This window comes from Serratia sp. CoH_134_PS_4 (assembly GCF_058190535.1).
The window spans coordinates 115,343-293,954 of sequence record NZ_JBXWKI010000005.1 but is presented as its reverse complement, the minus strand read 5'-3'; the positions used below and the strand labels follow the sequence as shown (position 1 = coordinate 293,954).

The 178,612-nt window shown below is 54.5% G+C and carries 172 protein-coding genes, 1 tRNA gene, 1 other RNA gene and 1 riboswitch (1 of these 175 only partly in view); of the genes, 93 read left to right on the top strand and 81 right to left on the bottom strand.

The annotated features are described in order from the left end of the window. Both AC2FCQ_RS11145 and alr read left to right on the top strand, forming a co-directional pair. A partial coding sequence (locus AC2FCQ_RS11145) for a hypothetical protein (protein WP_313083907.1) occupies positions 1–83 on the top strand: 83 nt, incomplete at its 5' end. A 17-nt stretch (positions 84–100) separates the two neighbouring features. Then, the gene (gene alr / locus AC2FCQ_RS11140; protein WP_209637021.1) at positions 101–1,180 is read left to right on the top strand and encodes an alanine racemase; all 1,080 of its coding nucleotides are present in this window, start codon (positions 101–103) and stop codon (positions 1,178–1,180) included. A 48-nt stretch (positions 1,181–1,228) separates the two neighbouring features. Here the strand turns inward: alr and AC2FCQ_RS11135 are convergent, their stop codons facing one another. After that, entirely contained in the window at positions 1,229–1,996 is a 768-nt protein-coding gene (locus AC2FCQ_RS11135; protein WP_209637023.1) for a transporter substrate-binding domain-containing protein, read from the bottom strand. Between the two features lie 214 nt (positions 1,997–2,210). Between AC2FCQ_RS11135 and AC2FCQ_RS11130 the strand changes: the two genes are divergently transcribed. From AC2FCQ_RS11130 to maa, 5 genes are all read left to right on the top strand, one after another. Beyond that, positions 2,211–2,678: an Lrp/AsnC family transcriptional regulator gene (locus AC2FCQ_RS11130; protein WP_209637025.1), complete on the top strand. Its 468-nt coding sequence runs from the start codon at positions 2,211–2,213 to the stop codon at positions 2,676–2,678. A gap of 83 nt (positions 2,679–2,761) precedes the next feature. Then, on the top strand, positions 2,762–3,955 hold the full coding sequence (locus AC2FCQ_RS11125) for an amino acid aminotransferase (protein WP_490307825.1): 1,194 nt from the start codon (positions 2,762–2,764) through the stop codon (positions 3,953–3,955). A 136-nt stretch (positions 3,956–4,091) separates the two neighbouring features. Continuing rightward, positions 4,092–4,508, top strand: a complete 417-nt coding sequence (locus tag AC2FCQ_RS11120) for a secondary thiamine-phosphate synthase enzyme YjbQ (RefSeq protein WP_017894193.1) — start codon at positions 4,092–4,094, stop codon at positions 4,506–4,508. Positions 4,509–4,512: 4 nt separating this feature from the next. Beyond that, a complete protein-coding gene (locus AC2FCQ_RS11115) occupies positions 4,513–4,866 on the top strand; it encodes an MmcQ/YjbR family DNA-binding protein (RefSeq protein ID WP_209637029.1) in 354 nt (117 codons plus the stop codon). Between the two features lie 169 nt (positions 4,867–5,035). After that, complete coding sequence (gene maa / locus AC2FCQ_RS11110) at positions 5,036–5,593, top strand: maltose O-acetyltransferase (RefSeq protein ID WP_322740295.1); 558 nt, start codon at positions 5,036–5,038, stop codon at positions 5,591–5,593. A 35-nt stretch (positions 5,594–5,628) separates the two neighbouring features. Here maa and AC2FCQ_RS11105 read toward each other — a convergent pair whose 3' ends face one another. Next, entirely contained in the window at positions 5,629–6,681 is a 1,053-nt protein-coding gene (locus AC2FCQ_RS11105) for an NAD(P)-dependent alcohol dehydrogenase (RefSeq protein WP_209637031.1), read from the bottom strand. A gap of 221 nt (positions 6,682–6,902) precedes the next feature. Next, a complete protein-coding gene (gene uvrA, locus AC2FCQ_RS11100; protein ID WP_209637033.1) occupies positions 6,903–9,734 on the bottom strand; it encodes an excinuclease ABC subunit UvrA in 2,832 nt (943 codons plus the stop codon). Between the two features lie 277 nt (positions 9,735–10,011). Here uvrA and ssb1 point away from each other — a divergent pair, with 277 nt between their 5' ends. Then, positions 10,012–10,548, top strand: coding sequence for a single-stranded DNA-binding protein SSB1 (gene ssb1 / locus AC2FCQ_RS11095; RefSeq protein WP_020837150.1), 537 nt, complete (start codon positions 10,012–10,014; stop codon positions 10,546–10,548). A gap of 62 nt (positions 10,549–10,610) precedes the next feature. Here ssb1 and AC2FCQ_RS11090 read toward each other — a convergent pair whose 3' ends face one another. Then, positions 10,611–11,360: a 3-oxoacyl-ACP reductase family protein gene (locus AC2FCQ_RS11090; protein ID WP_490307828.1), complete on the bottom strand. Its 750-nt coding sequence runs from the start codon at positions 11,358–11,360 to the stop codon at positions 10,611–10,613. Between the two features lie 129 nt (positions 11,361–11,489). On the opposite strand from AC2FCQ_RS11090, the gene AC2FCQ_RS11085 reads away from it, so the two are divergent. Beyond that, entirely contained in the window at positions 11,490–12,407 is a 918-nt protein-coding gene (locus AC2FCQ_RS11085) for a LysR family transcriptional regulator (RefSeq protein WP_490307829.1), read from the top strand. A 56-nt stretch (positions 12,408–12,463) separates the two neighbouring features. On the opposite strand, the gene bhsA is transcribed toward AC2FCQ_RS11085, so the two are convergent. Further along, the gene (gene bhsA, locus AC2FCQ_RS11080; protein WP_209637039.1) at positions 12,464–12,724 is read right to left on the bottom strand and encodes a multiple stress resistance protein BhsA; all 261 of its coding nucleotides are present in this window, start codon (positions 12,722–12,724) and stop codon (positions 12,464–12,466) included. A 211-nt stretch (positions 12,725–12,935) separates the two neighbouring features. On the opposite strand from bhsA, the gene AC2FCQ_RS11075 reads away from it, so the two are divergent. From AC2FCQ_RS11075 to AC2FCQ_RS11055, 5 genes are all read left to right on the top strand, one after another. Next, positions 12,936–13,379 carry a lipocalin-like domain-containing protein gene (locus AC2FCQ_RS11075; RefSeq protein ID WP_209637041.1) on the top strand — a complete coding sequence of 148 codons (444 nt, stop codon included), beginning with the start codon at positions 12,936–12,938 and terminating at the stop codon, positions 13,377–13,379. Beyond that, a complete protein-coding gene (locus tag AC2FCQ_RS11070) occupies positions 13,376–14,044 on the top strand; it encodes a glutathione S-transferase family protein (RefSeq protein ID WP_265556950.1) in 669 nt (222 codons plus the stop codon). Before AC2FCQ_RS11075 ends, AC2FCQ_RS11070 begins: the two co-directional genes overlap by 4 nt. A gap of 47 nt (positions 14,045–14,091) precedes the next feature. Continuing rightward, a complete protein-coding gene (locus tag AC2FCQ_RS11065; protein WP_209637045.1) occupies positions 14,092–14,499 on the top strand; it encodes a VOC family protein in 408 nt (135 codons plus the stop codon). A 349-nt stretch (positions 14,500–14,848) separates the two neighbouring features. Then, the gene (locus AC2FCQ_RS11060; protein WP_209637047.1) at positions 14,849–16,210 is read left to right on the top strand and encodes an NCS2 family permease; all 1,362 of its coding nucleotides are present in this window, start codon (positions 14,849–14,851) and stop codon (positions 16,208–16,210) included. Positions 16,211–16,390: 180 nt separating this feature from the next. Further along, positions 16,391–18,040 (top strand): Na+/H+ antiporter, encoded by a 1,650-nt coding sequence (locus tag AC2FCQ_RS11055; RefSeq protein ID WP_209637049.1) that lies wholly within the window; start codon positions 16,391–16,393, stop codon positions 18,038–18,040. A gap of 29 nt (positions 18,041–18,069) precedes the next feature. On the opposite strand, the gene AC2FCQ_RS11050 is transcribed toward AC2FCQ_RS11055, so the two are convergent. Then, positions 18,070–18,957, bottom strand: coding sequence for a LysR family transcriptional regulator (locus AC2FCQ_RS11050; RefSeq protein WP_265556951.1), 888 nt, complete (start codon positions 18,955–18,957; stop codon positions 18,070–18,072). 138 nt (positions 18,958–19,095) lie between these two features. Here AC2FCQ_RS11050 and AC2FCQ_RS11045 point away from each other — a divergent pair, with 138 nt between their 5' ends. Both AC2FCQ_RS11045 and AC2FCQ_RS11040 read left to right on the top strand, forming a co-directional pair. Beyond that, positions 19,096–19,518: a CidA/LrgA family protein gene (locus tag AC2FCQ_RS11045; RefSeq protein ID WP_209637053.1), complete on the top strand. Its 423-nt coding sequence runs from the start codon at positions 19,096–19,098 to the stop codon at positions 19,516–19,518. Beyond that, the gene (locus AC2FCQ_RS11040) at positions 19,511–20,200 is read left to right on the top strand and encodes an LrgB family protein (protein ID WP_490307830.1); all 690 of its coding nucleotides are present in this window, start codon (positions 19,511–19,513) and stop codon (positions 20,198–20,200) included. The genes AC2FCQ_RS11045 and AC2FCQ_RS11040 overlap by 8 nt, the downstream gene beginning before the upstream one ends. A gap of 38 nt (positions 20,201–20,238) precedes the next feature. Here AC2FCQ_RS11040 and AC2FCQ_RS11035 read toward each other — a convergent pair whose 3' ends face one another. The 14 genes from AC2FCQ_RS11035 to acuI form a co-directional block, all read right to left on the bottom strand. After that, the gene (locus tag AC2FCQ_RS11035; protein ID WP_490307832.1) at positions 20,239–24,183 is read right to left on the bottom strand and encodes a non-ribosomal peptide synthetase; all 3,945 of its coding nucleotides are present in this window, start codon (positions 24,181–24,183) and stop codon (positions 20,239–20,241) included. Positions 24,184–24,888: 705 nt separating this feature from the next. Beyond that, positions 24,889–25,587, bottom strand: a complete 699-nt coding sequence (locus AC2FCQ_RS11030; RefSeq protein ID WP_490307833.1) for a CTP synthase C-terminal region-related (seleno)protein — start codon at positions 25,585–25,587, stop codon at positions 24,889–24,891. A gap of 122 nt (positions 25,588–25,709) precedes the next feature. Beyond that, positions 25,710–26,630, bottom strand: coding sequence for a kdo(2)-lipid IV(A) palmitoleoyltransferase (gene lpxP, locus AC2FCQ_RS11025; RefSeq protein ID WP_209637060.1), 921 nt, complete (start codon positions 26,628–26,630; stop codon positions 25,710–25,712). 355 nt (positions 26,631–26,985) lie between these two features. Further along, positions 26,986–27,282: a DNA-binding transcriptional regulator Fis gene (gene fis / locus AC2FCQ_RS11020; protein ID WP_000462905.1), complete on the bottom strand. Its 297-nt coding sequence runs from the start codon at positions 27,280–27,282 to the stop codon at positions 26,986–26,988. A 21-nt stretch (positions 27,283–27,303) separates the two neighbouring features. Then, positions 27,304–28,269 carry a tRNA dihydrouridine synthase DusB gene (dusB, locus tag AC2FCQ_RS11015; RefSeq protein ID WP_037416196.1) on the bottom strand — a complete coding sequence of 322 codons (966 nt, stop codon included), beginning with the start codon at positions 28,267–28,269 and terminating at the stop codon, positions 27,304–27,306. A 467-nt stretch (positions 28,270–28,736) separates the two neighbouring features. Continuing rightward, the gene (gene prmA / locus AC2FCQ_RS11010) at positions 28,737–29,618 is read right to left on the bottom strand and encodes a 50S ribosomal protein L11 methyltransferase (protein WP_490307862.1); all 882 of its coding nucleotides are present in this window, start codon (positions 29,616–29,618) and stop codon (positions 28,737–28,739) included. A gap of 11 nt (positions 29,619–29,629) precedes the next feature. Further along, entirely contained in the window at positions 29,630–31,075 is a 1,446-nt protein-coding gene (panF, locus tag AC2FCQ_RS11005; protein ID WP_490307864.1) for a sodium/pantothenate symporter, read from the bottom strand. Beyond that, positions 31,065–31,307: a YhdT family protein gene (locus AC2FCQ_RS11000; RefSeq protein ID WP_209637623.1), complete on the bottom strand. Its 243-nt coding sequence runs from the start codon at positions 31,305–31,307 to the stop codon at positions 31,065–31,067. The genes panF and AC2FCQ_RS11000 overlap by 11 nt, the downstream gene beginning before the upstream one ends. A 154-nt stretch (positions 31,308–31,461) precedes the next feature. After that, positions 31,462–32,811, bottom strand: coding sequence for an acetyl-CoA carboxylase biotin carboxylase subunit (gene accC, locus AC2FCQ_RS10995; RefSeq protein ID WP_037416206.1), 1,350 nt, complete (start codon positions 32,809–32,811; stop codon positions 31,462–31,464). Between the two features lie 10 nt (positions 32,812–32,821). Then, entirely contained in the window at positions 32,822–33,286 is a 465-nt protein-coding gene (gene accB, locus AC2FCQ_RS10990) for an acetyl-CoA carboxylase biotin carboxyl carrier protein (RefSeq protein ID WP_020832085.1), read from the bottom strand. Positions 33,287–33,318: 32 nt separating this feature from the next. Then, complete coding sequence (gene aroQ, locus AC2FCQ_RS10985) at positions 33,319–33,771, bottom strand: type II 3-dehydroquinate dehydratase (protein ID WP_265555877.1); 453 nt, start codon at positions 33,769–33,771, stop codon at positions 33,319–33,321. 241 nt (positions 33,772–34,012) lie between these two features. Next, positions 34,013–34,612: a protein-methionine-sulfoxide reductase heme-binding subunit MsrQ gene (gene msrQ / locus AC2FCQ_RS10980; RefSeq protein WP_490307867.1), complete on the bottom strand. Its 600-nt coding sequence runs from the start codon at positions 34,610–34,612 to the stop codon at positions 34,013–34,015. Continuing rightward, a complete protein-coding gene (msrP, locus tag AC2FCQ_RS10975; protein ID WP_209637070.1) occupies positions 34,613–35,614 on the bottom strand; it encodes a protein-methionine-sulfoxide reductase catalytic subunit MsrP in 1,002 nt (333 codons plus the stop codon). A 124-nt stretch (positions 35,615–35,738) separates the two neighbouring features. Beyond that, the gene (gene acuI / locus AC2FCQ_RS10970) at positions 35,739–36,716 is read right to left on the bottom strand and encodes an acrylyl-CoA reductase (NADPH) (protein WP_209637072.1); all 978 of its coding nucleotides are present in this window, start codon (positions 36,714–36,716) and stop codon (positions 35,739–35,741) included. A 295-nt stretch (positions 36,717–37,011) separates the two neighbouring features. Between acuI and csrD the strand changes: the two genes are divergently transcribed. The 9 genes from csrD to tldD all read left to right on the top strand — a co-directional run bounded on the left by csrD (position 37,012) and on the right by tldD (position 50,314). Next, positions 37,012–38,943 (top strand): RNase E specificity factor CsrD, encoded by a 1,932-nt coding sequence (csrD, locus tag AC2FCQ_RS10965; RefSeq protein WP_209637074.1) that lies wholly within the window; start codon positions 37,012–37,014, stop codon positions 38,941–38,943. Positions 38,944–39,355: 412 nt separating this feature from the next. Next, positions 39,356–40,399, top strand: coding sequence for a rod shape-determining protein MreB (gene mreB, locus AC2FCQ_RS10960; protein ID WP_012147106.1), 1,044 nt, complete (start codon positions 39,356–39,358; stop codon positions 40,397–40,399). 94 nt (positions 40,400–40,493) lie between these two features. Next, entirely contained in the window at positions 40,494–41,495 is a 1,002-nt protein-coding gene (gene mreC / locus AC2FCQ_RS10955; protein ID WP_265555880.1) for a rod shape-determining protein MreC, read from the top strand. Then, positions 41,492–41,980, top strand: a complete 489-nt coding sequence (mreD, locus tag AC2FCQ_RS10950; RefSeq protein ID WP_012147104.1) for a rod shape-determining protein MreD — start codon at positions 41,492–41,494, stop codon at positions 41,978–41,980. Before mreC ends, mreD begins: the two co-directional genes overlap by 4 nt. 10 nt (positions 41,981–41,990) lie before the next feature. After that, entirely contained in the window at positions 41,991–42,575 is a 585-nt protein-coding gene (locus AC2FCQ_RS10945) for a Maf family protein (protein ID WP_209637078.1), read from the top strand. 38 nt (positions 42,576–42,613) lie between these two features. Continuing rightward, positions 42,614–44,083, top strand: coding sequence for a ribonuclease G (gene rng, locus AC2FCQ_RS10940; RefSeq protein WP_209637080.1), 1,470 nt, complete (start codon positions 42,614–42,616; stop codon positions 44,081–44,083). Between the two features lie 105 nt (positions 44,084–44,188). Continuing rightward, positions 44,189–48,004 carry an AsmA2 domain-containing protein YhdP gene (gene yhdP, locus AC2FCQ_RS10935; RefSeq protein WP_490307872.1) on the top strand — a complete coding sequence of 1,272 codons (3,816 nt, stop codon included), beginning with the start codon at positions 44,189–44,191 and terminating at the stop codon, positions 48,002–48,004. Beyond that, entirely contained in the window at positions 48,001–48,861 is an 861-nt protein-coding gene (nit1, locus tag AC2FCQ_RS10930; RefSeq protein ID WP_209637090.1) for a deaminated glutathione amidase, read from the top strand. Before yhdP ends, nit1 begins: the two co-directional genes overlap by 4 nt. 7 nt (positions 48,862–48,868) lie before the next feature. After that, the gene (gene tldD, locus AC2FCQ_RS10925) at positions 48,869–50,314 is read left to right on the top strand and encodes a metalloprotease TldD (protein WP_404760531.1); all 1,446 of its coding nucleotides are present in this window, start codon (positions 48,869–48,871) and stop codon (positions 50,312–50,314) included. A gap of 74 nt (positions 50,315–50,388) precedes the next feature. Here the strand turns inward: tldD and uriH are convergent, their stop codons facing one another. Continuing rightward, entirely contained in the window at positions 50,389–51,333 is a 945-nt protein-coding gene (uriH, locus tag AC2FCQ_RS10920; protein ID WP_490307874.1) for a uridine-preferring nucleoside hydrolase UriH, read from the bottom strand. A 209-nt stretch (positions 51,334–51,542) separates the two neighbouring features. Here uriH and AC2FCQ_RS10915 point away from each other — a divergent pair, with 209 nt between their 5' ends. Beyond that, a complete protein-coding gene (locus AC2FCQ_RS10915) occupies positions 51,543–51,830 on the top strand; it encodes a zinc ribbon domain-containing protein (protein ID WP_265555884.1) in 288 nt (95 codons plus the stop codon). Then, a complete protein-coding gene (locus AC2FCQ_RS10910; RefSeq protein ID WP_490307876.1) occupies positions 51,827–52,204 on the top strand; it encodes a hypothetical protein in 378 nt (125 codons plus the stop codon). The genes AC2FCQ_RS10915 and AC2FCQ_RS10910 overlap by 4 nt, the downstream gene beginning before the upstream one ends. Here the strand turns inward: AC2FCQ_RS10910 and aaeR are convergent. Then, positions 52,167–53,078, bottom strand: a complete 912-nt coding sequence (gene aaeR, locus AC2FCQ_RS10905; RefSeq protein WP_037416253.1) for an HTH-type transcriptional activator AaeR — start codon at positions 53,076–53,078, stop codon at positions 52,167–52,169. The two genes, AC2FCQ_RS10910 and aaeR, sit on opposite strands and share 38 nt — an antisense overlap. A 433-nt stretch (positions 53,079–53,511) precedes the next feature. On the opposite strand from aaeR, the gene aaeX reads away from it, so the two are divergent. From aaeX to AC2FCQ_RS10880, 5 genes are all read left to right on the top strand, one after another. Further along, complete coding sequence (gene aaeX, locus AC2FCQ_RS10900; protein WP_004936952.1) at positions 53,512–53,715, top strand: p-hydroxybenzoic acid efflux pump operon protein AaeX; 204 nt, start codon at positions 53,512–53,514, stop codon at positions 53,713–53,715. 7 nt (positions 53,716–53,722) lie between these two features. Beyond that, positions 53,723–54,658 carry a p-hydroxybenzoic acid efflux pump subunit AaeA gene (gene aaeA, locus AC2FCQ_RS10895; RefSeq protein ID WP_209637101.1) on the top strand — a complete coding sequence of 312 codons (936 nt, stop codon included), beginning with the start codon at positions 53,723–53,725 and terminating at the stop codon, positions 54,656–54,658. After that, on the top strand, positions 54,658–56,625 hold the full coding sequence (gene aaeB / locus AC2FCQ_RS10890; RefSeq protein ID WP_209637103.1) for a p-hydroxybenzoic acid efflux pump subunit AaeB: 1,968 nt from the start codon (positions 54,658–54,660) through the stop codon (positions 56,623–56,625). The genes aaeA and aaeB overlap by 1 nt, the downstream gene beginning before the upstream one ends. A gap of 244 nt (positions 56,626–56,869) precedes the next feature. After that, positions 56,870–57,319 (top strand): ribonuclease, encoded by a 450-nt coding sequence (locus tag AC2FCQ_RS10885; RefSeq protein WP_209637105.1) that lies wholly within the window; start codon positions 56,870–56,872, stop codon positions 57,317–57,319. A 5-nt stretch (positions 57,320–57,324) separates the two neighbouring features. Beyond that, positions 57,325–57,624: a barstar family protein gene (locus AC2FCQ_RS10880; RefSeq protein WP_209637107.1), complete on the top strand. Its 300-nt coding sequence runs from the start codon at positions 57,325–57,327 to the stop codon at positions 57,622–57,624. A 29-nt stretch (positions 57,625–57,653) separates the two neighbouring features. On the opposite strand, the gene yjgA is transcribed toward AC2FCQ_RS10880, so the two are convergent. Beyond that, entirely contained in the window at positions 57,654–58,202 is a 549-nt protein-coding gene (yjgA, locus tag AC2FCQ_RS10875) for a ribosome biogenesis factor YjgA (RefSeq protein ID WP_209637109.1), read from the bottom strand. Between the two features lie 177 nt (positions 58,203–58,379). Here yjgA and pmbA point away from each other — a divergent pair, with 177 nt between their 5' ends. Both pmbA and cybC read left to right on the top strand, forming a co-directional pair. Beyond that, a complete protein-coding gene (gene pmbA, locus AC2FCQ_RS10870) occupies positions 58,380–59,720 on the top strand; it encodes a metalloprotease PmbA (RefSeq protein ID WP_404760527.1) in 1,341 nt (446 codons plus the stop codon). A 277-nt stretch (positions 59,721–59,997) separates the two neighbouring features. Beyond that, positions 59,998–60,384, top strand: a complete 387-nt coding sequence (cybC, locus tag AC2FCQ_RS10865; protein WP_404760526.1) for a cytochrome b562 — start codon at positions 59,998–60,000, stop codon at positions 60,382–60,384. Here the strand turns inward: cybC and AC2FCQ_RS10860 are convergent. Continuing rightward, a complete protein-coding gene (locus AC2FCQ_RS10860; RefSeq protein ID WP_265555890.1) occupies positions 60,381–61,166 on the bottom strand; it encodes an AraC family transcriptional regulator in 786 nt (261 codons plus the stop codon). The two genes, cybC and AC2FCQ_RS10860, sit on opposite strands and share 4 nt — an antisense overlap. Before the next feature lie 282 nt (positions 61,167–61,448). Between AC2FCQ_RS10860 and AC2FCQ_RS10855 the strand changes: the two genes are divergently transcribed. The 3 genes from AC2FCQ_RS10855 to AC2FCQ_RS10845 are packed head-to-tail and all read left to right on the top strand — an operon-like array spanning position 61,449 to position 64,562. Next, complete coding sequence (locus AC2FCQ_RS10855; protein ID WP_209637117.1) at positions 61,449–62,903, top strand: FAD/NAD(P)-binding protein; 1,455 nt, start codon at positions 61,449–61,451, stop codon at positions 62,901–62,903. Next, positions 62,900–63,781, top strand: coding sequence for a formyltransferase family protein (locus AC2FCQ_RS10850; protein WP_490307881.1), 882 nt, complete (start codon positions 62,900–62,902; stop codon positions 63,779–63,781). The genes AC2FCQ_RS10855 and AC2FCQ_RS10850 overlap by 4 nt, the downstream gene beginning before the upstream one ends. Further along, the gene (locus AC2FCQ_RS10845) at positions 63,774–64,562 is read left to right on the top strand and encodes a sulfite exporter TauE/SafE family protein (protein ID WP_490307883.1); all 789 of its coding nucleotides are present in this window, start codon (positions 63,774–63,776) and stop codon (positions 64,560–64,562) included. Before AC2FCQ_RS10850 ends, AC2FCQ_RS10845 begins: the two co-directional genes overlap by 8 nt. A gap of 39 nt (positions 64,563–64,601) precedes the next feature. Here AC2FCQ_RS10845 and rnk read toward each other — a convergent pair whose 3' ends face one another. Next, a complete protein-coding gene (gene rnk, locus AC2FCQ_RS10840; protein WP_209637123.1) occupies positions 64,602–65,012 on the bottom strand; it encodes a nucleoside diphosphate kinase regulator in 411 nt (136 codons plus the stop codon). A gap of 425 nt (positions 65,013–65,437) precedes the next feature. On the opposite strand from rnk, the gene AC2FCQ_RS10835 reads away from it, so the two are divergent. From AC2FCQ_RS10835 to AC2FCQ_RS10790, 10 genes are all read left to right on the top strand, one after another. After that, entirely contained in the window at positions 65,438–65,785 is a 348-nt protein-coding gene (locus tag AC2FCQ_RS10835; protein ID WP_314590645.1) for a glycine dehydrogenase, read from the top strand. Positions 65,786–65,820: 35 nt separating this feature from the next. Then, a complete protein-coding gene (locus tag AC2FCQ_RS10830) occupies positions 65,821–66,186 on the top strand; it encodes an SFCGS family glycine-rich protein (RefSeq protein ID WP_209637125.1) in 366 nt (121 codons plus the stop codon). Then, the gene (locus AC2FCQ_RS10825) at positions 66,186–66,482 is read left to right on the top strand and encodes a DUF4312 family protein (RefSeq protein WP_209637127.1); all 297 of its coding nucleotides are present in this window, start codon (positions 66,186–66,188) and stop codon (positions 66,480–66,482) included. The genes AC2FCQ_RS10830 and AC2FCQ_RS10825 overlap by 1 nt, the downstream gene beginning before the upstream one ends. Positions 66,483–66,512: 30 nt before the next feature. Next, entirely contained in the window at positions 66,513–67,289 is a 777-nt protein-coding gene (locus AC2FCQ_RS10820; RefSeq protein ID WP_012147073.1) for a DUF4311 domain-containing protein, read from the top strand. An 11-nt stretch (positions 67,290–67,300) separates the two neighbouring features. Beyond that, complete coding sequence (locus AC2FCQ_RS10815) at positions 67,301–67,951, top strand: DUF4310 family protein (RefSeq protein ID WP_037416299.1); 651 nt, start codon at positions 67,301–67,303, stop codon at positions 67,949–67,951. Positions 67,952–68,013: 62 nt separating this feature from the next. Further along, complete coding sequence (locus AC2FCQ_RS10810; protein WP_490307887.1) at positions 68,014–69,153, top strand: amidohydrolase/deacetylase family metallohydrolase; 1,140 nt, start codon at positions 68,014–68,016, stop codon at positions 69,151–69,153. Beyond that, positions 69,137–70,255 carry a DgaE family pyridoxal phosphate-dependent ammonia lyase gene (locus tag AC2FCQ_RS10805; protein WP_490307888.1) on the top strand — a complete coding sequence of 373 codons (1,119 nt, stop codon included), beginning with the start codon at positions 69,137–69,139 and terminating at the stop codon, positions 70,253–70,255. The genes AC2FCQ_RS10810 and AC2FCQ_RS10805 overlap by 17 nt, the downstream gene beginning before the upstream one ends. Next, positions 70,252–70,992 carry a 2-dehydro-3-deoxy-phosphogluconate aldolase gene (gene dagF / locus AC2FCQ_RS10800; protein ID WP_209637135.1) on the top strand — a complete coding sequence of 247 codons (741 nt, stop codon included), beginning with the start codon at positions 70,252–70,254 and terminating at the stop codon, positions 70,990–70,992. Before AC2FCQ_RS10805 ends, dagF begins: the two co-directional genes overlap by 4 nt. Positions 70,993–71,145: 153 nt before the next feature. After that, positions 71,146–72,360: a lactonase family protein gene (locus tag AC2FCQ_RS10795; RefSeq protein WP_265555899.1), complete on the top strand. Its 1,215-nt coding sequence runs from the start codon at positions 71,146–71,148 to the stop codon at positions 72,358–72,360. Positions 72,361–72,412: 52 nt separating this feature from the next. After that, positions 72,413–74,329, top strand: coding sequence for a BglG family transcription antiterminator (locus tag AC2FCQ_RS10790; RefSeq protein WP_490307889.1), 1,917 nt, complete (start codon positions 72,413–72,415; stop codon positions 74,327–74,329). A 55-nt stretch (positions 74,330–74,384) separates the two neighbouring features. On the opposite strand, the gene npr is transcribed toward AC2FCQ_RS10790, so the two are convergent. The 11 genes from npr to AC2FCQ_RS10735 form a co-directional block, all read right to left on the bottom strand. Continuing rightward, positions 74,385–74,657: a PTS phosphocarrier protein NPr gene (gene npr, locus AC2FCQ_RS10785; RefSeq protein ID WP_020831874.1), complete on the bottom strand. Its 273-nt coding sequence runs from the start codon at positions 74,655–74,657 to the stop codon at positions 74,385–74,387. Continuing rightward, entirely contained in the window at positions 74,654–75,508 is an 855-nt protein-coding gene (gene rapZ, locus AC2FCQ_RS10780; RefSeq protein ID WP_012147065.1) for an RNase adapter RapZ, read from the bottom strand. The genes npr and rapZ overlap by 4 nt, the downstream gene beginning before the upstream one ends. 130 nt (positions 75,509–75,638) lie before the next feature. Continuing rightward, entirely contained in the window at positions 75,639–76,100 is a 462-nt protein-coding gene (ptsN, locus tag AC2FCQ_RS10775) for a PTS IIA-like nitrogen regulatory protein PtsN (RefSeq protein WP_172479792.1), read from the bottom strand. A gap of 154 nt (positions 76,101–76,254) precedes the next feature. Continuing rightward, positions 76,255–76,542, bottom strand: a complete 288-nt coding sequence (gene hpf, locus AC2FCQ_RS10770) for a ribosome hibernation promoting factor (RefSeq protein WP_004948547.1) — start codon at positions 76,540–76,542, stop codon at positions 76,255–76,257. Positions 76,543–76,565: 23 nt separating this feature from the next. Then, positions 76,566–77,999 (bottom strand): RNA polymerase factor sigma-54, encoded by a 1,434-nt coding sequence (rpoN, locus tag AC2FCQ_RS10765; RefSeq protein ID WP_209637141.1) that lies wholly within the window; start codon positions 77,997–77,999, stop codon positions 76,566–76,568. A 49-nt stretch (positions 78,000–78,048) separates the two neighbouring features. Continuing rightward, positions 78,049–78,774, bottom strand: coding sequence for an LPS export ABC transporter ATP-binding protein (gene lptB, locus AC2FCQ_RS10760; protein ID WP_037416315.1), 726 nt, complete (start codon positions 78,772–78,774; stop codon positions 78,049–78,051). A 6-nt stretch (positions 78,775–78,780) separates the two neighbouring features. Then, on the bottom strand, positions 78,781–79,320 hold the full coding sequence (lptA, locus tag AC2FCQ_RS10755) for a lipopolysaccharide ABC transporter substrate-binding protein LptA (protein ID WP_006317105.1): 540 nt from the start codon (positions 79,318–79,320) through the stop codon (positions 78,781–78,783). After that, complete coding sequence (gene lptC, locus AC2FCQ_RS10750) at positions 79,289–79,867, bottom strand: LPS export ABC transporter periplasmic protein LptC (protein ID WP_209637143.1); 579 nt, start codon at positions 79,865–79,867, stop codon at positions 79,289–79,291. Before lptC ends, lptA begins: the two co-directional genes overlap by 32 nt. Continuing rightward, a complete protein-coding gene (gene kdsC, locus AC2FCQ_RS10745; RefSeq protein WP_209637145.1) occupies positions 79,864–80,418 on the bottom strand; it encodes a 3-deoxy-manno-octulosonate-8-phosphatase KdsC in 555 nt (184 codons plus the stop codon). Before kdsC ends, lptC begins: the two co-directional genes overlap by 4 nt. A 17-nt stretch (positions 80,419–80,435) precedes the next feature. Further along, the gene (gene kdsD / locus AC2FCQ_RS10740; RefSeq protein WP_209637147.1) at positions 80,436–81,422 is read right to left on the bottom strand and encodes an arabinose-5-phosphate isomerase KdsD; all 987 of its coding nucleotides are present in this window, start codon (positions 81,420–81,422) and stop codon (positions 80,436–80,438) included. A 16-nt stretch (positions 81,423–81,438) separates the two neighbouring features. Then, a complete protein-coding gene (locus AC2FCQ_RS10735) occupies positions 81,439–82,416 on the bottom strand; it encodes a calcium/sodium antiporter (RefSeq protein WP_265555901.1) in 978 nt (325 codons plus the stop codon). Between the two features lie 404 nt (positions 82,417–82,820). On the opposite strand from AC2FCQ_RS10735, the gene mlaF reads away from it, so the two are divergent. The 7 genes from mlaF to murA all read left to right on the top strand — a co-directional run bounded on the left by mlaF (position 82,821) and on the right by murA (position 87,635). Next, positions 82,821–83,636 (top strand): phospholipid ABC transporter ATP-binding protein MlaF, encoded by an 816-nt coding sequence (mlaF, locus tag AC2FCQ_RS10730; RefSeq protein WP_037416336.1) that lies wholly within the window; start codon positions 82,821–82,823, stop codon positions 83,634–83,636. Between the two features lie 4 nt (positions 83,637–83,640). Further along, entirely contained in the window at positions 83,641–84,423 is a 783-nt protein-coding gene (mlaE, locus tag AC2FCQ_RS10725) for a lipid asymmetry maintenance ABC transporter permease subunit MlaE (protein WP_037416339.1), read from the top strand. Between the two features lie 4 nt (positions 84,424–84,427). Then, a complete protein-coding gene (mlaD, locus tag AC2FCQ_RS10720) occupies positions 84,428–84,979 on the top strand; it encodes an outer membrane lipid asymmetry maintenance protein MlaD (protein ID WP_209637157.1) in 552 nt (183 codons plus the stop codon). A 14-nt stretch (positions 84,980–84,993) separates the two neighbouring features. Then, positions 84,994–85,623 carry a phospholipid-binding protein MlaC gene (mlaC, locus tag AC2FCQ_RS10715; RefSeq protein ID WP_209637159.1) on the top strand — a complete coding sequence of 210 codons (630 nt, stop codon included), beginning with the start codon at positions 84,994–84,996 and terminating at the stop codon, positions 85,621–85,623. Further along, positions 85,623–85,925 (top strand): lipid asymmetry maintenance protein MlaB, encoded by a 303-nt coding sequence (gene mlaB, locus AC2FCQ_RS10710; protein ID WP_490307890.1) that lies wholly within the window; start codon positions 85,623–85,625, stop codon positions 85,923–85,925. Before mlaC ends, mlaB begins: the two co-directional genes overlap by 1 nt. A 140-nt stretch (positions 85,926–86,065) precedes the next feature. Then, positions 86,066–86,320 carry a BolA family iron metabolism protein IbaG gene (gene ibaG, locus AC2FCQ_RS10705; RefSeq protein WP_017894138.1) on the top strand — a complete coding sequence of 85 codons (255 nt, stop codon included), beginning with the start codon at positions 86,066–86,068 and terminating at the stop codon, positions 86,318–86,320. Between the two features lie 55 nt (positions 86,321–86,375). After that, positions 86,376–87,635 carry a UDP-N-acetylglucosamine 1-carboxyvinyltransferase gene (murA, locus tag AC2FCQ_RS10700; protein WP_209637162.1) on the top strand — a complete coding sequence of 420 codons (1,260 nt, stop codon included), beginning with the start codon at positions 86,376–86,378 and terminating at the stop codon, positions 87,633–87,635. A 69-nt stretch (positions 87,636–87,704) separates the two neighbouring features. Here the strand turns inward: murA and degS are convergent, their stop codons facing one another. The 3 genes from degS to zapG all read right to left on the bottom strand — a co-directional run bounded on the left by degS (position 87,705) and on the right by zapG (position 90,826). Further along, positions 87,705–88,763 (bottom strand): outer membrane-stress sensor serine endopeptidase DegS, encoded by a 1,059-nt coding sequence (gene degS, locus AC2FCQ_RS10695; protein ID WP_061807832.1) that lies wholly within the window; start codon positions 88,761–88,763, stop codon positions 87,705–87,707. Positions 88,764–88,859: 96 nt separating this feature from the next. Beyond that, entirely contained in the window at positions 88,860–90,230 is a 1,371-nt protein-coding gene (gene degQ / locus AC2FCQ_RS10690) for a serine endoprotease DegQ (protein WP_209637164.1), read from the bottom strand. A 194-nt stretch (positions 90,231–90,424) separates the two neighbouring features. Next, positions 90,425–90,826, bottom strand: coding sequence for a Z-ring associated protein ZapG (gene zapG, locus AC2FCQ_RS10685; RefSeq protein WP_006317094.1), 402 nt, complete (start codon positions 90,824–90,826; stop codon positions 90,425–90,427). Positions 90,827–91,179: 353 nt separating this feature from the next. Here zapG and zapE point away from each other — a divergent pair, with 353 nt between their 5' ends. From zapE to sspB, 5 genes are all read left to right on the top strand, one after another. After that, positions 91,180–92,307 carry a cell division protein ZapE gene (gene zapE / locus AC2FCQ_RS10680; protein ID WP_209637625.1) on the top strand — a complete coding sequence of 376 codons (1,128 nt, stop codon included), beginning with the start codon at positions 91,180–91,182 and terminating at the stop codon, positions 92,305–92,307. 276 nt (positions 92,308–92,583) lie between these two features. Beyond that, positions 92,584–93,012 carry a 50S ribosomal protein L13 gene (rplM, locus tag AC2FCQ_RS10675; RefSeq protein ID WP_209637165.1) on the top strand — a complete coding sequence of 143 codons (429 nt, stop codon included), beginning with the start codon at positions 92,584–92,586 and terminating at the stop codon, positions 93,010–93,012. Between the two features lie 15 nt (positions 93,013–93,027). Beyond that, positions 93,028–93,420, top strand: coding sequence for a 30S ribosomal protein S9 (gene rpsI / locus AC2FCQ_RS10670; protein ID WP_020831838.1), 393 nt, complete (start codon positions 93,028–93,030; stop codon positions 93,418–93,420). Positions 93,421–93,878: 458 nt separating this feature from the next. After that, on the top strand, positions 93,879–94,520 hold the full coding sequence (gene sspA / locus AC2FCQ_RS10665; protein WP_037416363.1) for a stringent starvation protein SspA: 642 nt from the start codon (positions 93,879–93,881) through the stop codon (positions 94,518–94,520). Between the two features lie 5 nt (positions 94,521–94,525). Further along, positions 94,526–95,020, top strand: coding sequence for a ClpXP protease specificity-enhancing factor (gene sspB / locus AC2FCQ_RS10660; RefSeq protein WP_209637166.1), 495 nt, complete (start codon positions 94,526–94,528; stop codon positions 95,018–95,020). A 65-nt stretch (positions 95,021–95,085) separates the two neighbouring features. Here sspB and AC2FCQ_RS10655 read toward each other — a convergent pair whose 3' ends face one another. From AC2FCQ_RS10655 to gltB, 3 genes are all read right to left on the bottom strand, one after another. After that, a complete protein-coding gene (locus AC2FCQ_RS10655; protein WP_209637168.1) occupies positions 95,086–95,565 on the bottom strand; it encodes a hypothetical protein in 480 nt (159 codons plus the stop codon). A 183-nt stretch (positions 95,566–95,748) separates the two neighbouring features. Further along, on the bottom strand, positions 95,749–97,167 hold the full coding sequence (locus AC2FCQ_RS10650) for a glutamate synthase small subunit (protein WP_265555903.1): 1,419 nt from the start codon (positions 97,165–97,167) through the stop codon (positions 95,749–95,751). A 10-nt stretch (positions 97,168–97,177) separates the two neighbouring features. Then, a complete protein-coding gene (gene gltB / locus AC2FCQ_RS10645; protein ID WP_490307891.1) occupies positions 97,178–101,638 on the bottom strand; it encodes a glutamate synthase large subunit in 4,461 nt (1,486 codons plus the stop codon). A gap of 694 nt (positions 101,639–102,332) precedes the next feature. Between gltB and mnmL the strand changes: the two genes are divergently transcribed. Then, complete coding sequence (gene mnmL, locus AC2FCQ_RS10640) at positions 102,333–103,265, top strand: tRNA modification radical SAM protein MnmL/YtqA (RefSeq protein ID WP_404760569.1); 933 nt, start codon at positions 102,333–102,335, stop codon at positions 103,263–103,265. On the opposite strand, the gene AC2FCQ_RS10635 is transcribed toward mnmL, so the two are convergent. Further along, the gene (locus tag AC2FCQ_RS10635; protein WP_265555904.1) at positions 103,260–103,967 is read right to left on the bottom strand and encodes an acid phosphatase; all 708 of its coding nucleotides are present in this window, start codon (positions 103,965–103,967) and stop codon (positions 103,260–103,262) included. The genes mnmL and AC2FCQ_RS10635 overlap by 6 nt on opposite strands. A 410-nt stretch (positions 103,968–104,377) precedes the next feature. On the opposite strand from AC2FCQ_RS10635, the gene arcB reads away from it, so the two are divergent. The 3 genes from arcB to mtgA all read left to right on the top strand — a co-directional run bounded on the left by arcB (position 104,378) and on the right by mtgA (position 108,336). Continuing rightward, complete coding sequence (gene arcB, locus AC2FCQ_RS10630; RefSeq protein ID WP_209637177.1) at positions 104,378–106,717, top strand: aerobic respiration two-component sensor histidine kinase ArcB; 2,340 nt, start codon at positions 104,378–104,380, stop codon at positions 106,715–106,717. A 237-nt stretch (positions 106,718–106,954) separates the two neighbouring features. Then, positions 106,955–107,608 (top strand): isoprenoid biosynthesis glyoxalase ElbB, encoded by a 654-nt coding sequence (gene elbB, locus AC2FCQ_RS10625; RefSeq protein ID WP_404760519.1) that lies wholly within the window; start codon positions 106,955–106,957, stop codon positions 107,606–107,608. After that, complete coding sequence (gene mtgA / locus AC2FCQ_RS10620; protein ID WP_209637181.1) at positions 107,605–108,336, top strand: monofunctional biosynthetic peptidoglycan transglycosylase; 732 nt, start codon at positions 107,605–107,607, stop codon at positions 108,334–108,336. The genes elbB and mtgA overlap by 4 nt, the downstream gene beginning before the upstream one ends. 40 nt (positions 108,337–108,376) lie before the next feature. On the opposite strand, the gene dolP is transcribed toward mtgA, so the two are convergent. The 4 genes from dolP to AC2FCQ_RS10600 form a co-directional block, all read right to left on the bottom strand. Continuing rightward, positions 108,377–108,952 carry a division/outer membrane stress-associated lipid-binding lipoprotein gene (gene dolP, locus AC2FCQ_RS10615; protein ID WP_037416385.1) on the bottom strand — a complete coding sequence of 192 codons (576 nt, stop codon included), beginning with the start codon at positions 108,950–108,952 and terminating at the stop codon, positions 108,377–108,379. Between the two features lie 9 nt (positions 108,953–108,961). Continuing rightward, positions 108,962–109,552 (bottom strand): DnaA initiator-associating protein DiaA, encoded by a 591-nt coding sequence (diaA, locus tag AC2FCQ_RS10610; RefSeq protein ID WP_037416387.1) that lies wholly within the window; start codon positions 109,550–109,552, stop codon positions 108,962–108,964. Between the two features lie 164 nt (positions 109,553–109,716). Beyond that, complete coding sequence (locus AC2FCQ_RS10605) at positions 109,717–110,070, bottom strand: YraN family protein (RefSeq protein ID WP_209637183.1); 354 nt, start codon at positions 110,068–110,070, stop codon at positions 109,717–109,719. Continuing rightward, positions 110,067–112,091: a penicillin-binding protein activator gene (locus tag AC2FCQ_RS10600; RefSeq protein WP_490307892.1), complete on the bottom strand. Its 2,025-nt coding sequence runs from the start codon at positions 112,089–112,091 to the stop codon at positions 110,067–110,069. The genes AC2FCQ_RS10605 and AC2FCQ_RS10600 overlap by 4 nt, the downstream gene beginning before the upstream one ends. 62 nt (positions 112,092–112,153) lie before the next feature. On the opposite strand from AC2FCQ_RS10600, the gene rsmI reads away from it, so the two are divergent. Further along, complete coding sequence (gene rsmI / locus AC2FCQ_RS10595; protein WP_037416395.1) at positions 112,154–113,017, top strand: 16S rRNA (cytidine(1402)-2'-O)-methyltransferase; 864 nt, start codon at positions 112,154–112,156, stop codon at positions 113,015–113,017. A gap of 41 nt (positions 113,018–113,058) precedes the next feature. Further along, positions 113,059–113,437: RNase P RNA component class A (rnpB, locus tag AC2FCQ_RS10590), an RNA gene on the top strand. A gap of 57 nt (positions 113,438–113,494) precedes the next feature. Here rnpB and AC2FCQ_RS10585 read toward each other — a convergent pair. Continuing rightward, the gene (locus tag AC2FCQ_RS10585) at positions 113,495–114,196 is read right to left on the bottom strand and encodes a pirin family protein (protein WP_490307893.1); all 702 of its coding nucleotides are present in this window, start codon (positions 114,194–114,196) and stop codon (positions 113,495–113,497) included. A 187-nt stretch (positions 114,197–114,383) separates the two neighbouring features. Here AC2FCQ_RS10585 and AC2FCQ_RS10580 point away from each other — a divergent pair, with 187 nt between their 5' ends. Continuing rightward, positions 114,384–115,289 (top strand): LysR family transcriptional regulator, encoded by a 906-nt coding sequence (locus AC2FCQ_RS10580; protein ID WP_037416398.1) that lies wholly within the window; start codon positions 114,384–114,386, stop codon positions 115,287–115,289. A gap of 37 nt (positions 115,290–115,326) precedes the next feature. Here the strand turns inward: AC2FCQ_RS10580 and AC2FCQ_RS10575 are convergent, their stop codons facing one another. The 11 genes from AC2FCQ_RS10575 to AC2FCQ_RS10525 form a co-directional block, all read right to left on the bottom strand. After that, complete coding sequence (locus tag AC2FCQ_RS10575) at positions 115,327–116,313, bottom strand: glutathione S-transferase family protein (protein WP_209637190.1); 987 nt, start codon at positions 116,311–116,313, stop codon at positions 115,327–115,329. 73 nt (positions 116,314–116,386) lie between these two features. Continuing rightward, positions 116,387–116,782 (bottom strand): DoxX family protein, encoded by a 396-nt coding sequence (locus AC2FCQ_RS10570; protein WP_099062123.1) that lies wholly within the window; start codon positions 116,780–116,782, stop codon positions 116,387–116,389. A gap of 294 nt (positions 116,783–117,076) precedes the next feature. After that, on the bottom strand, positions 117,077–117,364 hold the full coding sequence (locus AC2FCQ_RS10565) for a YqjK-like family protein (protein ID WP_209637192.1): 288 nt from the start codon (positions 117,362–117,364) through the stop codon (positions 117,077–117,079). Continuing rightward, a complete protein-coding gene (locus tag AC2FCQ_RS10560) occupies positions 117,361–117,759 on the bottom strand; it encodes a phage holin family protein (protein WP_061807840.1) in 399 nt (132 codons plus the stop codon). Before AC2FCQ_RS10560 ends, AC2FCQ_RS10565 begins: the two co-directional genes overlap by 4 nt. Positions 117,760–117,761: 2 nt before the next feature. Then, entirely contained in the window at positions 117,762–118,067 is a 306-nt protein-coding gene (locus AC2FCQ_RS10555) for an ElaB/YgaM/YqjD family protein (protein ID WP_037416411.1), read from the bottom strand. A gap of 164 nt (positions 118,068–118,231) precedes the next feature. Further along, entirely contained in the window at positions 118,232–118,603 is a 372-nt protein-coding gene (locus tag AC2FCQ_RS10550) for a DUF1090 domain-containing protein (RefSeq protein WP_209637195.1), read from the bottom strand. A 219-nt stretch (positions 118,604–118,822) separates the two neighbouring features. Then, positions 118,823–119,194, bottom strand: a complete 372-nt coding sequence (mzrA, locus tag AC2FCQ_RS10545; protein ID WP_061807841.1) for an EnvZ/OmpR regulon moderator MzrA — start codon at positions 119,192–119,194, stop codon at positions 118,823–118,825. Further along, positions 119,194–119,874 (bottom strand): DedA family protein, encoded by a 681-nt coding sequence (locus tag AC2FCQ_RS10540; RefSeq protein ID WP_037416416.1) that lies wholly within the window; start codon positions 119,872–119,874, stop codon positions 119,194–119,196. The genes mzrA and AC2FCQ_RS10540 overlap by 1 nt, the downstream gene beginning before the upstream one ends. Before the next feature lie 140 nt (positions 119,875–120,014). Next, positions 120,015–120,449, bottom strand: coding sequence for a hypothetical protein (locus AC2FCQ_RS10535; protein WP_322740282.1), 435 nt, complete (start codon positions 120,447–120,449; stop codon positions 120,015–120,017). Between the two features lie 186 nt (positions 120,450–120,635). Continuing rightward, entirely contained in the window at positions 120,636–121,412 is a 777-nt protein-coding gene (exuR, locus tag AC2FCQ_RS10530) for a transcriptional regulator ExuR (RefSeq protein WP_209637199.1), read from the bottom strand. A 115-nt stretch (positions 121,413–121,527) separates the two neighbouring features. Continuing rightward, positions 121,528–122,826: an MFS transporter gene (locus AC2FCQ_RS10525; RefSeq protein ID WP_209637201.1), complete on the bottom strand. Its 1,299-nt coding sequence runs from the start codon at positions 122,824–122,826 to the stop codon at positions 121,528–121,530. 387 nt (positions 122,827–123,213) lie between these two features. On the opposite strand from AC2FCQ_RS10525, the gene uxaC reads away from it, so the two are divergent. Both uxaC and AC2FCQ_RS10515 read left to right on the top strand, forming a co-directional pair. Further along, entirely contained in the window at positions 123,214–124,626 is a 1,413-nt protein-coding gene (gene uxaC, locus AC2FCQ_RS10520; RefSeq protein ID WP_209637202.1) for a glucuronate isomerase, read from the top strand. A 20-nt stretch (positions 124,627–124,646) separates the two neighbouring features. Then, positions 124,647–126,137 carry a UxaA family hydrolase gene (locus tag AC2FCQ_RS10515; protein WP_490307894.1) on the top strand — a complete coding sequence of 497 codons (1,491 nt, stop codon included), beginning with the start codon at positions 124,647–124,649 and terminating at the stop codon, positions 126,135–126,137. Positions 126,138–126,211: 74 nt separating this feature from the next. On the opposite strand, the gene sstT is transcribed toward AC2FCQ_RS10515, so the two are convergent. From sstT to AC2FCQ_RS10490, 5 genes are all read right to left on the bottom strand, one after another. After that, a complete protein-coding gene (sstT, locus tag AC2FCQ_RS10510; RefSeq protein WP_209637206.1) occupies positions 126,212–127,447 on the bottom strand; it encodes a serine/threonine transporter SstT in 1,236 nt (411 codons plus the stop codon). A 266-nt stretch (positions 127,448–127,713) separates the two neighbouring features. After that, a complete protein-coding gene (locus AC2FCQ_RS10505) occupies positions 127,714–128,691 on the bottom strand; it encodes a TerC family protein (RefSeq protein WP_280921279.1) in 978 nt (325 codons plus the stop codon). A gap of 385 nt (positions 128,692–129,076) precedes the next feature. Next, positions 129,077–129,808: a glutamine amidotransferase gene (locus tag AC2FCQ_RS10500; RefSeq protein ID WP_490307895.1), complete on the bottom strand. Its 732-nt coding sequence runs from the start codon at positions 129,806–129,808 to the stop codon at positions 129,077–129,079. A 1-nt stretch (position 129,809) separates the two neighbouring features. Further along, on the bottom strand, positions 129,810–130,790 hold the full coding sequence (locus AC2FCQ_RS10495; RefSeq protein WP_490307896.1) for a Gfo/Idh/MocA family protein: 981 nt from the start codon (positions 130,788–130,790) through the stop codon (positions 129,810–129,812). A gap of 50 nt (positions 130,791–130,840) precedes the next feature. Next, entirely contained in the window at positions 130,841–131,347 is a 507-nt protein-coding gene (locus AC2FCQ_RS10490) for a M48 metallopeptidase family protein (RefSeq protein ID WP_265555915.1), read from the bottom strand. A gap of 149 nt (positions 131,348–131,496) precedes the next feature. On the opposite strand from AC2FCQ_RS10490, the gene rlmG reads away from it, so the two are divergent. After that, positions 131,497–132,636, top strand: coding sequence for a 23S rRNA (guanine(1835)-N(2))-methyltransferase RlmG (gene rlmG, locus AC2FCQ_RS10485; RefSeq protein ID WP_490307897.1), 1,140 nt, complete (start codon positions 131,497–131,499; stop codon positions 132,634–132,636). Between the two features lie 39 nt (positions 132,637–132,675). On the opposite strand, the gene AC2FCQ_RS10480 is transcribed toward rlmG, so the two are convergent. Further along, complete coding sequence (locus AC2FCQ_RS10480) at positions 132,676–134,697, bottom strand: oxidoreductase (RefSeq protein ID WP_209637221.1); 2,022 nt, start codon at positions 134,695–134,697, stop codon at positions 132,676–132,678. A gap of 349 nt (positions 134,698–135,046) precedes the next feature. Between AC2FCQ_RS10480 and AC2FCQ_RS10475 the strand changes: the two genes are divergently transcribed. After that, complete coding sequence (locus tag AC2FCQ_RS10475; protein ID WP_209637223.1) at positions 135,047–136,666, top strand: ABC-F family ATP-binding cassette domain-containing protein; 1,620 nt, start codon at positions 135,047–135,049, stop codon at positions 136,664–136,666. A gap of 48 nt (positions 136,667–136,714) precedes the next feature. Here the strand turns inward: AC2FCQ_RS10475 and pdxR are convergent, their stop codons facing one another. Continuing rightward, positions 136,715–138,181 (bottom strand): MocR-like pyridoxine biosynthesis transcription factor PdxR, encoded by a 1,467-nt coding sequence (pdxR, locus tag AC2FCQ_RS10470; protein WP_209637225.1) that lies wholly within the window; start codon positions 138,179–138,181, stop codon positions 136,715–136,717. A gap of 121 nt (positions 138,182–138,302) precedes the next feature. Here pdxR and AC2FCQ_RS10465 point away from each other — a divergent pair, with 121 nt between their 5' ends. Genes AC2FCQ_RS10465 through AC2FCQ_RS10455 form a run of 3 tightly spaced genes read left to right on the top strand, consistent with a single transcriptional unit; the run spans position 138,303 to position 142,338 of the window. After that, entirely contained in the window at positions 138,303–139,568 is a 1,266-nt protein-coding gene (locus tag AC2FCQ_RS10465) for a 4-aminobutyrate--2-oxoglutarate transaminase (protein WP_209637227.1), read from the top strand. 12 nt (positions 139,569–139,580) lie between these two features. Further along, complete coding sequence (locus tag AC2FCQ_RS10460; RefSeq protein ID WP_209637228.1) at positions 139,581–141,035, top strand: NAD-dependent succinate-semialdehyde dehydrogenase; 1,455 nt, start codon at positions 139,581–139,583, stop codon at positions 141,033–141,035. Positions 141,036–141,093: 58 nt separating this feature from the next. Further along, positions 141,094–142,338: an aromatic amino acid transport family protein gene (locus tag AC2FCQ_RS10455; protein ID WP_265555918.1), complete on the top strand. Its 1,245-nt coding sequence runs from the start codon at positions 141,094–141,096 to the stop codon at positions 142,336–142,338. Between the two features lie 70 nt (positions 142,339–142,408). Here the strand turns inward: AC2FCQ_RS10455 and yfcF are convergent, their stop codons facing one another. Then, positions 142,409–143,047 carry a glutathione transferase gene (gene yfcF / locus AC2FCQ_RS10450; protein WP_490307898.1) on the bottom strand — a complete coding sequence of 213 codons (639 nt, stop codon included), beginning with the start codon at positions 143,045–143,047 and terminating at the stop codon, positions 142,409–142,411. 171 nt (positions 143,048–143,218) lie between these two features. On the opposite strand from yfcF, the gene AC2FCQ_RS10445 reads away from it, so the two are divergent. Then, positions 143,219–143,935 carry an HPP family protein gene (locus AC2FCQ_RS10445; protein ID WP_490307899.1) on the top strand — a complete coding sequence of 239 codons (717 nt, stop codon included), beginning with the start codon at positions 143,219–143,221 and terminating at the stop codon, positions 143,933–143,935. Here AC2FCQ_RS10445 and aac(6') read toward each other — a convergent pair whose 3' ends face one another. Both aac(6') and AC2FCQ_RS10435 read right to left on the bottom strand, forming a co-directional pair. Beyond that, a complete protein-coding gene (gene aac(6'), locus AC2FCQ_RS10440) occupies positions 143,936–144,376 on the bottom strand; it encodes an aminoglycoside 6'-N-acetyltransferase (RefSeq protein WP_490307900.1) in 441 nt (146 codons plus the stop codon). A gap of 440 nt (positions 144,377–144,816) precedes the next feature. Then, a tRNA-Ile gene (locus AC2FCQ_RS10435) sits at positions 144,817–144,893 on the bottom strand. A gap of 147 nt (positions 144,894–145,040) precedes the next feature. On the opposite strand from AC2FCQ_RS10435, the gene mug reads away from it, so the two are divergent. Further along, positions 145,041–145,529 carry a G/U mismatch-specific DNA glycosylase gene (gene mug, locus AC2FCQ_RS10430; protein WP_490307901.1) on the top strand — a complete coding sequence of 163 codons (489 nt, stop codon included), beginning with the start codon at positions 145,041–145,043 and terminating at the stop codon, positions 145,527–145,529. 65 nt (positions 145,530–145,594) lie between these two features. On the opposite strand, the gene rpoD is transcribed toward mug, so the two are convergent. The 3 genes from rpoD to rpsU all read right to left on the bottom strand — a co-directional run bounded on the left by rpoD (position 145,595) and on the right by rpsU (position 149,750). After that, positions 145,595–147,430 carry an RNA polymerase sigma factor RpoD gene (gene rpoD / locus AC2FCQ_RS10425; RefSeq protein ID WP_209637240.1) on the bottom strand — a complete coding sequence of 612 codons (1,836 nt, stop codon included), beginning with the start codon at positions 147,428–147,430 and terminating at the stop codon, positions 145,595–145,597. Between the two features lie 219 nt (positions 147,431–147,649). After that, complete coding sequence (gene dnaG / locus AC2FCQ_RS10420) at positions 147,650–149,398, bottom strand: DNA primase (protein ID WP_209637242.1); 1,749 nt, start codon at positions 149,396–149,398, stop codon at positions 147,650–147,652. 136 nt (positions 149,399–149,534) lie between these two features. Next, a complete protein-coding gene (gene rpsU / locus AC2FCQ_RS10415) occupies positions 149,535–149,750 on the bottom strand; it encodes a 30S ribosomal protein S21 (protein ID WP_001144069.1) in 216 nt (71 codons plus the stop codon). A 326-nt stretch (positions 149,751–150,076) separates the two neighbouring features. On the opposite strand from rpsU, the gene tsaD reads away from it, so the two are divergent. After that, positions 150,077–151,090 carry a tRNA (adenosine(37)-N6)-threonylcarbamoyltransferase complex transferase subunit TsaD gene (gene tsaD / locus AC2FCQ_RS10410; RefSeq protein ID WP_209637244.1) on the top strand — a complete coding sequence of 338 codons (1,014 nt, stop codon included), beginning with the start codon at positions 150,077–150,079 and terminating at the stop codon, positions 151,088–151,090. Between the two features lie 35 nt (positions 151,091–151,125). Here the strand turns inward: tsaD and plsY are convergent, their stop codons facing one another. Then, positions 151,126–151,764: a glycerol-3-phosphate 1-O-acyltransferase PlsY gene (plsY, locus tag AC2FCQ_RS10405; RefSeq protein ID WP_265555938.1), complete on the bottom strand. Its 639-nt coding sequence runs from the start codon at positions 151,762–151,764 to the stop codon at positions 151,126–151,128. A gap of 107 nt (positions 151,765–151,871) precedes the next feature. Here plsY and folB point away from each other — a divergent pair, with 107 nt between their 5' ends. Further along, on the top strand, positions 151,872–152,231 hold the full coding sequence (folB, locus tag AC2FCQ_RS10400) for a bifunctional dihydroneopterin aldolase/7,8-dihydroneopterin epimerase (RefSeq protein ID WP_209637248.1): 360 nt from the start codon (positions 151,872–151,874) through the stop codon (positions 152,229–152,231). A 131-nt stretch (positions 152,232–152,362) separates the two neighbouring features. Continuing rightward, complete coding sequence (bacA, locus tag AC2FCQ_RS10395) at positions 152,363–153,187, top strand: undecaprenyl-diphosphate phosphatase (protein WP_209637267.1); 825 nt, start codon at positions 152,363–152,365, stop codon at positions 153,185–153,187. A gap of 39 nt (positions 153,188–153,226) precedes the next feature. Here bacA and AC2FCQ_RS10390 read toward each other — a convergent pair whose 3' ends face one another. Next, a complete protein-coding gene (locus AC2FCQ_RS10390; protein ID WP_490307902.1) occupies positions 153,227–154,471 on the bottom strand; it encodes a multifunctional CCA addition/repair protein in 1,245 nt (414 codons plus the stop codon). Between the two features lie 124 nt (positions 154,472–154,595). Next, complete coding sequence (locus AC2FCQ_RS10385; RefSeq protein WP_037416495.1) at positions 154,596–155,216, bottom strand: TIGR04211 family SH3 domain-containing protein; 621 nt, start codon at positions 155,214–155,216, stop codon at positions 154,596–154,598. 280 nt (positions 155,217–155,496) lie between these two features. Here AC2FCQ_RS10385 and AC2FCQ_RS10380 point away from each other — a divergent pair, with 280 nt between their 5' ends. From AC2FCQ_RS10380 to yjeH, 4 genes are all read left to right on the top strand, one after another. Beyond that, entirely contained in the window at positions 155,497–156,804 is a 1,308-nt protein-coding gene (locus tag AC2FCQ_RS10380; RefSeq protein ID WP_265555941.1) for a CYTH domain-containing protein, read from the top strand. A 45-nt stretch (positions 156,805–156,849) separates the two neighbouring features. Further along, positions 156,850–159,687 (top strand): bifunctional [glutamate--ammonia ligase]-adenylyl-L-tyrosine phosphorylase/[glutamate--ammonia-ligase] adenylyltransferase, encoded by a 2,838-nt coding sequence (glnE, locus tag AC2FCQ_RS10375; RefSeq protein ID WP_490307903.1) that lies wholly within the window; start codon positions 156,850–156,852, stop codon positions 159,685–159,687. A 93-nt stretch (positions 159,688–159,780) separates the two neighbouring features. After that, positions 159,781–161,211 (top strand): bifunctional D-glycero-beta-D-manno-heptose-7-phosphate kinase/D-glycero-beta-D-manno-heptose 1-phosphate adenylyltransferase HldE, encoded by a 1,431-nt coding sequence (gene hldE, locus AC2FCQ_RS10370; protein ID WP_209637276.1) that lies wholly within the window; start codon positions 159,781–159,783, stop codon positions 161,209–161,211. Between the two features lie 122 nt (positions 161,212–161,333). After that, positions 161,334–162,587 (top strand): L-methionine/branched-chain amino acid transporter, encoded by a 1,254-nt coding sequence (gene yjeH / locus AC2FCQ_RS10365; RefSeq protein WP_490307904.1) that lies wholly within the window; start codon positions 161,334–161,336, stop codon positions 162,585–162,587. Positions 162,588–162,616: 29 nt separating this feature from the next. Here yjeH and ubiK read toward each other — a convergent pair whose 3' ends face one another. Beyond that, positions 162,617–162,895 (bottom strand): ubiquinone biosynthesis accessory factor UbiK, encoded by a 279-nt coding sequence (ubiK, locus tag AC2FCQ_RS10360; protein ID WP_209637280.1) that lies wholly within the window; start codon positions 162,893–162,895, stop codon positions 162,617–162,619. A 145-nt stretch (positions 162,896–163,040) separates the two neighbouring features. Then, positions 163,041–163,202, top strand: a riboswitch (FMN riboswitch). A gap of 110 nt (positions 163,203–163,312) precedes the next feature. Between ubiK and ribB the strand changes: the two genes are divergently transcribed. Continuing rightward, positions 163,313–163,966, top strand: coding sequence for a 3,4-dihydroxy-2-butanone-4-phosphate synthase (gene ribB / locus AC2FCQ_RS10355; protein WP_209637282.1), 654 nt, complete (start codon positions 163,313–163,315; stop codon positions 163,964–163,966). 255 nt (positions 163,967–164,221) lie between these two features. Next, entirely contained in the window at positions 164,222–165,004 is a 783-nt protein-coding gene (gene ygiD / locus AC2FCQ_RS10350; RefSeq protein WP_490307905.1) for a 4,5-DOPA-extradiol-dioxygenase, read from the top strand. A 14-nt stretch (positions 165,005–165,018) separates the two neighbouring features. Here ygiD and AC2FCQ_RS10345 read toward each other — a convergent pair whose 3' ends face one another. After that, complete coding sequence (locus tag AC2FCQ_RS10345) at positions 165,019–166,044, bottom strand: LacI family DNA-binding transcriptional regulator (protein ID WP_490307906.1); 1,026 nt, start codon at positions 166,042–166,044, stop codon at positions 165,019–165,021. 214 nt (positions 166,045–166,258) lie between these two features. On the opposite strand from AC2FCQ_RS10345, the gene AC2FCQ_RS10340 reads away from it, so the two are divergent. From AC2FCQ_RS10340 to AC2FCQ_RS10320, 5 genes are read left to right on the top strand one after another with little or no spacing between them, the layout of a single operon-like run. Then, positions 166,259–168,028 (top strand): class I mannose-6-phosphate isomerase, encoded by a 1,770-nt coding sequence (locus AC2FCQ_RS10340; protein ID WP_265555948.1) that lies wholly within the window; start codon positions 166,259–166,261, stop codon positions 168,026–168,028. Positions 168,029–168,033: 5 nt separating this feature from the next. Next, positions 168,034–168,462 (top strand): PTS sugar transporter subunit IIA, encoded by a 429-nt coding sequence (locus tag AC2FCQ_RS10335; RefSeq protein WP_209637290.1) that lies wholly within the window; start codon positions 168,034–168,036, stop codon positions 168,460–168,462. A gap of 9 nt (positions 168,463–168,471) precedes the next feature. Then, complete coding sequence (locus AC2FCQ_RS10330; RefSeq protein WP_209637292.1) at positions 168,472–168,966, top strand: PTS sugar transporter subunit IIB; 495 nt, start codon at positions 168,472–168,474, stop codon at positions 168,964–168,966. Positions 168,967–168,988: 22 nt separating this feature from the next. Beyond that, positions 168,989–169,789 (top strand): PTS mannose/fructose/sorbose/N-acetylgalactosamine transporter subunit IIC, encoded by an 801-nt coding sequence (locus tag AC2FCQ_RS10325; RefSeq protein WP_404760497.1) that lies wholly within the window; start codon positions 168,989–168,991, stop codon positions 169,787–169,789. Continuing rightward, positions 169,789–170,610 carry a PTS system mannose/fructose/sorbose family transporter subunit IID gene (locus AC2FCQ_RS10320; RefSeq protein WP_490307907.1) on the top strand — a complete coding sequence of 274 codons (822 nt, stop codon included), beginning with the start codon at positions 169,789–169,791 and terminating at the stop codon, positions 170,608–170,610. The genes AC2FCQ_RS10325 and AC2FCQ_RS10320 overlap by 1 nt, the downstream gene beginning before the upstream one ends. Before the next feature lie 55 nt (positions 170,611–170,665). On the opposite strand, the gene AC2FCQ_RS10315 is transcribed toward AC2FCQ_RS10320, so the two are convergent. The 4 genes from AC2FCQ_RS10315 to AC2FCQ_RS10300 form a co-directional block, all read right to left on the bottom strand. Next, positions 170,666–171,448: a glucose-6-phosphate isomerase family protein gene (locus tag AC2FCQ_RS10315; RefSeq protein WP_490307908.1), complete on the bottom strand. Its 783-nt coding sequence runs from the start codon at positions 171,446–171,448 to the stop codon at positions 170,666–170,668. Beyond that, the gene (locus AC2FCQ_RS10310; RefSeq protein WP_490307909.1) at positions 171,441–172,004 is read right to left on the bottom strand and encodes a glucose-6-phosphate isomerase family protein; all 564 of its coding nucleotides are present in this window, start codon (positions 172,002–172,004) and stop codon (positions 171,441–171,443) included. Before AC2FCQ_RS10310 ends, AC2FCQ_RS10315 begins: the two co-directional genes overlap by 8 nt. Positions 172,005–172,127: 123 nt before the next feature. Next, complete coding sequence (locus AC2FCQ_RS10305) at positions 172,128–173,288, bottom strand: glutathionylspermidine synthase family protein (protein WP_265555951.1); 1,161 nt, start codon at positions 173,286–173,288, stop codon at positions 172,128–172,130. 3 nt (positions 173,289–173,291) lie between these two features. Then, complete coding sequence (locus AC2FCQ_RS10300) at positions 173,292–173,960, bottom strand: DUF1190 family protein (protein ID WP_037416536.1); 669 nt, start codon at positions 173,958–173,960, stop codon at positions 173,292–173,294. Positions 173,961–174,314: 354 nt separating this feature from the next. Between AC2FCQ_RS10300 and AC2FCQ_RS10295 the strand changes: the two genes are divergently transcribed. The 4 genes in view from AC2FCQ_RS10295 to dhaM are tightly spaced (at most 52 nt apart) and all read left to right on the top strand, a layout consistent with a single transcriptional unit that may run on beyond the window. Next, positions 174,315–175,421, top strand: coding sequence for a glycerol dehydrogenase (locus AC2FCQ_RS10295; RefSeq protein WP_209637309.1), 1,107 nt, complete (start codon positions 174,315–174,317; stop codon positions 175,419–175,421). Between the two features lie 52 nt (positions 175,422–175,473). Then, positions 175,474–176,544, top strand: coding sequence for a dihydroxyacetone kinase subunit DhaK (dhaK, locus tag AC2FCQ_RS10290; RefSeq protein WP_209637311.1), 1,071 nt, complete (start codon positions 175,474–175,476; stop codon positions 176,542–176,544). Between the two features lie 9 nt (positions 176,545–176,553). After that, complete coding sequence (gene dhaL, locus AC2FCQ_RS10285; protein WP_265555953.1) at positions 176,554–177,186, top strand: dihydroxyacetone kinase subunit DhaL; 633 nt, start codon at positions 176,554–176,556, stop codon at positions 177,184–177,186. Positions 177,187–177,197: 11 nt separating this feature from the next. Then, a protein-coding gene (gene dhaM, locus AC2FCQ_RS10280; RefSeq protein ID WP_490307910.1) for a dihydroxyacetone kinase phosphoryl donor subunit DhaM crosses the window boundary here: on the top strand, positions 177,198–178,612 show its 5' portion. It continues 19 nt past the right edge of the window; 1,415 of the gene's 1,434 nt are visible here — the first part of the coding sequence; it begins with the start codon at positions 177,198–177,200; its stop codon lies off the right edge, out of view.

Genomic DNA, 178,612 nt, shown 5'->3' with positions numbered 1-178,612 from the left:
CTATCGGTACCGTGCGCCTTACCTTTAACGGCCAGTGGTCGCGTTTCGATAACTACGCGGGGCCACAATATGATGACGAATAATCAGCTAAGGAACTGAAATGAAAGCGGCAACCGCTGTAATCGACCGCCGCGCTCTGCGACATAATCTGCAACAGGTGCGCCGTCAGGCGCCGCAAAGTCGCCTGATTGCCGTTGTGAAAGCAAACGCTTATGGACATGGCCTGCTGGAAACAGCGCACACCCTGCAAGATGCCGACTGCTACGGCGTGGCGCGCATTGGCGAAGCGCTAATGTTGCGCTCCGGTGGCATCGTCAAGCCAATCTTGATGCTGGAAGGCTTCTTCTCCGCCGAAGATTTGCCCGTTTTGGTAGCCAACAACATCGAAACCGCAGTGCACAGTATCGAGCAGCTTGAAGCGCTGGAGCAGGCCACGTTATCACGTCCGGTGCCCGTGTGGATGAAGCTGGACACCGGCATGCATCGCCTGGGCGTACGCCCGGAGCAGGCTGAGGCCTTCTATCAACGTTTGAGTGCCTGCCGCAACGTCGTGCAGCCCGTCAATATCATGAGCCACTTCAGCCGTGCCGATGAACCCGAATCCGACACGACGCTCAAGCAAATGCAGTGTTTTGAGAACTTTGCCCGTGGCAAACCGGGGCAGCGTTCGATTGCGGCTTCCGGTGGCACGCTGCTGTGGCCGGACGCGCACAACGAATGGGTCCGTCCGGGGATCATTCTTTACGGCGTTTCGCCGATGGACGGTTCCAATGGCTGTCAGTTTGATCTGCAGCCGGCCATGACGCTCAAATCTAACCTGATTGCCGTGCGCGAGCACAAGGCCGGTGAGTCTGTCGGCTACGGTGGCACCTGGGTGAGTGAAGGCGATACCCGTTTGGGCGTGGTCGCGATGGGCTATGGTGACGGTTATCCGCGCAGCGCACCTTCCGGCACTCCCGTGTGGCTTAATGGCCGTGAAGTGCCAATCGTGGGCCGTGTGTCGATGGACATGATGTCGGTGGACCTGGGCCCTGATGCGACAGATAAGGTGGGCGATGAAGTGGTGCTGTGGGGTCACGCGTTGCCGGTTGAACGCATTGCGGCCTGCACCGGCATCAGCGCTTACGAGCTGATCACCAAGCTGACGCAGCGCGTGGCGATGGAATATATCGGAGAATAGCCTCCCGAGGGGGCCAGCGACAATGTGCTGGCCCCGATCACTTGCGCGTTACTTCTTTACCGCCAACCACTGATCGATAATGCTCTGATACTCACCGGTCGCTTTGGCCAGGTGCAGCCACTGGTCCACATACAGTTTCCAACTCAAATCATCACGCGGCAGCATGTAGGCCTTCTCGCCGTACTGCATCGGTTTGTTCGGATTTACCGCACATAGCTTCGGATACCGCTTTTGCTGATATAACGCTTCGGAAGCGTCAGTGATCATCACATCGGCTTTCTTGTCGACTAACTGCTGGAAAATGCCCACGTTATCATGGGTCAATGTCAGCTTGGCCTTGGGCAGATAGGCGTGCACGAAGGCTTCGTTGGTACCGCCAGCCGGTTCCAGCAGGCGTACTGACGGCTTGTTGATCTGGTCGATGGTGCGGTATTTTTTCACGTCGGTGCAGCGCACCAACGGGATCTTGCCGTCGGTATCGAGCTTATCGGCAAAGAACACCTGCCTCTGTCGCTGCAGCGTGACAGAGATCCCGCCCATAGCGATATCGCATTTACCGGCGACAAAATCAGGCGTCAGGGTTTTCCAACTGGTTTTCACCCATTTCACTTTGGCTCCCAGGCTCTTGGCCAGCGATTCCGCCATGGTGATATCAATACCTTCATAGCTGCCGTCTTCTTTCAGGAAGGTATAGGGTTTGTAATCGCCGGTCGTGCACACTTCCAGCGTGCCCTGCTGAATGACTTTATCCAGGTGTGATTGGGCGCTGGCGCTCCCGGCGGCAACCAGCAGTGCGAGAGGGAATAGCTTTTTCATCGGCGTCCTTTTTATACATTCGTGGTTTTATGCGCAATTTAGCCGTTAATTGTTGCTGACTTGCGCGAGTTACCCACTTTTTATGCCATGAGTTGGTGGAAACGTTCGGCATTGCTGCTGTGCGCTTCACAACCTCGGCGGGGGGAGGGTATCCACAGTCAAAAAACTGATAGGCTGTAACGTCAACATTTATTAACACAGTTTACAGGTGGCTATGTACAACATTGACGATTTTGATATGAAAATCCTGACGCTGTTACAGACCAATGGCCGTCTGACCAATCAGGAACTGAGCGAATTGGTTGGGCTGTCTGCTTCCCAGTGCTCACGGCGGCGCATCAGCCTAGAGCAGGCACAGCTGATCCGCGGTTATCACGCGCGTTTGGCGCCAGAGGCCGTCGGGCTGGGGCTTGTAGGGCTGATTGAAGTAAGTCTGACTCAGCACGGGCAGGAGCAAATTGACAGTTTCCACCAGATGCTGGAAGAAGTGGACGCCATTCTTGACGCCTATAAAACCACAGGCGACGCTGACTACCTGCTGAAAGTGGCCGTGGCGGATCTGCCGGCGCTGGACGATTTCATCAGCCAGACGCTGTCGCGGCATAAAAGTGTGGCGCATATCAAAACGGCGGTCGTGCTCAACCGTATCAAGGAAAACGGTTTGTTGCCCGTTGCGAGATAAAGCTCAGACCGAACGCCGTTTTCCGTCTATATTAGAGCCTAATGCTGTGCCCCCAAACCCTAATAATCCAGGAGAACAACCCCGTGTTTCAGAACGTTGATGCCTATGCAGGTGACCCGATCCTGTCGCTGATGGAAAAATTCAAAAAAGATCCCCGTTCGCACAAGGTTAACCTGAGTATCGGCCTTTACTATGACGAGCAGGGCATTATCCCGCAGATGAAAGCAGTTGCCGCAGCGGAAACGCAGTTGAACGCGGTGGATCAGGGGGCGTCGGTCTATCTGCCGATGGAAGGCCTGCACCCTTATCGTACTGCGGTTCAACACCTGCTGTTTGGTGCTGAACACCCGATGTTGCTGCAGGGACGCGTTGCCACCATTCAGACCGTTGGCGGTTCTGGTGCGCTGAAGGTCGGTGCCGACTTCCTGAAAAGCTACTTTCCGGATTCGCAGGTATGGGTCAGCGATCCGACCTGGGAAAACCACATTGCCATCTTTGGCGGTGCCGGTTTCAAGGTGAACACCTACCCGTACTTTGACAACGAAAGCCTGGGTGTGAAATTTGACGCAATGCTCAGCGCGTTGAAACAACTGCCAAAACACAGCATTGCCCTGTTGCACCCATGCTGCCATAACCCGACGGGCTCTGATCTGACAAACGCCCAGTGGGATGACGTGGTTAAGGTGATCGCCGAACGTGAATTGATCCCGTTCCTCGATATCGCCTACCAGGGCTTTGGCGGCGGGATTACCGAAGACGCTTATGCCATTCGCACCCTTGCTGCCGCGGGCTTGCCGTGCCTGGTGAGCAATTCGTTCTCGAAAATTTTCTCGCTGTACGGTGAACGTGTCGGCGGCCTGTCAGTGGTCTGCGAAAGCGAAGAGGCTGCCGGGCGCGTGCTGGGCCAGTTGAAGGCGACGGTTCGCCGCAACTACTCCAGCCCACCGAACTTCGGTGCGCAGGTGGTGGCAAAGGTGCTGAACGATACGCAACTGAAAGCCCAGTGGCTGGCAGAAGTCGAGACTATGCGTAACCGTATCCTTGAGATGCGCAAAACGCTGGTGGAAGCGCTGAAAGTTGCTCTACCGCAGCGTAACTTCGATTACCTGCTGGAACAGCGCGGTATGTTCAGCTACACCGGGTTCAGCGCGGCACAGGTTGATCGCCTGCGTGAAGAGTTTGGTGTGTATCTGATCCACAGCGGCCGTGTTTGTATGGCTGGCTTGAACCATAACAACGTGCATCAGGTGGCCGAGGCGTTTGCCGCGGTGCAGTGATTGCTGTTAGGGTGAACTGATGTTCATCGTCATGCGAAGGGAGCGATAGCGATATCGCTCCCTTTTTTGTTGTCGGTTTGTCGCCGGAGTTGCCGCAAACTGGAGAGAGAATATACTGATTGAGGGGCGCTCACTTATGTGGCATCAGCAAACGCTAATCCTCAGCGCAAAAGCGCGTGGTTTTCATCTGGTTACTGAAGAAATTACCGACCAGCTAACCCACTTACACCGCCTGCAAACTGGCCTGCTGCATCTGTTGTTGCAGCATACCTCGGCTTCGCTGACGCTGAACGAGAACTGTGATCCTACGGTGCGAGCCGATATGGAGCAGCATTTCCTGCGTCAGGTGCCAGAGAACGCACCCTACCAACATGACTATGAAGGGCCGGACGATATGCCGGCGCACATCAAATCCTCTCTGTTGGGCACGTCCTTGACGCTGCCTGTCGGTCACGGGCGACTGATGCTGGGCACATGGCAAGGAATTTGGCTGGGGGAGCACCGCATCCACGGCGGTTCACGCCGGGTTGTGGCCACTTTACAGGGGGAATAACCCAATGAATAACACAGCACTGCTGGAATACTGCATGGCGAAGCCGGGCGCGGAACAGAGCGACCAGAACCAGTGGCAGGCAAGTCAGATCAAGGTTGGTGACGTGATGTTTGCCATGGTGTGCGAGGTGCAGGGGCGGCCGGCACTGGCGGTAAAGTCCAGCCCGGAGCTGGCGGAAAGCCTGCGGGAACACCATCCAGAGATCGTGGCCTGCGAGCGGTTGAATAAGGCCCATTGGAATACCGTGTTTCTCGACGGCAACCTGCCGAACTCTCAGTTCTATAGCTTGATCGACAGCTCGTATCAGTTGGTGTTGCAGGGATTACCTGAGCACGTACGCCAAGAACTGCGCGCTTGAATCTTAAGGGGCAGGTACAGACCTGCCTTTTACGATCTTCACCCTTCCTTCAGTTAATCTTCCAAATTGTGAAGTCAGCTTGATTATGGGAACGTTCCCTTTTTAATGTTTGATTGAAACGACTAGGCTTCATTAATCAATAAGCCGTAAGACGAAAGGATGTCATGACATGGCCATGAGTGAAGAAAAACGCAAGATGATTGCGGGTGAATTGTACGACGCTGGTGACGAGTTACTCCGCAGCGAGCGCAAGCGCGCGCGCCAGTTGGTACACCATTATAACCACTCATCTCCGGATGAGGGGGCATTGCGTAAACAATGGTTGGTGGAGCTTCTGGGTCAATATCAGGGCGGAACCCTCGAACCGACGTTTCGCTGTGATTACGGCTACAACATTTATCTGGGCAAAAACTTCTACGCTAATTTTGATTGCGTGATCCTTGACGTGTGCGAAGTGCATATCGGTGATAACTGCATGTTGGCACCGGGCGTCCATATTTACACCGCTACCCATCCATTGGACGCAGAAACCCGTGTCGGCGGGGCAGAGTTTGGCAAACCGGTGCATATTGGTGATAACGTGTGGATCGGTGGTCGGGCAGTGATAAATCCGGGCGTTACGCTGGGGGATAACGTGGTGGTGGCTTCCGGTGCGGTGGTGACTAAAGATGTGCCAGCCAACTGTGTGGTCGGTGGCAACCCGGCGCGAATCATTAAACAACTGTAGGAAAAATCGGGCGCCACAGTGGGCGCCCGAAGTGCTTAGCCGCGCAGTGAATTGATGTCCACCACGAAACGGTATTTCACGTCGCTTTTCAGCATCCGCTCGAAGGCCTGGTTGATTTGCTGCATCGGGATCAGCTCAATATCCGAGGTAATGCCATGTTGGCCGCAAAAATCCAGCATTTCCTGAGTCTCCGCAATGCCGCCGATCAGCGAACCGGCGATACGGCGGCGCTTCATGATCAAATTGAACACCTGCGGTGACGGATGGTCGTGTTCTGGTGCGCCGACCAGCGTCAGGGTACCGTCGCGGCGCAGCAGGTTAAGGAACGGGTTCAGATCGTGCTGGGCTGCGACCGTATTGAGTATAAAGTCGAAGCTGTTGGTGTGTTGGGCCATCTCGTCCGGATTGCGTGAGATCACCACTTCATGCGCGCCAAGGCGTTTGGCGTCCTCGACTTTAGATGTGGAAGTGGTGAACAACACCACATGCGCCCCCATTGCCCGGGCCAATTTGACGCCCATATGCCCCAGCCCGCCGAGGCCAACGATCCCCACCTTTTTACCCGGCCCGGCGCCCCATTGGCGCAGTGGGGAATAGGTGGTGATACCCGCACACAGCAACGGGGCCACTCCGGCAGGATCGAGGTTTTCCGGTACGCGCAGCACGAAGTCCTGATCTACCACCATATCGGTTGAGTAGCCGCCGTAGGTGGTGGCGCCGGTTTGTCGATCCTGTCCGTTATAGGTGCCGGTAAAGCCGTTCTCACAGTATTGCTCCAGCCCTTCGTCACAGCTCGGACAACTGCGGCAGGAATCCACCATACAGCCAACGCCAACCAAGTCGCCGATCTTATAACGTGAAACGTGGCTGCCTACGGCGCTCACTCGACCTACGATTTCGTGACCGGGCACTACCGGGAAAAGTGTATTGCTCCATTCGTTGCGGGCCTGATGCAAATCAGAATGGCAGACGCCACAGAACAGAACGTTGATTTGCACATCGTGGTCGCGCAGGGTGCGCGGTGTGTAATCAAAAGGAACTAGCGCTGACTTGGCGTCGTGCGCGGCATAGGCATGCGTAATGTTCATGGTAACTCCAGTCATCAATGAGTGGGAGAACAGTTTCCGGCAGCGGATGCCGGTGAGACGCGGCCTGAGTATATCAAGGGGCCACAGAGGGAACATTGATGATAAAAGCGGTGAGCGAGGAGGGAAATGCCTGAAAATGTCTAAATCTTGCCTGTTTCTGTTCAATTTTACCGAAACGGGTAATAGCGCGGGCCGTCACAGGAACGGCCCGCCGGGCAGGGTTACTTCTTCTTCAGTAATGGCTTGAGGAAACGCGCGGTATGCGACGCTTCGCAGTTGGCCACGGTTTCTGGTGTACCGGCAACCAGGATTTCACCGCCGCCGCTGCCGCCTTCCGGCCCCAGGTCGACAATCCAGTCCGCAGTTTTAATCACGTCCAGGTTGTGTTCAATGACCACGATGGTATTGCCCTGATCGCGCAATTGATGCAGCACCGCCAGCAGTTGCTGAATATCGGCGAAGTGTAAACCGGTTGTAGGTTCATCCAGAATATACAGCGTTTGGCCGGTGCCGCGTTTGGACAGTTCACGCGCCAGTTTGACGCGCTGTGCCTCACCGCCGGACAACGTGGTCGCTGACTGACCAAGACGAATATACGACAGGCCGACTTCCATCAAGGTTTGCAGCTTACGCGCCAATGCCGGTACGGCATCGAAGAAATCGCGCGCTTCTTCGATGGTCATCTCCAGCACTTCGTGGATGCTTTTGCCTTTGTACTTCACTTCCAGCGTTTCACGGTTATAGCGTTTGCCTTTGCACTGGTCGCACGGCACATAAATATCCGGCAGGAAGTGCATTTCGACCTTGATCACACCGTCGCCCTGGCAGGCTTCGCAACGGCCACCCTTAACGTTAAAGCTGAAACGGCCAGGGTTGTAGCCGCGGCTGCGTGATTCCGGCACGCCGGCGAACAGTTCACGTACCGGGGTAAAGATACCGGTGTAGGTTGCCGGGTTGGAACGTGGCGTACGGCCGATCGGGCTTTGATCGATATCGATAACCTTGTCGAAATGCTCCAGACCGTTGACGTCACGGAAGGGAGCCGGTTCGGCAATGGTGGCGCCGTTGAGTTGGCGTTGCGCGATCGGGAACAGCGTGTCGTTGATCAGCGTTGATTTGCCGGAGCCAGAAACCCCGGTAATGCAGGTAAACAGTCCCACCGGCAGTGTCAACGTTACGTCTTTCAGGTTGTTACCCCGTGCGCCGCTCAGCTTCAGCACCTTGGTTGGATCGGCGGGGACGCGTTGTTCCGGAATGGCAATCTCACGTTTGCCACTGAGGAACTGGCCAGTCAGTGATTCCGGCTGTGCCATGATGTCCTCGACGGTGCCTTCTGCCACGACCTGGCCACCGTGAACACCGGCTCCGGGGCCGATATCGATCACGTGATCCGCGGCGCGGATGGCGTCTTCATCGTGTTCTACCACGATCACCGTATTGCCGAGGTTACGCAGGTGGATCAGGGTTTCCAACAGGCGTTCATTGTCGCGCTGGTGCAGGCCAATCGAGGGTTCATCCAGTACGTACATTACGCCCACCAGGCCAGCACCAATCTGGCTGGCCAGACGGATACGCTGTGCCTCGCCACCGGACAATGTTTCTGCCGAGCGTGACAGCGACAGGTAATTCAGGCCGACATTCACCAGGAACTTCAGGCGGTCGCCAATTTCTTTCAGGACTTTCTCAGCGATTTGGGCACGTTGACCGCTGAGCTTCATGTTCTGGAAGAACGTCATCGCGTGACCGATGCTGAGATCGGAGATTTCCGGCAGCGTCGTGTCTTCAACGAACACGTTACGTGCTTCTTCGCGTAAACGGGTGCCGTGGCAGGAGGCGCAAGGACGGTTGCTGATGAACTTCGCCAGCTCTTCACGGACTGCGCTCGATTCGGTCTCTTTATAGCGGCGTTCCATGTTGTGCAGTACGCCTTCGAACGGATGGCGGCGCACGGTGGTATCACCGCGATCGTTAATGTATTTGAATTCGATCGACTCTTTGCCGGAACCGCTGAGTACTGCTTTTTGCACGTTGGCGTCCAGGCTGTTGAAGGGGGCTTCAACGTCGAACGCGTAATGTTCTGCCAATGAGCGCAGCATCTGGAAGTAATAGAAATTACGGCGATCCCAGCCGCGGATTGCGCCACCGGCCAACGAAAGCTCGGGGTTTTGCACCACGCGTTCCGGGTCGAAGAACTGCTGTACACCCAGACCATCACAGGTCGGACAGGCACCGGCTGGGTTGTTGAACGAGAACAGACGGGGTTCCAGTTCGCGCATGCTGTAACCGCAGATTGGGCAGGCAAAGTTGGCGGAGAACAGCAGCTCATCCGCTTTCTCGTCGTCCATATCGGCGACCACTGCGGTACCGCCGGACAGCTCCAGCGCCGTCTCGAACGACTCTGCCAAACGCTGAGACAGATCGTCACGCACTTTAAAGCGATCAACGACCACTTCGATGGTGTGTTTCTTCTGTAATTCCAGCTTAGGCGGATCGGACAGATCGCACACCTCACCGTCGATACGGGCACGGATGTAGCCCTGGCTCGCCAGGTTTTCCAACGTTTTGGTGTGCTCGCCCTTGCGGTCTTTCACGACCGGCGCCAGCAGCATCAGGCGTTTGCCTTCCGGCTGGTTGAGTACGTTGTCCACCATTTGGCTGACAGTTTGCGCCGCCAGCGGTACATGGTGTTCCGGACAGCGTGGTTCGCCGACGCGGGCAAACAACAGGCGCAGATAATCGTGGATCTCGGTGATGGTACCGACCGTGGATCGTGGGTTATGCGAGGTCGATTTCTGCTCGATGGAGATCGCCGGTGACAGACCTTCAATGTGGTCGACGTCCGGTTTTTCCATCAGCGAAAGGAACTGGCGTGCATAGGCGGAGAGCGATTCTACATAGCGACGCTGCCCTTCAGCATACAGAGTATCAAAGGCCAGCGAGGACTTGCCTGAACCGGACAAGCCGGTGACGACGATCAGCTTGTCACGCGGGATAATCAGGTTGATGTTTTTGAGATTATGGGTTCGAGCACCACGAACTTCGATATTATCCATTTACACTTCCCGTCTTGATGATACACCGCGCCTGTCTGGGTTATTTACAGGTTGTTTTGTGATCGAACGCGCAAAAAACCGGCACAGCCAGTACGAAACGCATAATTATGACACAAAAAAACCTGAATGAATATCCAGTACATGAATGCAAGCAAGTCGATCGAAAGGACAATTCTGGAATACAAGACGCAGTAATCAACACGGGTGTCGTTTCAGGCTGAGCGTGTTAAACTTACTCGTTTATACTGTGTAAAAATCAATCATCAGGAGAGTTCTCATGGCCAGCAGAGGCGTAAACAAAGTAATTCTGGTCGGGAATCTGGGCCAAGACCCGGAAGTCCGTTACATGCCGAATGGCGGTGCAGTGGCCAACATTACCCTGGCAACCTCCGAAAGCTGGCGTGACAAGGCAACTGGCGAGCAGAAAGAAAAGACCGAGTGGCACCGTGTTGTGTTGTTCGGCAAGCTGGCTGAAGTGGCGGGCGAATATCTGCGTAAAGGTTCCCAGGTGTACATCGAGGGCGCTCTGCAGACCCGTAAATGGACCGATCAGGCTGGCGTAGAAAAATACACCACCGAAGTTGTGGTTAACGTTGGTGGCACCATGCAGATGCTGGGCGGCCGTCAAGGCGGCGGTGCTCCAGCAGGCGGCGGCCAGGCTTCCGGTGGCCAGGGCGGTTGGGGCCAACCTCAGCAGCCACAGGGTGGCAACCAGTTCAGCGGTGGTCAGCAAGCTCGTCCAGCGCAGAACAATGCACCGGCTGCCAGCAGCAACGAACCACCAATGGACTTCGACGACGATATTCCTTTCTGATATCCGTTGCCTGAAGCCAATAAAAAAGCCCCGAAAGGGGCTTTTTGCTTTTCTGAGAAAGATTAAGCCGAGAAGCCGCCGTCAATGCTCAGGCTGGCGCCGGTGATATATCCCGCTTCAGGGCCGGCGAGGTAAGCGACGAAACTGGCGATCTCTTCATCTTTACCATAACGGCTGATCGCCATCATCGCTTTCAACTGCTCGGCGAAATCACCGTTGGCTGGGTTCATATCAGTATCTACAGGGCCGGGCTGAACGTTATTGACGGTGATACCGCGCGGGCCGAGATCGCGTGCCATACCTTTGGTCAGGCCGACCAGCGCAGATTTGCTCATGGCATAGACTGCGCCGCCGGCAAAAGGCATACGTTCAGCATTGGTGCTGCCAATATTGATGATGCGGCCGCCGTCATTCATATGGCGGGCGGCTTCCTGGCTGGCGACAAACACGCTGCGTACGTTAACTGCCAGAGTGCGATCAAGATCTTCCAGCGGCAGTTCTTCGGTGCTGCCCATCGCCAGCACGCCGGCGTTATTCACCAGAATATCCAGATTGCCGAAGCTATTTACGGCCTGGCGTACCGCTTGTTGCAGTGCGGTAGCGTCGGCGCTATCAGCCTTGATGGCCAGGGCTTTGCCTCCGGCGGAAATGATGTCATTGACCACCGCATCGGCTTTATCAGCAGAGGCTACGTAGGTTAATGCGACGGCGGCGCCTTCGCGCGCCAGACGTTTGGCAATGGCGGCACCAATGCCACGTGAACCGCCCTGAACGAATGCGACTTTGCCTTTCAAAGAGAGAGTTGCGGACATGATGTTTCTCCAAAGTGGGGATGAGGTTAAAGAATCTACCGGTTCAGTATCGGAGAAGCGCGGATCGGTAACTAGCCCAAAAGAGCTATAATCAGAGTAAACCATAGGTTTGAAATCAGCGGGAAAACCATGCTTGGTCATCTGGAATGTTTTGTCAGCAGTGCAGAGAGTGGCAGTTTTTCCGCTGCTGGCCGCAAGCTGGGTATCAGCTCTGCCGCGGTGGGGAAGAACGTTACCAAACTGGAAACGCTGGTGGGCGTGCGGCTGTTTCAGCGTAATACACGCAAATTGACCCTGACCGAAGAGGGTGAGCGTTTTTTGCAGGACGTTCGCAGCGGTTTACTGTCGATCCAATGTGCATTAAAAGGGGTGAGCAGCAGTGGTGGGGTCGCCGTTGGGACGTTGAAGGTCAGTATGGGCACCGCCTTTGGTCTGCATTTTGTGCTGCCACTGTTGCCGGACTTTCTCGCCCGTTATCCGTCGATTGTTCCAGACTGGCATTTTGATAATCGTCAGGTGGACCTGATCGGTGAGCATTTCGATGTGGCAATGGGCGGGGGCATCGAGCTGCCACAGGGGATGATCGCCCGTGAACTGGCGCCCGCACACGGCGTCCTGGTCGCTTCTGCCGAGTATCTGCAGCGGCACCCGAGACTTCAGCAGCCAGAGCAGTTAGCGGAACATGCGGGTATTTTTATCCGTTCGCCGCAAACAGGGCGAATCCGCAACTTGCCGTTGCGAAATGCAGATAACGAGCAACGCGTACCGGCTATGGCAATAAAAATGACGGTGAATGAGCCAGAAGCGGCGACCCGGGCGGCGGAAATGGGGCTGGGTATTGCACTCATCAGTATGCCAAATGCCTTGCCCTTTCTGGAAAGTGGCCGCTTGATGCGGGTATTGCCAGGTTGGTATGTCGACCGCGGTAGCCTGTGCCTGTACTTCCCTACCACCAAGTTCTTGCCAACCAAAACCCGAGTGTTCGTCGATTACATTACCGAACAATTCCGACAGCAGAAGCTGGCCGCCCGTTTTGACGCCCGCTAGAAACGAGAAAAGCCCCTTTCGGGGCTTCTTTCTTCCGTCAGTTAACTGTCTGACGATCAGTTGAAAATCTCTGCGGTACCGTAAAGTTTGTTCTGGCCGCCGGCAGCAATGATGCGATAAGAGCTGGCGCCTGACGCTGCAGCTTTGCTAGCCAATTCGCTTTCCAATGCACTCAGGTTAGAGGCACCGCTAACGGATACGACACCGATTTTCTGGGCGTCGGCAGCAGGTTGACTGGTCAGTTGGTCAGCGGCAACGCTAGCGAAAGAAGCGGTAGTCAGCAGTAGAGCAGTAGCAAAAATTTTGATGTTTTTCATGATTCATTCCTCAGGGTATTTTAGGGTTGAGAGGTTGTCTTCTCTCGATGTGTTAGATAATAGGCTGACGCGGCTGAATAGAAAATCGGAGAGTTTTGATAATCTCTATCAAATAAATTGACTTATTTCTGAGCGACGCGACTTGCGCTGGCGTACCGGAAAAATCGCCACTACCCTTTGAGTAAGCAGGAACCTTAGAGGAGTAAATGGCATGTCAGTTAACGCGTTTATTGGCAGCTGGTCATTGGTGTCTTCTGTCTTCAAAGGGGAGGACGGCAGGGTCAATCACCCGCTGGGCGAGCAGGTGCTGGGTCGCATTAACTACGAGCCCAATGGCACCATGGCGGCGCAGCTATATAGCGCTACCCGGCCATGCTTTGTCGCCGACGATCTGGCGCAGGGCACTGACCAGGAAACCCACGCCGCCTTTATCAATATGATTTGTTATTTTGGTCGCTATCAGGTGGATGAGAGCGACCAGCGGGTAGTGCATCAGGTTGAAGGCAGCTCGTTCCCCAATTGGATCGGTAGCCGGCAGGAGCGCTTTTATCATTTCTCCGGCGATCGTCTCCAACTGCGTACGGTACCGCTGCAGCTTGGTAACGGCGTGCAGATCGGCGAATTGGTGTGGCAACGGATAGGAGCGTCCTCATGATCATTGTTCACCATCTGAACAACTCGCGTTCGCAGCGTATTCTGTGGTTTTTGGAAGAGTTGGATGTGCCCTATCAGGTACAGCGCTATGAGCGTGATCCACAGACTATGTTGGCGCCGCCAGCCTTGAAGAAGATCCATCCGTTGGGCAAGTCGCCGGTGATTGTCGATGGCGATCTGACGCTGGCGGAATCCGGTGCCATTATTGAATACCTGCAGGAAGCCTACGATGCGCAGGGGCAGTTTATTCCCACCGATTACCATGCCCGTCAGCAGTACCGATACTGGCTGCATTATGCCGAAGGTTCGCTAATGCCATTACTGGTGATGAAATTGGTGTTCAGCCGCTTGGGTCAGCCACCCATACCCTGGCTGCTCAGGCCCGTCGCGGGGGCGATTGGCAAAGGCGTGCAGCGTGAGTACCTGGACAAACAGATCGCGCCGCATTGCGACTATCTGGAACAACACCTGAGCAAAAATACCTGGTTTGTCGGTAATGAGTTCAGCGCGGCGGATATCCAGATGAGCTTCCCGCTGGAAGCGATGGCGGCGCGCGGCGCACTGGACGCTTGCCCGAAATTGCGTGGTTATCTGCAGCGTATTCATTCACGTCCAGCCTATCAGCGCGCTCTGGATCAGGGGGGACCTTATGACCTGCTGAGTTAAGACGATGGGCTATACTCGATGAGGTCACTCTTCATCGGAGGTAGCCCATGGCTACGCAAATTTTTGTTAACCTGCCGGTGGGCGATCTGCCCGCATCTGTTGCTTTTTTCACCCAGCTGGGCTTCGGCTTTAATCAACAGTTTACCGATGACACCGCCGCCTGCATGGTGGTCAGCGACAGCATTTATGTGATGCTGCTTACCCACGAAAAATTCAAAATGTTCACCCCGAATCCGGTTAGCGATGCCAGGAAGGCGACTGAGGTGCTGATATGTTTGTCGCAGCCTAATCGGGCAGCGGTAGACGATGTGGTGCGTAAGGCGATCGCCGCCGGCGGTAATACTTATAACCAACCGCAAGATTACGGCTTTATGTATGGGCATGGTTTCCAGGATCTTGACGGACATATCTGGGAACTGATGTACATGGATGAAAATGCAGCGCGGGCGCAGTAGCTGTTTCGGCCCCCCATTTTTGGGGGGCATTCCCATCGGATTTACCTATGGGACAAAAACCGTATTTTCGATAATGATAGTTCCCCAGGCTTTTTGCATGAATTGCCGCGATCTTTGGTTGATCAGAGGGTGTAGAAGGCTGGATAATCGTTTGCCTTGAATAAACCACCATAAATCACCCGTTTCACGCAATGGGAGTTAAACGTTTGCCTTATATGTGATGCCGGTTGGCAGCATGCGTAAAGGGCAAGGACGCGAACGTGACGGAAACGATACCGTAATAAACATGCGTGGGCGGAACAACAAGCCTTTTGAAACGGGCTGGCAATGAAACACAGGGGACAGCAACATGTCGAATTCTCAAGCGAACAACGCCGTTAAACCAAAAGGCGGGCTTGATGGTTATTTTAATATTTCTGCGCGTGGCAGCACCGTGCGTCAGGAAGTGGTAGCGGGGTTAACCACCTTCCTGGCGATGGTTTATTCGGTGATCGTCGTACCGAGCATGCTCGGCAAGGCGGGTTTCCCGCCAACGGCGGTGTTTGTCGCGACCTGTTTGGTCGCCGGTCTTGGATCGTTACTGATGGGGCTGTGGGCGAATTTGCCAATGGCTATCGGTTGTGCGATTTCACTGACCGCGTTTACCGCCTTCAGCCTGGTGCTGGGGCAACACATCAGCATTCCAGTGGCGCTGGGCGCGGTATTCCTGATGGGCGTACTCTTTACCATCATCTCGGTAACCGGTATTCGTGCCTGGATCCTGCGTAATCTGCCGATGGGCGTGGCGCATGGTACCGGAATTGGCATTGGTCTGTTCCTGTTGTTGATCGCCGCGAACGGTGTGGGCCTGGTGGTGAAGAACCCGCTGGACGGTTTGCCTGTGGCGCTGGGCGCATTTACGTCCTTCCCGGTTGTGATGACCTTGCTCGGGCTGGCGGTGATTTTTGGCTTGGAAAAGCTGCGTGTGCCCGGTGGCATTCTGCTGGTGATCATTGTCATTTCGATCATTGGTCTGCTGTTTGACCCGGCGGTGAAATATCAGGGCTTGTTCGCGATGCCTAGCCTGACGGATGCTAACGGCAAATCATTGATCTTCAGTCTTGATATCATGGGGGCATTGCAGCCTGTGGTATTGCCAAGCGTGTTGGCATTGGTGATGACCGCGGTGTTTGATGCGACCGGGACCATTCGTGCGGTGGCTGGTCAGGCTAACCTGTTGGATAAAGACGGGCAAATCATCAACGGCGGCAAAGCATTGACGTCGGATTCCCTGAGCAGCATTTTTTCCGGTTTGGTAGGTGCAGCCCCGGCGGCAGTGTATATCGAGTCTGCTGCGGGTACTGCGGCGGGGGGCAAAACCGGCCTGACGGCGACCGTAGTCGGCCTGTTGTTCCTGTTGATCTTGTTCTTGTCGCCGTTGTCTTATCTGGTACCGATTTATGCTACCGCACCTGCGCTGATGTATGTTGGCCTGCTGATGTTGAGCAACGTGACCAAACTGGACTTCAACGACTTTGTTGATGCCATGTCCGGCCTTCTGTGTGCGGTATTTATCGTGCTGACCTGTAACATCGTTACCGGCATCATGTTGGGCTTTAGCGCATTGGTCATCGGTCGTATTTTCTCGGGCGAATGGCGCCGACTGAATATTGGCACCGTCGTGATCGCGGTGGCCCTGGTGGCGTTCTATGCCGGTGGCTGGGCGATTTAATCGCATTGTCGTTTCCCCCGTCGATTCGGCGGGGGATGTTTTATCTCCGCTTCAGATAAGTCTCCTTCTGTCTGTGCTGCAATTTGAAAGGCACAACAAGCTTTAACCGCTGTAAAAAAAGTGATCTACTATCGGGGCATACTCAGAGATGCAGTCTGAACCCTAGAGTCTAAGGAAAGCATGGAAATCTTTTTTACAATCCTCATTTTAATTTTGGTGGTCTCCCTGTCAGGGGTGGTGACGCGCATGTTGCCGTTCCAGGTACCACTGCCGTTAATGCAAATCGGTATCGGGGCCCTGCTGGCCTGGCCGCATTTCGGGTTACACGTCGATTTCGACCCTGAATTGTTCCTGGTATTGTTTATTCCACCCTTGCTGTTTGCTGATGGTTGGAAAACCCCCACGCGAGAATTCCTGCACCACGGACGCGAAATCCTGGGCCTGGCGCTGGTGCTGGTGTTGATTACTGTGGTTGGTGTCGGTTACCTGATTTACGCCATGGTACCGGGTATCCCGCTGGTGGCGGCGTTTGCGCTGGCTGCCGTATTGTCACCCACCGATGCCGTGGCGCTGTCCGGTATTGTTGGTAAAGGGCGGATACCGAAGCCGATCATGGGCGTGCTGGAAGGCGAGGCGCTGATGAATGATGCGTCCGGCCTGGTGTCACTCAAATTTGCGATTGCAGTGGCGATGGGGACCATGGTGTTTACCGTCGGGGGCGCGACGCTCGAATTCCTCAAAGTGGCGATTGGCGGCCTATTGGCTGGGGTCGCCGTCACTTGGCTCTACAGTAAATCGTTGCGTGTGATGAGCCGCTGGAGTGGGGATGACCCGGCGACGCAAATCGTGTTCCTGCTGTTATTACCCTTCGCCTCGTATTTGATTGCCGAACACATCGGCGTTTCTGGCATCTTGGCCGCCGTTGCTGCGGGGATGACCATCAGCCAGTCTGGCGTGATCCGCAACGCCCCGCTGGCGATGCGCCTGCGGGCCAACAGCGTTTGGGCGATGCTGGAGTTTGTGTTTAACGGCATGGTCTTCATCATGTTGGGCCTGCAACTGCCGGGGATCCTGGAAACCTCTATCTTGCAGGCAGAGCTGGATCCGACCATTCAGACCTGGTACCTGTTTGCCGATGTGGCCATTATCTACGCCGCGTTGCTGGTGCTGCGTTTCACCTGGCTATGGTTGATGAAAAACGCCAGCCGCCGCTTTATGAAAAAACGGCCGTTGCAGTTTGGTGATTTCAGTACCCGTGAACTCTGGGTTGCATCCTTCGCCGGAGTGCGTGGGGCGATTACGTTAGCCGGTGTGCTGTCGATTCCCTTGCTGTTGAGTGATGGTACGGCCTTCCCGGCACGTTACCAGCTTGTGTTTATTGCCGCCGGGGTAATCTTGCTTTCGCTGATTGCCGGCGTCATGGCGCTACCGCTGTTATTGCGCGGGGTGCAGGTGGCAGACAAGAGCGTCAGCAAGAGTGAAGAACGGATGGCGATTGCTATGGCGGCTGAAGTGGCGATCGAAAGTATCAACAAAATGGAAGAACGGTTGGCCGTTGATACCGAAGAAAACATTGATCCTCAGGTGTTGAAAGAGATTAGCTCGCGCGTGGTGGGAACGCTGCGGCGGCGTATCACCACCAAAGACGATATCGAAAATGCGCTGATGCTTGAAAACCTCGAACGACGCTTCCGCCTGACGGCGCTGCGTGCGGAGCGGGGTGAGTTGTACCATCTGCGTGCCACGCAGAAAATCAGCAATGAGACGCTGCAAAAACTGCTGCACGATCTCGACCTGCTGGAAGCGCTGTTGATCGAGCGCGAAGGGTAATCGCCAACGGGCCGCGGAAGCGGCCCTTTTTACTTGGTGGGTGGCCAGTAGTCGCGGCAGCAGGCGATCCACGCCTGGGCGCTGTGCGACAGGTAATTGCCTTGACGCCAGATCAATCCGACCTTCCATTCCATACGCGGCTCCAGGGGCAGCCAGATCAGGTTTTCCTTATCCAGCCACTGACAAACCGGCTCCGGTAAGGTGGCGATACCGACTCCGGCCTGAACCATTGAAGCCAAGAAATCCCACTGCCCGCTGCGCACGGCAATTTGTGGCTCAAAACCCGCCTGGCGGAAAGCCTTCATCAACATTTTGTACAGTGAAAAGTCTTCGTTATAAATCAGGATCGGCCATTCGGCCAATTCGGTGATATTAATGCTGGTGCGATTAAGCCAGTGTGGGGTGCGCGGTGTGACGACACACATCGGATGGTCGAGGAGCGGCAAGAACGTCAGCGGCTGTTCCGTATCAACCGGTAATATGGTCATTGCCAAATCCAGCTCGCCCGACATCACGGCTTGCTCAACCGATAACCCACCCAACTCGGAAATTTTCAGCTCAATGCCGGGATAGGTTTGGCGGAACTGGCGGATCAAATCGGCGATCTGCCGGCCAACCATCGGCGGGATACCCAGTCTCAGCACGCCTTTTTTGACGGAGCTGATGTCTTCCAGCTCCGCCTCCAACTGGCGAAATTCATCGAGGATTGCCAGCCCACGCTGGTATACCGCCTGGCCGCTGTCGGTCAGATGCAGTTTACGCCCCTCGCGGATCAGCAACGTGCACTCCAGTTCCTCTTCCAGATTACGTAGCATTTTGCTGATGGTTGGTTGTGTGACGAACAGCTTTTCCGCTGCGCGGGTAAAGCTTTGCTGGCGCACGACTTCCACGAAGTAGCGCAGAGTGCGGACATCCACGTTGGGTTCTCCTCAGGGGCAATACCGGCGGGAAACTATTCCCTGATGGCATGATATTAATGATTTTAATTCATTTCAGGCCAGGTTTCCTGGCTGCGTATACTGTAAACCGTGAATTTTTGTTTGAGGTTGGTTTCCATGTTACTGGCGTTACGCCATGCTGCCCCCAGCGTATTGAATCGACTACAGGTGCCGATCCAGGTTGCGTTGTATGCGGGGCTATTTCTGATTGCCGATCGGCTCGTGCAACAGTTTCATCTGCCGCTGCCTGCCAATATTGTCGGCATGTTGATGATGTTGGCGTTGATCCTGCTGCGCATTTTGCCGTTGAACTGGGTTAAGGCCGGTTCTCGCTGGTTGCTGGCTGAGATGCTGCTGTTCTTCGTACCGGCAGTGGTCGCCGTAGTCAACTATGCCCAATTATTGATGGTGGAAGGCTGGAAGATTTTTTTGGTGATTGCGATCAGCACCATGTTGACGCTGGGGGCGACCGGATTGGTGGTTGATCGTGTCTACCGTCTGGAGATTTGGTTACGTCGCCGGAAGCAGCGCGATGAATGATTTTATCCTCAGTGTTCTCTGTTTTTTGGCGACATTGGCATTGTATTTCGCCAATAAAAGGCTTTATCGCCGCCGCCGTACTCTGTTGTTGATGCCGCTGGTCCTGACGCCAATGATCCTGGTGTTGTTGCTGGTGGTGACCCATACCTCATATCAGGATTACATTGGCGAAACGCACTGGCTGCTGTGGTTATTAGGCCCCGCCACTATCGCCTTTGCGGTACCGGTGTACGAGAACGTGCATATTATCCGCCGTCACTGGTTGTCTCTCAGTGCTGGGGTACTGACGGCGGTGTTGGTTGCGGTTTACAGCTCGGTATGGCTGGCGCGTTTGTTGACGCTGCCGGAAGAGGTTCAGCGCAGTCTGGCTGTGCGTTCGATCACCACGCCATTTGCGCTGGAGGCTGCCAAGCAAATGGGGGGGCAACCGGATCTGGTAGCCCTGTTTGTTGTGATCACCGGGGTGTTTGGCATGGCGGTGGGCGACATCCTGTTTTTGCGGCTGGCGGTGCGCAGTCGCCTTGCGAAGGGGGCTGGGTTAGGAGCATCTTCGCACGGTGCCGGCACGGCAAAGGCGTATGAAATGGGGCAAGAAGAGGGGGTTGTATCCAGTCTGGTGATGATGTTAGCGGGGATTATTACAGTTATTGCCGCCCCCTTGATTGGACAATGGATGTGGTAAACCTGCGGCGCAAGATGCGCCGCAGGCTGTTGGTTAGGTCAACGAATGTCGGTCGGTATAGCGGGAGAGCGTGTGGACTCACGTAACACGCGGCCGATTTCGTCATGGCTGAAAATAATGGAGTGATGGTTACAGGCCAGAGGCTGTATGTGCAAATGGTGACTAATCGAAGACAGTCCGTTGTCCGCAATCGCCAAAAGTTCCTGCCCATCTCCCTGGTCGGTCATACTCAAGTTCACGTCTTCCGTTGCCTTGAAAAGCGTGATGCGTGCGTGCTGCAAGGGGGCGCTGAGCGTCTCCTTATTCAGGGATAGCTCGGTCGGCTCCGCACGCAATGCTCTGGCGGCAGCGTCACCCTCAATGCCCAGCATGGCCAGCATAGCCGCCAGCAACCCTGGCTCGCTGCGGATCTGGAAGGCCGTTTGATAGAAGGTATCCAGCAAAAATACCTGGATGTCACGGAAGCCTCGGCTTTCAAGCTGCGCGGCCATTTCCAGAGCAATCAGCCCCCCAAGTGACCACCCTAATAGGCGCACGGGGCGGGTAGGTGACAGCTTCATATGGCCAAGGTAATGGGATGCCAATTCGCGCAATGAGGTGATGTGCGGGTGGATAAACAAATTGTGATTGTTGATCCCCAAGACGTTGAAAGCCCCCTCGAGCGAGATCGCCAAATCATGGTAAATATCGCACCCGGTTACTGCAGGATGAACCATCCAGATATCGTCGGCGGCAATGGTCCGATTAAGGCGCATCACCTGTTTAAAGTTAAAATTGGTTTGATTTAGCCGCGCCAGCAACTGCTGCAGAGGCGCAGCAGAAATCGGGGCGGTGGCATCAGAGACTGTTTCTGCCGTCAATGCGCGAGCTTGCGCGCGCAACGTTGGGTGAGCAAACAGGGTTTTTATCACCACCGGATACCCACAGCGCTTCAGTTTGACCAAAAGTTGAATGGCATGCAGCGAATGGCCACCGAGTTCAAAGAAATCATCGTCCAGACCAATCTGCGTGACGCCGAGTAATTCCGACCACAATGCAGCAAGCTGTTGTTCTAATGCGGTTTGAGGGGCTTCATATTGCAACGAAACCTGTGTGAGCGGTGCGGGGGCCGGCAAGGCTTTGCGATCTAACTTACCGTTGGGTGACAGTGGCAGAGCCTTGAGCCTGACAAAGGTGGAAGGCACCATGTAATCGGGCAAGTGTTGCTGTAACTGAAGGCGCCATTGTGCTGAGTGCGAGCCCTCATCCGAAGCGACGACATAAGCCACCAGGCGTTTTCCTCCATGCCCATCTTCTCTCGCCAGTATTGCGGCGTCTTCAACGCCTTCGCATTGGCGTAGTTGCTGCTCTATTTCACCCAGTTCAATGCGCACCCCATGGATCTTGACCTGAAAGTCATTTCTGCCCAGGTATTCAATGTTGCCATCCGGCAACCAGCGGGCAAGGTCACCCGTCTTATACAGACGAGCCTGAGGATCAGCGCTGAAAGGATCGGCAATAAAACGTTCGGCGTTTAGCTCTGGCCGATTCAGGTAACCGCGTGCAACCTGAATACCCCCGATATGTAATTCGCCAGCAACCCCAGGCGGAAGGGGTTGTAACTGAGCATCCAGAATATGGAGTTGCGTGTTGGCGATCGGTTTGCCAATAGGCACCAATGCCCGTTCGTCATTGGGGTGGCATTGCCAGCTGGATACATCCACGGCGGCTTCCGTTGGTCCGTAGAGATTGTGCAATTCCGCCTGGGGTAAATGTTGCAGGCAGCGGTGCACGGTGGCAAGTGGCAATGCCTCGCCACTGCACATGATACGGCGCAAGGAATCACACTGCGCCATTTCGCCGTGACGCAGAAACAATTGCAGCATTGAGGGGACAAAATGCAGTGTGGTTACGCGGTGTTGTGCGATACAGCTACTGAGGTAGTCGGGGTCTTGATGGCCGCCAGGTTTGGCAATGGCTAACTGTGCGCCGACCATGAGCGGCCAGAAGAACTCCCAGACGGACACGTCAAAACTGAACGGTGTTTTTTGCAATACCACATCGTCGTGCGTCAGCGGATAAGCGTGCTGCATCCAGAGCAGGCGGTTGATAACTCCGCGGTGTTCATTCATGACGCCCTTGGGTTTCCCGGTCGAACCTGAGGTATAGATCACATACGCCAGGCTGCGCTGTGGGTCAGACCCTGGCGGTGCAAGATTGTCCTTGGGTTCTTGTTGCCACAGATGGCTATCATGTTGCAGGTGCAGCCGTGGAATAGCGACATCGCAGATGGGATTCAATGCCTGTTCGCCCGCCGGGTCGATCAGGATGTATTTTGCACCGCAATCCTGCAGCATATGACGCAAACGGTCTTGCGGATAATCGGGATCAATAGGGACATAAGCTGCGCCAGACTTCAAAATGGCATACAGCGCTGTCACCATTTCAGGGCTGCGATTGACGCAAACGGCGATGCGGTCATCAGGCTGCGTCCCTTGCTGGCGTAGAAAACTGGCCAACTGGTTTGCCTGCTGGTTCAACTGCAAATAGCTTATCTGCTGCCGCTCATAGCTCAGCGCAGGCGCGTTTGGTGTACGTAATACCTGTTGTTCTAGAAATTGATGAATGCCCTGCGGCATGGCCCAGGATTGCTGCGTGTTATTCCATTCGTGAAAAATATGCTGCTGTTCAGCAGGCAGTAACAGCGGCAGTTGCCCCAAGGGCAGATTAGCATCGCCGTCTAACAAGGTATCGAGTATTTGGACGACGCGATTGGCAATGCGCTCACCGTCTTCATGACTAAACCAAGCCTGATTGAGATTAAACTCCAATACAGGGTCATCGCCTGGGTGGTAGTGACGTAGGTAGATGCCCAATGGCAATTGTTCATAGCCATGATGCATGTTCTCAACTTTAAACTGACTCCCCTCCAGCTCAATGTCTGTCGGGAAGACTTCCAACGAAAAGCTGATGTCAAATAGCTGGCGTCTTCCCTGTTGGTGCAAATTCAGTTGGCGGTTAAGTTCGGCGATAGGAAACCGCTGATGGCGGTAGCATTTACGCAGCTCGCTGCCAATATGCTGTAACAGATGGGAAAAGGGCTCTTGCACGTCCACGTTGATATTAAGCGGGATCATGGAGGAGAACATGCCCAGCGTCTGTTTATGATCGCTGGTGCTGCGGTTATGCACCGGCACACCGATGGTGACATTATCCACCTGCCAAATGCGCGCGAACCAACTGGCAAGCAGAGCCACCATGAAGTGCATTGCCGAGCCACCGTGATGAGCGGCATAGCGCTCCAACTGCAAGAAGCGTTCTCGCGGTAAACGCTTGATGATTTGGCTGCTGGGATAGGTTTGTTGCTCGGTGTAATTGGGGCGGCGTTCCAATACGGATGGCGGGGCTGCTGCAAAGCGTTCGAGCCACCAATCCCGATCGCGCTGATAGCGTGATGACTGAAGGTAGGCAAGATCGCTAACCACGAAATCGCTGTAGCGTGAGTGGCTTATTTCACTCTTCTGCCCCAGTTTTAGCTGCTTATACCGATCCATAATCATTCGGCTTAATAACGAGATCGACGTGCCATCCGCAATTAGGTGATGAGACGCCAATAACCATAGCGTTGTTGAATCATCTATTTTGGTCAAATGACAACGCCATAGCAGGTCTTCATAGAGTTGATAAGGTTGGATAAATATTTCTCGCAGATGGTTCTGGGCCTGACTGGCTGCATCTTCCTGGTGCGAAAAATCGTTGTAGTGAAGTTCAATGGATTTTTGACTGAGTGGGCGTTGAATGACGCCTTGTGGTGTTTCCTTCAGCGCGGTTTGTAACGCGTCATGCTGCTGTTGAATATACTGGATAGCTTCTTTAAACAGTGGGAAAGAAATCTCTTTATCCACGCGCCAGAGGCACCCTACATTATACAGTGGAATATCAGGGTTTAAGGTCTGATCTAACCATACGGCCTGTTGTACCGTCGTGAGAGAATAAGCGGACACGGAACCACCTCCAAAATACAGGAAAGAATCGACTTAAATAGATGCGTAGTCGGTAAGTACTCGAACATTATAAGAGGTGATATTAAATCCGCCCAATTTTACATTAAATATTTTTAATTGTCTGAATAAATAATTCAGTATGCACATATAATTCATTTAATTGTTTACATATTTCTTATTCCGTTATTAATAATTAGTCATGTTATTAATGGGAATTAAAAATTGTTTTTTAACTGGATAATGCCGATTTGAAATGATGGCTAGCTTGCGTGATTTTGTTTAATTGGTTGTTTTTAATGGTTTTATTTTCACTTAAGCATTGGCGGTGGGGGAGGTTTATTCTGCAATGTATCGATGGCTGATGTCGATTTTATCTCGAGTTTTTCGGCAGTGAAAAGTGAACGTGCGTACCAGGTTACCTATTTGAACACTGCCAGGATGTCGTCGATAGATATTCCAATCACTTTAAGCATCAGAGTTGCTAATGATATATTATTTGGTAATAAATAAGAGTTTTATCCACTTATTTAATTATTGATGAGTTTTTCATGTCTGTGCATCTAGCGGGGGGCATAAAAATGACAATTAAATTAAATTGGAATGAACAATATGTTTTTATAATAAGTCAATTTACTGCTGGTCTGAGAAAGTGCCATTATTAATGGGGCCATGATGGCATGGCCCCTATATCTCAATCTTTGTTGATTAAACGTTGGCTGCGGTTTTGATCAATGCCACGACCAGCGGGGACAGTTCGTTGCGTAATGCGGCCCGTTCGGACTGGAACAAAGTGGCAGCGTAAAAGCGGTGCCCTGGTAGCTCCACCGATCGCACATCACCTTCGCTGTCGTGGCCGCTGATAATGAGAGGATGTTGCTGTAAATCGGCGACAAACTCGGGATTAACACCAAAATTGCAGTGATAGCCTTCATGCGTTTCAAGCTTGCCGTAAGTGCGGGCAGCCAGCGTACCCGGTTGGAAAATAATAGTGCCGCTCTTTTCGACCAACGAACAGCTCAGAGGCGCGATGACCAATCGACCGCCACTGTCAGTTTCTGCATGGCCAGCATCGTGCCAACCCATGACGTTACGGGCGTATTCCACAATGGCATACTGGAATCCGCCACAGGAGCCCAGGAAGGGGATGTTTTGCTCACGCGCATAGCGGATTGCCATGAAGGCGCCGTCATCATGATTATATGGGCTACCAGGCACTACCCAGATTGCATCAAAATCTTGCAGCACTGAGGTATCGGTAATGGTCTCTGTAGGTAGCCAGCGGGATTGAATATCGACGTCAAGGTGTGCAGCAGTGAGTTGAAGAGCAATCGGGATGGCTTGGTGAGAGACAGCCTGAGGCAGGTAATCGCCGACCAGAGCAATGCGAACTTGAGCTTTCATCATTTCCTTTTCCTGTGCGGGTAAAAAAGGAGATTACAGTAAAGCTGAGTGCCAATCTTCAGGTTTTCAAACGCTGCGCACAAAAAAGCCCGGCGTTTGCCGGGCTTGGGGAGTCGAGTGTTGGCTCAGTAGAGCGACGGGGCACCGGCTGGACGGGTTTTGAAGCGGCGGTGCAGCCACATATACTGTTCTGGTGCGCGCATGATCTCTTGCTCCACCACTTTATTCATGTATGCCGCTGCGGCGATCTCATCGCCAATAGGGTAATTCTCCAGTGCCGGTTGGATCAATAAATCATAACCCCGGCCTTTCTCACGGCGAATCAAGACGACCGGCACCAGCGCGGGTTTGGCCATGCGTGCCAGCATAAAGGTACCGCTGGTGGTGGCGGCTTGATCGACAGCAAACAGCGGAGCGAACACGCTGCCACGTGGGCCGTAATCTTGGTCCGGAGCGAACCACACGGCTTCGCCGCGTTTGAGAGCCTGAACCATGCCGCGCAGATCTTTGCGATCGAGCATGGCTTTATTGGAACGCATGCGGCCTTTGGTTTGCGCCCACTCCATCGCTTTATTGTTGTGTGGGCGGTACATTGCCATCATTGGCTGGCAGAGCCCCATGGCACGGCCGCCCAGCTCCAGTGACATAAAGTGCACGCCAATGACGAGAACGCCACGCTGATTCTGCTGTGCGATTTTCAGGTGATTAATACCGGAAACGTTGAACCAGCGTTTGACGCGTTTATCTGACCAGAACCAAGCCATGCCCGTTTCCAGCAGGCCCATACCGAGGGATTCGAAGTTGCCGACCACTTTGCGCTCGCGTTGCGCTTCTTCCATGTCTGGGAAACACAGTTCCAGGTTACGGCGGGTAATGGAAACCCGACGTTTAAGGAACCGCATCGAGGTGCGGCCCATCCACACACCCAGTTTGTGCAGCAGTGGGTAGGGGAGTTGAACCAGCAGGAACAGGCAAGCCAAACCGAACCAGGTAAACCAGTAGCGCGGGTGCAGCAAGGCCAATTTGAATTTTTGCGGACGCTTCATATAAACTCATTTATGCATTAAGGGGGCAGCAACCTGTAACGCATAAGGATCCACTCACTTGCGATACAACCACTCAGACACCCAGACATCACTATCGTTTAGCCAGATTCCATAATTGACTAAATCTTTACACTCGAAGGGCGGTTCGCGCTGCTATCAGGCTTCGGAAGGATGGCTGTAGGCCAGCGAAGGCGGCTCTAGGAATGTGTATTCTATCACAGAATACGAGCTCTAAAGGTAGAGTGGCATACGAATATTCTCATTCGTATTGACAGACGATTGATATAACGCCGAATAAGAAAAAGGCGCCGCCTCTTGCGAGGTTGCGCCTTTTCAACATGCTAACTGACTAGTATCAGTTCATGCCGTATTTTTTCAATTTCTTACGCAGCGTACCACGGTTGATGCCCATCATCAGGGCGGCACGGGTCTGGTTGCCACGGGTGTATTGCATCACCATGTCCAACAGTGGCTGTTCAACTTCAGCCAATACCAGCTCATACAGGTCGTTAACGTCTTGACCATTCAGTTGAGCAAAATAGTTCTTCAGTGCTTGTTTAACCGAGTCACGCAGAGGCTTTTGAGTCACTTGATCCTGTGAGTTCACGGTAGAAACGGTCAGTACGTCAGAATTTACGCGTTGTTCGAACATAGTTCTGTCAGCTCTTTTTTGTTACGCAAGATTTTCGAAATATGCCTCCAACGCCTCCAGCTGTTCGCTGGCATCCTCTATGGCGTTGAATGTGCGCCGAAACTGGTCATTCGGGGCGTGCTCCTGGAGATACCAGGATACGTGCTTACGAGCAATTCGGAATCCCTTGCCTTGGCCATAAAAGCCGTGCAATTCCCGAATATGCCCTATCAACAAACGCTTAACCTCGCCAAGCGGCAGAGGGGGCAGCAGTTCCCCAGTGTCCAGATAATGCTGGATTTCCCGGAAGATCCAGGGTCTCCCCTGAGCAGCGCGGCCTATCATCAGGGCATCAGCCCCAGTGTAGTCGAGCACTGCTCTGGCTTTATGCGGGTCAGTAATGTCTCCATTCGCGATAATTGGAATGGAAACACTCTGCTTAACTGCCCGAATGCTGTCGTACTCCGCGTTGCCGTTGAACAGGCAGGCACGGGTTCGGCCATGAATAGTCAGGGCTTGTATACCACAATCTTCGGCCAGTTGGGCAATCTCTACACAGTTACGGTGTTCTGGCGCCCAGCCGGTGCGAATCTTAAGCGTAACCGGCACATCCACAGCATTAACCACTGCGTGGAGGATCTGTTTAACCAGATCCGGGTACTGCAGCAATGCAGACCCTGCAAGCTTCCGGTTCACTTTTTTGGCCGGGCATCCCATATTGATGTCGATGATCTGCGCACCGCTGGCCACGTTAATACGTGCAGCGGCAGCCATATCATCTGGGTCGCATCCGGCAATCTGCACGGAACGGATCCCGGGTTCATCGCTATGTACCATACGCAGACGCGACTTATCCGTCCGCCACACCTCCGGATTGGAGGAGAGCATTTCGGATACAGCCATCCCAGCACCCATTGCATGACATAGGGTTCTAAATGGGCGATCTGTAATGCCGGCCATCGGGGCCGCAATCAGGCAATTTGTAAGCTGGTGGTGTCCAATGCGCATAGACAAAGAGTAACCATACTGTGTCCGCAAGGGCGCGTATATTACGCATTTTTGCGTTGAGATGAAAGGCCAAACTTTGACCAATTGGCCGTTATTCGGCAATCAAAATGCGCTTTGTCAGGATTCATAAAAATATTATATATATTTAACAATGAGTTGACGAAAAGTGCTTAATTTGTATGCGGTAAAATATTCCCCATACAACAGAATTTTATCTGTAATGAGTCTCGATTCAGCCAGAGATAGGCCGCAATATACGGCATCTATCAGGCGATTCCGTTGAGAATTGACCTAATTATGCTGAGATTGCTGGGTGGACATTCTGGCGAAGAGTCTGTCGTTTCAGGTGACACTTCCGTGGTGACACTGGCGCATAAGGACATCGCCATTGCGTGATAAGACAGAATAAAAAAACCACCGTAACGCTCTAAGTTACCGGTGGTTTTTTATCAGAGTACTCTTTCTGATTACTTACGCTGGCCCGTGATACGACACCATTCTTCACGTTCCGCGACCGGATCGAGAGTGAATTTGTCTTCATAGGCTTGCGCCACGCTGCTTGCCTGCGTGGCCAATACGCCTGACAGCCCCAGATAGCCGCCCGACTTTGGCAGGCAACCGATCAGCGGCGCCAACTCGCGTAATGGGCCAGCCAGAATGTTTGCGACGACCACGTCAGCCAGCAAGTCTGCAGGTTGGTCTTTTGGCAGATACAGCTCCAGACGCTCTGAAACGCCGTTACGCTGTGCGTTATCACGACTGGCCTGAATGGCTTGGGGATCGATATCGATGCCGATAGCGCGTGCTGCACCGAGCTTCAGGGCAGCAATCGCCAGGATGCCTGAACCACAGCCGAAGTCGATGATGGTTTTACCGGCCAGATCGAGGCCGTCCAGCCATTGCAGACACAGCGCGGTGGTTGGGTGGGTGCCGGTACCGAACGCCAGACCTGGGTCCAGCATCACGTTGACCGCGTTAGGATCGGGCACATCACGCCAGCTTGGGCAAATCCACAGACGATCGCCGAAGCGCATTGGGTGGAAGTTATCCATCCACTCACGTTCCCAGTCCTTGTCTTCCAGTTGTTCGATCTTGTGGCGGAAGCCGGCACCCAGCAATGGATGCTGTTCCAGCATTGCCACCACGTCGGTCATGTCGGTTTCAGCATCGTACAGCCCGATCACATCGGTATCGCCCCACAGCAAGGTCTCGCCTGGCAGCGGTTCGAACACCGGGTTGTCGTGGGTGTCCTGAAAGGTCACCGATACGGCACCGCTTTCAACCAGTGCATCGCTCAGGTCTTCTGCCTGGCTGCCGGTAGTATTCAGTTTGAGTTGGATCCAAGGCATAACAATTCTCTTTAAGAGGGTAATGATGACGCCACTCGGCGTTTTTCGCCGACGACGTTACCGATATAAAACGCCAGCAAGCCCAGCAGCAGTGAAGGCACGATAGGATGGAGCCCCGCCAACTGCAGCTTGAAGCTGGCCAATAGCGTATAGCATACCGCACCTGTCACCATTGAGCTAAGGGCGCCCTGCGCGTTAGCGCGTTCCCAGTACAGGCCCAATACCAGCGGCCACAGGAAGACGGCCTCCAGGCCGCCAAACGCCAGCAGATTCAGCCAGATGATCATTTCCGGTGGCCGCCAGGCCGCCAGCAGCACCAGCAGGCCAAGCACCAGCGTGGTCAGGCTGGAGAAGCGCTTGATCAAACGCTCGTTCTGCATTTGCTGAGGACGCACGCGAAGATAGAGATCTTTAATAATAGTGGCGGAAGATTGCAGCAGTTGAGCGTTAATGGTCGACATGATTGCCGCCATCGGCGCGGCCAGGAAGATACCGGCAGCATACGGCGGCAACACGGTGATCATCAGCGTAGGGATCACCTGATCCGGGATTTTCAGATCCGGCAGCACTGCACGGCCCAGCGCACCGGCCAGGTGCATGCCGAACATCAGCACCGCCACCACCATGGTACCGAGGATGATGCCGCGGTGTACCGCTTTGCTGTCTTTATACGAAATGCAGCGCACCGCAGTATGCGGCAGGCCAATCACACCAAAGCACACCAGGATCCAGAACGAGGCCATAAACGGCAGGCTAAGGATCTGTTCACCGCCTTGCGGTGACACCAGTGCGGGATCAATTTGTTGCAGTTTATCTACGGCGCTGTGCAGGCCACCCGCGGCGTGGATCACCGCAACCAGCAACAGCACGGTGCCGATCAACATCACCAATCCTTGCATGGCGTCGTTTAGCACGCTGGCGCGGAAACCGCCGAAGGCGGTGTATAGCGCGATGCTGAGGCCAAAGATCAGCAGGCCGGTGTCGTAAGGGATACCGGCAGCGGTTTCCAGCAAACGTGCGCCGCCGATAAACTGCACCGTCATGGCACCCAGGAACGCCACCAAGAGGCTCAGGCTGGCCAGCCAGACCAGCAGTCGGCTTTGGTAACGGCCGTATAGCATGTCGTTGAGGGTGATTGCGTTGTAGCGCCGCGCCAGAATGGCAAACTTCTTGCCAAGCACACCGAGTGATAACCATACGGCCGGCAGTTGGATCATCGCCAGTAGCACCCAGCCCAATCCATATTTATAGGCAGCACCAGGGCCACCGATAAACGAACTGGCGCTGATATAGGTCGCCGTCAGCGTCATGGCCAGCACAAAGCCACCCATTGAGCGGCTGCCAAGGAAGTACTCACTGAGGAAATTGCCCGTTTGGCGTCGGCTGTAGGCATAAACTGACAGCCCGAACACCAGCGCCAGATAGGCGACCAGCGGCAGAATGACTTCAGTTTGCATCGCCGTCCTCCAGCGAGATATCGCGGAATAGGCCGCGGACCATCAGCCAGCACAGGCCGATAAACAACAACGGCACCAGCAGGCAGGCCATTTCGAACCAGTGTGGCAGGCCGGTAATACCGGATTCGCTGTCCGGCAGATAGGCAGCCAGCGACCAGGCCAACAGATAAAGCAGCGTCAGGCCGAGGGCCCAGCGCGCCTCGCGGTGAGCTTGAATAAAGCGAGTTTCCACCAGTGTCTCCCATAGGTTTACGGTGATGGATTTATCAAAGGTAGGGAATTCTACGGCAAGGCCGGATTTTGCCAAGCCGTTACCTCGCCCGGAGTAAAAAAGAAAAAGGCCGGCAATTAACCGGCCTTCTGTCAGGCGATGCGAATAGCCTGCCTTAGGTTTCCTGCAGACCCAGCTTCTTCTCCAGATAGTGGATGTTAGTGCCACCGTGCTGGAAATTTTCGTCGCTCATGATCTTTTGCTGCAGCTCAACGTTGGTTTTGATGCCATCGATGATCAGCTCAGCCAGGGCGTTCTTCATGCGGGCAATCGCCACGTCACGGTTTTCACCGAACGTGATCAGTTTGCCGATCATGGAATCATAGTACGGCGGTACGGTATAACCGGCGTAAATATGAGATTCCCAACGCACGCCGAAACCACCTGGTGCATGGAAACGGGTGATCTTGCCTGGGCTTGGCAGGAAGGTGTTCGGGTCTTCGGCGTTGATACGGCATTCCACCGCGTGGCCGTGAACCTTCACTTCGTCCTGTTTGATCGACAGTGGCTGACCGGCAGCGATACGCAGCTGCTCTTTGATCAGATCCACACCGGTGATCATTTCAGTAACCGGGTGTTCAACCTGAATACGGGTGTTCATTTCGATGAAATAGAACTCGCCGTTTTCATACAGGAACTCGAAAGTACCCGCGCCGCGGTAACCGATTTCCACACAGGCCTTCGAACAACGCTCGCCGATATAACGACGCATTTCGCTGGTGATGCCCGGTGCCGGAGCCTCTTCAACCACTTTCTGGTGGCGACGCTGCATGGAGCAGTCGCGCTCGGCCAGATAGATGGCATTACCCTGACCGTCTGCCAAAATCTGAATTTCGATATGGCGTGGGTTTTCCAGGTATTTTTCCATGTAAACCATGTCGTTATTGAAAGCCGCTTTGGCTTCCGCTTTGGTCATGGTGATGGATTGCTCGAGGTCTTTGTCGCTGCGCACAACGCGCATGCCGCGGCCGCCGCCGCCGCCGGATGCCTTGATGATGACCGGATAGCCGATGCGCTTAGCGAAGGCACGGTTTTTGTCCATGTCGTCGGTCAGCGGGCCATCGGAGCCAGGCACACAAGGTACACCGGCTTTCTTCATGGCGTTGATAGCAGAAACCTTGTCGCCCATCAGGCGGATAGTTTCGGCTTTCGGGCCAATGAAGATAAAGCCAGAACGCTCGATTTGCTCGGCGAAGTCGGCGTTTTCAGACAAGAAGCCATACCCTGGGTGGATCGCCACTGCGCCGGTGATTTCTGCCGCAGAGATGATAGCCGGGATATTCAGATAGCTTTTAACTGATGGCGCAGGACCGATACATACAGTCTCGTCAGCCAGCAGTACGTGTTTCAGATCGCGATCGGCTGTGGAGTGTACGGCAACAGTTTTGATGCCCAACTCTTTACAAGCACGCAGGATACGAAGTGCGATCTCGCCACGGTTGGCGATAACAATTTTATCAAGCATGTTCGCCTCGTTATTCGATGACGACCAGTGGCTCGTCAAATTCTACCGGTTGGCCGTTCTCTACCAGAATAGCTTTCACTACGCCGGATTTGTCCGCTTCGATCTGGTTCATCATTTTCATCGCTTCAACGATGCACAGCGTGTCGCCGGCGTTCACTTTCTGGCCGACTTCGATGAAGGCTTTCGCATCCGGGCTTGGCGTGCGGTAGAAAGTACCCACCATTGGGGAACGGACGACGTGGCCACTCATGGCCGCTGGTGCTGCAGGCGTTTCGGCTGGTGCGCTGGCAACGGCAGTAGCCAGTGCTGGCTGCGGCTGTGCCGGCATTGCATATGCCTGTGGCATCATTGGGTAAGCCTGCGCCGGTGCGGCGCGGCTGATGCGAACTGACTCTTCGCCTTCAGAGATTTCCAGTTCAGAAATGCCTGATTCTTCAACCAGTTCGATCAGTTTCTTGATTTTACGAATATCCATGAGTGTGATTCCGTACTCTTTTTGCGTAGCAATTAGTGGGTTTTCGACAGACGGTTAACCGCTGCCTGTAAAGCAAATGTGTAGCCATCCGCGCCGAGGCCGCAAATCACACCCACCGCAATATCGGAGAGGTAAGAGTGATGGCGGAAAGGTTCTCGGGCGTGCACGTTGGACAAGTGGATCTCGATAAACGGGATCTGCACCGCCAGCAATGCATCACGCAGCGCCACGCTGGTATGCGTGAACGCGGCAGGGTTAATCAGAATAAAATCTGTGTTGCCGCGCGCTTCATGTATGCGGTCGATCAGCGCATGTTCGGCGTTAGACTGCAGATGGCTCAGGGTAATATCCAGTGTGGATGCCTGGTTTTCCAATCCGTTAACAATCTCTGTTAACGTCGTGCTGCCGTACTTCTCCGGCTCACGCGTCCCCAGCAGATTCAGATTGGGGCCGTTTAGAAGCAAAATGTGAAACTTATCCGCCATTGTGCTGGTATCTCCGGCAATAAAACCATCATCGTAGAAAATAACCCGACGTCACCGATTTGTCACCTGTTAAGGGGAAAATTCACCCTGAGAACAGGAACAAGGTCGGGCATTATAACGATATCGTAGCAATTCGCAGCTAAATACTGGTCTTATCAGCGAAGATATTCAACCCTAAATCAGCAAACTGACGGTGGCGTTATCGCATTATGAGGGGTAGAACACAGAAAAGTTCCGCCTGTTAACGCCGCCAATTGCGGAATTTCTTGTATCGCAGTGCCAGTAATAACACCGCCAGCAGGGCGTAAATAAAGGGCTGTGGCGAGAAGGTTTTTACCGACCACAGGTAGTGAATCGGAGCCAGGATCGCGACCAGATACACCAAATTATGCAATGTCTGCCATTTGGCGCCCAGTTTGCGCATAGCCCACAGCGTTGAGGTCGCGGCCAGCGCCAGTAGGATCAACCAACTGATAATGCCGAGTGTCAAATACGGACGGGTGACAAGTTCGCGCCCCAGCAGGCCGATATTGCTTAACCCCAGTTCAAGCGTCGAATAGCTTATCAGATGCAGTGTGCCCCAGGCAAAACACCACAGCCCGACCAAACGACGGCAGCGTATCAGCAAGGGTTGGCGAGCGTAGCGTGCCAACGGAGCGATAGCCAAGGTTGCCAGCAGCAATTTTAGCGTCATTCTGCCGGTAAAATGCTGAATATCTTTGGCAGGATCGGCGCTGAACCAACCTTGGTCTACCGACAGCACCAGCCAGAGGAAAGGCAGAAATGCCGCCAGATAAATGCCGACCTTGATCCATGTGATGTGAGTTGGGGTCAAACGCACTTAGAAATTCTCCCGCAGGTCGAGACCGCGATACAACGATGCGACCTGTTCGGCATAGCCATTAAACAGGAGCGTCGGCTGGCGTTTAACGTCCAAAATACCGCCGGAGCCGATAAATCGCTCGGTGGCCTGAGACCAGCGCGGGTGATCGACATGCGGATTCACATTGGCGTAGAAACCGTATTCATTTGGCGCAGACTCATTCCAGGTCGTCGGCGGTTGATCGCGTACCAGACGGATGTGCACAATCGACTTAATACCTTTAAAACCGTATTTCCACGGGGTAATAAGCCGCAGTGGCGCACCGTTTTGCGGCGGGAGTGTCTTGCCGTACACACCGACAGTCAGCAATGCCAGTGGATTCATCGCCTCATCAAGACGCAAGCCTTCTACATAGGGATACTTCAGGCCACCGCCGATAAATCGGTCTTTCTGGCCCGGCATTTGCTCCGGGTCGTACAGCGTTTGGAAGGCGACATAGCGTGCATTGCTGTTTGGCTCCGCGAGCGTGATCAGCTTCCCCAACTCAAAGCCAATCCAGGGCACGACCATCGACCAGGCTTCCACGCAGCGCATACGGTAGATACGCTGTTCCAATGGAAAACGCTTCATTAAATCGTCGATGTCGAGCGTGATGGGCTTAGCCACTTCGCCGTCGATGCGCACTTTCCAGCCTTCGGTCTTCAGTCCGCCTGCGTTGGCGGCCGGATCGGCCTTATCGAGACCGAACTCGTAGAAATTGTTGTAGCCGGAAACTTTGTCTTCCGGCGTCAGTGCCAGTTGGGATTGCCAGGCCGCAGGCTTGGTGAACGTCAGCGGTTTGCCCGGTGGTGCCTTGGGCCGATCGTGGCCTTTGAACCATGACAGCAAATCAGCCCGTGCAGGGGTGGGCAACGCCAGTGAAGCGGCGGTGATGCCTAATGCCTGCAACACTTTGCGGCGCTGATGAAACACGCTCTCGGGTGTGACATCGGCCTCGGTCAATTTTCGTTGTTTACTCATGACATTTTCTCCGCGTCTTAGGATATAAGCATGGCGTGAAAGCAGGCCATATGCGAGAAGCGGAGGGAAAATATGAAATTTCGCAGGCGGGGTATGCCCCCCCGTTGCCGGAGGGGCGTTGGGATTAGCGGATTTTCACCAGGGTACGACCGGTGACTTTGTTCTCCAGCAGCGCGGCAGCGGTAGCCGGAGCCTGTTCCAACGTGATTTCTTGGGTAGCTTGTTGATAGAAGCTGTCCGGCAGGATACCCGCCAGGCGTTCCCAGGCGGTTTGACGGCGATGCAGCGGCGTGTGTACCGAGTCCACGCCTTGCAGGCGTACGTTGCGCAGAATAAATGGCATAACCGTAGTCGGCAGGTGATAGCCACCGGCTAAACCGCAGGCCGCGACGGTACCGTTATAGTTCATTTGCGCCAACACGCGCGCCAGCAGTGTGTCACCCACGGTATCTACGGCACCTGCCCACAGCTGTTTCTCAAGTGGGCGCGGGGCTTCGAGATAGCCACTGCGCGATAGCACTTCTTTGGCGCCGAGCGCTTTTAAATATTCGGTATTGCTTTCACGGCCGCTGATTGCCGTGACGTGATAGCCCAGTGCCGCAAGAATGGCGATCGCCGTACTGCCTACGCCGCCACTGGCACCGGTAACTAAAATATTGCCATCATCGGGGTGCACGCCGCCTTCTTCCAGTGCCATCACGCACAGCATGGCGGTAAAACCGGCGGTCCCGAGGATCATGGCTTTACGTTCATCTAACCCGTGTGGAAGTGGTACCAACCATTCGCCGGAGACCCGCGCTTGTTCCGCCAGGCCGCCCCAATGGTTTTCGCCCACACCCCAACCAGTAAGCACCACGCTTTGGCCTTCTTTAAAGCGATCGTCGCGGCTATGATGGACGGTACCGGCGAAATCGATGCCGGGCACCATCGGGAAATTACGTACGATCTTGCCTTTACCTGTGATCGCCAATGCATCTTTATAGTTAAGGCTGGACCAGTTGACGTTCACCGTCACGTCGCCGTCGGGCAACTGATCGCTACCGATATCCTTGACGTGAGCTAGAGTTTGATCGTCTTGTTGTTCCAATAACAGTGCGCGCATGTCACTCTTCCTCTCGTTTGCATTTTTGCCAAAGATGGCTGAATCAGATTTCAATGACTATATGCATAATAAGAAATTTATGTCCTGATAAAGGACAAAAAATAATGATTGAAGGTTTTCATCGTTGGCGATGCTTGATAGCTTGAGCGGCAAGATCGGTTGGTGGATACCCTTGGGTTGAGCCAGTGACTCATTAAAATATCAAGGTATTGTGTTGGATTCATTTGAGAGGATTCGGGGCCTTTATACTTCCAAAGGTGAAAATTCACGTAACCATAACGGACAAGGCACAGGGATGCGATTCACCACCAAACTCTCTGCATTGATCACCCTGCTTGTTGCTCTGGCGATGTTTTTGATGCTGATGGGCTGTTCATACAGTTTCTTCTACGTCACACAAGATCGTCTGGAGCGTCGTTTCGACTCACTGATGACCTCGCTCGATCAGGCGATGCTGCGTGAATCCCCCGAAGAGCAGAAACAATGGCTGCCTTTGGTGATGCGGCCGCTCGGTATTGTGGCGGTCAGCATAGATACCAGTAGCAGTAATCTTCTCTCTTATAAATTACCGACGGTCAAAGCGCCCTGGGAGTCTCTTAGCGGTTATCGGCAAGTCGCCCAGCCGCTGCTACAGCACCCTGGCGCCTCACTGACGATTACTTATGTTGATCCTTTCGCCAGCGACGTGCGTTCCTTGCAATCCACCGCCGCTGTGACGTTGTCCATCGTCGTGATGGTGATGATCCTGCTGTTCAGCCTGCGCTGGTTACGGGAACAGGCCGATGGCGAGGATCGGCTTGAGCGCCGTGCGCGCCGCATTTTGAATGGCGAACGTGAAAGCGTGATGCAAGGTGACGTGCGTGAATGGCCTGCGAACGTTAGCGGCGCTCTCGATCGCCTGTTGGCGGATCTGGCGGAGGCTCGCGAGGAGCGCAGCCGGGTCGATACGCTGATCCGTGCCTTTGCCGCTCAGGATGCCAAAACCGGGCTAAACAACCGACTCTTCTTCGATAACCAGCTCACCACTCAGTTGGAAGAGGCCGGCTCGCACGGCATTGTTATGATGGTGCGATTACCGGATTTCGATACGCTGCGGGAAATCCACGGTAACACCGTGGTGCAGGAACTGATGTATTCACTGGTTAACCTGTTGTCGACCTTTGTGATGCGCTATCCGGCGGCGCTGCTGGCACGCTATTTCCACAGCGATTTTACCGTTCTCTTGCCGCACCGCACATTGAAAGAAGCGGACGGTATTGCTTCGCAGCTGGTTCACGCAATTGACGCCTTGCCTTCAACGGCACTCATCGATCGCGAAGCGTTTTTACACATTGGCATCGTGGCATACCGCAGCGGGCAAACCACCGAGCAGGTGATTGATTTCGCAGAACAGGCAACGCGCCATGCCACGTTGCAGGGGGAAAACGGGTGGTATGTTTACGACAGCCAGGTGCCTGAAAAAGGCCGCGGTAGCGTCAAGTGGCGAACGTTGTTGGAGCAAGTGCTTGCGAAGGGAGGCCCACGGTTATATCAGAAACCGGCGGTGACGGTGGAAGGGGAAGTCCATCATCGTGAGATCATGAGTCGGATTTATGACGGGACGCAGGAACTACTGCCATCTGAATATATGCCATTAGTGCAGCAGTTGGGGTTGGCGGAAAGCTACGATCGTCAGCTTATTAGCCGCATTCTGCCTTTGTTGGCATTGTGGCCTGAAGAGTCGTTGGCATTTACGCTGTGTGTTGATTCATTATTGCAGCGCACTTTCCAGCGCTGGCTGCGTGATAGCCTGCTACAGTGTGAAAAAAGTCATCGTCGGCGAATTCTGATTGAACTTGCAGAGGCAGATGTGTGTCAACATATCGACCGTTTGCGCCCTGTGCTGAGATTGCTTTCAGGATTGGGGTGCCGTTTGGTGGTCTCTCAAGCGGGGTTAACCGTAGTCAGTACCTCTTATATCAAGTCCTTACCGGTGGAGCTGGTTAAGCTTCACGCGGGTCTGGTGCGGAGTATTGATAAGCGTGATGAAAATCAGCTGTTCGTTCAGAGCCTGACCGGCGCTTGTGAAGGCACAAGTACCCAGGTTTTTGCTGCAAGTGTGCGGACGCGCAATGAATGGCAAACGCTGAAAGAACGCGGGATTCTCGGTGGGCAGGGCGACTTTTTCGCGCCTCCAGAGCCAATAGACGTCGGGCGTAAAAAATATTCACGCCGTTATCGAGTTTAACCTGAAAGCCTGGCAAAAATTGACGTAGAATGAGCGCCAATTCATCTGGGCTATTTTATCTGTCATTTTGGGATTTTCCCCAAACTGCCTGCGACAATGACGCCTATTTGATATAGGCTCTTGTCAGTCCTTTTCTGTTGAGCGTTGGTAGGTGCTTACCACCAGCGGCAATCAGGGAATATGTTAGATTTTATGAGCTGTGTTACGCCGTTTCGTGCGCTGACAGGGTGGTAAACTGAGCCTTTGTTCAGGGAATTCAGGCCTCATCCAATTTCCGTGCATTCGAGCAGAAACAATACAGACTATTTTTCACCGAAGTAGAACGTTTTTGCGCCTTGTCGCTGCTTCGTGTGGTTGGTAAAGTAGGCGGATTTTATTTTCCGCCCCCAGCTTGCAGGATTATCCTTTAGTTATGTTTAAGAAATTTCGTGGCATGTTTTCCAACGACTTGTCCATCGACTTGGGTACCGCCAATACCCTGATTTATGTTAAAGGGCAAGGCATTGTACTGAACGAACCGTCGGTGGTTGCCATTCGCCAGGATCGTGCCGGTTCACCCAAGAGCGTTGCGGCCGTGGGTCATGAGGCTAAACAGATGCTGGGACGTACACCCGGCAATATCGCGGCTATTCGTCCGATGAAAGACGGCGTTATCGCCGATTTCTTCGTGACAGAAAAAATGCTGCAGCATTTCATCAAACAGGTCCACAGCAACAGCTTCATGCGGCCAAGCCCGCGCGTGCTGGTGTGTGTGCCGGTCGGCGCAACTCAGGTTGAACGCCGTGCCATCCGTGAATCCGCTCAAGGGGCGGGGGCACGTGAAGTGTTTCTGATTGAAGAACCTATGGCTGCGGCAATCGGTGCAGGTCTGCCGGTTTCTGAAGCGACGGGTTCGATGGTGGTTGATATCGGTGGTGGTACCACTGAAGTGGCCGTGATCTCACTAAATGGTGTGGTCTACTCCTCCTCCGTGCGTATCGGTGGTGACCGTTTCGACGAAGCCATCATTAATTATGTGCGCCGTAACTATGGCTCACTGATTGGTGAAGCCACTGCTGAACGTATCAAACACGGCATCGGTTCTGCTTATCCAGGCGATGAAGTGCATGAAATCGAAGTTCGCGGCCGTAACCTGGCTGAGGGCGTGCCACGCGGCTTTACCCTGAATTCCAATGAAATCCTCGAAGCGCTGCAAGAGCCGTTGACCGGTATCGTCAGTGCGGTGATGGTGGCGCTGGAACAGTGTCCGCCGGAGTTGGCTTCCGACATTTCCGAACGTGGCATGGTGTTGACCGGCGGTGGCGCACTGTTGCGCAACCTGGATCGCCTGCTGATGGAAGAAACCGGTATTCCGGTAGTCGTAGCAGAAGATCCGCTGACCTGCGTAGCCCGCGGCGGCGGCAAGGCGTTGGAAATGATCGACATGCATGGCGGCGATTTGTTCAGCGAAGAATAGTCAGCCCCAGGAAGGAGGAATCGTATCGGATGACTGCGCAAAGCGAAAATCAGGTACGGTTCCTCTTTCTGTTGTCGAGGAACACGCATAATTTATGAAGCCGATTTTTAGCAGGGGCCCTTCTCTGCAACTACGACTTTTTTTGGCAGTGATTGCGGCGATTTGCCTGATCGTTGCCGATAGCCGTCTCGGTACGTTCGTGAAAATACGTAACTACATGGACACGGCCGTTAGCCCTTTCTATTTTCTGGCCAATGGGCCACGTAAAGTTTTGGACAGCGTTTCAGAAACGCTGGCTACCCGCCAACAGCTGGAGCTTGAAAACCGGGCTCTGCGGCAGGAACTGCTGCTGAAAAACAGCGATATTCTTCTTCTTGGTCAATTCAAGCAGGAAAACGCCCGCTTGCGTGAGCTATTAGGCTCACCGTTGCGCCAGGACGAGCATAAAATGGTCACCCAGGTGATCTCGACCGGCTCCGATCCTTACAGCGATCAGGTGGTGATCGACAAAGGTTCGGACAATGGCGTTTATGAAGGCCAACCTGTCATCAGCGATAAAGGTGTTGTTGGCCAAGTCGTCGCGGTGGCGAAGGTGACCAGTCGCGTATTGCTCATCTGCGATGCTTCACACGCGCTGCCAATCCAGGTATTGCGTAACGATATCCGGGTGATCGCGGCAGGCAGTGGGTGTGCAGACGACTTACAGCTTGAGCATCTGCCGAACAATACGGATATCCGCGTGGGTGATGTGCTGGTCACATCGGGTCTGGGTGGACGCTTCCCTGAAGGCTACCCGGTGGCCGTTGTGTCCTCGGTCAAAGTGGATAACCAACGTGCCTATACCGTGATTCAAGCGCGACCAACGGCTGGCCTGCAACGTTTGCGCTATCTGCTGTTGTTATGGGGCGCTGACCGCAACGGTGATATGCCGTTGCCTCCGGACGAAGTACATCGCGTTGCCAATGAGCGCCTGATGCAGATGATGCCGCAGGTTCTGCCGCCGCCAGATGCCGTGGGGCCACAGTTGCCGCAGCCGGCAGCGGCCACCGGCACGGCTGTGCCAACCGCGGCACCCGCCACGGGAGCTGCGCAATGAACCGCTATCGCAGCAACGGGCGCTGGATAATCTGGCTGTCATTTCTGGTGGCACTGGTGCTGCAAATCATGCCGTGGCCGGAACAGATCTATATGTTCCGACCGTCCTGGCTGGCCTTGATCCTGATCTACTGGGTGATGGCGCTGCCACACCGGGTTAATGTCGGTACCGGTTTTGTGCTGGGCTTGATTATGGATCTGATCCTCGGTTCCACGTTGGGCGTTCGCGCACTGGCGTTGGGGATCATTGCCTATCTGGTGGCATTCAAATTCCAACTGTTCCGCAATATGGCGCTCTGGCAACAGGCGTTGATCGTCGTGCTGTTGTCACTGGCGATGGACGTCGTGGTGTTCTGGGCCGAGTTCTTAGTGATCAACGTCTCTTTCCGCCCAGAGGTGTTCTGGAGTAGTGTGGTAAACGGCATCCTGTGGCCGTGGTTATTCCTGCTGATGCGCAAAATTCGCCGTCAGTTCGCCGTACAGTAAGGGTATATCAATGACTTCGCTTTATCTGGCCTCTGGTTCTCCCCGTCGACGTGAATTACTGACCCTTCTAGGGGTTCCGTTTGAAGTCATCTTAACGGACACAGAAGAACAGCGGCGTGAAGGGGAAGCCGCCGAAGCCTATGTGCGCCGTTTGGCGCAGGACAAGGCCAAAGCGGGCGTGGCCATGGCGCAGAAAGACTGGCCGGTACTGGGGGCCGATACCATTGTCGTGCTCAATGGCCGGGTGTTGGAAAAACCACGCGACGAAGCGCATGCGGCAGAAATGCTGGCGGCGCTGTCGGGTAAACAGCATCAGGTGATGACCGCAGTGGCCGTCGCCGATTGCCATGATGTTCTGTGCCAGCTAGTGGTGACAGACGTGACATTCCGCAACCTGTCACAGCAGGATATTTGCGACTATATTGCAACGGGCGAACCGATGGATAAAGCGGGCGCCTACGGAATTCAAGGAAAGGGTGGTTGTTTCGTCAGAACGATAACCGGCAGTTATCACGCAGTGATGGGCTTGCCGTTAGTCGAAACACATGAGCTGCTCAGTAATTTTGTCGCATTACGTGATGTAAGAACCGGTTGATGGGTGCTGCCATTATCGACCGGTTCTGAGGAGAGGGCATGACAGCTGAGCTACTGGTTAATATCACACCGTCTGAAACGCGGGTTGCCTATATTGATGGCGGCATCCTGCAAGAGATCCACATCGAGCGCGAATCCAAGCGTGGCATCGTCGGCAATATTTATAAAGGGCGCGTAAGTCGCGTGTTGCCAGGCATGCAGGCAGCATTCGTCGATATCGGCCTGGACAAAGCGGCCTTCCTGCACGCCTCCGATATCATGCCACACACCGAGTGTGTTGCTGGTGATGAGCAGAAGAATTTCCACGTGCGGGATATTGCTGAGCTGGTGCGCCAGGGGCAGGATCTGATGGTGCAGGTAGTGAAAGATCCGCTGGGCACTAAAGGCGCACGCCTGACTACCGACATTACCTTGCCTTCGCGTTACCTGGTGTTTATGCCGGGTGCGGCGCACGTTGGTGTTTCCCAACGTATAGAAAGCGAAGCCGAGCGCGAGCGTTTGAAGAAAGCCGTTGCCGGCTATTGCGATGAGCTGGGTGGTTTTATCATCCGCACCGCGGCGGAAGGCATCGGTGAAGAAGAGCTGGCGCAGGACGCCGCCTTCCTTAAACGCCTGTGGACCAAGGTGATGGAGCGTAAAAAACGCAACCAGACCAAATACAAACTGTATGGCGAATTGGCGCTGGCGCAGCGCATTCTGCGTGATTTCGCGGGTGCAGCGCTGGATCGGATCCGCGTGGACTCCCGTCTGACTCACGATTTGTTGGTGGAGTTTACCGGTGAGTACATCCCGGATATCACTGCCAAACTGGAACTGTATACCGGTAGCCAGCCCATCTTTGATTTGTACGATGTCGAAAATGAGATACAGCGCGCGTTAGAGCGCAAGGTGGAACTGAAGTCCGGCGGTTATCTGATTATCGATCAGACCGAGGCGATGACCACCGTGGATATCAACACGGGCGCTTTTGTCGGCCATCGTAACCTCGACGAAACCATCTTCAATACCAATATCGAAGCGACGCAAGCTATTGCCCGCCAACTGCGGCTGCGCAATTTGGGCGGTATAATCATCATTGACTTCATTGACATGAACAATGACGAACACCGGCGTCGGGTACTACACTCGCTGGAGCTGGCGCTGAGTAAAGATCGGGTAAAAACCACGATTAACGGCTTCTCTCAGCTAGGCTTAGTTGAAATGACGCGTAAACGTACGCGTGAAAGCATTGAACATGTGCTGTGTCATGATTGTCCTACTTGTCATGGACGCGGCACATTGAAAACAGTGGAAACCGTGTGCTACGAAATTTTGCGCGAAATTGTGCGTGTGCACCATGCTTATGATTCCGATCGTTTCCTGGTATACGCGTCCGCGGCGGTGGGGGAAGCGCTGAAAAGCGAAGAGTCTCATGCGTTGGCGGAAGTAGAAATTTTTGTCGGCAAGCAGGTGAAGGTACAAATCGAACCCTTGTACAGTCAGGAACAGTTTGACGTTGTCATGATGTAGTCCGCCTGTGGGTAGCCAAGGTCCGGCATCGGTGGGGCTCAGCATGCTGAGCCCCACTGTGCATAGATATTCCCGTTGCCAGGCAGCGGAAGCAAGGAGAACTGCGTGAGGCGACTGCCTGGGATTTTGTTAGCTACAGGCGCCAGTCTGATTGTCGTCGTGGCGTTGCTGATCAGCGGATTACGTTTGGCACTGCCTGAGCTGAACAACTACCGCCCTCAAATACTGGCAAAGGTCGAAAGCCTTTCCGGTGTGCCTGTGCAGGTCGATTTCATGCAGGGGAGCTGGGAAACCTTCGGCCCACAGCTTGAAATGCGCAACGTGCGGGCCACGTTGCCTAAAAGTAACCTGCATATTGAACGTGTTACGCTGGCGCTAGACGTGTGGCAGTCATTGCTGCATTGGCGCTGGCAATTTCGCGATCTCACCTTTTACCAACTCCAGTTTGATTTGAACACCACATTGGGGGGGGACGCGCATCAGGGTAGCACCATCGAACCGGGGAAGATTACCGATCTGCTGCTGCATCAATTAGATCATTTCGACCTACGTGACAGCCGTCTCTCATTCCTGACGCCCGCCGGTGCCCGTGCCGAATTCGAAGTCCCGCAGCTTACCTGGCTTAACAGCCGCGATCGCCACCGTGCCGAAGGGCAGATCAGCCTGTCGACGCTGAACGGACAGCACGGCGTGGTGCAGTTACGTATGGACCTGCGTGACAATCAGGGGTTATTGAATACCGGCACGGTTTATATGCAGGCCGATAATATCGACATGAAGCCTTGGTTTACTCGTTGGTTGCGTGCCAATACCGGTCTGGAAAGCGCCGACTTTAGCCTGGCTGCCTGGCTACAGATCCAGAACGGCGAAATCGCCGGCGGTAATGCATTGCTGAAGCAAGGCGCGGCCAATTGGAGCGTGGGCGATCAGCAACACCGATTGGACGTGGACAACCTGGCGTTAACGCTCAGCCGCCAGGGCACGGGCTGGCAGGTGGATGCGCCACAGCTTAATTTGGCCACAGACGGTCAGGCTTGGCCGCAGGGCCGGCTTTCCACGTTGTGGCTCCCGGAAAACACCGAGTTTATGGGGCCGGGGCAGACTGAAGAACTGCGGGTACGTGCCACTAATATTCAGCTAGAACGGCTGGCGGCGCTGCTGCCGACTTTCTCTTTCCTGAGTCCGGACGTGCTGGAACGCTGGAATGACCTGCAACCACAAGGCAAGCTAAACGCGCTGGCGTTAGATATCCCGCTGAAGCAGCCGGAAAAAACACGTTTCCAGGCCCGCTGGCAGGATGTCAGTTGGCAGCACTGGAAATTGCTGCCAGGGGTGAACCACTTTTCCGGCGCCCTGAGCGGTGGCGTAGAAAATGGCCGCCTGCAGCTTGGTCTCACCGACAGTACCTTGCCGTACGGTGATATGTTCCGTGCGCCATTGGAAGTGAGCAGCGCCACGGGGGCGCTGACCTGGCAGTACAATGACCAGGGGTGGACGCTGGCGAGCAAGGATTTGAATGTGAAAGCCAAATCACTGTGGGTAAAAGGTGATTTCCGCTATCAGCAGCCGGCAAAAGGGGACCCGTGGCTGAATATTCTGGCCGGTATCCGTTTGTATGACGGCGCAGACGCTTGGCGTTACTTCCCTGAACCCTTGATGGGCAAGCATTTGGTCGATTACCTCAGTGGTGCCATCCAGGGCGGGCAGGTGGATAACGCCACCTTGATCTACAACGGCGATCCACAGCATTTCCCGTACCGCAAAAACGAAGGCCAGTTTGAGGTGTTTGTCCCGCTACGCCATTCAACCTTCCAGTTCCAGCCGGATTGGCCGGCGCTGACCGATCTGGCTATCGATCTCGACTTTGCCAACGAAGGGTTGTGGATGAATGCGCCGCAGACTAAGTTGGGCAACGTCGACGGTAAGAATGTCACCGCAATTATTCCGGATTATCTGAAAGAACGCCTGTTCGTTGATGCCGATGTGGCGGGCCAGGGTGCGGAGATCCATAACTATTTCAAACAGACACCGCTGCATGATTCACTGGGTGCCGCGCTGGATGAGCTGCAAATTGGCGGCAATGTCAGTGGGCGCTTACATCTTGATATTCCCTTGAACGGCGAGCTGGTCCGTGCCACAGGAGAGGTTGCACTGAACAACAACTCACTGTTGGTCAAGCCGATCGAGAGTGAACTGCAAAAGGTCAGCGGCAAGTTCCGTTTTGATAACGGTAACCTGAGCAGTGATACTTTGTCCGCCAACTGGTTCGGGCAGCCGGTTGCAGTAAACTTCAACACACAGGAAGGTAAAAGCGACTACAAGGTCAATGTGGGTCTGAATGCCGACTGGCAGCCGGGTAAATTCCCAGGCATTCCAAAGGAAGTGGCCGACACGCTGAGTGGCAGCGCGCCCTGGAAGGGCCAGGTTGCTATCGTCTTGCCTCATCAGGGGGCGGCCAGCTATGACATTGGCGTAGAGGCGGACCTTAAAAAAGTAAGTAGTCACTTACCTTCTCCGTTGGATAAACCGGCGGGTGAGCCATTACCATTAAGCGTAAAAGTGAAAGGCGGCTTGAATGGATTCATGCTGACCGGCAGCGCGGGTAAACAGAACCATTTTAATAGCGAGTGGACCTTTGCCAAAAAGCAGGTGACGTTGGCACGTGCCGCATGGCAAACAGCAGGCAGCGGAACTCCGCCACTGCCCGCGGGAAAATCGCTGACGCTTAACTTACCGGCGTTGGACGGTGAGAAATGGTTGGGGTTAATGGCTCCGGCCCTGAAACAGGGTGGCAGTTCAGGCCAGGTAGGCGGTTTCAACTTCCCGACCACCGTGGCGCTGAAAACACCACAATTGCTGTTGGGGGGTCAGGCTTGGCACAAGCTGACGCTTTCTGCCGAGAAACAGCTGGGGGGGACGCTGATCAGCGCCAAGAGCGATGAAGTTGATGGTAGCCTGCGGGTAACTGAACGCGGGCCATGGCGCGCTGACATAAATTATCTCTATTACAATCCGCAGTTTGATGCTGCAAAGGGCACTTCGACTGCGGCAACGAACCCATTGGCGACGGTGGATAAAGTGTCTTTCCGGGACTGGCCTTCGCTGATGTTGCGCTGCAAGTCGTGCTGGGTCATGGGGCAAAATCTTGGCAAGGTCGAGGCGGATCTGGCCAATCAGGGCGATACTCTCCTGCTTACGCATGGTTTGATCGATACCGGTAAAGGGCGTATGACCGCCAGCGGCCTGTGGAAGCAAAATGCGCAGGAAGAGCGCAGCTCATTGAAAGGCAAATTGCTGGGCGGCAAGATTGACGAAACCACCTCTTTCTTTGGGATAACTACCCCACTGAAAGGCTCGCCTTATGACATCGATTTTGATCTGTATTGGCATGGGCAGCCGTGGAAGCCACAGATGAATACGCTCAGCGGCGCGTTGAAGGTCAACATGGGCAAGGGTGAGATCGAGAGTATGGGCGGTGGACGCGCTGGGCAACTCTTGCGTTTGGTGAGCTTCGATGCCTTGCTACGTAAGCTACAGTTCGATTTCAGTGATACCTTTGGTAAAGGCTTCTACTTTGATTCCATCCGCAGCACGGCATGGCTGAAAGATGGCATAATGCATACCGATAACCTGTTGGTTGACGGACTGGCGGCGGATATCGCCATGAGTGGGCAGATTGATCTGGCACGCCGACGGATTGATATGGAAGCGGTAGTCGCGCCGGCCATTTCGGCCACCGTTGGCGTCGCTACGGCTTTCGTAATTAACCCGATTGTCGGTGCGGCGGTGTTTGCCGCATCTCAGGTGCTGGGGCCGCTGTGGAGCAAGATTTCATTGATTCGCTACCATATCAGCGGCGATCTGGATCAGCCTAAGATCAACGAGGTTCTGCGTAAGCCAAAGGAGGATAAGGCGCCATGAGAAATGCTAACGTTGCGTTGTTACAGTTGTGCAGTGGCGATAAGGTACGTGACAACCTGGCTCAGATTGAACAGCAGATTAAGCAACTCAATGCCGGGGTGAAGCTGGTCATGACGCCAGAGAACGCGTTGTTGTTCGCCAACTCTGCCGCTTATCGTGAGCATGCAGAGCATCAGGGTGACGGGCCGTTGCAGAATGCGGTGCGCGAGATGGCGCGGCGTTATGGCGTCTGGTTGCTGGTCGGTTCCATGCCGTTGATCAGCCGCGAGAACCCCGCGTTTATCACTACCAGCAGCCTGTTGTTTGATGACCAGGGTGAAATTCGTGCTCGTTACGACAAACTGCATATGTTTGACGTGGACATCAAGGATACTCATGGCCACTATCGGGAATCAGACACTTACCAACATGGCCAACAGCTAACGGTCGTCGATACCCCGGTCGGGCGTTTAGGGATGACCATATGCTACGATTTGCGCTTCCCTGAACTGTATCAGGCGTTGCGAGCCCAGGGCGCTGAACTGATTTCGGTTCCTGCTGCCTTTACCCGCGTGACGGGCGAAGCGCATTGGGAAATCCTGCTGCGCGCAAGAGCGATTGAAAACCAGTGTGTGATCCTGGCACCGGCACAGGTTGGCAGCCATGGGCCGACGCGTCGCACCTGGGGCCACTCGATGGCCGTAGACGGTTGGGGCAAAGTGCTGGCCGAAAACCCGGATGCCGTATCGGCATTGAAGGTGCGGGTCGACATTACCGGGCTCAAAACCATTCGCGAACAGATGCCGGTATTGCAACACAACAGATTCCAGACGTCGCTAACCGCGCCGTTTGAAAAAAACTCCTCCATTAAAGAGTAAAAAAATTATGAGCCTGACGTTTGTCAGTGAGCAGTTACTTGCTGCCAATAAGCTGAGCCACCAGGACCTGTTTTCCGTCTTGGGGCAACTGGCCGAACGCCGCCTCGACTATGCCGACCTCTATTTCCAGTCCAGCTACCACGAAGCCTGGGTAATTGAAGACGGCATTATCAAGGATGGCTCTTACAATATTGATCAAGGGGTCGGGGTACGCGCCGTCAGCGGCGAGAAAACCGGCTTTGCCTATGCCGATCAAATTACCCTGAACGCATTACAGCAAAGTGCTCAGGCAGCGCGCAGCATCGTACGTGACGCAGGTAACGGCAAGGTGCATACCTTGGGCGAAATCAGTCATAACGTCCTGTATCCACTGCTCGATCCGCTGCAAAGCCTGCCGCGTGAAGAGAAAATTGCCCTGCTGCATCGCGTCGACAAGGTCGCCCGTGCTACCGACAAACGGGTACAGGAAGTGAGCGCCAGCATTACCGGCGTGTACGAGCAGATCCTGGTTGCGGCAACCGACGGGACGCTGGCGGCGGATGTTCGCCCATTAGTCCGTTTATCTGTCAGCGTGCTGGTGGAAGAAGACGGTAAGCGTGAACGCGGTTCCAGTGGCGGCGGCGGCCGTTTCGGTTACGACTATTTCCTGGAGATGGCCGAGGGCGAAGTCCGCGCTGATGCTTACGCCAAAGAGGCGGTGCGCATGGCGTTGATTAACCTTTCTGCCGTAGCGGCGCCAGCCGGCAATATGCCGGTGGTGTTGGGTGCTGGCTGGCCGGGCGTGTTGCTGCATGAAGCGGTAGGTCACGGCCTGGAAGGTGACTTCAACCGCCGCGGTACGTCGGTGTTCAGCGGTCAGATGGGGCAGTTGGTGGCTTCTGAACTTTGTACGGTAGTGGATGATGGTACGCTGCAAGGTCGCCGAGGTTCTCTGGCGATCGATGACGAAGGCGTGCCGGGCCAGTACAACGTGCTGATCGAGAACGGCATCCTGAAAGGCTACATGCAGGACAAACTTAACGCTCGCTTGATGGGCGTTGCGCCGACGGGCAACGGTCGTCGTGAGTCTTACGCGCATCTGCCAATGCCGCGCATGACCAACACCTATATGTTGGCGGGCAAGTCCACGCCGGAAGAGATCATCGCCAGCGTTGAATACGGCCTGTATGCGCCTAACTTTGGCGGCGGCCAGGTAGATATCACCTCTGGCAAATTTGTGTTCTCCACCACCGAGGCCTATTTGATCGAAAAAGGCCGCATTACCAAACCGGTGAAGGGGGCGACGTTGATTGGCTCGGGGATTGAGGCGATGCAGCAGATATCGATGGTCGGCAACGATCTGGCGCTGGATAAAGGCGTGGGCGTTTGCGGCAAAGAAGGGCAAAGCCTGCCAGTGGGTGTCGGTCAACCGACCCTGAAGCTGGATACCCTGACCGTTGGTGGTACCGCGTAATTTTTTTTCCAGGGGCCGATTTACGGCCCCTGTCAGCTTTCGTTTTGCGGCTCGCGTTGTATTTAAGCCCTGGTTTAAACCTTCACTTCCCCAATCCTTTCCAATGCGTCCACCACCAAATCCCAGAATTTTTCCTGATCCAGCGTCACGGCTACCTGAGTATGGCAATCAGGCGGCGGCGGGGCGCGGAAGTCGGCCACCGTCATACCCAGCGTCAGGGTACCGGTTAACTCAATATCTACCGGCACTTTACACACCGTCATGACTTCAGGATCGATGACATAGGCCACCGCGCAAGGATCGTGTACCGGTGGGGCGCTAAAGCCCTGCGCTTGTTGATACATCTCACCAAAGAACTCGAGCAGCTCGCCAACAAACCTGGCTGGCCCTGTGTGGATGGCGGCGATGCGTGCGCACACCTCCGGCGTGGCAAGCGCCTGGTGGGTCAGATCCAGCCCAACCATCGTCAGCGGCCATTTTTCATTGAACACGATGTGCGCGGCTTCCGGATCAATCTTGATATTAAATTCTGCCACCGCGCTCCAGTTGCCCACGTGGTAGCCACCGCCCATCAACACCACTTCTTTAACACGTTCCGCAATACGGGGTTCTTTACGCACCGCCATGGCGATATTGGTCAGACCGCCGGTCGGGACAAGCGTCACACTGCCTGGCGGGTGGGCCATGATGGTATTGATGATCAGATCGACTGCATGGCAGGGTTCCAGTGCCAATGTTGGCACTGGCAACACGGGGCCATCCAGGCCGGACTCGCCATGGATATCGGGTGCGACTTCGATCTGGCGCACTAGCGGGCGCGGACAGCCGGCGGCAAAGGGGACACCGGTAATATTGGCGATGCGCGCGACGGCCAGCGCATTACGGGTGACCTTATTCAGTGTTTGATTACCTACCACGGTGGTCACAGCCAACAGATCAATCTGCGGGTTACCCCAGGCCAGCAGCATGGCGATCGCATCGTCATGCCCCGGATCGCAGTCCAGTATGATTTTTTTCATTTTTATTCCTGATGCAGGGAGAGGTTCCCGCAGCATAGCGCACCGACGGCAGGCCAGGTAATGACCGATAATGCTTTTTGTTAACTACATCAAAGCGTTGCTGATTCAGTGATGTAATTAAACGTAAATCCGCCTTCATTGCTCTTTACCCTGGAGTTTACTCCAGGGTTTAAGGTGAAACCTGGCGTAACGCAGAGAGGAGAAGCGTGATGAGCATGTTGAAAAGGCTCTTGGGGCAAGGTGGTTTCGGTGGCAGTCATCAAGGTTCTGGCCATGGGCGTGGGCATCATGGCAACCGTTATAATCAGTATGGCGATCAGGGGCCGCAATGCCTGCAATGTCAGGCGCCTAACAAGCCCGGTGCGCGCTATTGCCACCGTTGCGGGCAGCCTTTTGAAACGCCCGCAGCACAATGCAGCGGGTGTTCCGCACCTCTGCCGGCAGGCAGCCGTTTTTGCCAGCAATGTGGCAAGGCGGCTAGCGGAGGGCAGCCATGACGAAACGCGGAGGGAGTGCCATAGTGCTGTTGGTTGCCATGGCGTTATGGACGCTGTTGGCGTGGGGGGCTTCCGGTATCTTGGGCTGGCTGCCTGCACTGACGGGGCTGGCGCAGAGCGGGGCGGCCCAGTTAACGCCACCGTTTACCGGTTTGCTCAGCCTGGTACCGCAGACGCTGTTGGATACCGGGTTGCCCTTGTTGCAGCAGCTGGCGAGCGGGTTGGCAGGTTCTTTCCCGCGCCTGCTCACCTGGGCGGGATATGCCGTCTGGTTAATCTGGGGTCTGGGCATGCTGGTATTACTGGTACTGGGTACCTGGGCTCGTCGTGTTCTGCTCAACGATAGCCCTGATAGACCTCACCCACGCGCTTAAAGTAGTCGGTCAGGTAGTTGATGCACACCTGTACTTTGAGCGGCAGCTTATCTTTCTCGGTGTACACGGCGTACACCGGGCGAGGATCCGAATGATAACTTTTGAAAAGGATCTCGATCTCGCCGCGTTTGATCTCTTCGATCACCCACATCAGCGGTGCATAGGCAATGCCTGCCCCGGCTTTTAACCAGCGGATCATGGTCTGTGAATCATTGGTGACGAAACGCCCCTGCGGTGCAATACGTGTACTGATGCCTTCCGGTGCGATCAGTTCGAATTCACTATCCGGCCGCACGCTGTATTCCAACCAGGAAAAATTGACCATATCGCTCGGTTTTTGTGGTGTACCGTACTGGCTGAGATAGCTTTTGGCGGCACACACCACCATTGGCATTGAACCCAGTCGTTTGGAAAACAAGCTAGAGTCCTGCAGCGCACCCGTGCGAATCACCACGTCCAATCCATCAGCGATCAAATCCGGTGCCGGAATGCCGGTCACCAGGTTCACGGTCAGACCGGGATACTCTTTCAGCATATCGGCGGTCATGGTAGCCAACACGTTTTGCGCCATGGTGGATGAGCTGCCAATTCGTAGCGTGCCGGTCGGCGTATTGTTAAAGGCGTACAGCTGTTCGTGCACTTCGCTGACTTCCAGCAACATGCGACGACACCCCTGATAGTAAATTTTTCCGGCTTCCGTCAGGCCAATACTGCGCGTGCTGCGATTAAGCAGCTTAACCTGTAGCTCATTTTCCAGTTTGGAGACGGTCTGGCTGATAGATGAAACGCTCATATCAAGCTGACGTGCAGCCGCCGTAAACGACCCGCATTCAACCACTTTGGCGAATACTGACATCCGTTTTAGTCTTTCCATTATTCACTCTGGCTTAAAAGTGATTTAGATCACAGATTGTTGATGAGTTGATAGTAAGCAAGCTAATATAACGTAGTCGGGTGGAAAGACCTTACCAACGCGTGAGTGTGATCGGCAGCGTCATTGGGGCCGAACCCTCAGGTATCCTCGCAATTCCTATCGCGGATGTACGTTCCAGAGTTTACTCTTTTTTCAGGTTCCTGACCTGTCTGGGCCGGAATTTGTGGTGCGCGCACGCTAAAATGTAAAGAGAATGTGAATGGGAATATACCCTATAGCTTTCAAGTTGCAGCCAGGTGCCCAACTTGCTCATCCTCAGGCACTTACTTTAGTAAGTCACTGGGGTGATAGCGTGCAGGTAACAACGCTGCAACTTGAAAGATGACGGGTATAAAGGTTAATGCCCGGTGCAGTGAGTAATAAGGAAAAATTGATGAGTTTGCTTCCGGTTATGGTCATTTTCGGACTGTCGTTTCCCCCGGTCTTTTTTGAGTTGCTGGTTTCGCTAGCGCTGTTTTTTTTGCTGCGCCGGTTGCTGCAGCCCACCGGGATTTACGATTTTGTCTGGCATCCAGCGTTGTTTAATACCGCGCTGTATTGCTGTTTGTTCTATCTGATTTCATGTCTTTTCGTTTGAGGTCGCTGTGAAAAATTTTTCAATAAAAATAGCCCGAATCGCGATCACACTGATCCTGGTCCTGCTGGGGATAATCGCCATCTTCAAAGCGTGGGTGTTCTACACCGAGTCTCCCTGGACGCGAGACGCCAAGTTTACTGCTGACGTGGTCGCGATAGCCCCAGATGTCAGCGGTCTGCTCACCGACGTGCCTTTGGTAGATAACCAACTGGTGAAGAAAGGGCAGGTGCTGTTGGTGATCGATCAGCCGCGTTATCAGCAGGCATTGGCGCAAGCCAGCGCCGATGTTGCCTATTACCAGACGTTGGCAGCGGAAAAAAGACGTGAGGCTGGCCGCCGCGTACGTTTAGGTGTGCAGGCGATGTCGCAAGAAGAGATAGACCAGGCGAATAACGTACTGCAGACGGTCGAGCATCAGTTAGCCAAGGCCGTCGCGACACGCGAACTGGCGCAGTTGGATCTGGAACGTACCACGGTACGTGCACCGGCTGACGGTTGGATCACCAACCTGAACGTACACGCAGGCGAATACATTACACGTGGCTCGGTTGCTGTGGCGTTGGTGAAGAAAAACAGTTTCTACATTCTGGCCTATCTGGAAGAAACCAAGCTCAATGGCCTGAATAAAGGCGACCGTGCAGAAATTACCCCGTTGGGCAGTAACCGGATTATGCACGGTACTGTCGATAGCGTGGCCGCTGCCGTCAACAACAGCAGCAGCACTATGAACAGCAAAGGCTTGGCGTCGATCGACAGCAACCTTGAATGGGTGCGTCTGGCGCAGCGCGTACCGGTGAAAATTCTGTTGGACGACAAAGACCAGTTACATCCTTATCCGGCTGGGACCACCGCCACGGTGGTGATCACCGGTAAGAACGATCGCGCTGTCGATAGCGGCTCGCCTTTTGTGCGTTTGATGCATCGGCTGCGTGAGTTCGGTTAATGAATAACCCAACCTTTATCCGGCTGAGATTTGCCTTCAAGCTCAGCTTTGCGATTGTGTTTGCGCTGTTTGTCGGTTTCCATCTCAACCTGGAAACCCCGCGCTGGTCGGCGATGACGGCCGCCATCGTGGCTGCCGGCCCGGCCTTTGCGGCGGGCGGCGAACCCTTCTCCGGCGCGATTCGTCATCGCGGTTGGTTGCGCATTATCGGTACCTTCATCGGTTGCTTTGTCGGCCTGGTGATTATCGTCACGACAGCGCGTGCGCCGGTGGTGATGCTATTGCTGTGCTGTATCTGGGCTGGTTTCTGTACCTGGCTGTCTTCGCTGATTAAAGTCGAAAACTCCTATGCCTGGGGGTTGGCGGGCTACACGGCGTTGATCATCATTGTGACCGTCGCCAGCAGTGAATCCCATCTGTTAGAAGCGCCGCAGTTTGCCATTGAGCGCTGTAGCGAGATCGTGCTGGGGATCGTCAGCGCTGTACTGGCGGATCTCCTGTTTTCACCGCGTTCAATCAAGCAGGACATCGATCGCGCGGTGGATCAACTGTTGGTGGATCAGTACCGATTGATGCAGATGTGTATTAGCAACGGCGAGAAAGAAGACATTGACCGCGCCTGGAGCAACCTGGTGAAAAGCACCACGGCGCTGAACGGTATGCGCAGCAATTTGATGATGGAGTCATCACGCTGGCAGAAGGTGAACCGCCGCGTTCTGGCGCTGCATACCTTGTCGCTGACGCTGATCACCCAGGCGTGTGAGACCTATTTAATCCTGCTGAACCACCCGGATGCGCTGAAAGAGAACATCCGCGAGTTATTGATGGTACCGGCGGAAACGCCGCAGGAAATCCATAAACGCATGAAGTTGCTACGGCAGGTGCTGACGACCAACCGTACCGACGAGACTTTAGTGACCATCACCAGTTGGGTTGGCGCAGCCACCCGCTATCTGCTGCTGGCCAAAGGTGTACACACCAACAGCAGCATTAGTGTGGTGGAGGAAGGGGTGTTAAGCAGTGAGGTTGTGGTCAAACCCACCTCGGCGGAAAGACACCACGCGATGATTAACGGCCTGCGCACCTTTGTGGCAACGGCGTTTGGTAGCTTATTGTGGCTATGGACTGGCTGGACGTCCGGCAGTGGTTTTATGGTGATCATCGCGGTGATCACTTCATTGGCAATGCGTACTCCCGCGCCGCGTATGGTGGCGATGGACTTTGTACTGGGTATGCTGGCGGCGATCCCGGTTGGTTCACTGTTCTTTATGGTGATCCTGCCCGCGACCCAGCAAAGTATTTTACTGCTGTGTCTCAGCCTGGGCCTGTTGGCCTTCTTCATCGGTATCGAAGTGCAGAAACGGCGGCTGGGATCGCTCGGCCTGTTAGCCGGGACCATCAACATACTGGTGCTGAGCAATCCGATGGAGTTCAACGTGACGCAGTTCCTCGACGGGGCGCTCGGTCAGTTTCTCGGCAGCTGCGTGGGGCTGATGGTGCTGTTACTGATTCGTGATAACTCACGTGAACGTACGGGGCGTACGTTGCTGAACCAGTTTGTCAGCAGCGCGGTATCGGCGTTGACCACCAAGGCGTCGCGTCGTCGACAAAACCATCTGCCGGCACTGTACCAACAACTCAATCAACTGCTGATGATGTTCCCGAACGATATCGCGAAGTACCGTCTGGCGCTCAACCTGATCATCGCTCACCAGCGTATGCAGCGAGCGGAGATCCCAGCCAGCGAGGAGCTTTCAGCATTCCATAAGCAGATCCGCAATACCGCCGACCATGTCGTTTCGGCTAAAAACGATGTGAAGCGTGCGTACTATTACGATCGGTTATTGGGCGAAATGAATGACTACCAGCAAAAGCTGGTGGATTATCAGGCACCACTTAGCGTCACTGGGCCAGTAAAACGTCTGGCTGACATGCTGCATCGCTATCGCCATGCGTTGATCGACTGACACGCCAAATGCCCCTGCGGGGGCTATACTTGCCAAAGAAGAGCCTGTTTCGGAGTTGCACTGAGTGCCAGACGCGCTGCAAAATGGCATGATTAGCATGGATGGGTGATGCAAGTGGTTCGGCGCGGTTTCCCCTGAAGCGAAAACGTTATATGCCAGTCATCTCTGCTTCATCCTTTTCATCTATAAATCCAACTAGCATGGGTGCTGATGCACCCCTGTCTGCCATAATTCAGGGACAGCAATGAATAAGCGGATCCTCGTGGCGATAGTCATCGCCGTTGTGTTGGCCGGTTTTAATGCACTGCGCGGCACCGATCGGGTGATTGCCAACGTGCCGGCGGTGGCCGAAGGTCAGAGTATTGACCAGCTGACGCAGCAGAAAAGGGTAGTGAGTTATCTGCAGCAGCATCAGCGGTTACCGGACTATTACATCACCAAGAAGCAGGCGCGGGAACAGGGGTGGGATGCACGCAACGGGAATTTGTGTTCGGTGTTGCCGGGTAAAGCCATTGGTGGCGACCGTTTCTCAAACCGTGAAGGGCAACTGCCTACCGCCCGCAGCCGGGTATGGCGCGAAGCGGATATCAATTATCAATGCGGCCGGCGCGGTGCCGATCGCTTACTGTATTCCAGCGACGGCCTGATTTTTGTCACGCGTGACCATTATAAAAACTTCATTCGGGTGGAGTGAGCTTGATGGCAAAAGTAGAGTTCGATTTTAATCAGATTAACGATTTACCGGCGTTCTACCGCGACTTTGCAGATAAGTTTGCGCTGGATGAGGCGTTTGGCGCCAATCTGGATGCGCTCTGGGACGTGGTAACCGCAGACATCAGCTTGCCGGTCGAGATTGAATTTACCCATCTCAATGCCCGCAGCAAACGTCGTTTTGGCGCGATTATCCTGCTGTTTGAAGAAGCGGAAGAAGAACTGGAAGGCAGTTTGCGTTTCAATATTCGTGAAAGCAGCGGTGAACCTGCACATCACCGGGGATGAACTGGGTTCATCCCCGGTGACGGCGGCGATCATTCGGCTGTCTCGGCCAAATCGCGCAGGTACTGGAATATTTGACGGTAAGCTTTCGGCGGCTTGTTAGCGGCTTTCTCTTTCTGCGCGTTACGCACCAGTGAACGCAACTGTTGGCGATCGGCCTCTGGATACAGCGCCAGGATAGGTGGGATCGCATCATCGCCTTCTTCTACCAGGCGGTCGCGCAGTACTTCCAGCTTATGGAACAGCGAAACCTGCTGGTTATGGCGGTTCTTCAGCTTGTCGAGCGCGGTCTGGATTGGCTCTACATCGCGGGCACGCAGCATCTTGCCAATCAGTTGCAGCTGACGGCGGCGGCCTTCTTTCTTGATCTTCTGCGCCAGTTCAATCGCCGTGCGTAAATCTTCGTCCAGTGGGATGCGGTCCAGCGCATTTTTACCCAGTTCGACCAGTTCTACACCCAGGTCTTTCAGCGCTTCGGCATCACGTTTAATTTCACTTTTACTGACCCAGATAATCTCGTCATCTTCCTCGTCAATGTTCTCCGGGACATCGTCGAGCCAGTCTTCAGGCTGTTTGTTCATAGTAGGCTCCGTTAAAAAGAGGCTAATCCTAACAGGTTGCCGGCTTTATGCGAAATTCCGCGCGGTTCCTGTTAGACTCAAAAGTATAAATCACATGATTTTTGCGCGTGACTCCACGCGCAACCACGCCGCCACGGCACTTTTCTCAACGATTTTCTGATTAAGTATGGCAGATTGATGAAAGTAGTCACTCAAGTTGCAGAACAGCGCAAGGCGCTGGAACAGGCCGTTTCACAGGCTTTGGAACTGGCACGCGCCGGCTCCGATGCGGCAGAAGTTGCCGTGACCAAATCTACCGGTATCAGCGTCAGCACCCGCTTTGGAGAGGTGGAGAACGTTGAGTTCAACAGCGATGGCGCGTTGGGCATTACCGTTTATCACCAGCAGCGTAAAGGCAGTGCGTCTTCTACCGATCTCAGCCCGGATGCGATTGCCCGTACCGTGCAGGCGGCACTGGATATTGCCCGTTATACCTCGGTAGATCCTAACGCTGGCCCGGCAGAAAAAGACCTGCTGGCGTTTGACGCACCGGATCTGGACCTGTTCCACCCGGAAGAGCTGGACGCCGAGCGCGGTATCGAGCTGGCTGCACGAGCAGAGCAGGCGTCACTGGCAGCAGACAAACGTATTACCAATACCGAAGGGGGCAGTTTTAACAGCCACTACGGTATCAAGGTCTTCGGCAACAGCCACGGCATGTTGCAAAGTTACTGTTCCAGCCGGCATTCACTGTCGAGCTGCGTGATTGCGGAACACAATGGTGACATGGAGCGTGATTACGCCTACACCATTGGCCGCGCGATGGGCGATCTGGAAAGCCCTGAATGGGTCGGTCAGGAATGTGCCCGCCGTACGCTGTCGCGCTTGGCACCGCGTAAGCTGTCGACCATGACCGCCCCGGTTTTGTTTGCTTCTGAAGTGGCAACAGGGTTGTTCGGGCATTTGGTCGGCGCCATCAGTGGGAGCAGCGTTTACCGTAAATCCACGTATCTGTTGGATTCTCTGGGTAAGCAAATCCTGCCGGACTGGCTGACCATCGAAGAGCACCCGCATCTGCTGAAAGGGCTGGCCTCCACGCCGTTCGACAGCGAGGGGGTCCGTACCCAACGCCGCGACATTGTCAAAGATGGCGTGCTGCAAACCTGGCTGATGACCAGCTATTCGGCACGTAAGCTTGGTATGCACAGCACCGGCCATGCGGGCGGTATCCACAACTGGCGAATCAAGGGGCAGGGCGATGACTTTGCCGGCATGTTGAAGCAGTTGGGTACCGGTCTGGTGGTGACCGAACTGATGGGCCAGGGTGTCAGCGGTATTACCGGCGACTATTCGCGCGGTGCTGCGGGGTTCTGGGTGGAAAACGGCGAGATCCAATATCCGGTCAGCGAGATCACCATTGCGGGCAACCTGAAGGATATGTTGCGTAACATCGTCAGCGTGGGCAGCGATATCGAAACCCGCAGCAACATCCAGTGCGGTTCCGTGTTGTTGCCGGACATGAAAATCGCCGGTCAGTAATCTCTGCCACGGCTGGCCGCTCCGGTTGCCAGCCGTATCACTCCCCTTTCCCCCTTTTAACCTTGCTTACAAATCTTCTGTTTCAGTTTTCGACTCCCTTGCCTATGGTTAGGCTGGGTCAAATAAAACAATATACCCGTCATACTTGAAGCCGCATCTGTGTTGGCTGCGAGCGTTCACCCCAGTCACTTACTTGAGTAAGTTTCTGAGGATTCACGTTCTTGCCGCCTTGATGCAACTCCAATTATTTTTGGGTACAACTGGAAGGTGAGCAAGCATGTCGAACAAACTGAAAGCGCTTATGGCATTGACGCTGCTGGGTGCCAGTTCACTGGCCGTCGCAGCCGATCTGGCCGACGATATGGATACCATCGCAGGCAATTACAAAACGGTGCTGAGCACCGACTCCACGGACACCATGAAGCAAAGCTTGCAGAATATGCGTGCTGCTGCAGTGGATGCGAAGCAAAGTAAGCCACCTAAACTGGAAGATAAAGCGGCCAATAGCCCGGAAATAAAAGATTTCCATCATGGCCTGGACACGTTGATCGACCAGATCGATCAATCGCTGGCGCTGGCTAATCAAGGCAAATTGGCTGAAGCCAAGCAAGTCGCTCAGGGCTTCAAGCAAACCCGCGACGCCAATCACAAGAAATTCCGCTAAGCCTTTTCGCGCCGTTCTGACGCCAGATAGCAGGACGGCGCTTGTCCCAGCACGCGTCGAAACATCGTTGCAAATGCCGCGCTGCTTTCATAACCCAAGTCCAGAGCGACCTGTGTCACGCTGCTGCCTTCGGTCAGCCTGGCCAATGCCAACACCACGCAGGCTCGCTGGCGCCACTGCGAAAATGACATGCCGGTCTGAGCGCGAAACAGACGGCTGAAGCTGCGGATACTCATGTACAGGCGTGCGGCCCATTCCTGCGGTGAGTCATGGGCGTCAGGTTGTTGCAGGAAACGTTGGCACAGTTCACCCAAGCGTGAGTCCGTGGGCAGCGGGATATGCAACGGCAAGGCCTGCAGATGAGCAAGTTCATGCAATAACAGGCTGACCAGCGCGCCATCCCGGCCTTGTGGATCGTATTCCAGAGGCATATCGACGGCTGCCATCAACAGTTGGCGCATCAGTGGCGTCACGCTAACCACTTGGCAAACCTGTGGTTGATTGGGCAGTAGAGCCGTCGGCTCAATGTATAGGCTCCGCGTAGTGACACCGACCATTCTGACCTCATGCGGCATCTGCGGTGGTAACCATACCGCGCGCTGCGGCGGCACAATCCAATTCCCCTGACGGGTAAACACGTGCATTACACCGGTCGCGCCATACAGGAGCTGGGCGCGACGGTGACAGTGCATGGGCAGCAGATGGCCTGACGGATAATCGGTGCCAATGGCGATCACGGATCTGGACACGTGATCGAGGTCATCTATACGTACGTTGCGCATAAGCCCCATCGTTGAGTATTTTGACCGAAATGCAATGATAGTTGGCCCTTCATATAAAGCAAGCCAATCGCCATCACTTTACTATCAGGGAAGAGAAATAACGCTGCCTTGGCAGTGAGATATTTTTATTGTTGATTGAACCCTCTTATTTTAAACGCCGGGGCAGGGCGAGGTCTCTCGTCTGCACAATACAAGAAGTTAATAAGGAATAAGTTATCTTTTTTATTCCACACCTGAAGCAATAGTTCTTCTTTTAATGCTGTGACTATAAGGTGATATTTCATGTGTAAGATCGGTGTGATTGGTGGTGGGGCGGCTGGCATTTCCTTTGTTTACAACTTTATTAAGAATAAGTCAGTTAATAATTGCAGTAAACATCTTTCTCTGAAGGTTTTTGACAAGCAAGGTTTTAACGGTGGCATGGCTTACAGCAGCGATTTCGATAGCCATATTTTAAATATGACGCCGGAGAACATGTCGGCAGATATTTTTGATCGTGCGCATTTTTCAGATTGGATCACGATGCATTTTCCTCGCTACAGTAAAGACCGTTACCCGCCGCGTTGGCTTTATAAAGAGTATCTCGATTTTATCCGTGACATGTCGGTCTTTATGGCTGCCGACAGTAACGTCACCCTGAATTTCATTACTGCAGAAGTTGAGGAAATAGGCACGCATCCTGCGGGATATTTGCTGACCACGGCGGATGGTGTTGCGGAGCAGATGAATGCGCTGGTGCTGTGCTCAGGGCATAATGAAGCAGAAAGCCTGTATCCCATTGATGGCGTGATTTCTTATCAGGCGAATCGAGATCTTCCCGCTATTAACCCTGTTTCAGCCATCGGCGTGATTGGCTGCAGCCTAACGGCGATCGATGCCATTATTGAACTGATTGAGCGGGTGGGGGCTAGCGATATCTCGGCTTTGTCGCGATCCGGATTGTTTCCCAGTGTTCAACCCGCGCTAATGCGTGCACCGCCGCCAGGATTCAGGCAGCAATTGATCCGTTTTGTCGCCAACAATAACTCTATCGATGCGCATCAGTTAGTTCACATGATTAATGCGGCGCTGGAACAATACTACCCTGGGCCGGAACGGTTGACGGTATTGTCCTCTATGGGGGCTGGCAGAGATTGTTATCGTGACCTGGCCGAAAGCCTGGATCGGGCACGTTTTGCGCGTGAGCATATCTGCAGCTACCTGGCCGCGATCCACCCGGCAGTGTGTGAAGCCTGGGTTAAAATGGATGAAAATAACCGACAAGTATTTATGCGTTTTTATAATTCTTCCTGGATGCGTAATCGGCACGCTATGCCCTTAAAGAATGCCTATAAAATTATTACTGGATTAGAGTGTCAACGCTTACGGGTCTTTGGCGGTGTGGTAAATATCGACAAGGATAATCACGGGTTCAAAGTTTTCTGCCACAATGCAACGGTACATACTCAATATTTACTCAATTGTACTGCCCCTTCATATCAAATGAAGCCAAACCGGTTAAATGACACGCTTCTTCAGGGTGGACTGGTGCAGGAAAATAGATTCGGTGGTGTGAAGTGTAATCCCATCACGTTAAAAGTCCCGGATGAACAGGGCAATGAACAAAACCTGTACTCTCTTGGCGCCCCAGCCAAAGGGGATCTTTTTTATACCTCGGCAATGGAGTCCATTACCCGAGATATCAGCAAAATAGTTTTTAATAACAGCATATTTAATACAAAGAAGGCGACAGTATGAAAAACGTAGCGCTATTTGTTGGCAACGATATTTTTTCTTGGTTGGCATGCCAGGATGTTATTAGCGCCTTAAACAAGGAATGTGCCTTTACGGTTTATTTTCCACTGGTGAAAGCCTCAGGCTGTTTGCAAGAACCGGCAGTGCGGCAGTTGGGTCTCTATGAACGTCAGGTATTGAATGACTTTGTCTTTCCGTTCGTCACTCGACATGCAGATATTTGTCAGGGTGCTTATCAGGCTCCGCAGATTTTCCTGGCCGGAGCAGCAGTCAGGGCCCACCGTATTGCCGACATTAATGATGCAACCTTCATCAGCAGTTTGGGCAATATGGATGCGGTCATTTCGTTACGTTGTTATCAGAAATTCTCTGCAGATTATGTGCGGGCCTTCAGCCAGCGCGGTAAATTGCTGTGGAATCTGCATCCAGGGGATTTGCCACATTATCGCGGTGTCATGACACTGTTCCGCGCGATGGTCAACGGCGAGAAAAATTGTGCATTGACGCTGCATGAAATGGACGAGCAATGGGATGCCGGTCCGGTGATCGCCCGACAGCCGGCTGAGCTGCGCTATGACCTTTCATTTTTGGAAAACATGTTGCTGCTGGGGTGCCGTTCTGGGGCATTTTTGGCGCATCAGTTGATGCAGGCGGGCGAGCGGGAAGCGGTGGCCGTTGAGCTACAGGGCGACTACCGTTACTGGGGATTTCCTGACGCGCCAGCTCTGGCGCAGGCGGAGGCGCTTGGGATTGAACTGATCGACCATGATGCCATTTGCCACCATTACCTGTCGCTGTTTGTGGGCGATGAGTTCCATGAGCTGGCTGGTCAGTTCGCTGCTGGTTTCGACGATTTCATTCGGGCGCATAGCCATGATTGAGATGTTGATCATTCTTGGTGCCGGTTTTATTACCGGCATTACCACCATTTTATTCGGCTTCGGTGGCGGATTCGTCGTGGTGCCTTTTGTGTATCACCTGGTTGCCTCTTCGGGCGAACAGTCGGGTCAGGCGATGCATGTTGCCGTGGCAACCTCAACGGCGGTGATGATCCTGAACGCGGGTTACGCCACCTTCACCAACTGGCGCAGTGGTAATCTGCTGCGTGAAACCATTGTTCCGCTGATTTACTTTATCGCTATTGGAGCTGCATTGGGGGCCTTCGCCTCAAGCCTGTTGGAAGACGGCGTGGTCAGGCTCCTGTTTGTGATTTATATGCTGGTAACGATTGCGGACTGTTTGTTCAGGCAGGGGTTTTTGGTCAAACCGCCCCGAGCAACCTTGTCTAAGGTGACGCTATTTGTCGGTGGTCCACTCATCGGGGTGATTGCCACTATGCTCGGTGTGGGAGGGAGCGTACTAACGGTGCCTTTATTACGCCGGCATGGCTACGAGATGAAACATTGCGTGAGCGCGGCCAATCCACTGTCGATCCCGGTCGCCATCATTGGCGCACTGATGTATATCGGTTTGGGCTGGAAGGAAATGGCTGGGCCCCAATATTTGGGCTATGTCAATTTGACCATTCTGGGGTTGCTTGTCGCGGCGGGTATCATGGGAATTGTGTTCGCCAAAAAATGGTTGCCGAAGGTTAATGACAGGCTGCATGCCAGAATTTACGTGCTGTTGTTGATCCTGGTATTGATCGCCATCAGCCTATAAACGCAGAAAGGGCGGTATCGTCACCGCCCTGATAACCGCTTAGCGGTGGTATTCACCTGCCGCTTCTGGCTGGTACAACAGTTCCAGCACTTCGATTCGTGCTTCTTCGCCATTCGGTAACTGCCAGGTAATCTGGTTGCCGATATGCATACCCAACAGTGCTGCGCCCAAGGGCGCCATCACCGAAAGCTGCTCGTGGCTATCTTTCAGCGACGCCGGGTAAACCAGAGTACGCACATGTTCTTCTGCAGTATGCAGATCGCGGAAACGCACACGGCTGTTCATGGTCACCACGTTGGCCGGGATCTGGGACGGCGGCAGGATTTCGGCGCGATCCAGTTCGACGTTCAGCGCGGCGGCGACGTCGGTGTTGGCAAAGGCCGGTTGTTCCAATAGCGCATCCAGGCGTTCCGCATCCAGCTCATTAATAGTAATGGTTGGCTTGGTCATTCCACTCTCCAGTCAAATCAAAAGGCGTCGGGTCACGCGCCCATAAATTCGGAAAAACAACACAAAAGCAACACCCCCGCGCCAGAGGAGCGGGGGTGTTGTTGATGTCGAATTGTCTTACCGATAGTAGGCGGTTAAGCGGGGAAAAGAAAGAGATCCCGATCACGAAGCTTTTCACCGCCGCTGGGCTAACTGGAAACAGCTTGTGGCGTTATCTTTTTGTAATTTAATTGAATTATCTAATAAATCCTTATTTTGCGAAATGGATCCCTGATGCTCACTGAATTTCCACTTCCAACTGGAAAAAAACACGCTACACAGAAAATCGTCCCGGGGTTAGGGTAAAGGCATCAGAGAAGGCGGGTTATTCAAGTGATGCGCTGTGAGATTGACAGAATCATGTTGGGATCTAGGGGTACTGAAAAGTGAATGATGGATCTGCTGCGAGAGAAAATAATGAACAGCCTGATGTCAGTATGGCCGGGGCGATAACTGAACAGGTATTGTCAGATATTACCGCCATGCTGAATGAGGACGGTATTTATACCAATGCGGTACAGCAACAGATGTTGGAGTCGCATATTCGCGCTATGGTGTTGCGTTCAATAACCGGCGAGCCACTACCGGAAGTTGATAAATCACTGTTTGATGAGATCTCAGCGGAGTCAATGCAAATGGCTGAAAGAGTGGTCGATCAGTTTACCACTCTGCCGATCGAAGAAGCTTATTTGCTTTCCGTGCATTTTGAAGTGGCAAAAGATAATAACCAATAGCTATTAGCGAATTACATTAATCAGGAGAAAATACCATGGGTCAAATTACAGTAGTGATCGGCGATCGTTTAGGCAAAGGCCAGAAAGTAGGTCAGGGTATTGAAAACGCAGGCGGAAAAGCCATTGTGATCCCAGGCGTAGCGGCAGACATGAAGCTGGGCGACGTGATGAAAGCAGAAGGCGCACAGCTGGGGATTTCTTTCTGTGGCAGTGGCGGTGCCGGCGCGATTACCGCGCAAACGAAATACGGTTACAAAGCCAAATACGGTATGCGTTCCATTGATGAAGGCGTGACGGCAATCAATGAAGGGTGCACGGTGCTAGGTTTTGGTTTTATGGATAAAGAAGAGTTGGGGCAAAAACTGGTTGAAGCCTACGTTAAAAAACACGGCAATCCGTAATGAAAGAGCAATATACAACGTCGGTGAAGGTGGAGGGTAAAGGCGACAGCAAAGCGAAAGCTTTTGCTTCCGCCTTGGCCAATGTGCAGGGTGCGGTATTAAAATCCACCAGTAATATTCTGCTGCGTATTGAACCGCAGGATGTCAGCGTATTAAAAGCGGAAGAGAAAATAACAAAAGAAAAGTTTCTATTCTTCTTTCTACCGCGCGAAAGAAAGCATTATTCCGTTACTCTGGAAATAACCGTGAACGTGACAATAATCAATACAGAAAAAGTTGTCTTCGTCACGAAATAAAAACGTTAGCATAAATCAAAGGGTATACTGATGTTTTTAATCATCTTATTTAAGTCGCTTATTATCGGCGGACTGGTGGGGGTTGGCGTAGGGGCCGGCGCCGCACGAATGTTCCATGCACCGACAACACAGGGCATGGGCGCTTTCCGTACTCTGGGCGAGCTGAACTCGTGTGAGGGTGACCCAGCTTCCCATTTCTCATTCGGTCTGGGCTTCTTCTTCAACGCCTGGGCGTCTTCTGTGGCGGCGGGGGCCTTCACGCAGGACGTTGACCACCGCATCATCCCGCACTGGGGGGCTGCTGCGCTGATGGTCAAGAACCGCAATCTGGCGCAAACGCTGCACGACCCGAAAAAAATGGCTATCGCCTGCGGCATTATCGGCATGCTGGTGGTGGCATTCCTCAATACCACGGCCTCTGCAGTGCCTGCTGCACTGCAGGTCACGGCGATTAAAGTGTTGGTGCCGGCCGCTAACCTGCTGGTGAATACCGTGATGCCGGTGATCTTCTGGCTGGCGGCGATCGACGCTGGGCGTCGCTCCGGTTTCTGGGGCACCATCTTTGGTGGTCTGGCGCAGTTGATCATGGGTAACGCCGTACCGGGTCTGGTGCTGGGTATCCTGATCGGTAAAGGCGTCGAAGAAAGCGGCTGGAACAAAATCACCAAGATCATGATGGCGGTAATTGTGCTGTTGTTCGTGCTTAGCGGCTTCTTCCGCGGCTTCGACATGAAAGTCCTCGAGTCCTTCAGCCTTGGTGTACCGGGCTGGCTTGACGCCATTCACAATACCCTGAGCGGTAAATAAGGAGCTGGAAAATGGAAGAACAAACCCAAAAAGGCTTCTGGTATGCCGACTGGTCATTCCCGATTTTTGTTGGCCTGCTCTCTTCCGGCGTGTTCGCCGGGACGCACATGTACTACCTGTATGGCATCGGCGCATTTAACGAAGTCGCCTTCGTTTCCATGCTGCGTGCCGGCATGGATACCGGTGTTTATGGTGCTGTAGCGGCATTCGGTGCCAGCTTCCTGTTTGCGCGCATCATCGAAGGCTCGCTGGTGGGGATCCTGGACATCGGTGGTGCGATCCAAACCGGTGTCGGGTTGGGGGTTCCGGCCCTGTTACTCGGTGCGGGGATCATCTTCCCGGTCGCCAACTTTGCTGCGTCGCTGATAACCGGTTTGGTGATTGGTTTGGCAATTGGCTACCTGATCATCCTGGCGCGTAAATTTACCATCAACCAGAGCAACTCCACCTACGGGGCAGATGTGATGATGGGGGCCGGTAACTCCTCTGGGCGTTTCCTGGGGCCATTGATCATCCTGTCTGCAATGACGGCCTCTATTCCTATTGGCATAGGTTCACTGCTAGGCGCACTGTTGTTCTATATCTGGAACAAGCCAATCACCGGCGGGGCGATCCTCGGCGCGATGTTGTTAGGGGCGATTTTCCCGGTCGCCATCGCTTGATCACCCGTGTGATTGTCGGGGAGCGGCACACCGTTCCCCTGCTTGAAAAGGAGTAATGCAGTATGTATGACTTAGTCATCAGACGTGCCAGACTGGCGGATGAGCAGCTGGTCGATATAGCGGTTCAGGGCGGCAAGATTGCCGAGGTTGGACAGTTAGCCGATGACGTCCGTGGCCATCAGCAACTGGATCTGGCGGGCAACTGTCGCTTGAGCGCCGGCTGGATCGACTCTCATGTCCATTGTTACCCTTCTTCTCCGATCTACCATGACGAACCGGATCTGGTTGGCACAGCCTGCGGCGTCACGACAGTGATCGATGCTGGTAGTACCGGTACCGATGATGTCGAGGCGTTCTATGCGCTGACGCGCAATGCTAAAACCAACGTTTTCGCCTTTCTGAATATTTCACGCATCGGCTTGTTACGGCAAAACGAACTGGCCGATTTGGCCGATATCGATAAGCAAAAAGTCAGTCAGGCGATCGGTAAGCACCCGGGTTTTATCATTGGCATAAAGGCGCGCATGAGCAGCAGCGTCGTCGGTCAAAATGGCACGCGGCCATTGGTGCTTGCCAAAGAGATCCAACAGGAAAATAACCAATTACCGTTGATGGTACATATCGGTAATAACCCGCCGGATCTGGATGAAATAGCCGATTTGTTGACGCGTGGAGACATTATCACCCACTGCTACAACGGCAAGCCGAACCGTATTCTGACGCCTGCAGGTACGTTGCGTGAGTCCATTCAGCGCGCGTTGGAACGTGGCGTGTTGCTCGACGTCGGCCACGGTACAGCCAGCTTTAGCTTTGATGTGGCGAGGCAGGCGATTGCGCTTGGCATTTTGCCGCACACCATCAGTTCCGATATCTACTGCCGCAACCGTATCGCCGGCCCGGTACATAGCCTGGCGATGGTGATGTCCAAATTCTTCAGCGTCGGGCTGTCCCTACCGCAGGTGATCGCCTGCGTTACGGAAAATGCCGCCTCGGCGCTGCATCTGGCCCACAAAGGGCGGCTGGAACCGGGCTATGACGCTGATTTCACCCTGTTTGAACTCCGCCAAGGGCCACAGGTGTTTGCCGATTCAGACGGGCAATCGGCCACGGGCCAACAATTGCTGGTTCCGCTGGCCGCGGTGGTGGCCGGGGAAATCCTATTAACCGATGAAGGGAAAGCCGCTCATGTCTTCAATCTATGAAAAATATAATTTAAAACAGGTAATTAACACTTCCGGCCGCATGACTATGCTCGGTGTGTCCACGCCGCGCCAGGATGTCGTTGACGCCGTTGACTATGGCCTGAGTCACTATTTCGAAATCAAGGATCTGGTCGACAAGACCGGTGCTTACATCGCCAACCTGCTGAATGTTGACGCTGCGGTGATCGTTTCCTGCGCTTCCGCGGGCATCGCCCAGTCGGTGGCGGCGCTGATCGTCAAAGACAACGCCAACCTGCTGGTGAACCTGCACTCAGCACCTATTACCGTCCCACGTGAGGTTGTGCTACCGCGCGGCCATAACGTTAACTTTGGTGCGCCGGTCGACACCATGGTGGCGCTGGGCGGCGGTAAAGTCGTGGAGGCGGGCTACGCCAATGAATGCTCTGCTGAGCAGCTTGAAGCCTGCATCACGCCGCAAACCGCGGCCATTCTCTACATCAAATCACATCACTGTGTGCAAAAAAGCATTCTTTCCGTTGAGCAGGCGGTTGTGGTGGCACGCAAACATAACCTGCCGCTTATCGTTGATGCCGCAGCGGAAGAAGATCTGCTGTGTTACTCCCAAATGGGAGCCGATCTGGTGATTTACAGCGGCGCCAAAGCCATCGAAGGCCCAACCAGCGGTCTGGTGATCGGTAAGAAACAGTACGTTGAATGGGTGAAGCTGCAATCCGGCGGCATCGGCCGAGCGATGAAGGTCGGCAAAGAGGGCATTCTCGGTCTGACTCAGGCGATAGAAAGCTACCTGACGCTGGAGAAAACTACCGGTCAGCAAATGGTCGAAAGAATGACGCCGTTTATCGACAGCCTGAACACCCTGAGCGGTATCAGTGCCAAAACCGTTTGGGACAGTGCCGGTCGCGATATCGCACGAGCGGAAATCACCTTTGATGAGGCTGTGCTCGGGCGTTCGACCTACGACATCGTACAGGCGCTGAAAACTGGCGATATCGCTATCTACTTCCGTGGTTATAAGGCAAACGAAGGCAAGATTGAAGTGGATGTGCGCAGCGTTGACCAGCAACAACTGATGACTGTCTTCACCTGTATTAAAAATCTGTTTACGGAGAAACAAGCATGAAGCTGCAACCTAACTACTATCGTGACCGTGTGTGCCTAAACGTATTGGCCGGCTCGAAAGACAATGCGCAGGACATTTATGCGGCGGCGGAAGGGCATGTACTGGTGGGCGTTCTGTCCAAGAATTATCCGGACGTTGATAGCGCGGTTGCTGACATGCAGCGTTATGCGCGATTAATCGAGAATGCGCTGTCGGTGGGGCTGGGCGCGGGCGATCCGAAACAATCGACGATGGTGAGTTTGATCTCTCAACGGGTGCAGCCGCAGCACGTAAACCAGGTGTTTACCGGTGTCGGTGCCAGCCGCGCATTGTTGGGGCAACACGACAGCGTGGTGAACGGTCTGGTGTCACCGACCGGCCGCGTCGGCTGGGTGAAGATCTCCACCGGTCCACTGAGTGCGTCTGCGCCGGACGGTATTGTACCGGTGGAAACCGCGATTGCCCTGTTAAAAGACATGGGTGGCAGTTCGATCAAGTATTTCCCGATGGGCGGGCTGGCATGCAAAGAAGAATATCAGTATGTGGCCCAGGCCTGTGCTGAACATGACTTTATGCTGGAGCCGACTGGCGGTATCGATCTGGAAAACTTCGAGCCGATCGTCGAGATCGCACTGGCTGCCGGCGTGAAACGTGTGATCCCGCATATCTACAGCTCAATCATTGATGCGGCCACCGGCAACACGCGCCCGCAGGACGTTAAAACCTTGCTGGCGATGACCAAAAAACTGGTGGGTTAATCACGTACCCAAATTACGTGGAGCGGCAGCCAACAACGCTGCAGCTTCACGTAAGCAGGGCATATCGGATGACGTAAGGCAGGGAGGCGACAGGTTCTGTATCCACAGGCGCGGTCACACCGCGCCGCGCCGCTATCTCTCATAAGGATAACTATGCGAAACTGGCAGTCTCCACCCCTACGCACCGCGTTAACCTTGGCGCTACTGGCGATGGCCAGCCCGGTGCTGCACGCTGAGGATGCAATGAAATCCACGTCATCTCATTTTGCTTATATCGGTACTTACAATCCCAATGGTGAAGGTGTTTATCGGGTGCAGGTTGATCCGGCCAGCGGCGCGCTGAGCGCCAGGACATTGGTCAGCAGCCAGGCGAACCCGGCACAGCTCGCCGTGGATGCCAAAGGGCAGACGCTGTATGTTGCCAGCGAAGTGGCAGACTTTAACGGCACTAAGCATGGCGGCATTATTGCTTACCGTATCAACCCAACTGACGGTAGCCTGACTCAGCTCAATCAGGTTGACTCACAGGGGGCAGGGCCCGTTTACCTTTCTCCTACGCCAAACGGTCGCCATCTGCTGGTGGCGAACTACGTCAGCGGTACCGTGGCGGTATTCCCGATTCAGAGTGATGGCAAGCTCGGCAACGCCAGCTCAGTGCAGCAACAGCAAGGGCCGGCAGGCGCCGGCAAGCCAGAAGCGGCGGTGGAAGGTAGCTTCGCCATCAGCGATCACAATGGTCCGCATGCGCATATGATCGCCAGCGATCCTGGCGGTAAATATGTGTTTTCAACCGATCTGGGGCTGGATCGTATCTATCAATGGCGCTTTGATGATGCCAGCGGTCAACTGACGCCAAACGATCCGCCGTGGATCACGGCATCTTCTGCCGGCGCAGGTCCACGTCACTTTGTGTTTCACCCGAACGGCAAAACGTTGCTGTTGGTGAACGAAGAAGCCTCGACGCTGACCAGCTACCGTTTTGATAACCAAAAAGGTACTCTGAAACAGCAGCATGTTGTGTCTTCGCTGCCCGCTGATTATAAGGGCACCAACTTTGCCGCAGGCCTGGTCCTGAGCGAGGACGGTAAACATCTTTATGTTGCTAACCGGCTGCACAACAGCATTGGGCAATTCAGCGTTGGGCCTGATGGCGAGCTGTACTCGGTGGCTGAGATCTGGACGCGCGGTGATTACCCACGGTCACTGACGCTGAGCCCGGACGGGCACTATCTGTATGCGATGAACCAGCGCAGCGATAATGTCACCCGATTCAGCGTGGATAAGGCCAGTGGCAAACTCAGCTTTGCTGAAGGCTACACGCCGGTAGGCAGCCCATCGCAAATGGTGTTTTTGCCGCTCGCGAAGTAACCCGCTGCCCGTCTGACTCCCCAGGCGGGCACCTTACATTGACGGAAAGAGAATGGTGCGATTTCCCTACCCGCGTTTAGCCTATCTGTTTGATGCTTTACAGTCTGAGACTTTGCCACAGGATGAGCTGGCGAAGCGTTTCGCCGTGTCTACCCGAACCGTACGTGCTGATATCACCGCACTGAACGATATTCTGGAAAAATACGGGGCCCACTTTGTACATAGCCGTGGTGCGGGCTACCACTTACAGGTTGATGACGCTGCGCTGTTCAGCGCCTTGCAGCATCAAGAACGCAAAAAGCACGCGACGCCGCGTAGTGCACAGGAACGCGTGCACTATCTGCTGATTCGTTTTTTGACCTCAGCTTTTTCTCTAAAGCTTGAAGATTTAGCCGATGAATGGTTTGTCAGCCGCGGTACGCTGCAAAACGACATGGCTGAGGTGAGAGAGCGCTTGGCGCACTACCAGTTAACCATCGAAACCAAACCGCGTTACGGTATGAAGCTGTTTGGCTCTGAGATGGCGATCCGTGCTTGTCTGACCGATCTTTTATTCCAACTGCATCTGGCCGACGCGGAGAACCCGCTACTCAACAATGAGATCCTGCTGCAACCACAGGTGTCTACTTTCGCCGGGCTGCTGCATCCGCTGTTGTCGCAATACGCCATTCGTTTGACCGATGAGGGCGAGCAGTACCTTATCTTCTACTGTGCGGTGGCGTTGCGGCGCATTACCGACGGCTACCCGTTACCGGACTTTGACGTTGAGGATGGCGATGACGCGGTACGCAAGGTCTCTACCTGGTTGGCAGGTGAGCTGCGCAAAGCCAGCGGGAAAGACGTGTCGATGGCGGAAGAGGCTTACCTGCGGGTGAATATTGCTGCGCGGCGGGTGCAAGAGGTGCAGCCGACCGAGATCAACGCAGACGATGAAGAAGCGCTGGTGGATTACATTCTGTCCTACATCAACGCGCACTATAACTACAATTTGCAGGGTGATAAACAGCTGCGAGCCGATCTGCTCACCCATATCAAAACCATGATCACTCGGGTGAAGTACCAGATTAATATCCCCAATCCACTGTTGGCGAATATCAAGCAGCATTACCCGATGGCCTATGATGTGACGCTGGCGGCAGTGTCTAGCTGGGGGAAATACACGCCTTATACCCTGAGTGAGAACGAAATTGGGTATCTGGTACTGCACATTGGTGTTGGGCTGGAACGGCATTACAACATCGGCTATGAGCGGCACCCGCAGGTGATGTTGGTCTGTGATACCGGCAACTCGACGGTGCGGATGATCCAGGCACAGATTGCGCGTAAGTACCCACAACTGGTCATGACGAGGATCGTTTCGCTACGTGATTACGAGGTGCTCAACCATATTGACGAAGATTTTGTTATTTCCAACGCGCGGGTCAGCGAAAAGAACAAGCCTGTGGTTGTGATGTCGCCGTTCCCGACTGAATATCAGCTAGAGCAGCTTGGCAAGCTGGTTCTGGTGGATCGCACCAAACCCTACATGCTGGAGAAGTTCTTCGATGCCGACCACTTTATGGTGGTCAACGAACCGCTGACCCAGGCGCAATTGTTCCAGCAAGTCTGTAGCCAGCTTGAACGTGAAGGCTATGTTGGTGATGATTTTTATCCGTCGGTAGTTGAGCGCGAAACCATTGTTTCCACGATGTTGGGTGAAGGTATCGCACTGCCACACTCACTCGGGTTACTGGCGAAAAAAACCGTGGTGGTGACGTTGCTGGCACCACAGGGCATCGTCTGGGGCGAAGGTGAGATCGCTCACGTGATCTTCCTGCTGGCAATCAGTAAAAGCGATTACGAAGAAGCGATGGCGATCTATGATCTGTTCGTCACCTTCGTGCGTGAACGATCGATGAGTCGCCTGCTGGGCAGTGACAATTTTGATAGCTTTAAGGCGGTGGCGCTGGACTGTTTGAGCCGGATCTAGCTGCAGGAATGAGGTGTTGTAAAATCGGTGCGCATCATGCAGCGCACCTTACTCTTTAATCTTCGTCAAAACCGGAATTAATCAACTCAATCACGGCGGCCAACGCTTTTACTTCATCCGGACCTGTGGCTTCCACTTCGATATGGCGCCCCTGTGCGGAGTCCAGCATCAGCAGCGCAATCACGCTGCTGGCCTCGGCTTCTGTGCCGCTGTCGTTACGCAGCATCACTTCGGCGTCAAAACTCTGCACCAGCTCGAACAGCTTCATCGCTGGGCGTGCATGCATACCAAGTTTGTTTTTGATTTCAACCGTTTGCTTGACCGTCATTGTTTGCGTTTTTCCAACGTACGATGGCGTGATTGCACGTTCTTGCCGCGCGAACGGAAGTAGTCGGCCAATTGTTCCGCCACGTACACTGAACGGTGTTTACCGCCGGTACAGCCAATGGCCACTGTCAGGTAGCTGCGGTTGTTGGTTTCCAGCATCGGCAGCCACTGTTCCAGATAACTGCGCGTCTGGTAGATGAAGTTGTGCACTTCAGTGTGGCGATCGAGGAATGAGGCAACGGGTTTATCCAAACCGGTCATTGGGCGCAGTTTTGGATCCCAGTGTGGGTTCGGCAAGAATCGTACGTCGAACACGTAATCGGCATCGATCGGGATACCGTGTTTAAAGCCGAAGGATTCAAACACCATGGTTAGCTCACGCTCGCGTTTGCCCAACAGGCGGGTACGCAGCATTTCGGCCAGCTCATGCACTGACATTTCTGACGTGTCGATGATCAGGTCGGCTCTGGAACGCAGGGGTTCGAGCAGATCACTCTCTTCATCGATAGCGCTTTCCAGTGACAGGTTCTTGCTAGAGAGCGGATGCAGACGGCGTGTATCACTGTAGCGGCGAATCAGCGTATTGCGATCGGCGTCGAGGAACAGCAACTGCGGCGAGAAGCTGTCAGGCAGCTGAGTCATCGCATATTCAAACACTTCCGGCGATTCCGGCATGTTACGTACGTCGATGCTTACCGCTGCGGAGCTGTTGCGTTCCGCCAGCGTATTGGCAAGCTGCGGTAGCAGTACCACGGGCAGGTTATCAACGCAGTAAAAACCCATGTCTTCCAACGCCCGCAAGGCGACGGATTTCCCTGAACCGGAACGGCCGCTGACAATCATCAGCACCATGTGGAAACTCCCCTGGCATCTCAGTGGCGTCTATCGCCACCTTTAGAAACTTTATTATTCCGGCCTGAACCGGAATCCATCATGGCTAAACAGTATCGTTATCCGGGCTGGAAGTCACGCCAGCCGGGCGTTACTCGGTGATGATTTGGTAAAGCTCTTCGTCACTTTGCGCGGCACGCAGGCGACGGCATACGGTTTTGTCGGCCAGGCGCTTGGCGACCAGGGACAGGGTATGCAAATGGGTTTTACATTGATCTGCCGGTACCAGTAAGGCGAATAGCAGATCGACCGGCTGGTTATCAATGGCATCAAAGGCGATAGGTTGGTCGAGACGGATAAACACGCCAACAGCCCGCAATGTGTCCTCTTCCAGTTTGCCATGGGGAATGGCGATACCGTTGCCGATACCGGTGCTGCCCATACGCTCGCGGGTGAGAACCGCGTCAAACACCACCTGTGGTGACAGGTTTAGCTGCTTGGCGGCCAGTTCGCTGATAATTTCCAAAGCGCGTTTCTTGCTAGTGCAATGGACGGCGCTTCTGGTGCACTCGATGTTTAAGACCGAGCTTAATTGCATTGTTTCGTTGTTCATCTCATCTTCACTTAAAACCACACCAGCAAGCAGGCTTGTGAGGTGATTTTTCGCCTGTTGGCTTATCGGCGCGGTACCCATACACAAACAGGTAACGCGCCGATGGCCGAATCTACGTTTGAGCCGAATCCGCGGACGGAAACGGCCCAGAATGTCAGTGTTGCTTCAGTTTGTCTTTATGTTTGTTCAATTGACGTGCCAGTTTGTCGATCAGGGTATCAATTGCAGCATACATGTTCTCGTCTTCCGAGGTGGCGTGCAACTCGCCTCCATTCACGTGCACCGTTGCTTCCGCAATCTGTTGCACTTTTTCCACACTAAGAACGACATACACCTGATTTATGCGGTCAAAATACTGTTCGAGTTTAGCGAACTTGGTGTTCACGAACTCACGCAATGGTTCGGTGATTTCGATGTGGTGTCCGGTAATGTTGAGCTGCATAGTGTCTTCCTTCTCAATAGAGGTCAAACCAACTGTTTACGCTGGTTGGACGGCGGGATGGACAAAGACTCTCGGTACTTGGCGACGGTACGCCGCGCCACGATGATCCCCTGATCGGAGAGCAGGGTGGCCAGCTTGCTGTCGCTGAGCGGTTTGGCGGGGTTTTCCGCCGCGATCATTTTCTTCACGACTGCCCGGATCGCCGTAGAGGAAGCCTCGCCTCCGCTGTCGGTATTCACATGGCTTGAGAAGAAATATTTCAATTCGAAAATGCCGCGCGGACTGTGCAAAAACTTTTGCGTAGTCACGCGTGAGATTGTCGATTCATGCATCTCCACGGCCTGAGCGATGTCCGCCAGTACCATGGGTTTCATAAATTCTGCACCTTGCTCAAAGAAGGCCTGTTGCTGCTCGACAATGCAGCGTGAGACTTTCAGTAAAGTGTCGTTCCTGCTTTCCAGACTTTTGATCAGCCATTTGGCTTCCTGCAGATTACTGCGGATGTACTGTCCGTCGCTGTCGTTACGCGCGCTGTTGCCCATGGCGGCGTATTGCTGGTTGATCTTCAGCCGTGGAATGCTGTCACTGTTGAGCTCAACCGTCCAAACATCTTGCACTTTGCGTACCAGCACGTCTGGGATCACGTACTCAGACTCGCCGGTATTGATCGACTGGCCCGGACGCGGATCGAGTGACTGAATCAGCTGCATCGCTTCTTTCAGTGTATCTTCTTTTGAGCGCGTTGTTCGCATTAGGCTGCGAAAGTCGTGGTTGGCCAGCAAGTCCAGGTGTTCACTGATGATCAGGCGTGCTTCAGCCAGATAGGGCGTGTCTTCGGCATACTGGGAAAGCTGAACCAACAGGCAATCACGCAGATCGCGCGCGGCAACGCCAACCGGATCAAAACGCTGTACGCGTTTCAATACGGCTTCGACTTCGTCCATTGTCACATTTTCGTCACCGATGCTCTCCAGAATGTCTTCCAGCGGCACGGTGAGATAACCGGTGTCGTCGACAGCGTCAACGATTGAGGTGGCGATGGCGGCATCCGTATCGGAAAACGGTGTGAGATCCACCTGCCACATCAGATAGTCCTGCAGGGTCTGGGTGGTTTCACCTTGATAAACCGGGAGTTCATCATCGCTGTAATCAGTACGGGTACCGGAGGGGGTACCCGCCGTATAGATTTCATCCCAGGTAGCGTCCAACGGCAGCTCTTCCGGCATGTCTTTCTGTTCTAGCGCTTCGCGGGTGTCCAAACCTTCGGTTTCGAGGGTTTCTTTGGTTTCGATTTCTTCGTGCAGGTCAGTCTGTTCAAGCAATGGGTTGCTCTCTAACGCCAGCTGTATCTCCTGCTGGAGTTCAAGCGTGGACAACTGCAACAGGCGGATAGCCTGCTGGAGTTGGGGGGTCATAGCCAATTGTTGGCTAAACCTGAGTTGCAAACCTTGCTTCATAATCTTCTGTTTACTTCCGTTAACCGTCGCCCAATGGGCGCGCTGGTACTCAGAGGCGGAATTCTTCGCCCAGATAAACGCGTTTCACCTGCTCATCGGCCAGAATAGCATCCGGCGTGCCGTGAGCAATCAGTTTGCCCTGGCTGACAATGTAGGCGCGTTCACATACGTCCAGCGTTTCGCGCACGTTGTGGTCGGTGATCAGCACGCCCAGGCCGCTATCACGCAAGTGCTCGATAATCTTTTTAATGTCGATAACGGAGATGGGGTCGACCCCGGCGAAGGGTTCATCCAGCAGGATGAATTTCGGGTTGGCCGCCAGGGCTCGGGCGATCTCCACGCGGCGGCGTTCGCCACCGGACAAGGCCTGGCCCAGGTTGTCGCGCAGATGGGAGATATGGAACTCTTCCATCAGCTCTACCGCACGGTCTGCTCGCTGTTCGCTGCTGAGGTCATCACGGATCTCAAGAACGGCCATCAGGTTGTCATACACGCTCAGGCGGCGGAAGATTGACGCTTCTTGCGGCAGATAGCCGATACCACGACGCGCGCGCGCATGCAGTGGCAACAGGCTGATGTCTTCTTCGTCAATCACGATACGCCCGGCGTCGCGTTGAACGATACCCACCACCATGTAGAAGGTGGTGGTCTTACCGGCACCGTTCGGCCCCAGAAGGCCGACGATTTCGCCGGATTTCACGTTCAGACTGACGTCTTCAACAACTTTGCGGCCCTTGTAGGCTTTCGCCAAGTTTTCTGCGATGAGTGTAGCCATAAGTGATTAGTTACTCTTCTTTTGCCCGTTTTTGTCTTGCAACTGCGACGGTACCAGAACCGTAGTCACGCGTTTGCCTTTATCGCTAAACGCCTGCATTTGCTGCTGTTGCACCAGGTAGGTGATGCGATCGCCTTTTACGTTGCTGTCGAGCTGTTCCAGATAGGCATTCCCGGTCAGGGTCACTAACTGCGAGGCGACATCGTAACGGACCTTTTGGGCATGGCCTTTCACCGGCTTACCACTGTCTTGCATCTGGTAAAAAGTCACTGGGTTACCAAAGGCTTCAATGTAGGTTTTGTTCTGATCGCCGCCCGGCCGAGTCACCACGACCTTGTCCGCCTTGATATCGATGGTGCCTTGCTTAATCACCACGTTATCAGTAAAGGTGCTGACGTTGCTCTGCATATCCAGAGACTGTTTCAGTGAATCAATGCTCACCGGTTGATTGGAGTCGGACTTCAGCGCCCAAGCGGGGGCGCTGGCGGCCAAAATCAAGCTGCCGATCAACAGATTACGGCGTTGTTTTTTGGTTCTGAATTTCATAGTTGGTCTTAACCTTATCAATCAGCTCAGCGGTTTTGGTCCGCAGGTTCCCACGCATTTTCATGCCGTTAGAGGTGAAGTTCGTCCCGTAGAGTGTCACTTCGTCATCCGAAGACACATCCTGGGTCACCAGGTTCACCTGAGCATTATCTGTTTTAATTTTTTCCAGCTGTGAGGTGGTGGTCAGGCTATTCACCTCGACATGGCCGTAAAGATACAGCATCCGATCTTTAGTCAGTTTGGCGCGATCGGCGCGAACTGACCAGGTAGCCACCGCGTTTTCATCAAACAGCGTCATCACTGGCTGGGTAAACCAGCTTAAATCATCGGCGGTATAATACTTCACATCTTCCGCTACCAGCTTGTAACTCAGCTTGCCGGTCGGATTGTACACTATGGTGACCGTGTGCTGGCTCTGGTAAGTCGGGTCCTGACTGTTCACCGGCCCTGGGACCGCGTCATTATTGAAATCAGCCATGTTCCAGCCAATCAGCGCCAATGCGATCACCGCCAGCAAAAGGGTGATCCAAAGTTTGGTTTTACTCATATCGACAGCCCTTTGGCGTCCTCCAGCTTGTTCTGAGCCAAAAGAATAATGTCGCACAGCTCGCGCACCGCGCCGCGGCCGCCGGCAATGCGGGTAACGTAGTGGGCGCGTGGCAGCAGCAACGGATGTGCATCTGCGACCGCAACGGCCAGGCCAACTTGCGCCATCACCGGCCAGTCGATCAGATCGTCGCCAATATAGGCGACCTGATCTGCCGTAAGCGACAGTGTATCCAACAGTTCACGGAAGGCCAAAAGCTTATCGGATTGCCCCTGATAAAGGTGGGTGATACCGAGGGTATTTGCCCGGTCTTCCAGCAGCTTGGCGGAACGACCGGTGATGATCGCCACCTCGATATCTGAGGTTTTCAGGCAGCGGATACCGTAACCGTCACGGACGTTGAATGCTTTTAATTCTTCGCCATTGTTGCCCATGAAAATCAGGCCGTCTGACAGCACGCCATCGACATCACAAATCAGCAGGCGGATTTTCCCGGCACGCGCCATGACATCTTGTTCTACAGGCCCGTAGCAGGTTTCAACCAGACTCATTGAGTTCTCTTCCATAATTAAACGACACCGGCGCGCAGCATGTCATGCATATGTACCACACCCAGCAATTGGTCGCCATCGGCAACCAGCACCGCGGTGATATGACGTTGTTGCATCAGATTTAACGCGTCGACGGCCAACAGGTTTGGGCGTACGCGGATGCCGCCCAGCGTCATGACATCGACAATCCTGGCGTCGTTGAGGTTAATGCCCATATCAAATATCCGGCGCAGGTCACCGTCGGTAAAGATACCGGCGATCTTCATCAGATCGTCACAGATGACCGTCATGCCCAGATTTTTACGGGTGATTTCCAGCAGCGCGTCGCGCAAAGAGGCGTCGGCACTGACATGGGGAATTTCGTCGCCGCTGTGCATAATGTCGCATACACGCAGCAACAGACGACGGCCCAGAGCACCGCCTGGGTGCGAAAGGGCAAAATCTTCCGGTGTGAAACCACGGGCTTTCAGCAGTGCGACGGCCAAGGCGTCACCCATCACCAGCGTCGCCGTGGTGCTGGTGGTAGGAGCCAGACCCAACGGGCAGGCTTCCTGTGGCACCTTGATGCACAGGTGAATATCGGCCGCTTTGCCCATCGAGCTGTCTGGGTTGTTGGTCATGCAGATCAATGGGATTTGCTGGCGCTTCAACACCGGGATCAGCGCCTGGATTTCGTTAGACTCACCCGAGTTTGATATGGCGAGCACGATATCTTGCGTAGTAACCATTCCAAGGTCGCCGTGGCTGGCTTCGGCGGGATGAACAAAGAACGCAGGTGTGCCTGTGCTGGCAAAAGTTGCAGCAATTTTGCAGCCGATATGCCCGGATTTACCCATGCCCATCACGACCACTTTGCCACTGCAACCGGCAATCAGCTCGCAGGCGCGGGTGAAGTCTGCATTGATGTATTGACTGAGCTGAGCCAGCCCGTCACGTTCAATCTGCAGCACTTCTTTGCCTGCCTGCTGGAAATCAAAGCCCGGTTGCAACTGAATGTTTGACATACTCATTCCCGTCGGTTTAGCCGAAAGTACTGAAAGGGTTAAAGAACAGCACCGCAAGATACGCAATAAAACCACATAATAACAGAGCGCCCGCCAGATGGCCGATGCGATGTTTCCGCCCAATGCACAGGGCACTCAGCACAATGCTGACTGCCAGCATCACCCAGTAATCGCGATGGAAGGCGGCAGCGTCGACGCTGCCCGGGGACAGCAGGGCGGGAACCCCCAGTACGATTACGGTATTGAAAATATTGGAGCCGATGATATTACCAATCGCCATATCATCCTCACCCTTTAGTGCCCCGGCAATGGAGGTAGCCAGTTCAGGCAGGCTGGTTCCAATAGCAATAATGGTCAAACCGACAACCAGTTCACTCATACCGAAATAGTGCGCAATCACCGTGGCGTTATCGACCACCATTCTGGAAGACAGTGGCAGAATGATAAACGCCAACACCAGCCACAGCACCGCGACGGTATTGCTGCTGTCCTGTGGCAGTTCGGCCATTTGCTCTACGGTCAGGCTGTCATTGCCTTCACGCTGCGCCAGTCGGGCAATTTTTAACATCAATAGAATAAAGACCGCGGCGGCGGCCAACAGCACCACGCCATCCAACCGGCTCAAGGTGCCATCCATCAACACGAAACCGCACAGTACTGTGACCGCCAACATCAGCGGCAGTTCGCGCCGCAACACTTCGGAACGTGCCGCCAGAGGGTGTATCAGCGCGGCGACACCCAGTATCAGCAAAATATTTGTAATATTGGAACCTAATACGTTCCCAACGGCCATATCTATTTGCCCGTTCAGCGCTGCTGTCGTTGATACGAACAGCTCCGGTAAGGACGTGCCGATACCTACGATGGTCATGCCGATGATCAGCGGCGGCACGCCAAGTGAACGAGAAATGACTGCAGCACCGTAAACTAAGCGGTCTGCGCCATACACCAGTAAAAATAAACCAACGATTAATAACGCTATCGCGAGAAACATGCAGGGTCCTTTGTTGGGTATTATCCCGGTTCGTTGGTTAAAAGCCGTAATTCGGCTATCTTGCTTTGCCCTCCGTTGTGCACGCTAAAGCCGCAGCAACGGGTTTTCCCGGCTAATATATGAACACTTTCGTTTTTTTTCGTTATGGTGCCAATTTTGACCGGGTGGCGCGTAAAAGTAAAATTAGGCTGCGCTTCTCCTTGTGCGTGAGCAGCGCTGGTGGCAATTTGAGTGCGCAGCAAGGCGCGAGACGTGAGATTGGTGAGCCGAATCAGCGGCTCGGTCTCAGCGCACCATTGGTAACGCAATGCCGGTAAGTTTTTGTAAAGATAAGACGCATTGCGCCCGTTGCTTTAACATCACGGGTAGATTTAGCAAAAATGAGCCGTAAAGGATCAATTAACATGCACCAGAAGGCAGAGAACCTGGTCGAAGTTCGTGACATGAGTTTCTCGCGTGGCGATCGACTGATATTCGAAGATATCAACCTGACGGTTCCCCGTGGCAAGGTGACGGCGATCATGGGGCCGTCCGGCATTGGCAAAACGACGCTTTTGCGTCTGATCGGCGGTCAGTTGACGCCGGACTGTGGCGAGATTTGGTTCGATGGCGACAACATTCCTGCGTTGTCCCGCCATCAACTGTATGATGCGCGCAAGAAAATGAGCATGTTGTTCCAGTCAGGGGCGCTGTTCACCGATTTGACGGTGTTTGAGAACGTGGCTTACCCGCTACGCGAACATAGCCGTTTACCGGAACCTCTCCTGCGCAGCACGGTGATGATGAAGCTGGAAGCGGTTGGGTTGCGTGGTGCAGCTGACCTGATGCCCAATGAGTTGTCTGGCGGTATGGCACGGCGTGCCGCACTGGCGAGGGCTATCGCGCTCGATCCGGAAATGATCATGTTCGATGAGCCTTTTGTCGGCCAGGATCCGATCACCATGGGTGTATTGGTCAAGCTGATCGATGAGCTGAATCACGCGTTGGGTATCACCTGCATCGTGGTTTCGCACGATGTGCCAGAAGTCCTGAGCATCGCCGACTACGCGTACATTGTTGCCGATCATCGGGTGATAGCCGAAGGCACGGCGCAAGAATTACAGAACAATCCTGATGCGCGCGTGCGCCAGTTCCTGGATGGTATTGCCGATGGGCCAGTACCCTTCCGTTATCCGGCCGGCGACTATCAGGCCGAGCTGTTAGGTTTAGGGAGTAAATAAGCTGATGTTATTACAGGCGTTAGCGTCGTTAGGACGCCGTGGCATCAACACCAGCGCCAGCTTTGGGCGTGCAGGGTTGATGCTGTGGGGCGCGCTGGTCGGGCGGCCTGAGCCGCGCAAACAGTGGCCGCTGTTGCTCAAGCAGATGCACAGCGTTGGCGTACAGTCACTGTTGATCATCATGGTTTCCGGGTTGTTTATCGGCATGGTGCTGGGGCTGCAGGGCTATATTGTGCTCACCACCTACAGCGCCGAGGCCAGTCTGGGCATGATGGTGGCGCTGTCATTGTTGCGCGAGTTGGGGCCCGTGGTGACCGCACTGCTGTTTGCCGGCCGCGCCGGTTCTGCGTTGACGGCCGAAATTGGCCTGATGAAGGCAACCGAACAAATCTCCAGCCTGGAAATGATGGCGGTTGATCCGTTACGGCGTATTGTTGCACCACGCTTTTGGGCTGGATTGATCAGCATGCCGCTATTGACGCTTATCTTTGTCGCGATTGGCATCTGGGGCGGTTCGGTGGTTGGCGTAGACTGGAAAGGCATTGACAGTGGCTTCTTCTGGTCAGCAATGCAGGGCGCCGTGGAGTGGAAAAAAGACTTACTCAACTGCCTGATAAAGAGCGTGGTATTTGCCATCACCGTGACCTGGATTGCCATTTTCAACGGGTATGATGCGGTACCGACCTCTGAAGGGATTAGCCGGGCAACGACCCGTACCGTGGTACATTCGTCACTGGCGGTGTTGGGATTGGATTTCGTGCTGACAGCACTGATGTTTGGGAATTGATTCGATGCAAACGAAGAAGAGTGAAATCTGGGTTGGGGCATTTATGCTGATTGCGCTGTGCGCCATCGTATTCTTGTGCCTGCAAGTGGCGAACATTAAGTCGATCGGTAACGAGCCGACATACCGTATTTACGCGACCTTCGATAACATCGGCGGTTTGAAAGCACGTTCGCCGGTGAAAATCGGTGGTGTGGTTATCGGGCGTGTGGCTGATATCTCCCTTGATCCAAAAACATATACACCGCGTGTCGCCCTGGATATCCAGGATAAATTCGACCAGATCCCGGATACCAGTTCATTGGCGATCCGTACTTCCGGCCTGCTGGGAGAGCAATATCTGGCGCTGAACGTCGGTTTTGAAGATCCGGATATGGGGACTGCCATTTTGAAAGACGGCGGCACTATTCAGGACACCAAATCAGCCATGGTTCTGGAAGATTTGATCGGCCAGTTCTTGTATAAGAGCGGCGGTCAGGATAACGCAGATAAAGCGGGAGACGCGGCTTCTGCGCCGGCTGCCGGTGCTGCGCCGCAATCTGCTGCCCACATTCATTAAGAGAGGAAGCCTGCATGTTTAAACGTTTACTTATGGTTGCCCTGCTGGTGGTTGCGCCGCTGGCGAATGCGGTCGATCAAACCAATCCTTACAGCCTGATGCAAGATGCGGCTCAAAAGACCTTCAACCGTCTGAAAACAGAGCAGCCAAAAATCAAGCAAGACCCTAACTACCTGCGTAGCGTCGTGCACCAGGAGTTGATGCCGTTTGTACAGGTCAAATACGCTGGCGCACTGGTGCTGGGACGTTATTACAAAGAAGCGACACCGGCACAGCGTGAAGCCTACTTCACCGCATTCCAGGCTTATCTGGAACAAGCTTACGGCCAGGCGCTGGCAATGTACCACGGCCAGACATATCAGATTGAACCTGAACAGCCGCTCGGCACTGCCGATATCGTGGCCATCCGCGTAACCATCATTGATCAAGGTGGTCGTCCGCCGGTGCGTCTGGATTTCCAGTGGCGTAAAAACAGCAAAACCGGTTATTGGCAGGCGTATGACATGATTGCCGAAGGCGTCAGCATGATCACCACTAAACAGAACGAGTGGGCATCTACGTTGCGTACCCAAGGTATTGATGGCCTGACGAAACAACTGCAGGCAGCGGCGCAGCGTCCAATCACGCTGGATCAGAAAAACTGATGTCCGCAGCACTCAGCTTTGAATCGCAACAACAGACCCTGATCCTGCGCGGTGAACTGGATCGGGAAACGCTGTTGCCGCTGTGGGAACAGCGGGAAACGTTGATGGCGGATAAAACCGTCCTCGACGTTACGCAACTGCAGCGCGTGGACTCTTCCGGGTTGGCACTGCTGGTGCATCTGCGCGAACAGCAGCGTCAGCGTGGTGTGGAATTAAAAATTTCTGGTGCCAGCGATCGTTTGAAAACGCTGATCGCGCTGTACAACCTGCAAGCAATAATGCCTGTCGATACCGCTGGTTAGCCCTATTTTAGGCTGTCTAAAGACGGTTATCTTTCAAAAAGCCCCTGTCATGCAGGGGCTTTTTCTTTAGTTTAAGAAAACGTCGTATTCCACTAAGATGTCAGGCTGATTATGATCCTTTTGATGCAGAACTGGATACTATGGAAAATAACGAGATAAAAGACGTGTTGATGCGAGCATTGGCACTGGATGAAGCACATGTTACCGGCGACGGCAGCCATTTTCAGGTGATCGTGGTCGGCGAGTTATTTGCTGCTATGAGCCGCGTTAAGAAACAGCAGGCGGTCTATGCGCCTCTGATGGAATACATTGCGGACAACCGTATTCATGCTTTGTCGATCAAGGCATACACCCCTGAAGAGTGGCAGCGAGACCGCAAACTCAACGGATTTTAAGGCTGTTTGCCCAGCAGGGCGGGCAGCGTCAGTTTAGATAATAGAGAGTAGTCAAATGGATAAATTTCGTGTGCAGGGCCGGACCCGCCTCAGCGGTGAAGTTGCTATTTCCGGGGCTAAAAACGCCGCCCTGCCGATCTTGTTCGCCGCACTGTTAGCGGAAGAACCGGTCGAGCTGCAGAATGTCCCGAAGCTGAAGGACATCGATACCACCATTAAGCTACTCAGCCAGTTAGGCACCAAGATTGAGCGCAACGGTTCCGTGTTTGTTGACGCCAGCGGCGTGGACGAATTTTGTGCGCCGTACGATTTGGTGAAAACCATGCGCGCTTCCATTTGGGCGCTGGGGCCATTGGTTGCTCGTTTTGGTCGTGGTCAGGTTTCACTGCCGGGTGGTTGTGCGATCGGTGCACGTCCGGTTGACCTGCATATCACCGGCCTGGAACAGCTAGGTGCAGAGATCAAACTGGAAGAAGGCTATGTTAAAGCTTCCGTCGACGGCCGTCTGAAGGGCGCACACATCGTGATGGACAAGGTGAGCGTCGGCGCTACCGTGACCATCATGAGTGCAGCCACTCTGGCGACGGGCACCACCGTGATTGAAAACGCCGCACGTGAGCCGGAAATTGTTGATACTGCCAACTTCCTCAACACGCTGGGTGCGAAAATTACCGGCGCGGGCAGTGACCGCATCACCATCGAAGGTGTTGAGCGCCTGGGTGGCGGTGTTTATCGCGTTCTGCCTGACCGTATTGAGACCGGTACCTTCCTGATTGCCGCGGCAGTTTCTGGCGGTAAAGTGCTGTGCCGCGACACCCGTCCAGATACATTGGATGCCGTGTTAGCCAAACTGCGTGAAGCCGGTGCAGATATTGAAGTGGGTGAAGACTGGATCAGCCTGGACATGCATGGCAAACGCCCGAAAGCGGTCACCGTGCGTACCGCGCCGCATCCGGGCTTTCCAACCGACATGCAGGCCCAGTTCAGCTTGCTGAACCTGGTCGCGGAAGGAACCGGTGTGATCACCGAAACCATCTTTGAAAACCGTTTCATGCACGTGCCTGAATTGATCCGTATGGGTGCACACGCAGAGATCGAGAGCAACACGGTGATTTGTCATGGCGTTGAGCAACTGTCAGGCGCTCAAGTGATGGCAACCGATCTGCGTGCTTCTGCTAGCCTGGTGTTGGCCGGTTGTATCGCCGACGGCGTGACCGTTGTCGATCGTATCTATCACATTGACCGTGGTTATGAGCGTATTGAAGACAAGCTGCGTGCGCTGGGTGCCAATATCGAGCGTGTGAAAGGCGAGTAATTCGTTAAACGCCGGGGCGTTGCCTCCGGCGGAAATGCAGTATGGGGGCTCGGCATTGCCGGGCCCTTTTTAATTGCTGTCTTCCGGGAACTCACCGACCGTCATCTTCAGCGTGATACGTTTTCCTTCTCGCAGCACGACTACCGGAATCTCAGTCCCTGGGCGGATTTCTGCCACTTGGTCCATGGTTTCCAGCACCGAGATTGCTGGCTTGTTATCCACATTGATAATGACGTCGTTGATATGGAAACCCGCATTGCCTGCGGGGCCGTTCGGCGTAATTTCTGTCACGATAATGCCCTGCAGGCGATCAATGCCAGAATTGGACGAACGCAGGGGAATAATCTCTTTACCCTGAATACCAAAATAGCCACGGATGACGCGACCGTCGCGGATCAGTTTATCCATGATTTTGGTCGCCAGTTCGATAGGAATAGCGAACCCTAAACCTTCCGGGGTTTCACCGTCGGTGATTTTGTCGTAGGTCAGCGTGTTTATACCGATGAGTTCACCCAGTGAGTTGACCAGTGCCCCCCCTGAGTTGCCACGGTTAATCGAAGCATCCGTCTGCAAAAAGGTCTGGCGGCCGGTTGTGCTCATACTGATACGCCCGGTGGCGCTAAGGATCCCCTGGGTAACGGTCTGACCGAGATTATAAGGGTTGCCGATCGCCAAGACGACGTCACCGACGTGTGCCGTGCGGGCGTTATTAAATGGGATTACCGGGAGATTGCCTGGGTCTATTTTCAGTACCGCCAGATCGGTCAGACTGTCAGAGCCGACCAGCAGCGCTTCATAGCGGCGGCCATCCTGGAGTACTACCGTAATTTGCTGTGCATCTTTAATCACGTGGCGATTCGTCAGGATATAACCGCGATCGTTCATGATCACGCCAGAACCTAGCGACAGCACGTTGGCGGCGCCACTCATATTACGGTTATAGATATTCACTACGGCAGGCGCGGCACGGCGTACCGCCTTGTTGTAGCTAACCGGCGTTTCATCACGGGTATTGTCATGTTTTTCTGCGAACAGAGTATTGGAAGAACGTAGCGCAGGCAGAGCAACCAGCAACAAACCGGCAACGATTAGACCAATAACGACGGAGCGCAAGAGCTTAGCAAACATGGAGTTTTAGTACGTGAGATGAAAGATACACGGAGGATAACATGAGAATACCGGGCGCAGTATGTCACTGAGCCCGGTTTTTAAACAAATTACTGATTAACGCAGCAGCAAATAAAGGGTTTCACCGCCACGTACGATGTTCAGCGCCATCACCGGCGGTTTGGCTTCGAGGACCTTACGCAGCGCCGTGATGTTCTCAATGCGCTGGCGGTTGACGCCAATGATCACATCGTCTTTTTGTAGACCAATCTGCGCGGCCGCAGAGCCTTTATCTACCCGGTCGATCTTCACGCCCTTATCGCCGCCAGGAAGGGCACTGTTGCTGAGTGAAACACCCTGCAAGGCCGGTGACAGCGTTTCGGCATTGGTGGAAGCACTTTCGCTGTTATCCAGCGTAACGGAAACTTCCTGCGGCTTGCCGTCACGCAGCAATCCAACCTTGATGGTTTTACCCGGTGCGGTAGTCCCTACTTTGGCACGCAGCTCGGCGAAGCTGCTGACCGGTTTGCCGTCAACAGAAACCAGAATGTCGCCGGCTTTGATCCCCGCTTTGGCGGCGGCTGATTTCGGGAGCACTTCACTGACGAAGGCACCGCGTTGGGCATCGGTATTAAATGCTTTGGCCATATCGGCCGTCATTTCACTGCCTTTAATGCCCAGCAAGCCGCGTTTCACTTCACCAAACTCGATCAACTGCTGGCTGAGGTTTTGCGCCATGTTGCTCGGAATGGCGAAGCCGATGCCGACGTTACCGCCGCTGGGTGCCAAAATGGCGGTATTGATACCGATCAGCTCGCCATTGAGGTTAACTAATGCGCCGCCTGAGTTACCACGGTTGATGGAGGCATCGGTCTGGATGAAGTTCTCCAGCCCTTCCAGGTTCAGGCCGCTACGACCCAACGCAGAAATAATACCGGAAGTGGCGGTTTGGCCGAGACCGAATGGGTTACCGACGGCCACAGCGAAATCGCCGACCCGCAGTTGGTCTGAGTCCGCTATTTTAATCGCAGTCAGGTTTTTCACGTCGCTCAGTTGCAGTAAGGCGATATCGGACTGTTCGTCACGACCAACCAGCTTGGCGTCCACTTCACGGCCATCATTCAACTGCACGCTGATTTTGTCGGCGTTGTTGATCACGTGGTTGTTGGTCAGCACATAGCCCTTGGCGGCATCGATAATGACGCCAGACCCTAGCCCTTCAAATGGACGTGAGCTTTGTTGCTGTCCAGGACCGCCTGGGCCGAAGAAGCGTTTAAACTCCTCCGGTACTTGTTGGCGCTGCACCTGAGTCCCTTCAACATGCACGCTGACGACTGCAGGCAAAACTTTTTCCAGCATCGGCGCCAGGCTTGGCAGCGGCTGCCCCTGAACGGCGACGGGCATCGCCGCGGTGGCTGCCGGTACGGAGGTCAGTGTGAGGCCAATGCTCATTGCCAATGCACTAAGAATTAACGACTTTTTCTTCATTGATAATAACTCTCTCAATACCTGCCGGTGAAATAGTGATGATAAAGCCGCAGCAATACCATAGTGAAGGGTAAGACCGTGAATTTGCGTGAAAAGTTCACTCTGTCGCCAGCGTTAAGGATAGTTCAGAGTGGGATAAGCAGTAGGAGAAGGGTAAAAACCCGTGGGGTTGGCCCACGGGTCAAGAAAAGCGTTTAGTCGCGACGTGGACGTTCGCCACGCAACAGGCCAGATGCGCCTTCAGAGTAGTCACGCGGCATTTCTACCGGCGCCTGATCGTTGTCCGCTTCGGCTTCGGTCAGGCGATAGCGGAACGGGTTTTCCTGCATCGGCAGGTCTGGCAGCAGGTTGTTAGAGCTTTTCGCCATATGTTGGTACAGCTGACGATAGTCACGTGCCATATTGTCCAGCAGCTCAGCGCTGCGGGCAAAATGGCCGACCAGCTCCTGACGATATTCTTCCAGCTCGGTTTTGCTTTTGTCCAACTCGTTCTGCAAAACTTGTTGTTGGCGTAATTTACGGTTACCAAAACGCATCGCTACCGCACCAATGGCGATACCGACCACCAAACCAATCAGCGCATACTCCCAGGTCATGATGACTCCTATTTTGACTTCGTTGTTCCGCAGGGATTTTTCACTTAATAATATCCACTATAACCGTTAACCTTGTCCGAGTGGAATCCTGATGAGCTTTTACCTAATGTTTACAGGGTTTTTCAGCATTGCCCGGAGTAGGTATTTGTGGCGATAACGGTGCGAAGCAGCATCAACTTGCCGCCAAAATTGGCTAAATAATTTATTATGCCCAATAGGTTTCAAGCTACGACAAGGCAGCAACCGTGCGGATTTCCAACGTTTAGCTTTCTAAGCTGTTGAGATAAGAAAGAAGGTAACGCTGCGGCAGCTTGAAGATGAAGGGGATAGCGTTCTTAGGGAACATCGAACAGATGCAGGCACAATCACCGCTATCTCGCTACCAGCAGGCGCTGGACGCGGGGGAATACCAGGCCGATACGGTTCAACGTCAGGCCGTGACTCAACTGGATCACATCTATCAGGCCCTGCAGCAGACACCCACTGTCAGTGCGCCAACCGGTGGGTTGCGTGGCAAGCTCAGTCGTTTGCTGGGCAAGAGTAACGAAGTGGCAAAGCAGCGTCCGGTACAGGGTCTATATATGTGGGGCGGTGTTGGGCGCGGCAAAACCTGGTTGATGGATATGTTTTTCCACAGCCTGCCGGGGGATCGCAAGCTGCGGCTGCATTTCCATCGCTTTATGCTGCGCGTGCACGAAGAGCTGACGGAGCTGCAAGGGCAGGAAAACCCGCTTGAAATTATTGCCGATGGTTTCAAGGCGCAGACCGATGTGCTGTGTTTCGACGAATTCTTTGTCTCCGACATCACGGATGCCATGCTGCTTGCAACGCTGTTGCAGGCGTTGTTTGCCCGTGGTATCACGCTGGTGGCCACCTCCAATATTCCGCCGAACGATCTGTATCGCAATGGCTTGCAGCGTGCACGCTTCCTGCCGGCGATAGATCTGATTAATGAATATTGTGATGTTATGAACGTCGATGCGGGTATTGACTACCGCCTGCGCACGTTGACACAGGCGCATCTTTACCTGACGCCGCTTGATGAGCAGACTCGGCAGACCATGGACCGGATGTTTGTGAAGTTAGCGGGCAAAGACGGTGAGTTTGCTCCGGTCTTGCAGATCAATCATCGGCCGTTGCAAGCGATCCGTGCGGTTGATGGCGTGCTGGCGGTGGATTTCCACACCCTGTGCGAGGATGCGCGCAGCCAGTTAGACTACATTGCATTATCGCGCCTGTATCACAGCGTCATCCTGTATAATGTGCGGGTGATGGGGCCGCTGAAGGAAAATACCGCGCGTCGTTTTCTGGCACTGGTGGACGAATTTTACGAACGGCACGTTAAGCTGGTTATTTCGGCCGAAACCTCGATGTTTGAAATCTACCAGGGCGAGCGGCTGAAGTTTGAATACCAGCGTTGCTTGTCGCGCCTGCAAGAGATGCAGAGTGAGGAGTATTTGAAACTGCCGCATCTGCCATAAGGTTCGCGGGGATTCAGTCATGGGAGTCCCCGGTTTTCCTCTGCTAGCGATAAATTGTATTTCCATTCAAAAAGCGTTCGATCTTTGTGAGCGACTTCTCTATAATCTTGCGACCCCACGTTACAACAAAGTTTTTTTTCCCAAAAACTTTATAGTGCCGGCAATGGCTATTCGAAGGGGTAGGTTTGCTGGACTTGTATGGTCGTGTGAGCCTCAACTGTTTTCGAGCGTTTGGGTGTTCACCAACGTGTAACTAATTATTGGGTAAGCTTTCTAATGAAAACTTTTACAGCTAAACCAGAGAGCGTTCAACGCGACTGGTACGTTGTTGATGCAGATGGTAAAACTTTAGGCCGTCTCGCTACTGAACTGGCTCGTCGTCTGCGCGGCAAGCATAAAGCGGAATACACCCCGCACGTTGATACCGGTGACTACATCATCGTTCTGAACGCAGAAAAAGTTGCTGTAACCGGCAACAAGCGTACAGACAAGGTGTATTACCGCCACACTGGCCACATCGGTGGTATCAAGCAAGCGACCTTTGAAGAGATGATTGCCCGCAGTCCTGAGCGCGTGATTGAAATCGCGGTTAAAGGCATGCTGCCAAAGGGTCCGTTGGGTCGTGCGATGTTCCGTAAACTGAAAGTTTACGCGGGCAACGAGCACACTCATGCGGCACAGCAACCGCAAGTTCTTGACATCTAATCGGGATTATAGGCAATGGCTGAAAATCAATACTACGGCACTGGTCGCCGCAAAAGCTCCGCCGCTCGCGTTTTTATCAAGCCGGGCAGTGGTAACATCGTAATTAACCAGCGCAGCCTGGAACAGTACTTCGGTCGCGAAACTGCCCGCATGGTAGTTCGTCAACCGTTGGAACTGACCGACATGGTTGGTAAATTTGACCTGTACATCACCGTTAAAGGTGGTGGTATCTCTGGTCAAGCTGGCGCTATCCGTCACGGTATCACCCGTGCACTGATGGAGTACGACGAGACTCTGCGTGCAGAATTGCGTAAAGCTGGCTTCGTTACTCGTGACGCCCGTCAGGTTGAACGTAAGAAAGTCGGCCTGCGTAAAGCACGTCGTCGTCCGCAGTTCTCCAAGCGTTAATTTTTTACTGCCTTGGCAGTGGAATTTACGCAAAAAACCCGGTGCTTCACCGGGTTTTTTTATGCCTGAAAATCAAGTTGTCGTTACTAAAATCTTTGGTATATCAGACAATTCAATACGAATTAGCCGTACAGCCCCCACAAAACAAGCAAAATCTGGTAAACTATCACCCACTTTTGCGCCTGTTCGCCATGCAGCAGTTATCAGTTTACTTCCAAGGCCGGTTTTTAGACCTCGGGTTTAGCTGCGCGTTGCTGGCCTGCGGTCAAGATCATTCAGGATAGCAGCCTGGTATACCCGATATATTTCGTGGTGCAGCAAGGCGGTAACCGGACTCGTCCCTGGAACTTAGTGTGCTAAGTCATTGGGGTGAGACAGGTAAATCCGCGCTGTTGTGGTATGAAAAATGAAGGGAAGTTGGCTATTCGCAGTATTTTCTAGATAACTTGGAGGTTTTCATGGCTGTCGCTGCCAACAAACGTTCGGTAATGACGCTGTTCTCTGGCCCGACCGACATTTTTAGCCATCAAGTACGTATCGTACTGGCGGAGAAAGGTGTCAGCGTTGAGATTGAGCAGGTTGAGTTGGATAACCTGCCGCAGGACCTGATTGACCTCAACCCGTACCAGACGGTGCCTACGCTGGTCGATCGCGAGCTGACCTTGTATGAATCCCGTATCATCATGGAATACCTTGATGAGCGTTTCCCGCATCCACCATTGATGCCGGTTTATCCGGTTGCCCGTGGTGAGAGCCGCCTGATGATGCTGCGTATCGAGAAAAACTGGTATTCGCTGATGTACAAAATCGAGCAGAGCAACGGTCAGGAAGCTGAATCAGCTCGCCGCCAGCTGCGCGAAGAATTACTGGCGATTGCCCCTATCTTTGGCCAGACCCCGTATTTCATGAGCGAAGAGTTCAGCCTGGTGGATTGCTACCTGGCACCGCTGTTATGGCGTTTGCCGCAGCTGGGCATCGATCTGATCGGCGCGGGTTCCAAAGAGCTGAAAGGTTACATGACCCGTGTATTCGAGCGTGACGCCTTCCTGGCCTCTCTGACCGAAGCGGAGCGCGAAATGCGCCTGCAGACTCGGGGCTAAGCATTATGGATATGTCTCAGATGACTCCACGCCGTCCGTACTTGTTGCGGGCGTTCTATGAGTGGTTGCTGGATAATCAGCTCACACCGCACCTGGTGGTAGATGTGACGCGTCCTGACGTTTTGGTGCCTATGGAGTTCGCGCGTGATGGTCAGATCGTTCTGAATATCGCACCGCGTGCAGTAGGTAATCTGGAGTTAGGCAACGAAGAAGTGCACTTTAATGCGCGTTTCGGTGGTGTGCCACGTCAGGTCTCGGTACCCATGGCTGCCGTGCTGGCAATCTATGCGCGTGAAAACGGCGCAGGCACCATGTTCGAACCTGAAGCCGCTTATGAAGCGGAAGGCACGTTTGAAGGCATGGACAATGAGACGATTCCATCGGAAAGCCTGATGTCGGTGATCGATGGCGACCGCCCGGATCTGAGTGAAGATCACGATCCGGATGATGAGCCACCGCCGCCACGTGGTGGCCGCCCAGCATTGCGCGTGGTGAAATAACCCCGTAGCAGTGAATACTAAAGGTCGCCTCGGCGACCTTTTTTTTGTCTCTAAATCGGGCGTTTTCAGCTTTTCAATGACGCAATGCAGGCGTCACGCGGTGCGCTGAGATCGCCGATACGCACGGTAGTGAGTGCGTGAGTCGCGCGCTGCTTAAACGAGGTGATGGCGGTGTCACCTTGCACTTCCGGGGGGGCGGTGCAGATATCGTTGATCGGTAAGTTATTGCCTTTGTCGAGGGCATGCAATACCGCCGCAGGGTTGTAGACCAATGCAGAAGACAGCGCGGATTTGACGCCTGCGGTAAAGGCGGCGTTACCGCCGTTGGCCAGCTTGGGCGCCAATGCGATCCAACTGTCATCACCCAGTTTAATGCTGTTTTCTACCGCCGCCAGCTGGCCTGCTTTCGCCAACTGAGCGACTACCGATGCTGCGCCGCGCGCCTCAATGTTGTAACCCACCTCCTGTGAATCTAATGACATTGCCAGCGAGTTGAAGCTGACAACCAGCAAAGCGCTGGCTAATAGGGGAACGGGCAATTTCATGGTTAGCTATCCTTATCAAGATACCAGGCGCAACTGCGCCCTGAGTGATATTAATAGAATACTATAGCGCGCCAGGCGCTGGGCTGCGGGTAAGGTTGTTACAAAGCGTGTGGGGAGCGAAGTGAGAAAACAAAGGGCCCGGCAGTCTGAACTGCGGGCCCTTAGCGGTAAAGCGGGAGAGGATTAAACTTCCAGGTAGTTCATGATGCCATCAGCAGCCTTACGGCCTTCGGCAATCGCGGTAACGACCAAGTCCGAACCGCGTACCGCATCACCACCGGCGAAGATTTTCGGGTTGCTGGTCTGGAAGGCATTCTCGGTGCTTTCCGGTGCGACAATACGCCCCTGTTTGTCGAGCTCAACGTCGTGAGCTGCCAGCCAGTTCATTTGGTGCGGACGGAAACCAAAGGCCATGACCACCGCATCGGCATCGATGATGTGCTCAGATCCCGGAACCTGCTCTGCAACCTGGCGGCCATTGGCATCCGGTGCACCCAACTGAGTACGAACCATTTTCACGCCGGCTACGCGGCCTGCGCTATTCAGTTCGATGCTCAATGGTTGCAGGTTGAATTTGAAATCAACCCCTTCTTCACGTGCGTTTTTCACTTCACGTTTGGAGCCCGGCATATTGGCTTCATCACGGCGGTAAGCACAGATAACGTCGGTTGCACCCTGACGGATAGAGGTGCGAACACAGTCCATCGCGGTATCGCCGCCGCCAAGCACCACCACACGTTTGCCTTCCATGCTGACATACGGCTCGTGTTGTTCGGCTTGGTAACCCATCAGCTGTTTGGTGTTGGCGATCAAGAACGGCAGTGCGTCATAGACACCCGGCGCGTCTTCGTTTTCCAGGCCGCCACGCATCGACTGATAAGTCCCGACACCGAGGAATACGGCATCAAACTCACTGAGCAGCGTCTCCATGGCGATGTCTTTGCCCACTTCAGTATTGAGTTGGAACTCAATGCCCATCTCGCTGAAAATGCCGCGACGTTTCACCATCACTTCTTTTTCCAGCTTGAATGCCGGGATACCGAAGGTCAGCAGGCCGCCGATCTCGGGATGACGATCGTAAACCACCGCTTTCACGCCGTTGCGGGTCAGGACGTCGGCACAGGCCAGACCGGCAGGGCCGGCACCGATGATCGCCACGCGCTTGCCGGTTGGCAGCACATGGGACATGTCCGGCTTCCAGCCCATTTCGATCGCTTTATCACTGATATAGCGCTCGATGTTACCGATAGTCACCGCACCGAACTCATCGTTCAGGGTGCAGGAGCCCTCACACAGACGATCCTGGGGGCAGACACGACCGCATACTTCCGGCAGGCTGTTGGTCTGGTGTGCCAGATCTGCAGCTTCCATGATGCGGCCTTCGTTTGCCAGTTTCAGCCAGTTCGGAATGTAGTTGTGAACCGGGCATTTCCATTCGCAATAAGGGTTACCACAGGACAGACAACGGTCCGCCTGCGCCTTCGCCTGAGTTTCCGAAAACGGCTCGTAAATCTCTACAAACTCAATTTTACGGATCTTGAGCGGCTTCTTGGGCGGATCAACGCGCTGCAGGTCGATAAATTGATAAACATTCTGACTCATTAATGACCTCTTACTGCGCCTGAACCCGCAGCTCTGCTGCGGAACGACTACGGTGACCCAACAATGCTTTGACATCACTGGACTTCGGCTTGACCAGAGCGAACTTCGGCGCCCATTCCGGCCAGTTAGCCAGAATCTCTTCCGCACGCGATGAACCGGTCGCCTGCACGTGCTCGGTAATCAGCCCGCGCAAGTGCTCTTCATGAATTGCCAACTGGTCGACATCCAACACTTCCACCAGCTCTGGGTTCACACGCTTACGGAATTCGCCGTCTTCATCCATGACGTAGGCGAAGCCGCCGGTCATACCTGCACCAAAGTTGATGCCGGTTTTGCCCAGGACGCAGACGATGCCGCCGGTCATGTATTCACAACCGTTGTCACCGATGCCTTCTACCACGGTGATGGCGCCAGAGTTACGTACGGCGAAGCGTTCACCCGCCCGGCCCGCTGCAAACAGCTTGCCGCCGGTAGCACCGTACAGGCAGGTATTGCCGATGATGCTGGCTTCGTGGCTGCGGAACGCAGAACCGATCGGCGGACGTACGGCGATACGACCGCCGGCCATGCCTTTGCCGACATAGTCGTTGGCGTCGCCGGTCAGTGTCAGTTCGACGCCGCCAGCATTCCATACGCCAAAGCTCTGGCCAGCGGTACCGGAGAAGTACGCCTTGATCGGATCGGCTGCCATGCCCTGGTCACCATGCACGGTGGCGATGGCCCCGGACAGGGTTGCGCCCACGGAACGATCGGTGTTGCGGATATCGAAGTAGAAGGCTTTGCTGCTTTTGGCTTCAATATGCGGTTCCGCCTGCGCCAGCAGATCTTTGTTCATCAACCCTTGGTCGAACGGCGGGTTGCTGCTTTCGGTGCAATATAGCGCTTTGCCCGGATGTGGCGTGGCGGTTTTCAGCAACGGCGACAGATCCAGTTTGTTCTGCTTGGCAGAGATGCCATCCAGCTCGGTCAGGAAATCGGTACGACCAATCAGATCCACCAGTTGGCTGACCCCCAATTGCGCCATGATCTCGCGGGTTTCACGTGCGATAAACTGGAAGTAGTTGGTCACACGCTCCGGCAGGCCGTGATAGTGATCGCGGCGCAGTTTTTCATCCTGCGTTGCCACGCCCGTAGCGCAGTTGTTCAGGTGACAGATACGCAGGTACTTACAACCCAGCGCCACCATTGGGCCAGTGCCGAAGCCGAAGCTTTCCGCACCCAGGATCGCCGCTTTAACGATGTCCACGCCGGTTTTCAGGCCGCCGTCCACCTGCAGGCGGATTTTATGGCGCAGGCCGTTAGCCACCAGTGCCTGCTGGGTTTCCACCAGACCCAGTTCCCACGGGCAGCCGGCGTATTTCACTGAGGATAACGGGCTGGCACCGGTGCCGCCGTCGTAACCGGCAATGGTGATCAGATCGGCATAGGCTTTTGCCACACCGGTCGCGATGGTACCCACGCCCGGCTCAGAAACCAGTTTCACCGAGATCATGGCCTTCGGGTTGACCTGTTTCAGGTCGAAGATCAGCTGTGCCAAATCCTCGATCGAATAGATGTCATGGTGCGGTGGTGGCGAAATCAAGGTCACGCCCGGCACTGAATAACGCAGCTTGGCGATATAAGGGGTTACTTTATCCCCCGGCAACTGGCCGCCTTCACCCGGCTTGGCCCCTTGCGCGACTTTAATTTGGATCACATCGGCATTCACCAGATAGGCCGGAGTCACACCGAAGCGGCCTGACGCTACCTGTTTGATGCGTGACACCTTATTGGTGCCGTAACGTGCCGGGTCTTCGCCGCCTTCACCGGAGTTGGAGAAACCGCCGAGGCTGTTCATCGCGATCGCCAGTGATTCATGCGCTTCCGGGCTTAGAGCACCGATGGACATGGCTGCGGTATCGAAGCGTTTGAACAACGATTCGGCGGGCTCAACCTGATCAACCGGAATTGGCGTGCCTTTCGGCGTAATGGCCAACAGATCGCGCAGCATAGCGACCGGGCGTTCGTTCACCAGCTTGGCATACGTCTGATAGTCGCTGTATTTGCCACTGTGAACCGCGGTTTGCAACGTGCTCACTACATCTGGGTTGTACGCATGGTACTCCCCGTCGTGAACGAACTTCAGCAGGCCGCCTTGTTCTAACGGTTTGCGTTTCAGCCATGCGCGTTTGGACAGGTTTTGCAGATCCTGTTGGATGTCGCTGAAGCTGGCGCCACCGATGCGGCTGACCACGCCCTGGAAGCACAAATCGGACAGATCGCGATGCAGGCCGACAGCCTCGAACAGTTTGGCGCAGCGATAAGACGCGATAGTCGAGATGCCCATTTTGGACATGATCTTGTACAAGCCTTTGTTGATGCCGTTGCGGTAGTTCAGCATCACATCACGGTATTTCTTGCCGATCGCTTGGGTATCTACCAGCTTGGCCAAAGTTTCGTAGGCCAGATACGGGTAGACGGCCGTCGCGCCGAAGCCCAACAGCACGGCGAAATGGTGTGGATCGCGGGCGCTGGCGGTTTCAACGATAATGTTGGCGTCACAGCGCAGGCTCTTTTCGACCAAACGGGTCTGGATTGCACCGACGGCCATAGGCGCAGGCACCGGCAAACGGCTGGTGGAAATAGCGCGGTCGGACAGCACCAGCAGCACGGCGCCGTCACGGACTTTACGTTCCGCCTCGTCGCACAGGGCGCGGATGGTCTGCTCCAGATCCTGCTCGGCCGGATCGAAGGTCAGATCAAGCGTGTCGGCGCGATAGTATTCGCCTTCCAGCGTGGTGAGCTGTTTGAAATCGGAGTACAGCAGGATCGGCGATTTAAAACTTAAACGGTGCGCCTGGCCTTCGGCCTCGCAGAACACGTTCATTTCCCGGCCGATGCTGGTCGCCAGCGACATCACATGCGCTTCGCGCAGTGGATCGATAGGCGGGTTGGTCACCTGGGCGAACTGCTGGCGGAAATAGTCGTAAATAATACGCGGGCGGCTGGAGAGCACGGCGAACGGGGTATCGTCACCCATTGAGCCGGTGGCTTCCTGACCAATCTCGCCCAGCACGCGGATCACCTGATCCAGCTCTTCGCTGCTGTAGCCAAACTGCTTCTGGTAAGTTTCAAGCTGCGAGTCGTCCAGTTCACGGCTGCCAACCTGATCGGCCGGCAAGTCTTCAAACGGCACCAGGCGCTTAACGTTCTTTTCCATCCATTCTTTATACGGATGGCGGCTTTTCAGATCGTCATCGGTCTCGGCGGAATGCAGGATCTTACCGCTGCGGGTGTCGATCACCATCAGTTCGCCTGGGCCAACACGGCCTTTCTCTACCACTTCATCTGGCTGGTAATCCCAAATGCCGACTTCCGAAGCGCAGGTAATCAGTTTGTCTTTGGTGATGACGTAGCGCGCCGGACGCAGACCGTTACGGTCCAGGTTACAGGCAGCGTAGCGACCATCGGACATCACGATACCGGCAGGGCCGTCCCACGGTTCCATGTGCATCGAGTTGAAGTCGAAGAAGGCACGCAGATCGGTATCCATGTCCGGGTTATTCTGCCAGGCAGGCGGTACCAGCAGACGCATGGCGCGGATCAAATCCATACCACCTGCCAGCAGCAGCTCCAACATGTTATCCAGCGAGCTGGAATCGGAGCCGGTTTCGTTAACGAACGGCGCTGCCGTTTGCAGGTCCGGAATCAGCGGCGTCTGGAATTTATAAGTACGTGCGCGAGCCCACTGGCGGTTGCCGGTGATGGTGTTGATCTCGCCGTTGTGCGCCAGGTAGCGGAACGGCTGTGCCAGCGGCCAGCGCGGCACGGTGTTGGTGGAGAAACGCTGGTGGAACAGGCAAATAGCCGATTCCAAACGCAGATCCGCCAGATCAAGATAGAAGCGTGGCAGATCCGCAGGCATGCACAGGCCTTTATAGATCGTAACCAGATTCGAGAAGCTGCACACATAGAAACTGTCGTCCTGAACGCGTTTCTCTATACGGCGGCGCGCGATAAACAGGCGACGTTCCATATCACGCGGGCGCCAACCAGCCGGGGCGTTAACAAAGATTTGCTCAATACGCGGCAGAGAAGAGAGGGCAATCTCGCCCAGCACGTCCGGGTTGGTCGGCACTTCACGCCAGCCGACAACGGACAGCGTTTCATTTTGCAGTTCTTCTTCGACAATGCGGCGGCTGGCACGGGCTTCCTCTTCATTCTGGCTGAGGAACATCATGCCAACGGCGTAGTTCTTGGCTAAACGCCAGCCGCGCTCTTCCGCCACCATGCGGAAAAAGCGGTCGGGCTTTTGCAATAACAGGCCGCAACCGTCGCCAGTCTTGCCGTCAGCAAGGATTGCGCCACGGTGCTGCATACGGGCCAATGCGTGAATCGCGGTACGCACGACCTTATGGCTAGGTTCGCCTTCTATGTGGGCGATCAGGCCGAAACCACAGTTGTCCCGCTCTTGGGATTTATCGTACAACATATCAGTGAACCTCCCCAGGCTCTGCGTGACTCTCACAACCGACCCACGAGCGGGCTTCCCAACGTTGGCAGAAGTCCAATCAGCAAGCTTGATATCGCCGATCTGCTTTTCCGCCCTCCGTTAATGGCCTCTCGTGACGGTTCTCACAAGTGGTACATGACTTGTTTTAAGAGGGAGTCTTAAATTACTGCATAAATATGACGAGACGTTTGCCCGTCCAGAAAGCTTCCAGCGGACTTCCAACTTAGCGAGAAAGAATACGCAGGTCAAATATAGGCCTAAGGGGGTTTTTTATTGAATTAATGGTGATTAATGATTTGATATATAATGATTTATTTCAATTTTTGAGGTTGTGTGACGACGCGCAAGGTCCCAGAGAAATGTGAGCTGTCTCACTATAGTGCAACGCCTGAATCTCTGCACCATGCTAGTGCGGGCGGGAATGTCAGAGTTTTATTCTAGTAATTTATTATTTTTTGTTGTTTGAAACTATTTTTCATCGCTTTGTCACACTGGCGTTAACGGTTGCGTGCAAATAAGAAAAATTCATCTCGGCTAAGATGATTTTATTTGCATTTATAATGAATAGTTATGCCTGGTGAAGCCTTGCGGGGAAAGCGTTGATCTCTGTCATCGCGGGAAAAGCCGTTTCTTATTAGCATCACGGGCTTTGAGCACAGAGACAATCAAGATTATGCAGTTGCCGCAATTAGTCAATATGTTTGGCGCCGATCTTCAGCGCCGACACGGTGAAAAGATCCATAAACTCACGCTACACGGCGGTTTTAGTTGCCCTAACCGCGACGGCACGCTGGGGCGCGGTGGCTGCACCTTTTGTCATGTTGCCTCTTTTGCCGATGAGCAGATGCAGCAACAGAGCATAGCTGAACAGCTGGCACAGCAGGCCGTCAGAGTGAATCGCGCAAAGCGCTACCTTGCCTATTTTCAGGCTTATACCAGTACTTATGCAGAAGTGAGCCTGTTGGCGCAGATGTACCAACAGGCGCTGGCACAGGCGGATATGGTGGGTATCTGCGTCGGCACGCGCCCGGACTGTGTGCCACCCGCCGCACTGGATTTGCTGGCGAGTTACCTCGAGCAGGGCTATGAAGTCTGGTTGGAGCTTGGGTTGCAGACGGCGCACGATAAAACGCTAAAACGCATCAATCGAGGCCATGATTTCTCCTGTTATCAACATACGGCCCGGTTGGCACGCGAGCGCGGGCTGAAGGTGTGCAGTCACCTGATCGTCGGGTTGCCTGGGGAAAGCGCCGCCGACCACTTGGCTTCGCTGGAACAGGTGGTGGACTGCGGTGTGGATGGCATCAAACTGCATCCGCTGCATATTGTTACGGGGAGCACGCTGGCGCGGGCCTGGCGGGCTGGCAGGCTGCCCGAGTTAGCGCTTGATGAGTATGCCACCAGTGCGGGTGAGATGATCCGCCATACGCCGAAAGACGTGGTGTATCACCGTATCTCTGCCAGCGCACGCAGGCCGACGTTATTGGCACCATTATGGTGCGAAAACCGTTGGAACGGTATGCAGGCAGTGGGTGGCTACTTGCAACGTCACGGCGGGCAGGGCAGCGCACTGGACGCCGCCCTGTGTTATTCACCGACGCTATAACTGCAGGCTGGTGCGAACTTCCGATCGTGCGCGTTGCAAGTCGGCCTGCAACTGCGGGTTCGCCAGCAGCCGAGCGGCGAGCGCCGTCGCCGCCAATTTGCCGCCTTCCAAATCGCTCGGGTAGTGAACGCCGGCAATCACTCTGCTTTGCGCATTACTCGCCGCCTGTTCAAACAGCGTGCTGCGTTTTTCCGGCACCATCTGCGCCAGCAGGATCGCCGTCAGGTAGCTGTCCATCGCGTGTCCGCTGGGGTAAGAGTCGCCTTCTGGCGGCGGCAACAGCGGCTTCACGCGGTTGTCGGCCTCATAAGGGCGCGGGCGGCCATAGAAGGCTTTGGCGGGCATCAGGCTTTGTTCAAAATCTTGATAGACCCGGCGGAAAAGGGCTGCGGTGATCGGATGACGATCGGCGGTGAACGTCGGGCCGAAGATATCGCGGGCGAAGGGAAATGCGGCGTCCGCCAGATGATCATCCCGCTTGGCTTTGGCGATTTGTTCCGTGGTGCGGCTAGCCTGTAGGGCCAACACCGCCTGCAGATCCGCCCGGTTCAGCGGCGTATCCATTGAGGGGGGCGGTGGCAACAACGGGGCGATTTGCCGCTGTTCCGCACTCAGATAGCCGGTAACGGTGGCTGCGGCCTTCAGGGGAAAAATAACGGTCAGAAACAGGGCGAGCAGGGTGGTGCGATAGATGGTTAACATGGTCAATCCTCACATCAGGGAAATGAGGAAGCCTGCCGGGGCCGGCCACAGCGCTGCTGCCGGTGAAAGTAAACCGCGGGATGAAATCCTTTCCCTTACTTCAAGCCTCAAGGCTTCGCTATCCGTGTCTGCGAAAGGAAGCGCATGCACGGTGCATCATTAATATATTAACGGAAAGGCGCTCTCAAGCGGCTGAGGTGTGGGGTGGGTCACAGAAAAAATCTTTTCGCTACAAGTGATTAATCCCTAAGTATGAGCGGGTTGATTAATGTGGTTTTGGACTGCGGCAGGGCGATGAACTGCCTTTTGCACGCCAGACGCCGCTATTTTCCGTTAGCAGGACTTGACTCTCAGACACAGCGGAAAAATTTGCGGTATGATTCAAAAGATTATGTCTGATGGGAGCCGCTATGAAGCAAATCAGGGTGTTAGCCCAGTACTACGTTGATTTAATGGTAAAACTGGGGCTAGTGCGTTTTTCGCTGCTGCTGGCGTCGGCATTGGTGGTGCTGGCGATGGTGGTGCAGATGGCGGTGACCATGCTGCTGCGTGGCGAAGTAGAAAGCATTGACGTGGTGCGCTCAATTTTCTTCGGTCTATTGATTACGCCGTGGGCGGTTTACTTTCTGTCTGTGGTGGTCGAACAGCTTGAGGAGTCACGCCAGCGTCTGGCGCGGCTGGTTGATAAGCTGGAAGAAATGCGCCACCGCGACCTCGAGCTTAACCAACAGCTTAAGGACAACATCAGCCAACTGAATCAGGAAATCGCCGACCGTATCAAGGCAGAAGAAGAACGCCAGCAGGTGATGGACAAGCTGACCGAAGAGATGGAACAGCGTGAGTTAGCGCAGATCGAACTGGGTCAGCAGTCGGCACTGTTACGTTCATTCCTCGATGCTTCACCGGACCTGGTGTATTACCGCAACGAAGACAAAGAGTTCTCCGGCTGTAACCGGGCAATGGAGCTGTTGACCGGCAAAAGCGAAAAACAGCTGATTGGGCTAACGCCGTTTGATGTTTACGGCCAGGAAATTGCCGAGAAAGTGATAGAAACCGACGAAAAAGTATTCCGTCACAACGTCTCCCTGACTTATGAACAGTGGCTGGTTTATCCGGACGGGCGCAAGGCCTGTTTTGAATTGCGTAAGGTCCCGTTTTACGACCGAGTGGGTAAACGTCACGGGCTTATGGGCTTTGGCCGCGATATAACCGAGCGTAAGCGCTACCAGGACGCGCTGGAGAACGCCAGTAGGGACAAGACCACCTTCATCTCAACAATCAGCCACGAGCTTCGTACGCCGCTTAATGGCATTGTTGGCTTAAGCCGCATTCTGCTCGATACCGATTTAAACGACGAACAGCTGAAGTACCTCAAAACCATCCATGTCAGCGCCATTACGCTGGGCAATATCTTCAATGACATTATCGAGATGGACAAGCTTGAGCGGCGCAAAGTGCAGCTCGACAACCAACCGGTAGATTTCACCGGTTTCCTCGCCGACCTGGAAAACCTCTCTGGCCTGCTGGCACAACCGAAAGGGCTGCAATTTGTGATGGAGCCGCAGCAACCGCTGCCGCAACAAATCATCACTGACGGTACCCGCCTGCGGCAAATCTTGTGGAACCTGATCGGCAATGCGGTCAAATTCACCCCGCAAGGGCGGATCGTGGTGCGCGTGCGGCGCGAGGAACAGGATCGGTTGGTGTTTGAGGTTGAAGACTCCGGTATGGGGATTCCTCAGGACGAACAAGACAAGATTTTCGCTATGTATTATCAGGTGAAGGATCAGCATGGCGGACGCCCGGCGACCGGTACCGGCATTGGACTGGCGGTTTCCAAGCGGCTGGCGCAGAGCATGGGCGGTGATATTACCGTCAGCAGCGTACAGGGGCACGGTTCTTGCTTCACGTTGTCCATTAAGGCGCCAGGGGTACAGGAAGCGGAAAACGAAACACCGGCCGAAGAAGCACTGCCATTGCCGGCTCTGCATATCCTGCTGGTGGAGGATATTGAACTGAATGTGATTGTGGCACGTTCAGTGCTGGAGAAACTGGGTAACAGCGTAGAAGTCGCGATGAATGGCCAGGATGCGCTGGCGATGTTTGATCCGGACGAGTTCGATCTGGTGTTACTGGATATCCAACTGCCGGACATGACCGGGCTGGATATCGCTCGGATACTGCGTGAGCGCTATGCCGGGCAGGCACTACCCCCCTTGGTGGCGTTGACGGCCAACGTGCTGAAAGACAAAAAAGAGTACCTCGACGCAGGAATGGACGACGTGCTGAGTAAGCCATTGTCGGTACCGGCGTTGACCAAAGTCATTAAACATTACTGGGATCACCAATCCTCTCACACCACAAAGAAAACGGAGCAAAAGACGATGCAGATTAATGAGTCGTTACTGGATACCACCGTGCTGGAACAGTATATGGACCTGGTGGGGCCGCAGTTGATTCATCAAAGCCTGGAGATGTTTGAGCAGATGATGCCAGGTTATCTGGCGGTGCTGGACTCCAATATGACGGCGCGCGATCAGAAAGGCATCACAGAAGAGGCGCATAAAATTAAAGGTGCGGCAGGTTCGGTGGGTTTACGTCATCTGCAACAGCTTGCCCAGCAAATCCAAACGCCAACGCTGCCGGCATGGTGGGATAACGTGCAGGACTGGGTTGATGAACTGAAACAGGAATGGCGTAACGATGTGCAAGTGCTGCGGGAATGGGTAGCGAACGCTGAAAAAAAATGACCCCGACCTAAGCCGGGGTGCGCGAATATTGCGCCAACACCAGGGAAATTGTGAACCTGCGTATTGGATTTCATGTTCTGGTCGAGCAGGTTGTAGAGAATTCCTAAACATCATACAGCCAACAACATAGCAAATGTAAGCGCTCTTGTTAGAAGATTCATTAAAATGTGTGATGTAGATTAGTGTTTGTCTACTCCGAGCACTAACCAGTTGACAGTATCGACAGGAGGAAGGGTGATGAAAAACGTGGGTGTAGTGCTAAGTGGCTGCGGGGTTTATGACGGTACGGAGATCCATGAAGCCGTTCTGACACTGTTGGCGTTGGACCGCGCGGGGGCGAAAGCAGTGTGCTTTGCGCCTGATAAACCTCAACTTCATGTTATTAATCACTTATCTGGCGATGAAGCACCAGAGCAGCGCAATGTTTTAGTGGAGTCAGCACGCATTGCCCGAGGCGAGGTCCGTCCGCTTTCACACGCCGATGCCAGTCAGTTGGACGCCCTGATCGTCCCAGGTGGATTTGGTGCCGCGAAGAACCTCAGCAGTTTTGCAAGCGAAGGCGCGGGATGCTGGATTGATAAGGATTTGGTTAAGTTAACGCAGCAAATGCATAAGGCAAATAAACCAATCGGTTTTATGTGCATTGCCCCTGCGTTGCTGCCAAAGTTGCTGGATCAACAAGTGCGGCTGACCATTGGCAACGATCCAGACCTGGGTGAAGTGATTGATGCCATGGGCGGTGAACCGGTGATTTGCCCAGTCGATGACATCGTGGTGGACAGTGAAAACAAAGTGGTAACGACACCGGCCTATATGCTGGCGAAATCTATCGGTGAAGCAGCCAGCGGGATTGATAAGCTGGTTTCACGGGTGCTGGATTTGGCTGAATGAGAAAGTCTGCGGGAAAATCGATTTTATCCCGGCTGGGGTTTTGGCTGAAACGTGGACTTCTTGTCCTGGTCGGGGTGTGGCTATTAGGGATTGTCGCCTTTGCTTTTCTGCCAGTGCCTTTTTCTTCCGTCATGGTGGAACGGCAGGTGGGGGCCTGGTTGAGGGGGGACTTTAGCTACGTGGCACATTCCGACTGGGTGTCGATGGACGATATTTCCCCGCAGATGGCGCTGGCGGTGATGGCAGCCGAAGATCAGAAATTCCCTGACCACTGGGGTTTTGACGTGGCGGCGATAGAAAAGGCGTTCAGCCACAACGAGAAACGCCCGACGCGCATCCGCGGTGCCTCTACGCTGTCGCAGCAAACTGCCAAGAACCTGTTTCTGTGGGATGGCCGCAGTTGGTTGCGCAAAGGGCTTGAGGCCGGGCTGACATCGGGTATTGAGCTGGTATGGACCAAACGGCGTATCTTGACGGTGTACCTGAATATCGTCGAGTTCGGCGACGGTATTTTCGGTGTGGAGGAGGCATCACAACGTTTCTTCAATAAACCGGCCAAGCGGCTGACCGCATCAGAGGCTGCATTGCTGGCAGCGGTATTGCCGAACCCGCACCGTTTCAAGGCGAATGCCCCTTCGGGTTACGTGATACAACGGCAGCAATGGATTATGCGCCAGATGCGCCAACTGGGCGGGGACGCGTTTTTGAAAGAGAATAATCTGGATTAACGCGCCGGATGAAGGCAAGTGCCTTATCCGGCGCCGCGGGTTATTTCACTGAAGTAAAGGCCGTGGTGACGTGTTTCACACCGCTCACCTGGCTGGCGATTTGTGCCGCTGACTGCCCTTCTTGTGGTGTCACCAGGCCCAGCAGGAACACTTCACCGTTTTCTGTGGTGACTTTCACATTCGATGACTTCACCGTATCGCTGGTGAGCAGTTGTGAACGTACCTTGGTGGTGATCCAGGTATCGGAAGAGGCCGTGCTCAGGCTGACCGGGGTACCTTGGCGGATCTCGTTATACACTTCAGTCGTACCTTCAACACCCATCGCGATTTGTTTGGCGCGTGCGGCCAGATCGGTGCTTGGCGCCTGACCCGTCAATAACACTTTACCCTGGTAAGCCGTTGCGACGACGCGGGCATCTTTTTTCAACTGCTGATCTTTACTTAGGGCGTTCTCAACCCGGGCTTCCAGCGTGCCGTCGTCTACCTGAGTACCCACGCTACGTGGGTCGGTGGCGGTTTTGGTGGCAACAGCGGCGCTGCCAACGACAACGCCTGCAATACAACCTTGTAACAGCAGGGCGCTGGACAGCACTGCAAATGTGGCTTTCAGCTTCATCTCAGTTCCTTAATCGTCCTGGTGGGGAAACAACGTACTATCTATCAGGTCGCATAGGCAATTTACGGTGAGCATATGCATTTCCTGAATGCGTGCACTGCGGTGCGAGGGGATGCGGATTTCGACATCCTGCTGACCGAGCAAGCCGGCCAGTTCACCGCCGTCGTAACCGGTCAGCGCGACAATGGTCATATCACGCGTCACTGCGGCTTCGACTGCTTTTACAATATCACGGCTGTTGCCGCGGGTGGAAATTGCCAACAACACGTCGCCGGCATGGCCGAGCGCGCGGACTTGCTTGGCATAAACTTCATCGTGCAGGCGATCGTTAGTGATCGCCGTCAGCACCACGTTATCGGCATTGAGAGCAATTGCCGGCAGGCTTGGGCGCTCGGTTTCAAAGCGGTTGATCATGCTGGCGGCGAAATGCTGTGCGTTGGCTGCCGAGGTGCCATTACCGCAACAAAGAATTTTATTACCGTTAAGTAAAGATTGGACCAGCGTCATCGCTGCTCGCGAAATGGCGTCGGGTAAAGCCTCCGCCGCCGCAATCTGGGTTTGGATGCTTTCGGTAAAACAGGCTTTAATTCTATCCAGCACGTTGTATTAATCCACTCAGTCAAAGGGCCACTTGGCACCGGTATACCCGTCGTTTTTCAAGCTGTAGCGTTGTTCTCTGCACTCACTCACCCTTTGGTAAGCGCTTGGGATGAGTGCGCAGGTTGCCTAACTGCAACGTGAAATCCATAGGGTATAAATAATGTTTAATCCGCATTGAAGGCGTTGGGTATCCATTCTAACTGGCTACCGGTGATGGCCAAAACATCAAAACGGCAAGATGATGTGTCAAAACTGGCTCCGCGCCCCGCCAACCAAACGGCGGCGGCATGCAACAACCGTTGTTGCTTACGATAAGTGACGCTGGCTGCCGCACCACCAAAAGTGTCGTTGCGGCGGTAGCGGACTTCTACGAACACCCAGGTTTTACCCTCGCGCATGATGAGATCGAGCTCACCGCCACGCACCGCCACGTTGGCGGCGAAGAAGGTGAGCCCGGCGCGTTCCAGATAGTGGCGGGCTTGTAACTCATAGCCCGCCCCTGTGGCGCGTTGACTCAAGAGACCGGAACGACCATACCCTGACGGTATTGCAGCCAAGGCAGTTTTCGGTTGATCACACAACCTTGTGAGGATGTGAGCACACCCGTCGTGCCTGAGACCTGGAAGCCAGGCAGTTGGCGCATTTCAGCAAAGTGGTTGGACAATGTCCAGGCATCCATCCCCATTGCGTACAGACGTACCAGCGAATAATCACTACGGAACTGACTGCTTGCCTGCTGCAACAATTGCGGGTTGGAACCGGCCAACAATGGAATGTCGCTGAACTGCAGACCTTCCATTTCCAGACGGAAGTCCGGGCCGGCACCGGCCTGGTAGCTGCGTGAGCTGGCGTACATGGCCGGCTTACTGCGCGAGGTGGTAGCCATGTCGATCATCGGTTTGATCAGTGTCAGCTGAGACTGTGTCGCTACGATATAGACCGCGTCCACGCCGCCACCGCTGGTTGCAGGCGTGTCGCTTGGCGGCGCAGGAATGGTCAGCCCGGCAATGGTTACCGCCTGTGGCGCAGGTGCCGCAGAGATGGGGGTGCCGGACATGCGAATGCCGCCGCTGTTCACCATCTGACGCAATTCACCCGGTGACCCGATGTTTTGTTGCAACACGGTCTGACCACCCAGTTTCTGCCACTCCTGATTAAAGGCTTTAGCAACGCGATCGCCGAAGGCACCGCGCGGGATCAGCAACAGCGGTTGCCGTTTCTGCTGTTCCCAGATGTGGCGTGCGGCATCACGGGCTTCGTCTTCCGGCGAAAGTGCGAAGTAGCAAATATTTGGGTTGTCTTTCGGCGTTTCCGGCTGATTGAGCGCCAGTACGTTCAACGTCGTCGTGCTGCTGGCCAACTGATCGACATTTTCTTTCAGCAGCGGACCGACCACCAGGGTCGCGCCATCCTGCTGTGCCTGCGTCAGCAACGCGGCCAGTGGCTGGCTGGTGGTGTCATAGACCTTAATCTGCGCATTAGCGGCTTGTGGCGGCGTAATTGGCGCAGTGGACGCTGTAGACGGTTGTGCGGCAGTAACCGGAGCAGCTTCAGTTGACGGTGCAGAGGTGCTTACCGCACCATTGGCGTTTTGGTCCGTTGGGGCAGGTGTCTGATCCGGGGCGCTGACAGGTTGCTGCTGTTGCACCGGTGCCGAATACGTCACGCCATTCTTCGCCGCTTCAAAACCTTTTTGGATCGCGTCGGCGAACACTTTAGCCTGGCCGTTCAGCGGCAACAGCAGCGCAATTTTTGACGTAGACGCCTGGGTAAAGTTAAGCACCTGGTTTAATTGGGTCGGCAACGTTTTTGCCGCCGGATTCTGCGGGTAACGGTTTTGCCAGTCTTTAATGCCTGCCTTCAGTAGATCAGGATCCTGTTTGTTGTCCTGATAAACACGCAACAGATCAAGCCAGCCTTGCAGCACATTCTCATTGGCGTTGATCACCAGGCTGTTCATATCCTGGGGTGTCAGCTGCAACAATGCCTGCCAGGTTTGATCCAGGTTAGTTTGGTGTGCTTTGCCGGTCAGCAAGGGCTCTTGTGCAATATAAGCACGGATGAGCGGCAGGGAAGGTTTGCCCTGATTGGCGGCGATCTGCGCCTGATAGAAGCGTACCAACTGGTTGGCTGACAACGAGCCGGTATCCAGATGGCCTAATGTACTGCGGGCACTGACATAGCTTTTGTTCGCCACTTGGAGCTCAGCACTCAGCAGTTGGCGTTCTGTCTGCTGCACGTTGCTCAGGTTTTTTGGCAGCTGGTTCAGTTGTTCACTGGCTTGCGGCAGTTTCCCTTCGCGTAACAGCGCGCGAATAGCAAGTAATTGCCAGTCAGCCTTGTTATCATTACTGCTTTGCTGCAACTGCTGCAGATAGTAATCGGAACTGGCGCTCGCTTCGTCCTGTATATTAGCGGGCGGCGTCTGCGGGGCCTGACTCGGGCAGCCTGCGAGGAAAAGAGCTGCCGCGATAACTGCGGTAAGTCGGACAGGCTTTGAACGCCCTGCTTTGGTACGAACGAATGTTGAGGAAAGCATACTGTATCCAGTGATGTTTTTTTCAAGATGCTTAATATTAAATCGGCAACTCGGATGAAACAATGAATCAACACCAACAATCAGTCATTTCTGCATCAACACTGTATGTGGTGCCCACCCCAATCGGCAATTTAGGGGATATAACCCATCGTGCGTTAGAGGTACTGAAAAGCGTTGATCTGATTGCGGCCGAGGACACGCGCCATACCGGGTTGCTGCTGCAACACTTTGCGATTAGCGCGCGGTTGTTTGCGCTGCACGACCATAACGAACAGCAAAAAGCTGATCAACTGCTGGCGAAATTGCAGGAAGGCCAGAGCATCGCGCTGGTTTCCGACGCAGGTACCCCCTTGATCAACGATCCCGGCTACCACCTGGTACGCCGTTGTCGTGAAGCCGGCATTCGGGTCGTCCCCTTGCCAGGGGCTTGCGCGGCAACCACCGCACTCTGCGCCGCAGGCCTTGCTTCAGACCGTTTCTGTTACGAAGGGTTCCTGCCGGCGAAAACCAAGGGGCGTAAGGATACGCTGATGGCGCTGGCAGAGGAACCGCGCACGTTGATTTTCTACGAATCAACTCACCGGTTGTTGGAAAGTTTGCAGGACATGGTGACCGTGTGGGGGCCACAACGCTATGTGGTATTGGCGCGTGAATTGACCAAGACCTGGGAATCGATCACCGGCGCACCGGTTGGTGAGCTACTGGCCTGGGTGCAGGAAGATGAAGTCCGTCGCCGCGGCGAAATGGTGCTTATCGTAGAAGGCCACAAGGTGCAGGAAGATGCATTACCGCTGGAGGCGCTACGTACGCTGGCATTGCTGCAAAAAGAACTGCCATTGAAAAAAGCGGCAGCGCTGGCGGCAGAAATCCACGGCGTGAAGAAAAATGCGTTGTATAAGTACGCGTTAGAGCAACAAGAACAGTAAAGCGGTTGACCTGCCGTGAGCACGACGCTACTATCCGCGCCGGAGTTGACCAGACAGTCGCCGCTTCACTGCCGTCCCTTTCGGGGGAGACAGGTGGAGGGGAGGAAAGTCCGGGCTCCATAGGGCAGGGTGCCAGGTAACGCCTGGGAGGCGCAAGCCTACGACTAGTGCAACAGAGAGCAAACCGCCGATGGCCCGCGCAAGCGGGATCAGGTAAGGGTGAAAGGGTGCGGTAAGAGCGCACCGCGCGACTGGCAACAGTTCGTGGCACGGTAAACTCCACCCGGAGCAAGGCCAAATAGGGGTTCACATGGTACGGCCCGTACTGAACCCGGGTAGGCTGCTTGAGCCAGTAAGCGATTGCTGGCCTAGAGGAATGACTGTCCACGACAGAACCCGGCTTACCGGTCAACTCCCTCTATAAAGAAAACCCCGCGTAACTTGCGTTACGCGGGGTTTTTCCATTCAGAAGATCATTCACACCGGCAAATCGATCAACAGTGCGCGCAGTGGCGTTTTAGCGCGGATAGTCAGTCGGTTTTCCTCATGGATAAACGCTCCATCACCGCAGGTTAACCGTTGGCCGTCGTGACGTTCGCCATGGGCTTCAATGGTGCCGTGGATCGACTGCAAATAGGCACGCGGTCCGTTCAGCGCCAGTGTCTGCTGCTCGCCGGGTTGTAAATCCAAATGATGGATCCACACTTGTTGGCGCAGTTGCAGGCTGCCCTGTGCGCCATCAGGCGAAGCCAGCAGCGTCAGACCGGCCTCTGGCAGCATCCGGCGCTGTACACGCTCGTTGCTGCGCTCTGGGCAGGCGTCCAGCCAGAGTTGCAAACGGGTCAGTGGCGTATCGTTGCTGATGTTCTGCTCGCTGTAACTCAGACCAGGCTGCGTGGACAACAGTAAGGCTTCACCAGCCTGAGCATTCACCGTGTTGCCGTCGCTGTCGCGGTATTCGGCCTTCCCCTGCAAGATCAGATTCAGGATATCCACATTGGGATAGGTGCGTGGCTGGAATGACGCACCTGGCGCCAGCACCTCCTGATTCAGCACCCGTAGTGAGGCGTAGCCCATCAGCTTGGGATCGAAATAATGTCCAAAAGAAAAGGTGTAGCGAGCCTGCAGCCAACCAAAGTCAGCTTGCCCGCATTGTTGTGCTGTTCTGCATGTAATCATGGCAATCGGCTCTCTAAATTTATTCTTCCCTTCATCGTTCTGGTTGCTGCTGCGTTGGCTTATCTCGACCACTGTCTCACTGCCGCCAGAAACCTATTGGGTATATTAAGATGGTAAGCATCTGGACGCCGGATTGTTAGCCAGTTAATCTGGTCGGCATATTCAAATTTCCTGACAGAGAGATTCGATGGCCAGAGATCGGGCGTTAACGCTAGAAGCGTTAAGGGTTATGGATGCGATCGACCGACGTGGTAGCTTCGCTGCGGCAGCTGATGAGCTGGGGCGCGTGCCGTCGGCACTCAGCTACACCATGCAAAAATTGGAAGAAGAATTGGACGTGGTGCTGTTCGACCGTTCCGGTCACCGTACCAAGTTCACCAATGTTGGGCGCATGTTGCTGGAGCGTGGTCGGGTACTGTTGGAAGCCGCAGACAAGCTGACTACGGATGCCGAAGCCTTGGCGCGCGGTTGGGAAACCCATCTGACGATCGTCAGCGAAGCGCTGTCGCCGCCGAGCAAGTTATTTCCGCTGGTCGACAAATTAGCCCTAAAGGCGAATACCCAGGTGTCAATTTTCACCGAGGTGCTGGCAGGTGCCTGGGAAAGGCTGGAGCAGGGGCGTGCCGATATCGTTATCGCCCCGGACATGCATTTCCGCGCCTCGTCAGAAATCAACACCCGTAAGCTGTACAAAGTGATGAGCGTATATGTTGCCGCGCCGAACCACCCGATCCACCTTGAGCCTGAGCCGTTATCCGAATTGACGCGAGTGAAGTACCGCGGTATTGCGGTAGCGGATACCGCCCGGGAACGGCCGGTATTGACGGTGCAACTGTTGGATAAACAGCAGCGGCTGACGGTCAGCACCATTGAAGACAAGCGTCTGGCCCTGCTGGCTGGCTTGGGTGTGGCGACCATGCCTTACCCGATGGTCGAAAAGGACATTGAAGAGGGGCGCCTGCGCGTTGTGGGGCCGGAATACAGCCGTGAGGCTGATATCATCATGGCCTGGCGGCGTGACAGCATGGGAGAGGCAAAAGCCTGGTTCCTGCGCGAAATTCCGCGGCTGTTTGCGCAGTTGGAACGACAATAGTTCATTCCCCCTCGCCGGTAAGGCGAGGGGGAAGGTTTTAGCCGAAACGCGTGTCCCGACCATGGGGTTCGTCCAAATCCTGTGCCGGGCCGATGGAAATAATACCGTGCGGATTGATGGTGGCGTGACTGCGGTAATAATGATTACGGATGTGCGGCAAACTGACCGTTTCGGCAATGCCGGGCATCTGATAAATGTCCCGCAGGAAGCCATAGAGGTTGAGATAATCGCTGATGCGGTGTTTGTCGCATTTAAAGTGGGTGACATACACCGGATCGAAACGCACTAGCGTGGTCCACAGGCGCAGGTCAGCTTCGGTAAGGCGTTCACCGGTCAGATAGCGTTGTTGCCCCAAGATTTGCTCCAACCGTGCGAGCCCATCAAATACCCCGTTTACCGCTTCATCATAGGCTGCCTGGCTGGTGGCAAAACCCGCTTTGTACACCCCGTTATTGACCTGATCGTAAATCCAACCGTTTAACTCATCGATTTTTCCGCGTAGCTCTGCCGGGTAGTAATCGCCAGCACGTGCGCCTACGCCATCAAATGCGCTGTTGAACATCCGGATGATATCGGCGGATTCGTTACTGACGATGGTTTGCTGTTGTTTATCCCACAGCACCGGTACCGTCACGCGGCCGGTATAGTGTTTGTCGGCGCGCAAGTAAAGCTGGTAGAGGAAATCTGAGTGGTACAGGCTGTCGCCTGTCGCTTCCGGGAAGTCGGTGCCGAAGGTCCAGCCGTTTTGCAACATCAGCGGATGCACCACGGAAACGGGAATGATGTGCTCGAGCCCTTTCAATTTGCGCATCAGCAGAGTGCGGTGTGCCCAAGGGCAGGCGAGGGAAACGTACAGGTGATAACGATCTTTCTCCGCTTTAAAACCTCCGACTCCGTGTTCGCCCGGTTGACCGTCAGCGGTCACCCAATTGCGGAACTGAGAGGTTGAGCGTTTGAAACGGCCTCCGGTAGATGAGGTGTCATACCAGATGTCTTGCCAAACGCCATCGACGAGTTGTCCCATGGGAATCTCCTTCGTGTCCGAGTGAAAAAGCAGAAGGGTCCGGCATGCCGGACCCTGAATCGGTCTTAAAATCTTACCACTTTTTGTTCAGAATGCGGTCGATGCTGAAACCGCCTGGGCCTGCTACGGCCAGGACGATGAAGCCGCCGGCGATGGTCAGGTTTTTCATGAACATCAGCTGGTTTACGCCTTCTGCAAAGTTAGTATGGAACAACAGCGCAGTCAGGATGGTAAAACCGGCGGTGAACAGTGCCACTGTACGGGTCAGGAAGCCGAACAGAATTGCCAGACCGCCGCCAAACTCCAGCAAAATGGTCAATGGCAGCAAGAAGCCAGGGACGCCCATCGATTGCATGTACTGTTGGGTGCCGGCATAGGCATCACCCATTTTGCCGTAGCCTGCCACGATAAACAGGATTGGCATCAGAATACGAGCAACCAGCAAACCTGTATCTTCTAATTTTTTCATCATCTACTCCAAAGTAATTTTTGTTTGCCAGTCTTGGCGTTTTCATGTCAGTGGGTGGTATGCCGGGTATCTGACCCTGTCCTGCCCGTTTCGTATCGATGGAGTGAATGTTAATCGGGAAGCGGATGCTTTGTTAGCAAGTAAAACTGTCGTATTTTTTCAAAAAAACTGAATCTTTAGCCTGCTAACAAATGGAGGGTAATCAGAATGTTGCCCAACCTTCACCGACAGAAACGTGATGTTTCTGTGAAAAGGCGGGCTTAACAACGGAAGTTTTGAAGAAAGTGAGACAGGTTATTTCGAGGAAAAGGTTTTCTGGATCAATCGGATAGTGCTAATTGCGGCAAAGGCGCGACGAGACCAGCGAATCAGCTTGCTGGGATGGCGTACACCGTACAGTGCCATCACACTTGAACCGACCACCAGATATTTACGCAGGCCAAAAATGGTTTGCCAGCCGCGATCGATACGTTCGGTCTTTTCCAGCCACAGAGTTTTGTTGTCAGCAAGATCCAGCCTTTGCTGCTGGATCTTGTTAATCAGCTTCTCTTTCCTCCATTCCAGATAGCGGCGGCGATTCATTGTTCACCCTCCAACTGGGAACGGTCTATTTCCAATTGTTTGCGCGAAGCGCCAAGCAGCGTAGAGCGCCGCGCTTTGACCAGCGTCCAAATGGTGCCGACAATGGCCAGGAACAACAGTACGCCAGTGGTGGTACCTAATGCGATCAAGCGGTAAACCGGATCGATAGCCCAGAATATCAGGATCAGTAGGCTCATCAGGCCAAATGCCGTGAACAACAGCGTCATACCGGCCATGATCAATAACTGAATAAGGTTGGCTTTCTCCTCTTCCAGCTCGACCACGGCCAGTCGTACGCGTGTTTCCACCATACCGACCAGAATAGTGATGATGCGCTGCCCGATGTCCAGGACCCCTTTAGCGGGGCCCTCGCGGCCTTGTGGTTGTTCAGCCATAATTAACGACGCGCGAGCAGAACGCCCAACACCACGCCAACGGCAGCGCCGATACCGATGCCGGTCCACGGATTATCACGCACGTAATCGTCGGCCTGACCTGCGATCTGTTTGGTCTGAGAGGCAATTTTGTCGCCAGCATCGCTCAGGCGTGCGCGGGTATCTTTCAATGCGCCTTCTGCTTTGGAACGCAGTTTTTCCAGTTCTGCTTTTGGCTTATCGGTGGAAGAGTTCAACACTTCTTCCAACGTATCGGCTAAGGATTTAAGTTCAGCGCGTAAGTTCTCTGCATTTGAATCATGTGCCATGTGATTATTCCTTAACGTTAACTTCGACAGACTTTCAACATAGCGGATTTTTTCGCCGGAGCAAAGGGCGGATGGGTAGCTGATATCACTAAGCATCCATTTTATATGCAATGAAAATCCCGTATGACGCGGCTCTCAGCGATAAATCCGCTGGTGTAAAAAAATTATTCCGCTTGGGCTTGCTTAAGCTCTGCTTGAGCTTCAGCCAGCTTTTTCTGTTTCTTGGCGACTTTTTCCAGATTGCCGGTCTGCTGAGCTTCTTTCAGCTCTTGCTGACGCTCAGTCACTTTGCGTTGTTTTTCGTCAATTTTTTTCTGACGATCGGCCTGCAGACTGGCCGGTGTGCAATGGGTTTGCACTTCATTCAACGCTTTCTTCAAACCGGCAACACGCTGGGTATTGCCGTGTTGGGTAGCGTAATCGATCTGTTGTTGAATATTTTGTGCCTTGATGGCACAGCCGTCCTCTGCTGCAAACGACAGGGCAGGGAGGGCGAATAATGGGAGAGCCAGTAACATCGATTGGCGTAATTTCATGCTATCAGTTCCTTGTTAATGGGATGCATTGGCACACATCCACCGTTCCAGACTGCCACAAAGGCAGTGCGACAGGAGTCTTACGCTGCTGACTGACGCTAACCTTTAGCATAGCCATAAATCGTGAAGACCCCAAAGAATCCGCCACAGTTGAGTCTTGATTGGTGATTAATTGAGCTGCGGACGATATGAAAGGAAAACCCTTCATATGAAGGGGTATTATCCCAGATTGAGTGGGGCGCGCGCAAATTCACGCACCCAATGGGTAGGAACAGGGGATTCGCTCAGGGCGATAATGTATCCCGGCGGCAGAATGGTTTGCAGTGCCTCACGTGCCAACAATTGTTGTTCGGGTGAGTCCAAGCGAATCACCAAACCATCGCCCTCCGGGGTAATGCTTTTGATGCGAATACCACGCTGATCCAAGCGCTGATAAACATAAAAACCGTCGGGCAGCGAAAGGCCTTGCTGGCCAGCACGAATGCGAAGTTCGCTTTCAGTGCGCACCATGCAAGGCACCAAGAGCGTGGCGAGCGCCAGCAAAGCGAGCGCAATCAGCAGAACATACTGCCAGCGCGGGCGCTTTGTCATCACGCCCCTTTCCCCTGATTTTGGCTGTCTGAGCGTTTCTTACGCCACAGCACAATCAACGAGCCGACCAGCCCGACAACCAGTAACACTAACGGCAGCAGCATCAGGCAGAACATTAACTGGTCTTCATATTTGCGAAACACAGGAGTCTTGCCCAACGCAAAGCCCAGAGACGTCAGGATCACTACCCACAGCAGACCACTCATCCAGTTAAAGAACTGGAAACGCGCATTGCTCAAACCGGAGAGGCCGGCAATGGTTGGCAGCAGGGTACGGACAAACGCCAGGAAACGACCAACCAACAGGGCGGAAAGTCCGTGACGGTGGAACAATTGATGCGCGCGTTGGTGATAGTGCGCCGGCAGATGCGATAGCCAGCCCTGCACCGTTCGCGTATTGCCGAGCCACTTACCTTGTATGTAGCTGACCCAGCACCCCAGGCTGGCGGCGACGGTCAGGATAAAAATGGTGAGCGGGAAATTCATGGTGCCTTTGGCGATCAACACGCCAACCAGGATCAGCAAGCTGTCGCCCGGCAGAAACGCCGCGGGCAGCAGGCCATTTTCCAGGAACAGGATCATAAACAGCAGGACGTAGAGGGTCCACACGAGCGAAGGGTTCGCCAGCGTCTCAAAATCCTGCTGCCATAAGGCATGTAACAGTTCTTTAATGATGTCCATCCGGTGTTCCTAAAACGTCATTGTTTGTTTGTGTCTCAGCGGCGGATCGGAAGTGGGCGAAGAGCGCGCGGGCGATCCTGACTGCTGGTAACGATGAAACGGCGTTGCTTTTTAGTGGGTTCTAATCGGTGCGACACCGGTCAAGAGTGGTAAGTCAGCGTGCCACGGTAAAGCATATTACTTTCTTTCCAGCCACCCAGCCTGTTCTGCCGCTGCGGGGCGTGCAGTGCCCAATTGACCTGGGCAAGCCGGTTTAGCGCAGGTGAGGTCTGGCGCGGGAGCCGAGTGCGGTAGCCTAAGGTTGTGGTCTGAGTATAGACCGGCAGCCATTGGGCTGAGGCTGTCAATGAACCGGGGTAAGAATGCACCCGCGGCAACAGGAGCGGCACCTTGCCGGGCGGTTTGCGCCGCAGTTCTGCAGGTGACTGGTAAACCAAGTCAGAAGAGGAAAGCGTTGTATCAGCGAGCAATGGCTGGCTGTTCAATGCTGTGGGAGTCGTCGCGCATAGCTTTTGGCCGGAGACCGAACCGGTCCAGCAGAAAAGAGCAATAAGCATGGCAAACAACCAGCGCATTTATTCGCGTCCCGCCCCGTAGCAGAGGGTAAAAAAAGTGGCTCAACTCTAACAAAATAGCACGATTGGCAACAGGGAAATCTACGTTGCCATCGGTGAAATACTACACGGCAAACTGCGGTTCAGGCATCGATTCAGCGGATTTTACAATACCTGACATAACCCGACGATTTTTGACCGCCTGGGCTATTTATTTTCTGCGGGTGCATTGTCCAGATGCACCACCGGATTATCGGCGAACAGATAGCGGTCAGCGTTATATTCGAAGTCGTCGCTGGTGGCGTTGAACAGCATCTGCTTAGTGTTTTCCAGGTGTTGCCACATGGCCAGTTTGGCAGCATGGGGATCTTTGCGAATCAACGCCTTAAGGATCTGATCGTGATCGTCACACCAACTGGCAATTGAGCGATCGTCGATGTGTTCATGCAGCTTGATCCAATAAGGGTTATTGACGCGTTGCACCCACATTTTTTCTACGATTGTGGCCATGGCGGTGTTTTGGGTAGCGAGCGCCACCTGCACGTGGAATTTCAGATCCCACTGTGAATCACGAAAGCGATCTTCCTTACGGGCTTGCTCCTGAATCTCCATCAATTGAACGATGTCTTGCTTGGTGACTTGGGTAGCCGCAAATTCCGCAATATTACTTTCGATCAGTTGGCGCGCCTGCAGAAGCTCAAAGGGGCCGGCGGTGGCGAACTCAATGCTGTCGCCCGGCACGACCAGATTTTTCTGCTGGTTGGACATCACGTGGATCCCGGAGCCTTTGCGTACGTCAACGTAGCCTTCCACTTCCAGCATGATGATGGCTTCCCGCACTACGGTACGGCTGACATTCATTTCTTCGGCAATGTAACGCTCGGCCGGCAGTTTATCGCCCACAGGGTATCGGCCACTTTCAATACGTTGCTTAAGCTCGGCGGCCAGTTGTTGGTACAGGCGTCTGGTTTCAGTGAATTCCATAGTGAATGCTCTTAGGGTAGAGAGGGGGCATAACCATAGATTTGTTATACCACTTATCCGGTGGAGCTACCAGTGACGGCTAGGGAGCGCCCGGCGCGGTGGCCGGGCGGCGGGATTAACTGCGTGCGGGTTCTGGTTGCAGGGCATCTTCTGTCGGCGGGGTTGCCGGTCGATTTTGCAAGAGGGTCCAGATAGCAATGGCGCCGAGAATATCGAATACCGACAGCGCTGCAAACAATGGGCTGAACCCCAGAGTATCTGCCAATGCACCGACCACCAGAGCAAACAGCGTGCTGGCGGTCCAGGCAGCCATGCCGGTCAGGCCATTGGCGGTGGCGACCTCGTTGCGACCAAAGACGTCAGAAGACAGGGTAATCAGTGCCCCGGACAGTGCCTGATGAGCAAAACCGCCGACGCATAACAGCGCAATAGCCGCATAAGGGCTCGTGAACAAACCGATCATGCCGGGGCCAATCATGAGCACCGCACCCAGAGTGACCACCAGTTTGCGCGACACGATCAGGTTCACCTTAAAGTGCTTTTGGAAAAACGGTGGCAGATATCCGCCAACGATGCAGCCGAGATCGGCGAACAGCATCGGCATCCAGGCAAACATGGCGATCTCTTTCAGGTTAAAACCGTAGGCTTTGAACATGAATAGCGGGATCCAGGCATTGAACGTACCCCAGGCAGGCTCCGCCAAAAATCGCGGGAGCGCGATGCCCCAGAACTGGCGGTTGCGCACAATCTGCCAGGCAGACATTTTCTTGGCATTATCGGTTTGGTGTTGAGCCTCCTGGCCATTGAGGATGTAATGGCGCTCTTCATTGCTGAGTTTCTTCTGATCCTTCGGGTGTTTGTAGAAAATCAGCCAACAGATGGCCCAGATCAGGCTTAGCACACCGGTGATGATAAACGCCATTTCCCAGCTGTGCGCAACGATGGCCCAGACCACTAACGGCGGGGCGAGCATGCCGCCGATCGACGAACCTACGTTAAAATAACCCACAGCAATGGATCGTTCTTTGGCTGGGAACCATTCGCTGCTGGCTTTCAGCCCGGCGGGGATCATCGCTGCTTCCGCCATACCCACGGCGCCGCGTGCCAGCGCTAGTCCACCCCAACTGTTGGCGAGCGCGGTGCCCATGCAAAACAGGGCCCACAGGATAGCGAACATGGCGTATCCCACTTTGGTCCCTAAAACGTCCAGTACGTATCCCGCCACTGGCTGCATCAGGGTATAGCAGGCGGAATAGGCCGCGACGATGTATGAGTACTGCTGCGTGGTGATATGTAAGGTGCCTTCCAGCGTCGGTGCTGCGACGGCAATGGCGTTGCGGGTCAGGTAACCCAGCACGGTGCCGATGGTCACCAAGCCGATCATGTACCAGCGTAACCCTTTAATTTTACGCATCCGAAATGTCTCCCAGTCTTCAATAGGCAGTGCCGAGATGGCAGCAGCGTGTAGGGGGTGATCCCTTTTCGTTGTTCTGCGCCGGCCTGTCCGTCACCGACGTATTCCCGCCGCATGAACGACTGGGTGGCGAGACAATAACTTGTCATACAGATTTAAAAGTTGAGTGATATCACAAAAGCCGTTTTTCAATTGGGCAATACTGTTTGCGGGATAATTATGCGATTTGTGCCGTTTTTTGCCGCAAAAATGCCGGTTAATGGCCTTTTGAAGAGGGCCTAGTCGCTACGCAGAGTGATATTTTGCTGGACGCTCGGTTAAATTGGTGTGATAACTTTGTCGAATTGAACAGAGTCGCAGAACGACAAGCAAGGTGAGGAGCCAGATATGGCGACGTTTTTAAGTGAAGATTTTCTGTTAGATACCGAATTCTCCCGGCGTTTGTATCATGATTATGCTGCGGACCAGCCGATCTTTGACTATCACTGTCATTTACCCCCGGAACAGATTGCCGAGAATACCCGTTTCAATAATTTGTATGAGATCTGGCTAAAAGGCGATCACTACAAATGGCGCGCGATGCGCACTAACGGCGTAGCGGAACGGTTGTGTACCGGGGATGCCAGCGATCGTGAGAAATTCGACGCTTGGGCCGCCACTGTGCCTCACACCATCGGTAACCCGCTATACCACTGGACACACCTGGAGCTGCGCCGCCCGTTCGGTATCACAGGAACGTTACTTTCCCCGACGACGGCGGACGATATCTGGCAGCGCGGTAATGCGTTACTGGCGCAGGATGATTTCAGGGCGCGTGGCATCATGCAGCAAATGAACGTGAAAATGGTCGGCACGACAGATGATCCCATCGACGATCTGCGCCACCACAAAGCCATTGCCGCCGATGGCAGTTTCGATATCAAAGTATTGCCAAGCTGGCGACCGGATAAGGCGTTCAATATTGATGCGCCGGGTTTCAATGATTACCTGCAAAAGTTGGAAGCGGCGGCGGATATCAATATTGGTCGTTTCAGTGCCCTGTGTGACGCATTGAAAAAGCGTATGGATCACTTTGCTGCCCACGGCTGCAAGGTGGCTGACCATGCGCTGGATGTGGTGGTGTATGGCGAAGCGGACGAAGCAACATTAGACGCTATTTTAGCGGCACGTCTGAGCGGCAAACTGCCGACACCGGAGCAAAGCGCCCAGTTTAAAAGCGCCGTGCTGGTGTTCCTGGCTGCTGAATATCAACGCCGTGAATGGGTGCAGCAATACCATATTGGTGCTTTGCGTAATAATAACAGCCGCATGCTGGCAAGCCGGGGACCGGACATCGGCTTCGACTCGATTAACGATCGGCCGCTGGCGGAGCCGCTTTCACGCTTGCTGGACGCCCAGGCGCGTCAAGGTGGGTTACCGAAAACGATCTTGTACTGTCTCAATCCGCGCGACAACGAGGTGATCGGCACCATGGTCGGTAACTTCCAGGGAGAAGGCACGCCGGGCAAAATGCAGTTTGGTTCCGGTTGGTGGTTCAACGATCAGAAAGACGGTATGCAGCGGCAGATGACACAGTTGGCGCAACTGGGGTTATTGAGCCGTTTTGTCGGCATGCTGACCGACAGTCGCAGTTTCTTGTCTTATACCCGCCATGAATACTTCCGTCGCATCCTGTGCCAAATGATCGGTCGTTGGGTGGAAGAGGGGGAAGCCCCGGCGGACATCACGCTGCTAGGTCAGATGGTGAGAAATATCTGCTTCGACAATGCCAAAAACTATTTTGCTATTGAACTGGCATAGCGGTTGCCCAAGGCGGGATTATGCAAAGCACGGTAAAAATTCATTCACTGGACAATGTCGCGGTGGCACTGCGTGACCTGGCCGCAGGCGAAACGCTGCGTGTAGAGGCTCAGGACATTGTGCTGTCGCAAGCGGTGGTTCGCGGACACAAGTTTGCACTGAAACCCATAGCGGCCGGTGAGGCGATCACCAAATACGGTTTGCCGATCGGGCATGCGTTGGACGCTATCGCACCCGGTGAGCATATCCACTCACAAAATGCCAAAACCAATCTGAGCGATCTGGACAGTTATCTGTACCAACCTGCTTTTCCATCACTGCCCCCGCAGTCAGCAGACCGAAAGGTACATCTTTATCGTCGTAGCAGCGGAGAGGTCGGGATCCGCAACGAGTTGTGGATTGTGCCGACCGTTGGCTGTGTTAACGGTATTGCCCGGCAGATCCAACAGCGTTTTTTAAAGGAAACCCAAAATGCGGCGGGGATCGATGGCGTGCATCTGTTCAGCCACCCGTTTGGCTGTTCGCAACTGGGGCAGGATCACGACAATACCCGAACCATGCTGCAAAATATGGTGCGACACCCAAACGCGGGCGCGGTGTTGGTGATTGGACTCGGGTGTGAAAACAATCAGGTAGATGTTTTTCGCAGTACGCTGGGTGCAATCGATGAATCGCGGGTGCGCTTTATGGTGTGCCAACAACAGGATGACGAGGTGGAAGCGGGCCTCGAGCAGCTACATGCGTTGTATCAGGTGATGCGCGATGATCGCCGGCAGCCAGGTAAACTGAGTGAGTTGAAGTTTGGCCTGGAATGCGGTGGTTCGGACGGTTTATCAGGCATCACTGCCAATCCGTTGCTGGGCCGTTTTTCCGATTACCTGATCGCTAACGGTGGCACAACGGTGCTGACAGAAGTACCAGAGATGTTTGGTGCCGAGCGGATCTTGATGAGCCGGTGCCGCGATCGGGCAACCTTCGAAAAGACCGTCAGCATGGTTAACGATTTTAAACAGTATTTTATCGCTCATAATCAGCCCATTTATGAAAATCCCTCACCGGGCAACAAAGCGGGTGGTATCACCACGCTGGAGGAGAAGTCCCTCGGTTGCACGCAGAAAGCGGGGCAGAGTCAGGTCGTGGATGTACTCAAGTATGGCGAGCGATTGCGGCAACCTGGCTTAAACTTGCTGAGTGCCCCCGGCAATGATGCGGTGGCGACCAGTGCGTTGGCGGGGGCGGGCTGTCACATGGTGTTGTTCAGCACCGGGCGTGGTACGCCCTATGGTGGCTTTGTTCCTACGGTTAAGTTGGCCACTAACAGCGAATTGGCGACGAAGAAGCCCCACTGGATCGACTTTGATGCCGGCAAGTTGATCCACGGGACATCAATGGACAGCCTACTGGAGGCGTTTGTCGATCTCATCGTGGCGATCGCCAATGGTCAGGCGACGTGTAACGAAGTGAATGACTTTCGTGAATTAGCGATTTTTAAAAGCGGGGTGACATTGTAAAGCTGCGGTATCTGCTTTGCTGGCGCCGAAAAAAAGCGCCCGATAACGGGCGCCTTGTACAATCGTATCAGGAATTAACGCACTCTCAGTGGGTCTTCATCCGCCAAACGCTGGTCTTCTGCCTGGCAGGCCGCAGCAGTGAACAGCACGTCGGTAGAGGAGTTCAGTGCCGTTTCGGCGGAGTCTTGCAGTACACCGATAATAAAGCCGACAGCAACGACCTGCATGGCCACATCGTTCGGGATACCGAACATGTTACAGGCCAATGGAATCAGCAGCAGCGAACCGCCGGCCACGCCGGAAGCACCACAGGCACAGACGGCAGCGACAACGCTCAGCAGCAGTGCAGTCGGAATATCAACGGGAATTCCCAGAGTGTGGACCGCAGCCAGCGTGAGCACGGTAATGGTGATTGCCGCACCGGCCATATTGATAGTGGCGCCCAGCGGGATAGAAACCGAGTAGGTGTCTTCGTTCAGATTCAGCTTTTTGCACAGCTCCATATTCACGGGAATATTGGCGGCTGAGCTGCGGGTGAAGAACGCGGTCACGCCGCTTTCACGCAGGCAAGCAAAGACCAGCGGATAAGGGTTACGGCGAATTTTCCAGTAAACGATCAGCGGGTTCAGCACCAGCGCTACCAGCAACATACAGCCGATCAGCACCACCAGCAGTTGGGCATAACCCCACAGCGCACCGAAACCGGTGTCCGCCAGCGTCGAGGCCACCAGACCGAAGATGCCGAGCGGTGCGCAACGGATCACCGCGCGCACCACCATGGTTACCGCGTGTGACAGATCGTTAATCAGCGATTTAGTGGTTTCGGAAGCGTGGCGCAGTGCCAGGCCCAGGCCCACGGCCCAAGCCAGAATGCCGATATAGTTGGCGCTAATCAGTGCCTGGAACGGGTTGGCAACCACGCTCAGTAACAGACCTTTTAGCACTTCAATAATACCGCCCGGCGGGTTGATATCCGCATTACCGGCCACCAGCGCCAGATTGGACGGGAACATAAAGCTGACGACAACCGCCACCAGCGCGGCAGCGAAGGTGCCCAACAGATAAAGGAACAGGATCGGACGGATGTTCGTCTTCTGGCCGTGTTTATGGTTGGCGATTGACGCCATAACCAATACCAGCACCAGCACAGGCGCTACCGCTTTTAATGCCCCGACGAACAGCGCGCCCAGCAGCCCAACGGCTGAAGCCGTTGCCGGTGAGACCAACGCAACAATAATGCCGGCCACCAGGCCGATCATGATTTGTTTAACCAGGCTGCCCTGTACGATCCGTTGTAGTAATTTTTGCATGATGCTTTTTCCCGATGATGTTGCGTACAGACTTTGTCACCTCGGCGGGAACGCCACCGGACAACTTTATTTGAATCTGTAACCAAGTGTGTTTGCTTAATCAGTATTCAGTAAACGGATGGGGTTGGAAAGGGTCAGCGGTGAAATTCTGAGGGCGGATCAACTCTTGATAACATTCTGATTACATTTGTGTGATCGCAATAACATTTGGCGTTTGGGATGAATTGCCAAACAATCACGGGGCGACTAGCGCCCCGGATAACAGATTATGGTGCTTTATTATTAGCCAAACGGTCGTTACGGCGGTTAACCCAGGCGTTGATCAGCAGGGTCAGCGTCAGGATACCGGCCACGACACCGAGCGAAACGCCGATCGGGATATGGAAGAAGTCGATAATCAACATTTTGACGCCGATAAACATCAAAATGATCGACAGGCCGTACTTCAGCATCGAGAAACGTTCTGCCACGTTAGCCAGCAGGAAGTACATAGCACGCAGCCCCATGATGGCGAACAGGTTAGAAGTCAGAACGATAAACGGATCCGTAGTGACGGCAAAGATTGCCGGGATGCTGTCGACGGCAAAGATCACGTCACTCAGCTCCACCAGTATCAGTACCAATACCAGCGGTGTCGCAAACAACACGCCGTTGCGGCGCACGAAGAAACGCTCACCTTCCAGGTTATCGGTCATACGCAGGTGGCTGCGCAGCCACTTCACCAAGGGTTTGTCGCCAATCGCCGAATCGTCTTCCTTCGCCAGCGCCATCTTGATACCGGTGAACAGCAGGAAAGCGCCGAACAAATACAGTAACCACTGGAACTGGGTTACCAGCCAGCTACCGGCAAAGATCATGATAGTACGCAGCACAATCGCGCCCAGTACGCCGAAAATCAATACCCGACGCTGCAGGTTGGCTGGTACGGCAAAGTAGCTGAACAGCATCAGCCAGACGAAGACGTTATCAACCGCCAACGCTTTTTCGATCAGATAACCGGTGAGGAAGGCCAGCGCCTGAGTATCGGCAACAGCGCGCCCTGCGGTCTGGTTCAGGTAGTACCAAAAACCCAGGTTGAACAGCAGAGACAGGCTGACCCACACCAGCGACCAACTGGCGGCCTGCTTTAGCGTCATGGTGTGTGCGCCTTTGCGGCCTTGCAGCAGTAAGTCGATTGCGAGCATCACAACTATGATGGCGGCAAAGCTGCCCCATAACCAAGGTGTGCCAACGGTATTCATCATCAGAGGTATCCTTCAAAAACAAAAACGGCCAACGTCGGAAGACGCTAGCCGCTCTTATGAACGCTGCAAGCAAACCTCGCCTTCCGGCAAGGTCTCACTTACAACGTTGATGAAGGTGCACCGAAAGTGCGCCCTGACATCAGGTTGCCCGGTAACCGGGTGCTTACGCACCGTAATGACGATTGACCGGCAAGATACCCTTCATCTTTCAAGCCACTGCTGCGTTGTCTTCCCTCTGTCACCCTAGTCACTTACTTAAGTAAGCTCCTGAGGATTCCTTCGGTTGCCGCCTTGCCGCACCTTGAAATCTATTAGGTATAAAAGTTACTCCCCTTTGCAGGGCAGAAAGTAATGCAAAATGTGTCAGTGGTCAACGTTTATTGCGTTACCCGGCCAAGGCTTTTTGCGCACCCAAACTGACGACAAACCCTTGCAACAGCAGCCGGCTGAACGGCGTATCGCTAACCTGCTGTTGCTTAAGCTGATACTCCGCATGTTGTTCTGGGTACAGCTCGCCGAGCCAGCTCAGATACTGGTGCATCACTGCGCCGTTAAACTCTGGGTGGAACTGCGTCGTCAGCACGTGATCGCCATAACTCAGGATCTGATAAGCATCCTGCTGGGAACGTGCCAGCACTACGGCGCCGGCAGGGGGCGTTAATACGCTCTGGGAGTGGATCAGGTTCGCCTTGAAGCGCGGTGGCAACATTGCCATCCGCCGGTCATTGGCGGCGGCGGGCAACAGTTCGATGTCCAGCGTACCGACCTCCATGCCTTGCGGGTGGTAGCCGACTTCGCCGCCGAGCGCGTAGGCCAGCAGTTGGTGGCCATAACAGGCGCCAAAAATAGGCAGCTTAATGAGCATCGCCTGGCGTAGCCACTCGGCAGCCTGCTCGCTCCAGGGTAATTGTTCAGTGACCATGGCCGGTGAACCGGTAATCACCACGCCAGAATAGTTTTGTGGTGGCAAAGGTTGTTCGCCAGCAGGAAGATGCACAATCTGCACACGATCGGCGTCAATGTTTCCCTGTTGCAGGAACATACCGTCAAAATTGGCTTTCTCCCGGCGAATAACGTCTGGGGCATCGCCGGTTTGCATCAGTAATAATGGCTTCATGTCATTCTCCATCGGCAGGAAACACGACGCCAGTCTGGCGGCGAATTTCGGTCAACAAGTTGGCGATAATCAACGAATTTTCTAACCCAGGGTGCTCTACCTGCCGTTTCTCCACCAAATCGGCGAACACCTGTGCCTCATACAGCATGGTGTTAATGTGCTGTGGCTGGGTCAGATCCTGACGATGTCCCCCGCGGGGCGTTAGCGCTACGCTCTGGCACTCCGAGATTTTCTCAATCACCAACGTGCCATCTTCACCCTGGATCTCACTTGGAATGTCCGAATTGCTGACTTTGGAATGAGAGATGGTCACGTCGAAATCACCGTAGTTGAGGCAAGCTGTGCCGAGAGCATCAACGCCGGTGTCCAGCAAACACGCGCTGGCAATGACCGACTTTGGCGCACCGAACAGCGCCACGGCACTGGCCAAACAGTAATAGCCAATGTCCATGATCGAACCGTTGGAAAACTGCGGGTTGAAGGTATTCGGGTTCTCTCCTGCCAGATAGCGCGGATAGCGTGAAGAGTATTGGCAGTAATTGATATAGGCTTTACGCAGGCGACCAATTTTCGGCAGCGCTTGCCGTAACGCCAAGAAATTCGGCAGGTGAGCGCTTTTAAAGGCTTCGAACAGCACCACCTGATTCTCGCGGGCGCAGGCCACCAACTTTTCGGCTTCGCGCAGGTTGGATACCAGCGGCTTTTCGCAAATGACGTGCTTTTTATGGCTCAGGAACAGGAGCGCCTGCGAGCAGTGCAGGGCGTTAGGGCTGGCGATGTAAACCGCATCTATCGCGTCTGACTGGGCCATTGCCTCAAGGGAATCGAAAAACGCACTGACGTGGTAGTTGGCACCAAACGCCTGGGCCTGTTCTAACTTGCGTGAATAGACAGCGGTCAGCGTGAGTTTGCCACTTTCGTGTGCGGCGTCGATAAAGCGTTCCGTAATCCAGTTGGTGCCAACAACAGCAAAGCGAATCATAGATATCTCCGGTTCCCAGACGTTAGAAATCAGAGTATCACAGGGGCTCGTCAGGTATACAGATCGCCAAACACGGAGAGATGAGTCAGGTACAGCCGGGTATCGAACTCCAATTGATGATAATTGGGTTCCATATGGCAGCACAGGCTGTAGAAAGCTTTGTTATGGTCCTTCTCTTTCAGGTGTGCCAGCTCATGCACGACGATCATGCGTAGAAACGGCTCCGGTGCCAATTTGAATACCGTCGCCACGCGAATTTCCGCTTTGGCCTTCAGCTTGCCGCCCTGTACGCGAGAAATGGCGGTGTGCATGCCAAGCGCGTGTTTCATCACCTGGATTTTACCGTCGTAGGCCACTTTGCTCAGTGGCTGGGCGTTGCGCAGGTATTGGTTTTTCAGATCGACGGTAAACTGATAAAGCGATTTGTCGGTGGTGCAGTCATGCACCTGCGGATAGCGCTGCAACAGCACATCCCCCAACCGTTGTTGGTCGATCAACTGTTGCACCTGGCTTTGCAGATGTTCAGGGTAGCCCTGCAGGTAGGTCAGTTCGGACATTATCTTCCCGTTGTGGCCTCAATTGAGCGGGCCATTGTATGATGTTTTTTCGTGCAAATCCCGCAAAGGGCAATTTATCCGAAAAAACATTTTACTGCCGGACGTTTTTAGGGGATAAACAGCCCAAATTTTATCAGTCAGGAGGGGCAATGAGCCAACTCGATCTGGGAACACAGCAACTTGAGCTGGAACGTTATCCCCAACAGGAAGAATCCACCCAATTACAGGCGTGGGAAGCGGCGGACGAATATCTGCTGCAACAGCTTGAAAATGTGAACATCGACGGTCGTCCGGTGCTGATTTTCAACGACAACTTTGGCACTTTGGCCTGTGCGTTGCACCGTCATCAGCCATACAGCATCAGCGATTCGTACATGAGCCAGTTGGCAACGCGCCATAACCTGAAGCTCAACGAACTGGATCCAGAGCAGGTTACGCTGTTGGACAGCCTTGCCGAACTGCCGGCATCACCGGCGGTGGTATTGATCCGTATTCCTAAGGCACTGGCCTTGCTGGAACAGCAACTGCGTGCGCTGCGCAATGTGGTGGCGCCGGACACGGTGATTATCGCTGGCGCCAAGGCACGTGACGTACACACCTCGACCATGCAGCTGTTTGAAAAGGTGCTTGGTCCGACGCGTACTAGCCTGGCCTGGAAGAAAGCACGGTTAATCTTCTGTGAAGTTGCAGACATCGTGCCACCAGCCGCGCCGGAAACCACCAATTGGGTGCTGGACGGTACGGATTGGATCATTCACAACCACGCTAACGTGTTCTCACGTAGCAACCTGGATATTGGTGCACGTTTGTTCCTGGATCATCTGCCGCATGACCTTGAAGGCCATATCATCGATCTCGGCTGTGGTAACGGCATCATCGGCATGGCTGCCTTGATGCAGAACCCGCAAGCACAGGTGACCTTTGCTGATGAGTCCTATATGGCGGTGGCTTCCAGTGAGCGGAACGTGGAGCATAACCTGCCGCAGGATATGGATCGTTGTCAGTTTGAAGTGAACAACTCGCTGGCGGGGATTGAACGTGAAAGTGTGCGTGCGGTGCTGTGTAATCCACCGTTCCACCAGCAGCATGCGATCACCGATCACACGGCCTGGCAGATGTTCTGTGACGCCAAGCGGTGCCTGCAGGTGGGCGGCGAACTGCGCATTGTCGGTAATCGCCATCTGGATTATCACCAGAAGCTGAAACGCTTGTTCGGTAATTGCACCTTGATAGCCTCAAACAAGAAGTTCGTGATCTTGAAAGCGGTGAAATCTGGCGCACGTTACTGAGTCGATCAAGGGGCGCAGTGAATGCGCCCCTTATTGTCACTACAGTGCCATCGCCAGCCGCGTGCCCTGATCGATAGCGCGGCGCGCATCCAGCTCGGCGGCAACATCCGCTCCGCCAATCAAATGCACCCTTTTCCCCATTTCCAACAGCGGTTGCTGCAACTCGCGACGTGGCTCTTGCCCGGCGCAGATAATCACCGTGTCTACCGGCAAGCAGCTTTCCTGCTCGGCGCGCAAGATATGCAGCCCTTCATCATCAATACGCTGATAATTCACACTGTTGAGCATTTTTACACCGCGCATCGCCAGGCTGGTGCGGTGGATCCAGCCCGTTGTTTTCCCCAAGCCTTCACCGACTTTGCTGGTCTTGCGTTGCAGCAGATAAATTTGTCGGGCCGCGTGCGCGGCGATCGGCCCCTGTGCTGCTAGCCCGCCGCGTTGGCTAAGCTGACCGTCGATGCCCCATTCACGATTAAACTCAGCCTGATCGAGGCTGCTCGACACGCCGTGCTGGCTGAGGTACTCGGCGGTATCAAAGCCGATACCGCCGGCACCGATAATCGCGACCCGTTGGCCGACCGGTTTTTTGTCGCGCAGCACGTCCAGATAGGTCAGTACTTTGGCGCTATCGATGCCGGGGATGTCCGGGGTACGCGGTATTATGCCGCAGGCGAGGATCACTTCGTCAAATTCTGCCAGATCGGCTGCCGTCACCCAGGTACCCAGTTTCAGCGTCACCTCAAGCAGCGTCAGTTGGCGGCGGAAGTAGCGCAGGGTTTCATGGAATTCCTCTTTGCCAGGAATTTGCTTGGCGATATTGAATTGACCGCCAATCTGATCGGCAGCGTCGAATAACGTCACCCGGTGGCCACGGCTGGCAGCCGTGGTGGCAAATGCCAGCCCGGCAGGCCCTGCGCCGATGACCGCCAGTTTTTTTGGTTTCTCTGTCGGGAGTAACGGCATCTCGGTTTCGCGGCAGGCGCGCGGATTAACCAGGCAAGAGGTGAGCTTGCCCTCAAAAATCTGGTCGAGACAAGCCTGATTGCAGCCAATACAGGTGTTGATCTCGTCGGCACGCCCCTCTGCGGCTTTTTGTACAAAGGCAGCGTCCGCCAGGAACGGGCGGGCCATCGATACCATGTCTGCACAGCCGTCCGCCAATACCTGTTCTGCTACCGCAGGATCGTTGATGCGGTTGGTGGTGATCAGTGGGATGCGTACTTTCCCCATCAGCTTACGGGTCACCCAACTGAAACCTGCGCGTGGCACCATGGTGGCGATGGTTGGAATACGCGCCTCATGCCAGCCAATACCGGTGTTGATAATGGTCGCGCCTGCCTGTTCAACCGCCAGCGCCAACTGCTCTATCTCCTGCCAGCTGGAACCGTCTTCCACCAGATCGAGCATCGAGAGACGGTAAATCAGAATGAAGTCGTTGCCGACCGCCTGGCGTACCGCGCGGACGATCTCCACGGCGAAACGCATACGGTTGCTGAAACTGCCGCCCCATTGGTCATCGCGTTGATTGGTGCGCGACACCAGAAATTGATTGATCAGATAACCTTCAGAACCCATGACTTCAACGCCGTCGTAACCGGCCTGTTGTGCCAGCGCGGCACATTGGGCGAAGTCGGCGATAGTCTGCACGATCTCCGCTTCGCTGAGCGCTGTCGGGGCGAAGGGATTTATCGGCGCTTGCAATGCGGAAGGGGCTACTGGCTGTGGTTGGTAGCTGTAGCGACCGGCATGCAAGATCTGTAGCGCAATTTTGCCACCGGCCTGATGGACGGCATCGGTAACGATGCGATGGTGATCGACTTGCTGCGGGTGGCTGAGGGTGGAACCACCGCGGTACACCACGCCTTTTTCATTGGGGGCAATACCGCCAGTGACGATCAGCGCTACGCCAGCCGCCGCACGTTCGGCATAGAAGGCCGCCATGCGCTCAGGGCCATTAGGCAGTTCTTCCAGGCCGGTGTGCATTGATCCCATCAGCACCCGGTTTTTCAGGGTCGTGAAGCCGAGATCCAGCGGTGCCAGCAGATGCGGGTAGTTGCTCATTGCAGTCTCCATCGTTCATCCCCTGCCTCTTTCAAACGGGTTACCGCTTGCAAATGATTGGGTATGATTAGTTGTTATTATTATGTTGCGACGCTAAGTGGTCGGATGAGACAAATCTAGCCGTTGTCTCTGCCGTTGGGAATCTGTGTTGCGCTGAATGTGATAGATGTCATGAATCTTTATTGTTGTTTGCATAGTGAACAGCAAATCGGTTAGCATTTGCGCGTTGAAATTCCTGCCCTCTGCGGAGCCATTACCGAAAATGAACACACACACCTGCTGATATCTTGTCCTGCGCTGCACGTATTCGTGCGTTGTGGGGATGTTTTGATTTCATTCAGGAGTGCTTATGGCTCATTTTGCGCAGTCCCCCCATTTTGTTTTACACCAACTGACCTGCCAGTTTGCTGACGGCGAAACGCTGTTCGGCCCATTGGATCTCACGTTTGATCAACGACACTGCGGCCTGGTTGGGCGCAACGGCGTCGGTAAAACGCGGCTGCTGCGCCTGATCGCGGGGCTAGATCAACCTGGCGGCGGGCATGTTGAATCTCATGCCTCATTGGCCTATGTGGCACAGCAGCCAGAAATTTCATCGCACACCACGCTAGCGCAACTGCTGGGTTACGGTGAGACGTTCGCAGCACTAGCCCGTATCGAGCAGGGACGCCCACTGGCGGACGATATCGATCGTCTTGAAGGGCAGTGGGATCTGATCGATCGTCTACAGATCGCCTTTACCGCCGCTGGGCTGCCAGCGTTCGATCCACAACGACCGGCACATGATTTGAGCGGCGGCGAACGCATGCGTGCTGCATTGTGCGGGGCGATGTTGAGCGATGCGGACTTTCTTTTGCTGGACGAACCGACCAACCATCTCGATGCCCCGGGGCGTGATTGGTTGCATCAACAGTTAGAACAGTGGCGCGGTGGTTTGCTGGTGGCCAGCCACGATCGGCAACTGTTGGCGCGTATGCAGCGCATCGTTGAATTGACGCCCGGTGCTCTGCACAGTTACGGCGGCAACTACCATGACTATCGCCGACAGCGTGATTTGGAACAGCAGGCGGCGCGTGCCGGGTTGGAGCATGCGCGACAGGAACGCCGCCGCACCCGCGCACGGCAGCAAAAAGAACACGACATCAGCCAGCGACGCTCTGCACAGACACTTAAAACCGTCGATACGTTGAATATCGCGTCTTTTGAGCGGGTGGCCTACAAGGCGGCGGCCAAAGAAAGCCTCGGTACGCTGCGCAAGCAGCATCAGGATCAAAAGAGTGCTCTTGATGTCGCAGTGCGCGACGCTTACCAGCGGGTGGAAGAGGACAGCCCGGTGATGCTCACGCTGCCGGGCAGCGCCGTGGCGGCGGGCAAACAGGTACTGGTGCTCGAACAGGTGGAACTGCCTTTTATCACTATGCCACCGCTGAATTTACGCATTGATGGCCCGATGCGTGTGGCACTGACAGGCCCAAACGGCTGCGGGAAGTCGACGTTGCTGAAAGTGATCCTGGGCCAGTTGGCGGCGAGAGCCGGCAGTTGTCACTGCCCGCTGCCAACGGGTTACCTCGATCAAAGTCTCTCACAACTCGATTTATCCTTATCCGTGGTTGAGCACCTGGGGCTACAGGACTCACCGCTTAATGAAGGCGTGGTACGCAGTCAACTGGCACAGCTGCAGTTAAATGCCGATCATGTGCTGCTGCCGATGGGCGCGCTGAGCGGTGGCGAGCGATTAAAGGCGGCACTTGCCTGTATGTTGTGGCGGCGGGAGCCTGCGCAGTTGCTGTTGCTGGATGAGCCGACTAACCACCTGGATCTGGCGTCGTCTTTGGCGATCGAGGCCTCGCTGGCCGGTTTCCCTGGCGCGATGCTGGTGGTGTCTCACGATGAAAACTTTCTGCAGGCGCTGAAATTGACTCATCGTTTACAGTGGCAGGAGGGAGAGTGGCAACTTCAAGCCTGGTGATACAAGCCAGTTGAATCTGCAGAGCGGCCTTGGCGGCCGCTTTTTTTTTCAGGGATGAATGCATTCCAACAGCAGGGTAAAGGCGGCGGCCATTTGTTCTTCCGGCACGCAAGCGAAGCCCATCAGCAGGCCACGACGATGGTTGGGCAGCATGTAGTAACGTGAAAGCGGTCGCACCAGTACGCCGCGTGCGTTGGCAGCGGCGGCGATCGCCACATCGTCAGCCTCGTCCGGCAGATTAAGGATCAGGTGCAACCCGGCATTGTTGTTAAATTCGCTCAGCGCTTGCTTACCCAGATGCTGTTCGATCAACGCGGTCAGAAAGGCTCGGCGCCGGGCGTAAAGTAGCCGCATACGGCGGATATGCGCCGTGTAATGGCCTTCCTGAATAAATTGCGCCAACGCGGTTTGGATCAGTAAGTGGCCCCCACGATACAGTTCGGCATGCGCCGTTTTCAGCGCAGCCATCAGCGGCTTTGGCAAGACCACGTAACCCAACCTCAGCGCTGGATAGAGCGTTTTACTGAAGGTGCCGATGTAGATTACCGGCGCGTCGGCCTCCAGCCCCTGCAGTGCCGGTATCGGCTGACCGGAGAAACGGAATTCGCTGTCGTAGTCGTCTTCCACAATCCAACTGCCGCCGTTGCGTGCGAGAGCCAACAGCCGTTGCCGTCGCGCCAGGCTCATCACGGATCCCAGCGGATACTGGTGCGACGGCGTAACGAAGATGAGCCGTGGTGCCACAGTGGGTTTTTCCGGCGGTACCATACCGGCTTCATCAACCTCTAGCGGGCAGATATTTACGTCGTTCATCCGCAGGATGTTGCGGATCCCCCAGTAACCTGGCTCTTCAATCCACGCATCGTCACCCGGATTGCACAACATGCGTGTCACCAGATCTATCGCCTGATGAATGCCCTCCGTGATCAGAATTTGCTCTGGTGAACAGCGGACCGAGCGTGCCACCCGTAAATAATCCACCAGGGCATGTTGCAGTTCCGGGCTGCCGCCCTGATTGCTGTATGTCAGCCGTTGTGGTGTCGGACGGCGGCTGATGCGCGCCTGGATTTTGCTGAATAACTGGTGTGGAAAGGCGTTAACGTCGGGGACGCCGGGAATAAATGCCCCCCACTGTTTTGGGCTGGCGCTGGCGTGGTGCAGCAGGGTGCTACCGCGCGCTGACAGCTCTATACGCCGTTGCTCCCCGTCACTGCCTGCTGGCGCACTCGTAGTGGATAAACAACTATCCGGCACGGTTTCGGCGACGAATGTGCCACTCCCGGCACGAGCCAGAACATATCCTTCTGCCAATAATTGTTCGTAAACGGTTAATGCAGTGTTACGTGAGAGGCCAAGTTCCTGCGCCAAATCCCGTGAGGCAGGCAAGCGACTGGAGGGCGGCAGGCTGCCGTCCAGAATGCTGGTGCGAATCGCGTTATATAGCCGTTTATGCAGCTTATCTTCGGGCTGTTCGCCAAGCCGTTGCAATAACAGGTCACCACTCAGTGAGCGCAATTGGATCCCTCAATTAATCGTAACTGGCTCTCGATTATAGGGCCACATCCTGTGTAAATAAACGTCATTGTTTCACGAATGTGAACAAAACGTACAACAGGCACCGACCGGAGAGAACAACATGAAAAACGCAGAATTGAATCAACGTCGTCAGGATGCCACTCCGCGTGGGGTAGGTGTGATGTGTGGTTTTTACGCTGAGCGTGCAGAGAACGCCACGCTGTGGGACGTCGAAGGCAATGAGGTTATCGATTTTGCTTCCGGTATTGCAGTGCTCAATACCGGGCACCGCCACCCGAAGGTGATCGCTGCCATTGAAAAGCAGCTGAAGGCCTTTACCCACACCGCGTACCAAATTGTTCCTTACGAAAGCTACGTTACGCTGGCTGAACGTATCAACCAACGCGCACCGATCGACGGCCCATGCAAAACCGCGTTCTTCACCACCGGTGCTGAAGCGGTAGAAAACGCCGTCAAAATTGCGCGTGCCCATACAGGCCGTCCGGGGTTGATCACCTTTGGTGGCGGTTTCCACGGGCGTACCTACATGACCATGGCGTTGACCGGTAAAGTGGCACCTTACAAGTTGGGCTTTGGGCCATTCCCGGGGTCGGTGTTCCACGGGCAGTACCCGAATGCCTTGTATGGCGTCACCACCGAAGACGCGATGAACAGCCTGGAACGTATTTTTAAAGCGGATATCGATCCCAAGCAGGTCGCCGCTATCGTGCTGGAGCCGGTGCAGGGAGAGGGCGGCTTCAATATCGCCCCCGCCGAGTTTATGCAGGCGTTACGTACGCTGTGCGACGAACATGGCATTTTGCTGATTGCCGATGAAGTGCAGACCGGTTTTGCCCGTACCGGCAAGCTGTTTGCGATGGATCATTACAGCGTTAAACCCGATCTGATCACCATGGCGAAAAGCCTGGCAGGGGGTATGCCGTTGTCCGCGGTGGCGGGTCGTGCCGACGTGATGGACGCCCCAGCTCCGGGTGGATTGGGCGGCACTTATGCCGGTAACCCACTGGCGGTTGCGGCTGCGCTGGCAGTACTTGACGTGATTGAAGAAGAACAGCTGTGCCAGCGTTCGCAACGCCTGGGCCAGCATCTGGTGGAGGTATTGCAGCAGGCGCGTCAAACCAGCCCGGCGATTGCGGATATTCGCGCACAGGGGTCGATGGTGGCGGTGGAGTTTAATGATCCGGCCACCGGTAAGCCATCGGCGGAGATTACCCGCCAGGTTCAGCAGAAAGCACTGGCAGAAGGGCTGCTGCTGCTGAGCTGCGGTGTGAACGGCAACGTAATCCGCTTCCTGTATCCGCTGACCATCCCTGAAGACCAGTTCACCAAGGCGTTGGGCATTCTTTCTCGCGCACTGGCTCAATAAGGAGTGGCTACGATGAAACTGACTAATCCTGAACTGTTACGCAGCCAGTGCCTGATCAATGGTGAGTGGTGTGATGCGTTAAGTGGTAAACGCGAAGCGGTCATCAACCCGGCAACCGGTGTTGAACTGGCCAGCATACCGCTGGTCAGCGGCGAAGAGACCCAACAGGCGATCAATGCTGCGCAGGTGGCACAGCAAAGCTGGAAGCAGCTGACCGCTAAGCAACGTTCCGCATTGATGCAGGCCTGGGCCGATAAGGTGCTGGCAGCGCAAGAGGATTTGGCGCAGTTGATGACGGCTGAACAGGGCAAGTCATTGGCGGAGGCGCGTGGCGAAGTGGCTTATGCGGCCTCGTTTATCACCTGGTTCGCCGAAGAAGCCAAACGGGTCGACGGAGCGGTCTTGCAGGCGCCGTTAGCCTCACAGCGCTTGGTCGTCGTGAAGCAACCGATCGGCGTTTGTGCGGCGATCACACCGTGGAATTTCCCGGCTGCGATGATTACCCGCAAAGTGGCACCGGCATTGGCGGCAGGTTGCGCCATTATCGTCAAACCGGCCGAACAAACGCCGCTGACTGCGCTGGCGTTGGGCAAATTGGCGCAGGACGCGGGTATTCCTGCCGGCGTCCTGCAGGTAGTGACCGGCGACGCAGCCCAAGTGGGCAAAGTACTGTGCGACAGCCCGGTGGTGCGCAAACTGAGCTTTACCGGTTCGACCGAAGTCGGCCGTATTTTGATGGCGCAGTGTGCGCCAACCATTAAGAAGCTGTCACTGGAGCTGGGGGGTAATGCGCCGGTGATTGTCTTTGACGACGCGAATTTGGATGCCGCGGTAGCGGGCATTATGGCCTCTAAATTCCGCAATAGCGGCCAAACCTGTGTCTGCGCTAACCGCATCTACGTGCAGGACGGTATCTATGACCGTTTGGTGGACAAGCTGGTGGCGGCGGTTGAGCAACTTAACGTCGGTGACGGCAGCCAGGAAGGCACCACACAGGGGCCGTTGATCGACCAGGATGCGGTTGAAAAAGTGCAGAACCACATCGACGACGCGTTGATCAAAGGCGCACAGATCGCAACGGGGGGGCAGCCGCACGCGCTGGGCCGTACCTTCTTCCAACCGACGGTGGTGACAGGCGTGACGCAAAAAATGCGTTTCGCCAAAGAAGAAACCTTTGGGCCGGTAGCGCCGCTGTTCCGTTTCCATGATGAGGCGGAAGCCATCGCGATGGCCAACGATACTGAATTCGGCCTGGCGGCCTATGTATTCACGCAGAATGCGTCGCGCCAATGGCGGGTGCCGGAAGCCTTGGAATACGGCATGGTCGGGATCAATACCGGGTTGATTTCCAATGAAGTTGCGCCGTTCGGCGGCGTGAAGCAGTCAGGGCTCGGACGCGAAGGATCGCGTTACGGGATTGAAGAATATCTGGAGCTGAAATACCTGTGTATCGATGTGAGCTGTTAACCACCGGGAAACTAACCTACCCCGGTGGCCAGCGCTACCGGGAGACAAAGGATGCCGCATGTCTTCTGATAATACCGTTATTTCTCCGGCGCTTGCCGCCGGGGTGCGAACGTCTGCACCCACCAAATCACTGAGCTTCCTCGAAGGGGTAGCGATGATTGTCGGCACCAATATTGGGGCCGGCGTACTGTCTATCGCTTATGCCTCAAGCAAGGCCGGTTTTTTACCCCTGTTGTTCTGGTTAGTGTTAGTGGGGAGTTTGACCACGATCACCATGCTGTACGTCGCCGAATCGACCCTGCGTACCCGCGCTCATCTGCAGCTGAGCGGGTTGGCGAAACGTTATGTCGGCGGTATCGGTGCCTGGCTGATGTTTGCTTCTGTCTGTGTCAACAGCGTTGGGGCCTTGACCGCCTATATGACCGGCAGCGGCAAGCTATTGCAATCCCTGTTTGGCATTTCCCCGGCGATAGGCAGCCTGCTGTTTTTCGTGCCGGCGGCAGGGGTGCTGTACCTGGGGCTTAAAGCGATTGGCCGCGGTGAAAAGTTTATCAGTATCGGCATGGTGGTGATGTTGACCGCATTGGTGACGGCCACGCTGGTCAAGGACACCACCCAGATGCGCAACCTGCTGGATGGTGATTGGCGCTTTATGGTGCCGGTATTTAACGTGGTGGTGTTTTGCTTCTCTGCGCAATACATCGTGCCAGAAATGGCGCGCGGCTTCTCTGACAAACCAGAGCAACTGCCAAAAGCGATTATGGTCGGCATGGCGGTGACCTTCGTGCTGTTGGCAGCGGTACCGATGTCGGTGATCGCCCTCAGTGGGCTGAATGGTATCTCTGACGTGGCAACCATTTCATGGGGACAGGCGTTGGGGCAGTGGGCCTTCTTCTCAGCCAACATTTTTGCACTGTGCGCGATGCTGACGTCTTACTGGGGACTGGGCGGGAGCTTCCTGACCAATATTTTTGACCAGTTCAGGTTGGGCAACGACGAGCAGCCGCTGCGCCGCTTCGGTGTGTTGATGTTGGTCGTATTGCCGCCGTTTGTGTTGGCTTATAGCGGGCTGGTGTCGTTCGTCAATGCGCTGTATTTCGCTGGGGTATTCAGCGGGGTGATCTTGTCGATTATGCCGATGTTGATCCTGCGTGGTGCGCGTAAGCACGGCGATCAGACGCCGCGTTGGCAGTGTAGCTGGATCACTCATCCGATTTTGCAGATCAGCATTGTGTTGCTGTATCTGTCCAGCGCGGGATATGCCATTGCCTCGTTATTAGGTTATCTGCCCTCTGGATGGTGACTTGCCTTCCCTCAAGAAGTGATGTTGTTTCTCGGTCATTGAGAACGGCGGCGTCGTGGCCGCCGATTTTTTACTCCCCGCTTATTTTCCCCGGCAGCGCCAACCAGGCCTGCACCGAAGGGCGTTGCCACTGTTTGTGTGCATAGTGGCGAATACTTTCGGGTACGGTATCGCCGTGTATCACCAACCGATTCAGCATCAAGGCCAGATCGGTATCGGCAATGCACCATTCCCTGAACAGGTTATCCTGGCCGTGGCTCAGCAACTTTTCGACCGCGGCGATCAGTTTGTTGGCGGCAGCCTGCGCCGTGGCGGACAACGGCGGAAACTTACTGTTAATGAATACCGCCTCGGTGGGGCGCTCGGCGCGGAGGGCCTGTAAATCGCTGCGTAACCATGCCTGAACCTCGCGGGCTTTGGCCCGTTGTTTGACATCGCGTGGGTACACTGGGTGGGCCGGATGGATCTCATCGAGGTATTCATCAATGGCTGAGGATTCCGAAAGCTGAAACTCGCCGACCACTAGCGTAGGCACACGGCGCGTCAAGGACAGCGCCGCGTAGGCTGCTTCTTTGTTTTTCCCCTGTGCCAGGTCGACCGGCTTTACGGTGAAGGGGATGCCTTTTTCCGTCAACGTAATAAACGCCGACATGGCATAAGGACTGAAAAATTCAGCATCGGTATAGAGTTCGGCAATCGGCTGAGACATTGGGTTTTCCTCAAGGCAAAGGGATGCGAACTTTGATAATTGACGAGGAGTGGCTAAAGATCAATCTGTTAGCTTAAAGTTATTTCTGGTGAGTTTGGTGCGGTAAGCAGCAGAGGCCTGCGTTGTGATATATTTGTTGCCATTAAGTTGAATTTGGCAGTGCGAAGTAACATGAAGATGTCGTTGAAAGCAAGATTGAAAGTGGGCTGTGCACGTTTGTGGCCACATCCTCTGGCGGTAGGCAAAAAAGAGATTGTACTTTCCAGCCTCGGCGCCGGGCTGGGGTTGATGATTGCGGGGTGGATCAGTCATTTTGTGCTGGGCGAGGTGAACCTGTGGTTTATCGCACCTATGGGCGCATCTGCTGTGCTGCTTTTTGGTGTACCGAATAGCCCGTTAGCGCAACCCTGGTCAATCGTGGGTGGCAATATGTCGGCTGCTGCGGTGGGGGTGAGTACCGGTCTGTTGATTCCCGATCCTGGTTTGGCCTGTGGGGTAGCGGCCGCGCTGGCGATTGGATTGATGTTCAAGCTGCGTTGTTTGCATCCGCCCGGCGGCGCGGTGGCACTGACGGCCATCCTCGGTGGGCCGGGCATTCACCAACTCGGCTATAGCTTCGTGCTGTACCCAGTGCTGCTTAACTCAGTGTTATTGGCGCTGTTGGCGATTATCTTTAATAACCTGGCAGGACGACGTTACCCGCACCCTTTGGCACCGACAGAGACAAAACCGGCCAATCTGCCGATTGATGCGGTGTCTATTACCCGCGCCGATCTGCACGAGGCGCTGATGCAGGGCGAACTCTTTGATATCGATGAGGACGATTTGCAGGACATTCTGCTGCGTGCCGAACAGTTGGCGCACCAGAGGCAGGCTGGAACAGCCTGATTACGCGAGCGTTTTTCGGTAAAACACGACGCGTTCTGTTTCGCTAAAACCCAGTGCCGCATGCAGGCGCTGGGAGTCGAGATTGGCTATGTCAGTATCGGACGCCAGTTCGCTGCACCCTTGCTGTTTGGTCCATTGCTGAACCTGTGCAATCAATCGCGATGCGCAGCCCTGGCGACGAGCTGATTCCGCAGTATAAATCCCTTCCAGAAAGGCCACCGGCGATGATTCGCAGCCGTTGACGTAATCATGGCGCAGCGCGACTTCAGCAAGGGCGACAAAAGCATCATCCTTGGTTTGGATCATAAACGCGGTGTGATGTGGCGAAGCCAATATCTCATTCATTTCTGCCCGGTGTTCTTCCTGTGGGCAAGTTGGCCACAATGCACTTCGCAGTGTCAGCCAGGCATTAAAATTGGCGTTGTTACAAATGACGATCATGGGATTTCCTGTTTTATGGGACAGCAGACCGGTACAAAGGGGGATGCAGGGTACCATACAGAATCACCGCGGCTCGATCTGTATGATGATTATAGTAACTCGGTGAATCTGTCTTGTTTTTGTGACTTGAGTCACCCTATATCCCTGAGTGACAAACGGGGGAAGGCAATGAAAAATACAGAGAGTTTGCGCGCCGACAGTAAATCGCAGCGGTGGAGCCTATGGTGCAATTGGTGCCAGTATTGGCGGCGTCGAAGTTTTAGTTCTGCTGGCAGAAAGTCTTTGGATGCCATGCGTTGCTGGCAATTGCGTGATATCGGATTGCGATCTTGCGATGTCCGTCGGGAAGGTCGGGATTCGCTTTGGCAGCGCTGAGCCTGCGGAAACAAAAAACCACCTGCTAAGAGGTGGTTTTTGACGCTGTTATATCAGCTAAAATTTGGTGGCCCCTACTGGACTTGAACCAGTGACCAAGCGATTATGAGTCGCGTGCTCTAACCAACTGAGCTAAGGGGCCAAGCGGCGAGATTATACGGTAATCTTTCGGCGCAGGTCTACTGTTACCCATCTGTATGTTGCTTTTATAAGCAGTTCTAGCCTGTTGTAATTACTGACGGATTTTGCGATAACCGCTGTAAATCCTTTTAATGGACGCGCAAACCCTATGGAACTCTTGGCCCCAAACCTACGGGTGGTGTTTTGCGGCATCAACCCCGGCCTTTCTTCCGCCCATCAAGGCTACCCTTTTGCTAACGGCAGCAACCGCTTCTGGAAGGTGGTGCATCAGGCCGGTTTCACCGAACGTCAGCTTGCCCCGGAGCAGTGGCAGCAGCTGCAGGATACGGGCTGTGGCATCACGGCGCTGGTGGCACGACCGACGGTAGCCGCCAGTGAAGTGACGCGTGACGAGTTACTCAGCGGTGGCGAAGCGTTAAAAGAAAAGATTCTGCGTTACCAGCCGCGTTCGTTGGCGATCTTGGGCAAACAGGCGTTCAGTAGCGCTTTTGGCGTGCGTAACGCGCCCTGGGGGCGTCAAGAGATGACGATTGGCAAAACGGAGGTCTGGGTATTGCCTAACCCAAGCGGATTGAACCGTGCCACGCTGGAGCAACTTACGGCGAGCTATCACGAACTGTTTCTGGCGTTGAAATGAGTCCTGCGGATTTTAGGCAATAAAAAACCCCGGCATGCCGGGGTTTTTTTGCAAGCAGCGAAACCTTAGTCGTCCAGGAAGCTACGCAACACTTCGGAACGGCTAGGGTGGCGCAGTTTACGCAGAGCTTTGGCTTCGATCTGACGAATACGCTCACGGGTAACGTCGAACTGTTTGCCCACTTCTTCCAGCGTGTGGTCCGTGTTCATGTCGATACCGAAACGCATACGCAGCACTTTCGCTTCACGTGCAGTCAGGCCAGCCAATACGTCGTGCGTTGCAGAACGCAGGCTTTCTGATGTCGCAGAATCCAGTGGCAGCTCGAGGGTGGTATCCTCGATGAAATCGCCCAGATGTGAATCTTCATCATCACCGATCGGTGTTTCCATGGAGATCGGCTCTTTAGCGATCTTCAGCACTTTACGGATTTTGTCTTCCGGCATCAGCATGCGTTCAGCCAGCTCTTCCGGCGTTGGCTCACGGCCCATCTCTTGCAGCATCTGGCGCGAAATACGGTTGAGCTTGTTGATGGTCTCAATCATGTGCACCGGGATACGGATGGTACGCGCCTGGTCGGCGATAGAGCGAGTGATAGCCTGACGGATCCACCAGGTGGCGTAAGTTGAGAACTTATAACCACGACGGTATTCGAACTTGTCTACGGCTTTCATCAGACCGATGTTACCTTCCTGGATCAGATCCAGGAACTGCAGGCCACGGTTGGTGTATTTCTTGGCGATAGAAATAACCAGACGCAAGTTGGCTTCAACCATTTCTTTTTTCGCACGGCGGGCTTTCGCTTCACCGATAGACATGCGACGGTTGATGTCCTTCACTTGCTCGATGGTCAGGCCGGTTTCTTCTTCGATCTGACGCAGTTTTTGCAGGCTGCGCTGTACGTCTTCCGCTACGTCTTTCAGCTTTTCTGACCATGGCTTAGCCATTGCCAGTGCCGCTTCGAACCACGTGGTGCTGGTTTCGTTACCGGCGAACAGAGTGACAAAGTTTTTCTTCGGCATTTTGCACTGTTCAACACACAGTTTCATGATGATACGTTCTTGAGTACGAACGCGATCCATCATGGTGCGCATGCTGTTGACCAGGAAGTCGAACTGTTTTGGCACCAGGCGGAACTGCTTGAACACTTCAGACAGCTTCAGGATTTCTTCTGCTGCGCTGGCGTGGCTGCGGCCGTTCTTTTTGATGACGATACGGGTCGCTTCGTACTGATCGCGCAGGTCGGCGAATTTCTGACGCGCCAGCTCAGGATCGATGCTGTTGTCGTCTTCTTCTTCCTCTTCGTCTTCCTCTTCGTCGTCGTCGTTCTGCTCTTCGGTCGACAGCTCAGAACCCACGTGGGTAGCGGTAGGGGCGATGTCCTCTTCCGCATTAGGATCAACGAAGCCGGTGATCAGATCGGACAGGCGAGCTTCGCCTGCTTCGACGCGATCGTACTGTTCCAGCAAATAGGTGATGGCTTCAGGGTATTCGGCAACGGAGCACTGAACCTGGTTGATACCGTCTTCAATACGCTTGGCGATGTCGATTTCGCCTTCACGCGTCAGCAGTTCAACGGTACCCATTTCGCGCATGTACATGCGCACCGGGTCGGTGGTACGGCCAATCTCAGACTCAACGCTCGACAGCACTTGAGCGGCAGCTTCTTCCGCATCTTCGTCTGTGCTGTTTGAGTTTTCAGCGAGTAATAGGTCATCGGCGTCTGGCGCTTCTTCCAGAACCTGAATGCCCATGTCGTTAATCATCTGGATGATGTCTTCGATCTGGTCGGAGTCGACGATATCTTCCGGCAGATGGTCATTGACCTCAGCATAGGTCAGATAGCCTTGCTCCTTACCACGGGTGACAAGTAGCTTTAGCTGTGACTGCGGGTTTTGCTCCATAAGACGGTATCCACACTTCAGAGTATTTGGGTTGGTGTCGGTCGGCGAAACCGCCAACAATAGCATTTGGGGCGTTTTTGTTGTTGCCGCGGCCCACTGTGGCGGCATATTGCAGGGCTCTGCCCTCGCATTTATCGGCACTTAAGCCGTTGTATTCTTTATTCTTCACGTTTTGGCGGCGTTATTGGCAGCCTAAACATGAATCATTTTGGTCAAAAATTAGTTTTTCTTTGCTAACACTTGGTTAAGAGAACGGACTTCTTCACGTTCTTCTGGGCTGAGGCCGTGCGTTCTGGCCTGCGCGATCAATGTTTCCAGCCGTTGCTCCAGTACCGAGTCATAGAGGCTAGCTAAGGTATCCAAAAAGGTCTGTTCGACCCTGTCCTCAACGATCATATGGTTCCATGTCGCCAAGGTTTCAAGCTGTTGGCTCAATTTGTTGTCGCGATACTGCTCCAACAACTGACCGGTTGTCAGGCCTGGCTGGGCCAAACAGGTTTGCACCAACTCGACAAACAGCGGTAACCCCGCCTGTTTAGTCTGCTCTAACCCCTCGAGTGAAGGGATAAGTGTAGCCAGTTGCGGATTTTGTACCAGTAGCCCTATTAGTATACGCATGGTTGTGCGTTTTAGCTGGGGCGCCTGATAAGTATTCGCATTTTCAGCCTGCTTGGGCATCAGCTTGTCGAGCTGGCTGTCATCCAGCAGACCCAGCTTGCTGCCGAGCTGTTGGCGCAGGTACAAGCGCAACGTTTCGCCCGGCACTTGAGTGATCAGGGGTAGTGCCAGCGTACTCAGCTTGGCGCGACCGTCCGGGCTGCTCAAATCAACCTGTGGCATCAAGGTTTCGAACAGGAAAGTGGAAAGCGGCTGCGCCAGCTCCATTCGTTGTTCGAAGGCCTCTTTACCTTCTTTGCGTACCAAGGTGTCCGGGTCTTCGCCATCAGGCAAAAACATAAACCGCAGTTGACGCCCATCGTTGAGATAGGGCAGCGCAGTTTCCAGCGCACGCCAGGCCGCTTCACGGCCGGCTCTGTCACCGTCATAGCAACAGACAACGTTATCGGTGGCGCGGAACAGCAGCTGAATATGTTCAGCTGTCGTTGAAGTCCCAAGCGAGGCGACGGCATAATCGATACCGTATTGCGCCAGCGCCACCACGTCCATATAACCTTCCACTACCAGCAGCCGTTGCGGGGTAGGGTGGCTCTGTTGTGCTTCATAAAGGCCGTACAATTGACGACCCTTGTGGAATACTTCAGTTTCCGGCGAGTTCAGGTATTTCGGCATACCGTCACCCAATACGCGACCGCCAAAGGCGATCACTCGCCCGCGTTTGTCGCGGATAGGGAACATCACGCGTTCACGGAAACGATCGTACGAACGTCCTTGATCGTTAGTCACCAACATGCCGGCATCGTTCAATGCGCTACGGCTGTCGGCATCGCGACCAAAACGCTTTAAGGCGTTATCCCAACCGGCAGGTGCAAAGCCGATAGCGAAATGGCGGATAACGTCGTCACTCAGCCCGCGCTGTTGCAGATAATCACGCGCCGGCGCACCGGAAGGTTGATGCAGTGACTGTTGATAGAACGCGCTGAGCTGTTCCATCAGTTGATACAGGCTCTGGCGCTGATGACGTTCGATTTGGGTTGGCCCGGAACCTGCCTCGTAAGGCACTTCCAGTCCGTGCATGGTCGCCAGTTCCTCGATGGTTTCAACAAACTCAAGTCTGTCGTAATTCATCAGAAAGTCGACGGCATTACCGTGCGCACCACAACCAAAACAGTGGTAAAACTGCTTTTCGCCATTAACAGTAAATGAAGGCGTTTTTTCGTGGTGGAACGGACAGCACGCGTGATAGTTCTTGCCCTGCTTTTTGAGCTTTACACGTGCGTCGATCAGATCGACGATGTCGGTGCGAGCCAGCAAGTCATTGATAAATACGCGCGGAATTCGTCCAGCCATAAGCCCTTACTTTACTAGCCTATAAACGAGAACAAGCCGCGCATTCCTTTCGGAAAGCACGGCCTTCGTATGCAACTACTCAGTCTGCGCGATTTTTAAAATCAGAAATTCACGCGGCGGGGTTACCCCCGAAGAATTAATACAGACGAGTGCGGCGTGCGTTTTCGCGAGCCAGTTTCTTCGCGTGACGTTTCACAGCAGAAGCTTTAGCGCGCTTACGTTCGGTAGTCGGTTTTTCATAGAACTCACGACGACGAACTTCAGCTAAAACGCCTGCTTTCTCGCAAGAGCGTTTGAAACGACGCAGAGCAACGTCAAATGGCTCGTTTTCACGTACTTTAATTACAGGCATGTGCCTCTCACCTCAATAAAATTCGGTTTGCTGCTGGCCAAGCGCCAGCAATTTCAAAATGGTGCGGAATTTTACTTCAACGGATGCTGCTTTGTAAAGCACCACAGCAAATTGAAACCTGCGGCCACCCTGGTAAAACATGCGCAATTTTGCATCGGGCGCTGATTATAGACTAATCAGAAAAAAATGCTCGTTTTTAATCAAACCGGCATTTATGGCTGGAATCATCAACATAGCCTATAACCTCGGACAAGATGCGCTGTGCTGGCGGTAAACAGGTCTGATTGTGCTAAACTGACGGCCGCACGTGAATGATGGGAAATGTAATGCGAGTACTGGGTATAGAAACATCCTGCGATGAAACCGGAATTGCAGTGTATGACGATCAGACCGGTTTATTAGCCAATCAATTATACAGCCAAGTGAAGCTGCATGCCGATTATGGCGGTGTGGTACCGGAACTGGCCTCCCGCGATCACGTGCGTAAAACCGTACCTTTGATTCAGGCGGCGTTGAAGGAAGCGAACTTGACTGCAGCCGATATCGACGGCGTTGCCTATACGGCCGGGCCAGGCCTGGTCGGTGCGCTGCTGGTCGGCGCTACCATTGGTCGCGCATTGGCGTTTGCCTGGAATGTGCCGGCGGTGCCGGTGCATCACATGGAAGGTCACCTGTTGGCCCCGATGCTGGAAGATAATCCTCCGGCTTTCCCGTTTGTTGCACTGCTGGTTTCCGGTGGTCACACCCAACTTATCAGCGTGACCGGCATTGGTCAGTACGAACTGCTGGGTGAGTCAGTGGACGATGCGGCCGGTGAAGCCTTCGATAAAACCGCCAAGCTGCTTGGGCTGGACTATCCTGGCGGCCCGATGCTGTCAAAAATGGCGCAACAGGGCACTGCGGGTCGTTTCACCTTCCCGCGCCCGATGACCGATCGTCCCGGTCTGGATTTCAGCTTCTCCGGTCTGAAGACCTTTGCGGCCAATACTATCCGCTCCAGCGGCAATGACGATCAGACGCGGGCGGATATCGCGCGGGCGTTTGAGGATGCCGTTGTCGATACGTTGGCGATCAAATGCAAACGCGCGCTGGAGCACACCGGTTTTAAACGTTTGGTCATGGCCGGCGGCGTCAGCGCCAACCGTACGCTACGGGTCAAAATGGCGGAAATGATGCAAAAACGTGGCGGTGAAGTGTTCTATGCCCGTCCGGAGTTCTGCACGGATAACGGCGCGATGATCGCTTATGCAGGCCTGGTGCGGTTGAAAAGTGGAGCCAACCCGGAGCTGGGTGTTTCGGTACGGCCGCGTTGGCCGCTGGCGGAACTGCCTGCAGTATAAATATGAGAAAGGCCGGAGAGTTCCGGCCTTTTTGATCACTCTTCTTTTTTCTCTTCCTGTTCTACCGCATCGGTTTTCTTTTTGCGGAAGATACCCCAAATTTTCCCTTCCTGGCCGCGCCACAAGCGCTGGATATTGTCATGGTGTCGCATCAGGATCAGGCACGACAACATGGCCACGGGGAAGGTAAATTGCGGTTTGAACCACCAGACGTAGAAAGGAGCAATCAGCGCGCTGATGATGGCACCGAGTGAAGAGTAGCCGCTGAGCAACACGGTCAGCAGCCAGGTGCCGGTCATCAGGCCGGTAAGATCCCAGCCGATCGGCGCGATGGCACCAAATGCCGTTGCTACGCCTTTGCCGCCGCGGAAGTGGAAGAATACGGGATAGATATGCCCCAAACAGGCAGCGATCGCCGTTAGCCCCAGGTACAACGGTGGGACATTGAGCTTGTATGCCAGCCAGACCGGCAGCATCCCTTTTAAAATATCGAACACCAGCACTGCCGCCGCGGCGACACGACCGCCGATGCGCAGGACGTTGGTAGCCCCTGGATTCCCTGAGCCATTTGCACGCGGATCGGGCAGCCTGGCGATCCGGCAAACCAGGATCGCACTGGAAACTGAGCCACACAGATACGCGAAGATAATCATGCCAAGCGCGGTAGCACTCATAACGCGGTTCCGTTTAATAAGGGTCGTTTTACTCGCAACATATATGGATAATACGCATATTCCGCTGGAAGTGGTATCCGGCAAGGCCAAAAACAGAGAATGACGTGATGGATATCGTATTTATAGAAGAGCTTACCGTAATTACTACCATTGGCGTTTATGACTGGGAACAAAACATTCGCCAGAAGTTGGTGTTCGATATCGAAATGGGCTGGGACAACCGTCGAGCTGCTGCCAGTGACGATGTGAATGACTGCCTGAGCTATGCCGATATTAGTGAAGCCATCATCCAACACGTGGAGCCCAATCGCTTTGCGCTGGTAGAGCGGGTTGCAGAGGAAATATCTGAAATATTACTCCAGCGCTTCAATTCCCCGTGGGTCCGTATTAAGGTCAGCAAACCGGGCGCAGTTGCACATGCCAACCGGGTTGGGGTGATCATTGAGCGCGGTACTCGCCCGGCGTGACGTTCTGTCATAAAGATGCAACTTAAGACCGTTAATTTGGTCCGAACCTGAGAATAGTTTTAGCGGCAATGTATTGAACACTGCCGCTTTTTTATGTTTATAGCCGTAAATTTATAGGGTGATCGAAGCACATGGCGGACATGCATTCACTGTTTATTGCGTTTGTTCTTGGGGTTGTCGAAGGATTAACTGAATTTTTACCCGTATCTTCTACCGGACACATGATCATTGTGGGCGAGTGGCTGGGTTTTACCGGAGATAAGGCTAAAACCTTTGAGGTAATCATCCAGTTGGGGTCAATTCTGGCAGTGGTGGTGATGTTCTGGCGCCGTCTGTTTGGGTTGATCGGCATTCATTTTGGTGGCAAACCGGTTGAGCACGAAGGCAAAACGACGGGCCATTTGAAACTGGGCCATATTTTGCTGGCGATGATCCCTGCGGTGGTGCTGGGGCTGTTGCTCCATGATTTCATCAAATCGCTGTTCGCGCCGAAAAACGTGATGTATGCGCTGGTCGTCGGTGGTTTCCTGCTCCTGGCTGCAGAATGGCTGAAACCGAAGAAACCGAGTGCGGAAGGGCTGGATGACATCACTTATCGACAGGCATTTATGATTGGTTGCTTCCAATGCCTGGCACTGTGGCCGGGGTTCTCTCGCTCAGGTTCCACCATTGCCGGTGGTATGTTGGTCGGGGTTAACCGTTACGCGGCTGCGGAGTTCTCTTTCATTCTGGCAGTGCCGATGATGATTGGTGCCAGCGCGTTGGATTTGTACAAGAGCTTGCACTTCCTGACCATGGGCGATTTACCGATGTTCGCGGTCGGTTTTGCCACCGCTTTCGTTGTGGCGCTGATTGCGATCAAGACGTTCCTGTCGTTGATCAAACGTATTTCGTTTGTGCCGTTCGCTATCTATCGCTTTATCGTTGCCGGAGTGGTTTACATGGTCTTCATGTAAGCGATTCGCCAATAAAAAACCCCGCATTGCGGGGTTTTTTTATGCCTGATCCTGTGGAGTATCCAGCGTTTGCTTCCAGTCTGCCAGTGCCTGCTGGCGTCGACGCTTGAGTTCGTCGCGGATGGCTAATCCTTGCAGTCCGCTAGCCACCACCTCTTTTACCGAGACGGCATTTGCCACCTGGAAAGCCCGGCGCAGATAGTCGCCCTGCGGATAAGGGTTATTTTCAAATCCGGTTCGGCCACGGGCATCTGCTTCACTGGTGAGGATCATCTGTTCCAGGCGCTGTGGTTTGCGCCAGACGTCGATCGCGTCAAACAGCTTCAACAACGTTTCTGGACGCAGCTTGTTTACGGTATGAATCAGATCGTGATATTCGGCGACCAATTTAGCCAGATCGCGCACTGGATTAGGAACCCGCAGCCGCTGGCACAGAGTGTCGACCAGCAAAACACCGGCTGGCCCGTGGCCATGGTGATGTGGCCAGAGTTCTTTTGGCGTTTGCCCCTTGCCGAGGTCATGGCACAGCGCCGAAAAACGAACGTCAACTTCAGTGCTAAGCTGGGCAGCGATAGCCAGCGTCATCAGCGTGTGAATGCCGGTGTCGATCTCCGGGTGCCATTTTTCGGGGGCCGGCACACCGAACAAAGCGTCGATCTCTGGGAACAGCACGCTCAGTGCCTCACAGTCTCGCAGCACCTGAAAGTACACCTGCGGACTTTGGCTTTGCAGCGCCTTCTCCGTTTCTTTCCATACCCGTTCGGCCGTCAACGCGACCAATTCGCCGCTGCGTGCCATTTGACGCATTAACGCAAGGGTGTCTGGGGCAATGGTAAAGCCCAGGTGAGCAAAACGGGCGGCAAAGCGCGCCACGCGCAGCACTCGCAAGGGATCCTCACCAAAAGCATCAGACACATGACGCAGTACGCGTGCTTGTAGGTCGACTACGCCGTGGAAAGGATCGATCAGTTCACCGTCGGCGCTTCGAGCGATGGCGTTAATGGTCAAATCGCGGCGTTGCAGATCTTCTTCCAGCGTGACGTCAGGTGCGGCGTAGCACGTAAACCCGGTGTAGCCCTGGCCGGACTTTCGTTCGGTACGGGCCAGCGCATATTCTTCATGAGTTTCCGGGTTGAGAAAAACCGGAAAGTCTTTACCGACCTGCTGATACCCCAGTGCTATCAGCTCTGAGGGCGCGGCACCCACCACCACCCAGTCGCGATCAAACACCGGTAACTCAAGCAAGCTGTCGCGGACAGCGCCGCCGACCAGGTAAATCTTCACGGTTAACTCCTGAATTTTTCTTAAGGCTCTGTCTATCAGATTACATGAATTGGTGGCGGGATGTTGGCGCCAATAAAAAGGGCGCCCCGCAGGCGCCCGATTTCAAACTGAAGGAGACTGAAAATCAGTTCATCCAGCGGTTGTTGCTTTTACGACGTGGGATCAGGTGTGGCAACAACAAGCCAAGCAGCAAGCCTACGCCAGCGACACCGCCGCCGTACATGAACCACTGCAGGATAATGGTGCGCTGTTTGTCGTCAAGCTGCAGGTTAACCGCGTTAACCTTTTTCTGTGCGACGACCAGCTGGTTTTTCAGATCCTGGTTTTCCTGTTGCAGGCCGCTGATGGTGCTGTCGCTGCCCGCCACTTTTTGCTGCATTTCCGCAGTGCGTTGGTTCCAGCTGTTGTCGATGTTAGCCAACTTGTCGGTCAGGGTTTTTACCTGTTGCTCCAGCGCTGGGACTTGGGTACGCAGGCTTGGCGTTTGGCTAAGTTGATCCAGTGGGATCCAGGTCGTGCGGCCTTTGGCATCGCGGATCTGGCCATAATTAGTGCTGTCATTTACGCTCAACAGGGTCACTTCTTCACCGGCGTTCAAGGTACCGACAATACGGTACTGATTACCCGGGCCGCTGTGGACGTAAGTATTCAGTTCATCGGAGATATAGCGCTTATCTTCGGCATGTGCGCCCCAAGTGATGCTGAAGCTCAGCACGGCAAGGCAAATTAGGCGTAATTTCTGCATTAGTTCATCGTTTCTGTGTGAATTTATGGGAACGATAGTAGAGCGTTCAGTCTGACGACGCAACGCAAAAACCGGAATGAGAACTATCTTACTGTGGCAGATTCTGTGAGTTGCGCGGTGTTTTATAACGTAACAGGTTTTTTCTGCAGTTAGCAGGGTTAAGGCGCCGGGAATCGCGGTAAGATAAGGGTAACTGTGCGTCGCCGGGCAGAACGTGGCAGGTAAGGCTTGCCGCCGTGAAGGCTGACGCGAATGCGTAACTTATTGGTGTGAAAGACTTATGACCGTTGAAATAGAACTGAAATTTATTGCTACCCCGGATGCCGTTGCCGCGTTGCCACAGCAACTGGCGGTTTGGCCGAACCAACATTCCACACCGCAAAAACTGACCAATATTTATTTCGAAACCGCGGATAATTTTCTGCGTGGTCATGACATGGGGCTGCGTATCCGCGGGTTTGATGACAGCTATGAAATGACCATCAAAACCGCCGGTAAAGTCGTCGCAGGCTTGCATCAGCGCCCGGAATACAATGTCGCGATTGCCACGCCAGAACTGGCACTGGCACAGTTTCCGGCAGATATCTGGCCACAGGGCTGTGATATCAACGCTCTGCAACAGGCGCTCCAACCGCTGTTCCGTACCGATTTTGTGCGTGAAAAGTGGGTGGTCACTTACGGTAAGAGCGAGATAGAAGTGGGGCTTGACCAGGGTGAAGTGAAGGCAGGTGAGCTGAGCGAAGCGCTGTGTGAGATCGAACTGGAGCTTAAAACCGGGAATACCGCAGATTTGCTGGCGCTGGCCAACGCATTGGCAGAACACGGCGGCCTGCGCCAGGGTAGCCTGAGTAAAGCGGCGCGCGGTTATCATTTGGCACAAGGCAATGCCCCGCGCGAGCGACGCCCTTTGGCGGTATTGAAGCCTGCCGCCAAGTCCAGCGTTGAACAAGGGATGATCGCCAGTTTTGAATGGGGTTTGAGCCATTGGCAGTACCACGAAGAACTGTGGTTGCGCGGCGATGCTCAGGCACGCCGTTCCGTTATGGAGGCGATTGCGCTGATCCGTCAGGCTCTGGTGATCTTCGGCGGCCTGGTTCCGCGCAAGGCCAGCGCCGATCTGCGCGCCCGATTGACGGCGCTGGAGCCGCTGCTGATCGATAAAACCACTCAGCCACAGGTGCTGTGCTACAGCGCAGAGTATCTACAATGTAAGTTGGCGCTCACATCTTGGTTGGTGACTGGCGCATGGCGCCCGTTCATTGACGCCAAGGCGCAGGCCAAACTTGACGGTTCTTTCAAACGTTTCAGTGACATTATGCTGGGGCGTAGCGCTGCGGAGCTGAAAGACGCTTTTACCCGTACGCTGAACGATGATGAATACGAAGAACAGTTGCCGCGTCTGACGCGTCAGATCTCGGCATTTATCCTGCTGTCAGGTGCTTACCCTGACGACGAAACCGGCCCCTATATCGACGGCTGGCGTGAGCTGCAGCTGGCGATAGCCGAGCGGCGCCAGGGCTGGTACGAAGGTAGCCGCAAGCAAGCCTTATTGCATGCGCCATTCTGGTTAAATGGCGCGCTCCGCTAATTAAGCTGGCCTGCGAGGCGCGGGCCGCAAAACGGATCATTCATTATGTTGCCACTCTCAGCAGCGTTACAGGCTCAGGCACAGAACATCGTGCAGCGTTTTCAGGAAACTCAGGGCGCGGGCAGCGCGCTCAGCGATCAGGAACAGCGGGTTTTAGCGTCGAGTGACTTTGTCTGTGACATGTTACTCAATCAGCCGGAATGGCTGGAGACGCTGCGCAAACAACCGCCGGTGGCGGGCGAGTGGCAGCATTACGCCGCCTGGCTGCAGGATGATTTGGAAGAGGTTCGCGACGAAGCGCAATTGATGCGCGTACTGCGCCTGTTCCGCCGCGAGACGCTGGTGAGGATCGCTTGGGCGCAGGCACAAGAGCTATGCAGCACGCAAGAGACGCTGTTGCAGCTGAGTGGGTTGGCAGAGACGCTGATTGTCAGCACTCGCGATTGGTTGTACCAAACTTGCTGCCGTGAATGGGGAACACCGTGCAACGCGCAGGGCGTGCCACAGCCGTTGCTGATCCTCGGTATGGGGAAGTTGGGCGGCGGTGAGCTGAATTTTTCCTCCGATATCGATCTGATCTTTGCTTACCCGGAAAACGGCCAAACTCAGGGCGGACGGCGTGAACTGGATAACGCCCAGTTCTTCACCCGTCTGGGGCAGCGGCTGATCAAAGCGCTGGATCAACAAACTATCGACGGCTTTGTTTATCGCGTGGACATGCGGCTGCGGCCATTCGGCGACAGCGGCCCGTTGGTGATGAGCTTTGCCGCGCTGGAGGACTATTACCAGGAGCAAGGGCGCGACTGGGAACGTTATGCGATGGTGAAGGCGCGGCTGATGGGCGGTTCAGAAGACGCTTACAGCGAGGAGTTACGCAAAACCCTGCGGCCGTTTGTCTTCCGTCGCTATATCGACTTCAGCGTGATCCAGTCACTGCGCAATATGAAAGGCATGATTGCGCGTGAGGTGCGGCGGCGTGGGCTGAAAGACAATATCAAGCTGGGCGCCGGCGGCATTCGCGAAATTGAATTTATCACTCAGGTGTTCCAACTGATCCGTGGTGGGCGTGAGCCTGCATTGCAGGGGCGCTCGCTGCTGCCGACGTTACAGGCCGTGGGGGAATTGGGATTACTGGAACCCCAACAGGTACAGGCAATGAGCGCCAGTTACCTGTTCCTGCGTCGTTTGGAAAACTTGCTGCAGGCGATTGCCGATCAACAGACACAAACACTGCCGCAAGATGAACTCGATCAGGCGCGTTTGGCTTGGGGGATGGGGTTCGGCGACTGGTCTGCACTGCTGGCTACGCTCGACGGGCATATGCAAGCGGTAAGGGCCGTATTTAACGACTTGATTGGCGATGATAGCCCGGATGTTGGTGAAGATCCGGATTATCAGAACTACCACAGCTTGTGGCAGGATGCCTTGGAAGAAAACGAATTGGCGCCGTTGACGCCGCACTTGGACGAAGATGCGCGCAAGCAAATGTTGCGCACCATTGCTGAATTCCGTCATGACGTCGACAAACGCACCATTGGGCCACGTGGTCGGGACGTGCTTGACCAACTGATGCCGCGATTACTGGCGGAAGTGTGCCCGCGTCAAGATGCGCCGACGGCCTTGCTGCGTTTGACTCAGTTATTACTGAGTATCGTGACCCGCACCACCTACCTTGAACTGCTGGTGGAATACCATGCGGCACTTAGCCATTTGATTCGGTTGTGCGCGGCTTCGCCGATGGTTGCCAACCAACTGTCGCGCTATCCGTTGCTGTTGGATGAACTACTGGACCCGGCGACGCTGTATCAGCCGGTGGCCCCGGATGCCTATCGTAGCGAACTGCGCCAATATCTATTACGGGTACCCGAAGACGACGAAGAGCAGAGACTGGAGGCGTTACGCCAGTTCAAGCAGGCCCAACAATTGCGCATTGCCGCAGGAGATATCTCGGGCGCGTTGCCGGTAATGAAAGTGAGCGATCACCTCACTTATCTGGCTGAAGCCATCATCGACACGGTGGTGCAGCAGGCGTGGAATGACATGGTTGCACGTTATGGCCAGCCGACGCATTTGCAAGAGCGCGAAGGGCGCGGTTTTGCGGTAATTGGCTACGGTAAGCTGGGTGGGTGGGAGCTGGGTTACAGTTCTGATCTTGATTTGGTATTTATCCTGGATTGCCCACCGGAAGTGATGACCGACGGGGAGCGTAGCATCGATGGTCGCCAATTCTATCTGCGTCTGGCACAGCGTGTGATGCACCTGTTCAGTACCCGTACCTCGTCGGGCATATTGTATGAAGTTGATGCCCGCCTGCGGCCATCGGGTGCGGCGGGCATGTTGGTCAGTACCGTCGAGGCGTTTGCGGATTATCAGCAAAACGAAGCCTGGACCTGGGAACACCAGGCGCTGGTGCGGGCGCGCATTGTGCATGGCGATCCGGCGTTGCATCAGCAGTTTGACATTATCCGTCGTGAGATCCTGTGCAAACCGCGTGATGCGGAAACGCTACGGCGCGAGGTCCGCGAGATGCGGGAGAAAATGCGCAATCATCTTGGCAGCAAGCAACGCGATCTCTTTGATATCAAAGCGGATGAAGGCGGGATCACCGATATCGAATTTATTGCCCAGTATCTGGTCTTAGGCTATGCGGGGGCCGAACCGCGCCTGACGCGCTGGTCTGATAACGTGCGTATTTTCGAACTGATGGCCAATTACGACATCATGCCGGAAGAGGAAGCGCGTGCGCTGACTCAGGCGTATGTCACCATGCGCGATGAGATCCACCACCTGGCGTTGCAAGAGCATTCCAGCAAGGTCAGTAATGGGCAATTCGTTGCCGAACGTGAGCAAGTCCGCGCCAGTTGGGCGAAGTGGCTGGGCTGAGCAGGCCAGTTGCGCAATACGTTTTGCCGCTATTACAAACGTCTGTGGTAATATCTGCGCCACTAAAATTTTGTACTTTTTTGGAGTTATCGGATGAAAGTTACACTGCCTGATTTTCGCCGCGCCGGAGTATTGGTGGTGGGTGACGTCATGTTGGATCGCTATTGGTATGGGCCGACCAGCCGCATTTCACCGGAAGCGCCGGTGCCGGTGGTCAAGGTTGAAACCATTGAAGAGCGTCCTGGCGGTGCGGCTAACGTGGCGATGAACATTGCTTCGCTGGGTGCTAACTCACGCTTGGTAGGCCTGACGGGTATTGACGATGCGGCGCGTGCGCTGAGCGCCAAATTGAACGAAGTGAACGTGCGCTGTGATTTTGTCTCGGTGCCGACGCACCCGACCATCACCAAGCTGCGCGTGTTATCGCGTAATCAGCAATTAATTCGTCTCGATTTCGAAGAAGGTTTTTCTAACGTCGATCCGCAGCCACTGTTGGAACGTATTCAGCAGGCATTGCCGCAGATTGGCGCGTTGGTACTGTCAGATTACGCCAAAGGTGCGCTGAGCCAGGTGCAGAGCATGATCCAACTGGCTCGTGCTGCCAAAGTCCCTGTGCTGATCGATCCTAAAGGATCTGATTTCGAACGTTATCGCGGCGCGACGCTGCTGACGCCAAACCTGTCCGAATTCGAAGCGGTGGTAGGCCACTGTAAAGACGACGCTGAACTGGTTGAACGCGGTATGAAGCTGGTCGCGGATTTTGAGCTTTCTGCCCTGTTGGTGACCCGTTCCGAACACGGTATGACGCTGTTGCAGCCGGGTATTGCACCGCTGCATTTGCCAACGTTGGCGCAGGAAGTGTTCGACGTTACCGGTGCCGGCGATACGGTTATCGGCGTACTGGCGGCGGCACTGGCTGCCGGCAACACACTGGAAGAGTCCTGTTTCCTGGCCAATGCCGCTGCCGGTGTGGTAGTGGGCAAGCTGGGTACGTCTACCGTTTCACCGATCGAACTGGAAAACGCGGTACGCGGCCGGGCTGAAACCGGCTTTGGCGTGATGACCGAAGCCCAGTTGAAAACCGCTGTGGCGCAAGCTCGTCAGCGCGGAGAGAAAGTTGTGATGACCAACGGCATCTTCGACATTCTGCATGCCGGTCATGTCTCTTATCTGGCGAATGCCCGCAAACTGGGCGATCGCCTGATCGTAGCGGTAAACAGTGATGCTTCTACCAAACGATTGAAGGGCGAAACCCGCCCGGTTAACGCCTTGGAAAACCGCATGATTGTACTGGGTGCACTCGAAGCTGTGGACTGGGTGGTGCCTTTCGAAGAAGACACGCCACAACGCCTGATCGCCGATATCCTGCCAGATCTGCTGGTGAAGGGCGGTGACTACAAGCCTGAAGATATCGCCGGTAGCACTGAGGTGTGGGCCAATGGCGGCGACGTCAAAGTGCTGAACTTTGAAGACGGCCTGTCGACCACCAACATCATCAAGGCAATCAAAGACGGACGTGGCTAATTTCGCCTAAATAATTCGAGTGGTATCAAGGTGGCACCGGCTGATTCGCTACGAGGTTGAGCGAGTTACTGGCCATGTGTGCGGATGCCACTTGAAGTATGACGGATAAACGGCGGTGAGCAGTGAGTGGACTGAAGCAAGAGCTGAGTTTGGCGCAGGGCGTTGGGCTATTGTCCACTTCACTGCTGGGTACCGGCGTATTTGCCGTTCCGGCGTTGGCGGCTCAGGTGGCGCAGGGCGATAGCCTGTTGGCGTGGCCGGTGCTGATTGCCTTGGTTTTCCCTATTGCTATTACCTTTGCGGCTCTGGGGCGTCATTTCCCCAGTGCCGGGGGGGCTGCGCACTTCGTCGGCCTGGCCTTTGGTCCGCGCATGGCGAAAGTGACCGGCTGGCTGTTTTTGTCGGTAATCCCCGTAGGATTGCCGGCGGCATTGCAGATTGCAGCCGGTTTTTGGCAGGCCACTTTCGGCTGGAGCGCCAATGGCCTGCTGTTGGTACAAATCGCTACGCTGGTTGTTATCTGGTTACTGGGCATGCGCAGTGCCGGTTCCAGCGCCAATATTCAAACGTTGATCGCTATTTTGGTGGTGGCGCTGGTCGCCGCTATTTGGTGGCGAGGCGACATCTCGCTGACTCATATTCCCTGGCCGACGTTCAACGAAATTTCTCCCCCTAATCTGTTCCATGCACTGGCAGTGATGTTCTGGTGTTTTGTTGGTTTGGAAGCATTTGCGCATTTGGCGACAGAATTCCGTAACCCGGAGCGCGATTTCCCGCGTGCGTTGCTGTTTGGCATGTTGGTCGCCGGGGCAGTGTACTGGGGATGTACCGTGGCGGTATTGCATTTTCACGCCTACGGTGAGCATCAGGCGGCGGCTGCGTCGTTGCCAGGTATTGTGGTGCAACTGTTTGGCCAGCATGCGCTGTGGGTGGCCTGTATCATTGGTTATCTGGCCTGTTTTGCCAGCGTGAATATCTATACGCAAAGTTTCGCCCGGCTGGTGTGGTCGCAGGCGCAAGATCGTCCCTCCAGTGCGCTGGCCAAACTGTCCGCCGGGCAGGCACCGGTCAACGCACTCAGCGCAGTGGTCGGCAGCTGCCTGTTATTCACCTTGCTGATTTATACATTGAATCTGCCGCTGGATACGTTGCTGGTGTACGCCAATGGGATCTTCGTGTTCATTTATTTGCTGTGCATGCTGGCGGGCTGTCGGATTCTGCATGGACGTTCGCGCTTAATGGCGGCGACGGGGCTGGTGTTGTGTGTGCTGTTGATGGTGATCATCGGCTGGAAAAGCCTGTATGCGCTGGGGATGTTTGCGCTGATTGGGCTGGTATTGCAATTGACGTCGAAGGCAGCGTTGAAACAGCAATAAGGGCGCGGTACTGCGCCCTTATCAATAACTTACTCTGCGTCAGGCTGCGGTGCTACCGGTGCGGCGTTCAGCTTGCTTTCCAGCTCGCTCATACGCTGTTCCAGCAACGCCAGTTTTTCACGGGTGCGCAGCAGCACCTGGGTTTGCACGTCGAACTCTTCGCGGTTGACCAAATCCAGACGGGTGAGCTGTGACTGCAACACCTGACGGATTTTCTTCTCAACATCTTCCCCGAATTCACGCACGCCTTTAGGCATGGACTCATGTACCTGGCGTGCGATCTGTTCAATTTTTTTCGGGTCAATCATGGCGTATCCCTTTCAGAGTTTAATAGCTTTCCCTTAGTGTAATGCGAGTTGCCCGCCGGATAAACCATTAACCGCATTCCCTGACGCTGGCCGAATTGTGCTTTTGCCAATTGCCCTGATTAATCATTAGCGTTATAGTCGAGAGGCTTATTCTCAGGGCGGGGTGCAAGTCCCCACCGGCGGTAAATCACCTGTTACGGTGAAAGCCCGCGAGCGCTCAGCCAATCTCTTGCAGTTTGGTTAGAGGTCAGCAGATCCGGTGTAATTCCGGGGCCGACGGTTATAGTCCGGATGGGAGAGAGTAACGGTATCTGTCGGGTTTGCGCCCGCTTGCGTTATTTTTTTAGCTATTGCTAGCTACTCCTCAAGTTCGCCCTGGTTCTGGTAATCCATAATTTTTTAATGAGGTTTTTTACCATGAATCAGACCCTACTTTCAGATTTCGGCACGCCGGTAGAACGCGTAGAACGCGCTCTTGAAGCATTGCGCAACGGGCGCGGTGTGATGGTGCTCGATGATGAAAATCGTGAAAACGAAGGTGATATGATCTTCGCCGCAGAAACCATGACCGTTGAGCAGATGGCACTGACCATTCGTCACGGCAGCGGCATTGTGTGCCTGTGTCTCACTGAAGACCGCCGTCAGCAGCTTGAGCTGCCGATGATGGTGACTAACAACTCCAGTCAGTTCCAGACGGCTTTCACCGTGACTATCGAAGCGGCGCAGGGCGTGACTACCGGTGTTTCTGCTTCCGACCGCCTGACCACGATCCGCGCGGCTATCGCTGATAACGCCAAGCCGAGCGATCTGAATCGCCCTGGCCACGTGTTCCCGCTGCGTGCGCAGCCGGGTGGCGTGCTGAGCCGTCGTGGCCATACCGAAGCGACGATTGATCTGGTGGCAATGGCGGGTTTCAAACCTGCCGGTGTGTTGTGTGAACTGACAAACGATGACGGCAGCATGGCGCATGCACCTGAAGTTATCCTGTTTGCCAAACAGCATGGCATGACTGTGCTGACTATCGAAGATCTGGTGGCTTATCGCCAGTCTCACGAACAGAAAGCTAGCTGATATCAGACTGATATTCTGAATATGAAAAAGCCGCGTAATGCGGCTTTTTTTGTGCCTGAAAATAATGAACTGATGCTGCCGCTAACGTCGGTAGAAAAACCTGGGAAGTTGCGCAGGCTGATATTGCGGGTTGCTTCTATGGCTTTAATCATTCAAATTTATTGAAAATCATCATCACGGTTATCCGGCTGTGCCGCAGTGACAAACGGCGTAGTCTAGTCCTCAGAATATATTGTGACTAACCAAGGATCCTGTATGAACACCTCTCGTATGCCTGCACTTTTCCTCGGTCACGGTAGCCCGATGAACGCACTGGAAGAAAACCGCTATACCCAGGCATGGCGGCGGCTGGGTGAAACGCTGCCGCGTCCAAAAGCTATCGTCGCTGTTTCTGCCCATTGGTACACCCGTGGCACCGCGGTGACGGCGATGGAAAAGCCGAAAACTATCCATGATTTTGGTGGGTTCCCACAGGCGTTGTTTGATACGCAGTATCCGGCACCGGGTTCACCTGAATTGGCGGCGCAAATCCAGCAACTGCTGGCGCCAGTCAACGTCACCGCAGACGCCAGCGAGTGGGGGTTGGATCATGGTACCTGGGGTGTGCTGATCAAGATGTATCCTGAAGCGGATATCCCGATTGTACAGCTCAGCATCGATGGTACCCAACCGGCAGAATATCATTATGAGCTAGGCCGCAAGCTGGCAGCATTACGTGATCAAGGGGTGATGATCGTCGCCAGCGGCAATGTGGTGCATAACCTGCGGATGGTCAAATGGCAGGGCGAAGCGATTCCGTATCCGTGGGCAACATCGTTTGATAAATTCGTGCGGGATAACCTGACTTATCAGGGGAATAACCATCCGCTGGTGAATTTTATGCAGCACGAAGGGGCGGCGCTGTCGAACCCAACGCCGGAACACTATCTGCCGCTGTTGTATGTGCTCGGTGGATGGGACGGTAAGGAAGAAATCACCATACCGGTAGATGGCATCGAGATGAGCTCTTTGAGCATGCTGTCGGTACAGGTCGGCTGATTTGCCCCGCCAGCTTAGGCTGGCGGGGCTTTATCGGCAAAACCGCAAGATTCCCGGATCACCAATGACGGTGGCAGAATGATGCGTTTTGGCGGCTCATCATTGCCTTGAATGCGGCTGTACAGCAACTCACCAGCCTTACGGCCAATCTCGCGTGAGGCCACCGATACGGTGGTCAAACCCGGCTGCACCAACGACGCTTCGGTAATATCATCAAACCCAATCAGCGCAAAGTCTTTGCCGATTTGACGGTTGAACTTGCGTAATGTCTGCATCATACCCAACGCAACAATGTCCTGATAGCACAGCGCTGCGGTGATTTCAGGGTGGGCCATCAATAACTGTTCTGCAGCTTTGGCGCCTGAGCTTTGGCTGGCTTCACTGTCTACGATCCATTCCCCTTTTACCCCAATACCCTGTTCAACCAGCTTACTGGTGTAGCCGCCGAGCCGCTGTGCGCGGGTGGTGGAATTGATGGAGCCGCCAATAAACGCGATATGACGGTGCCCCAAATCCAACAGGTGCTGAGTCGCCAATTGGGTACCCAGGAAATTATCAGTGCCGACAAAGTCAAAGTGCGCATCGGCCACCGGGCGGACCACCATGATGGCCGGTATCTTGCGACGTTTCAGTGTTTCAAAAAACAGGGTAGGCGTTTGCCGGGCGGCACACAGCACCATACCGCTGGCACTGTTCTGTAGCAGCGAGTCGACAAACTTTTGCTGTCGGTCAGCCGACTCTTCGCTGTTAGCGAGAAAGAGCATCAACTGATGACGTTCCATCTCCTGGCTCAACCCTGCGGTCATCTCGGCATAAAACGGATTGGTGATATCGTGCAGCAGCAGGCCGACCTGGTTACTGCTACGGTTGCGCAGGTTGGCGGCGGTCTGATTATAAACGTAGCCCAGTTCGTCAATGGCGCTCAGGACGCGTTTACGGGTTTCATCCGAAATGCGTCCACGGTTGCGCAATACCATCGATACCGTGGCGGTGGAAACTTTTGCATGTGCGGCGACGTCCGCCAAGGTGATTGTGCTCATTTTATGTCCTGTGGGTACTGCCTATCAAACTAAGGTATAACGATTAACCTTAATTTGTAAAATAGCGCAAATAATTCGTGATGGCTGTCACGGGATTTCGGTTTTTTACGCGTTTATTATCGGTTATATGAGGTTAATCTCGTTAATCAGCCTGTTTGAAATAAGGTTAATCGATTAATCTTTTGCCATGTATTCAGTTCATAGGCAGAACAATATGGCAGAGCAACAGTATCAGGCTACGCGCTACGACAAGTTCCCGGAAGTGGCCGTCCAGGGGTATGACGACGCCGCCTGGCAAGGTTGGCAGGCGGTGACTGAGGCTGTCAGTCGCAAAGTTACCGCTCTTGGGTTGCGCAAAACGCTGTTGATCGTGGATTGCTACCATGGGGTCAATCTGGCAGAGCTCACAGAGCATTTCATCAATCCTCTGCAACCGGCCTGCAGTATCAACGCCGAGTCGGCCAAATACGATGAACCGCATATTCACGCGATGATAGAGCGTAATTTAACGGATGATCGTGTTTTTGGCGTGCTGTCGTGCCATGAAATGCCCGAATTTTTTGATACTGCGCGTGTACAGCGGTTACGTGACCAGATCGAACGTGTCGATAATGGGCTGGTCGTGGTCTACGGGCCGGGCGCCGCGTTGATCGCCGAAGGGGACGTGCTGGTGTATGCCGATATGGCCCGTTGGGAAATCCAGCAGCGTTTCCGCCGTGGCGAGCTGGGTAACTGGGGCGCGGGCAATGTGGATGAAGATGTGTTACGCCGCTACAAGCGGGCATTCTTTGTGGAATGGCGGGTCTTCGATCGCCATAAAACTCCGTTGCTTCAGCATGCAGATTTTGTACTGGACACGAACCAGGCCGGTAAACCAACCCTAGTGTCCGGTACGGCATTCCATGCCGGATTACAGCAGGCAACTCAACGCCCATTCCGCGTAGTGCCGTTTTTTGACCCCGGTATTTGGGGCGGCCAATGGATGAAACACCAGTTTGATCTCGACCCGACGGCAGCCAACTACGCGTGGTGTTTTGACTGCGTGCCCGAGGAAAACAGCCTGCTAATGCGTTTTGGTGACGTTCGGGTCGAGATCCCCTCACAGGATTTGGTACTGCTGTATCCGCAGTCTTTACTCGGTGAGCAGGTCCATGCCCGCTTTGGTGCCGAATTCCCCATTCGTTTTGACCTGCTGGACACGGTCGGTGGGCAGAATCTTAGCTTCCAGGTTCACCCATTGACGGAATACATCCAACAGCACTTTGGTATGCATTATACCCAGGATGAAAGCTATTACATTCTTGCCGCTGAGCCGGGGTCTGACGTGTACCTGGGTATAAAAAATGGCACAGACCCGCAAGCGATGATGGCCGATCTTGCCGCGGCCCAACGAGGCGAAAAGGCGTTTGATGATCGGCGTTTTGTTAACCGGTTTCCGGCGCGTAAACACGACCACTTCTTAATCCCTGCGGGGACGGTGCATTGCTCAGGCGCAGGCTCCATGGTGTTGGAGATCAGCGCTACGCCATACATTTTCACTTTCAAATTGTGGGATTGGGGCCGCCTGGGATTAGATGGTCAACCACGCCCCGTGCATCTACGGCACGGCGAGCAAGTGATTAACTGGCAATGTGATACCGACTGGGCAACGAAGCATCTGGTGAACCGCATTGAACCCGTTGCCGAGGGGGAAGGCTGGCAAGAGGAACGGACGGGTCTGCATGAGCGTGAATTTATCGAAACGCGACGCCACTGGTTTAGTAAGCCGGTGCTGCACCATACAGAGGGCCGGGTCAATGTGCTGAACTTGGTCGAAGGCGAAGAGGCGGTGATCGAAAGCCCCGACGGGCATTTTGCTCCCTTTGTGGTGCATTACGCGGAAACCTTTATCGTACCGGCCGCCGTAGGCGCGTATCGCATTCGCCCTCATGGCCGTAGCTTGGGTAAAACCCTTGGCACGATTAAAGCTTGGGTAAGGGGATAAGTATCATGTTGAAAGTGATTGTGATTTCTCATGGCCCAATGGCTGAAGCGCTGATAAGCAGCGCACGTATGGTTTATGGCGAACTGCCTGGAACCAGCCATGTCGGCCTGAGTGAAAACGCCGGTATTGAGGCTTTTAAACACGATTTTGCTGTCGAACTGCGCCGGGTGAGCACTGGCGCGGAGGGTGTACTGGTGCTGTGCGACATGCTGTGTGGCACGCCCTACAACGTGGCCTGCCGCCACGCTTTTGACCCCGAGACGCCGGTGCCAATGGCCGTGGTAACGGGGGTGAATTTCCCAATGTTGTTGATGAGCGCCGAATTGCTGGAGGGGAAGGATGTTCAACAGGCGGCACAGGAGCTGGTGGCGCAGGGGGGAGAGGCAATAGCCCTTGCCCGTCCGGTACCAACGGCGCAATTGGACGATTTCTGAGGAAAGAATATGGCCATTTCATTTGTACGTATCGACGACCGGGTCATCCACGGTCAGCTGGTAACCCGCTGGGCAAAGGAATTGCCCTGTGACGGCATCGTGGCGATCGATGATGAGGTGGCGGCCGATCCGCTGCTGTCATCGGTGATGAAAGGGGCGGTACAGGACACCAAGGTGTGGTTATTTACCGTACAGCAGGCAATAGAAAAATTGCCGAAAGTGATCGCCAGTGACAAGCAATATTTTGTGATTGGCAAATCTCCGGTCACGCTGCGTAGGTTGATGGAAGCAGGGATAGATCTCAGTAACAGGAACAAGAAGATTAACGTTGGACCTATGTCTGCCCGTAAGGAAACGGTGACGATTGGCCCGAATCAATCAGTGAGTGCCACAGAGGCCGCTGCTTTTGATTTCCTGACCGAACACGGGCATGCCATTGAATTCCGTTTGGTCCCTGACGCCAGTCATTTCAGTTGGTTGGACGCAAAAAAGAAACTCAAATAAGCCTAAACGGCAGGAGTTAACTATGTGGTTTGAAGCGACGCTTATCGGGATTCTGTGTTATCTCGGCGCGCTGAGCAGCCCTTGGCTGCTGGGGCTGACCGGAGGCTGGTATATTCTCAGCCGCCCGTTAGTTTCCGGCATGCTGGTGGGGGCTATTCTCGGCGATGTACAGACCGGCATTATCATCGGTGTTGCGGTACAGGCGGTGTATATCGCCATGGTAACGCCGGGTGGATCGATGCCGGCCGATCTCAACTTTGTGGCGTTCCCGGCGATCGCGCTGGGTATCCTCTCCGGTAAAGGGACGGAGGTGGCGGTTGCGCTGGCGGCGACGATTGGCATCATGGGGACCGTGCTGTTCAATGCCATGATGGTACTCAATTCTTACTGGAATCACCGTGCAGATCTGGCCGTAGAACGCGGAGATGAGCCAGGGATTTACCTCAATAGCGCTATCTGGCCGCAGGTTACCAACTTCCTGCTGCGTTTTGTGCCGACGTTTATCGCCGTCTTTTTTGGGGCGCGTTATATCAACGCCTTTATGGACAGCTTGCCGGCGTTGGTGCTGACCACCATGAACGTGGTGGGGGGTATTCTGCCCGCAGTCGGCATCGCCATTCTTCTCAAACAGATCATTAAAAGCTACAGCATGCTGATTTACTTCCTGGTGGGGTTCATCTGCATTGTTTTCCTCAAGCTGAATATGGTGGCGCTGGTCATCGTCGGCGCGCTGCTGGCACTTATTCACTACAACTATAAGCCAGAGCCACAGGTGGCTGCCGCTCAGGCCGCGCCTCAGGCTGATGATGAGGATGAATTCTGATGGATACGTCAACACCAAAATTGAATAAGCAGGATCTACGCCGTTGCTGGCGCAGTTGGATGATGTACAACCTGTCATCGATGAGCTTTGAACGCCTGGAGTCTTACGGTTTTTGTCTGAGCATGATGCCCGCGTTGAAAAAGCTCTATCAGGACAAGCAACAGCGCATTGAGGCCATTCGCCGCCATACCTCGTTTTACAATACCGAGCCGCAGCTGGGCGCGATTGTTAACGGCATGGTAATTGGATTGGAAGAGAAACGTGCCAACGGCGAGCCGATCGACGGGGAAACCATCAACACGCTTAAAGTGGGGCTGATGGGGCCGGTGGCCGGTATTGGCGACTCGATGGTACCGGGCATGCTGATCCCGATTTTATTGAGTATCGGCATGGCGCTGGCGGCCGGTGGCAGTGTGATTGGCCCGCTGTTTTACATCATCGCGTTTAGTTTGATCGTCATTCCAGGCTCCTACTGGCTGTTTATGAAAGGCTACCATATGGGTTCCGGCTCGGTGGAGATGTTGGTCAGTAGCAAGTCCTCGCGGCTGCGCGAAGCCCTTTCCCTGTTGGGCGTGTTTGTCATGGGCGGCGTCGCGGCGAGTTATGTCAAACTGGGGACGGGTTTGGAGTTTGTTACCAAAGATGGGGTGAATATTCACCTGCAGCAAATGCTGGACGGCATTTTCCCTAACCTGATGCCGCTGATGGTGGTGCTGGTGACCTGGTATCTGATGGCGAAGCGGGGGCTTTCTCCGGTGAAAGCGATGCTTGGGTTATTAGTGTTGGCAGCGGCCGGTGTAGCCTGCGGTTTGTTCTCGTAAGCTATAGCAATAATGAGTGACGCGTAGGGGGCGAATAAATTCGCCCCTTTCTCTTTCACGGCTCAAATCGTTGCCATTTTTCTGCTACGTTACCCGGTTTGGAAATGAACTGGAAACGCGCTGGATCGACTTCAAACTGTAGGTATAAAGGGTCGTCGCTCAGACCGAATTCGTGATATTGGCGTGGCCCGATGGCATGTAGCCTGCCGGATTGATAGCGCGGGTTTTGCTGCCAGATAATATTATTGCCCTGCAATAACGGATACCACGCCAGCCCTTTGTATGCGCGTACCGCATCATATTCAAAGCCATATTCACGATCGCACCAGGCAGCGAAGGTCAGTGGTTGACTGGGGTCGGCTGAAATTGTGGCGTGCGCCCATCCCGGTGGTACCAGCACTTTCTCGCCAGGGCCGGCATGGACGGCAAAACAGCGGCCGGGATCATGCTCCACGCGTTCTTGCATATAAATGATCGCCTTCCCTTGCCAGATCTCATACAGCTCCGGCGGCGACCAGCCGCTGTGGGCGCTGATGCGGTGTATATGCCCCTGGCTGCGTACCGGCTCCTGACCCAATTGGCCTTTGGCATAGGTGACAATACCGAACAACAACATGCGTTTCTTCAATTCAGCCAAATGCCGCTGTTTGGCGACGTCCATGGCGATGGCATAGACCTGTTTTGGTCCGCTGCAGTCCGGATCACGTAACGAACGGCGGATGTGTTCCAACGTCCGAATCTCTGGCAATGGCCCAATCACTTCATCCCCGTAGCCAAACCCCATCGGGTTGTCGTTTATGTGTACATCAAGACCAAATCGCAGCATCGAATCACTCATATTGCGCCTCCGCTTGCCAACCTTCGGCGTTGGCAAAGACCCGCAGCTTGAAGCCCTGGGGTTGCAACGCATCATAGTTATGACCGGCAACCGTTGGCCAGACGGCCAGCGCAGAGAGTACATCATTACCGGTATTGATCAGGCGGTGAGCGGTAAAGGAAGGGATATGGTGAACGCTGCCGGGGAAAACCTGTTCCAGCACGCAATCACCGTCCCGGTGTTGCAGCAACAACAAGCCCTGACCGCGCAGGCCAAAATAAAATTCAGCCTGTTCAGGGCGCTGATGGAAATGCCCGCGGGTCATAAAGAATTCGTTACCCACCCGGCCCGGTTGTAGGTGAGTGGTACCAACAAACAGCTCGCCTTCTTGCTGGACGGAGGGCAGCATTTCTACCTGATAGACGGCAAGCTCCGCAGGCATAGCGCCCCATGCGACGGGATCGGCGAAGATGCCCGCCAAACTGCCCAAGGCTGTGGATTTACGCTGAATATCAGGCGCGGTAAAGCATCCGTTCGCCAGGTTGACCTGCGGTGGAATAATGGACGTCAGTTTCATATCTGGTTGCTCCGCCCGAGGAGAACAGACATATCGAGTATAAAAGGTTAATCGATTAATCACCAGAAGGAAGGCATAAAAAAAGCGCGACATTGTCGCGCCTTTTACTCACGAATGTGAGCGTTAACCGAGAATAATATGCGGGTAGAAACGCGACAGATCCTGGGTGATCAGTTCGCGGTCTTCACGCAGACCGATACCGCAGGGTTGATCGTCAACCAGCCAACTGCCGATCAGCGTATAGCTGCCTTCGAACTGGGGCAGTGGGTGGAACTGCTGCACGATCATGCCTTCTTCACCGTAAGGGCCGTCAACGCGTGCCACTTCCTGACCGTTTTGCACGATCTGGATATTAGCGCCTTCGCGTGAGAACAGTGGCTTGGTCACGTAGTGATCGAGCTGTGGGTGCTCATCTTGTGCAAAGTATGCTGGCAGCAGGTTTGGGTGATCCGGGAACATTTCCCACAGCATTGGCAACAGTGCCTTGTTGGAGATAATGCTTTTCCACGCCGGCTCCAGCCAGCGCACGCCAGCATCTTCCAGCTTGGTGGAAAAGATCTCGCGCAGCATGAATTCCCACGGGTAAAGTTTGAACAGGTTACCGATGACCTGGTCTTGCAGGTCGGTAAACTGGCCTTTTTCACCCAGACCAATGTCTTCCATAAACAGGAATTCGGTCGGGACTCCCGCTTCCAGCGCACAATCTTGCAGGTATTGCACGGTACCGCGGTCTTCCTCGCTGTCCTGACAACAGGCCAGATGCAGCAGGCCAAAACCGTGGTGTGCTTTCAGATCGGCGAAACGTTCGATCAGTTTTTCCTGCAGGCTGTTGTATTGATCGGACTCCGGGCTGAGATTGCCGGCGTTGATCTGATCTTCGAGCCACAGCCATTGGAAAAAGGCCGCCTCGTACAGCGAGGTAGGCGTATCGGCGTTGTTTTCCAGCAGCTTGGGTGGGTTAACACCGTCGTAGGCCAGATCAAGACGCGAATACAGTGAAGGCTGGTTAGTACGCCATGAGCTGCGCACGAAATCCCAGGTGTGTTTCGGGATGCAGAACTTGGCCATCAGCGCATCGCTGCCGATCACTTTTTCTACGACCTGCAGACACATCTGGTGCAATTCAGCAGTGGCGCTTTCAATCTCTTCAATCTGCGCCAGCGTAAATTGATAGTAGGCATCCTCACACCAGTACGGTTCGCCGTACATGGTGTGGAAGCGGAAGCCGAATTCGGTGGCTTTTTCGCGCCAGTCCGGACGCTCGGTAATCGCAACGCGTTTCATGTATTAGCCGCCCATACTGCGAGAGCTGGAGTTGGAGGTTGCGCTGCTGCGTTGCATGCTGCTTTGCTTGGCTACGGACTCACCAAAGCCACCGCGGGTGACGGTGTTGGTCACTGCTGGTTTTGGCGCCATTGCGGTTTTTGGTACCGTCATGGTGCGGCCGCCGGCGGTGGCTGGGCCGTAACTCTTACCGGTCGCGTCAACGAACTTACCGTTGGCCGGGCTGGCGGCGTTTTTAGATGTGAACAGCGGCTGCTGAGCAAAGCCGGAACCGCCCATCATACGGCCCATCATGTAACCTGCCATCAGTGGCATCCAGAAGCTGCCGCTGCTCTGTGATTCAGCGGCCATGCCGGCCTGTGCCGGAGCCGGTGCCTGAGTACACTGAGCTTCACCGAACTCGGCGACGCAGTCTTCACGGGTGGCGTATTTTGGCGCGGTTTTTGCGGCTTCTTTCAGGGCGTTATTATAGGCGGTGGTGCACTGCTCGCTCATGGAAGGGTTGGTGCGCGAACAGTCGTCGGCATTCTGATACATCGAGACCGTTTCATCGCTTTTCTCGCAGCCGGCCAGCATAAAGACTGCGCTGATCGCCAAGGCTACGGGCGCAACACGGTAGTTGCGCCAGGATTTGCGGAACGTCTCTTGGTTGATGTTTTTTGTCCGTTTCATCGTTATTAATCCCATCAGTCGGGCTGTTTTCGCCCTTTCCCAGTAGTGGCCGTAAGAATAGGGGAAAGATGGTCAAAATTAAAGCTGAAACGCCCATAGAATCCACTCTTTACGCAGCTATACGTTAGGCTGTGCGCCAGTTCGCTTTACTGGCTAAAAAAGCCGCGTAAGAGTTCCATTATGAAACGTCATGGGTAAAGTGGCGTTCCACTTTGGAACGAAAAAGACGAGAGATCGCAAAGCGGCGGGCAGGCTCTATAGTCAGTCCATAACAACGCGACGGCACAAGGCCCGGCGCACCATCACCTGATATCTGAACGTTACCATCGCCAATTTCCCAAAAAGGATCCGGTTATGTTGAGAATCATCCAGTCTCCAGGCAAGTACATCCAGGGTGCCAACGCATTGGCCGCCGTGGGCGAATACGCTAAAGCCCTTGCCGACCATTATTTTGTGATTGCCGACGACTTCGTGATGAAGCTGGCGGGCGATACCCTGATGGGCAGCTTGCAACACCACGGGGTGAAGCATCACGCCTGCGTGTTCAACGGCGAATGCTGCCATAAGGAAATCGACCGGTTGGGCCAAGAGTTGAAGGCCCATGGCTGCCGTGGCGTGATCGGTGTTGGTGGGGGTAAAACGCTGGACACCGCCAAGGCCATCGCGCATTACCAGCATTTGCCGGTGGTGTTGATCCCGACGATTGCGTCTACCGATGCGCCAACCAGCGCGCTGTCAGTGATTTACACTGAACAGGGCGAATTTGCCGAATACCTGATCTACCCACGCAACCCTGACATGGTAGTGATGGACAGCGCGATTATTGCCAAGGCGCCGGTGCGGCTGCTGGTGGCGGGCATGGGCGATGCACTGTCGACCTATTTTGAGGCGCAGGCGTGTTTTGATGCGCAGGCCACCAGCATGGCGGGCGGCAAGTCAACGTTGGCGGCGCTCAGCCTGGCACGTTTGTGCTACGAAACGCTGTTGGCGGAGGGTGTTAAGGCCAAACTGGCGGTTGAGGCCGGTGTGGTAACGGAGGCGGTCGAGCGCATTATTGAAGCCAATACGTATTTGAGTGGCATCGGTTTTGAAAGCAGTGGTCTGGCTGCCGCGCATGCTATCCACAACGGTTTCACCGTGCTGGAAGAGTGTCATCACCTGTATCACGGCGAAAAAGTCGCATTTGGTACGTTGTCGCAGTTAGTGCTGCAAAACAGCAGCATGGCGCAGATCGAAACGGTGTTGGACTTCTGCCAGCGCCTGGGCTTGCCAATCACGCTGGCGCAGATGGGGGTTAGTGGCGATCCGGCAGAGAAAATCATGGCCGTTGCAGAGGCGAGCTGCGCTGCCGGCGAAACTATCCACAATATGCCGTTCAAGGTCACGCCGGCCAGCGTGCAGGCAGCAATCTTGACGGCAGATCGGCTGGGCAGCGCCTGGCTGCAACAACACTCACGCTAATCGCGCAGGGGCGCAGCAGGCTGCGCCCCATTGCTCACATGAGGAAATAACCGTGAAAAAACTGATCAATAACGTTGAGTCGGTACTGGAAGAGCAACTGCTGGGGTTGGCAGAGGCACATCCTGAGTTGTTGGTGCATCAGGAGCCGGTGTTTGTCACCCGTGCTGACGCGCCGGTTGCGGGCAAGGTGGCGATCCTGTCCGGTGGTGGCAGTGGCCACGAGCCGATGCACTGTGGCTTTGTCGGCGAAGGCATGCTCGATGGGGCTTGCCCTGGTGAGATTTTCACGTCACCCACGCCGGACAAAATGTACGAATGTGGTCAGGCGATTGACGGTGGTGCCGGGGTATTGTTGCTGATTAAAAACTACACCGGCGACGTACTGAACTTTGAAACGGCGACCGAACTGCTGCATGACAGCGGTACCCAGGTGGCGACGGTGCTGGTCGACGACGATGTCGCGGTTAAAGACAGCCTGTTCACCGCAGGACGGCGCGGGGTGGCGAATACCGTATTGATGGAAAAATTGCTCGGTGCTGCTGCGGCGCGCGGTGACGATTTGGATAGCATCGTGACATTGGGCCACAGCATCAATAACCACGGACATTCGATCGGCATTGCGCTGGGTGCCTGTACCGTCCCGGCAGCGGGTAAGCCGTCGTTTGTGCTGGCGGAAAACGAGATGGAATTCGGTGTCGGTATCCATGGCGAACCGGGCATTGCACGGCGTCCCTTCACCACACTCAATGCGGCGGTGGACGACATGTTCCATACGCTGATCGAGCACGGCCACTACCAGCGTACGATTCGCGTTTGGGATCGCCAGCAGGGGGAATGGCGCGATGAAGTGCAGACCAAACAACCGCTGACGCGCGGCGACCGAGTGATTGCACTGGTCAATAACCTGGGCGCGACACCCCTGTCCGAATTGTATGGCGTTTATCACCGCTTGGCAGAGCGTTGCGCAGAAGCTGGGATGATCGTTGAGCGCAGCCTGGTGGGTTCCTACTGCACGTCTTTGGATATGCAAGGGGTCTCTATCACGTTGCTGAAGGTGGATGACGAGTTGTTGTCCTTGTGGGATGCGCCGGTGAAAACGCCTGCGCTGCGTTGGGGTTGCTGAGGAGGAATCATGGCGTTAACCAAACAACAGGTGGTCGATTGGCTAATGCGCTGCGGTGAGGTATTTACCCAGCAGCGCGATTTTTTAACCCAGTTAGATACCGAAATCGGCGATGCCGACCACGGGCTGAACATGAATCGTGGCTTCAATAAGGTCGTGGAGAAATTGCCTTCGGTCGCGGACAAAGACATTGGTTTTATCCTGAAAAACACCGGCATGACGCTGTTGTCCAGTGTCGGTGGTGCCAGTGGCCCACTGTTTGGCACATTCTTTATTCGGGCGGCGCAGGCGGCGAACGCCAAACAGAGCCTGGATTTGGCGGAGCTGCATCAAATGGTGCAGGAAGGCGTTGATGGCGTGGTGATGCGTGGCAAGGCAGAGCCGGGTGATAAAACCATGTGTGACGCTTGGTGGGCGGTCGTTGAAAGCCTCGGCCAGTCGGCGCAACAGCAGCTGAGCGTGGCGGAAGCTTTGCAACGTGCCAGCGAACGGGCAGAACAGGCGGTCGAAAGTACGATCACCATGCAGGCGCGGAAAGGGCGAGCCAGCTATCTGGGTGAGCGCAGTATCGGACATCAGGATCCGGGGGCGACGTCCGTAATGTTGATGATGAAAACGCTGGCAGAGGTCGCGGGTCAATAGCAGGAGGCGAGATGATCAATATCGTTGTAGTTTCACACAGTGCGCAATTGGCGCGCGGCGTTGAGGAGCTGTCGTTGCAGATGATGCGCGGCGAGGGTTGCAAACTGGTGTTGGCGGCGGGTGTCGATGATGTGGATAACCCGATAGGTACGGATGCGATCAAAGTGATGGAAGCGATCGAGTCAGTGGCCGACGGCGTGGGCATTGTGGTGCTGATGGATTTGGGCAGCGCACTGTTGAGCGCTGAAACTGCAATTGATCTGTTGGATCCGGCTTTGGCCGCTAAAGTCAGACTGTGTTCGGCACCGCTGGTTGAAGGCACATTGGCGGCCGTGGTCGCCGCTAATGCCGGTGCGGGGTTAGAGCAGGTACTGGCTGAAGCACAGGGGGCGTTACAGGCCAAACAGGCGCAGTTAGGCGAAGCCGCTGCGCCGGCCACCTCAAAGGTTGAAGTACCGTTGATCCAGGGAAAACGTGTGAGTTGGACGGTGCAGAACCCGCATGGGCTGCATGCGCGCCCAGCGGCTCGGTTGGCGGAAGCACTGGCACCTTTTGATGCAGAACTGGTGTTGGAAAAGCAAGGCCAGTATGCCAACCCGCGTAGCCTTAACCAACTGGCACTTTTGCAGGTTCGCCATGGTGACACCATCCAACTGATTGCAGATGGAGTGCAGGCCGAACAGGCGCTGGCGGCGTTTCGAGCATTGGCAGAGCAGCACTTTGGCGAAACGGTTTCTGAGCAGAGCCTGCCTTCGTTACACGGCATTCCGGTGGCGGAAAGCGTAACCAGCGGGCCAGTATGGCAGGCCTACAGTTTCTGGCCAAAGGTTGTTGAACGCCAGATTGGTGCCGACGACGTACTGAATGAACAACAGCGGTTACGGCAGGCGCTACAGCATACGTTGAGTGATCTGAATCGGTTGGCGGAACGTACCGGCTCATTAATTGGTAAACCGCAGGCGGCGATTTTTGGTGCGCACAGCATGCTGCTGGACGATCCGGATCTGCAGCAGGCGGCCTACAGTCGTATTGCCCGCCAGCAATGCAGCGCCGAGCAGGCCTGGCAGCAGGAAATGGACGCAATAGCCGAGGAATACCGTGCGCTGGACGACGAATATATGCGGGCGCGTGAGTTGGATGTTCGCGATATGCTGCGCCGCACCCTGAGCCATCTGCAGCAGCAGCCATTGCCGCCGATTACACTCACAGCCCCGGCAATTCTGGTGATGGATGAACTGATGCCGTCTGACGTGGTCATGCTCGATCGTCGTTTAGTGCTTGGTATCTGCCTGAGTGGTGGCAATGCGCTGTCACACAGCGCGATCCTCGCCAAAGCGATGGGTATACCGATGGTGGTGGGTATGAACGACTGTATGAGTAAAACCCGTAACGGCCAGAAAGCGATGCTGGATGCAGCACGCGGTGT

Bases quoted from the DNA above. Each gene is read 5' to 3' on its own strand.
- AC2FCQ_RS10915 (WP_265555884.1), top strand. From the start codon at position 51,543: ATGAGCATGTTGAAAAGGCTCTTGGGGCAAGGTGGTTTCGGTGGCAGT.
- mnmL (WP_404760569.1), top strand. From the start codon at position 102,333: ATGCAGTTGCCGCAATTAGTCAATATGTTTGGCGCCGATCTTCAGCGC.
- AC2FCQ_RS10320 (WP_490307907.1), top strand. From the start codon at position 169,789: ATGGATACGTCAACACCAAAATTGAATAAGCAGGATCTACGCCGTTGC.
- AC2FCQ_RS10885 (WP_209637105.1), top strand. From the start codon at position 56,870: ATGAATAAGCGGATCCTCGTGGCGATAGTCATCGCCGTTGTGTTGGCC.
- ibaG (WP_017894138.1), top strand. From the start codon at position 86,066: ATGGAAAATAACGAGATAAAAGACGTGTTGATGCGAGCATTGGCACTG.
- tsaD (WP_209637244.1), top strand. From the start codon at position 150,077: ATGCGAGTACTGGGTATAGAAACATCCTGCGATGAAACCGGAATTGCA.
- fis (WP_000462905.1), bottom strand. From the start codon at position 27,282: ATGTTCGAACAACGCGTAAATTCTGACGTACTGACCGTTTCTACCGTG.
- plsY (WP_265555938.1), bottom strand. From the start codon at position 151,764: ATGAGTGCTACCGCGCTTGGCATGATTATCTTCGCGTATCTGTGTGGC.
- AC2FCQ_RS11115 (WP_209637029.1), top strand. From the start codon at position 4,513: ATGAATAACACAGCACTGCTGGAATACTGCATGGCGAAGCCGGGCGCG.
- AC2FCQ_RS10340 (WP_265555948.1), top strand. From the start codon at position 166,259: ATGGCAGAGCAACAGTATCAGGCTACGCGCTACGACAAGTTCCCGGAA.
- AC2FCQ_RS10475 (WP_209637223.1), top strand. From the start codon at position 135,047: ATGGCTCATTTTGCGCAGTCCCCCCATTTTGTTTTACACCAACTGACC.
- lptA (WP_006317105.1), bottom strand. From the start codon at position 79,320: ATGAAATTCAGAACCAAAAAACAACGCCGTAATCTGTTGATCGGCAGC.
- AC2FCQ_RS10455 (WP_265555918.1), top strand. From the start codon at position 141,094: ATGTCTTCTGATAATACCGTTATTTCTCCGGCGCTTGCCGCCGGGGTG.
- AC2FCQ_RS10330 (WP_209637292.1), top strand. From the start codon at position 168,472: ATGGCCATTTCATTTGTACGTATCGACGACCGGGTCATCCACGGTCAG.
- lptB (WP_037416315.1), bottom strand. From the start codon at position 78,774: ATGGCTACACTCATCGCAGAAAACTTGGCGAAAGCCTACAAGGGCCGC.
- lpxP (WP_209637060.1), bottom strand. From the start codon at position 26,630: ATGAAGCGTCCGCAAAAATTCAAATTGGCCTTGCTGCACCCGCGCTAC.
- kdsD (WP_209637147.1), bottom strand. From the start codon at position 81,422: ATGTCAAACATTCAGTTGCAACCGGGCTTTGATTTCCAGCAGGCAGGC.
- AC2FCQ_RS11030 (WP_490307833.1), bottom strand. From the start codon at position 25,587: ATGATGAAAGCTCAAGTTCGCATTGCTCTGGTCGGCGATTACCTGCCT.
- glnE (WP_490307903.1), top strand. From the start codon at position 156,850: ATGTTGCCACTCTCAGCAGCGTTACAGGCTCAGGCACAGAACATCGTG.
- AC2FCQ_RS10445 (WP_490307899.1), top strand. From the start codon at position 143,219: ATGAAGATGTCGTTGAAAGCAAGATTGAAAGTGGGCTGTGCACGTTTG.
- rnk (WP_209637123.1), bottom strand. From the start codon at position 65,012: ATGACCAAGCCAACCATTACTATTAATGAGCTGGATGCGGAACGCCTG.
- AC2FCQ_RS10790 (WP_490307889.1), top strand. From the start codon at position 72,413: ATGGTGCGATTTCCCTACCCGCGTTTAGCCTATCTGTTTGATGCTTTA.
- AC2FCQ_RS10500 (WP_490307895.1), bottom strand. From the start codon at position 129,808: ATGAAGCCATTATTACTGATGCAAACCGGCGATGCCCCAGACGTTATT.
- AC2FCQ_RS10635 (WP_265555904.1), bottom strand. From the start codon at position 103,967: ATGTTAACCATCTATCGCACCACCCTGCTCGCCCTGTTTCTGACCGTT.
- panF (WP_490307864.1), bottom strand. From the start codon at position 31,075: ATGCAAACTGAAGTCATTCTGCCGCTGGTCGCCTATCTGGCGCTGGTG.
- mtgA (WP_209637181.1), top strand. From the start codon at position 107,605: ATGAGAAAGTCTGCGGGAAAATCGATTTTATCCCGGCTGGGGTTTTGG.
- AC2FCQ_RS10300 (WP_037416536.1), bottom strand. From the start codon at position 173,960: ATGAAACGGACAAAAAACATCAACCAAGAGACGTTCCGCAAATCCTGG.
- AC2FCQ_RS10555 (WP_037416411.1), bottom strand. From the start codon at position 118,067: ATGGCACATGATTCAAATGCAGAGAACTTACGCGCTGAACTTAAATCC.
- AC2FCQ_RS10490 (WP_265555915.1), bottom strand. From the start codon at position 131,347: ATGTCCGAACTGACCTACCTGCAGGGCTACCCTGAACATCTGCAAAGC.
- AC2FCQ_RS10815 (WP_037416299.1), top strand. From the start codon at position 67,301: ATGGAAGAACAAACCCAAAAAGGCTTCTGGTATGCCGACTGGTCATTC.
- mreB (WP_012147106.1), top strand. From the start codon at position 39,356: ATGTTTAAGAAATTTCGTGGCATGTTTTCCAACGACTTGTCCATCGAC.
- sstT (WP_209637206.1), bottom strand. From the start codon at position 127,447: ATGCAAAAATTACTACAACGGATCGTACAGGGCAGCCTGGTTAAACAA.
- AC2FCQ_RS10385 (WP_037416495.1), bottom strand. From the start codon at position 155,216: ATGCAGAAATTACGCCTAATTTGCCTTGCCGTGCTGAGCTTCAGCATC.
- rpsI (WP_020831838.1), top strand. From the start codon at position 93,028: ATGGCTGAAAATCAATACTACGGCACTGGTCGCCGCAAAAGCTCCGCC.
- elbB (WP_404760519.1), top strand. From the start codon at position 106,955: ATGAAAAACGTGGGTGTAGTGCTAAGTGGCTGCGGGGTTTATGACGGT.
- dhaL (WP_265555953.1), top strand. From the start codon at position 176,554: ATGGCGTTAACCAAACAACAGGTGGTCGATTGGCTAATGCGCTGCGGT.
- AC2FCQ_RS10480 (WP_209637221.1), bottom strand. From the start codon at position 134,697: ATGAGCAACTACCCGCATCTGCTGGCACCGCTGGATCTCGGCTTCACG.
- lptC (WP_209637143.1), bottom strand. From the start codon at position 79,867: ATGAGTAAAACCAAACTTTGGATCACCCTTTTGCTGGCGGTGATCGCA.
- AC2FCQ_RS10540 (WP_037416416.1), bottom strand. From the start codon at position 119,874: ATGGACATCATTAAAGAACTGTTACATGCCTTATGGCAGCAGGATTTT.
- mlaE (WP_037416339.1), top strand. From the start codon at position 83,641: ATGTTATTACAGGCGTTAGCGTCGTTAGGACGCCGTGGCATCAACACC.
- mreC (WP_265555880.1), top strand. From the start codon at position 40,494: ATGAAGCCGATTTTTAGCAGGGGCCCTTCTCTGCAACTACGACTTTTT.
- csrD (WP_209637074.1), top strand. From the start codon at position 37,012: ATGCGATTCACCACCAAACTCTCTGCATTGATCACCCTGCTTGTTGCT.
- nit1 (WP_209637090.1), top strand. From the start codon at position 48,001: ATGAGAAATGCTAACGTTGCGTTGTTACAGTTGTGCAGTGGCGATAAG.
- AC2FCQ_RS10570 (WP_099062123.1), bottom strand. From the start codon at position 116,782: ATGAAAAAATTAGAAGATACAGGTTTGCTGGTTGCTCGTATTCTGATG.
- uxaC (WP_209637202.1), top strand. From the start codon at position 123,214: ATGGCGACGTTTTTAAGTGAAGATTTTCTGTTAGATACCGAATTCTCC.
- AC2FCQ_RS10855 (WP_209637117.1), top strand. From the start codon at position 61,449: ATGTGTAAGATCGGTGTGATTGGTGGTGGGGCGGCTGGCATTTCCTTT.
- pmbA (WP_404760527.1), top strand. From the start codon at position 58,380: ATGAAAGTAGTCACTCAAGTTGCAGAACAGCGCAAGGCGCTGGAACAG.
- AC2FCQ_RS10805 (WP_490307888.1), top strand. From the start codon at position 69,137: ATGTCTTCAATCTATGAAAAATATAATTTAAAACAGGTAATTAACACT.
- zapG (WP_006317094.1), bottom strand. From the start codon at position 90,826: ATGACCTGGGAGTATGCGCTGATTGGTTTGGTGGTCGGTATCGCCATT.
- mug (WP_490307901.1), top strand. From the start codon at position 145,041: ATGGAACTCTTGGCCCCAAACCTACGGGTGGTGTTTTGCGGCATCAAC.
- hldE (WP_209637276.1), top strand. From the start codon at position 159,781: ATGAAAGTTACACTGCCTGATTTTCGCCGCGCCGGAGTATTGGTGGTG.
- AC2FCQ_RS10850 (WP_490307881.1), top strand. From the start codon at position 62,900: ATGAAAAACGTAGCGCTATTTGTTGGCAACGATATTTTTTCTTGGTTG.
- yjgA (WP_209637109.1), bottom strand. From the start codon at position 58,202: ATGAACAAACAGCCTGAAGACTGGCTCGACGATGTCCCGGAGAACATT.
- AC2FCQ_RS10880 (WP_209637107.1), top strand. From the start codon at position 57,325: ATGGCAAAAGTAGAGTTCGATTTTAATCAGATTAACGATTTACCGGCG.
- AC2FCQ_RS11070 (WP_265556950.1), top strand. From the start codon at position 13,376: ATGATCATTGTTCACCATCTGAACAACTCGCGTTCGCAGCGTATTCTG.
- dagF (WP_209637135.1), top strand. From the start codon at position 70,252: ATGAAGCTGCAACCTAACTACTATCGTGACCGTGTGTGCCTAAACGTA.
- bhsA (WP_209637039.1), bottom strand. From the start codon at position 12,724: ATGAAAAACATCAAAATTTTTGCTACTGCTCTACTGCTGACTACCGCT.
- AC2FCQ_RS10345 (WP_490307906.1), bottom strand. From the start codon at position 166,044: ATGAGCACAATCACCTTGGCGGACGTCGCCGCACATGCAAAAGTTTCC.
- mlaF (WP_037416336.1), top strand. From the start codon at position 82,821: ATGCACCAGAAGGCAGAGAACCTGGTCGAAGTTCGTGACATGAGTTTC.
- gltB (WP_490307891.1), bottom strand. From the start codon at position 101,638: ATGTTGTACGATAAATCCCAAGAGCGGGACAACTGTGGTTTCGGCCTG.
- AC2FCQ_RS10825 (WP_209637127.1), top strand. From the start codon at position 66,186: ATGAAAGAGCAATATACAACGTCGGTGAAGGTGGAGGGTAAAGGCGAC.
- folB (WP_209637248.1), top strand. From the start codon at position 151,872: ATGGATATCGTATTTATAGAAGAGCTTACCGTAATTACTACCATTGGC.
- mlaC (WP_209637159.1), top strand. From the start codon at position 84,994: ATGTTTAAACGTTTACTTATGGTTGCCCTGCTGGTGGTTGCGCCGCTG.
- AC2FCQ_RS10845 (WP_490307883.1), top strand. From the start codon at position 63,774: ATGATTGAGATGTTGATCATTCTTGGTGCCGGTTTTATTACCGGCATT.
- rapZ (WP_012147065.1), bottom strand. From the start codon at position 75,508: ATGGTGCTGATGATTGTCAGCGGCCGTTCCGGTTCAGGGAAATCCGTC.
- maa (WP_322740295.1), top strand. From the start codon at position 5,036: ATGGCCATGAGTGAAGAAAAACGCAAGATGATTGCGGGTGAATTGTAC.
- alr (WP_209637021.1), top strand. From the start codon at position 101: ATGAAAGCGGCAACCGCTGTAATCGACCGCCGCGCTCTGCGACATAAT.
- AC2FCQ_RS10820 (WP_012147073.1), top strand. From the start codon at position 66,513: ATGTTTTTAATCATCTTATTTAAGTCGCTTATTATCGGCGGACTGGTG.
- ptsN (WP_172479792.1), bottom strand. From the start codon at position 76,100: ATGAACAACGAAACAATGCAATTAAGCTCGGTCTTAAACATCGAGTGC.
- AC2FCQ_RS10335 (WP_209637290.1), top strand. From the start codon at position 168,034: ATGTTGAAAGTGATTGTGATTTCTCATGGCCCAATGGCTGAAGCGCTG.
- AC2FCQ_RS11120 (WP_017894193.1), top strand. From the start codon at position 4,092: ATGTGGCATCAGCAAACGCTAATCCTCAGCGCAAAAGCGCGTGGTTTT.
- sspB (WP_209637166.1), top strand. From the start codon at position 94,526: ATGGATATGTCTCAGATGACTCCACGCCGTCCGTACTTGTTGCGGGCG.
- accC (WP_037416206.1), bottom strand. From the start codon at position 32,811: ATGCTTGATAAAATTGTTATCGCCAACCGTGGCGAGATCGCACTTCGT.
- mlaD (WP_209637157.1), top strand. From the start codon at position 84,428: ATGCAAACGAAGAAGAGTGAAATCTGGGTTGGGGCATTTATGCTGATT.
- tldD (WP_404760531.1), top strand. From the start codon at position 48,869: ATGAGCCTGACGTTTGTCAGTGAGCAGTTACTTGCTGCCAATAAGCTG.
- AC2FCQ_RS10585 (WP_490307893.1), bottom strand. From the start codon at position 114,196: ATGATTACATGCAGAACAGCACAACAATGCGGGCAAGCTGACTTTGGT.
- AC2FCQ_RS11105 (WP_209637031.1), bottom strand. From the start codon at position 6,681: ATGAACATTACGCATGCCTATGCCGCGCACGACGCCAAGTCAGCGCTA.
- degQ (WP_209637164.1), bottom strand. From the start codon at position 90,230: ATGAAGAAAAAGTCGTTAATTCTTAGTGCATTGGCAATGAGCATTGGC.
- AC2FCQ_RS11055 (WP_209637049.1), top strand. From the start codon at position 16,391: ATGGAAATCTTTTTTACAATCCTCATTTTAATTTTGGTGGTCTCCCTG.
- AC2FCQ_RS10830 (WP_209637125.1), top strand. From the start codon at position 65,821: ATGGGTCAAATTACAGTAGTGATCGGCGATCGTTTAGGCAAAGGCCAG.
- AC2FCQ_RS10600 (WP_490307892.1), bottom strand. From the start codon at position 112,091: ATGCTTTCCTCAACATTCGTTCGTACCAAAGCAGGGCGTTCAAAGCCT.
- ygiD (WP_490307905.1), top strand. From the start codon at position 164,222: ATGAACACCTCTCGTATGCCTGCACTTTTCCTCGGTCACGGTAGCCCG.
- AC2FCQ_RS10795 (WP_265555899.1), top strand. From the start codon at position 71,146: ATGCGAAACTGGCAGTCTCCACCCCTACGCACCGCGTTAACCTTGGCG.
- AC2FCQ_RS10465 (WP_209637227.1), top strand. From the start codon at position 138,303: ATGAAAAACGCAGAATTGAATCAACGTCGTCAGGATGCCACTCCGCGT.
- prmA (WP_490307862.1), bottom strand. From the start codon at position 29,618: ATGCCTTGGATCCAACTCAAACTGAATACTACCGGCAGCCAGGCAGAA.
- AC2FCQ_RS11065 (WP_209637045.1), top strand. From the start codon at position 14,092: ATGGCTACGCAAATTTTTGTTAACCTGCCGGTGGGCGATCTGCCCGCA.
- aaeX (WP_004936952.1), top strand. From the start codon at position 53,512: ATGAGTTTGCTTCCGGTTATGGTCATTTTCGGACTGTCGTTTCCCCCG.
- AC2FCQ_RS10655 (WP_209637168.1), bottom strand. From the start codon at position 95,565: ATGAAATTGCCCGTTCCCCTATTAGCCAGCGCTTTGCTGGTTGTCAGC.
- AC2FCQ_RS10565 (WP_209637192.1), bottom strand. From the start codon at position 117,364: ATGAATCGCCGCCGCTATCTGGAATGGAGGAAAGAGAAGCTGATTAAC.
- AC2FCQ_RS10860 (WP_265555890.1), bottom strand. From the start codon at position 61,166: ATGCGCAACGTACGTATAGATGACCTCGATCACGTGTCCAGATCCGTG.
- hpf (WP_004948547.1), bottom strand. From the start codon at position 76,542: ATGCAGCTCAACATTACCGGACACCACATCGAAATCACCGAACCATTG.
- npr (WP_020831874.1), bottom strand. From the start codon at position 74,657: ATGACGGTCAAGCAAACGGTTGAAATCAAAAACAAACTTGGTATGCAT.
- AC2FCQ_RS10295 (WP_209637309.1), top strand. From the start codon at position 174,315: ATGTTGAGAATCATCCAGTCTCCAGGCAAGTACATCCAGGGTGCCAAC.
- accB (WP_020832085.1), bottom strand. From the start codon at position 33,286: ATGGATATTCGTAAAATCAAGAAACTGATCGAACTGGTTGAAGAATCA.
- dusB (WP_037416196.1), bottom strand. From the start codon at position 28,269: ATGCGCATTGGACACCACCAGCTTACAAATTGCCTGATTGCGGCCCCG.
- uriH (WP_490307874.1), bottom strand. From the start codon at position 51,333: ATGAAAAAAATCATACTGGACTGCGATCCGGGGCATGACGATGCGATC.
- AC2FCQ_RS11075 (WP_209637041.1), top strand. From the start codon at position 12,936: ATGTCAGTTAACGCGTTTATTGGCAGCTGGTCATTGGTGTCTTCTGTC.
- aroQ (WP_265555877.1), bottom strand. From the start codon at position 33,771: ATGGCGGATAAGTTTCACATTTTGCTTCTAAACGGCCCCAATCTGAAT.
- murA (WP_209637162.1), top strand. From the start codon at position 86,376: ATGGATAAATTTCGTGTGCAGGGCCGGACCCGCCTCAGCGGTGAAGTT.
- rplM (WP_209637165.1), top strand. From the start codon at position 92,584: ATGAAAACTTTTACAGCTAAACCAGAGAGCGTTCAACGCGACTGGTAC.
- AC2FCQ_RS10650 (WP_265555903.1), bottom strand. From the start codon at position 97,167: ATGAGTCAGAATGTTTATCAATTTATCGACCTGCAGCGCGTTGATCCG.
- AC2FCQ_RS10575 (WP_209637190.1), bottom strand. From the start codon at position 116,313: ATGGGACAACTCGTCGATGGCGTTTGGCAAGACATCTGGTATGACACC.
- AC2FCQ_RS10735 (WP_265555901.1), bottom strand. From the start codon at position 82,416: ATGTTTCTCGCGATAGCGTTATTAATCGTTGGTTTATTTTTACTGGTG.
- uvrA (WP_209637033.1), bottom strand. From the start codon at position 9,734: ATGGATAATATCGAAGTTCGTGGTGCTCGAACCCATAATCTCAAAAAC.
- AC2FCQ_RS11085 (WP_490307829.1), top strand. From the start codon at position 11,490: ATGCTTGGTCATCTGGAATGTTTTGTCAGCAGTGCAGAGAGTGGCAGT.
- AC2FCQ_RS10315 (WP_490307908.1), bottom strand. From the start codon at position 171,448: ATGAGTGATTCGATGCTGCGATTTGGTCTTGATGTACACATAAACGAC.
- AC2FCQ_RS11060 (WP_209637047.1), top strand. From the start codon at position 14,849: ATGTCGAATTCTCAAGCGAACAACGCCGTTAAACCAAAAGGCGGGCTT.
- AC2FCQ_RS11135 (WP_209637023.1), bottom strand. From the start codon at position 1,996: ATGAAAAAGCTATTCCCTCTCGCACTGCTGGTTGCCGCCGGGAGCGCC.
- AC2FCQ_RS10495 (WP_490307896.1), bottom strand. From the start codon at position 130,790: ATGATTCGCTTTGCTGTTGTTGGCACCAACTGGATTACGGAACGCTTT.
- dolP (WP_037416385.1), bottom strand. From the start codon at position 108,952: ATGAAGCTGAAAGCCACATTTGCAGTGCTGTCCAGCGCCCTGCTGTTA.
- msrP (WP_209637070.1), bottom strand. From the start codon at position 35,614: ATGAGTAAACAACGAAAATTGACCGAGGCCGATGTCACACCCGAGAGC.
- AC2FCQ_RS10580 (WP_037416398.1), top strand. From the start codon at position 114,384: ATGGCCAGAGATCGGGCGTTAACGCTAGAAGCGTTAAGGGTTATGGAT.
- ubiK (WP_209637280.1), bottom strand. From the start codon at position 162,895: ATGATTGACCCGAAAAAAATTGAACAGATCGCACGCCAGGTACATGAG.
- rng (WP_209637080.1), top strand. From the start codon at position 42,614: ATGACAGCTGAGCTACTGGTTAATATCACACCGTCTGAAACGCGGGTT.
- AC2FCQ_RS10945 (WP_209637078.1), top strand. From the start codon at position 41,991: ATGACTTCGCTTTATCTGGCCTCTGGTTCTCCCCGTCGACGTGAATTA.
- AC2FCQ_RS10460 (WP_209637228.1), top strand. From the start codon at position 139,581: ATGAAACTGACTAATCCTGAACTGTTACGCAGCCAGTGCCTGATCAAT.
- dnaG (WP_209637242.1), bottom strand. From the start codon at position 149,398: ATGGCTGGACGAATTCCGCGCGTATTTATCAATGACTTGCTGGCTCGC.
- AC2FCQ_RS11130 (WP_209637025.1), top strand. From the start codon at position 2,211: ATGTACAACATTGACGATTTTGATATGAAAATCCTGACGCTGTTACAG.
- sspA (WP_037416363.1), top strand. From the start codon at position 93,879: ATGGCTGTCGCTGCCAACAAACGTTCGGTAATGACGCTGTTCTCTGGC.
- yfcF (WP_490307898.1), bottom strand. From the start codon at position 143,047: ATGTCTCAGCCGATTGCCGAACTCTATACCGATGCTGAATTTTTCAGT.
- mlaB (WP_490307890.1), top strand. From the start codon at position 85,623: ATGTCCGCAGCACTCAGCTTTGAATCGCAACAACAGACCCTGATCCTG.
- kdsC (WP_209637145.1), bottom strand. From the start codon at position 80,418: ATGAGTCTGGTTGAAACCTGCTACGGGCCTGTAGAACAAGATGTCATG.
- arcB (WP_209637177.1), top strand. From the start codon at position 104,378: ATGAAGCAAATCAGGGTGTTAGCCCAGTACTACGTTGATTTAATGGTA.
- AC2FCQ_RS10910 (WP_490307876.1), top strand. From the start codon at position 51,827: ATGACGAAACGCGGAGGGAGTGCCATAGTGCTGTTGGTTGCCATGGCG.
- cybC (WP_404760526.1), top strand. From the start codon at position 59,998: ATGTCGAACAAACTGAAAGCGCTTATGGCATTGACGCTGCTGGGTGCC.
- AC2FCQ_RS11045 (WP_209637053.1), top strand. From the start codon at position 19,096: ATGTTACTGGCGTTACGCCATGCTGCCCCCAGCGTATTGAATCGACTA.
- mreD (WP_012147104.1), top strand. From the start codon at position 41,492: ATGAACCGCTATCGCAGCAACGGGCGCTGGATAATCTGGCTGTCATTT.
- AC2FCQ_RS10325 (WP_404760497.1), top strand. From the start codon at position 168,989: ATGTGGTTTGAAGCGACGCTTATCGGGATTCTGTGTTATCTCGGCGCG.
- AC2FCQ_RS10505 (WP_280921279.1), bottom strand. From the start codon at position 128,691: ATGATGAATACCGTTGGCACACCTTGGTTATGGGGCAGCTTTGCCGCC.
- rlmG (WP_490307897.1), top strand. From the start codon at position 131,497: ATGAGCCAACTCGATCTGGGAACACAGCAACTTGAGCTGGAACGTTAT.
- exuR (WP_209637199.1), bottom strand. From the start codon at position 121,412: ATGGAATTCACTGAAACCAGACGCCTGTACCAACAACTGGCCGCCGAG.
- AC2FCQ_RS10310 (WP_490307909.1), bottom strand. From the start codon at position 172,004: ATGAAACTGACGTCCATTATTCCACCGCAGGTCAACCTGGCGAACGGA.
- rsmI (WP_037416395.1), top strand. From the start codon at position 112,154: ATGAATCAACACCAACAATCAGTCATTTCTGCATCAACACTGTATGTG.
- AC2FCQ_RS10535 (WP_322740282.1), bottom strand. From the start codon at position 120,449: ATGCGCTGGTTGTTTGCCATGCTTATTGCTCTTTTCTGCTGGACCGGT.
- degS (WP_061807832.1), bottom strand. From the start codon at position 88,763: ATGTTTGCTAAGCTCTTGCGCTCCGTCGTTATTGGTCTAATCGTTGCC.
- AC2FCQ_RS10810 (WP_490307887.1), top strand. From the start codon at position 68,014: ATGTATGACTTAGTCATCAGACGTGCCAGACTGGCGGATGAGCAGCTG.
- aaeB (WP_209637103.1), top strand. From the start codon at position 54,658: ATGAATAACCCAACCTTTATCCGGCTGAGATTTGCCTTCAAGCTCAGC.
- AC2FCQ_RS10560 (WP_061807840.1), bottom strand. From the start codon at position 117,759: ATGGCTGAACAACCACAAGGCCGCGAGGGCCCCGCTAAAGGGGTCCTG.
- rpsU (WP_001144069.1), bottom strand. From the start codon at position 149,750: ATGCCTGTAATTAAAGTACGTGAAAACGAGCCATTTGACGTTGCTCTG.
- bacA (WP_209637267.1), top strand. From the start codon at position 152,363: ATGGCGGACATGCATTCACTGTTTATTGCGTTTGTTCTTGGGGTTGTC.
- AC2FCQ_RS11040 (WP_490307830.1), top strand. From the start codon at position 19,511: ATGAATGATTTTATCCTCAGTGTTCTCTGTTTTTTGGCGACATTGGCA.
- aaeR (WP_037416253.1), bottom strand. From the start codon at position 53,078: ATGGAAAGACTAAAACGGATGTCAGTATTCGCCAAAGTGGTTGAATGC.
- AC2FCQ_RS10525 (WP_209637201.1), bottom strand. From the start codon at position 122,826: ATGCGTAAAATTAAAGGGTTACGCTGGTACATGATCGGCTTGGTGACC.
- AC2FCQ_RS11090 (WP_490307828.1), bottom strand. From the start codon at position 11,360: ATGTCCGCAACTCTCTCTTTGAAAGGCAAAGTCGCATTCGTTCAGGGC.
- acuI (WP_209637072.1), bottom strand. From the start codon at position 36,716: ATGCGCGCACTGTTATTGGAACAACAAGACGATCAAACTCTAGCTCAC.
- ribB (WP_209637282.1), top strand. From the start codon at position 163,313: ATGAATCAGACCCTACTTTCAGATTTCGGCACGCCGGTAGAACGCGTA.
- AC2FCQ_RS10380 (WP_265555941.1), top strand. From the start codon at position 155,497: ATGACCGTTGAAATAGAACTGAAATTTATTGCTACCCCGGATGCCGTT.
- ssb1 (WP_020837150.1), top strand. From the start codon at position 10,012: ATGGCCAGCAGAGGCGTAAACAAAGTAATTCTGGTCGGGAATCTGGGC.
- AC2FCQ_RS10305 (WP_265555951.1), bottom strand. From the start codon at position 173,288: ATGAAACGCGTTGCGATTACCGAGCGTCCGGACTGGCGCGAAAAAGCC.
- AC2FCQ_RS10550 (WP_209637195.1), bottom strand. From the start codon at position 118,603: ATGAAATTACGCCAATCGATGTTACTGGCTCTCCCATTATTCGCCCTC.
- rpoN (WP_209637141.1), bottom strand. From the start codon at position 77,999: ATGAAGCAAGGTTTGCAACTCAGGTTTAGCCAACAATTGGCTATGACC.
- rpoD (WP_209637240.1), bottom strand. From the start codon at position 147,430: ATGGAGCAAAACCCGCAGTCACAGCTAAAGCTACTTGTCACCCGTGGT.
- AC2FCQ_RS10515 (WP_490307894.1), top strand. From the start codon at position 124,647: ATGCAAAGCACGGTAAAAATTCATTCACTGGACAATGTCGCGGTGGCA.
- zapE (WP_209637625.1), top strand. From the start codon at position 91,180: ATGCAGGCACAATCACCGCTATCTCGCTACCAGCAGGCGCTGGACGCG.
- mzrA (WP_061807841.1), bottom strand. From the start codon at position 119,194: ATGACAAAGCGCCCGCGCTGGCAGTATGTTCTGCTGATTGCGCTCGCT.